This window comes from Wenyingzhuangia gracilariae (assembly GCF_056387575.1).
Genome location: NZ_CM150748.1, coordinates 3,142,844 through 3,373,529 on the forward strand (window position 1 = coordinate 3,142,844; position 230,686 = coordinate 3,373,529).

General features: G+C 31.8%; 181 protein-coding genes and 5 tRNA genes (2 of these 186 cut by a window edge). 118 read left to right on the forward strand and 68 right to left on the reverse strand.

From position 1 onward, the window contains the following. The 12 genes from ACY2IJ_RS13815 to fumC form a co-directional block, all read right to left on the reverse strand. On the reverse strand, window positions 1-1,759 hold the 5' portion of the coding sequence (locus tag ACY2IJ_RS13815) for an alpha-ketoacid dehydrogenase subunit alpha/beta (RefSeq protein WP_476724907.1). Its footprint begins 698 nt before the window's first position; the window shows 1,759 of its 2,457 coding nt (coding positions 1-1,759); its start codon is at window positions 1,757-1,759; the stop codon falls past the left edge of the window. 83 nt (window positions 1,760-1,842) lie between these two features. After that, a complete protein-coding gene (locus ACY2IJ_RS13820; protein ID WP_476724908.1) occupies window positions 1,843-4,647 on the reverse strand; it encodes a M1 family aminopeptidase in 2,805 nt (934 codons plus the stop codon). Between the two features lie 2 nt (window positions 4,648-4,649). Further along, a complete protein-coding gene (locus ACY2IJ_RS13825; protein ID WP_476724909.1) occupies window positions 4,650-5,372 on the reverse strand; it encodes an LOG family protein in 723 nt (240 codons plus the stop codon). Window positions 5,373-5,422: 50 nt separating this feature from the next. Next, window positions 5,423-8,242 (reverse strand): excinuclease ABC subunit UvrA, encoded by a 2,820-nt coding sequence (uvrA, locus tag ACY2IJ_RS13830; protein ID WP_476724910.1) that lies wholly within the window; start codon window positions 8,240-8,242, stop codon window positions 5,423-5,425. Between the two features lie 155 nt (window positions 8,243-8,397). Beyond that, window positions 8,398-8,694, reverse strand: coding sequence for a hypothetical protein (locus ACY2IJ_RS13835; RefSeq protein WP_476724911.1), 297 nt, complete (start codon window positions 8,692-8,694; stop codon window positions 8,398-8,400). Window positions 8,695-8,798: 104 nt separating this feature from the next. Beyond that, window positions 8,799-9,410 (reverse strand): alpha-ketoglutarate-dependent dioxygenase AlkB family protein, encoded by a 612-nt coding sequence (locus ACY2IJ_RS13840; RefSeq protein WP_476724912.1) that lies wholly within the window; start codon window positions 9,408-9,410, stop codon window positions 8,799-8,801. Then, window positions 9,410-10,246: a methylated-DNA--[protein]-cysteine S-methyltransferase gene (locus ACY2IJ_RS13845; RefSeq protein ID WP_476724913.1), complete on the reverse strand. Its 837-nt coding sequence runs from the start codon at window positions 10,244-10,246 to the stop codon at window positions 9,410-9,412. Before ACY2IJ_RS13845 ends, ACY2IJ_RS13840 begins: the two co-directional genes overlap by 1 nt. Window positions 10,247-10,345: 99 nt before the next feature. Then, window positions 10,346-11,065: an N-formylglutamate amidohydrolase gene (locus ACY2IJ_RS13850; RefSeq protein WP_476724914.1), complete on the reverse strand. Its 720-nt coding sequence runs from the start codon at window positions 11,063-11,065 to the stop codon at window positions 10,346-10,348. Window positions 11,066-11,069: 4 nt separating this feature from the next. After that, a complete protein-coding gene (locus ACY2IJ_RS13855) occupies window positions 11,070-12,296 on the reverse strand; it encodes a glutamate-cysteine ligase family protein (RefSeq protein WP_476724915.1) in 1,227 nt (408 codons plus the stop codon). A gap of 1 nt (window position 12,297) precedes the next feature. Then, window positions 12,298-13,746 (reverse strand): RimK family protein, encoded by a 1,449-nt coding sequence (locus ACY2IJ_RS13860; RefSeq protein ID WP_476724916.1) that lies wholly within the window; start codon window positions 13,744-13,746, stop codon window positions 12,298-12,300. Between the two features lie 184 nt (window positions 13,747-13,930). Further along, entirely contained in the window at window positions 13,931-14,800 is an 870-nt protein-coding gene (locus ACY2IJ_RS13865) for a LamG domain-containing protein (RefSeq protein WP_476724917.1), read from the reverse strand. A gap of 220 nt (window positions 14,801-15,020) precedes the next feature. Further along, on the reverse strand, window positions 15,021-16,418 hold the full coding sequence (gene fumC, locus ACY2IJ_RS13870) for a class II fumarate hydratase (protein WP_476724918.1): 1,398 nt from the start codon (window positions 16,416-16,418) through the stop codon (window positions 15,021-15,023). 208 nt (window positions 16,419-16,626) lie between these two features. Here fumC and ACY2IJ_RS13875 point away from each other — a divergent pair, with 208 nt between their 5' ends. After that, window positions 16,627-17,667 (forward strand): lipid A-modifier LpxR family protein, encoded by a 1,041-nt coding sequence (locus ACY2IJ_RS13875; RefSeq protein ID WP_476724919.1) that lies wholly within the window; start codon window positions 16,627-16,629, stop codon window positions 17,665-17,667. 40 nt (window positions 17,668-17,707) lie between these two features. Here ACY2IJ_RS13875 and ACY2IJ_RS13880 read toward each other — a convergent pair whose 3' ends face one another. From ACY2IJ_RS13880 to gcvP, 4 genes are all read right to left on the reverse strand, one after another. Continuing rightward, on the reverse strand, window positions 17,708-18,715 hold the full coding sequence (locus ACY2IJ_RS13880; RefSeq protein ID WP_476724920.1) for a TlpA family protein disulfide reductase: 1,008 nt from the start codon (window positions 18,713-18,715) through the stop codon (window positions 17,708-17,710). 152 nt (window positions 18,716-18,867) lie between these two features. Beyond that, complete coding sequence (locus ACY2IJ_RS13885; RefSeq protein WP_476724921.1) at window positions 18,868-20,511, reverse strand: 2-oxo acid dehydrogenase subunit E2; 1,644 nt, start codon at window positions 20,509-20,511, stop codon at window positions 18,868-18,870. Window positions 20,512-20,526: 15 nt separating this feature from the next. Then, the gene (gene pdhA / locus ACY2IJ_RS13890) at window positions 20,527-21,522 is read right to left on the reverse strand and encodes a pyruvate dehydrogenase (acetyl-transferring) E1 component subunit alpha (protein WP_476724922.1); all 996 of its coding nucleotides are present in this window, start codon (window positions 21,520-21,522) and stop codon (window positions 20,527-20,529) included. Between the two features lie 377 nt (window positions 21,523-21,899). Further along, entirely contained in the window at window positions 21,900-24,749 is a 2,850-nt protein-coding gene (gene gcvP / locus ACY2IJ_RS13895; RefSeq protein WP_476724923.1) for an aminomethyl-transferring glycine dehydrogenase, read from the reverse strand. A 119-nt stretch (window positions 24,750-24,868) separates the two neighbouring features. On the opposite strand from gcvP, the gene ACY2IJ_RS13900 reads away from it, so the two are divergent. After that, window positions 24,869-25,678: a UbiA prenyltransferase family protein gene (locus ACY2IJ_RS13900; protein ID WP_476724924.1), complete on the forward strand. Its 810-nt coding sequence runs from the start codon at window positions 24,869-24,871 to the stop codon at window positions 25,676-25,678. Between the two features lie 50 nt (window positions 25,679-25,728). Here the strand turns inward: ACY2IJ_RS13900 and ACY2IJ_RS13905 are convergent, their stop codons facing one another. Genes ACY2IJ_RS13905 through rsfS form a run of 7 tightly spaced genes read right to left on the reverse strand, consistent with a single transcriptional unit; the run spans window position 25,729 to window position 31,110 of the window. After that, window positions 25,729-26,334: a YceI family protein gene (locus ACY2IJ_RS13905; RefSeq protein ID WP_476724925.1), complete on the reverse strand. Its 606-nt coding sequence runs from the start codon at window positions 26,332-26,334 to the stop codon at window positions 25,729-25,731. A 15-nt stretch (window positions 26,335-26,349) separates the two neighbouring features. Continuing rightward, entirely contained in the window at window positions 26,350-26,634 is a 285-nt protein-coding gene (locus ACY2IJ_RS13910; RefSeq protein ID WP_476724926.1) for an acyl-CoA-binding protein, read from the reverse strand. 15 nt (window positions 26,635-26,649) lie between these two features. After that, window positions 26,650-27,303: a phosphatidylserine decarboxylase family protein gene (locus ACY2IJ_RS13915; protein ID WP_476724927.1), complete on the reverse strand. Its 654-nt coding sequence runs from the start codon at window positions 27,301-27,303 to the stop codon at window positions 26,650-26,652. Window positions 27,304-27,306: 3 nt separating this feature from the next. Beyond that, window positions 27,307-28,134 (reverse strand): phosphatidate cytidylyltransferase, encoded by an 828-nt coding sequence (locus tag ACY2IJ_RS13920; RefSeq protein ID WP_476724928.1) that lies wholly within the window; start codon window positions 28,132-28,134, stop codon window positions 27,307-27,309. A 9-nt stretch (window positions 28,135-28,143) separates the two neighbouring features. After that, on the reverse strand, window positions 28,144-28,737 hold the full coding sequence (locus ACY2IJ_RS13925; protein WP_476724929.1) for a hypothetical protein: 594 nt from the start codon (window positions 28,735-28,737) through the stop codon (window positions 28,144-28,146). A gap of 21 nt (window positions 28,738-28,758) precedes the next feature. Next, window positions 28,759-30,720, reverse strand: coding sequence for an ATP-dependent zinc metalloprotease FtsH (gene ftsH, locus ACY2IJ_RS13930; RefSeq protein ID WP_476724930.1), 1,962 nt, complete (start codon window positions 30,718-30,720; stop codon window positions 28,759-28,761). Window positions 30,721-30,738: 18 nt separating this feature from the next. Next, window positions 30,739-31,110, reverse strand: a complete 372-nt coding sequence (rsfS, locus tag ACY2IJ_RS13935) for a ribosome silencing factor (protein ID WP_476724931.1) — start codon at window positions 31,108-31,110, stop codon at window positions 30,739-30,741. A gap of 76 nt (window positions 31,111-31,186) precedes the next feature. Between rsfS and ACY2IJ_RS13940 the strand changes: the two genes are divergently transcribed. Continuing rightward, the gene (locus tag ACY2IJ_RS13940; RefSeq protein ID WP_476724932.1) at window positions 31,187-31,927 is read left to right on the forward strand and encodes a biotin--[acetyl-CoA-carboxylase] ligase; all 741 of its coding nucleotides are present in this window, start codon (window positions 31,187-31,189) and stop codon (window positions 31,925-31,927) included. Here the strand turns inward: ACY2IJ_RS13940 and ACY2IJ_RS13945 are convergent. Beyond that, window positions 31,924-32,313 carry an SRPBCC domain-containing protein gene (locus ACY2IJ_RS13945; protein ID WP_476724933.1) on the reverse strand — a complete coding sequence of 130 codons (390 nt, stop codon included), beginning with the start codon at window positions 32,311-32,313 and terminating at the stop codon, window positions 31,924-31,926. The genes ACY2IJ_RS13940 and ACY2IJ_RS13945 overlap by 4 nt on opposite strands. Window positions 32,314-32,389: 76 nt before the next feature. Continuing rightward, window positions 32,390-33,040 (reverse strand): orotate phosphoribosyltransferase, encoded by a 651-nt coding sequence (pyrE, locus tag ACY2IJ_RS13950; protein ID WP_476724934.1) that lies wholly within the window; start codon window positions 33,038-33,040, stop codon window positions 32,390-32,392. Between the two features lie 7 nt (window positions 33,041-33,047). Here pyrE and ACY2IJ_RS13955 point away from each other — a divergent pair, with 7 nt between their 5' ends. The 7 genes from ACY2IJ_RS13955 to ACY2IJ_RS13985 all read left to right on the forward strand — a co-directional run bounded on the left by ACY2IJ_RS13955 (window position 33,048) and on the right by ACY2IJ_RS13985 (window position 41,552). Further along, window positions 33,048-33,644, forward strand: a complete 597-nt coding sequence (locus tag ACY2IJ_RS13955) for an NUDIX hydrolase (protein WP_476724935.1) — start codon at window positions 33,048-33,050, stop codon at window positions 33,642-33,644. 49 nt (window positions 33,645-33,693) lie between these two features. After that, a complete protein-coding gene (locus tag ACY2IJ_RS13960; RefSeq protein WP_476724936.1) occupies window positions 33,694-35,625 on the forward strand; it encodes a protein-disulfide reductase DsbD family protein in 1,932 nt (643 codons plus the stop codon). A 61-nt stretch (window positions 35,626-35,686) separates the two neighbouring features. Further along, window positions 35,687-36,370 (forward strand): phosphatase PAP2 family protein, encoded by a 684-nt coding sequence (locus ACY2IJ_RS13965; protein WP_476724937.1) that lies wholly within the window; start codon window positions 35,687-35,689, stop codon window positions 36,368-36,370. Window positions 36,371-36,375: 5 nt separating this feature from the next. Continuing rightward, window positions 36,376-37,950, forward strand: coding sequence for an ArnT family glycosyltransferase (locus ACY2IJ_RS13970; RefSeq protein ID WP_476724938.1), 1,575 nt, complete (start codon window positions 36,376-36,378; stop codon window positions 37,948-37,950). A 24-nt stretch (window positions 37,951-37,974) separates the two neighbouring features. Continuing rightward, the gene (locus ACY2IJ_RS13975; protein WP_476724939.1) at window positions 37,975-39,642 is read left to right on the forward strand and encodes an ArnT family glycosyltransferase; all 1,668 of its coding nucleotides are present in this window, start codon (window positions 37,975-37,977) and stop codon (window positions 39,640-39,642) included. Between the two features lie 91 nt (window positions 39,643-39,733). Next, window positions 39,734-40,681, forward strand: coding sequence for a glycosyltransferase family 2 protein (locus ACY2IJ_RS13980; protein WP_476724940.1), 948 nt, complete (start codon window positions 39,734-39,736; stop codon window positions 40,679-40,681). Beyond that, window positions 40,668-41,552, forward strand: a complete 885-nt coding sequence (locus ACY2IJ_RS13985) for a lysylphosphatidylglycerol synthase transmembrane domain-containing protein (RefSeq protein WP_476724941.1) — start codon at window positions 40,668-40,670, stop codon at window positions 41,550-41,552. The genes ACY2IJ_RS13980 and ACY2IJ_RS13985 overlap by 14 nt, the downstream gene beginning before the upstream one ends. A gap of 2 nt (window positions 41,553-41,554) precedes the next feature. Here ACY2IJ_RS13985 and ACY2IJ_RS13990 read toward each other — a convergent pair whose 3' ends face one another. Then, window positions 41,555-42,217 carry a hypothetical protein gene (locus ACY2IJ_RS13990; RefSeq protein ID WP_476724942.1) on the reverse strand — a complete coding sequence of 221 codons (663 nt, stop codon included), beginning with the start codon at window positions 42,215-42,217 and terminating at the stop codon, window positions 41,555-41,557. Window positions 42,218-42,226: 9 nt separating this feature from the next. Next, window positions 42,227-42,829 (reverse strand): hypothetical protein, encoded by a 603-nt coding sequence (locus tag ACY2IJ_RS13995; protein WP_476724943.1) that lies wholly within the window; start codon window positions 42,827-42,829, stop codon window positions 42,227-42,229. Between the two features lie 276 nt (window positions 42,830-43,105). On the opposite strand from ACY2IJ_RS13995, the gene rpsA reads away from it, so the two are divergent. From rpsA to ACY2IJ_RS14015, 4 genes are all read left to right on the forward strand, one after another. Beyond that, window positions 43,106-44,896, forward strand: coding sequence for a 30S ribosomal protein S1 (gene rpsA / locus ACY2IJ_RS14000; RefSeq protein ID WP_476724944.1), 1,791 nt, complete (start codon window positions 43,106-43,108; stop codon window positions 44,894-44,896). A gap of 118 nt (window positions 44,897-45,014) precedes the next feature. After that, on the forward strand, window positions 45,015-45,869 hold the full coding sequence (locus tag ACY2IJ_RS14005; protein WP_476724945.1) for an N-acetylglucosamine kinase: 855 nt from the start codon (window positions 45,015-45,017) through the stop codon (window positions 45,867-45,869). A gap of 81 nt (window positions 45,870-45,950) precedes the next feature. Continuing rightward, a complete protein-coding gene (locus tag ACY2IJ_RS14010) occupies window positions 45,951-46,460 on the forward strand; it encodes a transposase (protein WP_476724099.1) in 510 nt (169 codons plus the stop codon). A gap of 2 nt (window positions 46,461-46,462) precedes the next feature. Then, entirely contained in the window at window positions 46,463-47,293 is an 831-nt protein-coding gene (locus ACY2IJ_RS14015) for an IS3 family transposase (RefSeq protein WP_476726567.1), read from the forward strand. A gap of 57 nt (window positions 47,294-47,350) precedes the next feature. On the opposite strand, the gene ACY2IJ_RS14020 is transcribed toward ACY2IJ_RS14015, so the two are convergent. The 4 genes from ACY2IJ_RS14020 to ACY2IJ_RS14035 all read right to left on the reverse strand — a co-directional run bounded on the left by ACY2IJ_RS14020 (window position 47,351) and on the right by ACY2IJ_RS14035 (window position 51,402). Next, on the reverse strand, window positions 47,351-48,085 hold the full coding sequence (locus tag ACY2IJ_RS14020) for a hypothetical protein (RefSeq protein ID WP_476724946.1): 735 nt from the start codon (window positions 48,083-48,085) through the stop codon (window positions 47,351-47,353). Window positions 48,086-48,276: 191 nt separating this feature from the next. Further along, window positions 48,277-49,536, reverse strand: coding sequence for a UDP-N-acetylmuramoyl-tripeptide--D-alanyl-D-alanine ligase (locus ACY2IJ_RS14025; RefSeq protein ID WP_476724947.1), 1,260 nt, complete (start codon window positions 49,534-49,536; stop codon window positions 48,277-48,279). A 5-nt stretch (window positions 49,537-49,541) separates the two neighbouring features. Next, a complete protein-coding gene (locus ACY2IJ_RS14030; RefSeq protein ID WP_476724948.1) occupies window positions 49,542-50,246 on the reverse strand; it encodes a 16S rRNA (uracil(1498)-N(3))-methyltransferase in 705 nt (234 codons plus the stop codon). Between the two features lie 4 nt (window positions 50,247-50,250). Then, window positions 50,251-51,402 carry a transporter gene (locus ACY2IJ_RS14035; protein ID WP_476724949.1) on the reverse strand — a complete coding sequence of 384 codons (1,152 nt, stop codon included), beginning with the start codon at window positions 51,400-51,402 and terminating at the stop codon, window positions 50,251-50,253. A 96-nt stretch (window positions 51,403-51,498) separates the two neighbouring features. Here ACY2IJ_RS14035 and ACY2IJ_RS14040 point away from each other — a divergent pair, with 96 nt between their 5' ends. From ACY2IJ_RS14040 to ACY2IJ_RS14120, 17 genes are all read left to right on the forward strand, one after another. Beyond that, the gene (locus ACY2IJ_RS14040; protein ID WP_476724950.1) at window positions 51,499-51,753 is read left to right on the forward strand and encodes a DUF4834 domain-containing protein; all 255 of its coding nucleotides are present in this window, start codon (window positions 51,499-51,501) and stop codon (window positions 51,751-51,753) included. Between the two features lie 34 nt (window positions 51,754-51,787). Then, window positions 51,788-54,190: a YfhO family protein gene (locus ACY2IJ_RS14045; RefSeq protein WP_476724951.1), complete on the forward strand. Its 2,403-nt coding sequence runs from the start codon at window positions 51,788-51,790 to the stop codon at window positions 54,188-54,190. 1 nt (window position 54,191) lies between these two features. Continuing rightward, complete coding sequence (locus tag ACY2IJ_RS14050; RefSeq protein WP_476724952.1) at window positions 54,192-55,379, forward strand: glycosyltransferase family 4 protein; 1,188 nt, start codon at window positions 54,192-54,194, stop codon at window positions 55,377-55,379. Between the two features lie 3 nt (window positions 55,380-55,382). Continuing rightward, complete coding sequence (locus tag ACY2IJ_RS14055; protein ID WP_476724953.1) at window positions 55,383-56,636, forward strand: glycosyltransferase family 4 protein; 1,254 nt, start codon at window positions 55,383-55,385, stop codon at window positions 56,634-56,636. Between the two features lies 1 nt (window position 56,637). After that, complete coding sequence (wecB, locus tag ACY2IJ_RS14060) at window positions 56,638-57,768, forward strand: non-hydrolyzing UDP-N-acetylglucosamine 2-epimerase (RefSeq protein WP_476724954.1); 1,131 nt, start codon at window positions 56,638-56,640, stop codon at window positions 57,766-57,768. A 1,574-nt stretch (window positions 57,769-59,342) separates the two neighbouring features. Next, the gene (locus ACY2IJ_RS14065; RefSeq protein WP_476724955.1) at window positions 59,343-60,806 is read left to right on the forward strand and encodes an oligosaccharide flippase family protein; all 1,464 of its coding nucleotides are present in this window, start codon (window positions 59,343-59,345) and stop codon (window positions 60,804-60,806) included. 90 nt (window positions 60,807-60,896) lie between these two features. Beyond that, the gene (rpsF, locus tag ACY2IJ_RS14070) at window positions 60,897-61,235 is read left to right on the forward strand and encodes a 30S ribosomal protein S6 (RefSeq protein WP_167897756.1); all 339 of its coding nucleotides are present in this window, start codon (window positions 60,897-60,899) and stop codon (window positions 61,233-61,235) included. A gap of 2 nt (window positions 61,236-61,237) precedes the next feature. Then, window positions 61,238-61,534 carry a 30S ribosomal protein S18 gene (rpsR, locus tag ACY2IJ_RS14075; RefSeq protein WP_167897755.1) on the forward strand — a complete coding sequence of 99 codons (297 nt, stop codon included), beginning with the start codon at window positions 61,238-61,240 and terminating at the stop codon, window positions 61,532-61,534. A gap of 13 nt (window positions 61,535-61,547) precedes the next feature. After that, window positions 61,548-61,994: a 50S ribosomal protein L9 gene (gene rplI, locus ACY2IJ_RS14080; RefSeq protein ID WP_476724956.1), complete on the forward strand. Its 447-nt coding sequence runs from the start codon at window positions 61,548-61,550 to the stop codon at window positions 61,992-61,994. 79 nt (window positions 61,995-62,073) lie between these two features. Next, window positions 62,074-62,547: a DUF6495 family protein gene (locus tag ACY2IJ_RS14085; RefSeq protein ID WP_476724957.1), complete on the forward strand. Its 474-nt coding sequence runs from the start codon at window positions 62,074-62,076 to the stop codon at window positions 62,545-62,547. 6 nt (window positions 62,548-62,553) lie between these two features. Beyond that, window positions 62,554-63,228 (forward strand): TrmH family RNA methyltransferase, encoded by a 675-nt coding sequence (locus ACY2IJ_RS14090; RefSeq protein WP_476724958.1) that lies wholly within the window; start codon window positions 62,554-62,556, stop codon window positions 63,226-63,228. A gap of 51 nt (window positions 63,229-63,279) precedes the next feature. Further along, on the forward strand, window positions 63,280-63,630 hold the full coding sequence (locus ACY2IJ_RS14095; protein WP_476724959.1) for a hypothetical protein: 351 nt from the start codon (window positions 63,280-63,282) through the stop codon (window positions 63,628-63,630). Window positions 63,631-63,893: 263 nt separating this feature from the next. Beyond that, window positions 63,894-64,457, forward strand: coding sequence for a toxin-antitoxin system YwqK family antitoxin (locus ACY2IJ_RS14100; protein WP_476724960.1), 564 nt, complete (start codon window positions 63,894-63,896; stop codon window positions 64,455-64,457). Beyond that, complete coding sequence (locus ACY2IJ_RS14105; RefSeq protein ID WP_476724961.1) at window positions 64,441-65,100, forward strand: SCO family protein; 660 nt, start codon at window positions 64,441-64,443, stop codon at window positions 65,098-65,100. The genes ACY2IJ_RS14100 and ACY2IJ_RS14105 overlap by 17 nt, the downstream gene beginning before the upstream one ends. A 163-nt stretch (window positions 65,101-65,263) precedes the next feature. Continuing rightward, on the forward strand, window positions 65,264-68,056 hold the full coding sequence (locus tag ACY2IJ_RS14110) for a VPS10 domain-containing protein (RefSeq protein ID WP_476724962.1): 2,793 nt from the start codon (window positions 65,264-65,266) through the stop codon (window positions 68,054-68,056). Between the two features lie 86 nt (window positions 68,057-68,142). Next, on the forward strand, window positions 68,143-68,652 hold the full coding sequence (locus ACY2IJ_RS14115) for a transposase (protein WP_476723783.1): 510 nt from the start codon (window positions 68,143-68,145) through the stop codon (window positions 68,650-68,652). 2 nt (window positions 68,653-68,654) lie between these two features. Continuing rightward, window positions 68,655-69,485: an IS3 family transposase gene (locus tag ACY2IJ_RS14120; protein WP_476726568.1), complete on the forward strand. Its 831-nt coding sequence runs from the start codon at window positions 68,655-68,657 to the stop codon at window positions 69,483-69,485. Between the two features lie 51 nt (window positions 69,486-69,536). Here ACY2IJ_RS14120 and ACY2IJ_RS14125 read toward each other — a convergent pair whose 3' ends face one another. From ACY2IJ_RS14125 to ACY2IJ_RS14155, 7 genes are all read right to left on the reverse strand, one after another. Further along, a complete protein-coding gene (locus tag ACY2IJ_RS14125) occupies window positions 69,537-69,968 on the reverse strand; it encodes a hypothetical protein (RefSeq protein ID WP_476724963.1) in 432 nt (143 codons plus the stop codon). Between the two features lie 62 nt (window positions 69,969-70,030). Then, window positions 70,031-71,230, reverse strand: coding sequence for an alanine dehydrogenase (locus ACY2IJ_RS14130; protein ID WP_476724964.1), 1,200 nt, complete (start codon window positions 71,228-71,230; stop codon window positions 70,031-70,033). Window positions 71,231-71,261: 31 nt separating this feature from the next. Further along, the gene (tsaE, locus tag ACY2IJ_RS14135; protein ID WP_476724965.1) at window positions 71,262-71,666 is read right to left on the reverse strand and encodes a tRNA (adenosine(37)-N6)-threonylcarbamoyltransferase complex ATPase subunit type 1 TsaE; all 405 of its coding nucleotides are present in this window, start codon (window positions 71,664-71,666) and stop codon (window positions 71,262-71,264) included. Between the two features lie 20 nt (window positions 71,667-71,686). Beyond that, on the reverse strand, window positions 71,687-72,082 hold the full coding sequence (locus ACY2IJ_RS14140; RefSeq protein ID WP_476724966.1) for a hypothetical protein: 396 nt from the start codon (window positions 72,080-72,082) through the stop codon (window positions 71,687-71,689). Between the two features lie 65 nt (window positions 72,083-72,147). Then, window positions 72,148-72,230 (reverse strand) — tRNA-Leu (locus ACY2IJ_RS14145). Between the two features lie 118 nt (window positions 72,231-72,348). Continuing rightward, window positions 72,349-73,806 (reverse strand): NAD-dependent succinate-semialdehyde dehydrogenase, encoded by a 1,458-nt coding sequence (locus tag ACY2IJ_RS14150; protein ID WP_476724967.1) that lies wholly within the window; start codon window positions 73,804-73,806, stop codon window positions 72,349-72,351. Window positions 73,807-74,003: 197 nt separating this feature from the next. Beyond that, window positions 74,004-74,076: transfer RNA gene (locus ACY2IJ_RS14155), tRNA-Lys, on the reverse strand. A gap of 102 nt (window positions 74,077-74,178) precedes the next feature. On the opposite strand from ACY2IJ_RS14155, the gene ACY2IJ_RS14160 reads away from it, so the two are divergent. Beyond that, window positions 74,179-74,688 carry a shikimate kinase gene (locus ACY2IJ_RS14160; protein WP_476724968.1) on the forward strand — a complete coding sequence of 170 codons (510 nt, stop codon included), beginning with the start codon at window positions 74,179-74,181 and terminating at the stop codon, window positions 74,686-74,688. A 4-nt stretch (window positions 74,689-74,692) separates the two neighbouring features. Here ACY2IJ_RS14160 and ACY2IJ_RS14165 read toward each other — a convergent pair whose 3' ends face one another. Together ACY2IJ_RS14165 and ACY2IJ_RS14170 are read right to left on the reverse strand one after the other, a co-directional pair. Continuing rightward, window positions 74,693-75,193: a phosphoribosyltransferase family protein gene (locus tag ACY2IJ_RS14165; RefSeq protein ID WP_476724969.1), complete on the reverse strand. Its 501-nt coding sequence runs from the start codon at window positions 75,191-75,193 to the stop codon at window positions 74,693-74,695. 10 nt (window positions 75,194-75,203) lie between these two features. Continuing rightward, window positions 75,204-75,590 carry an RNA-binding S4 domain-containing protein gene (locus tag ACY2IJ_RS14170; RefSeq protein WP_476724970.1) on the reverse strand — a complete coding sequence of 129 codons (387 nt, stop codon included), beginning with the start codon at window positions 75,588-75,590 and terminating at the stop codon, window positions 75,204-75,206. 71 nt (window positions 75,591-75,661) lie between these two features. Between ACY2IJ_RS14170 and ACY2IJ_RS14175 the strand changes: the two genes are divergently transcribed. Next, window positions 75,662-76,282, forward strand: coding sequence for an FKBP-type peptidyl-prolyl cis-trans isomerase (locus ACY2IJ_RS14175; protein ID WP_476724971.1), 621 nt, complete (start codon window positions 75,662-75,664; stop codon window positions 76,280-76,282). A 50-nt stretch (window positions 76,283-76,332) separates the two neighbouring features. Here the strand turns inward: ACY2IJ_RS14175 and ACY2IJ_RS14180 are convergent, their stop codons facing one another. Further along, the gene (locus ACY2IJ_RS14180) at window positions 76,333-76,857 is read right to left on the reverse strand and encodes a DUF1697 domain-containing protein (protein WP_476724972.1); all 525 of its coding nucleotides are present in this window, start codon (window positions 76,855-76,857) and stop codon (window positions 76,333-76,335) included. 95 nt (window positions 76,858-76,952) lie between these two features. On the opposite strand from ACY2IJ_RS14180, the gene pta reads away from it, so the two are divergent. The 4 genes from pta to ACY2IJ_RS14200 all read left to right on the forward strand — a co-directional run bounded on the left by pta (window position 76,953) and on the right by ACY2IJ_RS14200 (window position 82,029). Then, window positions 76,953-79,046, forward strand: coding sequence for a phosphate acetyltransferase (gene pta / locus ACY2IJ_RS14185; protein WP_476724973.1), 2,094 nt, complete (start codon window positions 76,953-76,955; stop codon window positions 79,044-79,046). A gap of 3 nt (window positions 79,047-79,049) precedes the next feature. After that, entirely contained in the window at window positions 79,050-80,240 is a 1,191-nt protein-coding gene (locus tag ACY2IJ_RS14190) for an acetate/propionate family kinase (protein WP_476724974.1), read from the forward strand. A gap of 114 nt (window positions 80,241-80,354) precedes the next feature. Further along, on the forward strand, window positions 80,355-81,035 hold the full coding sequence (locus ACY2IJ_RS14195) for a Crp/Fnr family transcriptional regulator (RefSeq protein WP_476724975.1): 681 nt from the start codon (window positions 80,355-80,357) through the stop codon (window positions 81,033-81,035). A 61-nt stretch (window positions 81,036-81,096) separates the two neighbouring features. Beyond that, complete coding sequence (locus ACY2IJ_RS14200; protein ID WP_476724976.1) at window positions 81,097-82,029, forward strand: hypothetical protein; 933 nt, start codon at window positions 81,097-81,099, stop codon at window positions 82,027-82,029. A 155-nt stretch (window positions 82,030-82,184) separates the two neighbouring features. On the opposite strand, the gene ACY2IJ_RS14205 is transcribed toward ACY2IJ_RS14200, so the two are convergent. The 5 genes from ACY2IJ_RS14205 to thrS all read right to left on the reverse strand — a co-directional run bounded on the left by ACY2IJ_RS14205 (window position 82,185) and on the right by thrS (window position 86,319). Next, complete coding sequence (locus ACY2IJ_RS14205; RefSeq protein ID WP_476724977.1) at window positions 82,185-82,877, reverse strand: TerC family protein; 693 nt, start codon at window positions 82,875-82,877, stop codon at window positions 82,185-82,187. A gap of 86 nt (window positions 82,878-82,963) precedes the next feature. Continuing rightward, window positions 82,964-83,308, reverse strand: coding sequence for a 50S ribosomal protein L20 (rplT, locus tag ACY2IJ_RS14210; RefSeq protein WP_476724978.1), 345 nt, complete (start codon window positions 83,306-83,308; stop codon window positions 82,964-82,966). A gap of 160 nt (window positions 83,309-83,468) precedes the next feature. After that, complete coding sequence (gene rpmI, locus ACY2IJ_RS14215) at window positions 83,469-83,666, reverse strand: 50S ribosomal protein L35 (protein ID WP_167189369.1); 198 nt, start codon at window positions 83,664-83,666, stop codon at window positions 83,469-83,471. A gap of 104 nt (window positions 83,667-83,770) precedes the next feature. Continuing rightward, window positions 83,771-84,289, reverse strand: coding sequence for a translation initiation factor IF-3 (infC, locus tag ACY2IJ_RS14220; RefSeq protein ID WP_476726569.1), 519 nt, complete (start codon window positions 84,287-84,289; stop codon window positions 83,771-83,773). Window positions 84,290-84,375: 86 nt separating this feature from the next. Next, window positions 84,376-86,319 carry a threonine--tRNA ligase gene (gene thrS / locus ACY2IJ_RS14225; RefSeq protein WP_476724979.1) on the reverse strand — a complete coding sequence of 648 codons (1,944 nt, stop codon included), beginning with the start codon at window positions 86,317-86,319 and terminating at the stop codon, window positions 84,376-84,378. A gap of 190 nt (window positions 86,320-86,509) precedes the next feature. Between thrS and guaA the strand changes: the two genes are divergently transcribed. After that, a complete protein-coding gene (gene guaA / locus ACY2IJ_RS14230) occupies window positions 86,510-88,042 on the forward strand; it encodes a glutamine-hydrolyzing GMP synthase (protein WP_476724980.1) in 1,533 nt (510 codons plus the stop codon). 154 nt (window positions 88,043-88,196) lie between these two features. Then, complete coding sequence (locus tag ACY2IJ_RS14235) at window positions 88,197-90,332, forward strand: LysM peptidoglycan-binding domain-containing protein (protein WP_476724981.1); 2,136 nt, start codon at window positions 88,197-88,199, stop codon at window positions 90,330-90,332. Here the strand turns inward: ACY2IJ_RS14235 and ACY2IJ_RS14240 are convergent. Further along, window positions 90,324-91,325, reverse strand: coding sequence for an NAD-dependent epimerase/dehydratase family protein (locus ACY2IJ_RS14240; protein ID WP_476724982.1), 1,002 nt, complete (start codon window positions 91,323-91,325; stop codon window positions 90,324-90,326). The two genes, ACY2IJ_RS14235 and ACY2IJ_RS14240, sit on opposite strands and share 9 nt — an antisense overlap. A gap of 64 nt (window positions 91,326-91,389) precedes the next feature. Here ACY2IJ_RS14240 and ACY2IJ_RS14245 point away from each other — a divergent pair, with 64 nt between their 5' ends. Both ACY2IJ_RS14245 and ACY2IJ_RS14250 read left to right on the forward strand, forming a co-directional pair. Next, window positions 91,390-91,962 (forward strand): 5-formyltetrahydrofolate cyclo-ligase, encoded by a 573-nt coding sequence (locus ACY2IJ_RS14245; protein WP_476724983.1) that lies wholly within the window; start codon window positions 91,390-91,392, stop codon window positions 91,960-91,962. Next, a complete protein-coding gene (locus ACY2IJ_RS14250; protein WP_476724984.1) occupies window positions 91,952-92,602 on the forward strand; it encodes an HD domain-containing protein in 651 nt (216 codons plus the stop codon). Before ACY2IJ_RS14245 ends, ACY2IJ_RS14250 begins: the two co-directional genes overlap by 11 nt. Before the next feature lie 98 nt (window positions 92,603-92,700). Here the strand turns inward: ACY2IJ_RS14250 and ACY2IJ_RS14255 are convergent, their stop codons facing one another. Then, complete coding sequence (locus ACY2IJ_RS14255) at window positions 92,701-93,372, reverse strand: SCO family protein (protein WP_476724985.1); 672 nt, start codon at window positions 93,370-93,372, stop codon at window positions 92,701-92,703. Between the two features lie 112 nt (window positions 93,373-93,484). Here ACY2IJ_RS14255 and rseP point away from each other — a divergent pair, with 112 nt between their 5' ends. The 6 genes from rseP to ACY2IJ_RS14285 all read left to right on the forward strand — a co-directional run bounded on the left by rseP (window position 93,485) and on the right by ACY2IJ_RS14285 (window position 99,095). Then, window positions 93,485-94,813, forward strand: coding sequence for an RIP metalloprotease RseP (rseP, locus tag ACY2IJ_RS14260; RefSeq protein ID WP_476724986.1), 1,329 nt, complete (start codon window positions 93,485-93,487; stop codon window positions 94,811-94,813). Window positions 94,814-94,933: 120 nt separating this feature from the next. Beyond that, window positions 94,934-96,775, forward strand: coding sequence for a cation:proton antiporter (locus ACY2IJ_RS14265; protein WP_476724987.1), 1,842 nt, complete (start codon window positions 94,934-94,936; stop codon window positions 96,773-96,775). Between the two features lie 96 nt (window positions 96,776-96,871). Beyond that, window positions 96,872-97,417, forward strand: coding sequence for a 30S ribosomal protein S16 (locus ACY2IJ_RS14270; RefSeq protein ID WP_476724988.1), 546 nt, complete (start codon window positions 96,872-96,874; stop codon window positions 97,415-97,417). A gap of 18 nt (window positions 97,418-97,435) precedes the next feature. Further along, entirely contained in the window at window positions 97,436-97,963 is a 528-nt protein-coding gene (gene rimM, locus ACY2IJ_RS14275) for a ribosome maturation factor RimM (protein ID WP_476724989.1), read from the forward strand. Window positions 97,964-98,007: 44 nt separating this feature from the next. Then, window positions 98,008-98,703: a tRNA1(Val) (adenine(37)-N6)-methyltransferase gene (locus tag ACY2IJ_RS14280; protein ID WP_476724990.1), complete on the forward strand. Its 696-nt coding sequence runs from the start codon at window positions 98,008-98,010 to the stop codon at window positions 98,701-98,703. A 5-nt stretch (window positions 98,704-98,708) separates the two neighbouring features. Then, window positions 98,709-99,095 carry a DUF423 domain-containing protein gene (locus tag ACY2IJ_RS14285; RefSeq protein WP_476724991.1) on the forward strand — a complete coding sequence of 129 codons (387 nt, stop codon included), beginning with the start codon at window positions 98,709-98,711 and terminating at the stop codon, window positions 99,093-99,095. A gap of 11 nt (window positions 99,096-99,106) precedes the next feature. On the opposite strand, the gene ACY2IJ_RS14290 is transcribed toward ACY2IJ_RS14285, so the two are convergent. From ACY2IJ_RS14290 to ACY2IJ_RS14300, 3 genes are read right to left on the reverse strand one after another with little or no spacing between them, the layout of a single operon-like run. Then, window positions 99,107-99,508: a DUF4296 domain-containing protein gene (locus ACY2IJ_RS14290; RefSeq protein ID WP_476724992.1), complete on the reverse strand. Its 402-nt coding sequence runs from the start codon at window positions 99,506-99,508 to the stop codon at window positions 99,107-99,109. Window positions 99,509-99,512: 4 nt separating this feature from the next. Further along, window positions 99,513-100,850 carry a dihydroorotase gene (locus ACY2IJ_RS14295; protein ID WP_476724993.1) on the reverse strand — a complete coding sequence of 446 codons (1,338 nt, stop codon included), beginning with the start codon at window positions 100,848-100,850 and terminating at the stop codon, window positions 99,513-99,515. 3 nt (window positions 100,851-100,853) lie between these two features. Then, window positions 100,854-101,573 (reverse strand): polyprenol monophosphomannose synthase, encoded by a 720-nt coding sequence (locus ACY2IJ_RS14300; protein ID WP_476724994.1) that lies wholly within the window; start codon window positions 101,571-101,573, stop codon window positions 100,854-100,856. An 85-nt stretch (window positions 101,574-101,658) separates the two neighbouring features. On the opposite strand from ACY2IJ_RS14300, the gene ACY2IJ_RS14305 reads away from it, so the two are divergent. The 9 genes from ACY2IJ_RS14305 to folE all read left to right on the forward strand — a co-directional run bounded on the left by ACY2IJ_RS14305 (window position 101,659) and on the right by folE (window position 117,393). Continuing rightward, on the forward strand, window positions 101,659-102,303 hold the full coding sequence (locus tag ACY2IJ_RS14305) for a DUF4271 domain-containing protein (protein WP_476724995.1): 645 nt from the start codon (window positions 101,659-101,661) through the stop codon (window positions 102,301-102,303). Window positions 102,304-102,310: 7 nt separating this feature from the next. Then, a complete protein-coding gene (locus ACY2IJ_RS14310; RefSeq protein ID WP_476724996.1) occupies window positions 102,311-103,060 on the forward strand; it encodes a uroporphyrinogen-III synthase in 750 nt (249 codons plus the stop codon). Window positions 103,061-103,131: 71 nt separating this feature from the next. Continuing rightward, window positions 103,132-103,716: a DUF3109 family protein gene (locus ACY2IJ_RS14315; RefSeq protein ID WP_476724997.1), complete on the forward strand. Its 585-nt coding sequence runs from the start codon at window positions 103,132-103,134 to the stop codon at window positions 103,714-103,716. A gap of 271 nt (window positions 103,717-103,987) precedes the next feature. Further along, complete coding sequence (locus ACY2IJ_RS14320) at window positions 103,988-104,959, forward strand: ribonucleotide-diphosphate reductase subunit beta (protein WP_476724998.1); 972 nt, start codon at window positions 103,988-103,990, stop codon at window positions 104,957-104,959. 94 nt (window positions 104,960-105,053) lie between these two features. After that, window positions 105,054-107,435, forward strand: coding sequence for a ribonucleoside-diphosphate reductase subunit alpha (locus tag ACY2IJ_RS14325; RefSeq protein WP_476724999.1), 2,382 nt, complete (start codon window positions 105,054-105,056; stop codon window positions 107,433-107,435). A gap of 195 nt (window positions 107,436-107,630) precedes the next feature. Continuing rightward, window positions 107,631-111,929 carry a hypothetical protein gene (locus tag ACY2IJ_RS14330; protein WP_476725000.1) on the forward strand — a complete coding sequence of 1,433 codons (4,299 nt, stop codon included), beginning with the start codon at window positions 107,631-107,633 and terminating at the stop codon, window positions 111,927-111,929. 169 nt (window positions 111,930-112,098) lie between these two features. After that, window positions 112,099-115,164 carry a hypothetical protein gene (locus ACY2IJ_RS14335; protein ID WP_476725001.1) on the forward strand — a complete coding sequence of 1,022 codons (3,066 nt, stop codon included), beginning with the start codon at window positions 112,099-112,101 and terminating at the stop codon, window positions 115,162-115,164. Window positions 115,165-115,304: 140 nt separating this feature from the next. Beyond that, a complete protein-coding gene (hisS, locus tag ACY2IJ_RS14340; protein WP_476725002.1) occupies window positions 115,305-116,681 on the forward strand; it encodes a histidine--tRNA ligase in 1,377 nt (458 codons plus the stop codon). A gap of 25 nt (window positions 116,682-116,706) precedes the next feature. After that, a complete protein-coding gene (gene folE, locus ACY2IJ_RS14345) occupies window positions 116,707-117,393 on the forward strand; it encodes a GTP cyclohydrolase I FolE (protein WP_476725003.1) in 687 nt (228 codons plus the stop codon). A gap of 53 nt (window positions 117,394-117,446) precedes the next feature. Here the strand turns inward: folE and ACY2IJ_RS14350 are convergent, their stop codons facing one another. The 4 genes from ACY2IJ_RS14350 to ACY2IJ_RS14365 form a co-directional block, all read right to left on the reverse strand. Continuing rightward, complete coding sequence (locus ACY2IJ_RS14350) at window positions 117,447-117,758, reverse strand: hypothetical protein (protein ID WP_476725004.1); 312 nt, start codon at window positions 117,756-117,758, stop codon at window positions 117,447-117,449. A 28-nt stretch (window positions 117,759-117,786) separates the two neighbouring features. Further along, window positions 117,787-118,719, reverse strand: coding sequence for an agmatinase (gene speB / locus ACY2IJ_RS14355; RefSeq protein ID WP_476725005.1), 933 nt, complete (start codon window positions 118,717-118,719; stop codon window positions 117,787-117,789). Next, window positions 118,709-120,109 (reverse strand): type III PLP-dependent enzyme domain-containing protein, encoded by a 1,401-nt coding sequence (locus tag ACY2IJ_RS14360; RefSeq protein ID WP_476725006.1) that lies wholly within the window; start codon window positions 120,107-120,109, stop codon window positions 118,709-118,711. The genes speB and ACY2IJ_RS14360 overlap by 11 nt, the downstream gene beginning before the upstream one ends. Before the next feature lie 468 nt (window positions 120,110-120,577). Continuing rightward, window positions 120,578-120,883 carry a YbaB/EbfC family nucleoid-associated protein gene (locus ACY2IJ_RS14365; protein WP_476725007.1) on the reverse strand — a complete coding sequence of 102 codons (306 nt, stop codon included), beginning with the start codon at window positions 120,881-120,883 and terminating at the stop codon, window positions 120,578-120,580. Between the two features lie 150 nt (window positions 120,884-121,033). Between ACY2IJ_RS14365 and ACY2IJ_RS14370 the strand changes: the two genes are divergently transcribed. Further along, window positions 121,034-123,124 carry a S9 family peptidase gene (locus ACY2IJ_RS14370; RefSeq protein ID WP_476726570.1) on the forward strand — a complete coding sequence of 697 codons (2,091 nt, stop codon included), beginning with the start codon at window positions 121,034-121,036 and terminating at the stop codon, window positions 123,122-123,124. 70 nt (window positions 123,125-123,194) lie between these two features. Here ACY2IJ_RS14370 and ACY2IJ_RS14375 read toward each other — a convergent pair whose 3' ends face one another. The 6 genes from ACY2IJ_RS14375 to ACY2IJ_RS14400 all read right to left on the reverse strand — a co-directional run bounded on the left by ACY2IJ_RS14375 (window position 123,195) and on the right by ACY2IJ_RS14400 (window position 128,018). Further along, the gene (locus tag ACY2IJ_RS14375) at window positions 123,195-124,451 is read right to left on the reverse strand and encodes an ammonium transporter (protein ID WP_476725008.1); all 1,257 of its coding nucleotides are present in this window, start codon (window positions 124,449-124,451) and stop codon (window positions 123,195-123,197) included. Between the two features lie 4 nt (window positions 124,452-124,455). Beyond that, window positions 124,456-124,794 carry a P-II family nitrogen regulator gene (locus ACY2IJ_RS14380; RefSeq protein WP_476725009.1) on the reverse strand — a complete coding sequence of 113 codons (339 nt, stop codon included), beginning with the start codon at window positions 124,792-124,794 and terminating at the stop codon, window positions 124,456-124,458. A gap of 130 nt (window positions 124,795-124,924) precedes the next feature. Continuing rightward, entirely contained in the window at window positions 124,925-125,263 is a 339-nt protein-coding gene (locus ACY2IJ_RS14385; protein ID WP_476725010.1) for a P-II family nitrogen regulator, read from the reverse strand. Window positions 125,264-125,370: 107 nt separating this feature from the next. Next, on the reverse strand, window positions 125,371-126,573 hold the full coding sequence (locus ACY2IJ_RS14390; protein WP_476725011.1) for an ammonium transporter: 1,203 nt from the start codon (window positions 126,571-126,573) through the stop codon (window positions 125,371-125,373). Between the two features lie 33 nt (window positions 126,574-126,606). Further along, window positions 126,607-126,945, reverse strand: coding sequence for a P-II family nitrogen regulator (locus ACY2IJ_RS14395; protein WP_476725012.1), 339 nt, complete (start codon window positions 126,943-126,945; stop codon window positions 126,607-126,609). Window positions 126,946-127,037: 92 nt separating this feature from the next. Then, entirely contained in the window at window positions 127,038-128,018 is a 981-nt protein-coding gene (locus ACY2IJ_RS14400) for an outer membrane beta-barrel protein (RefSeq protein WP_476725014.1), read from the reverse strand. Window positions 128,019-128,233: 215 nt separating this feature from the next. Between ACY2IJ_RS14400 and ACY2IJ_RS14405 the strand changes: the two genes are divergently transcribed. From ACY2IJ_RS14405 to ACY2IJ_RS14415, 3 genes are all read left to right on the forward strand, one after another. Next, window positions 128,234-128,653 (forward strand): MarR family winged helix-turn-helix transcriptional regulator, encoded by a 420-nt coding sequence (locus ACY2IJ_RS14405; protein WP_476725015.1) that lies wholly within the window; start codon window positions 128,234-128,236, stop codon window positions 128,651-128,653. Between the two features lie 23 nt (window positions 128,654-128,676). Beyond that, a complete protein-coding gene (locus ACY2IJ_RS14410) occupies window positions 128,677-129,237 on the forward strand; it encodes a YceI family protein (RefSeq protein WP_476725016.1) in 561 nt (186 codons plus the stop codon). Between the two features lie 135 nt (window positions 129,238-129,372). Next, window positions 129,373-130,731, forward strand: a complete 1,359-nt coding sequence (locus tag ACY2IJ_RS14415; RefSeq protein ID WP_476725017.1) for a dihydrolipoamide acetyltransferase family protein — start codon at window positions 129,373-129,375, stop codon at window positions 130,729-130,731. Between the two features lie 71 nt (window positions 130,732-130,802). Here ACY2IJ_RS14415 and pafA read toward each other — a convergent pair whose 3' ends face one another. Continuing rightward, complete coding sequence (gene pafA / locus ACY2IJ_RS14420) at window positions 130,803-132,452, reverse strand: alkaline phosphatase PafA (protein WP_476725018.1); 1,650 nt, start codon at window positions 132,450-132,452, stop codon at window positions 130,803-130,805. 97 nt (window positions 132,453-132,549) lie between these two features. Here pafA and ACY2IJ_RS14425 point away from each other — a divergent pair, with 97 nt between their 5' ends. From ACY2IJ_RS14425 to ACY2IJ_RS14600, 36 genes are all read left to right on the forward strand, one after another. Beyond that, window positions 132,550-133,290: an MlaE family ABC transporter permease gene (locus ACY2IJ_RS14425; RefSeq protein ID WP_476725019.1), complete on the forward strand. Its 741-nt coding sequence runs from the start codon at window positions 132,550-132,552 to the stop codon at window positions 133,288-133,290. A 6-nt stretch (window positions 133,291-133,296) separates the two neighbouring features. Further along, the gene (locus ACY2IJ_RS14430) at window positions 133,297-134,058 is read left to right on the forward strand and encodes an ABC transporter ATP-binding protein (protein ID WP_476725020.1); all 762 of its coding nucleotides are present in this window, start codon (window positions 133,297-133,299) and stop codon (window positions 134,056-134,058) included. Between the two features lie 71 nt (window positions 134,059-134,129). After that, window positions 134,130-134,202 (forward strand) — tRNA-Lys (locus ACY2IJ_RS14435). A 33-nt stretch (window positions 134,203-134,235) separates the two neighbouring features. Further along, a tRNA-Tyr gene (locus ACY2IJ_RS14440) sits at window positions 134,236-134,317 on the forward strand. Window positions 134,318-134,322: 5 nt separating this feature from the next. Further along, window positions 134,323-134,395: transfer RNA gene (locus ACY2IJ_RS14445), tRNA-Lys, on the forward strand. Between the two features lie 262 nt (window positions 134,396-134,657). Then, a complete protein-coding gene (locus ACY2IJ_RS14450) occupies window positions 134,658-137,060 on the forward strand; it encodes a glycoside hydrolase family 2 TIM barrel-domain containing protein (RefSeq protein ID WP_476725021.1) in 2,403 nt (800 codons plus the stop codon). Window position 137,061: 1 nt separating this feature from the next. Further along, a complete protein-coding gene (locus tag ACY2IJ_RS14455) occupies window positions 137,062-138,486 on the forward strand; it encodes a carbon starvation CstA family protein (RefSeq protein ID WP_476725022.1) in 1,425 nt (474 codons plus the stop codon). A gap of 167 nt (window positions 138,487-138,653) precedes the next feature. Next, window positions 138,654-139,436, forward strand: a complete 783-nt coding sequence (locus ACY2IJ_RS14460) for a hypothetical protein (RefSeq protein ID WP_476725023.1) — start codon at window positions 138,654-138,656, stop codon at window positions 139,434-139,436. Window positions 139,437-139,620: 184 nt separating this feature from the next. After that, window positions 139,621-142,434, forward strand: coding sequence for a hypothetical protein (locus tag ACY2IJ_RS14465; protein ID WP_476725024.1), 2,814 nt, complete (start codon window positions 139,621-139,623; stop codon window positions 142,432-142,434). 184 nt (window positions 142,435-142,618) lie between these two features. Further along, on the forward strand, window positions 142,619-143,893 hold the full coding sequence (locus tag ACY2IJ_RS14470) for a hypothetical protein (protein WP_476725025.1): 1,275 nt from the start codon (window positions 142,619-142,621) through the stop codon (window positions 143,891-143,893). Between the two features lie 167 nt (window positions 143,894-144,060). Beyond that, window positions 144,061-146,988: a hypothetical protein gene (locus tag ACY2IJ_RS14475; RefSeq protein WP_476725026.1), complete on the forward strand. Its 2,928-nt coding sequence runs from the start codon at window positions 144,061-144,063 to the stop codon at window positions 146,986-146,988. A gap of 7 nt (window positions 146,989-146,995) precedes the next feature. Continuing rightward, window positions 146,996-148,150 (forward strand): T9SS type A sorting domain-containing protein, encoded by a 1,155-nt coding sequence (locus tag ACY2IJ_RS14480; RefSeq protein ID WP_476725027.1) that lies wholly within the window; start codon window positions 146,996-146,998, stop codon window positions 148,148-148,150. 123 nt (window positions 148,151-148,273) lie between these two features. Next, on the forward strand, window positions 148,274-149,737 hold the full coding sequence (locus ACY2IJ_RS14485) for a sulfatase family protein (protein ID WP_476725028.1): 1,464 nt from the start codon (window positions 148,274-148,276) through the stop codon (window positions 149,735-149,737). Window positions 149,738-149,756: 19 nt separating this feature from the next. Further along, window positions 149,757-151,715 (forward strand): FAD-dependent oxidoreductase, encoded by a 1,959-nt coding sequence (locus tag ACY2IJ_RS14490; RefSeq protein ID WP_476725029.1) that lies wholly within the window; start codon window positions 149,757-149,759, stop codon window positions 151,713-151,715. 145 nt (window positions 151,716-151,860) lie between these two features. Then, window positions 151,861-153,054 (forward strand): hypothetical protein, encoded by a 1,194-nt coding sequence (locus tag ACY2IJ_RS14495; RefSeq protein ID WP_476725030.1) that lies wholly within the window; start codon window positions 151,861-151,863, stop codon window positions 153,052-153,054. A gap of 13 nt (window positions 153,055-153,067) precedes the next feature. Next, window positions 153,068-154,894, forward strand: a complete 1,827-nt coding sequence (locus ACY2IJ_RS14500) for an alpha-1,3-galactosidase-related protein (RefSeq protein WP_476725031.1) — start codon at window positions 153,068-153,070, stop codon at window positions 154,892-154,894. 153 nt (window positions 154,895-155,047) lie between these two features. Further along, window positions 155,048-157,330: a beta-galactosidase gene (locus ACY2IJ_RS14505; protein WP_476725032.1), complete on the forward strand. Its 2,283-nt coding sequence runs from the start codon at window positions 155,048-155,050 to the stop codon at window positions 157,328-157,330. A gap of 203 nt (window positions 157,331-157,533) precedes the next feature. Beyond that, on the forward strand, window positions 157,534-158,436 hold the full coding sequence (locus ACY2IJ_RS14510; protein WP_476725033.1) for a sialate O-acetylesterase: 903 nt from the start codon (window positions 157,534-157,536) through the stop codon (window positions 158,434-158,436). A 10-nt stretch (window positions 158,437-158,446) separates the two neighbouring features. Next, window positions 158,447-160,345, forward strand: coding sequence for a right-handed parallel beta-helix repeat-containing protein (locus tag ACY2IJ_RS14515; protein ID WP_476725034.1), 1,899 nt, complete (start codon window positions 158,447-158,449; stop codon window positions 160,343-160,345). A gap of 174 nt (window positions 160,346-160,519) precedes the next feature. Next, a complete protein-coding gene (locus tag ACY2IJ_RS14520; RefSeq protein ID WP_476725035.1) occupies window positions 160,520-161,929 on the forward strand; it encodes a sulfatase in 1,410 nt (469 codons plus the stop codon). Then, entirely contained in the window at window positions 161,929-164,550 is a 2,622-nt protein-coding gene (locus ACY2IJ_RS14525; protein WP_476725036.1) for a glycoside hydrolase family 2 protein, read from the forward strand. The genes ACY2IJ_RS14520 and ACY2IJ_RS14525 overlap by 1 nt, the downstream gene beginning before the upstream one ends. Before the next feature lie 10 nt (window positions 164,551-164,560). Then, window positions 164,561-165,958, forward strand: coding sequence for an arylsulfatase (locus tag ACY2IJ_RS14530; protein ID WP_476725037.1), 1,398 nt, complete (start codon window positions 164,561-164,563; stop codon window positions 165,956-165,958). Window position 165,959: 1 nt separating this feature from the next. Continuing rightward, window positions 165,960-167,006, forward strand: a complete 1,047-nt coding sequence (locus ACY2IJ_RS14535; protein WP_476725038.1) for a hypothetical protein — start codon at window positions 165,960-165,962, stop codon at window positions 167,004-167,006. Between the two features lie 150 nt (window positions 167,007-167,156). Continuing rightward, window positions 167,157-169,607 carry a glycoside hydrolase family 2 TIM barrel-domain containing protein gene (locus ACY2IJ_RS14540; protein ID WP_476725039.1) on the forward strand — a complete coding sequence of 817 codons (2,451 nt, stop codon included), beginning with the start codon at window positions 167,157-167,159 and terminating at the stop codon, window positions 169,605-169,607. Between the two features lie 10 nt (window positions 169,608-169,617). Then, a complete protein-coding gene (locus ACY2IJ_RS14545) occupies window positions 169,618-171,081 on the forward strand; it encodes a twin-arginine translocation signal domain-containing protein (RefSeq protein WP_476725040.1) in 1,464 nt (487 codons plus the stop codon). A gap of 47 nt (window positions 171,082-171,128) precedes the next feature. Further along, window positions 171,129-173,597: a glycoside hydrolase family 5 protein gene (locus tag ACY2IJ_RS14550; protein WP_476725041.1), complete on the forward strand. Its 2,469-nt coding sequence runs from the start codon at window positions 171,129-171,131 to the stop codon at window positions 173,595-173,597. 110 nt (window positions 173,598-173,707) lie between these two features. After that, on the forward strand, window positions 173,708-175,231 hold the full coding sequence (locus ACY2IJ_RS14555; protein ID WP_476725042.1) for a sulfatase family protein: 1,524 nt from the start codon (window positions 173,708-173,710) through the stop codon (window positions 175,229-175,231). A 78-nt stretch (window positions 175,232-175,309) separates the two neighbouring features. After that, window positions 175,310-176,845 carry a sulfatase family protein gene (locus ACY2IJ_RS14560; RefSeq protein ID WP_476725043.1) on the forward strand — a complete coding sequence of 512 codons (1,536 nt, stop codon included), beginning with the start codon at window positions 175,310-175,312 and terminating at the stop codon, window positions 176,843-176,845. A 60-nt stretch (window positions 176,846-176,905) separates the two neighbouring features. Next, on the forward strand, window positions 176,906-179,371 hold the full coding sequence (galB, locus tag ACY2IJ_RS14565) for a beta-galactosidase GalB (RefSeq protein ID WP_476725044.1): 2,466 nt from the start codon (window positions 176,906-176,908) through the stop codon (window positions 179,369-179,371). Further along, window positions 179,371-180,876 carry a sulfatase family protein gene (locus ACY2IJ_RS14570; protein WP_476725045.1) on the forward strand — a complete coding sequence of 502 codons (1,506 nt, stop codon included), beginning with the start codon at window positions 179,371-179,373 and terminating at the stop codon, window positions 180,874-180,876. The genes galB and ACY2IJ_RS14570 overlap by 1 nt, the downstream gene beginning before the upstream one ends. A gap of 186 nt (window positions 180,877-181,062) precedes the next feature. Continuing rightward, window positions 181,063-183,759: a PQQ-binding-like beta-propeller repeat protein gene (locus ACY2IJ_RS14575; RefSeq protein ID WP_476725046.1), complete on the forward strand. Its 2,697-nt coding sequence runs from the start codon at window positions 181,063-181,065 to the stop codon at window positions 183,757-183,759. Between the two features lie 9 nt (window positions 183,760-183,768). Continuing rightward, complete coding sequence (locus tag ACY2IJ_RS14580; RefSeq protein ID WP_476725047.1) at window positions 183,769-184,665, forward strand: sialate O-acetylesterase; 897 nt, start codon at window positions 183,769-183,771, stop codon at window positions 184,663-184,665. 2 nt (window positions 184,666-184,667) lie between these two features. Continuing rightward, window positions 184,668-186,179 (forward strand): sulfatase, encoded by a 1,512-nt coding sequence (locus ACY2IJ_RS14585; protein ID WP_476725048.1) that lies wholly within the window; start codon window positions 184,668-184,670, stop codon window positions 186,177-186,179. Between the two features lie 169 nt (window positions 186,180-186,348). Next, the gene (locus ACY2IJ_RS14590) at window positions 186,349-187,779 is read left to right on the forward strand and encodes an arylsulfatase (protein WP_476725049.1); all 1,431 of its coding nucleotides are present in this window, start codon (window positions 186,349-186,351) and stop codon (window positions 187,777-187,779) included. An 11-nt stretch (window positions 187,780-187,790) separates the two neighbouring features. Further along, window positions 187,791-190,832, forward strand: coding sequence for a glycoside hydrolase family 2 TIM barrel-domain containing protein (locus ACY2IJ_RS14595; RefSeq protein WP_476725050.1), 3,042 nt, complete (start codon window positions 187,791-187,793; stop codon window positions 190,830-190,832). A 246-nt stretch (window positions 190,833-191,078) separates the two neighbouring features. Then, entirely contained in the window at window positions 191,079-192,377 is a 1,299-nt protein-coding gene (locus tag ACY2IJ_RS14600) for a hypothetical protein (protein ID WP_476725051.1), read from the forward strand. 101 nt (window positions 192,378-192,478) lie between these two features. Here ACY2IJ_RS14600 and ACY2IJ_RS14605 read toward each other — a convergent pair whose 3' ends face one another. Then, window positions 192,479-193,384, reverse strand: a complete 906-nt coding sequence (locus ACY2IJ_RS14605; protein WP_476725052.1) for a 3-keto-disaccharide hydrolase — start codon at window positions 193,382-193,384, stop codon at window positions 192,479-192,481. A gap of 151 nt (window positions 193,385-193,535) precedes the next feature. Between ACY2IJ_RS14605 and ACY2IJ_RS14610 the strand changes: the two genes are divergently transcribed. After that, a complete protein-coding gene (locus ACY2IJ_RS14610) occupies window positions 193,536-195,110 on the forward strand; it encodes a sulfatase family protein (protein ID WP_476725053.1) in 1,575 nt (524 codons plus the stop codon). Window positions 195,111-195,138: 28 nt separating this feature from the next. Here the strand turns inward: ACY2IJ_RS14610 and ACY2IJ_RS14615 are convergent, their stop codons facing one another. After that, window positions 195,139-196,686 carry a tetratricopeptide repeat protein gene (locus tag ACY2IJ_RS14615; RefSeq protein ID WP_476725054.1) on the reverse strand — a complete coding sequence of 516 codons (1,548 nt, stop codon included), beginning with the start codon at window positions 196,684-196,686 and terminating at the stop codon, window positions 195,139-195,141. Window positions 196,687-196,947: 261 nt separating this feature from the next. On the opposite strand from ACY2IJ_RS14615, the gene ACY2IJ_RS14620 reads away from it, so the two are divergent. The 13 genes from ACY2IJ_RS14620 (at window position 196,948) to ACY2IJ_RS14680 (ending at window position 216,237) form a co-directional block, all read left to right on the forward strand. Beyond that, the gene (locus tag ACY2IJ_RS14620) at window positions 196,948-198,600 is read left to right on the forward strand and encodes an apiosidase-like domain-containing protein (RefSeq protein WP_476725055.1); all 1,653 of its coding nucleotides are present in this window, start codon (window positions 196,948-196,950) and stop codon (window positions 198,598-198,600) included. A gap of 93 nt (window positions 198,601-198,693) precedes the next feature. Then, entirely contained in the window at window positions 198,694-200,154 is a 1,461-nt protein-coding gene (locus ACY2IJ_RS14625) for a sulfatase family protein (RefSeq protein ID WP_476725056.1), read from the forward strand. 1 nt (window position 200,155) lies between these two features. Then, window positions 200,156-200,320, forward strand: a complete 165-nt coding sequence (locus ACY2IJ_RS14630) for a hypothetical protein (protein ID WP_476725057.1) — start codon at window positions 200,156-200,158, stop codon at window positions 200,318-200,320. A 215-nt stretch (window positions 200,321-200,535) separates the two neighbouring features. After that, window positions 200,536-201,891: a sulfatase gene (locus ACY2IJ_RS14635; protein WP_476725058.1), complete on the forward strand. Its 1,356-nt coding sequence runs from the start codon at window positions 200,536-200,538 to the stop codon at window positions 201,889-201,891. Window positions 201,892-201,895: 4 nt separating this feature from the next. Further along, entirely contained in the window at window positions 201,896-203,308 is a 1,413-nt protein-coding gene (locus tag ACY2IJ_RS14640; RefSeq protein WP_476725059.1) for an arylsulfatase, read from the forward strand. 238 nt (window positions 203,309-203,546) lie between these two features. After that, complete coding sequence (locus tag ACY2IJ_RS14645; RefSeq protein ID WP_476725060.1) at window positions 203,547-205,028, forward strand: sulfatase family protein; 1,482 nt, start codon at window positions 203,547-203,549, stop codon at window positions 205,026-205,028. A gap of 5 nt (window positions 205,029-205,033) precedes the next feature. Then, entirely contained in the window at window positions 205,034-207,382 is a 2,349-nt protein-coding gene (locus ACY2IJ_RS14650; protein WP_476725061.1) for a glycoside hydrolase family 2 protein, read from the forward strand. Window positions 207,383-207,450: 68 nt separating this feature from the next. Continuing rightward, window positions 207,451-209,334, forward strand: a complete 1,884-nt coding sequence (locus ACY2IJ_RS14655; RefSeq protein ID WP_476725062.1) for an alpha-1,3-galactosidase-related protein — start codon at window positions 207,451-207,453, stop codon at window positions 209,332-209,334. Between the two features lie 123 nt (window positions 209,335-209,457). Then, window positions 209,458-211,020 (forward strand): sulfatase family protein, encoded by a 1,563-nt coding sequence (locus tag ACY2IJ_RS14660; protein ID WP_476725063.1) that lies wholly within the window; start codon window positions 209,458-209,460, stop codon window positions 211,018-211,020. A 184-nt stretch (window positions 211,021-211,204) separates the two neighbouring features. Further along, entirely contained in the window at window positions 211,205-211,669 is a 465-nt protein-coding gene (gene rimP, locus ACY2IJ_RS14665) for a ribosome assembly cofactor RimP (RefSeq protein ID WP_476725064.1), read from the forward strand. A 9-nt stretch (window positions 211,670-211,678) separates the two neighbouring features. After that, window positions 211,679-212,929: a transcription termination factor NusA gene (nusA, locus tag ACY2IJ_RS14670; RefSeq protein WP_476725065.1), complete on the forward strand. Its 1,251-nt coding sequence runs from the start codon at window positions 211,679-211,681 to the stop codon at window positions 212,927-212,929. A 59-nt stretch (window positions 212,930-212,988) separates the two neighbouring features. After that, a complete protein-coding gene (infB, locus tag ACY2IJ_RS14675; RefSeq protein ID WP_476725066.1) occupies window positions 212,989-215,886 on the forward strand; it encodes a translation initiation factor IF-2 in 2,898 nt (965 codons plus the stop codon). Between the two features lie 159 nt (window positions 215,887-216,045). Next, the gene (locus ACY2IJ_RS14680) at window positions 216,046-216,237 is read left to right on the forward strand and encodes a cold-shock protein (protein ID WP_476725067.1); all 192 of its coding nucleotides are present in this window, start codon (window positions 216,046-216,048) and stop codon (window positions 216,235-216,237) included. 145 nt (window positions 216,238-216,382) lie between these two features. Here the strand turns inward: ACY2IJ_RS14680 and ACY2IJ_RS14685 are convergent, their stop codons facing one another. Continuing rightward, window positions 216,383-217,156 carry a zinc ribbon domain-containing protein gene (locus ACY2IJ_RS14685; protein WP_476725068.1) on the reverse strand — a complete coding sequence of 258 codons (774 nt, stop codon included), beginning with the start codon at window positions 217,154-217,156 and terminating at the stop codon, window positions 216,383-216,385. 5 nt (window positions 217,157-217,161) lie between these two features. After that, complete coding sequence (locus ACY2IJ_RS14690) at window positions 217,162-218,256, reverse strand: Nif3-like dinuclear metal center hexameric protein (RefSeq protein WP_476725069.1); 1,095 nt, start codon at window positions 218,254-218,256, stop codon at window positions 217,162-217,164. An 88-nt stretch (window positions 218,257-218,344) separates the two neighbouring features. Here ACY2IJ_RS14690 and lpxK point away from each other — a divergent pair, with 88 nt between their 5' ends. Further along, window positions 218,345-219,364 (forward strand): tetraacyldisaccharide 4'-kinase, encoded by a 1,020-nt coding sequence (gene lpxK / locus ACY2IJ_RS14695; protein WP_476725070.1) that lies wholly within the window; start codon window positions 218,345-218,347, stop codon window positions 219,362-219,364. Here lpxK and ACY2IJ_RS14700 read toward each other — a convergent pair. After that, window positions 219,359-219,775, reverse strand: coding sequence for a hypothetical protein (locus ACY2IJ_RS14700; protein WP_476725071.1), 417 nt, complete (start codon window positions 219,773-219,775; stop codon window positions 219,359-219,361). The genes lpxK and ACY2IJ_RS14700 overlap by 6 nt on opposite strands. A 69-nt stretch (window positions 219,776-219,844) precedes the next feature. Continuing rightward, window positions 219,845-221,032 (reverse strand): AIR synthase related protein, encoded by a 1,188-nt coding sequence (locus ACY2IJ_RS14705; RefSeq protein WP_476725072.1) that lies wholly within the window; start codon window positions 221,030-221,032, stop codon window positions 219,845-219,847. Window positions 221,033-221,324: 292 nt separating this feature from the next. Here ACY2IJ_RS14705 and ACY2IJ_RS14710 point away from each other — a divergent pair, with 292 nt between their 5' ends. From ACY2IJ_RS14710 to ACY2IJ_RS14740, 7 genes are all read left to right on the forward strand, one after another. Next, entirely contained in the window at window positions 221,325-222,344 is a 1,020-nt protein-coding gene (locus ACY2IJ_RS14710; protein ID WP_476725073.1) for a glutamine synthetase beta-grasp domain-containing protein, read from the forward strand. A 240-nt stretch (window positions 222,345-222,584) separates the two neighbouring features. Next, complete coding sequence (locus ACY2IJ_RS14715; RefSeq protein ID WP_476725074.1) at window positions 222,585-223,187, forward strand: M90 family metallopeptidase; 603 nt, start codon at window positions 222,585-222,587, stop codon at window positions 223,185-223,187. Between the two features lie 86 nt (window positions 223,188-223,273). After that, window positions 223,274-224,926, forward strand: a complete 1,653-nt coding sequence (locus ACY2IJ_RS14720) for an FAD-dependent oxidoreductase (RefSeq protein ID WP_476725075.1) — start codon at window positions 223,274-223,276, stop codon at window positions 224,924-224,926. 76 nt (window positions 224,927-225,002) lie between these two features. Beyond that, on the forward strand, window positions 225,003-225,422 hold the full coding sequence (locus tag ACY2IJ_RS14725; RefSeq protein WP_476725076.1) for an HYC_CC_PP family protein: 420 nt from the start codon (window positions 225,003-225,005) through the stop codon (window positions 225,420-225,422). 109 nt (window positions 225,423-225,531) lie between these two features. After that, window positions 225,532-229,260 carry an efflux RND transporter permease subunit gene (locus ACY2IJ_RS14730; protein WP_476725077.1) on the forward strand — a complete coding sequence of 1,243 codons (3,729 nt, stop codon included), beginning with the start codon at window positions 225,532-225,534 and terminating at the stop codon, window positions 229,258-229,260. Continuing rightward, on the forward strand, window positions 229,257-230,492 hold the full coding sequence (locus tag ACY2IJ_RS14735; protein ID WP_476725078.1) for a TolC family protein: 1,236 nt from the start codon (window positions 229,257-229,259) through the stop codon (window positions 230,490-230,492). Before ACY2IJ_RS14730 ends, ACY2IJ_RS14735 begins: the two co-directional genes overlap by 4 nt. Window positions 230,493-230,494: 2 nt before the next feature. Then, a protein-coding gene (locus tag ACY2IJ_RS14740; protein ID WP_476725079.1) for a heavy-metal-associated domain-containing protein crosses the window boundary here: on the forward strand, window positions 230,495-230,686 show its start. It continues 522 nt past the right edge of the window; only the first 192 of its 714 coding nucleotides appear in the window; it begins with the start codon at window positions 230,495-230,497; the stop codon falls past the right edge of the window.

Consider the following 230,686-nt stretch of genomic DNA (forward strand, 5'->3'; position numbering starts at 1 on the left):
TTCCGTAAGTTCTATAGCGTAAACAAGCTAAGTCATCACTTAAGGTTTGTACAGCATATAAAATATAATCTAAATATTGAATTTCAGCAATAGGTCTTAAACCACGTAAAGCCATTCCAATACCTTGTCCCATAATGGTGGCTTCTCTAATACCAGTATCGGCAACACGTAGCTCTCCGTATTTGTCTTGTAAACTTTCTAATCCTTGATTTACGTCTCCAATTTTACCGGCATCTTCACCAAAAATAAATAAGTTGTCGTGTTTTTTTAAGAGTGCATCAAAATTATCACGAATAATAACTCGGGCATCTACAATTTCTTTTTTATCGGTATAAGTAGGTAACTTTTCAGCAATAGAAGAAGCACCTTTGCCAAAGTCGTTTAATAATTTAGAACTGTATTTTTCTTGTGCTATAGGTAAATTTTTACGAAGCCAGTTTTGCAATAGAGCTTTGCTTGGAATGTTTTCTTCTCTTATGTAGCTTAATATTTTTCTGGCAGTACCATAAATATCTTTACGATGAACTTCTGTTAAATCCTCTAAATCGTTTTTGTATTTTAAAATAAAGTTTTTGTTAATACTTTCCTCTGTAATTTTATCAAGTATAGCTAATAAACTTTGTTGTTCCTCTTTTAAAGGTTTTATAAAAGCTTGCCAAGCAGCTCTTTTAGCAGCAGAAACTTCTTGTTTCGCTTTTTTCTCTATGGCAATTAATTCTTCTTCACTTTTAATCAATCGCAAGTCGGCATCGTTCTCGGACAAGTCAAAGTCTAAAATCCATTCACGCATTTTTTTAATACAGTCAAAGTCTTTTTCCCACTGCAAACGTTCTGCACTTTTGTAACGTTCGTGCGATCCAGAAGTAGAGTGTCCTTGTGGTTGTGTAACTTCATCAACATGAATCATTACAGGAACGTGTTCTTCTCTAGCAATTTGAGATGCTTTGGTATACGCTTCTATAAGGCTTGAATAATCCCAACCTTTAACGTTAAAAATTTCTATTCCTTTGCTGTTTTTATCTCTTTGAAATCCTTTTAAAACTTCGGATATATTTTCTTTGGTTGTATGGTGTTTTTGATGAACTGATATTCCGTATTCATCATCCCAAATACTTGTAACCATTGGAATTTGTAAAACTCCTGCAGCATTTATAGCTTCAAAAAAATGACCTTCACTGGTACTGGCATTTCCAATAGTTCCCCAAGCGACTTCGTTTCCTTGTTTGCTAAATTTTTCGTACCCTTTTTGTACGGTTTTTTCTTGTCTGTATAATTTAGAAGCATAGGCTAAACCTACCAAACGAGGCATTTGTGCAGCTGTACAAGAAACATCAGAAGCGGTGTTGTACTGTTCTGTTAAATTTTTCCATTCTCCATTTTCATCCAAACTGTGTGAGGCAAAATGTCCTCCCATTTGTCTACCTGCAGCAAACGGTTCGTGTTCTATATCTGTATGTGCATACAAACCAGCAAAGAACTGCTGAGGTGTTAATTCTCCCAATGCCAACATAAAGGTTTGGTCTCGGTAGTAACCCGATCTCCAATCTCCTTTTTCAAAAGCTTTGGCCATGGCAATTTGCGGTAATTCTTTACCGTCACCAAAAATTCCAAATTTTGCTTTTCCTGTTAAGACTTCTTTTCTACCCAACAAGCTACATTCACGGCTAAGTACAGCTATGTAATAATCGTTTAAAATTTCTTCTTTAAATTGATTAAATGTAAGTTCTTGTTCTTTTTTTGAATCAACAGTAATAGGCATAGTTTATCACAATTTATAGGGTATAAAGTTAGTTAATTATGATGGGATATTAAAAACTATAAAAAGTTAGCTATTAACAATTGTTAAAAGAGCTGTTGTTTTAAAAATTTTATGATGGGTTGAGCTTTTAAGGTAACTACAAATCGGACGTTGTGTATGTAGTTATCTTGCTGTGTAACAAAGCCTTCTTTGTTATAAATGGGTAAATAAAATTCTAAAATATCAGGAATAAAGTTTAATCGGACTCCAGTTTCATAATCAAAAAAAGGTGAATAACGACGGTTTTTTAACAATGAAATGTTGTTAAAAATTTCTACCCATCTAATTATTCCGACACTTGTGTTGATACTTGTGAGCCACTGATTTGCAAATCCAGGATTGTTTTGAGAAACAAATCCTCCTTGAGATTTAAAGTATTGTTGACTTAAAATTCCGCTAGTTTCAGATCGTCCTAAATACGGTAACTCAAACAAATAATCGTTGGCAGTGTGTTGGTTAAAACTAAAATAATCACTAGTTGTGTGGTTGGTAATAAATGCTCCTCCATAAAACCTAAACTCTATAGCTCTTTTTTGATTGGTTAGATGTCTGTACCTAAAATCTACATTAAGTTTAGAGAATTTAGTGGCTATTTCTGTATTAACGTTTAGTTGGTAGTTGTGAATTAATTTATTCATTTTAAATAAATAATCTAATTTGAATAAATGATAATCGTCTTCATCTGTTTTTTGAATTCCAGGAGCAACCTCTTTATCAATTACTAAAAAACGAGCTGTTATTTTATTAGTTCCTAAAGCTCTAAAATCTTTTTGTTTAAAGCTCAAAGAAAAGTAGGGGGCTACGGTATTGTAATTTAAATCTGGAGCATAGTGGTAATTACTTCCTGAAATTCCAAAATTGGTTTGATATATAATAGTGTTCTCAGGAAATACAGAATAATCAACATTAAAGCCTCCTGTTAAACTTTTGCTGGCGGTGCTAAAAGTAGGGCTAATGGCATATTCTAAATTTTGATGTAAAAAGGCTTTGTTTTGTATGCTTAAACCTAAAATAAAACCATCGTAGTAGTTATAATCTCCTTCTGGTTTTAAAAAAACTTGATTTTTTCTAGGGTTGTTTAAATCTTTTAACAAGCTAATTTGTATAGGACGTTCAAATAGTTTGGGTTTTTTATTGTCCCAGTTGTTTCTGTAGTTAATTTCAGGATAGATGTTTTCATAGTTCAGTACAACTTTGTCAAGAGAGTCGTTTTTAATACAAATTTGTTTGATGTCTTTAAAACCATCAATCCAAGTTTTACTTTTTATTTGATTGCCTTTTAAACCGTAAACTAATACAGGTGTGGTAATGCTTCTTTTGTTTTTTATAGTTACTTCTACGCTGTCTTTTCTAAAATTGGTATCTACAATTTTATGATCTATTTTTTTCTTGGTATTGATCCACTCTTTTTGAAACCAGCGAATGTCTTTGTCTGTATTACTCTGTAAATTGTCTAAAAAATCTTTAGAACTAATGGTTTTTCCTCTATTGCTACTGATGAAATTGTAAATACTATTGTCTAAGGTTTTTTCACCTATATATTCTTTTAAAAATAAAAATCCAATTCCAGATTTGTAAGGAGAAATTACTTTTTTATTGTAGTTAGAAAGTTTGTTGTACGGAGTATCTAAATCTTGATCTAAATTTTCTCTGGCCGTAATTTGATTGACCATGTTAAACTTATTGTTAAAGCTCTGCTTGGCAATATTCATAGATCTAATTCCCCATATGTTAGATAGCCTTCCTAATAATTTAGCATTGGGATGGTACTCATTCATGTACTTGGTAAACAAATAAATTTCTAAACCTTCGGCAAACCAGTAATCTTCAATCCTGTTGATGTTTACCACTTGTTCCACATATTGGGTAACCAATGCTTTAAAAAATTCAGCCTCCCATTTAAATTCACTTTTAAAAGGATGTAACTGACTAGGTAAGTATTTTAGCTCGTATATTGGATTTTGATTGTATATTTTTTTATCTACCACTATTTTAGTGTGAGGTAAATAACTTAAATGATCGTTTAAAAAAAATATCATTTGCTGCATTTTCATTTTTTGGGTAGCAACAGGAACTTTGTTACTGATAAAGTTGGTAACAATTTTGGCAGGGTAGGTAGGAACTTGTAAATAAGAACGTAACAACGCTATGCTTAAATCTGTATGGGTAATTCCTTTTCCGTTTAAAAAAAAGATGGTTTTTCCCCCTTCTGATGTTTTTTGTTTGTTAAAATTACTGTGGATGTTATAGCCCACGGGAGTGGTAAACTCTATATTATAATCTGTAGGTAATTTGTATTGGTAATTTAAATTTTGATGAGAGTCTAATTGCCATTTTCCGTTATAAATAGCAGGAGTAATATGCCAATCTTCTAAATAAAAATCTATTCCTTTTTTACCGCTACCTGTAAATTTTGCATTGGGTATTTTAATGGTATAATTAATGTCTAAAGATGTACTATCGTTTGGAAATAAAGGATTACTAAGGTTTACAAAAACTAAATCTTGTAAATGATGTGGAATGTGAAAACTTGCTTTTTGTTGGTTGGAAGAAATGTGGTGTATAAAACTATAACCTCTATCGTTTTTTTTAGAAAAATAAAAATCGGTTTTATAATCTTCTAACAATCTTTTGGCTAAAGGAGTATCGTCATTTAGGTAACTATTAGCCCAGTTCCTAAGCACAATTTCATGTAAGGTGTCTTTGCTGTGGTTATAGTAGGTTATTTGTTGTTGAATTTCTAAAAGACTACGTTCTGGAAGTAATTTAGCATTTATAGTCAATTGATTGTTTTGACTATAAATGCTGCAACTAATTAGTAAAAAAAAGAATCGTAAAATTAGTTTCAAGTTTAGAAATTTGGTTTTAGTTTGTATTTGTTGTAAAAGTTGTTTAAATGTTCAATAGCCTCATCTGCTGTGTCAACTAATCTAAATAAATTTAAGTCTTCGGGGCTTATTGTTTTGTAATCATTTAGTAATCTTTCTTTAATCCAATCTAAGAGTCCTTTCCAATAATTGGTTCCTACCAATACAATAGGGAATCTTCCAATTTTTTTGGTTTGAATTAATGTAATAGCTTCAAAAAGTTCATCCAAAGTACCAAAACCACCTGGCATGACCACAAAACCTTGAGAATATTTTACAAACATTACTTTGCGTACAAAAAAGTAGTCAAAATCTACACTTTTATCTCTGTCTATCCAAGGGTTGTTGTTTTGCTCAAAAGGCAATTCTATGTTTAAACCAACGGAAGTACCTTTTCCTCTATGCGCACCTTTGTTTCCTGCTTCCATAATTCCGGGTCCACCACCTGTAATAACACCAAAACCATTTTGTGTTAATTTGTAGGCAATTTCTTCGGCAAGTATATAGTTGGGGTCATTTGGTTGGGTTCTGGCAGATCCAAAAATACTAACACATGGACCTATTTTTGCCATGGTTTCAAAACCATTGACCATTTCGGACATAATTTTAAAAACAGCCCAAGAGTCATTACTCTTTATTTCGTTCCAGTTTTTTTGTTCAAATTTATTGTATATTTTTTCGGCTTCAATTCGTTCCTTTTCTGTCATAATTTATTGTTTAATACTTAACCTAAGTTAATATACAAAAATAATAGGAGTTAAAGTTCTTTTTTTAAGAATTGGGAGGTATAACTTTTTTTGTTTTTAGCTACTTGTTCTGGAGTTCCTTGGCAAACAATTGTTCCTCCACCTTTTCCACCTTCGGGTCCTATATCTATAATATGATCGGCCAATTTAATTACATCCATATTGTGTTCAATTACTAATACAGAGTTTCCTTTATCTACCAATTTCTGAATTACATTCATTAAAACTCTAATATCTTCAAAATGCAATCCTGTAGTAGGTTCGTCTAAAATATAAAACGTATTACCGGTGTCTCTTTTAGAAAGTTCGGCAGCTAGTTTTATTCTTTGTGCTTCTCCTCCAGATAATGTAGTTGATTGTTGTCCTAAGGTAATGTAGCCCAAACCAACTTCTTTGATGGTTTTTATTTTTCTGTGAATTTTAGGAATGTGTTCAAAAAAGTCTACTGCCTGATCGATGGTCATTTCCAAAACATCAGAAATAGATTTTCCTTTATAGCGAATTTCTAGTGTTTCTCTGTTAAAACGTTTTCCTTGACAGGTTTCACATTCTACATGCACATCTGGTAAAAAGTTCATTTCTATGACTCGCATTCCACCACCTTCACAAGTTTCACATCTACCTCCTTTAACATTAAAAGAAAAACGACCAGGTTTGTAACCACGAATCATGGCTTCGGGGGTTTTGGCAAATAAACTTCTAATTTCATCAAAAGTTTTGGTGTAGGTTGCAGGGTTAGAACGTGGGGTTCTACCAATAGGAGATTGATCTATATCGATAATTTTATCAACATGCTCTAAACCTTCTATGCTTTTATAAGGTTGAGGTTTTTTGACTCCATTGTATATATGTGCATTTAGAATAGGGTATAGGGTTCCGTTTACTAGTGTAGATTTTCCACTACCCGAAACTCCGGTAACACAAACCAATTTACCTAAAGGAAAATGAGCGGTTACGTTTTTTAAATTGTTACCCGTAGCTCCTTTTAAAACCAATTCTTTTCCGTTTCCTTCTCTACGTTTTTTAGGAACTGAAATTTCTTTTCTTCCGGTTAAATAATCGGCAGTTAGGGTTTCTACTTTAGAGAATAATTTATAAGAACCTTCACTTACAATTTGTCCACCATGTACTCCTGCACCAGGGCCAATGTCAATCACATGATCGGCACGTTCCATAATATCTTTATCGTGTTCTACGACCAAAACAGAGTTTCCAACATCCCGTAATTGTTCTAAAGAATTGATTAGTTTTTCGTTATCTCGTTGGTGCAATCCAATACTTGGTTCGTCTAGAATATACAATACTCCTACCAATTGAGATCCAATTTGAGTTGCCAAGCGAATACGTTGTGCTTCTCCTCCAGACAAAGATTTAGAAGTTCTGTTTAAAGTTAAGTAATCTAGTCCTACGTCTAATAAAAACTGGATACGTGTTCTAATTTCCTTCGTAATTTCAGATCCAATGGTTTTTTGTTTGTCACTTAATTTGTCATCAATTTTAGAAAACCAATCGGCCAATTCTTTAATGTCCATAGAGGTTAAAACTCCTAAGTCATATCCATCAATTTTAAAATAAAGAGATTCTTTTCTTAAACGACTTCCGTTACATTCGCTACAAACAACATCGTTCATAAAGTCTTTAGCCCAACGTTGTATGCTTTTAGAATCTGTATTTTGATGCTGATTTTCTATAAAAGAAACAATTCCTTCAAAATCTATTTGATAGGTTTTGGTAACTCCTGCAGCTTTGGCTTTTACATTAATGGTTTCTTTACCTCCGTTAAGAATTACTTGTAAAGCCTCTTCAGGAATTTTAGAAATAGGATCGTCTAAACGAAACTGAAAGGCACCTGCAATGCTTTGTAGTTGTTTAAAAATCCAAGTGTTTTTTTTGGGACCTAAAGGTATAATTCCTCCATCTTTAATAGAGATATTGTTATCTGGAATTACTTTTTTTAATTCTATTTCTGCTACATGGCCAATTCCGTTACATTTGGGACAAGCTCCTTTAGGAGAGTTAAAAGAAAAAGAATTGGGTTCTGGCAAAGGATAAGAAATTCCGGAACTAGGACACATTAAAGCTCTACTAAAATAACGTGCATTTTTCTCGTTAAATTTCATCACCATTAAAACACCTTCTCCTGCATACATAGCTGTTTTTATGGTTTCTTCTAAACGTTTTTCTTGTTCAGCATTAATCACCAATCTGTCAATTACAATTTCAATGTCGTGAGTTTTGTAACGGTCTACTTTCATGCCTTTGGTAATGTCTAATACATTTCCATCTACACGTACTTTGGTAAAACCTTGCTTGGCAATTTGTTCAAACAATTCACGGTAATGCCCTTTTCTAGATTTTACTACCGGAGCTAATACCAATGTTTTTTCACCATCAAAATCTTGTAAAATTAATTCTTTGATTTGCTCATCAGAATAACTTACCATTTTTTCGTTGGTGTTGTAAGAATACGCATCGGCAACACGAGCGTATAACAAACGTAAAAAGTCGTAAATTTCTGTAATGGTTCCTACCGTAGAGCGTGGACTTTTATTGGTGGTTTTTTGTTCTATGGCAATTACGGGAGATAGTCCATCAATCTTATCAACATCAGGTCTTTCTAAGCCTCCTAAAAACTGACGAGCATAGGCAGAAAACGTTTCAATATAACGTCTTTGTCCTTCGGCATAAATGGTGTCAAAAGCTAAAGAGGATTTTCCACTACCACTTAAACCAGTAATTACTACTAGTTTGTCTCGTGGAATTTTAACATCAATATTTTTAAGGTTGTGTGCTCTAGCTCCTAGTACTTCTATAAATTCGTTGGTTGCCATATGTTTTTTTACAAAAACACGAAGTTACTATTTTTTGCTAGGATTTTAAGTTTACAGGTTGGATTCTATATTAAGTATATAAGTTTTAAATAAATCATAAAAAAAAGGAGAAATCAAATAGGTTTCTCCTTTTATACTTTAATGTTAAAAGCAAATTATTTTTGCCAATATTTGTTCATTGCTTTAGTTTTTTCTTTACCCACAATTGCACTTATTTTTTTACTAGCTTCTTTTTTTACTTCTTTACTTTTTAACTTTTTAGTTTCAGAATCTAAATCACTCTTATTGATTTTTTGTAAAGCTATTTTTTTCTCTTTTTGTACTTCCATTACTTTTGTAGTTTCTGCAGGAGTTAAACCAGCATGTTTTATAGATCCTTCAAAAGTTTTTCTTTCTTGTGCATTAACGGCTAAACCTAAGAATAATGCAAAAATAAATACTAATTTTTTCATTTGTATATTGTTTTAAAATTTAACTACAATAATAGAAATGATAATCGTCTATGTAGGTTTTAAATGTTTTTTTATAAAACAATTATGGTTTTTTTAGAGAAATATTACTCTGTAAATGAGTGTTTTAATTGTCTGAAGGTTAAATTGATTCTAGGAGATTTAACTAACGTAGTAGGAGGTAACTTGTGCAGCCAGTTTGTTTGTGTGTTCCCTTTCATAATTAATAAACTTCCTTTTTCTAAAACTATAGAAACGGTTTGTTTGGTAGTTTTGTGTTTAAAAGAAAATTTTCTATCAGCTCCAAAACTAATAGAAGCTATTACGGGTTGATTGCCTAAGATTTTTTCATTATCGGAATGCCAACCCATAGTTTCGTTTCCGTTGTGGTATAAGTTTAATAGGCAAGCATTAAAAGTTACGTTACATTTTTTTTCTGCTATTTTTTTTAGGTCGATGAGTTCTGTAGTCCATGGCAAAGCTTGTTTTATAACATTAGAATATCTATATAAAAAACTAAAATCGCCATACAATGCAACTTTTCGTTGGGTAACAATGTGTTTGCCAAATAGGTTGGCTTCATCGTTTTTCCAGCTTATAGACGATTTTAATAATTGATAATAATGTTGTGCTTCAGCCAAACTTAATAAATTCGGGTGGTAATAAACTTCTCCATCAAAAGGTAGTAGGTTGGTTGGGTTTGGGTTAAATAAATCCATTACTCTGTATCTGTTTTTGCGGTTTCCCAACCAATAAGAGCTTGTTTACGAACGGTTCCCCACATATAGTTTCCAATAATTCCTGTAGCTCTAATGACTCTGTGGCAAGGAATTAAAAAAGCTATGGGGTTGTTACCAATAGCAGTTCCCACAGCTCTTGATGCTTTGGGTTGTTCTATGTTATTGGCAATAGCTCCGTAAGTACTTAATTTACCTATGGGAATGGTTAATAAAGCTTCCCATACTTTTAATTGAAACGGAGTTCCTTTAATATGTAAAGGTAAAGGTGTTTCTTGTTTTTCTAGTTTATGGAAAATGTTTAAAGCTTTAATTTGTAACGGATGTTCTTGATGTATGTAAGTAGCATTACTTAACCTATTTTTTAAATGGATGATTTCTGTTTCTAGATCATCAACAAAAGAAATGTTACAAACCCCTTTTTGAGTATTGGCAACAAGCACAGTTCCAAAAGGACTAGGGTAGAGGTAGTAGTAAATAGTTAAAGTTTGCCCGTTGTTTTTGTATTCTCCAGGTGTCATTCCTTCAATACTCACAAACAAATCATGCAATCTACTAGTGCTAGACAAGCCCATTTCATGACTTGTTTGGAATAAAGTATACTCAGGCTTATTTAGTAATTTTTTTGCGTGTTGTACATTTAAATATTGCAAAAACTTTTTAGGGCTAACACCTGCCCATTCTGTAAATGTTTTTTGTAAATGAAACGGACTCATATGTACTGCTTTAGCCAAATCTTTTAGTTGAGGTTGCAGTGTTGCATTTTCTTGTAAAAAAGTAATGGCTTGGGCAATTGTTTTGTAATGTGTTGGTTTCATAGATAGGAATGTGCTGCAAAGGTAACTTTCCTTTTTAACATCTAAAATCTGATTCTTGTGAAACGAAAAGATGAAATTTTTAGAAGTACATCTCTTTTATTAAAATCGATATTGATTGTTTTCTGTATTGGTTTGTTGCTCTATAATGAGCTTGATTGATTTGTAAATTACTTTTTTTAAATCTTCATTTATTTTGTTTTGAAACGAAAATTTTTGATTCACCTCAATTTCTATACCTGCATAGTTTTTAGAAAACTGTTTTCTTAGTGTTTTGGTAAATCCATCACTTACTCCTTTGTACGGGTAGTTAAAACGAACGTTTAATTCTGGAGCTCTTTTTTTAAGTTCAGCTTTTAGCAATTGGGCAATTTTTTTCTCGTTAGGAGATGAAGGATCGTATAACAAGCCAATATCACATTTTCTAGTAACCCCATTAAGAACAGGAGTAAAACTGTGTACCGATAAATGAAAGATACAATGATGACTGTGTACCAAACTTTCTATTTGTTGGGTGATTTTATCTCTATAAATAGAATAGTATTGCTGAATTAAAAGCTGTTTTTCTTTTTTGCTTAACGTTTTTGTAAACTCAGAAAACAACATAGGATGATGCAAAGATCTGTTTAGTTCTATAAACAACCTGCTAACTTCATTACTTTTGTGATATACGGCTAAAGGCCTTAGAAATTTAAATAAATCTAAGGCTCCTTTGTCATAAGCTCTATGGGTGTGTAAAACCAATTCATTCCCTTTAAAAAGAGCATTGTACGCTAGGGGAATGTTATTGCCACCGTGTTCACAAGTTAAAACTACCTTCATCTTTTTAACTACCAAATAAAGCATTTTGTTGTAAACAATCCGCTAATTTTGTGTAAACTTTCTGAATGTTGATTTCAGAAAAATTGTTTTGTAAAGCATTTTCTATACGTGTAGATAGCGTTCCTTGTTCTAAAATAAATTCAATTGTAGGTTTGTACATTTCAGGAATGTTTGTTGCTACGGTTTGGTACAAATGTCTCCAAATATTTTGAACTGTTTCTACAGATGGTATTCCTAGTTCTTTTGTGTAATTTGTGTTTAAAACGGTATAGTTTTCCCCTTGTCGAATGGTGTTGTTTAAAATAATAGCCAATTCTTTTTCATGCCAATTTTTTTGAGAAGACAAAGAAGTAAAAGGATGATAGACCAACATTTTTAAAACCTCAATTACCAAAACAGCAATAGAAATATCTGCTTTTGGACATTCTTGAATATCCATAACTCTAATTTCAATGGCATTTCTATCAAACCTAGCAATGGCACCTCTAGAGTTTACAAAATAATGATCTAAGACCTTTTCTTTGTCAAAAGGTTCTATGGCTTTTTTGATAGGTTCAAAAATAATAGTCTCATAATCACTTTTACTAAAAACCTGTTCTGGAATTACGCTACCCGCTATTATAGGAATTTCTTTTTGATTGTATTTATAACTTTCCAAACGGCTGTCTTTGTAATTTGTAAGTTTTCCATCTAGTATTGGAGAGCTAGCACATAAACCAGGTAATATAGGCAACAAAATACGAATAGCTGCATGCAGTTTTTCAAACTCCTCATCGTTTGCAAAAGGGAGGTTAATGTGCATACTTTGTAGATTACTCCATCCGTGTCCTTTGCAATCAAAAATAGTATTGTATAGTTCGTAAATTTCGTTAGAACCGTGTTCCCAAAGTTTGGTTTCGGTAAAAGGATTCATTAACGGATGACAAGCTGTTCCTAATAATTTGCTGTTAGTTTGTGCTAACAAGTTGTTAATTTCAATAATGTTTTGATGAAAATGAACATCCAATCCTGTTAAATTAGTTACAGGATTTTGTGTTTTAATTTCTACCACATGAGCAACCAATTCGTTACTCCAACCAATGGTTCCGTTGTCTATATCATCAATTAAAGTACCGTTTTTAGCCGTTAATAAATTGGCTACCTTAGGTTGTACTTTAAAAGTGGAATTGTGAATTAACATGTATTCAAGTTCAATTCCGTAAACTTCAAATAATTTATATTTTGTTTTCATCTTAAGATAAAACTCTAGTTTTAAATGCTTCTAATATTGTGGTGTAAATTAAATCTCCGTAGTATTCGTCTTCTACACCTACATCAATGTTTGGGTTGTCGTTAATTTCTATCACCATAGGCTGGTTGTTCACAATTTTAATATCAATACCATACAATCCTAAGCCCATAATTTTGGCAGATTTTAAGGCGATATTGATGACTTTTTTAGGAACTTTTTCTATAGGAAAACAATCAGACTCTCCATCTTGTTCTTTTTTCTTTTTGGCATTCCAGTTGTAAATTTGCCAGTGATCTTTGGCCATAAAATATCTACAAGCATAAAATACTTTTCCGTCTATAACCCCAATTCTCCAATCGTAACTAGATGGGCAAAATTCTTGCGCAATAATTAAATCGGACTCTTTAAGCATACTGTTTGTAAGTTCCTTGTACTCTTCTTCTGTTTTGGCTTTTTTAACTCCAAAAGAAAAAGTAGAATCGGGTGTTTTTAATACACAAGGCAAACCAATTTCTTGCAACACTTCTTCCTGATTATTTACGTGAATAATTTTGGTTTTAGGAGTGTTAATATTTGCATTTTGTAAAGCTTCTGCCATGTACACTTTGTTGCAGCATTTTAAAATGGCATCAGGATAATCTACAATAGCAATATCTTGTTGCTGTGCTTTACGAGCAAAGGTGTAAGCCTCATTATTTACCTCGGTACTTTGTCTAATAAATAAGGCATCAAAAGAAGTTAATCTAGACAAATCTTTAGGTTCTATAATTTCTGCATAAATCTTTAGCTTTTCTGCAATTTCTATAAATTTTTTGATGGCTTTGGCATTGCTAGGAGGAGCAGGATCGTTTTTGTTAACCAAAATAGCCAAATCAAAATCGTACTTAATTTGTTTGGGCTGATCGTATCTTTTTTTGGAAAAATATTGACTAGCAAATTCTTGTGCCAACTCTATATGAGCAGCAGGTATTTCTGCTTCTGTAATGGCTCTAATGCTTTGTACATGCCATTTGTAATCAAAATTAAACGTAATTCTTAAAAATGGTATTTGAAAGTGTTTGTAAAACAAAGCACTTAGTTCCTTGTATTTTTGAGCAACGTTTTGTCCAAAGTAAATACTTAGAGTAAAGTTCTGAGATTTGATAGATTTTAAACTTTGTTGAATAATTTCATCAAATTCATCGGATACAATTTTAACCAATTCTAACTTGTCTAAATCTACTAAGTTTTTTACGGTAGGAGAAACACGGTGTCCTCTGGCTTCGGCTAATAAAGAAACATAGTAACCTTTAGATTGGTAACTATAATCTTTACATAAATTAAAAATCCTTCCCTTTTTTAGTAAAGAGTATGTAGGATTTGTAAGGTAATCTTGTGAAGAAATAACTGTAATATTATCAACTAAAAAACGCCATTTTTCTGGTTGATTTACAACTAAATACTTGTTCATTTAAAATTTTTCATTTGTGTTGTATTTTTAAATAAATGTATATGAAAAAAGAATACAAAATCATTTTTTTTTTAAAGAAGTAATCATTGTTAAAAACAAAAGAATGTAGGTTTGGTACATGAATAAAATAAAAAAAACGGTAAAGTAAACTTCACCGTTTTTTAACTATTTTACAAGAGTTGTGTTATTTCAATTTCCAAGTTCTAACCCAATCATATTGAGTGGTTCTTTGTTCCCAAGTTCCACTTTCTACCAATCCTCCATCATCTGGTAACGGATTCCAATCATAAGTTTCAATAGCCATTTGTAAAAAAGCAGGCATATCCCATTCAACTGTTGGATTTAGTGTGTATTTGTATTCACCATCTAAAAAACATAAAATTTCTGTAGGGCTTTTCCACCAAGCTCCATAAACATAAAAACGTTCATGATTTTTTGTTGGAGTATAGACCATTTTTTGATCTCTTTCACTTTTAGGGTGACAATTTGTTTTTCTATGAATAGCATTGGAATGGAAGATACCGTCCCAATTTTTTGCCCATTTTTCTGTTTTCTCTGTCAATCTACCCACACATTCTTGTATGTCTAGCTCTTCTTTTTTTTCACAATCGTATTTGGTCATTAACCAAAAAGTAGAAGACATAACTGTTGCGTTGGCTTTCATTCTAGTTTCAAAATACCAGCCTACTTTACCTGCGTGTAAAGAACGTACAATGGCTCCTTGGTGGGTAAATGTTTTCCCTTTTTTAACAATAGGTTGGTCTAATTTACTAACGGTTACATTCATTTTTCCGTTTTTAACCACAACATTTTCTGCTTTAAAAAATCCTGGAGCTCTTCCGTCCCAGTTCCATCCGTTTCCAATAGGTTCATCCTGCCATTTTTTATGGTTAAGTTTAGAACCTTTAAATTCATCTGACATGTTTTTTACAAGGGTCCATTTTTTTTCTAAAGGTTTAGGATCTTCTCCTTTTGTAAAAAAAGGTGTTTTTTGAGCAAAACCCATAAGTGTACATCCTAGGTAAAAAATAAGTAAAGAAAATATTTTTTTCATTGAGTATTTAGTATAAAAATTATTTTACTAAAATATCAATGAGATGTGATAGAAGGGGGGAGTAAACAACTATAAGCTAACACAAATGATGAAAAGAACTACGAATGTTACTAAACAACTTATAAACATTTGTTTTCTAGAGGGGGGTAAGTTAATAGTATAAAAAAACCGCTATCTATTTAGTTTAGATAACGGTTGTGAATAGCTTATAAAGGTTTATTTATTTTAAAGCACCAATCATGTCTTCTGGTTTTACCCATTCGTCATATTGTTCAGGAGTAACATAACCTAAACGCACAGCTTCTTCTTTTAAAGTAGTACCGTTAGCATGTGCAGTATTAGCAATTTCAGCAGCTTTGTAGTAACCAATTTTGGTGTTTAAAGCAGTAACCAACATTAAAGAATTGTTTAATAATTTTTCAATCACCGGATAGTTTGGTTCTATTCCAATAGCACAGTTTGCATCAAAAGACACACAAGCATCTCCAATTAAACGAGCAGATTCTATTAAGTTTTTAGCCATTACAGGTTTAAAAACATTTAGTTCGTAATGACCTTGTAATCCTCCAACACCAATAGCAACATCGTTCCCCATTACTTGTGCAGCTACCATCGTTATAGCTTCACACTGAGTAGGGTTTACTTTACCAGGCATAATAGACGAACCTGGTTCGTTAGCAGGAATGATTAATTCTCCAATTCCAGAACGTGGTCCAGAAGCCATTAAACGGATGTCGTTAGCTATTTTGTTAAGAGATACCGCTAATTGTTTTAAAGCTCCGTGAGTTTCTACAATGGCATCGTGAGCAGCTAAGGCCTCAAATTTATTTTCGGCAGTTACAAAAGGCAACCCTGTAAATTCTGCAATTTTTTTAGCAACCAAAACATCATATCCGGCAGGAGTGTTTAACCCCGTTCCTACAGCGGTTCCTCCCAAAGCTAATTCAGCTAAATGAGGTAATGTGTTTTTTAATGCTTTTAATCCGTGGTCTAATTGAGAAACATATCCAGAAAATTCTTGCCCAATGGTTAATGGCGTAGCATCCATTAAGTGAGTACGACCAATTTTTACAACATTTTTAAAAGCTTCAGATTTTGCCTTTAAAGTGTTTCGTAGTTTTTCAACTCCAGGAATGGTAGTTTCTACAACCATTTTGTAAGCAGCAATGTGCATTCCTGTAGGAAATGTATCGTTAGAAGATTGAGATTTATTTACATCATCATTAGGAGCAATTACTTTTTCTCCTTCACCAATTACTCTACCAGCTAGTTCTTGAGCTCTGTTAGCAATAACTTCGTTAGAGTTCATGTTAGACTGTGTACCAGATCCTGTTTGCCATACAACTAAAGGAAATTGATCATCGTGTTTACCAGCTAAAATTTCATCACATACAGCAGAAATCAAATCTTTTTTAGATTCTTCTAACACACCTAAATCAAAATTAGCATGAGCAGCTGCTTTTTTTAAGTAAGCAAATCCATAAATAATTTCTAGGGGCATACTACCAGAAGGTCCTATTTTAAAATTGTTAATAGATCTTTGAGTTTGTGCTCCCCAATACTTATCGGCAGGTACTTTTACCTCACCCATAGTATCTTTTTCTATACGATATTCCATTGGATATTATTTAAAATTGATTATGATATCCCAAAGATAAGCGAAACCAAAAATTAGAAAAATGATTCATCTCATAAAATAAAATTAATTTTTAAGATTATACGGATTGCATGTTTTTTACTAAGTATTTAACAAAAATCGATGTAGTTGATGATAATCAATTTTATTTATTAGAGTAGTAGAGTAGCATCAATTTAAACAATTTAGTTTGAGTGTATTTTTGAAAAACCAATCAAACTGCTCTATGTATCGTAATTATCGCTTTTTTATATTTTTAATTTTAGTAGTAACAACCACTTCTGTTTTTTCTCAAAAAAAAGAAGAATCATTTGTAAAACAAGCTTCATTTTATCACGAAAATGATGCTTTCTTTGCTCCTAAAAATCAAGATGATAATTATACGGCTGGACTTAGGTTAGATCTGGTAACTAGAGAGCTTAAGTTTTGGCAACCTTTTTTTAAATTATCAGGAGATAATCCTAAGTACTATAATCATATTAATTTTGGTTTCCAATCTTTTACTCCTACAGACATTACTAGGAGTGATGTTATAACAAGTGATAGACCTTATGCATCTTATACTTTTTTAAGCTTAGGACGTACTCAATTGTTTAAAAACACAGTGTTTTATTCAGAGCTATCTGTTGGGGCTTTAGGGTTGCCTTTGGCAGAGAGAGCACAAATTTACATTCACAAAAAAAAAATTTTTGGTACAGATAGACCAAGGCCAATGGGGTGGAAGAATCAAATTGAAAATGGAGGAAGCTTGGCTGTAAATTATAAGGTAAATTATTTGTATGTTTTTAATGATGCTATTTCTCATAATTATGTAATTCCATCAATACGTGTAATGGGGAATTTTGGGAATTATATTTCAGATGTATATGTAGGAACACAATTGTCTCTGTTCAATATTAATTACACTAGTTCGGCTTTAAACTTTAATGAGAAGATAGGATATCATTACAAAAAAAGTGATAAAACTAGGTTTAATCTTTTTATAGAACCAGGTTTGAGATGGAATATTTATAACCCAACGTTACAAGGTGCTTTGTTTTCGGACAATTCTGTATATACGTTAGACCGTTCTAAAGTAAATGACTTTTTGTTTGATATTAATTTAGGAATGAATTTAATTATAAAAGATGTATTGGTTCTTAAATATACATTAACAAGAAGAACACAAGAGTTTTCTTTTGGTAAAAAATCTCATTGGTGGGGAGGCTTTGGTTTAGGAATAAAGCTTTAAAAAAAGAACCTTGTTGTTGCAAGGTTCTCTTTTTTGTATGTTATAAAATTTCTTTTAAGATTTTTGTCAAATTAGGATTTGATGGTCTTGGTGCGTTTGCTGTAACAATATTTCCTTCTGTGTCTAATAAAATAAAACGCGGAATCCCTGTTACTTGATAAGCTTCCATAAAACTATTATCTCCATTGGCAAACAATTGAATTCCTCCCATATTTTCATCTTTAATCATGTCTTGCCATTTGGCTTTTGCATTTGGATTGTCTACCGAAATACTTACAAATTTGATGTTTTTTTTATGAAATTTTTCTTCCACTTTTTTAAGAAAAGGGATTTCTGCTTTACAAGGTGGACACCATGTAGCCCAAATATCAATGTATACATAACTTCCTTTTAAGTCTGCTAAACTGGTTGTTCCTCCTTTGTAGTTTTCATAGTTAAAGGTTGGAGAAGCATCTCCTTTTTGTAAACTAGCACCTATCCCATTAATAGTATTGTATTGGCTTTTAAGATTTTCTACAAAAACAGTTAAGTTTTCTTTTTCTGTTTTAGAAACCACTGGGTCTATATCTGGATTGTTTTGTAATAAAGATTCAATTTTAGCAACCATTGTATCAATATAGTTGGTAAATGCGGCTTTGTCTAAACTATTAAGACTGTCTATTTTTTCGAATACTTGTTGGGTAATTTGTTCTCTTTGGTGTAAATAGTTGTTTACTTTTTTACCTTTTCCTTGATAACGAATACTGTTTTGAAAATCGTTTACATCTACGTTAACAACTAAGTTGGTGTTTTTATTTAAAAACAGCGTTTTTCCTTGGTTTCCAATTTGTAGGTAAGCAAACTCACCATCAATATTAATAGTGTCTTTAAATGCACCATTTTCTATTTTAATGTTTTTTACATTGTTTTGAGTTCTCAAAACAACCTCTGTAATATCACTAGGCAAATTTTGTATTTCTCCTTCTATGCTTGCATGTTTAGGAGTGTTGTTACATGCTACGGCTAACAAGGTTGTACTTGCTATAAAAATTTTTTTAAGATGATTCATTTCTTTTATTTCTATTATAAATCTATTAAAGTTGTTGTATCATATATCGAGCCAAATCTGATGGAAATTGCTACTGAATTTTACAAAATCTAAGATATAAAAAAACACCTCTGCGTAAACAGAGGTGCTTTAAATATGTTTGTTAAAATTGCTTATGCAATCATAGTAACAGGATTCTCAATATATTGCTTTAATGTGTTTAAGAAAGCTGCACCAACAGCACCATCAATAGTTCTGTGGTCACAAGATAAAGTTAAGTTCATTACGTTACCAACAACAATTTCTCCGTTTTTAACAACAGGTTTTTGTTTAATTCCTCCTACCGATAAAATAGCAGAGTTAGGTTGGTTAATAATAGAGGTAAAGTTATCTACACCAAACATTCCTAAGTTAGATACTGTAAAAGTACTTCCAGACATTTCTGCTGGAGTTAACTTTTTGTTTTTAGCTTTAATAGCCAATTCTTTTACTTCTGCACCAATTTGAGTTAAACTCTTAGTGTCTGTAAAAGGAATTACAGGTACTACTAAACCGTCTTCAATAGCTACAGCTACACCCACGGCAATATGTTCGTTATAAATTGTTTTTTCAACAGTCCACTCTGTGTTAATTTGCGGATGCTTTCTTAGGGCCATAGCAGAAGCTTTTACCACTAAGTCATTGAAAGAAACTTTAGTATCTGGTAACTCATTAATTTGTTTACGTGATGCGATGGCATTGTCCATGTCAACATCTAAACTAATGGTAAAGTTTACATTTTCTGTTTGAGATTTGTCTAAAGCTCTTGCAATTGCTTTACGCATGTTAGAGTTTTTCTCTTCTCTTTGAGAAATTTCACCAGCAGGAGCTGCAGGAGCCGCTTTTGGAGCAGGAGCTGCTTCAGTAGCAGGAACATAGTTCTCTATATCTACCTTTACAATTCTACCACCTTCACCAGTACCAACTACTTTTGCTAAATTAATTCCTTTTTCCTCTGCTAAAGCTTTGGCTAAAGGAGAAGCTATGATACGTCCGTTTTCAGAATTGATAGCGCTTACCTTTTTAGTTGCAGTAGGAGCCGCAGCTGTTTTTGGAGCTTCTGTTTTAGCAGGAGCAGGTGCAGCAGCTTTAGGAGTTTCTTTTTTAGGAGCCTCTTTTGCTGGGGCTGCAGGAGCAGATCCAAAATTAGCTGCAACATTAGAAACATCAGTTCCTTCTTCACCAATAATAGCTAATAAGCTATCAACAGGAGCCGTTTCACCTTCTTGTAAACCAATATACAGTAGAGTTCCTTCGTTAAAAGACTCAAACTCCATGGTTGCTTTGTCGGTTTCAATTTCAGCTAAAATATCACCTTCTTCTACTTTGTCTCCAACTTTTTTCAACCAAGTTGCTACAGTACCATCGGTCATTGTATCGCTTAAACGAGGCATAGTAACTATGGTAACACCATCAGGAATAGTAGCATCTTCAGCAGGAGCAGCAGTAGTTTCGTTATTGTTTTCTTCAGTTGTTGCTTCAGGAGTTTCTTCGGTAGCAGTTTCAGAACCACCATCTAACAATCCAGAAATATCTTCACCTTCTTCACCAATAATAGCTAATAAGCTATCAACAGGAGCAGTGTCTCCTTCTTGCAATCCAATATGTAATAAAGTTCCTTCGTTAAAAGATTCGAACTCCATTGTAGCTTTGTCTGTTTCAATTTCTGCTAAAATGTCTCCTTCTTCTACTTTATCACCAACTTTTTTAAGCCATTGAGCAACTGTCCCTTCGGTCATAGTATCACTCAAACGTGGCATTGTAACTATTGTAGCCATATTATTTTTCTTGGATTATTTATGTTTTACAAATGGATAATTTTCTTGTTCGTATACCATGTCGTATAATTGTTGTTTGTCTGGGAATGGAGATTCTTCAGCAAACTTTTCACATTCTGCAACTTTGGCTTTTACGTCTTTGTCTATTTGTTTGATTTCATCTTCAGATAAGTATTCTTCTTTTTTGATGACATCTAAAACTTGAGTAATAGGATCAATTTTTTTGTATTCAGCAACTTCATCTTTTGTACGATAGTGTTGTGCATCAGACATAGAGTGACCTCTGTATCGGTAAGTTTTCATTTCTAAGAAAGTAGGACCATCTCCTCTACGAGCTCTATCAATTGCTTCTTCCATTGCTTCTGCAACTTTAATAGGATCCATTCCATCTACAGGTCCACAAGGCATTTCGTATCCTAAACCAAGTTTCCAAATTTCTTGGTGGTTTGCTGTACGTTCTACAGATGTTCCCATTGCGTATCCGTTATTTTCACAAACAAATACTACAGGTAACTTCCAGTTCATAGCCATGTTAAATGTTTCGTGTAACGATCCTTGACGAACAGCACCATCTCCCATGAAACATAAAGTAACACCAGGAACACCATGGTATTTATCACCAAAAGCCATTCCAGCACCTAAAGGAATTTGTCCCCCTACAATACCATGACCTCCGTAGAATCCATGTTCTTTAGAGAATATGTGCATAGAACCACCCATACCTTTAGAGGTACCTGTTGCTTTACCATACAATTCCGCCATCACTTTTTTAGGATCTACTCCCATTCCAATTGGTTGTACGTGGTTACGGTAAGCAGTAATCATTTTGTCGTGCTTTAAATCCATAACGTGTAAACATCCTGCTAAAATTGCTTCTTGCCCATTGTATAGGTGCAAAAATCCTCTAACTTTTTGTTGAATGTAAACTGCTGCCAATTTATCCTCAAACTTTCTCCAGAAAAGCATGTCCTTGTACCAGTTGATATAGGTTTCTTTGGTGATTTCTTTCATGATTTAATTTAAATTATTACAATAAACAAACTAGAATATTTCTATTTAGTTTGGTGTTTTTATTCGTCGAATAGAGGCAAAAATAAGACTTTATCACTAAGTAATAAACATCTGAAACGACTTTTTTAATTGCTCTTTTTTAAGATTTTAGCTGCTTTTCAAAAAAACAGGTTTGAGTTTCGTGGGAGGTGTAAAAGTGTTTTTGTTTATTTGTTTGTTTTTTAGTGTTTTAGGTTTGTTTTTTTGCGTGTTTTTTGTTTTTGAATATCGTTAAAATAGTTTTTGAAAAAAATCGTGTTTTTTTTCAAAAATAAGATTTAAACAAAAACGCTATCAATGTTAATATTGATAGCGTTTTTTAATTTGTATTTTGTGTGTTAAGCTTCCATATAACTTTCTATAGGCTCACAAGAACATACTAAATTTCTATCGCCATATGCATCGTCTACTCTTCTAACAGAAGGCCAAAATTTATTTTCAGACTGTAGAGGCAATGGATAAGCTGCTTTGGTTCGTGTGTATTTAAAGCTCCAAGAATCTGATGTTAACATTTTTTGAGTGTGTGGAGCATTTTTTAGAATAGAGTTTTCATCGTGATGCTCTAATTCATCAATTTCATTTTTAATGCTAATCATAGCATTTACAAATGTATCTAACTCACTTTTATTTTCACTTTCTGTAGGTTCTATCATTAAAGTTCCTGCAACAGGGAATGATACAGTTGGGGCATGAAAGCCATAATCCATTAAACGTTTAGCAATATCTACTACTTCAATACCTTTTGTTTTAAATTCTCTAAAATCAACAATCATTTCATGGGCACAAAAACCGTTTTCACCAGAATATAATATGTTGTATTCTGCTTCTAATCTAGATTTGATGTAATTGGCATTTAAAATTGCATTTTGAGTGGCTGATTTTAAGCCTGAAGCACCTAACATTTTTATGTAACCATAAGATATTAAGCATACCAATGCAGAACCCCAAGGTGCAGCAGAGATGGCTTTAATAGCTTGGTTTCCTCCTGTTTTAACAACAGGATTAGAAGGTAAAAAGGGAGCTAAATGTTCTACTACACAAATAGGTCCTACTCCAGGTCCACCACCACCATGAGGAATGGCAAAGGTCTTGTGTAGGTTTAAGTGACAAACGTCTGCTCCAATTGTAGCAGGGTTGGTTAAACCTACTTGTGCATTCATATTGGCACCATCCATATATACTTGTCCTCCGTTGTCGTGAATAATTTGTGTGATTTCTTTAATACCACTTTCAAAAACTCCATGAGTAGAAGGGTAGGTAACCATTAAACAAGATAAGTTGTCTTTGTGTAAAAGGGCTTTTTCTTTTAAGTCATCTATATCAATATTTCCATCTTCGGTTGCTTTGGTAACAACTACTTTCATTCCTGCCATTACTGCAGATGCCGGATTGGTTCCGTGTGCAGATGATGGAATTAAACAAATATTTCTGTGGTTGTCTCCTCTAGATTCGTGATAAGCTTTAATAACTAAAAGTCCGGCATATTCTCCTTGCGCACCAGAGTTTGGTTGTAAAGATGTTGCATAAAAACCTGTAATTTCATTCAAATCTTTTTCTAAACCTTTTAAAACTTCTTGATAACCTTGAGCTTGATCAATAGGTACAAATGGATGAATGTTTCCCCAGTTAGGCCAGCTTAAAGGTAGCATTTCCGAAGCTGCATTTAGTTTCATAGTACAAGAACCTAAAGAGATCATAGAGTGGTTTAAAGATAAATCTTTACGTTCTAATGTTTTAATATAACGCATCATTGCAGTTTCTGAATGATGAGTGTTGAAAACAGGATTTGTTAAATATTCTGATGTTCTTTTGTGTTCTGGTTTTACATCAACCTCTACTAATTTGTGAATTTGTGTAAAGTTTTTTCCTGTAGCTTTGGTTAGAATACGAACAATCTCGTTTATATCTTTAAGATTGGTGGTTTCGTTAATAGCTATAGTTACAGAGGTTTCTGAGTTGTATAAAAAGTTAACATGTAGCAATTCTGCTATTTCTTTTACTTTGCTTGCAGAGGGTACCGTTACATTTAAAGTGTCAAAAAACACATTGTTTACTTGTTCAAAACCTAATTCTTTTAAAGCTAAGTTTAAAGTATATGTGTGATTTAAAATTTTATTGGCAATGTATTTTAATCCTTTTGGTCCGTGAAAAACACCGTACATACCTGCCATTACAGCTAATAAAACTTGTGCTGTACATATGTTAGAGGTAGCTTTTTCTCTTTTGATGTGTTGTTCTCTAGTTTGCAAAGCCATACGTAAAGCACGGTTTCCATCCAAATCTTTGGTAACTCCTATAATTCTACCTGGTAACGATCTTTTGTAGGCTTCTTTTGTGGCAAAATAAGCAGCGTGAGGTCCGCCATAACCCATTGGAATTCCAAAACGTTGTGTGGTACCTATTACAACATCTGCACCCCATTCTCCTGGAGGAGTTAATAAGGTTAAGCTTAATAAATCTGCAGCTACAGCAATTCTAACCTCTTTGTCGTTTGCTTTTTTAACAAAGTTTGTATAGTCAACTACTTTTCCGTTTTTTCCAGGGTATTGAACAAGTCCACCAAATACATTTTGGTTGAATTCAAATGTTTCGTGATTTCCAATGATTAAATCAATGTTTAAAGGAGTTGCTCTAGAGCTTAAAACATCAATAGTTTGTGGCAATACGTTTTCTGACACAAAAAATTGTAGAGCGTTGTTTTTCTTTTGGGTTCTACTTCTTGTGTTGAATAATAAAATCATGGCTTCTGCAGCAGCAGTTCCTTCATCTAACAAAGATGCATTGGCAATTTCCATTCCTGTTAAATCTGTAACCATGGTTTGGAAATTTAACAAAGCTTCTAATCTACCTTGTGCAATTTCTGCTTGATATGGTGTGTAGGCTGTATACCATCCTGGGTTTTCTAAAACATTACGTTGAATAACTCCAGGGGTAATGGTAGGATGATAACCTAAACCAATGTAGTTTTTAAAAAGTTTATTCTTTACAGATAGTTTTTGAATATGATCCATGTATTCGTATTCACTCATTGCTGGGGCTAACTGCAAATCTTGTTGCAAGCGAATATCGCTCGGAATGGTTAAATCAATTAGTTCGTCTATAGAGTTTACATTAATCTGAGCAAGCATTTGTGCTTGTTCATTTACATTTGGACCAATATGTCTATTAGCAAAAACATCTGTTTTCATGCGAAAAGAATAAAAATTTGAAAGACACAAAAATAGGGATAATAAAAGTTTTATTTTTGATTAGGAATTAAATGTTTTAAGCAATTTTGCACTGTGTTGTTGATAAGTATGTTTATTAAATGAGAATTTTTAAAGGTTTGTTTCAGTTTTATGTGTTTAGCAACATACATGTGTCTATAGCAGTTGCTTGTTTGGTGCAGATTACAGGAGTTCTTTTTAAGGTAGATGTATTTAATGAGTCTCTTTTATTGGCCAATGCTACCTTTGTAGCTTATCATTTAATTAGATATTTAAATAGATTTAAATATGGAAAAATTCACTTGTTAGATGGGTTTAGCAATCAATATAAGAATTTAATTCTGTGTTTAAATATGATTGCATTTATTGGTGCTTTTAGCCTTTTTTTAGAGTTTGAAATTTGGGAATTGTTACGGTTAGTTCCTTTTGGTTTGTTAACCTTGTTTTATGCTTTTAGTTTTTTAAACATACACGGAGAACGTTATTCTTTAAGATATGTACCAGGGTTAAAAATTTTTATTATTGCATTTGTTTGGGCTGGGGTCGTTGTTTTTTTTACGTTGAATTTTAGTGAAAAAACCATTCTTTACTTTTTGGAGTTGATGTTGTTTGTGGTTGTACTAACCATTCCTTTTGATATTAGAGATGTTCATTTTGACAAAAATAAATTAAAAACGTTGCCTATTGTTTTAGGAGTAAGAACAACAAAATACATTGGAATTGTTTTGTTATGGTTAAGTGTATTGTTGCATTATTATAATTTTAAAATTTATGGTTTGTGGCAGTTTGTTGTTGTTTGTTTGTTGTTAAGTGTGTTTTTGTTGTTGTCTAAAACAAAGCAAAGCAAATATTTTGCTTCTTTTTGGGTAGAGGCAGTGCCTATTGTTTATTATTTATTGTTATGGATATAAAAAAAGCCTCTACAGAGTAGAAGCTTTTTATAAAAATATGTTTTGTACTGTTATTTAATGAAGTTTAAAACAGCATCAATGTCTACGGTGTTCCAAGTTTTACTAATTCCATCTTCTCCAGTATGTAAAACTTCACAGGCTTTGTGTAAAGAAGCTAATGCTTCTTCTGCATGCCATGCATGTAAGTCAATAGTAGCTTTTAAGTAAGCTGTGTTGTTTTGAATGTTTAATGTAAATGGTAAGTCGTGAGTCTCGTTATTCATAGTCAATGCAATAATACCACTAGTACCTGTAACGCTTGTTACTTTTCCAGATAACAGTTCAGTATTATCCATAATTCCAAAGAATAAAGATTTTAGCTTGGCATCTCTAACACCATTGTTGCTAAATATACTGCTTACAGGAATTGAAAATTCTACATTTTTTAAAGCTTCTTGTAAGGTTGCTGCTTTAGAGTTGTTGGTAACTTCTGCTTTTTGAAACTGACCTTTTACACCTGTTTTGTTAGTGAATTTGTATCCTACCCAATTAACAACAACAGTTTCTGCATCTAATTGATAGGTTGAGGTTTGAGTTGTATTGTTTTCTTTTTTACTTTTTTCTTTACAAGCAGTTAAAGAAATTACAGCTAATAGGATTAACGTTATTTTTTTCATGTTGATGGTTTTTAATTATATTATTCTGTTGGTATGTTTTTCAACCAGTTTTATGTATTCTTTCTTAGCTCTTTTAGGAGAAATACCTCTTAATTGCATCCAAGCATTAAATTTAAAAGAGCTTCTTAAATCTCTTTCTTCTTGAGTGTTGGCGTTAAAACTAAAGTAATGGTCTCCTTTTGTAGCTTGTTTAAAATAAGCATAAAATTCAAGCATAATATCTGGAGGTAGAGGATCCATTTCTGAAGCAATTCTTACAGCTTTGTCAAAACGTTCTTTTAATAAATCATCTTTATCCATAGTGTTGTTAATGTATTATATAGAGGCAATGATGTCTTCGGCACCTTTTACTTTCTGATTTAAAGATACATTAATTTTAGCATCTAGAGGAAGGAAAACATCTACTCTAGAACCAAATTTAATAAAACCAGCATCTGTTCCTTGTAAAACTTCTTGTCCTTCTTGGGCATAATTAACAATTCTTTTAGCCAAAGCCCCAGCAATTTGTCTGTACAAAACTTCACCAAATGTTTTGTTTTCTACAACAATAGTGGTTCTTTCGTTTTCTTCAGATGCTTTTGGGTGCCATGCCACTAAATATTTTCCAGGATGATATTTACTATATTTTACCAATCCGCTTAAACCATATCTGGTTACGTGTACATTTAATGGACTCATAAATATAGAAACTTGTAATCTTTTGTCTTTAAAATATTCTGGTTCAAAAACCTCTTCAATTACAACTACCTTTCCATCAACAGGAGCCACTACATGACTGTCTGATACTTTAGTGTGTCTTTTTGGGTTTCTAAAAAATTGCAATACAATTACAACAAAAAATAAAGCAACGGTATAGATAATGTATTGTAACCAAGCGATGTCTTTTAACAAAAAATAAGTTAAATCAGTAGCAATAAGAGCTAAGATAAGTGTGGTAATAATAATAAGTTTTCCTTCTTTGTGAAACATAATTTATGAAATAAGTTGTAAATAAAAATATATAAAAGGAGATGCGAATAAAAGACTATCAAAACGATCTAATACTCCACCATGTCCTGGAATTAAATTACCACTGTCTTTAATTTTAGCAGCTCTTTTAAACATAGACTCTACCAAGTCTCCTAATCCTCCAAAAATACTAATTACAATACTTAGTCCCAACCATTCTATTAAAGAATATTGAGTAAAATATTTGGCAAGTATTGTAGCTGTAATTAAGGTGAATAGGATGCCTCCTAAAGAACCTTCGATAGTTTTGTTAGGAGAAATTTTTTGGTATAGTTTGTGTTTCCCAATCGCTTTACCTGTTAAATAAGCAAAGGTGTCTGTAGACCATATAAGGATAATACAACCTAAGAATGTAGTTCCTTGGTAAGTGTTTGATGCATTGCAAAAAGGAATGGCAAGTATAATGGTAAATGGAATAATGGCATATAAAAAAGTTAGAAATATAATTCCTAAATCTGTAAAAGGATTGTTTTGTTTTTTCTTAAAAAGTAAAATTAAAAAAGCAAAAAACAATAAAACATATATAAAACTAGCGTTGGTAATTTGGTTAGAAAATAGTTTATTAATAGGGGTATAGTATTCTACAACGTTTAGGCTTCCTACAGAAAGTAAATAAGTTGTGGTTCCTAAAATGTAAAAAAATGGAGTTTTGTAATTGCTTAATTTTTGAAATTCAAAAATGGCTACAATCATAAAAAAGAAAAATAATAAGTAGAAAGAAATACTACTATACAAAGTTGCTCCTATAAGTATAGAAACAAATATAATTCCTGAAAAAGCTCTTTGAAGCATAGTGGTGTGTTATAAATCTTCTACTAAAATTAGATATAGGTTTTTTGAGTTAGACACTCCGTAACTTAAGAAATTATCTTTAGGTTTTTCTAGAGTGTAATTTCTAATATCACAAATATTAGTAGGGATTTTTGTCTTACAATTAGATTTTATTCCTGTTAAGCCTTCTCCCATGTTTTTTACAATTTGGCTGGTGTAAGCTAAAATAATAAAGTTACTGTCTAGTTCTCCTAATTTCATTTCACTAATTTGATTAGAAGATAGCATAATGTTTCCTGAGTCTGCCACGAGGTGTTCACAAGTAGAAAAAAAAGGAAAATCTTTATGTGAATTGGAAACAGTAGTATCTGTAATCATGCAAACTTCTTTTAATTCGTTGTTAATACATGAAACACTTTTCCAATTGTTTTCTAACAATATTCTCTTAAACGTTGCTAAAGCTTCTTTTTGAGAAATACAGTAAAGAAATTTCCCTCCTTTATTAATAAAGTTATTAACAAACAAATCATCTAAAGATAAAACAACGGGTTGTTCGTTGATTTTTTTTTCTTTAGATGATGGTTTGTTGACTGAAGTTTTAAAAAATTTACTAAATAAACTCATTTAATAATTAACCTCCAATTTTTAACTTTCAGCTTCAGAAATACCTTCTTCAGCTTCTTGTTTTTTTAATTTTTCTTCTAATTTTTCGCTTTCGCTTAAAAAGGCTCTTTTACCAAAAATTTTGATCAAATCATCTTTAAAAATAACTTCTTTTTCTAATAAACGATTGGCTAGTTCGGTAAGTTTGTCTTTATTTTCTGTTAAAATAGCAATGGCTCTTTGGTATTGAGTTTCAATTAAATTGCTAATTTCTTCATCAATTAGTTTTGCAGTTGTTTCGCTATAAGGTTTTGTAAATCCATATTCTTGACCGCTTGAATCATAATAAGTAAGGTTTCCTACTTTGTCGCTTAAACCATAAATACTAACCATAGCTCTAGCTTGTTTGGTTACTTTTTCCAAATCACTTAATGCTCCTGTAGAAATTTTATTGAAAATAATTTTTTCGGCAGCTCTACCTGCTAAGGTAGCACACATTTCATCTAGCATTTGTTCTGTTTGTACAATCATTCTTTCTTCTGGTAGGTACCATGCAGCACCTAAAGATTGACCTCTTGGCACTATAGTAACCTTTACCAAAGGAGCAGCGTGTTCTAACATCCAACTAGCAGTGGCATGACCTGCTTCGTGAAAAGCAATGGTTTTCTTTTCTTTGGCAGAAATAATTTTATTTTTCTTTTCTAAACCACCTACAATTCTATCAACAGAGTCTAAAAAGTCTTGGTTTTCTATAACTTCTTTCCCTTTTCTAGCAGCCATTAAAGCAGCTTCGTTACAAAGGTTGGCAATGTCTGCTCCAGAAAAACCAGGTGTTTGTTGTGCTAGGAAATCAACTTTTACATCGTTTCCTAATTTTAATGGTTTTAAGTGTACTTTAAAAATAGCAGATCTTTCGTTTAAGTCTGGTAGGTCTACATATATTTGTCTATCAAATCTACCAGCACGCATTAGTGCTTTGTCTAAAACATCTGCACGGTTGGTTGCAGCAATTACAATAACGTTTGTATCTGTACCAAAACCATCCATTTCTGTTAGCAATTGGTTTAAGGTGTTTTCGCGTTCGTCATTACCACCGGTCATGTTGCTTTTTCCTCTTGCTCTACCAATAGCATCAATTTCATCTATAAAAATAATGGAAGGAGATTTTTGAGCAGCTTGCTTAAACAAATCTCTAACTCTAGAAGCACCAACTCCTACAAACATTTCAACAAAATCGGAACCAGATAAAGAGAAGAAAGGCACACCCGCTTCACCAGCAACTGCTTTTGCTAATAAGGTTTTACCAGTACCTGGAGGTCCTACAAGTAGGGCTCCTTTTGGTATTTTACCTCCTAAATTGGTGTATTTTTCTGGACTTTTTAAAAAGTCTACAATTTCCTGAACTTCTTCTTTGGCTCCTTCTAAGCCAGCAACATCTTTAAAAGATATTTTTATTTTTTGTTTTTCGTCAAACAATTTGGCTTTGGACTTACCTATGTTAAAAATTTGTCCGCCAGCACCGCCACCTGCTGCACCTCCAGACATTCTTCTCATAAAAAAGATCCAAAGTCCGAAAATAAATATAAATGGTAAAAAGCCTATTAAAGAATCAAACAAATCGGTTCTGTTATCAAACTTTAAGTCAATATTTAAATTGTACTTTTCTTTGTTTTCGTTGATTAAATTTTCAAAGTTTTCTAAGCTACCAAAATTATAGGTTAGTATAGGTTTGGTAGGTGCCCAAGGCAACATATTGTCTTGAGTTTTATTGGTAAAACTTTTTTGTGCTTCTTTGGTTAAGTGTATTTCAGCATAATCATTATTAACAATAAAAATGTTTTCTATATTGTTGGCACGTAATAATTCTTCAAATTTATTTTTAGAAATATCAGTGCTTGTGTTGCTGTTTCCAAAAAAATTAAAAGATAAAATTACAGCTATAATAGCTGCATAAATCCAATAGGAATTGAATTTAGGTTTGGGTTGATTATTTTGTTTACTCATTATTTTAAAAATATACGATTAAGAGTCCGAAGAAATTTTAGTGATTTTTGCATCTCCCCACAATCCTTCAATATCGTAAAGATCTCTAGTGGTTTTTTGAAAGATGTGAACAATTACATGTACATAATCTATTAAAATCCAATTGGCTTGGCTTTCTCCCTCTATATGAAATGGTTTTTCTCTAGCTTCTTTTCCAACAATTTTTTGAACTGAACCAGACAAGGCACTTACGTGTGTGTTTGATGTTCCGTTGCAAACCACAAAATAGTCGCATATTGTGTTGTCAATTTCTCTTAAATCAATTAATTGAATATCTTGACCTTTTAACTCGTCAATCCCTTTTATAATGGTTGTGATTAACTGATCGGTACTTACGTGTTTTTTAGACATTAAAAAATCTTTAGTTTTGTAGCAAAGTTATCGTTTTTTAGGCGATTACTTGTATTATTGTAATTATAATTTATTCGTGAATATAATCAAACTTAATGCCATCGACTCTACAAGTCTTTTTTTGAAAGATTTGTCAAAAAAAAATGTCCTAGAAAATTTTACAACAGTTGTTGCAGATGCTCAGTACAAAGGTAAAGGACAAATGAATACACAGTGGCATTCTGCCAACGGTAAAAATCTATTGTTTACTGTTTATGCAGCTTTAAAGGGTTTGCCTATAGAAGCTTCTCCCTATGTTAGTTTTTTAGTAGCACTTAAAGTAAAAAAGGTTTTAGATGCCTTTTTAGCAGATAAAACTAAAATTCAAATTAAATGGCCTAACGACATAATGTCATACAATCAGAAAATTGCAGGTATTTTAATAGAGAATATAATTAAAAAAGAAGCTGTTGCAGAAACTTTTATTGGAATTGGGCTGAATGTAAATGAACTTCTTTTTCCTGATTTTTTACCCAATGCCACTTCTATGGCTGCTATAGGTGGAATAGATTATGATAGAGATGTTATTCTACATCATATTTTAGAAGAATTGCAAAAAGTGGTAACGGTTGATTATATTTTGCAACACAAGGAAAGCATTAAAAAAGAATATTTAGCTTGTTTGTATAAATTAAATACTCCATCTATGTTTAAAGATATGGAGGGGAATGTTTTTATGGCTAAAATCATTAATGTTTCTAATACGGGTTTGTTGGTTGTAGAAAAAGAAGATGAGTTGGAGTATACTTATGCGGTAAAAGAAATTAGTATTCTTTAAATTGTTTTAAGATTATCGCTTAAAGTGTTGATAAAGTTTGTCAATGGTTTTTTAACCATCATAGCCATCATAGGATTAAAATTTCCATCAAATAATAATTGAGCATTGGTTTGGTTGTCATCAATACTATTTAGTACTACGGTTAAACTAAAATCTAATTTGCTAGAAGCTGCTCCTAAGACTATTTTGCTAGTAGGTGTTTGTTCCTTTAAAACCAATCTTATTTCTGGCATTCCAGATAGTGCAAATAAAAACGATTCTCCCTCTACTTCAAATTTTTGAATATTGCTAGGCATTAATTGCTCAAAGTTTTTTAAATCTGTTAAAAAAGAATAAACAGCTTCCGAAGATTTTGAAATGTTAATTATAGGAGTTTCTAGTTTCATAAAATTGATAATTATATTTGATAAATATAGGGAATAGAAATAAAAAGCATCTTAAAAAAATAAGATGCTTTAAGGTTTAGTCTTCTTCATTTGTCCATTTGTCTGGAGCTTTTCTCCAGGCTTGAACCAATGCCAATTCTTTGGCTGTAATGTAATTGTCTTTTACCGCTTGTTCTAATAATATTTTGTAGTTACTTAACGTGGTTAAGTCAATATTTGCTGCTTTAAAATTTTCATCAGCAACAGGAAAACCATACGTAAATATAGCCATCATTCCTTTTACGTTTACATCTGCTTCTTTTAGAGCTTCTACAGCTTGTAAACTACTTTTTCCTGTACTAATTAAGTCTTCTACAACTACAACATTAGATCCTTTTTCTAAATAACCTTCAATTTGGTTTTTTCTTCCGTGTTTTTTTGGCTCTGGTCTAACATACACAAAAGGGATTCCAAGCTCTTGAGCTACCAAAACTCCTATAGCAATTGCACCTGTGGCTACACCAGCTATTACATCGGGTTTCCCGTAGTTTTCTTCAATGGCTTTTGCCATATTTGTTTTTAAGAAATTTCTGATTACTGGATAAGAAAGTGTAATTCTATTATCGCAATAAATTGGAGATTTCCAACCCGAAGCCCACGTAAAAGGGTCGTTAGGTTGTAATTTAATAGCTTTTATTTTCAAAAGCTGTTCTGCGGTATTATTTGCTGTATCTTTGTTAAAAATCATAGTGCAAATGTATAAAGTTTTTATCAATGAAGTTCCAGTTTTTTTTACTGAAAACAATGTTCGTGTAACTGGTTTTAAATCTGTATTATATCAGGAACTTGATTGTCAGTTTCTTTTTCATGAAATTTCAAAAAATCATGAGGTAAAAATAAATGTTATTTGTGACAATTTGGAAAATGATTGGCTCAATTTTCTGTTAAATTTTGAAGTTAGAGAAGCAGCAGGGGGTGTGGTGAAAAACCAGGCAGATGAACTTCTTTGGATTTATAGATTTGACAAGTGGGATTTACCCAAGGGTCATATAGAAAAAGGAGAATCTAAAAAAATAGCTGCTGTAAGAGAAGTAGAAGAAGAATGCAATTTAGGCGGTCTGCTTATAGATAAAGAGCTAGAAACTACGTATCATGTATTTGAACATAAAGGGAAAAAAATTATGAAAGTTACCTATTGGTTTTTAATGCATACTCAAATCAATAATCCAACGTTAATACCTCAAGAAGAAGAGGGAATTACTCAAGTTTGTTTTAAAAACAAACAAGATTCTCTAAATTGCCTAACCAATACTTATGAAAATATTAAGTTGTTGATGAAAGGTATGTTATAAATATGTAAAGAACTTATTAGGTTTTCGTCTTAGTATCAAATTATTTTTTATGAAATTAACAATTCATTTCTTCAAATTCTTAACTTTTTTTTCAATTTTAACAGCCACTTCTCAGGTTTTTGATCCTGTTTCTTGGACTACTTCTGTAGAACAAAACAGCAATGGAGAAACCGTTTTGGTATCTACAGCAACAATAGAAGAAGGATGGCATTTGTATAGCCAATATATAGATGAAGGAGGACCAATACCTACTACATTCTACTATCCAAAAGAAATTAATACCCTGGGCAAAACATTAGAAGATGATGGGGAGGTTGTAGATGACCCTACTTTTGGAATGAAGTTGAAATACTTTGAACACCAAGCCGTTTTTAAACAAGCAATAAATGTAAAAGAAAAAGCTACAGTGCTAAAAGCATCTGTAGAATATATGGTTTGTAATGATGAAATGTGTTTGCCACCTAAGGAAGATGAATTAATTTTTGACCTATCAAATGTTGATCAAAAAACATTTACCAACACTTTGTCTGAAACCGATGACGATTTAGAAAATAATGAAGAGGATAAAAGTTATGCAATGTTGTTTTTGTTAAGCTTTTTGGCAGGATTAACAGCTTTAATAACTCCTTGTGTATTTCCTATGATTCCTATGACGGTAAGTTTTTTTACCAAACAAAGTAAAAGCAGAGCTTTAGGAATTAGAAATGCAATTGTATACGGAATATGTATTGTGCTAATTTATGTATTGTTAGGAACTGTGGTTGTAGCTGTGTTTGGTCCTAGTGCCTTAAATGAATTGTCTACAAACGTTATTTTTAATGTTGTGTTTTTTATTATTCTATTGTTTTTTGCTTTTTCTTTTTTAGGAGCTTATGAATTGGTGTTGCCAAGTTCTTGGGGTACAACCTTAGATGAAAAAGCAGATAAGGGAGGTTTTTTAGGGGTCTTTTTTATGGCCTTAGCATTGGCTGTGGTTTCTTTTTCATGCACAGGGCCCATTGTAGGAACTGCATTGGTAGAATCTGCTTCGCAAGGAGGAATTGCACCTATCGTATCTATGTTGGGTTTTTCATTAGCAATTGCATTGCCATTTACTTTGTTTGCCATTTTTCCGGGCTGGATGAATTCTTTGCCAAAATCTGGAGGATGGTTAAATACCGTAAAAGTCGTTCTAGGGTTTTTAGAACTGGCTTTGGCTTTTAAATTTTTATCAAATGCAGATTTGGTACTACAAGCACATTGGTTAGAAAGAGAGGTGTTTATTGCAATTTGGATTGTAGTATTCTTATTGTTAGGTCTGTATTTATTAGGAAAAATAAGGTTGCCACATGATTACCAAGCTATAGAAAAACTATCGATAAGTAGGTTGATGTTGGCCATGATTAGTTTTGTGTTTGTAGTTTATATGATTCCTGGTTTGTTTGGTGCACCTGTTAAAATAATAGGGGCATTTGTACCTCCGTTAGATTATAGTGAATCTCCAAATGGGGTGGGGGCTACACAAACAACAAGTACAGCTCATACAAATTTACCAGAGGGAGCGCACATAATGGCTCCGTACAATATTTTAACGTTTAAAGATTACAATTTAGGTTTGGCCTATGCACAAAAAGTAGACAAACCCATTTTATTAGATTTTACAGGTTATGCTTGTGTGAATTGCAGAAAAATGGAACAAAATGTTTGGACTCATCCCGAAGTATTAGATATACTACAAAACAAAGTAGTCTTAATATCTTTACATGTAGATGATCGACAAGCTTTTGATGCTCAAGAAATTTCTCCATTAACAGGAAAACCTTACAGGTATAAAGGTCAAAAGTGGGCACATTTTCAAGAACAGCGTTATAAAACCAATGCACAACCTTTTTATGTGATTTTAGATTCTAATGGGAATGATGTTTCTAAACCTGTAGGATATACTCCTAATGTTACCAAATATTTAAATTGGTTAAAAAAAGGTGTTAAAAGTGTAAACTAATTAAGTATTTGGTAAAATTCACTTAACTGCTAAAACGCAGTAGTATTCTAGTTTTGTATTTATGATAGATAAGTACAATCAGTATAAGTTTAGAGTTTTATTGCCTTTTGTGGTGCTATTATTGGCATCTGTTTTCTTTTTTAGTTTTCAAAAAGGAGATTTGGTTTTGTGGTTAAACAAATATCACACTCCTTTGTTAAACTTTATCTTTAAAAAATTAAGTAGTGTAGGGAATACGTTAAGTATTTTTTTATTCTTACTGATAGTATTACGTTCTAAGTTTAAATATTTATACTTTTTTGTGTTGGCATTTGCCATAGAGTCTTTTGTAGTTATTCTTTGTAAACATTTAATTTTTGATGGTACTTTTAGACCTTATCTTTTTTTTAAAGAGCAAGGAATTTTAAATACTATTGATTTTGTACATGGAATAAAAATTAGAAAAACAGATTCTTTTCCGTCAGGACATACGGCTTACTCTTTTTTTATAGCCACTTTTTTTGCTTTAAAACAAAACAAAATGAATACAGCAATTGTTGTGTTTTTATTAGCTTCCTTAATAGGCGTTTCTAGAATGTATTTGGTTCAGCATTTTTTTGTAGATGTTTTTACAGGAGCCATTGTGGGAGTAACAACCACATGTATAGCTTATGTTTTGGTTTTTAGAACTAAAAAAAGTTGGTACAATTCTAGGTTGATAATCAATCCTAAAAAAGAAAGCTTCATAGTTTTAACAAACGATTAAATAGTATGAATTTATTAGAGTCTAAATACACTTGGTTGTGGGTGTTTTTATTTGCTTTTGTTTTTTGTTTGTTTGGTGATGGAAATTCTATCATTTACATTTTAGATGAAGCGAAGAATAGCGAAGCAGCAAGAGAAATGTTGGTGTATGGGAATTGGTTTAAACCTACCTTTAATAATGTGATAAGAACAGACAAACCACCTTTGCATTATTTTTTTATGATGTTAGGTTACAAATTATTTGGAGTCAATGCTTTTGGAGCACGATTTTTCTCAGCTTTCTTTGGAGCGCTTACTATTTTAATTACGTTTTTGTTTACAAAAAAGCATTTAGGAAATCAGGTGGCTAAAATTACTTTGGGAGTTTTATTGTCTTCTTTTTACTTTATTCAAGAGTTTCATTTAGCAGTACCAGATCCATACTTAATTTTTTGGATGAGTTTGTCATTCTTTTGTTATATAGAATTTTATCTTTCTCAAAACAAAAACATATTATTAGTATTGTATACAGCTATCGGTTTTGGAGTATTAACCAAAGGTCCTATAGCTATGGTAATGCCGGGGATAATAGCTTTGTTGCATTTAGTTCTTTATAAAAAATTAAATGCTAACGTTTTTTTAAAATTCAAGTTTTTTGAAGGAGTACTTTGGGTTACTTTGTTAAGTTTTCCATGGTTTTATTTAGCTCATATACATACCAACGGAGTGTTTACAGAAGGTTTTTTCTTTACGCACAATTTGAAACGCTTTAGTGGAGAAATGGAAGGACATGGAGGGATATTTTTAATTACCATTGGGTTTGTTGTTTTAGGCATGTTTCCTTTTTGTTTGTGGATTTTTAGAGCTATAGGAGCAGGGCTTAAACAGGCAAGAAAAAATATTTTTATTTATTATTGTACATTGGTGGTTCTTGTGTTTGTAGGCTTCTTTTGTGTTTCGGCTACTAGATTGCCTAATTACACAATGCCTTGTTATCCTTTTATAGCCATTGTATTGGCTTGGTGGTTCAGCAATGTGTACAACAGCCAAATAGAGGTAAAAGCAAAACATATAGAATGGATTGTTTTAGTATTTATTTCTTTAGCACTTCCAATAGCAGGATATATTGGTTTGTCTTACGAACCGCAATTAACAACTAAAAGTTGGTTGGCCTTTGTTTTGTTTTTTGTGCCTTTAGGAGCAGGTTTGGCTTACTTATTTTTTTTAAAATCAGCTCTTAAAAAAAGTTTTTTGAGTTTGGTTGTTACGTTTATGGTGCTAAGTTTGGTGTTGTTTGGTCTTATATTCCCTAAGTTAACTAAGGAAGCTCCTGTTGAAAAATACAAAGAGCTTGTAGGAACAGAAGGACCTGTTATTGTGTACAAAAGAATGGATGCTGCTTTTCCTATTAATTTTAATAGAACCTATAAAGTAGTAGAGTCTATAAAAGAGATTCATGCTTTTTTTAGAAAGTTCCCAAATGGGGTGGTGATGACCAATACAAGAAATAAAAAAGAATTAGAGCAATTAAGTATCTTTAAAGAATTATTTTCGCAAAAAAGTTTGTTTGAAAACCATACGACAAGAGTTTTTGGAAAATAAGCAAACAAAAAGATTCTTATAATTATGATTTTATCTAAAAAGGAAATCAACCTTCTTTATATTTTTTTGTTATTGGTATACGTGTGTGGATTGTTTATTCCGGTTATGGAAAATGATTCTGCTCAGCATGCAACTATGGCCATGAGAATGTATTTAGAAAATGATTTTTGGAATATATATAAAGGAGGAAAAGATTATTTAGACAAACCTCATATGCATTTTTGGCTGTCTGCCATTTCATTCAAGATTTTTGGAATTCATACATGGTCATATAAACTACCCGCACTAATTTTTACGTTTATTGGTGCATTTTGTACCAATAAATTAGCGGTTCATTTTTATGGAAAAAAAATAAATCATATTGCTGCTTTGGTGTTTTTATCGGTGCAAGCGGTGATTCTGTCTAACCACGATGTTAGAACCGATGCCGTGTTAACAGGAGCTATTGCATTGGCAATGTATAATTTTATAGTTTATTTAGATACATCTAAGTTTTTAAATTTAATTCTAGGTTTTTTAGGGTTGGCCATAGGTTTTTCTAGCAAAGGACAATTGGCTGTGTTTATTTGTGGAGTATTGTTATTGGTGCATGTACTTTATGCTAATAAATGGAAACAAGTTTTTTCTTGGAGAGTATTGTTGGGCTTGGCGGTTTATGTGCTTTTTATAAGTCCTGTTTTGTATGCGTATTATGTTCAGTTTGATTTGCATCCTGAGAAAGTTTTTAACGGATATTCAAATGTTTCTGGAATCAAATTTATTTTGTGGGACCAAAGTTTTAATAGATTAACCGCAACAGGTTTTAAAAATAACAGTCCAGATTATTTCTTTTTCTTTCATACTATTTTATGGGCTTTTTTACCTTGGCCTATTTTAATGTATGTAGGTATGTTTAACAATCTTAAAAAAGCAATTGTTAATCGATTTAAAAAAATAAAAGGGTTTGAATTGGTAAGTTCTTTAGGAGTTTTGTTGGTTTTGTTAGTAATCAGTACTTCTAAATTTAAATTGCCACATTATTTAAATAGTTTGTTTTCTATAATGTCGGTTTTAGTGGTAGGATATTTATGGAGTTTGCATCAAAATCAAAAATTTAAATTATTAAATCGTTGGGCAAATTTTCAAATAGGTTTGTTTGTGTTTTTAAGTGTGTTTGTGTTGTGTTTGTCTTTTTGGGCATTTTCACTATCTAGTTGGTTCATCGTTTTGGGAATTACCATTATTATAACGTTGCTAATGCTTTTTTGGTTTCAAGAAAAAGCAGCCCCTTTTAAAAAATTAATTGTTTCTTCTGTAGGATTAATGGTGTTGATTAATTTTACGTTAAACACGCAGTTTTATCCTAATTTGTTACAATATCAATCTGGAATTGTGGCTAGTAAAATCATCAAAGAAAATAATATAGATGCAAACAATTTGTATTTAAGAGAGGGGATAGAAGCTTGGTCGGTTAGTTTTTATGCACATAAAAATTTAAAAAGAGTTTCGGTGGCCAATATGCCAACCAAAGTTAAAAAAGGACAATGGGTGTATTTAGAAGAAAATTCTTTTTTAGAGTCTAAACAATTAGGAATAGTTTGGTCTAAAGTGTATCCGTTAGAGCATTATAGAATTACTAGGTTAAAGCTAAAATTTTTAAATCCTACATCAAGACCAGAAACGTTAAAAAAAAGATATTTGGTTCAGAAATAAATATCGTAAAAAAGCAAAATGATTATTTAGCAAACAACTCTCTCCGTTTTCAAGATTATGAGTAAGTTTGTCAAATCGAAATAAAAATAAGATGAGTAAAACAAGTTTATTGTCTATTGTAATTCCTGTTTATAACGAAGAAGGAAATGTTACATTGTTAACAGATAATATAGATAAAGGTTTAGAAGGATACAATTATGAAATTATTTATATAGATGATTGTTCTACAGATAATACACGTAAGGAGGTAAAGGAACTAAACCATCCGAAAGTTGTTTTGGTTGAACTTAGAAAAAACTACGGACAAAGTTCTGCTATTGCAGCAGGAATAGATATTGCCAAAGGAGGGTATATTATTACAATGGATGGAGATTTGCAAAACGATCCATCGGATTTACCAGCAATGTTAGACAAGTTGATAGAAGAAGACTTGGATATGATTACAGGAATTCGTCAGAAAAGACAAGACAATTTTGTAAGAACGTTGCCTTCTAAAATAGCAAACTTTATTATTAGAAAAACCACAGGGTTGCATATTACAGACCATGGTTGTGCTATTAAAATATTTACGGCAGAAACAGCAAAAGGATTAAAATTATACGGAGAAATGCACCGTTTTATTTCTTTGGTAACGTTTATGAATGGGGCAAGAATATCTGAAATGCCGGTAAAACATCATGCACGTCAGTTTGGAGTTTCTAAATACGGATTGGGAAGAACTTTTAAAGTAATTAACGACTTGTTGTTAATTTTGTTTCAACGCAAATACATGCAAAAACCTATTTACTTATTTGGTAATATAGGGTTGGTGTTTGCAGGAGCAGGAATGTTAATTAATTTCTACTTGTTAATTGTAAAATTGATGGGAGAAGATATTTGGGGGAGACCCTTGCTAATATTAGGAGTGATGTTGGTTGTTATGGGGATTCAGTTTTTTACCGTAGGAATTATTATAGATTTATTAATGAAAACCTATTACGAGTCTCAAAACAAACGACCATATAACTTAAGAAAAGTAACCACTTTTGAAAAAGCCTAGTTTTAAAAAAGTAGCAGGAAGTATATTAAAAATAGGAGTAAGTGTACTCCTATTTTACTTTGTAGTTACTAAAATTTCTTTTACCGATGTAATTACAATTATTAAGAATAGCAATTTGTTGTTAATTGTAGCAAGTGGCTTGTTTTTAATATTATCTCAGTGGGTATCCTCAATTCGATTGAATGTTTTTTTTCATTCTTTGGGCTATTATCTATCTGCCAAAAGCAATCATGTTTTGTATGCCATAGGAATGTTTTATAATTTTTTTATTCCAGGAGGTATTGGTGGTGATGCTTATAAAGTATACAAGCTTCATAAAAAATTTGATTGGAGTGTTAAAAAGTTATCAGCAGCTATATTTGTAGATCGTTTTTCGGGTTTAACTGCTATAGGTATGTTATTGGTTGTTTTAATTATTCCTTTTGTACAATCGTTAGAGTGGATTTCATCAAACATGCTCTTATACGCTTTAGGAGTTTTGTTATTTTTACTAGTGCCTTTATTGTCTATGTTATTGGTGCAAAAATTGTTTCCATCCTTTAAAAAAGTATATATAAAAACGTTAATATATTCTTTATTTGTACAAAGCTTACAGTTATTATCGGTGTATTGTTTGGTGATTAACTTTGGAGTAAGTTCTAATTTAATTTCTTATTTGTTTATTTTTTTAATTTCAGTAATACTGTCTATTGTATCGTTTGCAGGAATAGGAGTAAGAGAGTTTGTTTTTTACCAAGCAGCAGACCTATTGCAATACAATAAAGATACATCTGTAGCAATAGGTCTACTGTTTACTTTTTTAACAGCCTTAATTTCTTTAGTAGGAGTGTTTTTTCAGTTAAAAAAAGTGGTATTAAAAAAGAGTAAATAAAATTACTTTGTAATAACAATAGTCTTACTTAACTCTTCTAAAGAAGAAATAATAGGAATGTATATACTTATAGTTTTATCGTTAGTGATGTTGTAAGCATAATTAGACAAGGAAACATCGTGCCCAAGTTCAAGTGTTGTGGCAGTGTTTAACACAAAACCTATTTGACTCTTGTATTGTTTTTCATTGGCATTGTACTTTAATTTAATTTCTTTAGGGGTTATAAATAAATGTTTGTAAATAGGGTGTGTTCTAATTTCACTCACACTTAAATTTAATTCTTTTATTTCAGGGTTTTCATCTAAGAAAAGCAAGTCAATTGTTTTTTGAATATTTTTAGTAAAATGATAAGAGAAATTTAAGTCATATGCATAATAATCAGTTCCTGTACTTTCTCTTAAATCATAGAAATCAGTAATGTTTTCTTGATAAATAGCTGGAATGTTTAACTCAAGCTTTAAAGTGTCTCCAACTTTGTAGTTTAATTGCTGGTTTACAAAGTTTTTATCTAAAATTTTTAACTCAACAGGTGTAGAAAGATAAAAATCATGCTCGTTAGAAATGTCTTTACTAAAATCTGTTCCTTCATTCGGAGCAAAACTTCTGTAATCATCGTTACAACCAATTAGTAGTATTGTTGCTATAATTATAAATATTTTTTTCATGGTCTAATTTTAAAAAATGTATCCTGCAGAAAGGTTTAAATAAAGGTTGTGGTGTAAATCTTCTTTGTTTATTAAATAATGGCTATAACCTAAACTTCCTTGAAAAGTAAGCTTGTTAGGAAATGTAAACTTACCTCCTAATCCAAAATGTAAAGCAGTTGTGTTTTCTTCTTTTTTATTTCTACGAATAACATAAGCATTGTTGTTGTTTATGGTTCTGCTAGTTTCATACCATTCAACATCAACCTGTTCAATACCAAACTCTAAAAAATGTCTTATTTTAATACCATAGTTGTTTTGGTAGTCTTTTAAGTAAGTTGGGGTTCTGTAATTATTTAAATAGTATCTAGATTTTAATCCAAAACCTATATTTTCTCTAGCATATTCTTCTTTTATGCTGATATTGGTTAGATTCTTTTTATAGAATACCCCAATACCAAATTTTGAAGATATAGCTCTTTCGTATTCTAGCCCTATGTTAGGGCCACCTCCATTAATAATAAGAGAAGTTCTAATTTCATTTTTACCAAAAACAGGTGGTTCTTGGTTTTCTTTTTGCTGTGAATATCCAAAGAATGGAATTAATAACAGCAAACAATAGCTAGTTTTCATAAGTTAATTTTTAACGGATAAAAATAAATATTCTTTACATAAAAGATGTGGGAGAGTTAAAAGGTTGCGTTAAGTTTAAATTAAGTCTTCTTTTATAAGAAGTTAAAAAACTGATTGTCTGATGTTTTAAAAAGATAAAATATTTGTATATTTGCAGTCCTTTTTGGCGAGCTAGGTTTACGAAAAGGAAAAAAACAATTTAATTATAACATCTTTAGTTGTAGTTACTCGCTTTAAAAACATGACAATCAGCTGAATACAAATTATTTTAGACAAATGTCTGAAGAAAACACAAACGCAGTAGAAGCTCAAGAGCAAGAAACTGTACAAGTAAACCCACAGGAATTTTTAGCAAACTTTAACTGGCACAAATACGAAGAAGGTATTGATGAAGTTGATGAAGAGCAATTAAAAGCATTTGATGCAGCTTTAGAAGGAACTGTAGGTTTCGTAAACGAGCGTGATGTAATAGAAGGAACTGTAGTTCGTATTACTGACCGTGACGCGATCATCGATATTAACTCTAAATCAGAAGGAGTTATTTCTTTAAACGAATTCCGTTACAACCCTAACTTAGCTGTTGGAGATAAAGTAGAGGTTTTAGTTGATAGAAGAGAAGATCACTCAGGACAATTAGTATTGTCTCACAAGAAAGCAAGAGTAATTAAAGCTTGGGATAGAGTTATTGCTGCTCAAGAATCTGGAGAAGTAGTTAACGGATACGTTAAATGTAGAACTAGAGGAGGTATGATTGTTGATGTTTTTGGAATTGAAGCATTCTTACCAGGATCTCAAATTGATGTAAAACCAATTAGAGATTACGATCAGTACGTAGACAAAACAATGGAATTCAAAGTTGTAAAAATCAACCACGAATTTAAAAACGTTGTTGTATCTCACAAAGCTCTTATCGAGGCTGATATTGAAGTTCAGAAGAGAGAAATCATTTCTGGATTAGAAAAAGGTCAAGTATTAGAAGGTGTAGTTAAAAACGTTACTTCTTACGGTGTATTCGTAGATTTAGGAGGAGTAGATGGATTAATTCACATTACAGATTTATCTTGGTCTAGAATCAATCACCCATCTGAGGTAGTTGAATTAGATCAAAAATTAAACGTTGTAATTTTAGACTTTGACGATAAGAAAACTAGAATCCAATTAGGATTAAAGCAATTATCTCAACACCCTTGGGATGCTTTAAGCGCTGACTTAACAGTAGGTGATAAAGTAAAAGGAAAAGTAGTTGTTTTAGCTGATTATGGTGCGTTCATCGAAGTTGCTGAAGGAGTTGAAGGATTAATTCACGTTTCTGAAATGTCTTGGTCTACTCACTTACGTTCTGCACAAGATTTTGTAAAAGTAGGTGATGAGGTTGAAGCTCAAATCTTAACTTTAGATAGAGAAGAGCGTAAAATGTCATTAGGTATTAAGCAATTACACCCAGATCCATGGGCAGATATTACTGCTAAGTACCCTGTTGGTTCTGTACACAATGGAGTTGTACGTAACTACACAAACTTTGGAGTTTTTGTTGAGTTAGAAGAAGGAATTGACGGATTGGTATACATTTCTGATTTATCTTGGACTAAGAAAATTAAGCACCCATCTGACTTTGTGGCTGTTGGTGATAAATTAGATGTTCAAGTGTTAGAATTAGATGTAGAAAACAGAAAATTAAACTTAGGACACAAACAAACTCAAGACAATCCTTGGGATGCTCACGAAGCTACTTATGCTTTAAATACTGATCACGAAGGAACAGTTAAAGAAAAGTCAGACAAAGGAGCTGTAGTTGAGTTTGCTGATGAAGTTGAAGCATTTGTACCAGGTCGTTTATTAGAAAAAGAAGACGGTTCTAAAATTAACAAAGGAGATACTGCAATTTTCAAAGTAATTGAGTTCTCTAAAGAATTTAGAAGAATTGTTGCTTCTCATACAGCTACTTTTAAAGAAGCTGAAGCTAAGAACATTAAGGCTCAAGCTAAAAAGGTTGAATCTTCTGAAAAATCAACTTTCGGAGATATTGCTGGTTTAGCAGACTTAAAGAAAAAAATGGAAGGAAAATAAAAAGTAGTTCCATTTTATAGAATACTAAAAAGCTGATTTGATGATTCAAATCAGCTTTTTTTATAGATCATATTTGTATATTTACAGCACCTTACTAACAAACCAAAAAAATAAATATATGATATTAATTGCTGATGGTGGTTCTACTAAAGTTGATTGGATTGCTTTAAACTTAGACAAATCAGAAAGGTTTAAAACAAGAACAGAAGGGTTGAACCCAGCGATTGTGACTCCTGCAACATTAAAGAAAAGAGTTTTAGACAATATTAATTTAGAACCTAATAGACAAGAAGTAACGCAAGTGTTTTTTTATGGAGCAGGTTGCGGTACATCTAAAGCAGTAGAAGCTCTAGAGAAAGTATTTCAAGAAATTTTTGTAAATGCCGAAGTAGTGGTTGCTGAAGATATGTTGGCAGCTGCCTATGCAGCATCAGAATCAGAACCTGCTATTGTTTGTATTTTAGGAACAGGCTCTAATAGTTGTTATTACGATGGAAAAACAACAACTTCTACTTGTGTTTCTTTAGGTTGGGCTATTATGGATGAAGCTAGTGGAAATTATTTTGGAAAAAAATTAATACGTGATTACTACTACAAAATAATGCCCGAAGAGATTAGAGAAAAGTTTGAAAAAGACTTTAATCTAGAAGATGATTATATAAAAGAGCAGTTGTATCAAAACGAAGCACCAAACACTTATTTGGCAACACATGCAGCTTTTATGTTTGATTTTAAAGATCATGATTATATTACAGGATTGATTGAAAAAGGAGTAGAAGAATTTTTCCGTTACAGAGTATTGCCTTACGGAAAAGGAAAAGAAACTCCTGTTTATTTTATAGGTTCTGTAGCTTATTATTTTTCTAATATAGTAGCCAAAGTAGCCGAGAAATTTGATTTGACTTTTGCAGGTGCTATTCAAAGACCAATTGATAATATGATTGCTTACCACAAAAAATACTTAATTAAATAAGTATTAAAATCACATAGATTAAAAAAAGGATACTAAAATAGAGTGCCCCCAAAATGTTAGACACAATTTGGGGGTATTTTTATGTCTAGAAAAGTAAAATACACATTAGGCTTTAAACAAGAATGTGTGAAGTTAGTTCTTAAAGGAGAACGCTCTATAACTAGTTTGAGTAAAGAGCTAGGTTTTGATAGTTCTCTTCTTTCTCTTTGGTGTAGGCAATATGAACACAAAGGAGTTCAAGGTTTGTTACCAAAGATAAATAAACAATATACATCATCATTTAAACTTGATGTTTTACAACGAATAGAAAAAGAACATCTTTCTTTAGAGCAAGCATGTATTCTATTTGATATTGGAAGTGGTGCTAGTATTATTAATTGGCAAAGAAGATATAAATCCTTAGGTTTGAAAGGTCTTAAAAATCAACCTAAAGGAAGACCTATCGGAATGAAACCCAAGTCTAGAAAAAATAAATCTATACCATTAACTAGAGAAGAAAAACTTTTAAAAGAGAATCAATCTTTAAAAGCAGAACTTGATTTGCTAAAAAAGTTACAAGCCTTAGCTCAAGCCAGAGAGAAAAAGCAATAGTCATAAATGAGTTAAGGCATAAGCATGATTTGTCGGTATTGTTACATCATGCAAAGATGGCTAGAAGTAGTTTTTATTATCATTTACAAAAAAGTAAAGAGCCTGATAAATATGAATCTATAAAAAGGTTTATTACTCAAATCTACCATCAACACAAAGGTAGGTATGGTTATAGAAGAATCACTTTAGTACTAAACAACAGAGGGATTATCATCAATCATAAAACAGTATTAAGACTAATGAAGTCCATGGGGTTAAAATCTTTGATTAGAGTTAAAAAGTATCGTTCTTACAGAGGAAGTCAAGGTAAAATAGCTCCCAATATACTTAAACGGAATTTTAAGGCTTCTAAAACCAATCAAAAATGGGCTACAGATATTACAGAGTTTAAAGTTAAAGGTCAAAAACTTTATTTGTCTCCAATTATTGATTTATGTAGTAGAGAAATCATTAGTTATCAAATTTCTAGGAGTCCTAATTTTAGACAAATAACTCAAATGCTGGGGAAAGCTTTTAAAAAGTATAAAGCAGCAAATGTGTTATTACATTCGGATCAAGGATGGCAATATCAAATGGAAAAATATCAGAATATCTTAAAAAAGAACAAGATGATTCAAAGTATGTCTAGAAAAGGGAATTGTTTAGATAATGCTATTATTGAAAATTTCTTTGGAACTTTAAAATCTGAGCTGTTTTATCTAAAACAATGGAACTCGATTGAGCAATTAGAAAAGGAAATTAATGAATATATTTGCTATTATAATAATGATAGAATATCAGTAGCTTTAAATGGAATGAGCCCGATAAAATATCGAGCTCATATCAATAATTAATTTTTTAACCGTCCAACTTTTTGGGGGCTGTCCAAAATTTAGTATCCTTTTTTTTGATTAACGTCTATAACTATTACTGTTTTTTCTGTAGCTATTAGATTCTGTTTTGTTGCTTCTCTTTTTACGAGAGTCCTCATTTTTGCTTTTCTGTTTTGTAAATTCTCTTTTAGCAGAAGATGTTTTTAACTCTTTCTTGTATTTTTTAGATTTTTTGGTTGGGTAGTATCTATCAGCATACTTTCTACTGTTATTTTTAACGGATGTATAATGTTGGATCGGTTTTCTAACTACATAAGCATGATGATGTCTTGTAGGCCTTTTGTAGTGTCTACTTATAGGTTGGTAGTGGTAATTAACTCTGTTAACAAACCCTGTGCAGGTGTAATTTCTACCATAATTGGTATATCTAATGTTTAAATTTCCAACTCGTTGTACATGTCCATATCTGTTGTAGCTAATATGCACGTTACCAACTTTGTTTACTCTTCCATTGTAATCGTAATAAATATGAGTGTTGTTAATCCTAACAATATCACCATATCTGTTTCTTTGAATGTATGGTGTGTAATTATAACCAGAATTAAAACTTACATTAACAAATGAGGTGTTGATGTGAACTCTAGAGTTTCTTGGATTGATAACATTAAAATCAAATTCACCATTTTTAAATATGGCATATTCAACACCATTTTCAACAAAAACAAAAGGAGTGTCGTTATGGTATGTAGTGGTGGAAAATGCTGTAGCTGTAATTAAAAAGCAAGTAGCAAAAAACAAGAATAACTTTTTCATGATCTACTATTTTAAATGGAACAATGTCTCTTTATTTCAAGTGACTTAACATGTGTTAGAATCCAAAGAGCATGCCATAAATCTATCAGCTAGATTGGTGTAGTGTTTATTGTTTTGTTTTTCAGTGTGTTATTTAATAAAAAACGGCTTGAAGAATAAGTTCTTTAAGCCGTTTTTAAAAGTATATTATTTTATAAAAGATCTAAAACTCTTTCCAGAGCCATGCCTCTAGAACCTTTAATTAAAAGAGTGCTGTTTTTAAAATTAAACTCAAAGTTTTCTTTTAAATCTTGAAAAGAGGTGAAAAAATAAGCTCCGTTTTGTTTGTGTTGATAAAAGTTTTCACCTACAAAAACAATGGTATCAAGTTTACTGTCTAAAGCTTTTTGAATAATGTTTTTGTGTTCGGTGACACTAGTGCTTCCTAATTCAAACATATCACCTAAAATTACGGATTTATGAGTTTCGTCAAGTGAGTTCAAATTATCCAAAGCGGCTTCCATACTTGTAGGATTGGCATTGTAGGCATCTAAAATAATTTGATTGCTATTTTTTTGAATAATTTGAGAACGATTGTTTTCAGGAATATAACTTTCTATGGCTTTTTTAATATTTTCATCAGCAATGTTAAAATGGTTTCCTATGGCTATGGCAGCAATAATATTATTGTAATTGTATTTACCAATTAGGTTGGACTGTATTACATAATTATCATAAGCTAACTGAACGTAAGGAGTTAATTCTAGTAAAGGAGTTTCGTGTGGATTGATAAAAATACATTCGCAATATTCTGCTTCTTCAACCATTCTTTTTTCCTCTTGATTTACAAAAGCAGTTCCTTCTGAATTGGCAATGTAATTATACATTTCAGATTTTCCTTGTATAATTCCTTCTTCAGAACCAAAGCCTTCTAAATGGGCTTTTCCAAAATTGGTAATGTATCCGTAGTTAGGAGCTGCAATAAAACATAAATGTTGAATTTCTTTTAAATGGTTGGCACCCATTTCTACCACTCCAATTTCAGTTTCGGAAGTCATGCTTAATAAGGTAAGAGGAACTCCAATATGGTTGTTTAAATTGCCAACAGTAGCAGTTACATTGTATTGTGTTGCTAACACTTCTCTAATTAATTCCTTAGTAGTTGTTTTACCATTACTACCCGTTAAAGCAATAATAGGAATGGCTAAATATTCTCTGTGGTAATGTGCTAGTTGTTGAAGTTTGTCTAATACGTTAGGTACTAAAATAGTTCTATGGTCTATGTAGAATTCTTCTTCATCAATAACAACATAAGCAGCACCCTGCTCTAAAGCTTGTTTGGCAAAAGTGTTGGCGTTAAATCGTTCTCCTTTTAAGGCAAAAAAAATAGCTCCGGGTGTTATTTTTCTAGTATCGGTAGTAAAGTTTTGTTTTTGTTTTAAAAACAGTTCGTGTAGTTCTAGTGTTTTCATAGATACTATAATAAAGTCATTAAAGAAGAGATGTAAATTCCAGCAGTTTCTGTTCTTAGTCTGTTGTTTCCTAAGGTTACTGGAATAAAGTTAGATTGTATTGCGTTGTTTATTTCCTTAGGAGTAAAATCACCCTCGGGTCCTACCAGTACTAAAATATCAGTTGTAGGTTTGGCAATGTGTTGTAAATATTGTTTATTGTTTTCGTCTTCGCAATGTGCAATAAATTTCTGAGTTGCGTTTTGCTTACTTAAAAACTCATCAAAAGAAATAGCCTGGTTTAAAACAGGGACATGAAATTGTAAAGATTGTTTTACAGCAGACTGAATAATTTTATTCATTCGGTCTAATTTAATTACTTTTCTTTCGGAATTTTTACAAATGATTGGGGTAATTTCATCAATTCCAATTTCTACCGCTTTTTCTAAAAACCATTCGTACCTATCGTTTAATTTGGTAGGAGCAATGGCAATGTGTAGGTGAAAAGGTCTGTTTTTTTCTTTAAACTCAACGGAATGAATAGCCACAGTACATTTTTTCTCGTTGGCTAAAGTTATTTGAGTTGTAAAAAAAACTCCTTTTCCATTGGTAATATAAACGGTGTCTCCTTCTTTTTTTCTAAGTACTTTTATCAAATGTCTACTTTCATCTTTGTCAAAAACAAAAGTAGTATCTGTAGGTTGTATATGTTCGCTAATAGATAATATCATCTGCTTAATAACTTAAAATTACATCGTCCATTTCCTTCTTTTTTACTTTACGCTTTTTGCTTTTTTTGCGTTCTTTTTCTTTTTTCTTGCGTTCTTTTTCTTCGCGTTTTAATCTAGCTTCTTCTTCTTTTCTGTCTTTTTCTTCTTGTTTTCTTAAAGCTTCATCTTGCTGTTTAAAGTATTCGTTTAGAATTTCTTCTTTGGTTTTGTTTTTTTCGTCTAACAAAATTTCATCAACAAACTCTTCTTCTTTTTTTTCTACTTTTTTACGGATAATAGGTTTTGGCTCGTCATCATTTTCTTCTACATCAATATATTCCCATCTATCGTAATGATTGTCTATTCTGTACGAAGCATTAATTCCAAATTCAGATCCTCTATTGTTTTTACCAATTGCAGCATTGTATTGTATGGCTACAGATAAATCTCTGTTAACCAAAAAAGGAGTTCCTATTCCTACATTAAAATAATTAAAATCTTTAAGGTGATGATATCTGGCTTCTACATACGGATTGAATCTTTTGGCAACAACATAAGAAGATGAGATGGTGTAGATAAACTCTGGCATATCTCCTCCTATGTATTTATAATCAAATTGATTGTTTACTCTAACTTTTTGATTGATGTGGTTTTGAGTAATAATACTTGTAGAAAAAGTAGTACTACCACCATTGCTAAAGTTTAAGTTGGTTAGGGGAGAGTTAATTTCAAACTTAGCAGCTACGCTAGGAATTAATCCGTTGTATCTAAAACCATATCTTCGTTTCCAACTCTTTTTAAGTTCTGGACTTTCTTTTTGAATGTGTTGATAGATCAAATACTTTAATCCTAAAGAAAGCATTTCGGTACCTGTAATATTTCTGTTAATGTTGGTAAAATCTTGTGTGGTAAATTTGTGAGTTAAAGAAGCTTCTAATTTTTCTTTCCAAAAACCAAATCTTATATTAAGATCGTTGCTATAAGAATTTGATGGAATGTTAAGCCTATTTAAGCTATTGTATAAAATGGTGTTTTCAAATTGAATAACATTAGTTCCTAGTGCATACGGAGTTTCTGTGTGCCCTGGTTTGTTAGCGTTTATAATATTTGTGTACTGTGCGTAATTTGTAGTGGTATATAATAAAAAACAAAAAAAGCTAATAAGGAGTTTGTTCATATGTACAAAAAATTATAGCTGTAAATATAATATTTTATACTGGGGTGGTTGGGTTCGTTCTCAAATTATTATTTTTGAATTTCTAAAGAATTTTTAATGCAAGAAGCAAGTTTTATGGGATTGATTAGAACCCTAGTAATTATAATAGCAGTATACTATGTTCTTAAGTTTTTTATGAAGTATATTGCTCCGGTTTTATTGGTAAAATACGTACAGAAAAAAACAGGGCAACAAATGCCAAATGAACCAATAACCAAAGAAGGAACAACTACCATTGATAAAAAACCACAAGAAAAAAACATTGTAAATGACAATGTTGGTGAATATGTGGATTATGAAGAAGTAGATTAACACTCTAAAAAAGTAGATTTTGAAAAACAACAATATGTTGAAGCAGATAGCTGTTTACATAGGAGTACTTGTTACTTTTTGTGTAGTAGCTCTTTTTTATTTTAAGCCAGTTTTAAGTGGAGACAAACTTTTTCAGAGCGATATTGCTCAGTTTAGAGGAATGTCTAAAGAGTTAAACGATTTTAGAGAACAAAAAGGAGAAGAAGCCTTTTGGACAGATGCTGCTTTTGGTGGAATGCCATCGTATCAATTAAGTACTTATTATCCGCACAATTATTTAAAAACTGTAGATAGTCTTATTCGCTTTTTACCAAGACCTGCAGATTATTTGTTTTTATATTTTGTTGGTTTTTTTGTGTTGTTAACTGTTTTAAAGTTCGATTGGAAATTGGCCTTAATAGGTTCTCTTTCTTTTGGATTTTCTACCTATTTTATTATTATTTTAGGAGTAGGGCACAATGCAAAAGCACATGCTATAGGATACATTCCATTGGTGTTGTCTGGAATGTTGTTGCTGTTCCAACGTAAATTCTTAGTTGGATTTGTATTAACAGCTGTAGCCATGGGACTTGAAATTCAGACAAGTCACCCACAAATGACTTATTATTTGGTGTTTTTATTAATTATTACAGGATTGTTTTATGTGTTAACTCAAATGAAACAAGGGGCTATAAAACAAGTAATAAAGCCTATTTCTTTTGCTGTTGTGGCTATGCTAATTGGTTTGTTAATGAATGCCCAAAGTTTATTAGCAACCAAAGAATATGCAGCACACAGTACACGTAGTAAAAGTGAATTGACCATTACTCCTGATGGGACACCAAAAAAAGCATCTACAGGATTGTCTAAAGATTACATTACTGAATATAGTTATGGAATTTTAGAAACATTAAATTTATTGATTCCAAGGTTAACAGGGGGAGCAAATAGCGAAGATTTAGGAACAGACTCTAACACATACAAATTTTTAGCACCTAAAATAGGAGCTAGTCAAGCAGCAAATTTTTCTAAAAATGTACCTACCTATTGGGGAAGTCAGCCAATAGTAGCTGCACCTGCTTACATAGGAGTGGTGTTTGTATTGTTGTTTTTTGTTGGAGCTTTTTTGGTAAAAGGTTGGTTAAAGAAAGGATTGATAGCGGCTACTATTTTCTCTATCCTGATGAGTTGGGGTAAAAACTTTGGTTTTTTAACCGATTTTTTTATTGATTTTGTTCCGTTGTATAACAAATTTAGAGCCGTATCGTCCATACAAGTTATTGCAGAAGTTTGTATTCCCTTGTTAGGAATGTTAGCTTTAAAAGAGTTGTTTTCTGATGAGGTTTCAAAATCAGAAAAAATAGAAGCTCTTAAAAAAGGAGGAGGAATTGTAGGAGGAATTCTAGTTGTCTTTGGATTGTTAGGAGGATTCTTTTATTCTTTTGTAGGAGGGAATGATGCTTATTACAATCAACAAATTCCAGGGTTTATAGGAGCTTTGCAAGCGGATAGAAAAGCCATTCTATTAGCAGATAGTATCCGTTCTATAGTTTTAGTAGCTGTTACCCTTGGTGTTGTTTGGGTGGTGTTAACTGATAAGCTTAAAAAACAATATGGAATTCTTGTTTTAGGATTGGTATTGTTGTTTGATACCATGGGAGTTGCTAAAAGATATGTAAACGATGATGATTTTTTACCAGCTTATAAAGTAGAAAAACCTTTTTCTCAAACATCGGTAGACAAACAAATATTACAAGACAAAGGTCATTACAGAGTAGTAAACTTAGCAGGGAATTTTATGAGTGATGGGGCTACGTCTTATTATCATAAATCTATTGGAGGATACCACGCTGCAAAGTTGAGAAGATATCAAGAGTTGGTAGACTTTCAATTGTCTAAAAATAACATGGAAGTGTTTCATATGCTAAACACTAAATATTTTATTACTCCCAACGAAAAAGGACAAAAACAAGTACAACGTAATCCTGATGCGAACGGAAATGCTTGGTTTGCAAGTAATATTATAGAGGTTAACAATGCTAACGAAGAAATTTTAGCGCTGTCAGATTTTGATGCTAAAAACGATGTGATAGTGAATGCCAATGAGTTTTCTGTAGCTAAAGTAGCTCAAGATACTACCGCAGTCGTAACGTTAAAATCTTACCAAGCCAATCAATTAATTTATGAGTATCAATCTGAAAAACCACAGTTGTTAGTGTTTTCAGAAATTTATTACCAACCAGGATGGAATGCTTATATAGATGGAGCGTTTACGCCACATTTTAGAGCCAATTACGTGTTAAGAGCTATGAATGTTCCTGCAGGAAAGCATGTGGTTGAATTTAAATTTGAACCACAAGTAATTCAACAAGGAAGCATGATTAGTTTGTTGGGGTATGGTTTGTTGATTGTATTATCAGGATTGTTATTTTATGTGACTTCAAAAAACAAAAAATAACATGCGTATAGGAATGATTTTAGACAAAACGTTTCCACCCGATGTAAGGGTAGAAAACGAAGCATCAACCTTGGTAAAACAAGGACACGATGTCTTTCTGTTTTGTTTAAAATATGATGAACATCAACCCCAAAAAGAAGTGATCAACGGAATTCAAGTTTGTCGTTATTCTTCTAGTAAATTAGAGTATAAATTATCGGCACTGGCTTATACTGTTCCGTTTTATACTTGGATGATGGCTAAAAAAATACAGTCATTCATCAAAACAAATCAAATAGAAGTTTTACATATTCACGATATTAGAATTGCCGATGCAGTTTTTAAAGCCAATAAAAAAAGCAAACTAAAAACCGTGTTAGATTTGCATGACAATTTACCAGAAATCATGCAGTTTTATCCACATTTGCAAAAATTCCCAGGGAAGTACATTATTTCTCCTAAAAAATGGAAAGTAAAAGAAGAGGAGTTTATTCAAAAGGCCGATAAGGTAATTACAGTTTCTCCAGAGTTTGTGAATGAGGTAGTGACTAGAACTAAAATTGACAAAAACAAAATAGTTTTGGTTCCAAATACCATCAGAAAAAGTTTTTACGATGAGGCTGTTACAGAAGTATCTATTTTAGAAAAGTACAAAGATTGTTTTGTGATTTTATATTTAGGAGATACACATTTAAGAAGAGGTTTACAAACTGCAATTAGTGCCGTATCAACGTTGTCTAAAAAAATTGCGAATCTAAAATTGGTGATTGTAGGAAGCAATACTACAGATGCTATTTTAAAACAACAAGTATCGGATTTAGGAGTAGAAAAATATGTAGATTTTGAAGGTTGGCAAAACGTAGCCTTATTTCCATCGTACATAAAAGCAAGTACGGTTTGCATTTCTCCGTTGCATAGAAATATTCAGCACGATGTGGCTTATGCAAACAAATTGTTTCAATACATGAGTTTTGAAAAACCTGTTTTAGTAAGCAATGCCACTGCGCAAAAAACATTGATTGAAAAAGTAGATGCTGGTTGGGTACATGCAGATAAAGATGTGGCAGATTTTACAGAAAAAGTATTACAATTGGCAAACAATCCTGAGTTAAGAATGCAGAAAGGAAAGAATGGAAGCAAGTTTGTGAAAGAAGAATTTGTATGGGAAAAAACGTCTGAACAATTGATAGAATTATATAATCAACTATAGATCTTGAAAGTAGTCATTATTACTTATTATTGGCCTCCAGCAGGTGGCTCTGGAGTACAGCGTTGGCTAAAGTTTGTAAAATATTTACAAGACTTTGGTGTTACTCCTGTGGTATATACGGTAGACAATCCAGATTATCCAATAACCGATGCTACTTTACAAGCCGATATTCCTGAGAGAGTAGAGGTGATAAAACAACCTATTTGGGAGCCTTATCAATTGGCTTCTGTATTTTCTAAAAACAAAAATGTAAAAACAAGTGCAGGTTTTTTAGGAGCCAAAAAAGGAGTGGTTTCTAAGATTGCTACTTACATAAGAGCAAATTATTTTATTCCAGATGCTAGAATGTTCTGGATCAAACCATCGATTACTTATTTAGAAAAATACATATCAGAAAATAAGATTGATGCTATTATTTCTACAGGACCACCACACACAACGCATATGATTGCATTGGGATTGAAAAAGAAATTAGGAATTCGTTGGATTGCAGATTTTAGAGACCCATGGACAGAAATAGATTATTTTCATCAATTACCATTAACTCAAAAATCAATTCTAAAACATCAAAAATTAGAACAACAAGTTTTAAAAACTGCTGATGAGGTTTTAGTGGTAGGACAAACTATGAAAGCATCTTATGGTGAGTTTTCTAAAAATGTACATGTCATCACCAATGGATTTGATGGTGAATTGAGCAATGAAACGAATCTAGATAAAGAATTTACCATTACTCACGTAGGGATGTTAAATGCCGATAGAAATCCATTCATTTTATGGGAAGCTTTATCAGCTTTAAAAGAAACTATTGATTTTAAAGTTCAGTTAATCGGAAAAATAGCAATTGAAGTACAACAAAGTATTCAAGATTTTGGTTTGTTAGACAATGTTTCTTTTGTGGATTATTTACCTCATGAAGAAGTAAAAGCTTATCAACAAAAATCGCAAGTATTGTTATTGGCAGTAAACAATGTACCAAGTGCCAAAGGAATTGTAACGGGTAAAATTTTTGAATATTTACAAGCACAAAGACCGGTTGTGGCCATTGCACCTACTAATGGAGATTTGGCAGTAATTTTAGAAAAAGCAAAAGCAGGTTTTGTGATAGACTTTAAAGAAACTGAAAAGTTAAAAGAAATACTTGTAGATTTACACAAACAATACCAGCAAGGTACGTTAAATATAAATGCAGTGGGAGTGGAGCAGTACCATAGAAAGGCATTAACAGCAGAATTAGCAAACATTATTAAATCATAATTTGAAAAAAATAGTTACCATATTAGGAGCAAGACCTCAGTTTGTAAAAGCTGCGGTGTTAAGTAGAGTAATTTCTGAATACAATACTATTGAAGAAGTTATTATACATACAGGTCAGCATTACGATAATAATATGAGTAGGGTGTTTTTTGATGAAATGCAAATTCCCGTTCCTAAGTACAATTTAAATATTAATGGGTTGAGTCATGGAGCCATGACGGGACAAATGCTCTCTAAAATAGAAGAGGTTTTAGTGTTTGAAAAACCAGATGCGGTGGTGGTGTATGGAGATACCAATTCAACATTAGCTGGAGCATTAGCTGCTCAAAAATTGGGAATAAAAGTGGTTCACATAGAGGCTGGTTTGCGTTCTTATAATATGAGTATGCCAGAGGAAGTAAATAGAATTTTAACAGACAGAATTTCTAATTTATTATTGTGTCCTACACAAACTGCAATTGACAATTTAGAAAAAGAGGGCTTTGCAAATCACAACATAAAAATTGTGAATTCTGGAGACATCATGAAAGATGCAGTGGAGTTTTATAGTGCTTTGTCTGATGAAAAAGCCACGGTGTTACAAAATAATAACTTACAGACTAACAAGTTTGTATTGGCAACCATTCATAGGCAAGAAAACACAGATGATTTATCTGCTTTAAAAGGAGTTTTTGAAGGATTGACGAAAATTCACAATACCAAACAAGTAGTAATGCCATTGCATCCTAGAACCAAATCAGTTTTAGAAAAACACAACTTAAATTATCCTATTACTTTTATAGATCCTGTTGGGTATTTTGATATGTTGGCTTTACTAAAACATTGTGCATTGGTAGTTACCGATAGTGGAGGTTTGCAAAAAGAAGCTTTTTTTAACAACAAACCTTGTGTAATTGCAAGAGAAGAAACAGAATGGATTGAATTGGTAGATGGTGGTTTCGCTAAATTAGCAGGAAGTAATGCGGAAACTATTTTTAATGCCTCTGAAGAATTACAAAAAACAAAACACAACTTTTCTGTTTCTTTATATGGAACTCAAGTGGGAGAAACAATTTACAGAGAAATTAAAGAGTTAATTGAAAATAAATACATCTCGACTCCGCTCGATGACCAATTTTGTGAAGAAATATAAATTTTTGTGTATCTGATAATTTGAGAGAATATAAATAGCTAATAGGTGTTCAAGCGTAGTCGAGAACAAAAGTGTTTCTAATTTTGCTCGATGACCAGTTTTGTGAAGAAATATAAATTTTGTGTATCTGATAATTTGAGGATATATAAATAGCTAAGTAGGTGTTTAAATGTAGTTGAAAATAAATATATTTTGATTTTGCTCGATGACCAGTTTTGTGAAGAAATATAAATTTTGTGTATCTAATAATTTGAGGATATATAAATAGCTAAGTAGGTGTTTAAGTGTAGTTGAAAATAAATACATCTCGACTCCGCTCGATGACCAATTTTGTGAAGAAATATAAATTTTGTGTATCTGATAATTTGAGAGAATATAAATAACTAATAGGTGTTCGAGTGTAGTCGAGAACAAAAGTGTTTCTAATTTTGCTCGATGACCAGTTTATGTGAAAAAAATATAAACTATGTATATCTAATAATTTGAGGAAATATAAATAGCTAAGTAGGTGTTTAAGTGTAGTTGAAAATAAATACATCTCGACTCTGATCGATGACCAGTTTTGTGAAGAAATATAAATTTTGTGTATCTAATAATTTGAGAGAATATAAATAGCTAAGTAGGTGTTTAAGTGTAGTTGAAAATAAATACATCTCGACTCCGCTCGATGACCAGTTTTGTGAAGAAATATAAATTTTGTGTATCTGATAATTTGAGGATATATAAATAGCTAAGTAGGTGTTTAAATTGTAGTTGAAAATAAATATATTTTGATTTTGCTCGATGACCAGTTTTGTGAAGAAATATAAATTTTGTGTATCTAATAATTTGAGGATATATAAATAGCTAAGTAGGTGTTTAAGTGTAGTTGAAAATAAATACATCTCGACTCTGATCGATGACCAGTTTTGTGAAGAAATAAGAATTTTGTGTATCTGATAATTTGAGGATATATAAATAGCTAAGTAGGTGTTTAAATGTAGTTGAAAATAAATACATCTCGACTTTGCTCGATGACCAGTTTATGTGAAAAAAATATAAACTTTGTATATCTAATAAATTGAGGAAAAATAAATAGCTAAGTAGGTGTTTAAATGTAGTTGAAAATAAATACATCTCGACTCTGATCGATGACCAGTTTTGTGAAGAAATAAGAATTTTGTGTATCTGATAATTTGAGGATATATAAATAGCTAAGTAGGTGTTTAAATGTAGTTGAAAATAAATACATCTCGACTTTGATCGATGACCAGTTTTGTGAAGAAATATAAATTTTGTGTATCTGATAATTTGAGGAAATGTAAATAGCTAAGTAGGTGTTTAAGTGTAGTTGAAAATAAATACATCTCGACTCTGATCGATGACCAGTTTTGTGAAGAAATATAAATTTTGTGTATCTGATAATTTGAGAGAATATAAATAACTAATAGGTGTTCGAGTGTAGTCGAGAACAAAAGTGTTTCTAATTTTGTTTAACCAACAACCAACAACCAACAACCAACAACCAACAACCAACAACCAACAACCAACAACCAACAACCAACAACCAACAACCAATAACCAATAACCAATATATGGGAATCGTTTTAAAAGAGTCATATAAAAATACAGTTACCTTATTGGTAGCTATTTTGGTGGGAGCTATAAACACCCTATTTTTATACGTGTATTTTTTAGATGCTTCTTACTATGGTTTAATCACTTTTGTGTTGTCTACAGCATTTATTCTAAAACCTTTAATTGCGTTAGGAGTAAATTTTAGCATTGTTAAGTTTTTTTCTGCTTACACCGATAAAGAAAATAAAGACAAATTTTTAAGTTTGGCTTTGTGGCAACCCCTTTTAGTAATTGTTCCATTAGGCTTTGTATCGGTTTTGTGTTACGAATATATTTCTACGTTATTGTCTGAGAAGAACCCTTTGGTAAAAGAATATACTTATCTTATTTTTTTGGTAGCTATTGCCAATGCTTATTTTGAAATTTTTTATGCTTGGGCAAGAGTTCATTTAAAATCGGTATATGGAAATGTGTTAAAAGAATTGTTTGTTAGAATAATGGCCACTATATTGTTAGTTGCGGTTTATTTTAAATTTATCAATAGTCATCAGTTTGTGCTTTGTATGGTTGCTGCCTATTTTTTGCAAACGTTATTAATGATGTTGTTTGCATTTCAACAATACCATCCCAAATTCTCTTTTCAGTTACCTAATAATTTTAAAGAAGTTATAAAATACAGTTTGTATATAATTTTAGCAGGATCTGCAGCGACGATTCTATTAGATATAGACAAGTTTATGATTCCGCAAAAAGAAATATTAGAACAAGTTGCTTTTTATGCAGTAGCAGTTTATATAGGATCGGTGATAGAAATTCCGGGTAGAGCCATGAGTCAAATTGTACAACCCTTAACGGCAAAAGCTATTAACGAAGGAAAAGATGATGAGGTGTTAGATTTGTATCAAAAAACATCTATTAACTTAACAATTGCTTCGGGATTTATTTTTGTATTGGTCAATTCAAACATATCTTCATTGTACCAATTGTTGCCGAATGATTATACAGGAGGAGTGTGGGTGGTTTTAATGATTTCCGTAGCCAAATTATACCATATGTTTTTAGGAAACAACGGAGCTATTATATCTAACTCTAAGCATTATAAAATTTTGTTGCCTTACGGATTGGCAATGGCTTTAGCTGTAATTGTATTGAATACAATATTTATAGAACAGATAGGGATTAATGGTGCTGCTTTGGCAACTTTAATAGTTGTGTTTGTGTTTAATACCTTAAAGATTTTATATGTAAAATCTAAATTTAACATTCAGCCTACAACTCCTAAAACATGGTGGATTTTAGGATTAATAGCCATTGTTACATTTATAGGTATCTGGGTAAAATTGCCATTTCATCCTATTGTAAATATGCTAATAGAGTCTGTAACATTATCGGCAGTGTACCTATTTGTAGTTGTAAAAGGGAATTTGTCAACGGACTTATCTGTTCTATATCAAAAACTGATAAAAATAGTTAAAAAGTAAACAGGTTATTTTTTAGGTCCAGCATTTTGGTAATGGATATATAATCAGTATATTTGCACCCGATTTAAATTTAATTAAAAAACAATCATTATGAATCATTACGAAACTGTTTTCATTTTGAATCCCGTTTTATCTGATACTCAGGTAAAGGAAACAGTACAAAAGTTCGAGGACTATTTGGTTTCTAAAGGTGCCGAAATGTTGCATAAGGAAGATTGGGGGCTAAAAAAATTAGCTTACACAATCGAGAAGAAAAAAAGTGGATTTTACCACTTATTCGAATTCAAAGCTGCTGGTGAATTAGTTGCTCCTTTTGAATTAGAATTTAGACGTGACGATAGCGTTATGCGTTACTTAACTGTAAAGTTAGATAAGCACGCTGCTGCATGGGCTGACAAAAGAAAGTCTAACTTAAAATCTGCAAAGTAATTATGGCAAATATCGATCAACAAGCAAAAGGTGGAGCTAAAGGAGATGTTAGATACTTAACTCCATTAGACATAGAAACTAAGAAAGAAGCTAAATACTGTAGATTTAAGAAAAAAGGAATTAAATACATCGATTATAAAGATGCAGATTTCTTAATGTACTTAGTAAACGAACAAGGTAAAATTTTACCAAGACGTTTAACAGGAACTTCTTTAAAATATCAGCGTAAAGTGGCACAAGCTATCAAAAGAGCACGTCACTTGGCATTAATGCCATATGTTGGTGATTTATTAAAATAATAAGTAGACAATCATGCAAGTAATATTAAAACAAGACGTTGAGAACTTAGGGTTCATAGACGATATCGTAGAAGTAAAGAATGGTTACGGACGTAACTTTTTAATTCCTACAGGAAAAGCTGTTTTAGCAACTGAGTCTGCTAAAAAAGTTTTAACAGAAACATTAAAACAACGTGCTTTTAAAGAAGCTAAAGTTATTGAAGAGGCTACTGCTACTGCAGAAGCTCTTAAAGGATTAGAGATTAAATTGAGTTCTAAAGTAGGTCAAGGAACTAAATTATTTGGTTCTATCAACAACATTGATGTTGCTGAGGCTTTAGAGAAAGCTGGACATTCTATTGAAAGAAAATTCATCAAAATTGCTGGAGGATCTATCAAAAGAACTGGAAAGTATACTGCTGCAGTTCGTTTACACAGAACTGTAACAGCTGATTTAGAATTTGAAATTATTGCTGAGTAATTTTAGCAATACATCTTATATAAAAGCTCACTAGCAATAGTGAGCTTTTTTTAGTTTTTTTACATAAAGTTTTATTTAAATGAAATACATTCAATTAACCAAAGAGCAATTAGAAGAATTACACGAAGAATTTGCTAAATTTTTAGCAACCCAACAGATTGATGTTAAAGAGTGGAATGAAATTAAAGCCAATAAACCTGAAATGGCTGATGAAGAATTGAATATTTTTAGCGATATGGTTTGGGAAGAAGTATTGTCTAAAGCAGAATATGTAGAGCATTTTTCAAAATCTAGTATCAATTTGTTTTATTGTACAGAAGGAGTTATTCAAAGAATTATGATAAAATCTAACAATAAAGAAATTGATTTATCATCACAAGAAGGAATCCAAACGTTGTTAAATAATCCTAAAAGTGAACAGTTTGAATTTTTTAAAGGAGCTAAAAAATACGGTAAAGAAAGAAATTTAGAAATATTTGATTTGATTTTAAAAGGAGCAAGTATTAATAAAGAAGGTGCTTTGTATCAGAATTTTAAAAAGTTTGTAGAGTAGGTACTTATGATAGATAAAGACTTAGTAGCTTATTTAGAAGAGTTTGTAACGCCAGAAAGAAAAGCATTGTTTAAAAGTGTTTTAGAAAATAGAACTAGACACTTTGCGGTTGTGTTAGAAGACTTGTATCAAAAACACAATTGGAGTGCAGTAGTACGTAGTTGCGATGTTTTTGGAGTACAAGATATTTACACCATAGAAAATAAATACAGTGCATATATTTCTAATGGAGTGGGAAAAGGAGCTCAAAAATGGGTAGATTTTCACCGATTCAAATCTCGAGAAAATAATACGCAAGATTGTGTAAATGCTTTAAAACAAAAAGGATATCAAATTATAGTAACTACTCCTCACGAAGATTCCTCTTTTGTGTCAGATTTTGATATTACTAAAAAATCAGCCTTTGTATTTGGGGTAGAAGGAGCAGGAGCATCAGACTTAATTATGGAGCAAGCAGATGGTTATTTAAAAATACCAATGTATGGCTTTACAGAAAGTTTAAACGTATCTGTAGCAGCAGCTATTACGTTACAAAACACAACAGATAGATTGCACAAATCTAAAGTGAATTGGCAATTTACAGAGCAAGAAAAAGAAGAAACTTATGTGAGTTGGCTAGAAAAATCTATAGGTTCTATCAAACTTATTAAAGAAAGATATTATAAAGATTTAGAAAAGTAGGGTAGGGTATTTTAAAACATAGTTGTTTTAGTTTATATAAGCTCTGCAATTATGACTTTACTAATAAAATTTTTACTCATCGGTATAATATTGGTGTATGTTTCTTGTACTCAAAAAGACGAAGTTCTATTCTCTATAGATCAAGAAAAAGATAGTGTGCTGAATAACAAATTGTTGCATTGGTTTTTTTTACATCAATCCAATATAAGTGCTATTTTAGATTCAGAACCTAAAACCCTTTTAAGGGATACCAATGTTTTTAATATTGGTTCTGATTTAAAAACGAATTTTAATCCTCAAAAACTCCCAAAAAATACTAAAATATCTTTGGCTAAAACAGGAATCTTTATCAATAAAGATATTGTTTGTAGTCAGAGGAATATTGTAGATACTCCTACTTAATTACTTTTATCATAATTCTAAAACTATTTCTATTTTACCTGATAAACACACTTTAAAGAAGATTGTCAAAAGTGATTTTTTCTTAGTAAAAGAAGGTGTTTATCATTAAGAAAGCAACCCATAGTACAGAAAAAGAAGACCATTACTCTATAAGAAAATCAACAACTTAAAATACGTGTTACGTGAAATTTACTGAGAATTATTAAGAAGTTTCTAGGGTAGTTTTTTGAGTGTAAGTGTTTAATAATTTTAAATTATAAAAGATGAGTATTAAAAATATAATATGGACGGCAATTTCTTGTTTTTCTTATCATGAAGAAAAAATAATAACAAATGTGTTAAGGGTCGAGTTTTCATTACTAAAAACTAATTCAGATGGGTTGGTTACTTATAAGGGGAAGTTATACACAGGGTTTGCTGATGAATACATGCCTGATGGTAAAACTTTAAAAATGACATGTAGTTATAAAAATGGTTTAAAGCAAGGCAAATTAAAGCGTTGGTATTATAATGGTTTAATAAACTATGAAACGTATTATGTGAAAGGGCTTAAGCAAGGAAAAACTAAAGTTTGGTATACAAACGGACAAGTTCAAAGAGTTGCTACCTATTTTAAAGGGGTTTTACATGGTAGAGAAACGGTTTGGTATGCTACAGGAGAAATACAAAAGGAAAGAAATTTGTACTATGGACAAGAGCACGGGATGCAAAAATCTTGGCGAAAAAATGGAGATCTCTATGAAAACTATCAGGCAATAAATGGGAGAGTATTTGGAGTGCTAGGAGATAATATTTTTTATAGGCCTGAAAATGAAAAGGTTAAATGATTTATGTGTTTTGTTTCTAGTGTTCTTTATTAATGCGTGTCAGTCAAAAAAAGAAAATGCACGCACAGTGTATAGATTACCCTATTATAAAGAGGCTTCTTTTACTCCTTATAGAGATTTGTCCACTAAAGAATTAAATACCTTTCATAAAATAGATAGTTTTAGTTTGATAAATCAGAAAGGGGAAATAGTCAATCAAGATACCTTTAATAATAAAATCTATGTAGTAGATTTCTTTTTTACAAAATGCTCAGGTATTTGTCCTAAAATGACTTCTAATATGAGATTGGTTCAAGATGCATTTTTAAAAGATGAAGAAGTTTTGTTGCTGTCTTTTTCTGTAACTCCTAATATAGATTCAGTAGCTGTATTAAATCATTATGCAGAAATAAATTATATAGTTGCTGATAAATGGCATTTGGTTACAGGCAACCAACAACAGATCTATAAATTAGGAAGGCATTCTTATTTTACAGAAGAAATTTTTAGAAATGAACAAAATTCAGATTCATTTTTACATACCAAAAATTTTGTTTTAATAGATAAAAATAAACATATACGGGGTATTTATAACGGTCTAAACAAGCTAGCCATAAAACAATTAATAACGGACATTAAAATCTTAAAAACAGAGACTCTATAAAGGCTTTTGTGTACAGATATATCAATCAATAGAACAAATGATTTTTAAGTTGGTTTTAAATCATTTGGTCTAGTTAATGATGTGTTTAGAACTGTAATTTTTATACTGTTGTGTGTAATTTTATGGATTAAATAATTTTATTGAATCTGTTAAAAAAAATAAAATGAAAACAACAAGTTGTATACTACAAGCCACTTTTATATTCCTAACAATTGTAGGTAATGCTCAAAACAATTTTTTTAAACGTTTGTCTAAAGAAAAAGTAGCATCAACCAACGCTGTGGTTTGGGAACAAGTAGCTCCTGGAAATGCAGGATTTGCAAATTTAATGAGGTATCATCCTACCATTCCTAAATTAATTACTCAATGTCCAGATATGTGGAATGCTTATCAATCTGAAGACAATGGTAAAAATTGGTATGGAATTACAGATTATGATGGAGATGCATCTTTTTATCATCTTAGAGATTTTGAATATTCTGTTACCAATGCCCAATTTGGTTTGGCATTAACTTCTTCTCAACTGTGGAAAACAAATAACTTAGGAAAAAGCTGGGAAATTGTAAAATATTGTCCTTGGTATAAGTTAGATGATGATGGAACAGATAAAGACAGTTGGCGAAGAAAAGTTGCTGCAGTTACCATAGATCCGACCAACGAAAATGTATGGTATGTAGCAGGAGGAGGAAATGTACGTCAACAAGATTGGATGTCTTCTTTGCAAGAAATTACAGCTAAAAACCCAAGAGGTAAAGAAGGAGGAAAGTTTATGCATATTGGTAAGTTATGGAAAACGACCAATGGAGGAAAAAGTTGGAAACTTATAACCAACGGATTGCCAGAAAAAATACAAATATGTAGAGTGGTGGTAAATCCTAAAAAACCAAAACAAATATTTGCAGCCTCTAATTACGGTTTGTTTAAATCGGATAATGGAGGGAAAAAATGGAAACAAATATCAGGTCAGTTTGATAATGATATTATTATGGATATGGATTTTTATTACAATGCAAAAACAAAAGAGTTTCAATTGTTTGTGATAGATCAAACACAATACATACCTAAAGGAAAAACAACTATTTGTACAGGAGGAATTTTTTATTCTAAAGATGAAGGTAAAAGTTGGAAAAACATAAATGGAGATTTGTATTTAGACATCAATCAACTATCGGGAGGAGTTCCAGATAATTATTATTTATATTTATCTAAGTGGTTTGGGTTGCCTAAAAATAAAGTAAAAAAAATGTATCCGGAATTGCCTAAAAATGCCTTACAGCGTTTTAATATGATTAGTACAGACCCAAGTAAAGAAGGAGTTGTGTATGTGGGTTTTGCCGATCCACAAATAGGAAAGTCTATAATGCCTGGACGTTTGTGGAAAACAGAGAATTATGGAAAAAAATGGATAAACACAGCTCGTTTGTATCAAGAGACTTGGGAAAAAGATAAAGCGTATTGGGATGCAAGAGAAAATCCAACACATCAAAATATGGAAGTAGGACATTCCTCTCCTCATATGCGTTTTGGAAAGAATTATGCTTTGCGTTCTATGCGTGGTTTAGATGTAGGAGTTGATGGAAGTGTAATGATAATATCTGATCATAGCACGATGTTAAGTACCGATAGAGGAGCAACTTGGAAACAGGTAGATGAAAAAGTAACCGCTTCAGGTGCAATTATAGGAACAGGAAATAGTAATTTACCTGGACTAACCATAGCACAAGATAAAAGACATAAGACCACTTTATTAGGTTCTGGAGAGCATAGGTTGTGGATTCCAGAAATCACAGAAAATGGAAAAATAGCGTTAAAATTTATTCCAAGTGCACAAGAAACAGTAAGTAATATTGTTTTTGATCCGTACAATGCTAAAACGGTATACGTAACATCTAACAGGCAAGAAGCTAAGCAGTATATGTTTAGAAGTTTAGACGGGGGACTTACTTGGCATAAACACGGGGTAGCAACACCTGCAACCAATAAATGGAAAGATGATTTTTATACCAATGGTTTGTTAATAGACCCAATCAATCCAAATTATATGTATTTTGGAATTACACATATTGACAATCCTAAAAAAGGACATCAAGGGGGATTTTATGTTTCTAAAGACAATGGGAAAACGTTCCAACAAAGTAATCAAGGGTTGCCATCGCCAGCCAGAATTAATGATGTACAGTTTGACCCTAGAGACTTTTCAAAACAATCATTATTTGTAGCAGCAGAAAAAAATATTCATAATTACAAAATGCCTTTGTCAGAAGGAGGTTTGTATCATTCAACAAATAGAGGGCAAACTTGGGAAAAGGTAAAAACACCTAACGAAGTAGAAGGAGTTCAGTTTGTGACTTTTGACAATACCAACCGTATGTACATAACCACAGGTTATAGAGGTGGTGGTGCTGGACTTTGGTATTCTGATGATTTTGGAGAACATTGGGAGCAAATATTTAAAGAACCTGCTACAGAGTGTTTTGCAATTTCTCCTTTTGATCATAATTTAATGGTGGTTACTACTAAATTTTTATCTAAAAATCCTGGAGTGTATTTAAGTAAAGATAGAGGACAGACTTGGGAAAAAATAAACAAAAGTATTGTCATTCCACACCAAATAGAGGATGTAAAGTTTGATTTGCATAACCCAGCTGAAATGTGGCTAGCTACTAAAGGAGGTGGTTTTTATAAAGGAAAAATAGAACAAGGAAATTATGTACAAGTAGTAAAGGTTACCACCCCAGTTATAGCTATTAAAGATGAGAATTCGGTACAATTAAAAACGGAAATTCTAAATTCTGAATATAAAAAAGAAAAAATTGTTTGGAAGTCTGAAAACCCTAAGATAGCTACAGTTGACCAACATGGAATTGTAACACCAGTAGGCAAAGGAAATGTTAAAATATGGGCAACGGTACACAATAGATTTACAGATTATAGCGTTGTAACAGTTTTTGAATAGCAGGATTAGTGTTGGTTATAAAGTAAAAAAGGGAGTGCTTGTATAGAGTGCCCCCAAAATGTTAGACACAATTTGGGGGTATTTTTATGTCTAGAAAAGTAAAATACACATTAGGCTTTAAACAAGAATGTGTGAAGTTAGTTCTTAAAGGAGAACGCTCTATAACTAGTTTGAGTAAAGAGCTAGGTTTTGATAGTTCTCTTCTTTCTCTTTGGTGTAGGCAATATGAACACAAAGGAGTTCAAGGTTTGTTACCAAAGATAAATAAACAATATACATCATCATTTAAACTTGATATTTTACAACGAATAGAAAAAGAACATCTTTCTTTAGAGCAAGCATGTATTCTATTTGATATTGGAAGTGGTGCTAGTATTATTAATTGGCAAAGAAGATATAAATCCTTAGGTTTGAAAGGTCTTAAAAATCAACCTAAAGGAAGACCTATCGGAATGAAACCCAAGTCTAGAAAAAATAAATCTATACCATTAACTAGAGAAGAAAAACTTTTAAAAGAGAATCAATCTTTAAAAGCAGAACTTGATTTGCTAAAAAAGTTACAAGCCTTAGCTCAAGCCAGAGAGAAAAAGCAATAGTCATAAATGAGTTAAGGCATAAGCATGATTTGTCGGTATTGTTACATCATGCAAAGATGGCTAGAAGTAGTTTTTATTATCATTTACAAAAAAGTAAAGAGCCTGATAAATATGAATTTATAAAAAGGTTTATTACTCAAATCTACCATCAACACAAAGGTAGATATGGTTATAGAAGAATCACTTTAGTACTAAACAACAGAGGGATTATCATCAATCATAAAACAGTATTAAGACTAATGAAGTCCATAGGGTTAAAATCTTTGATTAGAGTTAAAAAGTATCGTTCTTACAGAGGAAGTCAAGGTAAAATAGCTCCCAATATACTTAAACGGAATTTTAAGGCTTCTAAAACCAATCAAAAATGGGCTACAGATATTACAGAGTTTAAAGTTAAAGGTCAAAAACTTTATTTGTCTCCAATTATTGATTTATGTAGTAGAGAAATCATTAGTTATCAAATTTCTAGGAGTCCTAATTTTAGACAAATAACTCAAATGCTGGGGAAAGCTTTTAAAAAGTATAAAGCAGCAAATGTGTTATTACATTCGGATCAAGGATGGCAATATCAAATGGAAAAATATCAGAATATCTTAAAAAAGAACAAGATGATTCAAAGTATGTCTAGAAAAGGGAATTGTTTAGATAATGCTATTATTGAAAATTTCTTTGGAACTTTAAAATCTGAGCTGTTTTATCTAAAACAATGGAACTCGATTGAGCAATTAGAAAAGGAAATTAATGAATATATTTGCTATTATAATAATGATAGAATATCATTAGCTTTAAATGGAATGAGCCCGATAAAATATCGAGCTCATATCAATAATTAATTTTTTAACCGTCCAACTTTTTGGGGGCTGTCCATATAGGCACTCCTTTTTTTATTTAATAAGTTTTACTTCTTTAAGTGTTGCAACATATTCACATCTTTCAAAAATAAAGGCAAAATCATGAGCCACAATTTGTTCTTCTATTTTTTTTCCAATACGAGCATCAATCCAATAATCTGGACAAGGTTTTTGATGAACATGGCTTTTATCTCTGTTCCATTCGCCTTTGCTTAATACATATTGAATGTCTAAAGAGTCTAAGTTGTATTGATTTAAAACTAATTGAGCGTTATTAGCTATTTTTAAGGTGTCTCTTAATTTAATTTGTTTTAACACTCTTGCATTAAAACCGTAATCAAACGTAGTTCCTTTTTGTTTGTTTATATAGGTTAAGGCTATAACACCTAAAGCCAACCCTCCTAAGTAATAACCAAATCTTCTTAATAATTTGGCATCAATTTTACTTAATAAGTCTTTTATCATTTTGTATTAATTTGTAGCTCCAAAAGTATAAAAGTCAAACGGATTGTGTAGTTCTTTAAGAGCTAAATAATCAATAAATTAATGTCTGTAAACGGAATGTGAAACCATTCTCCAACAGCTTTTTTAGTAACAATACCTTTGTACATATACATACCACTTCTAATAATTCTATCGTATTTAACGGCAGATTCAAAACCACCTTCATCACCTACGGTTAAAAGGTAAGGAGTGATAATATTACTAATAGAAATGGTTGCTGTTTTTGCGTATCTAGAAGGAATGTTTGGTACGCAATAGTGCATTACTCCATATTTAACAAAGGTAGGATTGCTGTGTGTTGTAAGCTCAGAGGTTTCAAAACAACCTCCTCGGTCTATACTTACATCAATAACAACAGCCCCTTCTTTCATTACAGAAACCATGTCTTCTGATACAATAATAGGAGCTCTGGTTTTTCCTTTAATGGCTGCAATAACAACATCGGCTCTCATTAATGCCTTTTCTAAGGCTTTGTGATGTATGGTAGAAGTGTATACAGGAATATTTAAATCTTGTTGTAGTTGTCTTAGTTTGGTAATGGAGTTGTCAAAAACTTTAACACTTGCCCCTAATGCTTTGGCAGATTTTGCAGCAAATAATCCTACGGTACCAGCACCTAAAATAACTACTTCACAAGGAGGTACTCCACTAATGTTACCTAACAATCTACCCGAACCACCATTTTCTGCATTCATCAATTCTGATGCAATTAAAATAGAGGCTGTACCTGCAATTTCACTTAACGATTTTACAATAGGGTAGCTGTCGTGCTCATCTTTAATGAAATCAAAAGCAATGGCAGTAATTCTTTTATTAGCTAAAGCTTTAAAATATTCTTTAGATTGTGTTTTTAATTGCAATGATGATACTAAAAAACTTTGTGGAACCATGTACTCAATTTCTTGTAACGATGGTGGAGATACTTTTAAAATTAAATTACACTCAAACACTTCTTTGGTGTTGTAACTTATTTTAGCTCCTGAATCTGCATATTCTTTATCGGTAAAGTTAGAGGCCAATCCGGCTCCTGTTTCTAGTATAATTTGATGTCCTTGCAAAGTCATAGCCGCAACAGCATCTGGAGTAAGGCAAACTCTTTTTTCTTCGTGGCAAGTTTCTTTAGGGATTCCTATAAATAAATCTCCTTTTTTAGGAGTTATTGCCAAACGTTCTTCTTGAACATGAAATTCAATTTTACCAAATGCAGCTATACGTTTCCCCATAATTTACAACTAATCAAAACAAGTAATAGGTTTATTTAAGGCACAAAGTTCTAGTATTGTTAGAATTGGTCTTAATGGTAATTACCTGCGCATCTAAAGGTAGTAAATTTTCTACATTCTCGGGCCATTCTATAAAAGACCATCTATTGTTATATAGGTAATCTTCAATCCCCATATCATAAGCTTCGTTTTCATCTTCTATGCGATAGAAATCAAAGTGATATAAAATATCATTTGTATTGGTTTCATATTCATTAACCAAAGCAAAAGTAGGAGATGAGCTAATAGTACACCCTAATTGATGAGCTAACTCTTTAATTAATGTAGTTTTACCAGTTCCCATGGTTGCATAAAACAAAAGGGTTTTGCTTTTGGTATGCTTTAAAATTTGTTGTGCTGTTAAAGACAGCTCGTTTAAAGAATAGGTGATTTCCATTTTTAGATTGTAAAAAAGAATTATTTTTTTTCAAAAACATAATCCATATAATACACTTTAGATTTTTGATCAATTAAATGATAGCCTTTTTCTTTCATAAAGTTTATAAAATGGGTATTGTTTTCAAATTTAACATCTTCACCCTTTTCATCTACAATATACAGGTAGGCAAGGTGTGGGTTTTCTTTGGTTCTAGGAAGTTCTTTTCGGGCTACAAAATGAGGTTTTTTGCTATGTGAATGCAAACTAATTTTAAAAGTAGTGTCTTTTAAAGTATCTGTTTTCTTTTCTAATTTATTTTCTTTAAGATTAATTACGGTAATGGTTTTGGTTAAAATTACAGATGTTTTTTGATTTGTTTTATTAAAACAAGACACTAGAATTAAAGAAATGAACGTTAAAATAATTTTTTTCATCTTACATTTTTAAAGTTAATAAAATCACTTTTTTAAAACCTGTGTAATACAATTTTAAATAAAAGTGCACCTAACTGGATTCGAACCAGCACGTCCATAGGACACTACCCCCTCAAGATAGCACGTCTACCAATTCCGCCATAGGTGCTTTTAGGTAATGACCACAAATATCTTTAATTTAATTGAATTTTGCGTAAGTTTTTAAATACATCGCAAAAAAATAGGGAATCTATTTGATTCCCTATTTTTATAATGATGTTTTTCTTTTAAAGAATTGCGGTAGATACACGTTTTTTTACCAAGTAATCATCTAACGCTAAATGAGAACAATCGTGACCAATTCCACTATTTTTAATACCACCATGCGGTAAGTAAATGGCATATTTTACTCCGTTTATTTGTATTTCTCCAAATTCTAATTCCTCTGTAAATCGTTCAATTCTACTATGGTTATTGGTAAAAATATAAGAAGCTAGTCCAAAATCTGTATTGTTAGCTAAGGTTAGCACTTCATCATCCGATTCAAAACTTAAAATAGCAGCTACAGGTCCAAAAGTTTCTTTGTTAAACAAATCCATATCTTTTGTAACTCCAGAAATTACGGTAGGTTCTATCCAGTTTCCGTTTTCTGGTAAATTTTCAGGAATTTTACCTCCATATTCCAAAGAAGCTCCTTTGTTAACAGCATCTTGTATTAGGTCAAACATTCTGTCTCTGTCTGCACGAGCCACCATTGGTCCCATAAAAACATCGGGGTTTTCTTTAGTACCAAAACCTATTTTTAATTCAGAAGCTCTTTTTACGTAGGCTTTTAAAAATTTATCATAAATATTTTTGTGAACAAATATTCTATTAGCAGCAACACATATTTGTCCAGCATTTCCAAATTTTAGCCCAATGGCTAAATCTAAAGCTTTGTCAAAATCTGCATCTTCAAAAACAATAAAAGGAGCATTTCCACCTAACTCCATTCCTAATTTTTTAATAGAGGTTGTGCTGTCTGCAATTACACGTTGTCCGGTAGCTGTAGATCCAATCATGGTTAATACGGCAGGAATTTTACTTTTTGTCATGGTGGTAGCAACTTGACTACTAGGCCCAGATAAAATATTTACAACTCCTGCAGGAAAATTAATACTGTGTAGAATTTCTCCAATCATGTAACTTGATAAGGGAGATAAAGCAGAAGGCTTGATAATGATAGAACACCCAGCGGCTAAAGCAGGACCTAGTTTAAAGCCTACATTTAACAAAGGAAAATTCCATGCCAAATAGGCAACCGCAACACCAGCGGGTTTTGCGATCATTTTATGAGTATGTGTGTTTTCATAATCTGGAATTTGCTCATCTCTTAGGTTTTTCATGGCATTAGGATACCAATCTAATGCATTTACTACGGCTTCTATATCTTCTGCAGCACCTGCATACGTTTTTCCCATTTCATGAACCATTGCTGTTTTTAGTTCGTGTTCTTTTTCTAAGACAGCTATTCTTAGTTTTTGCATCCATTCAGTTCTTTCAGCTAAAGATAGTTTGGACCAATATTTAAATCCTTTTTGGGCTGCAATTAAAGCTTTTTCAGCATCTTCTTTTCCAGCTTGTGCTACTTCTGCAATTGTTTCTCCAGTAGCAGGACAAATAACGGCAGCTCTTTTTTTGTTTTCAGCATCAATTAAGGCACCGTCAATGTATAATTTTTTATAACCAAAGTTTTCAGTAATCATATATTTTACGTTTGCTACAAAGGTACTATTTGTAACTATTGCTTTTTGGTACTCAATAGTCAATTTATGGCTGTATTTTTACCATTTGTGTAAAATAAATCAAAATGAACCTTATACAAATTATAGTATAAAAGAAACTATTTTTGTTGGTTTGGTGGGGAAAAGAAAAAGCCTAACTAAAAATAGTTAGGCTTTTGTGACCGGGCTGGGGCTCGAACCCAGGACCCTCTCCTTAAAAGGGAGATGCTCTACCAACTGAGCTACCAGGTCAATGAGGGGGCAAATATAAAGCTTTTTTTAAATGCTGAAAACTTTTTTTAGCTTGTTTTTTTCTTTGATATTTGTTGAATCTAATTTGAAATGCATAAAAACATGAAACTGATTCTTTTAGGGTATATGGGCTGTGGTAAATCTGCCATTTCTAAAGCACTATGTAATCAATTAAATTACAAAAGAATTGATTTGGATGATTATATAGAAGAAAAAGAACAAATGTCTATAACCCAAATATTTGAAACTAAAGGAGAAATTTATTTTAGAAAAGTAGAAACAGCTTATTTGTTAGAACTGTTAGAGTTAGATGAAGATTTTATATTGTCTTTAGGTGGAGGTACCCCTTGTTTTGGAAACAATATGGAATTGGTCAATCAACATGCAACATCGGTTTACTTAAGTGCAAATATTCCTACATTAGTTGCCAGATTATTGCCCGAAAAAAGCAAAAGACCTTTAATAGCAAGAATAGAAGACGATGATTTGCCAGAGTTTATTGGAAAACATTTGTTTGAAAGAAGACCTTATTATTTACAAGCAAAAATAGCAGTATCTGTAGATCAAAAATCAGTGTTTACTATTGCTAAAGAAATAGTTTCAGCTTTATAAGTTCTTAACACAAGTAGGCAATAGCATTGTTTTCTTGACTAAAATCTACTTCTATGTGTTCTTGTAAAGAGGTAGATAAAGATAAGCCTTTAAAATCTGCTTTTACAGGATATTGTTTGTGGTTTCTGTTCACCAAAACAGCTGTTTTAAAAGAAGCTAAAGGAACGTGTAAAAAATGTTTTACTCCGTAAATTAAGGTTTTACCAGAGTTTAAAACATCATCAACCAAAACTATATTTTTGTTTTCATATTCTTTTTCAGAAATACTGGTTGTAATTTCTGCTAAAGGATTTTTTTTGTCTAAATAAAGCTCACATAAAGTTATTTTAAGGTCGCTAATTTCTTCTAAATGCTTTTTTAAGTGTTTAGAAAAAATAAACCCATTTCCATTTATTCCAGCTAAAATAATTTCATCAGTCTCACAATTACTTTCCAAAATTTGAAAAGCAATTCTTCTTGTTTTTTGAGTGATTTCTTTATGGTTTAATATAATAGACTTGTTCATGGATATGAATTTAATTTTCATTGTCAAAAATACCATTTTCTTGGTATTCATCTAAATCTCTTCGGTCTTTTTTGCTAGGCCTACCGGTTCCTTTTTTTCTGTAATAATCTTTTGCAAACTTTAACATATCTTCACGTTCAAAAGCCTCTTTTGGAGTTGTGTCTTTTCTATATAAGTCTACTAATTTGGCACCTACTCTGTTAGGAGGAATGTCTAAAACCTCTAACTGATAGTTGATTTGATTTTTACGAACAATTAATTTTTCGCCAATATAAACTTCTTTTGAAGGTTTGGCATTAACATTGTTAAGTTTAACATGACCTTTTTTACAAGCTTCGGTAGCTAAAGATCGAGTTTTAAACATTCTAATCGTCCACAAGTATTTGTCAATTCTCATTGGTAATTTATACGTGATTCTTTTGGCTAAGATATGAAAATTGTAAATTGCGGCTTGAAAAACAATAGATAATGAATTTTAGAAAAATAATAGTAGCTGCTTTTGCAGTATTAGTGGTTGGATGTCAGGAAGATACAGAGGTGTTTGATCATGCTGGACAATATAAAAAAGAGAAAGTAGAAATAGAAAACTATTTGGCTACTCATTATTATAGTACAGACAGTGGTCTGTTTGAAGATTTGGTAGAAGGGGAAACATCTTTGGCTGAGGATACCAATTTAAAAGCAATCACAACCAACTATATAAATATTGATTACACCATGTATACTTATGAAACTGTTGAGGGAACAGGGGAAAGTCCAGATGCTGATGATATTGTAAATATAGAATATGAGTTGTTGTCTTTAGAAAACGAATTGTATCAAGAAAACAAGGTAAACGATGCTTTTTTAGATTTAAGCTCTGTAATTCCAGGTTGGCAAATTGGATTGCCTAGTTTTAAAGAAGGTGAATCTAATGAAGATGATCCAACTTTACCAAGACAATATAGCAACTCTGGAGAGGGATTAATGATTGTACCATCTGGTTTGGCTTATCAAAATTTTGGAAGTGGTTTAATTTCTGAAAACGAAACGTTGATATTTAAAATTGTATTAAGATCTGTAGGTAAAGTAGGAGATGATGAAGAATAAAACAGTAAGTATATACACATAAAAAAAGCTCCAATTTATTGGAGCTTTTTTTATGTATTGGCCATGGCAATTAATTTATGAACCGTATTCCAGTTTCGGGTAGTTGCTGTAGTTTTTAATAGTTTTTCTATGCTGTTGTTATTCAATTTAGAGCTGCTGTATGTTGTGTTGTAACATATATGTATGATTTCAGAATTAATTTGGTAACGATCATTCCCAAAATCTTTTTCTTTAAATGCATTAAGATTTTTATATCCGTTTCGCGTAAAAACAAAGTAATTCCTTTTTTCCATTTTTTGAAAAGGATGACTGTTTACTAGCTCTATAAAATGCTCTAAATGATATGAAAAAACATCAATACTGTATTTGTAATTTGTACTTATAATTTCTTTTATAATTAATGAAATAGCTCTTGAATCAATAAGATTACTTTCTATTACAAAATTTCCACTTTGTATATAACTATTAACTTTTGTAAATTCATCAACATTGGTTAAAAGAGAAACAAAATCTTTCATAACAATTTTGTTTTTACCAGCCACATTTATTCCCCTTAAAAGCACTATGTATATCATATCAATTTAAACAGTATTTTTTTTTAAAAGTATGACATATATTATGTTATTTAGAATAATGATGTATTATTTTTGTTTAAAACTATAGAACTATTATGAGTAAAGCTATTTACATTGCTGCTTCACATTCTAACAGTGGTAAATCTATTGTAACCCTTGGTTTAATGCGATTGCTGTTAGGGAAAACTACAAAAGTAGGATATTTAAAACCTATTATTACTATTGGAAAAAATCAAAAAGACTTTCATATAGAGACTATTTTGTCTCACTTTGATTTGGATATTGATTACAAAGATGCCTACGTGTTTACAGGCAAAGAAGTGATTACTAAAAGAAATCAAGGAAAAAGCGGAGAAATTATAGATACAATTATCAAACGCTACAAAAAAATGGAATCTAAATACGATTTTGTTTTGGTAGAAGGAACAGATTTTGAAGGAGATGCCACCTCTTACGAAGCAGAATTAAATGTAATGATTGCTAAAAACTTAGGAATTCCTGCCTTGATTATTAGCAAAGCTAAAAAAGGAATTTCTGTTCATGACTTAATAGAAAATACCAAACTAATTTACGATACGTTTATCAACGACCAAGTAAATGTATTGTCTGTTGTTGTGAACAAAGCTAATAAGAATCATAAGGAAATGATTGAAAGTCATTTGAACAACATACTTCCAAAAGCTGTTGTTAAATCGGTTATTCCTTATTCTAACAAATTATCTAGCCCAACGGTAGCAGAAATTGTAAGAGAATTAAATGCAGAGGTTTTGTTTGGAGAAAATGGTTTGAACAATCCTATTAGTGCCTATGGAGTTGGAGCCATGCAGTTAAGAAATCATTTAGAGCATTATGTAGACAACTATTTGGTGGTAACACCTGGAGATAGAGCCGATATTATTTTAGGTTCTTTACAAGCAAACAGTTCTAAAAACTATCCAAAAGTATCTGGAATTGTATTAACAGGAGGTTTAAAACCAGAAAAAACAATTTTAAAATTAATTGATGGTTTGTCTGATGTTGTTCCAATTTTATCTGTAAAAACAGGAACTTTTGAAGCGGCCACAAATGTAGCCAATGTACAAGCACAAATTTACTCAGAGAACACCGATAAAATTTTAGCATCGCTTAGAATTTTTGATAAATACGTTCCTACAGAAGAATTAACCAATGCACTCATCAAATTTAAAGTAAATGGAATGACACCAAAGATGTTCCAATACAATATGATTGATAGAGCTAGTAAAACCAAAAAAAGAATTGTATTGCCAGAAGGAAACGATCCAAGAATATTAGAAGCAGCAGCTATGTTGGCTACGCTTAATATTGTTGATATTGTTCTGTTGGGTAGCTTAGATGAAATTAAAGAAAAAGCAGAAAAAAATGGAGTGGTGCTTAATTTTGATAAAATTAAAGTAATCAACCCAATAGAATCTGAGTATTTTGAATACTTTGCAAATACCTTATACGAATTAAGAAAACACAAAGGAATGAACTTAGATATGGCCAAAGATACTATGACAGATGTGTCTTATTTTGGTACCATGATGGTTCATAAAGGAATGGTAGACGGAATGGTTTCTGGAGCTGTAAACACCACACAACACACCATTAGACCAGCTTTACAGTTTATTAAAACAAAACCAGGAGTGTCTGTAGTTTCTTCTATCTTTTTTATGTGTATGGAAAACAGAGTCGCTATTTTTGGAGACTGTGCTATTAATCCAGATCCAACAGCAGAACAATTGGCAGAAATAGCTATTTCATCAGCAGATTCAGCCGCTAATTTTGGTATAGAACCAAGAGTGGCTATGTTGTCTTACTCTTCAGGTTCATCAGGAAAAGGAGCTCAAGTAGACAAGGTAAGAACTGCTACAGAAATTGTAAAAGAAAAACGTCCAGATTTAAAAATAGAAGGACCTATTCAATACGATGCTGCTGTAGATGCAGGAGTAGCAAAAAGTAAAATGCCAAATTCAGACGTGGCAGGAAAAGCAACTGTTTTGGTTTTTCCAGACTTAAATACAGGAAACAATACGTACAAAGCAATACAAAGAGAAACCGGAGCATTGGCTATTGGTCCTATGTTGCAAGGATTAAATAAACCTGTAAACGATTTAAGTAGAGGTTGTACCGTAGACGATATTTTTAACACCGTAATCATTACCGCTATACAAGCACAAGAATTATAAAATATGAATGTATTAATTATCAACTCAGGGAGTTCATCTATTAAATATCAATTGATTGAAATGCCTGCAGAAAAAGTAGTTTGCGAAGGTTTAATAGAACGTATTGGAATAGGGCAAGAAAATTCAAATTTTGTGTACAAACCTGTTAACGGTGATGAAATTAAAATAGAAGGAGCAATTGCAGATCACAAAGAAGGTTTGTCTTTATTAGTATCTCATTTGTTTGATGAAAAAGTAGGAGTAATTGCCAAAAAAGAAGATTTACAAACTATTGGACATAGAGTTGTACACGGAGGAAGTTTGTTTGACAAAGCAGAAATAGTAACTCCAGAGGTAAAAGCAGAAATTAAAGAGTTGTTTTCTTTAGCACCTTTACACAATCCGGCACATTTATTAGGAATTGAAGTTTGTGAAGATTTATTTCCACAAGCCAAACAAGTAGTAGTGTTTGATACAGTTTTTCATCAAACCATGCCATCAAAAGCTTACAAATATGCATTGCCTAAACAGTTGGCAGAAGAGAAAAAAATTAGAGTTTATGGTTTTCATGGAACCAGTCATAAATATGTTTCAGAAAAAGCCAATGAATTTTTAGGAACAACACAAACCAAATTAATAACTCTACATATTGGAAATGGTGCTTCTGTGTCTGCTGTGCAAGACGGAATTTGTGTAGATCATTCTATGGGGTTTTCACCAACTACAGGGTTGGCTATGGGAACTCGTACTGGAGATATAGATCCTGCAGTTATTGTACATTTGGTTAAAAACTTAGGGTATTCTGGGGAAGAAGTAAGCGATTTAATCAACAAACAAAGTGGTATGTTGGGAATGACAGGTTATTCAGATTTTAGAGATTTGGTAAGTCAATCAGAACAAGGAAATGCCGATTGTAAAGAAGCTTTGGAATTATACGCATATAGGGTAAAAAAATACATTGGTGCATACACAGCAGCTATGAATGGTTTAGATGCCCTTGTTTTTACTGCCGGAGCGGGTGAAAACTGTATTGAAATTAGAGAGTTGATTTGTAAAGAATTAACGTATTTAGGTATTGAAATAGATGAAGATTTAAACAACCAAAGACCCAAAAAACTAACAGAAATTCAGGCTAAAAACTCCAAAGTAAAAATTTTAATTATCCCTACTAACGAAGAGTTAGAAATAGCAAAACAAGCTTACGAACTAGTATAGGTAGTTTGTAATTAAATAAAAATCTAAACCCTCTATTTTATTGATAGAGGGTTTTTTGTGTAATAAAGTTATGTTTTGTACGACTTATAAGATGCTAATTATTACCCTAAACACATGTCTCAACATTTTTGGTTTATAGAAAATGTAAATCTATTTGGGAAACTTTGCCCTCACAAGTTTAAAGAATATGCATCATGTCATCAGTTTATAGATTTTAAAAAGAACGATTATGTTTATTTCTCGTCAGATAGAGCTAACAAACTCTATTTAATTCAATCAGGAAAAATAAAAGTAGGGTATTATACTTCTGATGGAGATGAAGTTGTTAAAGCCATTTTAAGCAAAGGACAAGTGTTTGGAGAAAAAGCATTGTTAGGTCAAGATACCAGAAGTGAATTTGCACAGGTGTTAAACAATACAACCACAGTTTGTCCTATTGAGGTAACTACCTTGCATGATTTGATGAGAGACAATCAAAATTTTGCTTTAAATATTTATAAGTTCATCAATTACAGAATAAAAAAATTAGAACGAAGGTTAGAGATTTTAATGTTTAAAGATTGCAAAACAAGAGTTGTAGAATTTCTTATAGATTTGTCTAAAGATTTTGGAGTGCCTAACCCAGCTAACAGAACCATAGAAATAGAACATCCATATACACAAAAAGACATTGCTAATTTGATAGGAGCTTCTAGACCCAGTTTAAATATTATTTTAAATGAATTGAAAGAGCAAGGACAAATAGAATTTACCCGAACTAAAATTATTTTAAAAAAAGAGCTTAGTGTTAGCTAGCTAACAAAACAAAAAAAGAATCTATTCTACATTTGATTTTATAATCAAAAATCAATTTAAGATGAATAAGAATTTTTTTACTGCCGGTGTTTTGACATTGGCAATGTTGCTTGGCTCTTGTAACAATGATGATGATAACAAATCTGTAGTAGAAAGCGCTAACAATTTAGAGTTATCTATAAACGGATTGTCAAATTTAGGAAGTGATTTTGTTTACGAGGGTTGGATCATTGTAAACGGAAGTCCAATATCTACAGGAATATTTACTGTAAACGAGAAAGGAGAGTGGTCTGCAAATTCTTTTAGTGTAGATGAATCAAGTTTAGCAACCGCTACCAATTTTGTATTATCCATAGAGCCTAAAGTAGATTCAGATCCAGCACCATCGGCAACAAAAATTTTAGTAGCAAAATTTTCTGGAAATTCAGCGAGTGTTGTAGCAACTACCATTCCTGGAATTAATAGTAATGGAGATGGTGAATTTTCTGGAGCTTGGGGAAACTATTTTTTAAGAACTCCAACAGATGAAACAGGAACAAATAATGGAAATGATGAATACGGAATTTGGTTTGGAACTCCTGCAGCACCACCAACAGCAGGTTTAGGAGGTATGCCAGAATTAGAAACTACCTCGGGGTGGAGGTATGAAGGTTGGGTTGTTGTTAATGGAACACCAATTTCTACAGGAACTTTTACCAGTTTTACAGAAGCAGATGCTTCTAATCAATTTAGTGGTGCCGAAGCAAATGCTGGTCCCCCAATTCCAGGTGAAGATTTTTTATTAAATGCACCTACTGGAATAGATTTTCCTTTAGATGTTAGAGGGAAAACAGCTGTTATTTCTTTAGAGCCTTATCCAGATAACTCTCCAGCTCCTTTCTCTATAAAACCTTTAGTAGGAGTAGTAAGTGAGACAGCAGAGTTGGCTCCTACAGTTCATAATTTAGAAACCAATTTATCTAGTTTTCCTACAGGAACTATTGTTAGAAAATAAAATATCCTAAAGGGGGAGTAGTAGTTCTAGTGATTTTATAACTGATAAGGATCCTTTTAATTGTCAGCAAGATTTAGTTTTTCTAAGAACAACAATACAATATTATAAACTATAAAAAAGCTCGATAGAATTTCTATCGAGCTTTTTGTTTGGGTTTATTTTTTAACCGTTTTAATTTGTATTAAATCTACTAAAAAGGCAAATAACATAGAAAAGTAAATGTATCCTTTAGGAATTTCAAAATGCAATCCTTCACCAATTAAAGAGACTCCAATCATCATTAAAAAACAAAGAGCTAAAATTTTAAAAGAAATATGTTTATTGATAAAATTTACAATGGGTTTAGATGCAAAAATCATAATTAAAACACTAATAATTACAGCAGCATACATAACATATAGGTTTGTAACCATTCCTACAGCGGTAATTATAGAATCAATAGAAAAAACAATGTCTAGAATTAAAATTTCAATTAACAAATTGGCAAATGTTGGATTCTTAATTTTCTTATCAGATTTTTGAACATCAGTTTCTGTGTGATGAAATATTTCTGAACTAGCTTTGTATAACAAGAAAATTCCACCAATTAGCAAAATAATGTTCTTACCACTAAAGCCTAATCCAAATATTGAAAATAATTGATTGTCTAGTTTTAAAATCCAAGACACAACAGTAAGCAAACCAATTCGCATTACAGCAGCCAATCCCAATCCAATAACACGTAGTTTGTCTCTTTTCTCTTCAGGAAGTTTATCTGTAAGTATAGAAATAAAAATAATATTGTCAATTCCTAATACCACTTCTAAAAACACTAATGATATTAAGGGGATAATGATTTCTTGTAGCATGGTTTCAATTTTTTGCTCAAATGTAATAAATTAAAAAACCCTCTAACAAGTTAGAGGGTTAAATATAAGCAAGATGTTGTTTAAAATTATTTTACTTTTTCGACGATGGCCTTAAAAGCTTCTGGGTTGTTCATAGCTAAATCTGCTAAAACCTTACGGTTTAACTCAATGTTGTTAGCTTTTACTTTCCCCATAAACTGAGAATAAGACAATCCATGTAAACGTGCACCCGCATTAATACGAGTAATCCATAAAGCACGGAAAGTTCTTTTCTTGTTTTTTCTATCACGGTAAGAGTAAGACATTGCTTTCTCAACCGCATTTTTTGCTACTGTATAAACGTTTTTACGTCTACCAAAGTAACCTTTTGCTTGCTTCAAGATTTTTTTTCTTCTTCTTCTTGAGGCTACTGAATTTACTGATCTAGGCATAATTTCAATGTGTTTTGTAGTAAGGCCATTTACAATCTACAATTTTCAATTTTCAATTAGCAATACGATGATTCTAATTGTTGTATTGTCCACTGTATAATTGTTAATTGTTATTTGCCCACTCCATGGTTAATAATTTAATATTCCCTGTAAACTTAAATTACTTTAAGTTTAACATGTTTTTAATACTCGCTTCGTCGTTCTTGTGAACTAAACCGTCGTGAGTTAATTTTAATTTACGCTTTTTAGACTTCTTTGTTAAGATGTGACTTTTAAAAGCGTGCTTTCTTTTTAATTTTCCAGTTCCAGTTACTTTGAATCTCTTCTTAGCACTAGATTTTGTTTTTAATTTAGGCATCTCTAATTAAGTTTTAATTCTTGCTTATTCTTTTTTAGTACAGAGTACACAGTATTGTGAACAAAGACGTTTTTTATTTTTAATAGTAGTTTAAAATTTGCTCACTACTTTTTAACCTTAGGGGCAATAAACATAATCATACGTTTACCCTCTAATTTTGGCATTTGTTCTACTTTACCATATTCTTCTAATTCTTGAGCCAATTTTAATAATAAAATCTGACCTTGATCTTTAAATATAATAGAACGACCTTTAAAGAATACATATGCTTTTAATTTAGCACCATCTTGTAAAAACTTAATAGCATGTTTCTTTTTAAATTCATAATCATGCTCATCAGTCTGAGGTCCAAAACGGATTTCTTTTACGGTTACCTTAGTCGCTTTCGCTTTCATAACCTTATCACGTTTCTTTTGCTCGTACAAGAATTTCTTGTAATCTATAATTTTACAAACAGGAGGAACCGCTTTAGGAGAAATCTCTACTAAATCTAACTCTTGTTCTCTTGCAATCTGCTTGGCTTTTGCTATAGGATATACACCTATTTCAACATTTTCACCAACCAAACGAACTTCATCCACGTAACGAATGTCGTTGTTGATTCTGTGTGGATTTTCTTTAATTACTCTTGCAGGTCCTTTTGACCTTCTTCTTTTAATTGCTATGGCTCTATATTTTTACTCTTGTATTGCTACAAGAAAATTAAACTCTATTTAAATGGTACTAGTGCTTTGGTTATTTCATCAGATATGTGTTTGATGAAGTTTTGTATAGAAAAAGTTCCTAAGTCTCCTTCTCCATGTTTTCTTACAGAAACACTTTGTTCTCCTTCTTCTTTTTCTCCTACAATAATCATGTAAGGAACTTTGCTAACCTCTGCATCTCTAATCTTTCGACCTGTTTTTTCATTTCGGTCGTCAATTAGCGTGCGAATTTCGGAATTTTCTAGCAATTCTGAAACTTTTTCAGCATATTTCTGATATTTCTCACTGATTGGTAGGATGATAACTTGTTCTGGCATTAACCAAAGTGGAAAATTACCTCCGGTATGTTCTAGTAATACTGCAATAAAACGTTCCATAGATCCAAATGGAGCACGGTGAATCATCACAGGTCTGTGGTCTGCGTTGTCCGACCCTTTGTAAGTCAAATCAAAACGTTCTGGTAAATTGTAATCTACCTGAATGGTTCCTAATTGCCAACTTCTTCCTAAGGCATCCTTAACCATAAAGTCTAACTTAGGACCGTAAAATGCAGCTTCACCTGTTTCTACAACATAATTTAATCCTTTTTCTTTGGCTGCGTTTATAATTGCATTTTCTGCTTTGTCCCAATTTTCATCAGAACCAATGTATTTTTCTGGGTTTTCCGGATCTCTTAAAGATACTTGTGCTGTAAAGTCTTCAAAACCTAAAGAACCAAATACATACAGTACCAAATCAATTACATCTTTAAATTCTTGATCTAATTGGTCTGGGGTACAAAAAATGTGAGCATCATCTTGTGTAAAACAACGTACACGTGTCATTCCGTGTAATTCTCCACTTTGCTCATATCTATAAACAGTACCAAATTCTGCATAACGTTTTGGTAATTCTTTATAAGAATAAGGTTTGTAATTAAAAACTTCACAGTGGTGCGGACAGTTCATAGGTTTTAACAAGAACTCCTCGTCCATTTTTGGAGTTTTGATAGGTTGAAAACTATCTTCCCCATATTTTTCATAGTGACCAGAAGTAACATATAATTCTTTCTGCCCAATATGTGGTGTCATTACCATTTCGTAACCAGCTTTCTTTTGTGCTTTTTTTAAGAAATCTTCTAAACGAGATCTTAAAGCAGCTCCCTTAGGCAACCATAAAGGCAATCCTTGACCTACTTTTTGAGAAAAAGTGAACAATTCTAATTCCTTACCTAGTTTACGGTGGTCACGTTGTTTTGCTAATTCTAACAATTCTAAATATTCCTTAAGCAGTTTAGCTTTTGGAAATGAAATTCCATAAATACGTGTTAATTGAGGATTCTTTTCATCACCTCTCCAATAAGCACCTGCAGCACTCATTACTTTAACAGCTTTTAAAATTCCAGTATTAGGAATATGACCTCCACGACATAAATCTGTAAAATCATCATGGTCGCAAAAAGTAATTTCTCCGTCATTTAAGTTTTCAATCAACTCAATTTTAAACGGATTGTTTTCTTCTTTGTACTTTGCCAAAGCATCAGCTTTAGAAACTTCACGTAACGTAAATTCGTGCTTACCTCTAGCCAATTCTAAGAATTTAGCTTCAATTTTAGGAAAATCATTTTCAGATACTTTGTGGTCTCCAAAATCAATATCGTAGTAAAAACCATTTTCAATAGCTGGTCCAATGGTTAATTTTACACCAGGATATAATTTTTGAATGGCTTGTGCTAGTACGTGTGCAGAAGAATGCCAAAAAGCTTTTTTTCCTTCTGGTTGGTCAAACGTATATAAGGTTAAATTACCGTCGGTGGTTAATGGGGTTTTGGTTTCAACGGTTTGTCCATTAAAGCTTGCAGAAATTACATTTCTGGCTAAACCTTGGCTAATGCTCATAGCCACATCCATTGGAGTACTGTTTTTTTCGTACTCTCTTACACTTCCATCGGGTAAAGTAATATTAATCATTATAGATATTTTTTTGCTGAGCAAAGATAGGGTATTAATTGTAAGTTTAAAACAAACAAAATTAAAGTTTCAAAACCTTTTTATATAAGTTAAGTTGCATGTAATGGTATGTTTTAGAGGTTGTTAAAATTGAATGTGATTCTTTGACTTTTAAATTTTTAAATCATTGAATAAAAAGTTACTTTTGCGCATGCAACAAAAAGTACTTATTCTAGATTTCGGATCTCAAGTTACGCAGCTGATAGCTCGTCGAGTGAGAGAATTGAACATTTATTGTGAAATTCACCCATACAACAGCGAAAAATATAATTTTGCTGACTACAAAGCAGTTATTTTATCAGGATCTCCACATTCAGTTCGAGGAGAAAATGCTCCTAAAATTGATTTATCAGAGGTAAAAGGTAAAAAACCATTATTAGGTATCTGTTATGGAGCTCAATACTTAGCACACTTTTTTGGTGGTGAAGTAGGAGCATCAAATACCAGAGAATATGGTAGAGCCAATTTATCTTTCTTAGACCACACCAATCCTTTATTTGATGAAATTAAAGAAGGAAGTCAAGTTTGGATGAGCCACTCTGATACTATTTTAAGTTTACCAGATAATTATGAATGTATTGCAAGTACTCCAGATGTAAAGAATGCAGCATATCATATTAAAGGAGAAGATACTTATGCAATTCAATTTCATCCAGAAGTATATCATTCTACAGATGGAACTAAATTGTTAGAAAACTTTTTAGTAAAAATTGCAGGAGTTGCTCAAGAATGGACACCAAATAACTTTGTAGAAACTACGGTTCAAGAAATTAAAGACAAAGTAGGAAATGATAAAGTTGTTTTAGGATTGTCTGGTGGAGTAGATTCTACCGTAGCGGCTGTGTTATTAAACAAGGCTATTGGAGACAATTTGTACTGTATTTTTGTGAACAATGGTTTGTTACGTAAAAATGAGTTTGAAAGCGTATTAAAACAATACGAGGGAATGGGCTTAAACGTAAAAGGTGTAGATGCTTCTGAAAGATTCTTAAAGGAATTAGAAGGATTGTCTGATCCTGAGTTAAAACGTAAAGCCATTGGAAAAGCATTTATAGATGTTTTTGATGCAGAAGCTCATTTGATAGAAGATGTAAAATGGTTGGCACAAGGAACTATTTATCCTGATGTAATTGAATCTGTTTCTGCAGATGGAGGACCCTCAGCAACTATAAAATCTCATCATAATGTAGGAGGTTTACCAGACTTTATGAAATTAAAGATTGTGGAGCCTTTGCGTATGATTTTTAAAGATGAAGTTCGTAGAGCAGGAAAATCTATGGGAATTGATCCTGAATTGTTAGGACGTCATCCTTTTCCAGGACCAGGATTGGCAATTCGTATTTTAGGTGATATTACCGCAGAGAAAGTAGCCATGTTACAAGAAGTAGATCATATTTTTATTCAAGGATTAAAAGATCACGGATTGTATAATTCTGTATGGCAAGCTGGAGCTATTTTATTACCTGTACAATCTGTAGGAGTAATGGGAGATGAGCGTACATATGAAAAAGCAGTTGCTTTACGTGCAGTAGAATCTACCGATGGTATGACTGCTGATTGGGTAGATTTACCTTATCCTTTTTTACAAGAAATATCAAACAAAATTATAAACAGTGTGAAAGGAGTAAACAGAGTCGTTTACGATATTAGCTCTAAACCACCTGCAACAATTGAGTGGGAATAAATTTATAAGACAAAATAAAAACACCAACCTATATAATAAGGTTGGTGTTTTTATTTGTATCTGTTTTAAAGTTCAGAGGTTTGTTTTTAACTTTTGATGGTCCTTATATTTGGTATAATATATGTAATATTGTGTTTTGAAAATGAATTCCTATATGAAACGAGTATTTAGAGTTTTTAGTTTAATGTTTATGGTAATGAGCCTTTCTTTATCGGCACAAGAACTAAAAGAATATAAAGTTAAAAAAGGAGAGTCCTTAAAAGATATTGCAGAGAAATTTGACGTGAGTTATAGCGCATTGTTAAAAGCAAATCCAGAAATTCCTAAAAAGCCTAAGAAAAAAACAATAGTAAAAATTCCATCAAGAAAATTTAAAGCTGTAAAGCATCCTAAAGATGAAAGAGCAGATGTAAGAGGAGGTTTTTTTAGCACAACAAACTCATCTAAAGATTCTATTGTTACACACATTGTAAAGCCTAAAGAAACATTGTATAGTTTGTCTAAACAATACAATATAACAATGTCTAGTTTAATTAAACAAAATCCTGTTTTGGCTGTTGATGGGTTAAAGATTGGTCAGGAATTAACAATTCTGTTTCAAGCACCAGAACCATTAGTTTTAAAAGTAAACACACACACAGTGGCACCTAAAGAAACTTTGTATGGGATTTCTAAAAAATATGGAGTTAGTATTCCTGAATTAAAAAAAGCAAATTCAGAACTTTTAGCAGAAGGTTTAAAATTGGGAACGGTATTAAAAATTCCAGCACCATCAAAAGAAATAGCTCCAAATAAACATATTATAAATCAAGGAGAAACATTGTATAGTGTTTCTAGAAAATATGGTATTAGTGTTGCCGAGTTGTTGGCCGTAAATGATACTGTGGTTGCAGATAGTTTGGTAATAGGGTCTGTGTTGGAATTGCCAACTAAAGTAATTACAAAAGTTACTACAAGTACTGTGGCTCCTATTTACAAGAGAACTCCTTTAACTTATACTTACCAACAAGGAGATTCAATAGAAACAGTGTTAGAGGAATTAGGAGTTAGTAAAGATTCTTTAAAATCCATCAATCCTAGCTTTGATTCTATTTTAGAAAACGGAGGGAATTTATTGGTGGGATTAAAAAAACAACATGTTTTGTTTGAAGATCATCAATGGTTTAAAGACTCTGTGGTGGTAGATAAAGTTATAAATACCATGATTATGTTGCCTTTTGATTTTAAAAAGAACGATACACTAACACAAGAAGTGTTGTTTGCAAATCCTAAAGGGTTGCCAAGTATTGTTTCTGATTTTTACATGGGAGCAAAAATGGCTATTGACTCACTACAAAAACAAGGAGTTAAAATTAATGTATCGGTTGTTGATACTGAAAAGTCTGTAGATTCAATTCATAAAAAAATAGAATCTATAAAAGCGTTGAATCCAAATTTAATTATAGGTCCGTTGTATACAAACAATACCATGTATGTAGCTACACAATTTCCATCGGTTCCGGTGTATTATCCTATTTACTCTAAAAAACAAAATAGATTTAGAAACAGTAATATTATTAAAACGACAACTCATAGAGATTTGTTTGAGAAAGAGGTACTTGCTTTTATTAAAGAAAATAGAAAAGGAGAACACTTAATTATTGTAGGTGATAATCAGAATATAGCTCAGTTAAGAGCTTATCAAAAAACATTAGTAAAAAGAGATAGTCTAGGAAATGCTATAGAAGGAGATGTAACACTTTTAACATTGTCTAAAGGATACATTTCTAGACAAGATTTTTTGGCAAAATTAAAATTAGAACAAGCCAATTGGGTTTTAATAGCAGAAAATAGCAACGTAATAACTGCCGATGTGTTTAATAACGCAAGATTAGTACCTAAAGAGAAAGATACATTGTTGGAAACCCCTTTAAGAATATTGTCTTTTGAAAAATCGGAGTATGCTAATAAAATATCATACGAAACATTGGCAAAATATAAATATACTTACGCAACTGATGAGGTAGAGTATATAGCTGTTAAAAACAAAAGTTTTGAGAAAGCGTATTTGCGTATGAACAATGCATATCCTAGTGATTATGCTATAAAAGGATTTAATGTAACGTACGATGCTGTTTTAAGAACTATAAAAGGAAAAAAAGCTAAAGATGTTTTTGGAGCTTCGCATAGATACAAACAAGCTTTTTATTATGTTAAAAACGGTGTTCCAGTAAAAGAAAATCAATCGGTGTTTGTAAATGCAGTAGAAAACAACAAACAAGAAGGTTTAAAAATTATTAGACTAAGGTAGTTTAGAACAAATTTCCTGAATCACATTATCAAAAGGAGTGTAACTAAAATTGGTTACGCTCTTTTTTATAGCATCACCCTTGTAATATCTTTTTTTGTGTGCAGCACGAGCGCTGTATTTGTTTAGTCCAAAATTAACAATTCCAAAAGTTAAGGCAGTAATAAAATTATTCAATCTCCATGTAATTTCTGTAGCTATTCTGCCTGCTTTGTATTTTGGAGGATGTACATTTAAATGTTTGGCAATTAAGTCAAAAATAGATTTGTAACTACGGTTTTCTGCAACCAGTACAAAACGTTTGTTATAAATAGTACTATTCATTAGTGTTACCATAGCGTTTACAACATCTTGTACAGCTACAACACCAACAATTCCTAAGGTGTAAAAAGAAAGTCCTTTTTTTATTTTTTTAAATAATTGACTAGAGTTTACGTTCCAAGCTCCAAATCCAAAAATAACACCAGGGTTTACAATTACTACAGGTATTCCTTCTTGAGATGCCCTCCAGACTTCCATTTCAGCTCCGTACTTGGTAATACTGTAATCGCTATGATCACCTTCTGGATTCCATTCACAATCCTCATCAATAAAGTCAATACCAGGAGTTTTAGCAAGCGTAGCTATGGAACTAACATAGCAAAGTTTCTGAATCTTGTTTTGAATGCACAAGTTTACAATATTGGCAGTTCCTTCTATGTTTATTTTTCTTAATTGCTCTCTATCTTTTGTGTTAAAAGATACTTTTGCTGCAGCATGATAAACATGTGTAATTCCTTTAAAAACAGCTTCTAGTTCAGGAATATTAATAATGTTAGCTTTTTTCCAGATAATGTTTTGATAGTTTGTTGTGTTACCATACAATTCAAAAATTTCTTTGGTTGTGTTTTGTGTTTCTTTAGTTCTATAAATAGCCACTACTTGGCTGTTTGTTTTACATAAATTGTATAACAAATGTGCTCCTACTAAACCTGTACCTCCTGTAACTAAAATCATAACTCGAAAATAATCAATTTTAGGTGATTATAATTGTTAATTTTGTTTTTCAAAGTTTTTTAAAATGATTAAAAACGAATTAAGAAAAAAGTACAAAATACTAAGAGCCTCCTTGTCAGAAGAGGATATTACAGCTAAAAGTATGGCAATAGCCAATCAGCTTTTAAAATTAGATATTTGGGATAAAACCTATTATCATTTATTTTTAAGTATTGCCAATCAAAAAGAAATAGATACAGAGCAAATTTTACATATTTTATTTGCTAGAAATAAAGAGGTTGTTGTTTCTAAATCAGACTTTAAAGAACATACACTATCTCATGTTTTATTAACAGAAAACACAAAATTAGCGGTAAATTCTTATGGAATTCCAGAACCACAAAACGGATTGTCTGTGCCAGAAAATAATATAGACGTGGTCTTTGTTCCTTTGTTAGCATTTGATGAACAAGGAAATAGAGTAGGCTATGGAAAAGGTTTTTACGATGATTTTTTAAACAAATGCAAACTAAATGTTTTAAAAATAGGATTGTCTTTTTACAAAGCAGAACCTCAAATTACAGACGTTTACAAAGGAGATGTTCCTTTAGATTATTGCGTAACACCCACCCATATATACAATTTTAATGAACAATAACTTAATAGAAAACACCATATCTTTTGTAAAAGAACAATTAAAAAACGCAGAAGGTGGTCACGATTGGTTTCATATAGAAAGAGTTTATAAAAATTCTTTATCTATTGCTAAAACAGAAGTTTGTAATCTACAAATTGTAGCTTTAGGAGCGTTGTTGCATGACATTGCTGACTCTAAATTTCACAATGGAGATGAACAAGTAGGCCCCACAATAGCAAAAGAGTTTTTAAAAGCACAATTGGTAAGTGATGAGGTGATAGAGCACGTGGTAAAAATTATAGAAAACATTTCTTTTAAAGGAGGAAAAGTACAGCAAAACTTTCATTCAAAAGAATTAGATATTGTTCAAGATGCAGATAGATTAGATGCTATTGGAGCCATAGGAATTGCAAGAGCATTTAATTATGGAGGTTTTAAAAATAGAGGAATGTACAATCCTGAAATAGCTCCAAATTTACACATGACCAAAGAGGAGTATAAAAAAAGTACTGCACCAACCATCAATCATTTTTATGAAAAGTTGTTGTTGCTAAAAAATAAAATGAATACCCAAACAGGTAAACAAATTGCAGAAAAAAGACATCAGTTTATGGAAATGTATTTAGAGCAATTTTACAAAGAATGGGAAGGGAGTTTGTAAGGAGTTAAATTATGTTACGACCTAATAAATGTTAAGCAACTGCTTAACTTTTTCATAGCAATTTTTTCCTCCGGTATCTTTTTTAGGTGCCGGAGGTTTTATTTTTCCTCTAAAAGTAAATAAATATCTTTTTTAGCTTGTTCTATTTCTTGTTTATTGGTTCCGTCATAAAAACCTCTAATTCGTTTTTTGGTATCTACTAAAATAAATTGCTCTGTATGAATAAAGTCTTGGTCTCCTCCATCACCTTCATCTAAAACTGCAAAATAATTTTTACGGGCCAATTTGTAAATTTCTTTTTTAGCCCCAGTAGTAATATGCCATTTTCCAGAAACCGCACCATGTGCATTGGCATACGTTTTTAAAACAGGAACACTATCCATAACTGGAGTTACAGAATGAGATAAAAATTTAACCATAGGAGTGTTTATAAATTCTTGTTGTAAAATAGCCATATTGTCAGTCATTATAGGACAAATGGTTCCGCAACGTGTAAAAAAGAAATCGGCAACATAAATTTTGTGATCAAAGTCAGCTTCAGTAACCGTTTTACCATCCTGATCTGTTAAAGTAAAAGAACCAATAGTGTGATTTTTAGATTTGTTTAGCAAACTTTCATCTACCAATCTAGGATTAATATCTATAGGGTTATATATTGGCAAAGATTTTGCTCTGCTGTTTAAATGATATAAATAAGAAATAATAATAACAGACAATACACCCATGGCTATAAAGGTGTATTTAGACTTGGCAAAAAAGTTTGATTTCATGCTAAAAATTTTATCAAAGTTACAAAGCATTTTAGAAACTTTAGTCAAAAAAAGTAGAACACATAATTAAAGTTGTACATTTGTTCGACTTAAAAAAGAATTACATTATTACATGGAAAATTTAATTATTGCAGGGCAGTTTTTGTTAAGCCTTTCTTTATTGATTGTATTGCACGAATTAGGACACTTTATTCCTGCAAAACTATTTAAAACCAAAGTAGAAAAGTTTTATTTATTTTTTGATTACAAATTTTCTCTATTCAAGAAAAAAGTAGGAGAAACAGTCTATGGAATAGGATGGATTCCTTTAGGTGGTTATGTTAAAATTGCAGGTATGATTGATGAAAGCATGGATACAGAGCAAATGAAACAACCAGCTCAACCTTGGGAATTTAGATCAAAACCGGCATGGCAAAGATTGATTATTATGTTAGGAGGGGTGATTGTAAACTTTATACTAGGAATTCTTATTTACATTATGATTTTTGCTGCTTGGGGTGAAGAAACCGTAAGTCCAAAAGGAATTAAAAATGGATTTGCTATTCACGAACATTTTAAGCAATTTGGATTTAAAGATGGTGATACTTTTTTAGCCATTGATGGAAAACCCGTAGAGAATGTTTTAAAAGTAAGTAAGTTCTTGTTTTTAAGAGATGTTAAAAATATAGAAGTTTTACATGCCGATGGAACAACAGAAGTACTATCTGTGCCAGAAAATATAGGAAAACAAATGTGGCAACAAAACATAATGGAGCCTTTTACACCCTTATTTCCTGCAGTTATAGATTCTGTAATTGCTGATCAACCAGCATTTAAATCAGGATTTATGAAAGGCGATGAAGTTGTTTCTGTAAATGGAACCCAAACACCTTATTGGACAGATTTTACAGAAAAAATTCAAAAATCAGAAGACAATCCATTAGAGGTAGTCGTTAAAAGAAATAATTCTTTAGTAACACTTACTGTAACACCACAAGATCAAAAAATTGGAGTAGCTCCTCTTTTTATTACAAGCCAAGTTGCAACAGTAGAACACAAACAATATAGTTTTGCAGAAAGTATTTCTAAAGGATCTGCAGCAGCATACTGGACTTTAAAAGATTACATGGGACAGTTTAAATATGTGTTTACCAAAAAAGGAGCAACCAGCATGGGAGGGTTTATTTCCATAGCAAAAATATTTAAACCTGTTTGGGATTGGAAAGTGTTTTGGTCTAATACAGCTTTCTTATCTATTATGTTAGGATTTATGAACTTGTTGCCAATACCTGCTCTAGATGGAGGTCATGTAGTTTTTACTTTGTATGAAATGATAACAAGAAGAAAACCAGGAGATAAGTTTTTAGAATATGCTCAAATTACAGGATTTGTATTGTTATTATCGCTATTAGCTTTTGCCAACGGAAATGATTTATACAAACTAGTAATGGGGTGGTTTTAAAAAAATAACTTAAAATTATCAGATAAATGCAAAGCTGCTATTAACTATTAATAAGCAGCTTTTTTTATACTACAAATTTTATAAAAAATAAGTATTTTAGAATTTCAAACATTTGTATAGATGATAGAATTAGCAGGAATTATTATTTTAGGAATTATAGCACAATGGGCAGCATGGAAATTAAAACTACCTGCTATTTTACCATTAATATTAATAGGTTTAACGGTAGGACCCGTTTCTACTTTAATTACCAACGATGGTTCTAAATGGATAGAACCTGTTTGGAACGGAACCAATGGTTTGTTTGCAGGGGAAAGTCTTTTTTATTTTGTGTCTTTAGCCATTAGTATTATATTGTTTGAAGGAGGTCTTACTTTAAAGAAAAAAGAAGTTTTAAATGTAGGTCCATCTATTATGAGGTTAATTACCATAGGAACAATTATTACTTTTTTTGGAGCGGGAATAGCGGTGCATTATTTGTTTCATTTAAGTTGGTCAATCTCTTTATTATTCTCATCCTTAATTATTGTGACAGGACCTACTGTAATTACACCCATTTTAAGAAACATTAGATTAAAAAGAGACGTTTCTGCCATTTTAAAGTGGGAGGGTATTTTAATAGATCCTATTGGTGCATTAGTAGCAGTATTGGTGTTTGAGTTTATAAGTATAGAAAATGCAGGGGATTATACACAAACAGCAATTATAGAGTTTGGAAAAATAGTTTTGTTTGGATTTACCTTTGGTTTTACGTTTGCTCATGCCTTTAATTTTATTCTTAAAAATGGTTTGGTTCCTAAATATTTGCTAAATGTATTTACGTTGGCTTATGTGTTAGGGGTTTTTGTGCTGTCAGATTCTTTTGCGCACGAATCAGGTTTACTTTCTGTAGTAGTTATGGGAATGGTTTTAGGAAACATAGACATGCCTCATTTAAAAGAAATTTTAGATTTTAAAGAGTCTTTAAGTGTATTGTTAATTTCAATTCTATTCATTTTGCTATCTGCCAATATGAATGTTAAGGATTTTGATTTAATCAACAATTGGCAAACCTTAGCATTGTTTGGTGTCATTATTTTAGTAGTTAGACCGTTAGGAGTATTTTTAAGTACCCAAGGATCTGGATTAAAATTTACAGAAAAAACCTTTATTAGCTGGGTAGGCCCAAGGGGAATTGTAGCAGCGGGTATTGCTTCTTTATTCGGATTAAAACTGGTTGCAAAAGGAGAGCCAGGAGCAGAATATATTACACCATTGGTATTTGTAATTGTATTAGGAACTGTATTGTTAAATGCTACGACAGCAAGATTGGTAGCAAGATTGCTAGGAGTTTATGTAAGATCTTCTAAAGGAATTTTAATAGTGGGGGCTTCTGAAGTTTCTAGAGTAATAGCAAAGTATTTAGAAAAAAGAAATAGATATGTAGTGTTGATAGACAACAATGCAGATAAAATAAAATTAGCACAAGATATGGGCTTAAATGCCGAAGTTGTAGATGTGTTTTCGGATGATGTTAGTGATAATATAGAATTTGCAGATATGGGGTATTTACTAGCGTTAACAGGTAGTAAAAAAGTAAACACACACACCATTCATAGTTTTAGAAAAAGAATAGATCCTTCTTCAGCGTTTAGATTTGTTTCCGAAACAGAATTAAGTGATGGAAAACGAGACGAAAATGCCAATTTTTTATCATTAGAAGATGATTTTATTAGATTTAGTGAGTTGATTAGAGAATATCCACAGGTCAATGAAATTCCTATAAATTCTCAAGAAGATTTTACAGAAAAACATCAACAATTAACAGAGCAACCCAATACAATTCCTTTATTTGTAGCCGATGAAAAAGGAGAGTTGTATGTAATTGCTGCAGCTAACAATAAAATAGTTATAGGAAAGAACTGTAAATTGATATATATAGGAGAGCCACTGTCTAAAAAACAGATAGTTATAGACAAGTGAAATTTGATTAAAAAAAGCAAGGAGTAAAAAAATAAATGTATATTTGCATTCTCAAAAATTAATAACGTAGGTCGTGAACCTACACAATTTAAAATTATGTCAGTAAAAATTAGATTACAAAGACACGGTAAAAAAGGAAAACCTTTTTACTACGTAGTAGCAGCAGATGCTCGTGCAAAAAGAGATGGTAAATTCTTAGAAAAATTAGGAACTTACAACCCAAATCACAATCCAGCAATCATAGACTTAGATGTAGATGCATCTGTAAAATGGTTAGAAAACGGAGCACAGCCTACTGATACTGCAAAAACAATTTTATCTACTAAAGGTGTTTTGTTAAAAAAACACTTACAAGGTGGTGTTAAAAAAGGAGCTTTAACAGAAGAACAAGCAGAAGCTAAATTTAAAGCGTGGGTAGAAGCTAAAGAAGCTGCTATTCAAGCTAAAAAAGATGGTTTAACTGCTGAGCAAGCTGCAGAAAAAGCAAAAGCATTAGAAGCAGAAAAAGCTGTTAACGAAGCACGTATTGCAGCAGCAAAAGAAGCTGAAGAAGCTTTATTAGCTGAAGCAAAAGCTACAGAAGAGGCAGCAAACGCTACTGAAGAAGCTGTAGAAGAGTCTAAAGAAGAAGCTGCTGAGTAATTTCTAAAACACGATTTTATGCGCAAAGAAGAATGTTTCTATTTAGGTAAAATCGTTAGAAAGCACAGTTTTAAAGGAGAAGTTGTTATCAAACTAGATACCGATGAACCCGAACTTTACAAAAATATGGAATCAGTCTTTGTGGAACATGGCAAAGATTTGATTCCATTTTTTATTGAAGAAAGCTTATTGCAAAAAGGAAATCAACTGCGTGTTCGTTTTGAAACAGTTGATACAGAGCAAGATGCTGATGCAATTATGAATTCTGGAATTTATTTGCCTCTTCAATTCTTACCCAAATTAACAGGAAACAAATTTTATTTTCACGAAGTATTAGGTTTTACAGCAGTAGATGTAAACTACGGTGAATTTGGAATTGTAAATGGAATTAATGACACAACAGCACAAGCATTGTTTGAAATTGAGAACAATGGAGTGGAGGTTTTAATTCCAATGATTGATGAATTTATTAAAGAAATAGACAGAAAAGGAAAACGAGTGGTTTTAGAAACTCCGCCTGGTCTAATTGATATGTATTTGTCATAAATTCTTAGTAAACATTTGTATTTTTACGCTAGTAAAAAATCTTAATGTTTCAATTCAAACAATTTTCTATCATCCAAAACAAATCAGCCATGAAAGTGGGAACTGATGGTGTTTTGTTAGGAGCATGGACTCCTGTGGCTCAAAAAAAAACAATTTTAGACATAGGTACAGGTACAGGTCTAATAGCTTTAATGTTGGCTCAAAGAAATGAGATAGCAAACATTGATGCCATAGAGGTTGATAAAGATGCTTGTGATGAGGCAGAAGTAAATTTTAAAAATTCCAAGTGGGGTAATCGGTTGCGATTACAAAATATTGGATTAGAATTTTATACTTCTACTAAAAAATATGACTTAATCGTTTCCAACCCTCCTTATTTTACAGATACTTTTAAGTCTAAAAAAACAAAACGAACTTTGGCAAGACATGTTGATGGATTGTCTTTTGAGAAATTATTAAAGTATTCTAATAAGTTGCTAACGGATAATGGAGTATGCGCTTATATAATTCCCTATAAAGAAGAAGCTAGTTTTATATTATTGGCAGAACAGATAGGTCTTTTTCTAAACAAAAGAACAAGGGTTAAAGGTAGGGATGATTTAGAATATAAGAGAAGTTTGCTTTGTTTTTCCAAAAAGAAAGAAAGTTGTGAAAACAATGATTTAACTATTGAGATAGATAGACATGTTTACACAAAAGCGTATATTGAATTAACAGAATTGTTTTATTTAAAAATGTAGTAAGTATGAAAAAGTATATTGTTATGGCAGCAGTTAGTGGAGCTTTGTCTGTAGGTTTAGGTGCTTTTGGAGCACACGGACTAAGAAATGTATTGTCTGCAACGGAATTAAATAGTTTTGCAACAGGAGTTAGGTATCAAGCAATTCATAGTCTATTGTTATTGTTGGTAGTTGTATTACCGATACTATCTGTCCGTCAAAAAAAGAAAATAGCCAATGTATTGGTTTTAGGAATTGTAATGTTTTCAGGCTCTATTTACCTTTTAGCTCCAGGTTTGGTGCCTTCTAAATACGTATGGTTTATAACACCTTTAGGGGGAACTTTATTGTTGGTAGGCTGGCTAATGATTGCAATATATGCCTTAAAAGAAAAAACGACTTTAGGAAGCTAAAGTCGTTTTTTTTATTGAACAGTATCTTTTTTATTAAGTTCTTCTGCTTTTTTTAGTTCCCTTTCAGTTTCTTCTTTTAACTTTTCTTCCACCTTTTTTCTTTTTTTTTCTAATTGTACTTCTACTAGTTTTAAGATTTCTTGATGTTGTTTAATATCATATGTGTAGTATTTTAAACTATTATTAAAACTTAAAGAATCGGTATTGTGTTCTTTAAAGATAAGTGAATGGTAGTTTACATTCCTATCTCCATTTTGGTTCACTGTGTTTTTGGCAACCTTAGCAACATAAGTATCTACTAAAATAGCAACCATTTTATCTTTAGAAAGTAAATTTTTAGGTTTTTTAGGGATGGTATTGCTATTACAGGCAAATAAAAAAAATAGTAGTAAAGTGTAAAATAAAGACTTCATAACCTTATCTGTTAAAAGTGATTCTTTTTCCTTTAACATCATCATTAAAAACACCATTGTCATAAATTAAGTTTCCGTTGACAAATGTATGGGTAATAGAATTGTTAAATGTGGTTCCTTCAAATGGACTCCATCCACATTTGTAAAGAATATTGTCTTTCTGTACAGTCCATTTTTTTTCAGGATCTATAAGTACCAAATCAGCATAATATCCTTCTTTTACATAACCTCTTTTTTCTATTTCAAAAAGAATAGCAGGGTTGTGGCACATTTTTTCTACTACTTTTTCTATAGTTATTTTTCCTTGGTCTACATAATTTAACATGGCAGGTAAAGCGTGTTGTACTAAAGGACCACCACTTGGTGCTTTGGTGTATATGTTTTGTTTTTCTTCTAAAGTATGTGGAGCATGGTCTGTAGCAATTACATCAATTCTGTCGTCTAACAAAGCTTTCCATAAAGCACCCTGGTCGTTTTTAGTTTTTACAGCCGGATTCCATTTGATAAAAGTTCCTTTTTTAGCATAATCATCGCTGTTAAAGTTTAGGTGATGTACACAAACTTCAGATGTAATTTTTTTCTCTTTTAAAGGAATATCATTTCTGAACAATTCAGTTTCAATAGCGGTAGATAAATGAAAGATATGCAAACGAGCTCCTGTTTTCTTTGCCAATTCAATCGCTTTTGAAGATGATAGGTAACAAGCCTCTGCACTTCTAATCACTGGATGTTGTTCAATAGGAATATCTTCTCCAAATTCTTCTAAAGCTTTTTGCATGTTTGCTTTAATGGTTTCTTCATCTTCACAGTGAACTGAAATAACCATGTTTGTAGAAGAAAATATTTTTTCTAACACTTCTGGATTATCTACCAACATATTTCCTGTAGATGAACCTAAGAATAATTTAATTCCGGCTACTTTTTTAGGATCGGTTTTTAATAATTCTTCCAAATTATCATTGGTTCCTCCAAACATAAAAGAATAGTTAATGTAAGAGTCTTTAGAGGCTATGGTAAATTTATTTTCTAACAACTCTTGCGTAGTGGCTTGGGGAACTGTATTGGGCATTTCTATAAAAGTAGTAATTCCACCAGCTGCAGCAGCTCTACTTTCTGTGGCTATATTGGCTTTATGTGTTAAACCTGGTTCTCTAAAATGTACCTGATCATCTATAGCTCCTGGTACTAAGAATTTACCTTTGGCTTTTATAACGGTTGCACTTTTTGGAATTTTAATGTCTTTAGCAATGGTTTTTATAATTTCGTTTTCAATTAAAACATCTCGCTTAAAAATTTTTCCTTCGTTCACAATTTTAGCACCTCTAATAACAGTACATCCCATAATTTATTTTTTTGTTAGTCCTTTAAATTTCATTTTAATCACACCAAAAATAGCTTCACTAATAATAGAGCTGTCTAATTTTGAAGTCCCTTTAGTTCTGTCGGTAAAGATAATGGCTACCTCTTTAATAGAAAAATTATAAAGCCATGCTTTGAATTTCATTTCTATTTGAAAAGCATATCCTGTAAATCGGATGTGACTAAAATTAATACTTTCTAGTACTGCTTTTTTATAACAAATAAAACCTGCTGTGGTATCAAAAACAGGGATTCCAGTAATAAATTTTACATATTTAGAAGCACAGTAAGAAAGAATTAGCCTTTTAAAGTCCCAATTAATTACATTTATTTTGTTGTTAATATATCTAGACCCTATGGCTAAATCAGCTCCTTGTTCACAAGCTTTTATCAGTCTAGGAATGTCTTTTGGGTTGTGTGAAAAATCAGCATCCATTTCAAGAATATAGTCGTAATTTTTATCAAGAGCCCATAAAAAACCATGTATATAAGCCTTACCCAAACCTCTATTTTGAGTTCTAACTTCTAAATAGAGGTTTTGATAAATGTATTGCAGTTTTTTGACGGTTTCAATAGTGCCATCGGTAGAATTATCATCAACAATTAAAATATGATACGTAGCATTAACATGATGCACAGCTGTAATAATAGTTTCTATGTTTTCAACTTCATTAAGTGTGGGTATAATAATTAACGCTTGTTGCATACTTGATTTTTGTTTTGTCAAATTTACGTTTTTTTATTCCTAATTTTACAGCAACATTTGTACCCTTTTAGACAGCACACACATAATGGCAGAAAAATTAGATTTAACATATTATAATCAAGTAGGAATTGTATTGCTACTTCCTTTGTTGTTTGTGTTTTTAATGAGTATGGTAGATTTAAAAAGGACAAAAATGTTTTTTACTACTTTTTTTTCTAATAGGTATTTTTACAACTACTCTTTGTTTACAATTTCGTTGTATTATATTTTTGTTTTTGGGTTTATGATTACCGTTATAGCTCCGTTAATATTGCTTTTACAATATGAAGTAACCTATATTTATGAACATTTTTTAGGATTGTATTTTAAAGTATTAATGTGGAGTTCTTTTTATTTTGTGGTTAAATATTCACTAGTAGAAATGTTTAACTTTTTTAGGAACTCTAAACAACAAGGTAAACAAATGTTGATACTGGAAATCAATTATTTAGCAATAATATTATTGGTTTTATACTTGTTTGTTTTGTATGTTTTTTTACATTTAAATCAATTAAAAAATTGGTCGTTAATTGTTGGGATCTGTGCTTTGGTTTTATACGTTATAAGGCTTTTAGCACTGTTTGGTAATAATAAAAATGGTCTCTCAGGTAAATTGTTTTATATTATTTTGTATCTTTGCACACTAGAAATATTTCCGTTTATTTATTTGTTTAAGGGATATATAGAGTAAGAAAAAGATGAAAGTAAAAACAATATTGGTATCTCAACCAGAACCTAAATCAGATCAGTTGTCTCCGTTTTCCATATTATCAGAAAAACAAAAAGTTAAGGTAGACTTTAGATCGTTTATACATGTTGAGGGATTAACGGTAAGAGACGTTCGTAATCAAAAAATAGATTTAAGTAAATATTCTGCTATTATTTTAACAAGTAGAAATGCTGTAGATCACTTTTTTAGAATAGCAGAAGAAATGAGGTACAAAGTGCCTAATGAATTAAAATATTTCTGTCAATCTGAAGCTGTAGCCTATTATTTACAAAAATACGTAGTGTATAGAAAACGTAAAATATATGTAGGAAAAAGAAGTTTTCCTGAATTGTGTGAGGTGATTAAGAAACACAAAACAGAAAAATTCTTATTACCATCATCAGATAAATTAAAAGACACAATTCCTGAAGCTTTAGATACAATGGGGGTAGATTGGAGAAGAGTAGATTTGTATAGAACTGTAACAAGTGATTTGTCTGACTTAGAAAATGTTTTTTATGATGTGTTGGTGTTTTTTAGCCCATCAGGAATTCAATCGTTGTTTAAAAACTTTCCAGAATTTAAGCAAAATAACACAAGAATTGCTGTGTATGGAAATTCAACAGTAAAAGCAGCTACAGAGGCTGGGTTAAAAGTTGATATTTCAGCTCCATCGCCAGAAACACCTTCTATGACAATGGCTTTAGAAAAGTACATAAAAGAAGTTAACAAGAAATAATTTTATATTTTTGTAAGTACAAAAAGCCTATTTTTTAATAGGCTTTTTTTTATTTTTAAAATTAACAATCCATGTTTCAGATAGGAAAAACAATAGTTTCAGAAGAAGTTTTAGAAAAAGACTTTGTGTGTAATATAGCGGCTTGTAAAGGAGAATGTTGTGTTGCAGGAGATGCTGGTGCTCCTGTCTTAGATGAAGAAATCCAAAAATTAAATGAAGTTTATCCAAAAATTAAACACCTTTTGCGATCAGAAGGTGTACAGGCTATAGAGGAACAAGGGACTTATACAACATCAGAGTTTGGAGAGCACGAAACAACATTGGTAAATGGAAAAGAATGTGCCTTTGTTACGTTTGATGAGAAAGGAATAACCTCATGTGGAATAGAACAAGCATACAATAAAGGTTTGGTCGATTGGAAAAAACCGATTTCTTGTCATCTATATCCTATAAGAGTTCAGGATTATTCTGAATTTTCAGCCGTAAACTACAATACTTGGGATATTTGTGACGATGCTTGTACTTTAGGAAAAGAACTACAAGTACCTGTATACAAGTTTTTAAAGAATGCTTTGATTTTAAAATTTGGAGAAAATTGGTACTTGGAATTAGAGAAAGTCGCAGAAGAATGGAAAAAACAGAAGAACAAAAAATAAAAAAGCACATTTAAAATTTATAAAAAAAGCCTTTATAAACCCTTTGTTTATAGGGCTTTTTTTAGTATTGGAATAGTCTTATTTAAAATAGTTTTAAATATAATTAATTGTTTTTCAGTTCTTTGTGTTTTTGTGGTGTTTCCGCAGGTTTTTAGCCAATTGTTAAGAACTTTTATGTTTTGTGGAAAAGTATATCTTTTATTCAAGACTATTTTTTGCAATCTTTGTTAACACGAAAAAACAATTACTCAAGAAATAATAATATAAGAATATGTCTCAAGTTGAACCAATTTTACAAGAAGATCCAAATAGATTTGTAATTTTTCCTATCCAACACCAAGATATTTGGGAATGGTATAAGAAACAAGAAGCAAGTATTTGGACTGCTGAAGAAATAGATTTACACCAAGATGTAGTAGATTGGGAAAATAAATTAAATGATGACGAACGTTATTTCATTAAACATATATTAGCCTTTTTTGCAGCTTCAGATGGAATTGTAAACGAAAATTTAGCAGAAAACTTTGTAAGTGAAGTTCAATACGCAGAAGCAAAATTCTTTTATGGTTTTCAAATTATGATGGAAAATATTCATTCAGAAGTATATTCCTTATTAATTGATACCTATGTTAAAAACGAAGAAGAAAAAAATAAATTATTTAAAGCTATAGAGTATTTTCCTGCGATTAAATTAAAAGCAGATTGGGCTTTAAAGTGGATAGAGTCTGAATCTTTTGCAGAACGATTAATTGCTTTTGCAGCCGTAGAAGGAATTTTCTTTTCGGGAAGTTTCTGTGCTATTTTCTGGATGAAAAAACGTGGATTGTTACCAGGGTTAACTTTTTCTAATGAATTGATATCTAGAGATGAAGGATTGCATTGTGACTTTGCAGTACATTTACACAACAATCACATTATAAACAAAGTACCAAAAGACCGTATTAAAGAAATTATTACCAACGCGTTAGATATAGAAAAAGTATTTATTACAGAATCTTTACCTGTAAGTTTAATAGGAATGAACGCTAAGTTAATGAGTCAGTATTTAGAGTTTGTAACAGATAGATTATTGGTAGAATTTGGATGTGAAAGAGTTTACAATTCTGAAAACCCATTCGATTTTATGGATATGATTTCCTTAGAAGGTAAAACAAACTTTTTTGAAAAACGAGTTTCCGATTATCAAAAAGCAGGAGTAAAATCTGGCGGAACAGGAGAGATTAGCTTTGATGCAGATTTCTAAAAAATAAATAAAAAAACTATTTTAATATTTTTTCCACTATGGATTCAACCATAGTGTTAGAATATTATTCTCTATAAATTAAAACTTTAAGACTATGTATGTAATCAAAAGAGATGGGCACAAGGAGTCTGTGATGTTTGACAAAATCACAGCAAGAATTAGAAAAATTTGTTATGGATTAAACCCATTAGTAGATCCAGTAAAGGTAGCCATGCGTGTTATTGAAGGTTTATATGATGGAGTAACAACTTCGGAATTAGATAATTTGGCAGCAGAAATTGCAGCAACGTTAACAACAGCTCATCCTGATTATGCAAAATTAGCAGCTAGAATCTCAGTATCTAACTTACATAAAAACACTAAAAAGTCTTTTTCAGCAACCATGAAAAAACTGTACGAATACGTAAACCCTCGTACAGGTTTAGAATCTCCATTGTTGTCTGATGAGGTTTATAAAGTTATAGAAGAACATTCAGCAGAATTAGACTCTGCCATTGTTTACGATAGAGATTTTAATTACGATTATTTTGGTTTTAAAACATTAGAACGCTCTTATTTGTTAAAAATAAACGGACAAATAGCAGAACGTCCGCAACATATGTTGATGCGTGTAGCTATAGGTATACACTTGGATGATATTGAAGAGGCTATAGAAACTTATAACTTAATGAGTAAAAAGTTCTTTACACACGCAACTCCAACATTGTTCAATTCAGGAACTCCAAAACCACAAATGTCTTCTTGTTTTTTATTACAAATGCAAGATGATAGTATTGATGGAATTTATGATACACTAAAACAAACAGCAAAAATCTCTCAATCTGCAGGAGGTATAGGTTTGTCTATTCACAATATTAGAGCTACAGGGTCTTACATCCGTGGAACCAACGGAACGTCAAACGGAATTATCCCTATGTTAAAAGTGTATAACGACACAGCACGTTATGTAGATCAAGGAGGGGGAAAGCGTAAAGGTTCTTTTGCTATATATATTGAACCTTGGCATGCCGATGTTTTTGAATTTTTAGACTTAAGAAAAAATACAGGAGCAGAAGAAAAAAGAGCAAGAGATTTGTTTTTGGCACTTTGGATTTCTGACCTATTTATGAAACGTGTAGAAGAAAATGGAGAGTGGACTTTAATGTGTCCTAATGAATGTCCTGGACTATATGATACTTATGGAGAAGAATTTGAATCTTTGTATACACAGTACGAAGCACAAGGAAAAGGGCGTAAAACCATTAAGGCACGTGAGTTGTGGGAAAAAGTGTTAGAAGCACAAATAGAAACAGGAAACCCTTACATGCTGTATAAAGATGCAGCAAACCGCAAATCAAATCAAAAGAATTTGGGAGTAATACGTTCTTCTAACTTGTGTACAGAAATTATGGAATATACAGCAAAAGATGAAGTTGCTGTGTGTAACTTAGCTTCTATTGCAATTCCTATGTTTGTAGAAACCAACGATAAAGGAGAAAAATTCTTTAACCACGATAAATTATATAAAGTAGTTAAAAAAGTAACCCGTAATTTAGATACCGTTATTGATAGAAACTACTATCCTGTTAAAGAGGCAGAAAACTCTAACATGAGACACCGTCCAGTTGGATTGGGAATTCAAGGTTTGGCAGATGCATTTATTATGTTACGTATGCCATTTACGTCTGATGCAGCTAAAGAGTTAAATAAAGATATTTTTGAAACGTTGTATTTTGCTGCCGTAGAATCTTCTATGGAAATAGCCACTGCAAAAGGAGCATATTCTACTTTTAAAGGTTCGCCAATATCTCAAGGAGAATTTCAGTTTAATTTATGGGGAGTAAAAGACGATGAATTAAGTGGTCGTTGGGACTGGGCAACATTAAGAGAGCAAGTAAAAAAGAATGGAGTTCGTAACTCTTTATTAGTAGCTCCAATGCCAACAGCATCTACTTCTCAAATTTTAGGAAATAACGAGGCTTTTGAACCTTATACATCTAACATTTATACACGTAGAGTATTGTCAGGAGAGTTTATTGTTGTAAATAAACACTTATTAGAAGACTTAGTGGAATTAGGTTTGTGGAACAATGCTTTAAAAGAAGAGTTGATGAGAGCTAATGGTTCTATTCAACATATTGAAGAAATTCCAGCCGATTTAAAAGAGTTGTATAAAACTGTTTGGGAATTAAGTATGAAAGATATTATTGATATGTCTAGACAAAGAGGATATTTTATCGATCAATCTCAGTCTTTAAACCTATTTATGGAAGATGCAAATTACTCTAAATTAACATCAATGCATTTTTACGCATGGAAATCAGGTTTAAAAACAGGAATGTATTATTTAAGAACTAAATCTGCGGTAAATGCAATTAAGTTTACTTTAAATAACGATAAAAAACAAGAGGACAAACCGATGTCTCCTGAAGAATTTAAAGCCATGGTTTTACAATCTAAAGAAAATCCAGACGACTGCGAAATGTGTGGGTCTTAAGAGATAGGGTATATTATTATATTATAAAACTGGCTTCTGTAACAGAAGCCAGTTTTTTGTTTTTTAAGCAGGTAAATGTTTGTATTATTTTGTATATTAATGAGATATATATTTAGGTCAATAGGTGTTTTAACATTTGTTAACTAATTCTGGAGAAGAAATGTAATATTTTTGTAAAAGCTAAATAAAAAATAAATGCTATCTAAAATAAAATTAACAATAATATATTGTGTACTGTCTGTTGGTCTTTTTGCTCAAAAAGGACCTGGTGGGGTTGGACAAACAAATGGAAGTTCTATGTATCTTTGGTTAAAAGCAGATGCAGGTGTAACTCAATCATCAGGGGTAAGTGTATGGGCAGATCAATCTGGAAACGGAACAAATGTATCGGCTCCAACTACCAGTCAAAGACCTGCTTATGTAGCTAGTTCTAGTGCTTATAACAATATGCCTATTATAGATTTTGATGGGATAAACGGAACTAGTGGAGATGAGTTAATTTCTTCTTCTTTTTCAGATATATTTGATACCAGTCATACTTTATTTATAGTTTGGGATATAGAAACAACCTCTCCTAATTCTGAATCAGGAATATACTCTATGCCAGGTAATTTTGGTGATGGAGCTTTTCAATTTGATATGTACAATAATAATATTCATTGTTATAGTAATTCAGATGTTGCAATAGAAAGTTACTCTAATTATAACAATCCTACTATTTTTAATGTATTTAGAAACTCAAACCATACATTAGATGTGTATAGAAATGAATCTAGTATACTTTCGGGGAGAAGTATAAGTGATAGCAATGCATATAATTTAACAACTCGATTTCAGATAGGAGTAGATAGAGATAGAACAAATTCTAAACATCTAGAATCAAACGTAGCAGAAATTATTCATTACAAATACACTTTAAATTTAGCAGAAAGAATTATTGTAAGTAATTACTTAAGTGCAAAGTATGCTATTGCTATTACAAATGATTTTTATAATGAAGATAATTCAGCAAACGGAAATTTTGATTTTGATGTCGTAGGAATTGGACAAGCAACAAATGGTTCTAATAGTGTTAGTGCACAGGGAACAGGAGCGTTAGGATTAAGTAACCCGTCATCATTAAGTAATGATGAATATTTGTTTATAGGACACAACAATGCTTCTGTAACTGTAGATGAAGAATCTAATTTACCATCAGGGTTAAAAAATAGATTGTCTAGGTTGTGGAGGGCTAGTAAAAGAAATGATTTAGGTACAGTAACCATAACTATGGACTTAAGTTTTTCGGCTAACAAAGCTAATTTTACAAGCTCTAGTTTAAGATTATTAGTGGATAATGATACTGATTTTGTTACAGGAACAACTGTTTATAATGCCTCTAGTTATAATAGCTCTACAGGGATTGCAGTTTTTGAAAATGTAGATATTTCGGATAATGATTATGTAACGATAGCAAGTAACGATGCAACTCCTTATTATTTTGGAACTTCAGGAACAGGAGGAGGAGATCCAGTTGACAAAGGGGTTGATGGTTATGAAGGACCAGGAGGAATAGGTTCTGTAGATGGAGGTGCTATGTATATGTGGATGAGACCAGATGCAGGAGTAACAGCTTTGTCAGGAGAAATTACTGCATGGGCAGATCAATCAGGATATTTACACAATGGTGTGAGTACTTATTCATTAACACCTAATTCTACAAATCCTGAATTTGGAGCTAATCAAATCAATAATTATGATGTGTTGACACTAGATGGTGTTGCTGATGCCATGATTTTTGATATAGATGATTTTACAGACAGTTCTTATGATATGTATTTTGTTTGGAAAAAGAACGAAGCTTTAGAGAATAATGCATCTTTGTTTTCTAATAGTGATAATTCTAGTGATAGTGGGTCTATACAAATATCTCACACAAATGATTCTAATTTTTATATAAGATCTAATGGATCGGGTAATATAAGCTTGGGAGACTACTCTTTTACAGAATCTAATAATATTTTAGGATTTAGTAGAAATGCAGACAATACACTTGATACTTATATTGATGGAGTTTCTCAACAAACAGGAACATCTTTAACAAACGCAACAAATATGGCTGGCTTTAATAATATTAAGTTAGGGGTAAATAGAGCTACAGCTAGGTATTTAGGTTTAAATTTAGCAGAGGTGTTAATGTTTAATAAAAACATTAACGAAACACAGAAAATAATATTAAATAACTACTTAAGTGCCAAGTATAATATCAGCCTAAGTATTAACGATAAATATAGTTATGACAACGGTTCGGGGTTATTTGATCACCATTTGGCAGGAATAGGAAGACAAACAACAACAGATTATCATTTAGATGCTAAAGGAACAGGTCCTGTTAGAATAAAAAATGCATCTGATTTAGATGTAGGAGAATATATGTTATGGGCTTGTGATCAAATCAATTCAAATTTTGATTTTCAAACAATACCATCTGCTAATTACGTAGAAAGACTAACCACCAAGTGGAGAGTTGATGAAACTGGCGGAAGTGTAGGAACCGTTGATATTAGTTTTACGGCATCGGAATTAAATATTACAACAGAAATAGAGGATAGTTGTGTAAATTATGTATTAATTATTGATAATAACTCAGATTTTAGCTCACCATCACAACAAATAGAAATGACTTTATTTGACGGGAAAATAAGTGCAACAGGTGTTAATTTTGCTGATGGAGATTATTTTACATTACAATTGGCTAATACTATTGTGTATAATGGTTCGTGGAACCATCCATTAGCTTCTAGATCTGGTTCTAGTACACCAAATACAAATGATGATTGTTTTGATGTAAGAGTGTTAAGTGGAAATGTAACAATTAATAATAATGCAGAGGTGAATTCTGTAAATGTTGCTAATAGTGCTGTTTTAGCAATGGCTACAGCAAGAACACTAACCGTTACAAAAGGAATAACATTAAATTCTAGCGGAGAGCTTAAAATGCTAGGTACAGCTCAATTGGTACAAGATCCAAACGGATTGATAACCACCAATCCTAATACAGGAAGCGGATTTTACAGTCAATTTACCACCCCAGCTAAAGATGTATATTCTTTTTCATACATAAGCCCATCAACAAGCAATGGAACTACTTATAATTTAGAAACTAATTTAAAAGATGGTAGAGGAACAAATGCGTTAACTTTAACCAATGATGGTAAAGATTTTGTGTTTGACGGTGATAATAGTGATGGTAGTCAAGGATCTAATTCAACCACCTTAAGTGAAGAATGGTTGTACACATATCCAAGTGATGCTTTAGGTTTTGTTTCACAAACACCAAGCAGCAATGTTGCAATAGGTTTAGGATATACTATAAAAGAACCAGGAACTACGGCACAAACTTATATATCTAAAGGAATTCCAAATGCTGGAGAGTACTCTTTTACAATTGCTGAAAACTCTGTTGCTTTGTTAGGAAATCCTTATCCAAGTGCTTTGAATTCGGATGTGTTTTTAACAGACAATCCAAATGTAGATGCGTTGTATTTTTATGAAGATCAAACAACAAGTAATAGTCATTATTATGAAGACTATGATGGAGGATATGCCGTTTACACACTAAATGGAGGAGGTGTGGCAGCATCAACATCTGCTTATGACGAGAGCTCTTTTGCAGGAACCTTAACTCCTGAAGTGAATATACCAGTAGGTCAAGGATTTTTTGTGTCTATAGAAGAAGATGTTCCTGGAGGAACTACAGCTCCGGTTGTATTTAAGAATTCACAAAGAGTTTCTGCTGTGTTAGGAAATTCATCAGTATTTTTTAAACAAAATAGCTTACAGACTTTAGAAAAAAATAGGAACATACTACCATCTTTCCGTTTAGGAATTGAAATGGAAGTAAATGATAAATTTTACCATAGACAATTGGGGGTTAGTTTTAAAGAAGGAAATACTTTAGAAACTTTTGATTTTGGTTATGATGCAGGGTTGTTTGATGAGAAAGGTAAAGATGCCTATATAGAAGTGAATGGCAAGAAATATATTTTGGCCAGCGCAGGAGCTATATCTCAAGAAACAGAAATTCCAATTAAAGTTGTGTTAGATGAAGACAAAGAAGTTTTGTTTATGTTAGATGATGTAAACGAAATTGATGAAATATATTTAAACGATAAAGAAGAAGCAACTCAAACATCATTAAAAGGAAACGTAGTTAAAAAGAATTTAATAACTGGTGTTTATGATAATAGATTTTCTTTAACCTTTAAAGAAGATACTTCATTGTTAGTAGATAAATTAGATGAAAACAAATTAAAAATAGAAATTGCTAATAAAATAATTACAGTTACTTCTAATGTGTATGATATTAATACACTAAGTGTTATAGATTTTACAGGTAAAATAGTTAAAAACAGTAATACAAACGTTATAAATGTATCAGGAATAGTTTCTGGTGTTGTTATTTTAAAAGTAAATAGCAAGCAAGGTGTTTTAATTAAAAAGTTAGTATTCTAATTTTTAATTATGTGCAATATATACTAAGCATCTGTAATTTTACAGATGCTTTTTTTATGGTTTTTAGAAAAATAAATTTCTTAGAAATAAAGCAACAAATGTTAATGTTTTTTATAATGACAAATGTTATGTTTTTTGTAGCTTTGTGTCAGCTATAAATAAAAAAAAGATGAAGTTTTTTCTAAGTGTTAATCTGTTTATATTCACAACATTAAGTGTTTTTGCACAAGATTTAGGGCCAGGAGGTGTAGGCTCTACAGCATCAAACGGTACTGATTTAATGCTTTGGTTAAGAGCAGATAAAGGTGTTGATATTTCAAAACCTTCTGCTGTAGGACTCCAGTGGTCTGATTTGTCAGGGAAAGAAAACTTATACACACCTCACGGACCTAGTAACACACCTACTATAGAAGCAAATAAAACCAACGGAATGCCTGCGGTTGTTTTTGACAACAAATCAGAAAAATTATACAGCGAACCTGTTAAAGGACAATTAAGTCAAAGCACACACACAATTATTGTGGTATGGCAAAGTAAAGAATCAAGTCCAAAGAAAGGAAGAAGAGTGTTTTCAACAAATGGAGGATATGAATTATCGGTAAACAAAAAGAATTTTGAGTTTAATTTTCCAAGCGGATCACCTAAAAAATACACTTTTGGAAAAGTACAAGATTATTTAAACCCTACAATAACATTTATAAGTAGGACTGGAGATAATAAATTAAAAATTTATAAAAACGGAGTTCTACAATCAACAACAAGTATTACGGATCCAAATCATTTTAAATGGACATCAAATATGAGTATCATGTTTGGCGATCTTAACTATTATAGAACAACAGGAAACAAAGCATTAAAACAAAATATTTTCGAAGTAATTCATTCTAGAGAAGATTTTGATGCGGAAATAGTGGATAAAATTTTAATAGAAAATTATTTATCAGCAAAATATAACATTCCACTAGGTGCAAATGATGTTTATAAAGGAGATGACAAAGGATATGATTATGAAGTAACAGGTATTGGTAAAGATAATAATAACAACTCTAGAACATCTTCCAAAGGAACAGGAATTGTATCAGTAAGCAATCCAAGTAACTTAGAGAAGGATGAATATTTAATATGGGGTCAAAATAAAACCAATGATTATTCTTTTACAGAAATATCAGGAGTAAAAAGATTAAATACAATATGGGCTACATCTTCAAGAACATCAACAGGAAATAACAAAGCAGATGTAGGTACGGTTACAGTGAGTTTAAAATTGGCTGATTTGAATTTTGGAACAGATCCAATCCCAACAGATTTTAAAATGTTAGTTTCTTCGGATGCAAGTTTTGGAACTATAGATCATTCTTACGAAGCTACGATTGCAAATGGAGTGGCAACTTTTACGGAGGTAGATTTAAAAGATGCTGATTATTTTACATTTCAGTATCAGAAACAAGTAACATATGTATATGATAGACATAACGGAGGATGGTCTCCTAGTGCACCTTCAGATTTAAGTGAATCATCTCCAGTAATTATAAAAAATGGATTTGTAAGAACACTTGGTTTTAAAGCAAAATCATTAGAAATTAAAGAAGGAACAGCTTTAATATTACACAATGGAGCAAGTATTACTGTTAAAGATGAAGTGATAGCAGCCGATAATTCCTACTTAATATTATATAATGGAGGACAATTGTTACAAACACATACTGGAAAAAATAAAAATTCGGGAACAGGCTTTTACACATCGTTTACACCACCAGCTAAAAATAAGTATTCATTTAGTTATATAAGTTCTCCGGTAAGTAACAACAAATTAAATTATTCTTTTGCAGGAAGCTTAAGAGATGGAAGAACGAACTCTATTATAGGACGAGATTTTTATTATGATAATGAAGGTTCTGACGGATTACAAGAAAGTAATAAAACCATTATGAGTACAGAATGGATAAATAGTTATTACGATAATGGAAACTGGAAGATGGAAAGAAGTACTGGAACTGTTCCTATTGGTCAAGGATTGGCAATTAAGGAACCAGGAACCTTAGCACAAACATATGTAGCCAAAGGAGTTCCTAATAGTGGAGATTATGAATTTTCAGTTAGTAAATATTCTACAAGTTTATTAGGAAACCCATATCCAAGTGCCTTAGATGCCGATAAATTTTTAGAAGACAATAGTGATATTATAGATGCTTTGTATTTTTATGAAGATAAAAGTAAAAGTCATTACAGGGTAGAGTACCAAGGAGGTTATGGAGTGTATACAAGACACGGTGGTGGAGTTGCGGCATCGGTAACTGTAAATGGAGAAAAATTTGAAGGAAAAATTCCAACAAGATATATTCCCGTAGGGCAAGGGTTTATGGTAAGTACACCCACCTCAATAAAAGGAAAAATTCAATTTAAAAACTCTCAAAGAGTTATTCATAAAATAGGAAGTACCTCTAGGTTTTTTAAAGCAGCAAAATTAAAAACCTTAAAGACTACTACAGAAAATTATGATGACATAGAATCTTTCTTAAAAGAAGTACAAAATGAAACACCAACACCTGTAGACAATGAGGAACCATTGCCACAAAACCAAACAACATCTTTAAGATTAGGTTTTGAATTTAATTTAGAAAACAATACTAAGTTTCACAGGCAAATAGGGATTAATTTTAAAGAAGGGAATAATTTTGGAGAAAGAAAACCAGGTTATTACGCAGAATTGTATGATGAAAACCCTACAGACATATATATAGAACATCAAGAAAATAAATACGTTTTGGCAAGCGCAGGAAGTGTTTCTGATGAAACAGAAATACCACTAAAAGTTGTTTTAGAGCAAGACAATGAAGTTGCATTTATGTTAGATGGTGTTAATAATATAGACAAAGAAATCTTTTTAAAAGATAAAGAATTAAGTGTTAGTGAACCTTTAAAAAACAAAATTGTTAAAAAAACATTAAAATCGGGTGTGTATAGCGACAGATTCTCTTTAACCTTTAAACAAGAAGGAGAATTATCAACAAAAAAAATAAACCCGAACAATGTAAATGTTCAAATTCAACAAAAAACAGTTACAGTAACATCTAATGTGTATGATATAACTAAGCTAAGCATTATAGATTTTACAGGAAGAACCATCAAAACTTCCAATACAAAAACAATAAACGCACCTTTAGAAACTTCTAACATTCTTATTTTAAAAGTAGAAAGTAAACAAGGGGTTTTAGTAAAAAAGTTATTTTTATAGGATTCATAAAATAATTAAAACTTCACAAGCATCTGTAAAATATTACAGATGCTTTTTGTATTTATAAATAGCTGATGAATTATAGATAAAATGGACTGTAGTTTATTTATATTTGTGCTTTCTAAAATATAAGGACCTATATGGCACAAAAACCAAGTATTCCTAAAGGAACTAGAGATTTTTCACCGGCAGAAGTAGCAAAAAGAGATTATATTTTTTCTACCATTAAATCGGTATTTCAAACATTTGGATTTCAATCTATAGAAACACCTTCTTTTGAAAATTTACAAACCCTAATGGGAAAGTATGGAGAAGAAGGAGATCGTTTAATTTTTAAAATATTAAACTCTGGTGATTATTTAAAGAAAGCAGATGAAACGTTGTTAAACAACAAAGACAGTCAGAAATTAACAAGTATAATTTCTGAAAAAGCATTGCGCTACGATTTAACAGTACCTTTTGCACGTTATGTTGTACAACATCAAAATGAAATAGAATTCCCATTTAAGAGATATCAAATTCAACCCGTATGGAGAGCTGATAGACCTCAAAAAGGACGTTTTAGAGAGTTTTACCAGTGTGATGCCGATGTTGTAGGAAGTGATTCTTTATGGCAAGAAATAGATTTTATTCAATTGTACGATACCGTATTCTCTAAATTAGGGCTAGAAGGTGTAAGTATAAAAATGAATAATCGTAAAATTTTATCGGGAATTGCAGAAATTATTGGAGCAAGTGATAAGTTGATAGACTTTACTGTAGCTTTAGATAAATTAGATAAAATTGGAAAAGAAGGAGTAACTAAAGAAATGATTGAAAAAGGAATTTCTGAATCGGCTTTAGAAAAAGTAGCTCCTTTGTTTAGTTTTACAGGAACCAATCAAGAAAAATTAAAACAACTACAAGAAATGTTAGTTACTTCTGAAGAAGGAACTAAAGGAGTAGAAGAATTAAGATTTATTATTGATAACATAGAATCGGTAGGATTACAAACTGCAAATCTAACTTTAGATGTAACTTTGGCTAGAGGATTGAATTATTACACAGGAGCTATTTTTGAAGTTGCTGCTCCTGAAAATGTAAAGATGGGATCTATTGGTGGAGGTGGACGTTATGATGACTTAACAGGAATCTTTGGTTTAAAAGATATGAGTGGAGTTGGAATTTCGTTTGGATTGGACAGAATTTACTTGGTTTTAGAGGAATTAAATTTGTTTAAAGAAGTAGAATTGCCTAGACCAGAAGTTTTATTTATAAATTTTGGTAATGATGAGGCTTTGTATGCGACAAAAGCAATAGCCAAGTTAAGACAAGGAGGAGTAAAATCAGAATTGTACCCAAGTGCTGCCAAAATGAAAAAACAAATGATGTATGCAAATAAAAGAAGCATTCCGTTTGTGGTTTTAGTAGGCGAAAAAGAAATGGCAGAAGGTAGTTATACCTTAAAAAACATGGAATCAGGTAAACAAACGATGTATAAATTAGAAGAATTGCTACAAGTAATAATTAATTCGTAAATTTGCATCTTATAATTTTATAAATATGTCCCAAGAAATTGACATAATGAACTACGAAGAAATAGATGATATAGGTGATAACCACATTGGAGATGTAACACGCACACCGTTACGTGATGATGCGTTTGAGTTATCAGATGAAGAAAAGATAGAAAAGATTCAAGAAAATGTTCTTGAAATCATGGAAACTTTAGGATTAGATTTAACAGATGATAGCTTAAAAGGAACACCTAGACGTGTGGCTAAAGCTTATGTTAAAGAATTGTTTGGTGGGTTAAATCCACAAAACAAACCTAAATTATCTACCTTTAACAATAGTTACAGGTATGGAGAAATGTTGGTAGAAAAAAACATAGTGGTTTATTCTACTTGCGAACATCATTTGCTACCAATTGTTGGTAGAGCACATGTAGCTTATATCTCTAAAGGTACAGTGGTAGGATTGTCTAAAATGAACAGAATTGTAGATCATTTTGCAAAACGACCACAAGTACAAGAGCGTTTAACAAGACAGGTAGTAAAAGCTTTGCAAGAAGCCTTAGGTACAGAAGATGTAGCTTGTATTATTGATGCCAAACATTTATGTGTAAATTCTAGAGGAGTAAAAGATATTGAAAGTTCTACTGTAACAGCAGAATTTGGAGGTGCTTTTAAAAATGTAGAAAAGCAAAAAGAGTTTAGAGACTACATTAAATTAGAAACTAAATTTTAGTGTTTTACAAAAGAAATCAAAAAGCCTAGCAAATTTTGCTAGGCTTTTTTGTGTTAATTATCCTCGTCGTCCGAATCATCTTCGTTAATAATGTCATCATCTACCTCAATGTCTGCATCTTCGTTTGGAGTGTCATCATCAGAATCATCATCAGAAAAATTATCAATAGCTTTGTCTAATTTGGTTCCTACTTTAACTAAATAAATGTCATCGTTTAATTTAATTTCTAAAGCTTCAATTTGTTCACCTTTATGGTTTTTAAACTTTAATACATCTCTGTCAGTATATCCATCAGGATAGTCTTCCATAATAATGTTTAAAATTTCATCAGTAACTTTTGTGTGGTCTATAATAATTCTTTTCATAATTACTACGTTTAGTTAAGGGGTATTATTATTCTTCGTCGTTATTAAATTTACCAAGTTTGTTTTCGTTTTTAGAAAAACTGTGTTCGTCAATTTCTATACTATCGTCTTTCTCTAGTTCAAATTTGTAGCTAAGCATTTTATAGTACAATTTAGCAGCCAATGCTTCAGATGATTTGTCGTATTCTAAAGGAGAAAGTCCCACTAAATTAATTCCGATTACATTTTTTTCTGCAAAAACAGTTTTAAGAAATTCTAAAATTTCGTACCAAAATAAACCACCAGGAACAGGTTTGTCTACTCCAGGCATAATAGAAGGGTCTAATCCGTCTAAGCTTAAAGAAATAACTACATTGTCTGTCATTGCTTCAATAGCGTTTTCCATCCAATAATCATCTGTAGCCAATTCGTTTGCAAAAAATGTTTTGTCTGTGTCTACAACTGTTTTTTCTATGCTAGCCATGCTTCTTATACCTACTTGTATTAAGTTGGTTGCTTGACTTGCGTGGTACATAGCACATTGGTTGTTTATTTTGTCTCCGTTTATTTCTTTGTGCAAACGTGCATGTGCATCTATTTGTAAAACAGTTAGGTTTTGGTAGTGTTCGTTAAAAGCTTTAATAGCTCCAATAACCACTGCGTGATCTCCACCAATTACCGATACAAATTTGTTTGTTTTTAAATAGCTTTTTACATTTTCATATACAGCTAAAGACATGCTTTCTGCATTGTTGGTATCTGCAACAACATCGGCCAAATAAATACCTTGTTTGTAGGCTTCAGAATCAGTTTCTATGTCGTATAACTCTAAGTGTTCAGAAGCGCTTAAAAAAGCCTCTGGTCCTTTATGGCTGTTTTGTTGCCAAGTGTTTGTTCCTTTATAGGGAACAGGGATTACTACTACTTTTGAGGTTTCTTTTTTTGCATATTCGTTAGAAATGCCTGCGTAGTTAGTTTTCATAACCTAAAATTTTTAAAAATTCTTGATGTGTTTGTTTTTCTCTGAAAACGGTTGTTGTTAAGTTTCCGTTTTCATCTCGGTTTAATATTAATTGTTTGGGTTGTGGAATTAAACAGTGTTGTAAACCTCCAAAACCTCCTATAGATTCTTGATATGCCCCTGTATTAAAAAATCCTAAATACAAAGGTTTTTCAGGATGATAAGTTGGTAAGTAGATAGCATTACTGTGTTGTTCGCTATTGTAATAATCATCACTATCACAAGTTAATCCTCCTAAAAGAACTCTTTCATATCCTTCATTCCATCGGTTAATGGGTAGCATAATAAAACGCTTGTTTATGGCCCAAGAATCAGGTAGAGTAGTAATAAAAGAGGAGTCTATCATGTTCCAAAGCTCTCTATCGTTTTGTTGTTTTTGATACAAAACTTTGTAAAAATTAGCTCCACTTTCTCCTACAGTAAAACTTCCAAATTCTGTAAATATATTAGGAACATCTACACCTGCTTCTAAACAAACGGTGTTAATTTGATTTACGATTTCATCAATCATGTATTCATAATCATACTCAAAACCTAAAGATGTTTTTATAGGAAAACCACCCCCAATATTTAAAGAATCTAAGGTTGGACAAATCTTTTTTAATGAAACATATACTTTTAAACATTTGTGTAATTCGTTCCAATAATATGCATTGTCTTTAATACCTGTGTTAATAAAAAAATGCAACATTTTTAAATTAACATTTGGGTTTTCTTCAATTTGTCTTTTGTAAAAAGGAACAATGTTTTTGTAACCTATACCTAATCTAGAGGTATAAAATTCAAACTTAGGTTCTTCTTCTGATGCAATTCTAATCCCTACATTTAAACACTCATCAACTTGTTCTTCTAATAAAGATAACTCTTCGTAGTTATCAATAATTGGAATACAGTTTTTGTGCTTTTTATTAATTAAATCTGCAATGTTATGAATGTATTGTTCTCTTTTAAATCCGTTACAAATCACAAAAGTGTTTTTGTTTATTTTGCCAGAATCTAATAATGAGTTTACAATATTTATATCAAAAGCAGAAGATGTTTCTATATGAATATTGTTAGACAATGCTTCGTCTAAAACATGTTTAAAGTGAGAACTTTTTGTACAATAAGAATAAAAATATTTTCCCTTGTAGTTGTATTTTTCAAAAGCATTGGCAAACCATTTTTTTGATTTTTGAATGTTTTCAGAAATTTTTGGCAAGTAAGTAACTTTTAAAGGAGTTCCGTGTTCTTCTATTAAACTAGCAATATCAATATCATGAAAAGTTAGTTCGTTCTTTTCAGTTAATTTAAATTCTTCTTGTGGAAAGTAAAAAGTTTGGTTGATTAAATCTATATATTTATTACGCATTTTATTATTTTTTTGTGAATTAAAAATGATGAACCTCCTAGGAGGTTTGTTTACATAAAAAAATAATAGGTATTAGACTCTAATCACCAAATACACGTGTCTTAACCTTAAAACTTTAAAAGGATTGTTTACAAAAAGGAAAAATTTTGAAGAAAACTTTTTTATTTCGTTATAACTAACCGTCATATTATGTAAACTTAATATCTTCATACTTACATAACCGAAAAATAAAAATTGATACATTTTTACAATTCTATATAAGGGCAAAAGTAATTTTTTTTTTGAACTGAAAAAGTATTTTTAAAAAAAAGTAAAAAAAAAACAACAAATCTTATTTGTTGTTTTAAACTGTTGTTAGGTAGTGGTTTAAGAATCTTGTTTGTAACAGAATACAATATTTAATTTACAATCTTGTTATTAAAAAATGTTTAATTCTTGTTTAAAATGTTAAATAGTATTAGCGCTTAATTAAAAACCAAAAGGCAATCCTTTTTTGGCAGCATTAGCCATTTCTTGTTCATTAATTTTGTCCGCTTTTTTCAGAGCATCATTCAAGGCTAAAATTAAATAATCTTCTACCGCTTCTTTGTCTTCTAATACATTTTCATTAATGTCAATTTTTTTTATTTCTCGGTTGGCTGTTACCGTAACGTTTACCAAACCACCTCCCGATGTACCTTCAATTAAAATGGTATTTAAATGTTCTTTAGCAGCTTCTACATGTTTTTGTGCTTCTTGCAACTGCCCCATCATTTTAGACATGTCTCCAAACATAATTTGTGTTTTTTTAATTTTTTGGCAATATAAAAAGTTTATCAATACCTTCACAAAATAGATTTACAAAGCATGATAAACATTCTAAAAAGAAATGTAAGTATCCTAGCAGGATTTATTACTTTTACTGCCCTAATTAAATGTCAAAAAATGAAGGTGATAGAAGCTCCAATAGCCCATAAAATTCCAACAGAATTAAAAAAGCATAACGATGTTAGAATAGATAATTACTATTGGTTACGATTATCGGATGCAGAAAAGAATGCAGAAATTCCATCAGAAAAAACACAAAAAGTATTAAGCTATTTAAGCCAAGAAAATACTTTTTATGAAGAAGAAACCAAACATACTTTAGAATTTCAAGAAAATTTGTTTCAAGAAATGAAAAGTAGAATTAAAGAAGATGATAGTTCTGTACCTTTTTACAAAAACGGATATTATTACATTACTCGTTACAAAACAGGAAATCAGTACCCTATTTATACGCGTAAAAAAGGTTCTTTAAAAGCAGAGGAAGAAATTTTGTTAGATGTAAATACATTAGCAAAAGGGTTTGAGTATTTTGATGTAAGTGGACTTTCTATAAGTACCAATAACAAACTATTGGTTTATGGAGTAGATGATACAGGAAGAAGACAATATACTCTTAGAATAAAAAACTTAGAAACAGGAGAGATTTTAAAAGATACGATTGAATTTACCACAGGGTCTGCAACATGGGCAAATGATAATAAAACATTGTTTTACAACAAAAAAGACCATGTAACCCTTAGAAGCGATAAAGTATATAGACACAAATTAGGAACGGCAACTTTTGAAGATGTTTTGGTCTATCATGAAAAAGACGAAACCTATAATGTGTATGTTGGAAAAACAAAATCTAAAAAATACATTGTAATAGGATCTTATAGTACTTTACAAACCGAATATCAATTTATAGAAGCAGATCAACCTAATAGTGAATTTCAAATTTTTCAGAAAAGAGAAAATGATTTAGAATACAGTGTTATGCATTATGGAGATTACTTTTATCTCTTAACCAATAAAGATGGGGCTACAAATTTTAAATTGATGAAGACTCCAGTAACAGCAACATCAAAAGAAAATTGGGTAGATGTAATTCCACATAGAGAAAACGTTTTGTTAGAAGATGCTACTATTTTTAAAGACTTTTTAGTGTTAGAAGAAAGAGCAGAAGGTTTGGGTAAAATAAGAATTATTCGTTGGGATGGTTCGCAAGATTATTACCTGCCTTTTTCAGAAGAAACCTATTCTTGCTACGTATATAGCAATCCAGAATTTGATACAGAGTGGTTACGTTACGGATACAATTCTATGACCACACCTAGTTCTGTAATAGAATTTAACATGGTGTCTCAAGAAGAAAAGGTGTTAAAAGAACAAGAAGTACTAGGAGGAAAGTTTCATAAAAAAAACTACACAAGTAAACGTATTTGGGTAACAGCTAGAGATGGTAAAAAAGTAGCTTTGTCTATTGTACATCACAAAAACACAGTAGTTAACAATCAAACACCTGTGTTAATGTACGCTTACGGATCTTATGGGCATACGGTTGATGATAGTTTTAGTACCACAAGATTAAGTTTGCTAGATAGAGGATTTGTTTTTGCATTGGCTCATGTTAGAGGGTCTGAATATTTAGGTAGACCTTGGTATGAAGATGGAAAATTGTTGAAAAAGAAAAATACGTTTAATGATTTTGTAGATTGTGCCAAATATTTAATAGATCATCAAATAACATCACCTAAACATTTATATGTCATGGGAGGTTCTGCAGGTGGATTATTAATGGGAGCTGTGGCCAATATGAATCCGGAGTTGTTTAATGGAATTATATCTGCTGTTCCTTTTGTAGATGTAGTGACTACTATGTTAGACGAAAGTATTCCTTTAACTACAGGAGAATATGACGAGTGGGGAAATCCTAACGAAAAAGAATATTATGACTATATAAAATCATATTCACCATATGATAATATAGAAGCAAAAGAGTATCCTAATATGTTGGTAACTACAGGTTTGCATGATTCTCAGGTTCAGTACTGGGAGCCAGCAAAATACGTAGCAAAATTAAGAGAGCTTAAAACGGATAACAACAAGCTATATTTGCATACCAATATGGAAGCTGGTCATGGTGGAGCATCGGGTAGGTTTGATGCTTTGAAAGAAGTGGCCAAAGAGTATACGTTTATCTTAGATTTAGAAGGAATAACAGAATAATGTATTTGATATTAAACAAAAAAACCGAGCATATAGCTCGGTTTTTTTTGTATAAATTAATTAAAAATAATTAATCATTATCATTTAAGTTAATCCCTTCATAGGCATTCATTCCATGTTCATGTATGTCTAAACCTTCAACTTCTTCTTTTTCAGAAACACGTAAACCAAGAGTCTTTTTAATGGCAAAAAGAATAATAAAAGAAGTAATTAAACAAGTAATTCCTATAACCATTACTCCATAAGCTTGTATTCCTAGTTGACTTAAAGAACCTGTGTTAAATACACCTTTGTCTCCCCATATTCCTACAGCAAGAGTACCAAAAATACCACAAATTAAGTGTACACCAATTGCCCCAACAGGATCGTCTAATTTTAATCTATCAATTATACCTACTGCAAAAACAATAATTACCCCTGCAATAAATCCAATAATAATTGCATCTATTGGTGACATTAAATCTGCTCCAGCAGTAATTCCTACCAAACCAGCTAAAGAACCGTTAAAAGCCATGGTAACATCATATGTTTTAAATTTAAAATATGAGGTTATAAAAGCTGCAATAATTCCAGAAGCAGCCGCTAAAGAGGTGGTTACTAACACAAGAGATACCACACCAGGATCTGCAGATAATACAGAACCACCGTTAAAACCAAACCATCCGAACCATAATAGGAAAACTCCTAAAGCAGCCAAAGGCATATTGTGTCCTTCTATAGGTTTAATAGTTCCATCAGGTAAATATTTACCAATACGAGGCCCTAATAAAATAACAGCAACTACAGCTGCCCATCCACCAACAGAATGCACCAAGCTAGATCCTGCAAAATCATAGAATCCCATTTGATCTAAAAATCCACCACCCCATTTCCAAGAACCTACAATAGGGTAAACAACCCCAACATAAATTAAAGAAAAGATTAAAAAGGAATTTAATTTAATTCTTTCTGCCACAGCTCCAGACACAATTGTAGCAGCTGTTGCAGCAAACATTCCTTGAAATAAAAAGTCTGTCCAATATGTATATCCATCTGCATAAGCAGCTGTTAATCCTCCTTCAGGTAAAGAAAGTCCCCATCCTGCAAAACCAAAAACTCCAGAAGAAGCTTCTTCAAATCCAGGATACATTAAGTTAAAACCACATATTGTATAGGTGATTAAACCTATGGCAACAATCATAAAGTTTTTAAATAAAATGTTGATAGCGTTTTTAGATCTGGCCAATCCTACTTCTAAAGCAGAAAACCCTAAGTGCATAATAAATACCAAGGCAATTGATATCATCATCCACACGTTGTTTATTGTAAAGTTTAATGTAGTTTCCATAATTTTATCTTAAAGTTTCTCCTCCTTTTTCACCAGTTCTAATACGGTAAGTTTCATTTACGTCGTATACAAATATTTTTCCATCACCTACTTCACCAGTAGAACCTGATTTTAAAATGGCATCAATGGCAGCTTGTTCGTAGTCATCATTTACAATTATAGATAAGAAACGTCTTTGAATGTCTGCTGTACTAAAGGAAATACCTCTGTAGACTTTTCCAACTCTTTCATTACCTAAAGCGGTTACATCCCAATAGGAAAAAAAGTTAACTCCCACCTCGTGTAAAGCTTTTTTTACTTCAGAAAACTTAGATTTTCTGATGATTGCTTCGATTTTTTTCATTGTTTTAGTTTTATAATCAGTGGCAAATATAATAGATATGAATTGAATAGCCTTTTTAGAGAACAAAAAAAGTACGTAGTGAGTTGCGTTTCACTACGTACTTTAGTATTTTTTTTTAAGTATGTACTTGTTATCTCAGGGTTTCTCCACCTTTTTCACCGGTTCTAATACGGTAGGTTTCGTTTACATCATAAACAAATATTTTTCCATCACCTACTTCACCAGTTGCTCCAGATTTTAAGATGGCACTTATGGTTGCTTCTTCAAAATCGTCATTTACTATAATAGATAAAAATCTTCTTTGTATGTCTGCAGTACTAAAAGAAATACCACGGTATACTTTACCAACTCTTTCGTTACCCAATGCAGTTACATCCCAATAAGAGAAAAAGTTTACCCCAACATTGTGTAATGCTTCTTTTACTTCAGAAAATTTAGATTTTCTAATAATTGCTTCTATTTTTTTCATTTTAATACTATTTTATAAATTAAAGATACATTTTTTGCGAATAAAAAAACAGCCTAATTCTAGATAAGATTTAGGCTGTTTTTCATATAAAATTAGAATGAATTTTATTATTCGTTATAAACTCCAATTCCGTGTTCAGCTTTATCTAAACCTTCAATTTCTTCTTTTTCAGAAACTCTAAGACCAATAGTTGCCTTTAAGATAGAGAATACTATGAAAGCGGTAACTAAAGCCCATCCTGCATATGCTAATGCTCCAATAGTTTGTACTCCTAATAATGCAGCACCACCACCGTTAATTAATCCACCTTCGGTAGCAAATACACCAACTAAAATAGTACCTAAAGTACCACAAACTCCGTGTACAGAAACAGCACCTACTGGATCATCAATTTTTAATTTTTCATCAATAAAAGTAATTGCAATTACTACTAATACACCACCAATTAATCCCATAATTGCAGCAGAACCAGCAGAAACGTTAGCACATCCAGCAGTAATAGTTACCAATCCAGCTAAAGCTCCGTTTAAAGTCATAGAAATATCTGGTTGTCCGTAACGTAACCAAGTGTAGAATAAGGCAGCAGCAGCTCCACATGCAGCAGCTAAGTTTGTGTTAATTAAAATGTTACCAACAGCAATTACATCTTCTTCAGAACCAAAAGCTAATTGAGAACCTCCGTTAAATCCAAACCATCCTAACCATAAGATCATTACACCTAATGCACCATATACAATGTTGTGTCCTGGTATTGCTTGAGAAACACCATCTTTATATTTACCAATTCTTGGTCCAACTAACATAGCTCCAATTAATGCAGCCCATCCACCTACAGAGTGTACAATTGCAGATCCAGCAAAGTCAATAAATCCTAATTGAGTTAACCATCCGTCACCTTGCCATTGCCAGTGTCCTGAAATTGGGTAGATAATTACTGTTACAATAAAAGAGAAAATAATATAAGTGGTAAATTTAGTTCTACCAGCTACAGCTCCAGAGACAATAGTTGCAGCGGTTGCAGCAAATACAGTTTGAAAGAATAGGTTAAACATATCTGCACCTTCGTTGTAAAATAAAGAAGGAGTTCCTATAAAACCACCAATAGTTTCACCATACATTACTGTATATCCTATTGCCCAAAACCCAATAGAACCTACAATTAAGTCCATTAAGTTTTTCATAATAATGTTTCCTGCGTTTTTAGATCTTGTAAATCCTACTTCTACTAGGGTAAATCCTGCTTGCATAAAGAATACTAAGATTCCTGATATAATGATCCACAAAGCTCCCATGATTGCACTTGTATCCATAATTTTTAAATTTTAAAAGTTTTTAGTTTTGGTTTATTTTAATGTGTCACTTCCTTTTTCTCCTGTACGGATACGGTAAGTTTCTAATACTTCTGATACAAATACTTTTCCATCACCGACTTCACCTGTAGAAGCTGTTTTTAATAGTGTTTCTATTGTAATTTGTTCAAAATCATCATTTACAATAATAGACAATTGACGTCTTTGGATATCATTAGTACTAAAAGATACACCACGGTATACTTTACCTACTTTTTCGTTTCCTAGCCCAGTCACGTCCCAGTAAGAAAAGAAGTTAACACCTACATCGTGTAAAGCTTCTTTTACCTCAGAAAACTTAGATTTTCTGATGATTGCTTCGATTTTTTTCATAATTGAAAGTTTAAATTTAGGTTGAATATATTTTTGTTATCTGGCAAGACTCACACCTTGCCAGATGATTTATGTTTTAAACTTTTCTAGAATTAGAAAGAGTATACAGCAGCAACTGTGAATTGAGTAAAGCTATCTTCAGCAGATCCTTCAATAATAGCATCATCAGAAGAGTCAACTCTTAAGTCAGCAATAACGCTTAAGTTTTCAGTTAAAGCTGCATTTGCAGTTAAAGTGATTGCAGTTACACTAGCACTGTTGTCAGAATCAGCAACTCTTTCAAAGTATTCAGGACGTAATCCTAAAGAGAAAGAATCAGAAATAGCTTGTTGTAAGTACAATGCCACACCTTGGTATCCAGCTTCAGTATCTGAAGATCTAGAAAACGCAGTGTTAATACCTAAATACGTAGATTCAGCTAAGTCAAACCCTCCAGTATAGTCAATATATAATTGATCTGTAGCACCAAATCCATCAGCACCATATGCAATGTTTAAGTATTGACCTTTAAATCCTACTTGAAAACCTAATTGAGCATACTCGTTACCATAACCAGTTCCAAAGTTACCATGTGGGTTTGTTACAGCTAACATAAAAGATAAATCTTCAGAAGCAGTATAGTCTAATTTAGCACCAACATGAGTAAATGGTCCTTCATTAAATAAATAAGATACAGTATAGTTAAAGTTAGCTGCAGGAGAAATTACTTCATATCCTAAAAATGTGTTAAACTGTCCGGCAGTTACTGTTAATTGATCGTTTATAGAGTAGTAAGCATACATTTGGTTAACAATACTTCCAAATCCAGAAGCATCTGCAGATCTTGGTCCGTAAGCTAAATCTACAACAGCACCAGCTTTTCCAGCTTCATAAGAAAAAATTGTGTTTGCCATACCTAAACCAAACATAGTTGCGTTTTGTGGAGCATCAACTAATAATCCAGGAGCACCAGGTCCATCTACAGTGTTTACTGTTCCATAAACATCAACAGTTCCAGATACAGTTAATTTTCCTTCTTGTGCAAAAGTTAACATACCTGTTAACATGATTGCTGATAAAATAATTTTTTTCATGATAAAGTTTTTTGTGTTTTTAAGTTTTATCTGAGACAAAGCTACGTATTAATACGTATTGTGCAAGAAAAAAGTACCTGCTTTTTCGCAGTTTTATACGTATTGCTAGTGTTTACTAACTAAGTAGCTGTAAAAAAAATAGTTTTTTTACTTGTTTTTTATAATTGTTGTATATACATTTGTTGTAGTTACAACTATTTAAAACTGTTAAAACAATGCAAAATCTAAATAATAAAGCTGTCATAGAATTAATGGTTTCTGGAAATTATATGGTGGAACAATTAAACGGTTTTATGAAAACATATGATTTAACAGTACAGCAGTATAATATTTTACGTATACTGAGGGGGCAAGATGGATTACCTATAAACTTATACGTATTACATGAACATATGATTCATAAAATGAGTAATACTACCCGATTGGTAGAAAAACTTAGAAAAAAAGGTTTGTTAGAACGTAAGACTTGTGAGGAAAACCGACGAAAGATTGAGATTTTTATAACAGACAAAGGTTTAGGACTTTTGGCAGGTATAGATCAAACATTAATAGACTATGAAAAAAAACTAACTCAAAACTTAAACAAAGAAGAATTAATTCAATTAATAAGATTATTAGAAAAAATAAAGCAATAAATTAACAACAAAAATTAAATAAAATGAAAACAACAAAAATTAAATCAGGAATTTTAGCAGTTTTAGCTGTATTTACAATGTCTCTATCTGTTTATGCAGGTAAAAAACCAATAGATGTAAAAAAGAGTACTATTGAATGGGTAGGTAAAAAAGTAACAGGTAAACACAATGGTACAATTAATTTTAAATCAGGAAATGTCGTTCTAAAAGAAGGAAAACTTGTAGGAGGTTCTTTTACAGTAGATATGAATTCTATAAATGTACAAGATTTAGAAGGAGAGTATAAAAACAAATTAGAAGGACATTTAAAATCTGATGACTTTTTTGGAGTTGCAGCACACCCGACAGCAACTTTTGTAATTACTAGTGTAGAAGGGAATACTGTAAAAGGAAACTTAACTATTAAAGGACACACAGAAAAGAAGGCATTTACATTAGTTAAAAAAGGAAACACAATTTCTGGAGATGTTAAAATAGACAGAACTAAGTTTGATATCCGTTACGGATCTGCTTCTTTCTTTGACAACTTAAAAGACAAAGCTATTAATGATGAGTTTGAATTGTCTGTAAACATTGTATTTTAAATAAAATAGAGTTTAGTTTAAAACTAAAGGCTTGATAGTTAACTACTATCAGGCTTTTTTACTTATATAATTATTTAGGATATATATAAAGACCACTATATTTAGTAAATTCGCACAAGAAACAAATAAGAATACATGTCTAAATTTGAATTAAAATTACCTAAAATGGGAGAAAGCGTAGCAGAAGCTACGATTACTTCTTGGTTAAAAGAAGTAGGAGATGCTATTGAATTAGATGAGTCTGTTGTAGAAATAGCTACAGATAAAGTAGATTCTGATGTTCCATGTGATGTGTCTGGTGTACTAATTGAAAAAAAATTTCAAGAAGGAGATGTTGTCAAAGTAGGTCAGGTTTTAGCAGTAATAGAAACTGATGCTGATGCACCAAATCCTGGTTTAACAATAGCAATTCCAAACAACAAAGTTGAATCTGCTGAGGTAGAGGAAGCAATTTTGACTGTTGAGGCAGAGGTAGATCAAGCTATAGAGAGTACTACAAATGTCAAAAAAACAACCATAACCAATACTGATGGGAATTTTTATTCGCCACTTGTAAAAAATATTGCGGCTAAAGAAGGAATTTCTCAACAAGAATTAGATGCTATAAAAGGTTCTGGTTTAGATGGTAGAGTAACCAAAGAAGATATTTTAGCCTATGTAAGCGATAAATCTAAAGAGGTTAAAACCGAACAACCTGTAAAAAAGGAAATGGCGACTAAAGAATTAGGAGATAAAACAATTCAGATTCCAAAAGAAATCGTTCCTAATATAGAAGTAAATACAGGAGATGAATTGATAACCTTGTCTAGAATGGGGAAGTTAATTTCGGATCACATGTTACACTCTAAACACAAGGCAGCGCATGTACAATCTTTTATAGAGGTAGATGTAACCAATGTGGCAAAATGGAGAGCTAAGGTAAAAGACAGTTTCTTAAAAAGAGAAGGGGAAAAATTATCTTACACACCTATATTTATGATGGTGGTGGCTCAAGCGTTAAAAAAATATCCGTTGGTAAATATTACGTTTGATGGAGAAGATAAAGTAGTTGTTAAAAAAGTCATTAATTTAGGAATGGCATCTGCATTGCCCGATGGAAATTTAATTGTACCTGTGATTAAAAATGCTCAGGATTTAAACTTGGTGGGCATGACTAAAAGTGTAAATGATCTGGCTGCACGTTCTAAATCTAACAATTTAAAACCAAACGAGGTTAAAGGGGGTACGTATACAGTTACTAATATTGGTGGCTTTGATTCCGTTTTTGGAACTCCAATCATCAATCAGCCAGAATGTGCAATATTAGCCATAGGGGCTATTAGAAAAGTTCCTGCGGTTATAGAAACACCAGAGGGAGATTTTATAGGGATTCGTCAAAAAATGTACTTGTCACATTCTTATGATCACCGAGTGATAAACGGAGCTTTGGGAGGAATGTTTATAAAAGAAATTAAAGATATTTTAGAAGCTTGGGATGTAAATAAAGAAATTTAAAACCAAATAATAAAGCAAAAAAATCCTTTTAGAATGTTCTAAAAGGATTTTTTTTGCTTTTAACTAAAACATCAATCTTCTTTTGCTTTAAATACTTCTGTTAATATTTTTGTAGAACTCATGTTAGGTTCTTGTATATGAAGAAGGTTGCTAACTGTAGGTGCTATTTGAGTAATGTTTACAGATTTTTTTACCACTTTACCTTTGGCAATACCACTTCCGTAAAAAATAATAGGAACATGTGTGTCATAATTGTATCCGGTTCCGTGTGTTGTTCCACCTTTTATATAGCTGCTACTAATAATTGTAGGCTCTAGGGTAAATATAACATCACCAGATAGTTTTTGATTGTACCCTTCTTGAACCAAACTTAAAGGAGCTTTGGTAAATTCTGTTCTTTGCAATGTGTGTGCAGAAACCACTTTGTGAATATCTGGATATTCTATAAGTTCTTCTATAAGTTCATTCTCAATTTTTTCGATATTTAGGTTTAATGATGAGATTTCTTTTTTATTCAAAAATATTTGATTGTTAGATATGTTTTCTATCAGCTTGGCAGATTTGTATTTTTTAAACGTAAAATCGGTTAATTTTTTATACAATTCTTTATTTGAAAAATACCCGCCAGGAGCTTTATGGTCTATTAAATAATGTGGAATTTGTACTACCGCATGATCTGCTGTTAAAAACAAAACATAATTATCGTTTCCAACTTTGCTGTTTAAAAAATTAATAAAATCATCTAAATCTTTATTTAAACGCAAATAAGTATCTTCTATTTCTACAGAAGCTGGACCGTATTTGTGTCCGATATAATCGGTGCTAGACAAACTAACAGCTAAAAAGTCTGAATGATTTTTGTCTTTTCCTAATTTTTCGTTTTTAACAATTTGCTTGGCAAAATCTAAAGTAATACTATTTCCAAAAGGAGTGGTTTTTAACAAACTATAATTTCCGTTTTCGTGTTTAATTTTAGGCAAGTCATGTGGAAAAATAGGTTTGTCTTCTGTGTGGAATGTTCCTTCAAAATACTGGTTGTCTGTAGTACATTCTGTGTAGTCCTCTATTTTTTTAGAGGTTACCCAAGGACTAGCCAAATATTCATCTAATTTAAGCTTGTTTTCGTTGTTGTATGTGTGTACCCAATTAGGTAATTTATCTGTGTAAAAAGAACTAGTAATCCATTTTCCATTATTGGCTCCATCAAACCAATATGCAATGTCGGCAGTATGTCCAACAGGTAAAATAGCCGATCTGTCTTTAATAGCTATTCCAATAGATTTTCCTTTAAAATTTTGAGAAATTTTTAGTTGATCTGCAATGGTAGAAGCAATTAATCTATATGGAGATTTAGCACCTTCTTTAGAACTAGAACCAATTGTTTTGTGTTTTTCATCATCTACCACATAAATAGATTTTTTTTCAAATTTATCATACCAGTTGTTTCCAATAATCCCATGGTTTTTAGGAGTTGTACCTGTGTATACAGATGCATGACCAACAGCTGTATAGGTAGGTATGTAGTTGTAATGTCCGCTTTGGTAAAGTGTACCGTCAGCAATTAATTTGTTAAATCCTTTAGAACCAAATTTATCGTTAAAACGGAGTAAGTAATCATATCTCATTTGATCTACAATAATCCCCACTACCAATTTGGGCTTTTTTTGAGCGTTTACAATGCATAAATTGCACAATAAAATAAAGCTCATTAATTTTTTCATAAGAATATATAATTTTAAAATATTAATGGGGTTAAAAGTAATTAGAATACACTACTTAATTGTTAAGGATTTGATATTTTAGCTAAAAATCTATAGAATGACTTATATAAAAAGTATTGGAGCTTATGTAATTATGCTAAAAAGTGTTTTTAGAAGACCACAAAAAGCAAAAATCTTTAAAGATGCAGTATTAAGAGAAATAGATGATTTGGGAGTAAAATCAATAGGTATTGTTGCTTTTATTTCTTTTTTTATTGGAGGAGTTGTTGCTATCCAAACCGCGTTAAACTTAGAAGATCCTATTATTCCTAAAGATTTAATTGGTTTTGCCACCAAAAGATCTATGATTTTAGAATTCTCATCAACCTTTATAATGGTTATTTTAGCAGGTAAAGTAGGTTCTTATATTACTTCAAGTATTGGAACCATGCGTGTTACAGAGCAAATAGATGCGTTAGAAGTAATGGGGATTAACTCCTTAAACTACTTAGTATTACCCAAAATAATAGCCACTGTTTTCTTTTATCCTTTTATTGTTTTGTTAGCAATGACCTTAGGTATTCTAGGAGGATGGATTGCTGGAGTGGTAACAGGATTGTTTGAACAATACGATTATATAGCAGGAATTAGAATGGATTTTAAACCTTCTTTAATAAGATATAGTTTAATAAAATCTACCGTATTTGCATTTTTAATAGCTACTGTTCCTTCTTATTTTGGATATTATGTAAAAGGTGGTTCTTTAGAAGTAGGTAGAGCAAGCACAAAAGCAGTGGTTTGGACAATTGTAATGATCATTATTACCAATTATTTTTTAACCCAAATGTTATTAAGCTAAATTGTTATGATAGAAGTAAAAGGAGTAGAAAAAGGGTTTGGATCAACCCCCGTATTAAAAGGAATTGATGCCATTTTTGAACCCACTAAAACAAGCTTAATAATAGGGCAAAGTGGATCTGGTAAAACCGTTTTCTTAAAAACGTTATTAGGATTGCATTTGCCAGACAAAGGAATTATTGAATTTAATGGAACTAGTACAGAATCTATGTCTGTTGATGATAAAAGACAATTAAAACAAGATATAGGTATGGTTTTTCAAGGATCTGCCTTGTTTGATTCGATGACAGTTGAAGAAAATGTTATGTTTCCGTTAAAAATGTTTACAAAGCAAAGTAAAGAGGAAATGTTGGAAAGAGTAAATTTTGTACTTAACAGAGTAAATTTGGTAAATAGCAATCAAAAATTTCCAGCAGAATTATCAGGAGGAATGCAAAAACGAGTGGCTATTGCCAGAGCTATAGTAACCAAACCTAAATATTTATTTTGCGATGAACCGAACTCTGGTCTAGATCCTAAAACAGCAATTGTAATAGACAAATTGATACAAGAAATTACCGATGAATATGAGATTACAACGGTGATAAATACCCATGATATGAATTCTGTAATGGAAATTGGAGAAAAAATTATTTTTTTAAAAGATGGTTTAAAAGAGTGGGAAGGAACCAGTGATGATATATTCAAAACTGATAATGAAGCAGTTGTGGATTTTGTGTACAGTTCCAATTTATTTAAAAATGTAAGAAAGGTATATTTAGATAAATAAAATCTAAAAATAGTTTTGTGTAACTGTATAAAAGTCCTATATTTGCACCCGCAATAACGAATGGCGTTTATGACCTGGTAGCTCAGTTGGTAGAGCATCTCCCTTTTAAGGAGAGGGTCCTGGGTTCGAGCCCCAGCCCGGTCACTAAGACAAAAATTAAACAACATTCAATTGCATGGTGAGATACTCAAGTGGCCAACGAGGGCGGACTGTAAATCCGCTGACTATGTCTTCGAAGGTTCGAATCCTTCTCTCACCACGGACGACCTGGTAGCTCAGTTGGTAGAGCATCTCCCTTTTAAGGAGAGGGTCCTGGGTTCGAGCCCCAGCCCGGTCACAAAAGCTTCCCTTTTCAGGGAAGCTTTTTTTATGCTTAAAATAAAAATGTTTGAATTCCCTTTTTTTTTAAAATATCCTCTTTTTTAAGAACAATTCTATACTTATAAATTCATTTCATACATCTACAGAGACATATAAGCACTTTGTTTCTTCTATTTTTGGTGTTTAGAAGAATAGCGTGTGTTAACTCTTTACAAATATTACTGTTTGTGTAGTTGATGTAAAAAAGTTTTTGCCTTAAAAATTAAATGGAATTAAAAATGAAAATCAAAATTTTGTATGGTTTCTGTTTGCTTATAAGTATGTCTTTGCTGGCTCAGAATAAAATCAGAATTAAAAAGAGTTTTAATAGTAATTGGAAATTTAGTTTGTCCGATAGTTTACAGTATTCAGAAACAACATATCAGGATGCTGCTTGGAGAGAATTAAACCTTCCGCATGATTGGAGTATAGAGCAAAAACTGAGTGAATCAAATTCAGGTAGAAATGCATGGCTGCCTGGTGGAATTGGATGGTATAGAAAAGAATTTGTATTGCCAAAAAAACACAAAGGAAAGTATATAGAAATTCAATTTGATGCTATTTATAGAAATGCTAAAGTTTGGATTAACGGAATTTATGTAGGAGCACAATACGACGGATTTACTAGTTTTTACTACGATATAACTGAATTTTTAAAGTTTGATGAACCTAATGTAATTGCTGTTAGAGTAGATCATTCCGACCAACCAAGTGCTCGCTGGTATACAGGATCTGGAATTTACAGAAACACTTGGTTAACCATTACCCACAATACACATGTAAAGAATTGGGGTACAAAAATAACTACACCTAAAATAAACAATAAAGAGGCAACAGTTGAAATAGAAACCTTAATAGAAAACTTTGCTAATAAAGAGCAAGTAACTCTTAAAACTACTTTGTTTGATGAAGCTAATAATCAAGTAGGGCTAGCAACAAACGTTGTCAATACTACCTTAAATACAACCTACAAAACCTTACAAAAAATAACACTTAAAAACCCTAAAAGGTGGCATGTTGATGCTCCTAATTTGTACAAAGCACTTACTCAAATTATTATCAATGGACAAGTGGTAGATGATTACGAAAGTGTTTTTGGAGTAAGAACCCTAAAGTTCGATGCTAAAAAAGGATTCTTTTTAAATGAAAAATCTTTAAAAATGAAAGGAGTTTGTTTGCATGTAGATGCAGGTTCTTTAGGTGTAGCGGTGCCTATTGAAGTTTGGAGAACAAGATTACAAACCTTAAAAGAAATAGGTTGTAATGCGATAAGAACAGCACACAACGTGGCAGCACCAGAGTTTATGAATTTGTGCGATGAAATGGGGTTTTTAGTAATGGACGAGTTTGTAGATAAGTGGAATGATGATGGTTTTGTGAGGGGAAAAACAAGAAAAGGAAATTTCTTTAACCCTATGGGGTTTGCCAATCCTTATTTTGAAACAGAATGGCAAAAAAATTACGAGCAATCTATTCGTAGAGACATCAACCATCCTAGTGTAATTATTTGGAGTGTAGGAAACGAGAATCATTCCCCAGGAACAATTGAGCAGAAGGTGGGGTTGAAAAAATACACCAATTTTGTGAGGACTATAGATACTTCAAGACCTGTGATTTCGGGAATGGAAAGAGGAAGAGATGGTGTACCCTCGCAAAAAGTAAAAGACATTATAGAAACCTGTGAGTATATGGATTTAATTGCATTGAATTACGGAGAACAATGGTGTAAAGCTATTGGAGTACAAAATCCAGGAAAACCTTTTGTAAGCACGGAAAGCTATACGTATTTTAATAGCACAGCAGAAAAAAGATTTGCCAATATAGAAAAATCACCTTGGTTTAATGTGTTAGAGAATGAACATAATATGGGACTGTTTTTATGGTCTGGAATGGATTATTTAGGAGAATCAAAAAAATGGCCAAAATTGGGTGCAGATAGCGGTTTGTTAAATTTTGCAGGTTTCAAAAAGAACAGAGCTTATTTTTATCAATCCTTATGGACAGATACTCCAATGATTAAAACCTATGTTTATCAAGGAGATGCAGATGATTTTTCTACTTCAGGAAGATGGGGTTGGCCTCCAATGGATGCAACGTGGAATTTAGAAAAAGGAAAAGCATATGATTTGGTAACCTATACCAACTGTGATGTGGTGGAGTTGTATGTGAGTGGAAAAAAAATAGGAACTCAAAAAATGGTAGATTTTCCAAATAAAATCATGAAATGGAAAAAAGTAGTTTATCAACCTGGTGAATTAAAAGCAGTGGGGTACACTAACGGAAAAAAAGTAACAGAAGATGTGTTATACACAACAAAAAAAGCATATAAAATTCAATTAAAGACTAATAAACAGGAGTTGCATAAAGGAGATGTTGTTCAGGTAGAGGTAAGTGTTTTAGATAAAAAGGGAAAGTTAGTAACTTGGGAATCGGAAGACTTAACAGTGTTTGTTAGTAACAATGCAAAAATTTTGGCTTTTGATAATGGAGATATGCAAGATCATTTAAGTTTTACAAACAAAGAAAAATGCAAAACCCATCAAGGAAAGTGTTTGTTAATTCTTAAGGTGTTGGAAGAAGGAAAAATAGAAATAATAGTAAGTGCAGATCATTTAAAAACAGCAAAACAAGTAATTAAATAGTATGATATCATTTGTAATTTCAATAGTCATTTTAGTAGTAGGCTATTTTGTGTATGGAAAAATAATAGAAAACATTTTTGTTATAGATCCTAATAAAGAAACCCCAGCCATCAGTCAGAGAGATGATATTGATTATATGCCTTTGCCTTTGTGGAAAGTTTTTTTAATTCAGTTTCTTAACATTGCTGGTCTAGGCCCTATTTTTGGAGCCATTGCAGGAGCAATGTATGGACCATCGGCTTTTTTATGGATTGTTTTTGGATGTATTTTTGGAGGTGCAGTTCACGATTATTTTTCTGGAATGATGTCGTTACGTCATGGAGGGTTAAGTATTAGTGAAGTGGTTGGGGTTTATTTAGGGAATGCCATCAAACAGTTCATGCGTTTTTTTACAGTGGTATTGTTAATTTTTGTGGGAGCTGTTTTTTTAGTAGGTCCCGCCAAAATAATAGATGGAATGACAGCAAATGCTTTAGGAATTTCTGTTTGGGTTGCTTTTATTTTAATTTATTATATATTATCAACCTTGTTACCTATAGATAAGGTTATTAGTAAACTGTATCCTGTATTTGGAGCAGCAATGTTATTTATGGCTTTAGGTTTGCTGGTGGTTTTGTTAACGGGAGATTATCATATTCCAGAAATAATTCCTTCTAATTTGGTTAACATGAAACACAATTCAGAAAACACACCTATTTTTCCTATGTTGTTTATTACCATTGCTTGCGGAGCAATTTCGGGTTTTCATGCTACACAATCTCCTTTAATGGCTCGTTGTGTTAAAAATGAAGTGGAAGGAAAAAAAGTGTTTTTTGGAGCTATGATTACTGAGGGAATTGTTGCTTTAGTTTGGGCAGCAGCAGCCATGGTGTTTTTTGGTGATGTAAATGGACTAAACCAAGCAATGGCTGAAAATGGAAATAGTGCAGCGTGGGCAGCCAATGAAATATCGTTAAATATGTTAGGGAGTATAGGTGGAATTTTAGCAGTTTTAGGAATTGTTGCAGCTCCAATTACTTCAGGAGATACAGCTTTTAGATCTGCAAGGTTAATTCTAGCAGATGTGTTTTCGTTCGATCAAAAAAGTATTTATAAGAGATTGTATATTAGTATTCCTTTATTTGTAGTGGCTTTTGTGTTAACCAAAGTAAATTTTGCTGTTATTTGGAGGTATTTTGCTTGGGCCAACCAAACATTAGCAGTTATTGTTTTGTGGACTATAACGGTCTATTTAATAGGTAAGCAAAAGAATTATTGGGTTACGTTGTTACCTGCCATTTTTATGACTATGGTTTGTAGTACTTATATTTTAATAGCTCCAGAAGGTTTTCAGTTAGAAAAACAATGGGCTTATACGCTAGGAGCATTGCTAACAGTAGCAATTACTATTTTATTTATAGTGTTTGTTAAAAGAAGTAAAAAATAAAAAAAGTTTAAAATTTTTTATAAAATGTGAAAGCATGCCTAGTAGGTGTGCTTTTTTTATTGTAAAAAATTAACAGAGAAAGACATCTAATTTACATAGATAGATATAACTTTTCTTGAATTGTAATTATTTCGTATTCATAATTAAACTATTAAATTTTAAATATTATGAAAAAACAATTACTTCAAATATCAGTTATGTTTTTGATGGCTTTTGGGGCAAATGCTCAAATATCAAATGTTGATGCATTTGGTTTTGAATTGACAAGTGTAGATTACAGTGGTGGAACTTCTGATGTTGTAACAGCTTGGACTCAGGTAGGCGGTTTTACGCAATCAAATGCTGTGGCAAGAACAGGTACTTACAGTATGTTAGCAGATTTTTCTACTACGATACCAATAGCAACACCTAAGTTACAGACATGGAGGTCTAATGTAAATAAAGAGGGAAACTTTGATTTTGATAGTGATGCAGGATCTGATGTAAATTATGCGATTGTAGGTTATGTGTATGTTGATGTTGCAACTGATGGAGTTTTAAAAGTTACTTCTCAAAAAAATGGTGGACAGTTTGAACAAGCTACAATTGATCTTAGTACGGTAACACCAGGTACGTGGACAATGTTTAGTAAATCTTTTGATTTTACGAATGCTGATGGAAGTGCTTATTGGTCTACAGTGAACTTTGCTACCTTGCCAACTATAAAAGCTAAGATTTATCTGGATGATGTTGCTTTTGTTGAGACTTCAACTTTATCAACAGCTACTTCAAAAATAGAAGGAGCTTCTGTAAAAGCAGAAAACGGTTCTATTAATGTTACGGGAGCAGATTTAGATGCAGTGTATTCTATTACAGGTCAACAAGTAGGAACTACTGGTTTGGCTAGTGGAGTATACATTGTTAAAATATCTAAAGGAACAAAACAAGATGCTATTAAAGTTGTACTATAATTATTGATAGTACTTCTAAAATTTTGAAGAAAAGCCACTGATTTAAATTCAGTGGCTTTTTTGCTTGTTATTTTTTAAGTATTATTTTATAACCAAAGACAACGAATAAACTATGGAGTACATTCCTTTTAGAAAAAAGATATTTATTTGGACACAAAACACCGTTTTAATTTAATAACAAAAAATGAAGTCATTAAAAATATTTATGAGTTTAGGATTGGGATTGCTAACATTCATCCCACAAGTAAAAGCTCAAAAAGTAGATGTGAAATCTGCTTTATATAGCATAGAAACTGATTATACAATTACTAAGGTAAGAACAGCTGTAAACAAAAAAGAGTCTTACATTGTAGGAAGTAGTTTTGAAGGTACCGCAATAGGGGTTTCTTATAGTGGAAAAACTTTATGGGAAAACAAGTTGTCAGGTTTTATGAATCACGATTTGTGGTGTAGAGATTTAGATAACGATGGAAAAGATGAAATTGTAGTTGCCAATGCAGATGGTTCTATTTATTGTTTAGACTTTAAAGGAAAGTTATTGTGGAGTTTTAAAAAGAACGATGCTCCTATGTATGCAGTAACTATTCTTAAAAAAGGAAAAGAATCGTATGTTGTGGCTGGTGGTTTTGATAAAAATATTTATTACTTATCTCCCAAAGGAGTATTGTTAAAAACCATTCACTCTTCTGTTTTTTCTATTGAAAAGCCATGGAGTAAGTACAAAAAGGAAATGCCTAAAAGTAACGAATGTGTTGCCAATTTTATAAGACCTATTAAAAAATCAGATGGAACAGAAGTTTTGTTGGTCTTAGGAAGTAACAATCATATGAATGTGCCAGGAACTATGTATTTCTTTAATCCTTTAGAAGATGTTCCATTCAAAAAAACAGCAATTCAAGCTACCAAAGATTTAAAGAAAAAAATTAGAATTAGACCTATTGGGCACATAGAAATTACAGATATAAATAACGATGGGAACGAAGATGTAATTTTGGGAGCTTCGGCACATGTAAATGATTTGTTGGTATCTACCTATGATTTACAAAGCGATACATTCCGTTTTAAACAAATTAGCAGAGTAAAATTTGGGTATGATATTGTACACACCGTTTTAATTAATGATGATACTTTTTTAAGTAGAGCAGGAAGTCAAATACGTTTATATACAGCTCAAAACCCTACAAAAGAAGAAAAATTAGAGGGAACATATGCGTATAATGATTTATGGAAAGATGTGAATACTGGTAAAGTATTATTGGCTAGTGCTCAAAGTGGAGGTAGTTGTATTCATGTTATCGATGTTCATCAAAAAGATTGGAAAAAGAAATTTACATCTTTAAGCCCTAAGGGAAAAATAGAAAAGATTCTTAAAGAAAGAGAGTTACTTGCCAAAAACTTAAAAGATTTTGAAAAACCAAAAGAGCAAAACAAATCCGAATCTGTGTTTTTGATGACAGAAGGTGTTCCTGATCATTTGGTAGGTCTAAAAAATAAGATCGATAGAAAGTATCAAACCCCAACGTTTTTAAATTCTATATTTATGAGAAATGTAGAAAAATTTGATAGATCTAATTTTGAAAATGCCAAGTATAAAAAAGCAAGAGATAGAAGAAAAAAATATACGTTAACACAACAGCAAGCTTTAGAAACAATTACAAAAAAATATGTAGGGCAACCAGGAGTTGCTTATTGGGCAGGGCATGGTAATGATCCGTTTATGTTTAGTTTAGAAACTACTAAAAAAGTAATAGACAAAGCAGACGGAAAAAAGACGGTGTTAATTTATCCAGAAGTAGAAGATCACAATCCAGAAAATTTAAGGTTTTTAACCAATCATTTACTATATCCTTTGGCTACTTATGCAAAAGGAAAAAACACAAATGTATTTTTAAGAAATAAGAACGTGTTTTGGTTGGGTTCAAATTATTTAAACCAATGGTCTAGGTTAATGTCTGGGGAGTTTGCAGATGTGTTTGTTCCTTCTATGGAAGAAACCACAGATAAAACAATGGAATTAAGTTTGGCAGGTAGAATGGGAATGTGGACAAGTGGTGCTGTAAATGGTTGGGGTACACGTGCTGTTCCAGATAATGTGTCTATAGATAGAGCTCGTCAGTTGGGATATCAAAGATTGCCAAGTCATTTTCTAAGAATGTTAATTTTTCACACTTCAAACGGAGCACAGTTTATCAATAACTTTTCAATAAATCAAGATTACATGAGTGTTTACTGGGAGTTAATAGCTAAAGGAGCTTTGTATGTGCCTAAAAGAAATGAAGTGTTGAGTATTTCTCCAGTGCACATAAGTATGAAAGAGCCAGATCATCATTTTTTAAACGATGGAGCTAATGTGAAATGGACTACTTTTTATGATGAAGAATTTGAGAAAAACAATCCGTTTGTGTTTAGTAGAATGAATGGTTCTTGGCCAGGAGCACAAGTTACCAATTGGGATTTTTCAAGGTATGCAGCAGGAGTAAAAGAAAGAAGGGTCAATTTTCTAGCACCTTATCCTAACGGATTGGTTTTAATTACTCCTCCTCAAAAAGGTGTGTTTGCGGATAAGAATGCTCCTAGAGGCTTCTTAAAAGATAATTTGCATCCTATTTATAAAAATATTTTAAAAGAATTTATTACTGATGGTCGTAATTATTACTCTGCTGATGGAAAGCAAACTTATAAGGCTGATGAGTATTATAAAGAGGTAGAAACAGCAATTAAAGAAGGGGCTAAAAAAATGCCGATTACAGTTTCTGGAGATGTAGCTTGGGTAGTAGCTCAAATTGCTCCTAAAAAATTAAGGTTAACATTAATAGACAATGGTTATATTAACCCTAAAAAGAGCAAAGCATATGTTCAGTTTCAAACAGTACAGCCAGTTGCTATAAAAGATGTATTAACGAATGAGTCTTTTAATCTAAAAGGAACAAAAATAGAATTAGAAATTCCGTTAGGAGGGTTTAGATTTATAGACGTTACCATTAAAGAGTCTTTGTAAAAAATACTTATTTGGATTGAAAAAAAACAGCACTTTGAAGAAATGTAAAAGCGCTGTTTTTTTATAATATTTCTAGATATTGAGTACTTGTCAAAAAAGTATTGAATTTTATTAATATTGTATTGATGTTTTTTTAGTGTTTTTTTTACATTAACAAGATATTTAAAACCAAAAATTTATTAATATGATAAAAAAACTACTAAAATCGGGAATCTTGGCTTTGTCAGCTTTTATTGGAGCAGAATTACAGGCTCAAACTTTTAATTTTGATACAGATTTACAAAACTGGTCAAAGAGTTGGGGGGAAACGAGTATTGTTTCTCATGCTTCTGGAGAAGGTGTAGCAGCAAGTGGAGCATTAAAACTTGAAAGAACAGGTGCAAATTCAAATTTTGGAATTAAAAACAATGGTTCTGGTACAGTAGTAACAGGGATCAATGCAACCACAACTAAGTTTATAAAAATTGTTTATAAAAATGAAACAAACGGAAATCAACTTAGGTTAGGAGGAACGAATGGAAATAATGAAGTAATTAAGACTAATGAAAGTTTAAGTATAGACTTTGCTATTGGAGTTAATTCAGATGAATATGTAACTACGTATTTGGATATGAGTAATTATACGCTATGGACAGGAGATATATCTAACTTTTATTTAATGGTAAGAGAGAATGAACCTGATACAGCAGGTGATGCTTTTTATTTAGATGAGATAGAGTTTTTGACCTCTATGCCAGCTACTACTTATTCAGAATTTATTCAAAACCCTGGTTTTGATGGGCCTACAGGAATAACCCATTTAATTGATAACAACAAAACCTTTGTTACTAGAGGTGTTACTTCAACTCAAGTGCATGATGGTTCCCAAAGTTTAAAACTTAATTTTACGGGGAATGCAGATTCAACGTATTGGATCTTTAGTAACTATGAAAAAGTATATGAAAACTCTTATTCTGCAGGATCAATGATTCAAGTAAAAATGTGGGTAAAAACAAATAGAACTACTCCTATTAAAATGTCTGCAAGAGTTAGGTTAACCAATGGTGGAGTAGAAACATCAACAAAACCAATTGCTAGTGTTTCTAGTACTAATACAGCAATGGATTGGGAAGAGTTAACATTTAATTTAAACTGTCCTGATGCTTTTGATGGAGTTACTTTTTGGTTTTCTATTAATTATGGAGATGGAAATTCAGAAAATTTATTGGCAGGTGATGTTGTGTATATTGATCAAATTTCTGCAAGTATTACAGGGGCTACGTTATCTACAAAAAGTAACAAAATAGAAGGAGCTGTTGTAGATGCTGCAAATGGAGTGATTTCTGTTTATGGAGCAAATTTAGATGCTGTATATACTGTTACAGGACAACAAGTAAAAAACACAGGTTTGGCTAATGGGGTTTATATTGTTAAAATTTCTAAAGGAACTTTACAAGAAGCTGTAAAAGTAGCTTTGTAAACATTACAAACCATTAAAAGTATATATGTTTGTCTAAATTTTATTCAAAAAAATATTTAACAGTGTTTCTGTACTAAAAAGCACAATATATATACGTACAAAATCATGTTGTTACTAACTAGTAAATATCTTTAGATACTTATATAATTAGTAACAACATTTTTTTTATGAACTTAAAAAATTACTTTTTACAAGTATTGCTTATCGTAAGTAGTACTACTATATTTTCTCAAAAAGTCTACAATTTTGAAGCACAAGCTTCTAATTGGAAAACAACTGAAAATAGCTTGTGGAGTTTTACCTCAAGCAAAGCCTCTCAGGGTTCAGAATCTTTAAAATACAGTGTTCCTAATAATGCTACTGCAAAAGAATTAGGTGCTATTTATAGTATAGAAACTCATCATACCATTCATAAGATTAGAACAGCAAATTATCAAAACACCTCTACAATTATTGCAAGCTCTTATGAGGGAATAGTAATGGCTATAGGTTTTGATGGAGTCATTCTATGGAAAAACGCACTGTCTGGATATATGGTACACGATATGTGGTGTGCAGATCTTACAGGTGATGGAAATGATGAAGTTGTGGTGGCCAATGCCAACGGAACTATTTATTGTTTAAATACAAGTGGAAAAGAGTTGTGGCACTATCAAAAAAACGAAGTGCCAATGTATTCTGTTGCAGTGGTCCAAAAAAATGGAACTCCTTATGTAGTAGCAGGAAGCTTAGATTTAAATTGTTATTACCTATCTAACACAGGTGTACTGATCAAAGAATTAAAGTCAGCAGATTATTCTAAAGAAAAAACATGGGGAGATACAACTGCTAAAGACTTTGTGCACTATGCCAACTTTTTAAGACCTCTAAAGAAAGATGCAAACAATGATTATTTAATCATGCATGCAAGTAACAATCCATCACAAGACAGAGGAGCTATTTATGTGTTTGATGTTTTAGAAGATATTCCTGTTAAAAGAGTAGAAACTATAGGGACTAGTCCTATAGGAGAATTAAGATTTTCTGACCATGACAACGATGGGAATTTTGAAATATTATTAGGAGCATCCAATCATCAAAACAGTGCAAATGTATCTCGTTTAAACTTAGTAGATGATACTACAGATCAATACAAATTAACCAAATTAGGTTTCGGATATTCTGTAGTACAACCAGAATTAATTACGGATGTTGTTACTGAAAAATACTTTTTTTTAGTAGGAAATAAAATAGTATTGGTAGATAAGAATTTAGATATAGAAAGCGAAGAAAAGCTAGAAACAAAGTATTCATATTACGATATGTGGAAAAAGCCAAACTCCAATCAAATAATTTTAGCAAGTTGTCAAAGCGGAGGAAGCCAAATTCATATTATGGATACAGGTAATCCAGACTGGAAAACAGCGTATCAAGAATTAATTCCCACAGGAAAGCTTAAAAATATTATAGACAATACTGCTGCTATAAGAACCAACTTGGCTTCTTACATAAAACCTAGTACACAAAGAGAAGCTAGAGAAGTATTGTTGATGACAGAAAACACAAGTGAAGGACTTGCCAAAACAACAGCCAATAACATTAGAAATAATTATACATCTCCTGTGTTTTTAGGAGGTAGCCATATGTCACAAGCAGAAAGCTGGGATAGATCTGCCATGGCAAATACCAAATACATGAACCGAAGAGATGGTAGAAGAAGTTATGTATATACTCAACAACAAGCTATAGATCACATTACTGCTTGGTATGATGAAACTCCAAAAGGAGATAAAGGAATTGCGTATTGGGGAGGGCATGGAAACGATCCTTATATGTTCCAATTAGCAACCACTAAGCAAATATTAGATTATGCAAATGGTAAAAAAACAGTATTAGTTTATCCTGAACTAGAAGATCATTCTGCAGATTTTGAATGGGTAATGAATGACTTATTTTATCCTTTAGCAGATTATGCAAAAACTAAAAATGCAAATATTTATGTAAGAGCCAAACACAATTTTTGGCAAGCTAATGTGTATTTGCCAATGTGGAATGGTTTGTTGTCTGGAGAATATGCTGATGTATTTGTGCCTTCTATGGAAGAAACCACAGACAAAGCTATGGATATTAGTGTTGCAAGTAGAGTGGGGGTTTGGGCAAGTGGTGCAGTAAATAATTGGGGAACAAGAACAGTTCCAGACAATCCTAGTTACGATAGATCTAGACAATTTTGTCATCAAAGATTGCCGAATCATTTTTTACGTCATTTAATTTATCATATGTCCAATGGAGCAACATACATTAACAATTTTGCTGTAGATCCGGATTATATGAGTATTGTTTGGGAACTAGTAGCTAAAGGGGCTTTGTTTGTACCTAAACCTAATGAATTATTAAGTGTTTCGCCAGTGCATATTAGTATGTTGGAGCCCGATGAAGACTTTTTGGTAGAAGGAAGTAGTTTAAAATGGGCAACTCATTATGATGAGGCTTTCCTTAACAACAATCCTTTTGTGTTTAGCAGACAAAATGCCAATTGGATGGGAGCAAAAAATACTCCTTGGGATTTTTCTACTTATGCAGGAAATGTAAAGGATAGAAGACAGAATTATTTACCTAATTATCCAAACGGATTGGTTTTAATTACACCACCACAAACAGGAATACATGCAGATGTTACAGCTTCTAGAGGTTTGTTAAAAGATCATTTACACCCTATTTATAAAAATATTTTAAAAGAATATTATACCGATGGTAGGTATTATTATTCGGCAGACGGTACACAAACATTTAATGCAGATGAATATTACACAACCATAGAAAATGAAATAAAAGAAGGAGCAAAAGATTTGCCTTTAACAGTTTCTGGTGATGTTGCTTGGACGGTGGCACAAACATCTCCAACCAATTTAAGATTGACAATAATTGATGGAGGGTATCTTAATCCGAACGATAGAACAGCAGTTGTGAAATTTCAAAAATCCAATCCAATTTCTATGCAAGATATTTTAGATCATACGCAGTATAGTTTGTCAAATAAAGATGCTGTAAACGTAGAAATTCCTAGTGGAGGTTTCCGTTTTATAGATATTCAATTAAGTTCACCTTTAAATTAATTCCATCATGAAACAAATAGTAAAAATTTATGTTTTGTTGATGGTTGCAATATCAACAACAAGTAAAGCACAAGAAAAAGTAAATATTTTAAATACAGATTATTATGGTTTTGAAGTAACATCAGGTGATGATGGTTGGTGGATGCAACAACCTGAAAATTTTTCTATAAGTACAGATAAAGGAGCTGATAATTCAGTACATAGTTTAAAGTATGCAAATAATACTACTTTTTCGGGAATTAAAAAAGCCTTTGGAAGTACTACTATTAATGATATGTTGATTGATGTAAAAGCGGGTACTTATATGTTAAAAACTATGATTTGGTTAGAGGCAGAATCAGAGTTGTCAGCAGTAAAAATTAATTTTAGAACTGATGGAGAAAGTGAGGTAAATGCAGTGTTTGATTTGTCTGCTGTAGCCAAAAATCAGTGGGTTGAAGTTGCTACAGAATTAACAACTCCTCACGATTTTGTAAATACTAATGTTAGGGTGTTAATGCAGTCTAATTATGGAACTGGAACCATGTATTTAGATGATTTGCAATTATTGACTGATGCTCCAGAAGAAGTGGTTTCTCTTCCTTTCTTAAGTCAAATTGAAACTATGGATGAAGAACATTTGACCTTAAATAAAGGAACTTATACGGTTAGTTTACAAGTATGGATTGATGAAAACACAACCATATCTAATTTTTATACACAAGTTTTAGATCCTTGGGTTACTTTAAAATGGGATCTTTCATCAGTAGCTCAAAAAGAGTGGGTAACACTTACGCAAAAAATGGTTTTAAATAAAAACGCAGTCAATGCTGTTTTTAGGTTGCAAGTAAACAACCAACCAGAATTTGGAGGAGGAAAAGGAAGCTTTTATGTAGATAATCTTAGAATAGAACAAATAGAAGAAGAAGATTTAAATGTGGAAGAACCGTTGTTGGAAAAAGAGGTTTTGTTTTTCCCAAATCCTGCATCAGAATTTGTAGAGTTTAAACTACCTATAAATAGTAAGGTTGAGGTTTATAATGCTCTAGGAAAAAAAGTAAAAGAAATAAAAATAAACACATTATTACATAAAGAGGTTGTTTCTAATCTAGCCAATGGTGTTTATTATCTTAAAATTTACAAGCTAAAACAACAAGTTACTCAAAAGTTAATTATTCATTAAGTTTATAAAATAGATTGTTTGATATGTAGGTTTAATTATTTACTCTAAAAGACATTAGAGTAACTTAGACATACATAAAAATCAACCCTTAAAATTAGTTTTACCTTAAGTTTTAAAAATCAAATGAAAAAAACAAAACAAAATTTAATAGCCTTATTGAGTATTATTCTTTTAACAAGTTGTGTTACCAAAGAAGAAAAAAAAGTTGATAAGAACTTAAAACCTAACATTGTATTATTTGTGGCAGATGATCATGGTAAAGATGCTTTAGGATGCTATGGAAATTCGGTAATTCAAACTCCCAATTTAGATAGAATGGCATCAGAAGGTGTACGTTTTAACAATGCCTATTGTACAAGTGCTAGTTGTGCAGCAAGTAGATCGGTAATTTTAACAGGTAAATTTGGGCATGCTACAGGGTCTTACGGTCATGTGCACGATTATCATCACTTTAGTACTTATGACAATGTAAAATCGTTACCTGTTTTGTTAGAAGCAGGTGGTTACGAAACTGCAAGAATTGGTAAATATCACGTAGCACCAGAATCTGTGTATCATTTTAATACGGTGTTAGAAGCAGATCCAAGAAGTACTTTAGAAATGGCAGATGCTTGTTTAGATGTGATCAAATCAGATAAACCATTTTTCTTGTATTTCTGTACAGACGATCCGCATAGAGGGCATCCATTTGTTTCAGAACCTTGGAATTTACCCAATACGTTTGGAAATAAAAAAGAACCTTATCCGGGAGAAATTCAAATGGTTTATGACCCTAAAGATGTAGTAGTGCCAGATTTTTTACCCGACACAAAAGAATCTAGAGAAGAAATAGCACAGTACTATCAGAGTATTTCTAGAATAGATCAAGGTTTTGGTAGATTAATGTCTCATTTAAAAGAAGCAGGAAAGTTAGATAATACAATTGTTTTGTATATATCAGACAATGGAATGGCTTTTCCAGGAGCAAAAACAACGGTTTATGAACCAGGAATTCAGTTGCCTTGTATTATTAAAGATCCTACAAAAAAGGGAAATAAAGGAGGGGTAAACAACGCTAAAATATCTTGGGTAGATTTAACACCAACTATTTTAGACATGGCAAATGTTGCTTACGATGTTAAACAATTTCATGGAAAATCTTTCAATTCAATTATAGAACAAGAAAATCCAAAAGGATGGGATGATGTATATGCATCGCATACTTTTCATGAAATTACTATGTATTATCCAATGAGGGTTGCTATAGAAAAGAATTATAAATTAATTTGGAACATTGCTTGGCAATTAGATTATCCATTTGCTTCAGATTTGTGGGCATCGTCTACATGGCAGAGTGTGTACAGAAATAACGAAAAAATGTATGGAAACAAAACAGTAGAGGAATATTTAAGACATGCTGATTTTGAGTTGTTTGATTTGGAAAATGATCCAGGAGAGGTACACAATTTAGCAGATAAAAAAGAATATCAAGATGTGTTAAAACACATGAAAGCCAAGCTGAAAAAATTTCAGTTAGATACCAGAGATCCTTGGTTAATTATGTGGGATCACGATAATTCTTTACAAGGAACAGGAGTAGACTTATAAAAGAACAAAAAGTAAAAAAATGAAACGTAGAAATTTTATTAAAAATGCAGCTGGTGCCGCAATGGCAGCAAGTGTATTGCCATTAACATCATGCACATCTCTAGATGGGGTTGCAGCAGGTATTAATAGCGAGAATACAAGTAATACAGGGGGTGATGATCAATGGCATCAATTAGGAACGGGGAAAAAGGTTCCCAATCCAAATCGAAAAAAAACAGTGGTTTATGATGTAGTAGTTGTTGGAGCCGGTATTGCTGGGATTTCTGCGGCAGTTGCTGCTGCAAGAAATGGAGCTAAAACAGTATTGATTAATGACCGTCCTGTGTTAGGAGGAAATGCATCTAGTGAAATTCGTGTTACATTAAATGGAGTAAATCATTTAAAATCAGGAAGAGCAGAAAGAGAAACAGGAATTGTTGAAGAATTGATGTTGGAAAACAGGTTGTACAATCCACAAGAGTCTTATCCTGTTTGGGATCATGTAGTTTATGATTATGTAGTTAGAGAGCCTAATTTAACAGTAATGCTTAACACACAAGCTATTGATGCTGAAATGAAAGGTACAAAAATAATTTCTGCACGTTGTTGGCAATTAACTACTGAAACGGAATTTATAATTAAAGGAGATGTGTTTATAGATTGTTCTGGTGATGGATTAATGGCTGCAAAAGCAGGTGCGTTATATAGAACAGGAAGAGAAGGTAAAGACGAATTTAATGAAAAGTATGCTCCAGATAAACCAGATGGATGGCAAATGGGAGCTTCTATTCTTTTACAAGGAAAAAATCATGGAAGACCTATGCCTTATACACCTCCTTCTTTTGTGAAAAAATACGATGGAGACAATGCTCATCGTGAAAGAAAAATAGATCAATATTTAGATGGATATTGGTGGGTAGAGTTAGGTAGTGATCATGATATTATTGATGTACAAGAAGAGAATCGTCACAGTTTAATGGGGTATTTACATGGAGTATGGGATTATATTAAAAACTCAGGAAAATTCCCAGGTTCTGAGAACTATGCTTTAGAATGGGTAGGATCTTTGCCAGGCCGTAGAGAATCTAGACGTTTTATAGGGGATCATATTTTATCGGAAAGAGACTTGACAGAACATAGACATTTTGAAGATGCTATCGGTTTTGGAGGTTGGTCTTTAGACGAGCACAATCCAGGGGGGATTTTAGATATTAAAGAACGACCAAGTTTTTTTCATCAAAAATTTAAAACAGTATATGAAGTACCATTTAGTTCATTGTATTCTAAAAATATAAATAATTTAATGTTTGCAGGACGTAACGCAAGTTTAACACATATTGCTCTTTCTTCTACTAGGATTCAAAGTACTTGTGCATTGATGGGGCAGGCGGTAGGTACTGCAGCAACTATTTGTGTGGATAAAGGGATGACTCCAAGGGAGGTTCGTAATAAACATATTAAACAATTGCAAGAAATGTTAATGAGAGATGATGTGTACATTCCTAAAGTAGTAGCAAATGACCCTAATGATTTAGCCCAAAAAGCAAGTGTGATTTTTGGATCTTCTACAAAATCTGGTGATGCTAAAAATGTAATCAATGGAATTTCTAGAGATATAGATGGGAAAATTAATCACTGGCAGTCAGAAAGCTTACCTGCTGTTTTTCAAATGGAATGGGATAGTCCTGTTAAGCTTTCTAAAGTGGAGATAAAGTGCGATACCAATTTACAGAAAAACATAACGATGAGAAAACAACCTTTAACTGAATGGCAAAAAAAGAGTTATATAACTACGGTGCCACCAGAGTTAATGCGAGTGTTAGACTTAGAAGTTAGAGTAAATGGAGCATGGGTAAAAGTCGGTGAAAAAGATAGGAATATTGCTCGTTTGATTAAATTTAATTTTGATCAAGTGAAAACATCTGCAATTAGAATTCATTTAAAAGAAACTTATGGACAGTCTACAGCCAAATTGTTTGAAGTCCGAGCTTATGAGTAAAATAAAAAGTTTATAAGAAGTAAAACAAGTATTGCTATTGGTCTATGTAGGTAAGTATTTACCAATAGCAAACTTGTTTTTTTATAAAAAAAAGCACCAATTTTGAAGGCTTACCTTTAGCAACAATCTCTAAATTATTTAGCTAATGAAATTTAACATTAACCAAATAATAATTAATAAATGTCTTCAGAAAAAGAAATTTTTAGCAAGTCAATTTATTCTTTGTTTAATACTTTTGTTTGTGGGAGTAGACCTGCATTCTGGAACGCTACCTAATCCAACAAAACACACACACAAAATACAGGTTTATCAACCTGCGGTAGACAAAGAAAAAAACATAGAATGTAATTTAATAGAAGAGGTGTTGCCAAATGGAACACAACGTTTTTACATAGATGTAAACTCTGTTAATTGTGGAGAAAACATATGTGAAGTGATTGTGGTTCGAATGTTTTTTGATGAATTAGGAAGATATCAGTACATTGATTTAGAACCTGGAGACGAGTTAGAAAAAGCCAAAGGAAAACCATTTACCGAAGAAGATTATACGAAACTAGAAGAAATTTTAAGAAACAAAAAATCAGAATTAAGAGTTGTTTTTAAAGAAGATTTGGTTACAAGTGATGTGGTTGAAAGAGGAAATGCAGATATTGATGGGATTTCAGGAGCTACATCTTCTATAAGTCCATCCGAAACGGTAGAGGGTGCTGTTTGGACATGTTACACATTGTGGCATTGGGCAAATGGTGATGTGGTTAAAAATATTAGACAAATTAAAGCTAGTCAATTAAACAATACACAATTAATTGACGAGTATTTGGAAAAAACAGATTTTGGATATAAGCAATTTGCATTAGAATACCTTAAAAAAAGAAAAGTATACAATGTACCTGCAGTAAGTAAGGTAACACAGCAAGGAATAAAAGCCAATTACAAGGTGTTTAAAGAAGTGCTTTCTTATATAGAAACTAGTCCAGACACTATTTATTACAACGTTCTTAACAACCTTTTTGTAAATGGAGATTCTAAAAAAAGAATTGCTTGTTTAAACTCCTTATCTTATGTAGAAAAACAAAACTATTCTGCTTTTTTTGATGAATTAAGTGCTCAAATAAATTCCTTTACATATCAAGAAGTAGAAATGTTTTTAACCCTAGTACAAAGAAAAGACTACCACTCAATCATTTTAAAAAAGGAATTGCTAAAAATGTTAGAGAGTTCTAACTTTTTAGTAGCTAGAAGAGCCTATTGGTACATTGGTAATAATAATTTAGAGCTTTCAAAAAAAGAACAGAAAAGCGTATCAAAATTTCAAAAAAAGTATAAAAACAGATTATAATAAATCAAGAATAATGAAGCGAGAAAATAAAATGTTAAAAGTATTTGTATGTATGCTTTTAGCAGTTATTACAACAGCAAATGCAAAAGAAATTATTAGAATAAAGTCTTCTAATGATGATGTAACCACGGTGGTTAGAAATGCCATTGAAAATACAAATGATAAAGATATTAAGCTTGTTTTTGAAAAAGGAGTTTACAAGTTTTTACCAGATTATGCCAAAGAACAGTTTTCTTTTGTTACAAATCATGGAAATGGATTAAAAAAAATAATCTTTTTGTTTCAAGATTTTAATTCGGTAGAAATAGAAGGAAATGGAGCAGAGTTTGTTTTTCATGGTCAAACAGCACCTTTTCAGTTTATAAATTGTAACAACATTTCTGTAAATAATATAACAATTGATTGGGATATACCTTTTAGTTTTCAGGGAGATATTACGGCTGTTAATGCAAAAGAACACTGGTTTGAATTGAAGCCTTATACCAAAGGTTATTCTTGGAATTTCTCAAGAGGACACATTACTTTTCCTAATATTGATGGATTTCACTTTTTTGAATTAGGAAGTACATTAGCATTTGATAAAGATACAAAGCAGGTTGCTTATGGTGCTTTTGATATGTCTTTAAGACCTAATAAAGTAGAAAAAAAGGCAAACGGAATTTTACGTATTTACGATAAAAACATCAAACATTTTCCAAGAGTAGGTTCTGTATTTCATTCTAAAGGACCACACGAACAAAATAGATATGCTCCTGCGTTTCAAACTAAAAACTCTAACAACGTTGTTTTTAATGGAGTTACAATTCACCATGCCTTAGGAATGGGGTTTTTGTTTGAAAGAACAGATGGAATTAAAATTTTAAATTCAGGAATATATATCAAAGAAGGTTCAGATAGAGCTATTTCTACCATTGCAGATGCGACTCACTTTGCCAATTGTAAAGGAGATGTTTTAATAGAAAATTGTCGTTTTGAAGGAATGTTAGATGATGGTACAAACGTGCATGGAACTTATGTAGAAATCAATAAAATTATTAATAAAAACACGGTTAGAGTTGCGTTAAAACATTTTGAGCAAACAGGATTTGAATTTGCAGGAAAAGGAGATGAGGTTTGGTTTATCAAATCACCAAATCCAAGTAGAGGAGAAGTAAATGTTGTTAGCAACGTAAAATATGTAAACGAATATTATTCAGACATAACGTTTAAAAATGAAATTCCTGCCGATTTAAAATTAGGAGATATTTTAGAAAACAAAACATGGAATCCTGTGTTTACTATGAGAGGGTGTACCATTCGTGACCATAGGGCTAGAAACATAATTATTAAAACTCCATTAAAAATAGTTATAGAAAATAATGATTTGTCATCAATGATGTCTTCAATCATGCTTAGAGGAGAAAGTTATTTTTGGTATGAATCTGGAGCGGTTGGAGAAGTAATTATTAGAAACAACAGATTTAAGCACGTAGCCTACGGAGGAGCTCCTGGTCATGCTGTTTTAAAAATATCTCCAAGATTAGGAAAAACCTTTGATCAAACAGCTTTGTATGATAGAAATATTGTTTTTGAAAACAATAGTATTGAAACTTTTGACAATTGTATTGTTTGGGCAGATAGAATAGACGGATTAACCATAAAAGGAAATACCATAAAACAAACCCATACAGAAAAACCACAATATCCAAATCAACCTGTTTTTTATCTTAAAAACAGCAAAGATGTTTTGATTACTAAAAACAAATATGAAGGAAATGTTACCCAATATTTTGAGGTAGATGCTATTACCCAAAAAACATTAAAAGTAAAGAGAAACAAAGGGTTTAAGTATACAAAGTAATTCTATAGGATTTAAAAATAAACAAGCACAACCTACTATGGTTGTGCTTGTTTGTTTATATGTAGTGCTTTAGCGTTTATACCTGTTGGTAAAAGTTGTAATAAAACTGCAATTGATACTATTTTTGAGCATCGAAAATTAATTACAAACAAAATGAAAAAAATAGTAATAGGAGTTTTAATGCTTTTATGCTTTCAGTTTCAAGCACAAAACTTAGAAAGTGAAGCAAAAACAAAAATAAAAGCTCTAGAAAAGCTAATTAAAAAAGCAGAAAAAAAAGGAATTGATGTTCTAAAAGAAAAAACAACAATTAGAACTGCCGAAATATTTTTAGAATTTGCTAAATGGGATGAGCAAAATGTTGCAGAAAATACCAAGGCATTTAAGCTGGTTACTTCTTATAAGGAGGAAGCAGATAAGTATGCAAAAGAATTGCCAACTTTTGAAAGAAAAGATGTGGTGGTTATGCTAGATGAAGCTTTTGAAAACTTAAAAAAAGTAATCAAAAAAGAATACAAAAGAACCGCATCACCTCATGTAGATTGGACAAAGGCCTATGTAGATAAAGATCAAATTATTTACAACAATCAACCAGTATTTTTAGCAGATTATACGTGGAAACCTGAAACAAAGAAATTGACAGAATACCATGGAAATCAAGATGGTTTTTTTATAACTCCTACTTATGTAGAAAATGAAAATGGTACTTTTTTAAGTTGGAAAAAGAAAGAATTAGATGCTAAAGGATCTGGTTCTTTAGGGTTTATTTTCTTCAACCACAAATCAGTTCCAAAATGGGCAGAAAAAAAATACGGACCTAATTTTAGCATGAGAGAAGATACGTATACTGCGTATGATATAGACAACCCTGGAGCAAGAATAATTCAAAAAGCTTTGATAAAAGCAGTGGCTCATAAAGCTGCAGGTCAAAAGTTTTCGGAATTAGGTTATATGCTGTGTAACGAACCTCATTTTTATACGCAAGCAGATAAAACTAAGAACAAAAAACCTTGGGCTTCTGGAGGTGTGTCTAACTATACGATAGAAAAATTTAAAGTTTGGTTGGCAGAAAAACACAAAACCATTAACGAATTAAACAATGTTTGGAAAACAAACTTTAAGAGTTTTGAAGCTGTTGAAATTCAAATTCCTATTGATATTAGTTTAAGAGGAACACCCAAATGGTATGATTGGACTGTGTTTAACATGTACAGAGTAACAGAGTGGTATAAATTTATGAAAGATGAAATTTTAAAATACGATCCTAACGGAAAAGTACATTTAAAAATTATGCCAAATTTATGGACAGAAAATGCACGTGTACACGGAATAGACTTAGAAGCTTTAACGGAAATGAGCGGAATTATAGGGAACGATTCGGGTGCAGAACACAAAAGAATTTGGCAAAAAAAGCCATATGAATGGGAAGAGCACTATGCGTTTGATTGGAGAGAATTGTGTATGGGTTACGATTTTATGAAATCAGTAAGTCCAAACAAAATTAATTTCAATTCAGAATTACATTATTTGTCTACCAACAGATCTCGTAATTTACATATGGATCCTGCTTATGCAAGAGCTTCATTTTGGTTGGCACATACGTATGGTATGACAGCAAGTCAAATTTGGTATTGGCCTAGAGAAGCCAATGGAGCTATTTCTAAGAAAGCTAAAAACGATAAAGGTTATGCGGGTTCTAACAACATGCAGCCAAGAGTTACCAATGAAGTAGCGATGACTTTGATAGATTTAAATAGTTTTGGTCAAGAAATTATGAGTCTGCAACGTTTAAGAAAACCATTAAGAATTTTTTACTCTAAAACATCTGCAATTAACAAAACCAAACACATGGATGATGTGTTTGAATTGTATGAAGGATTACATTTTAATGGAGTTCCACTAGGTTTTGTAACCAAAGACATTATTAACAAACAAAGCAACAGCCATTGGGATGTAGTTTTAGTTCACAAAACCCCATTTGTAACTCAAGAAGAATTTAATGCAGTACAAGCTTATTTAAACCAAGGAGGAACAGTTGTTATAGATAAAGAAAGTTTTAAGAAAAATGAATATGGTCAAACTTTATCTAAAAAATTGGTTAAAGGTAAAGGTGCTTTATTATATGTTTCTACGAGCACAGAAATGGAAGATAAAGCAATGCATATATTAGATGAAAAAGATTTGTTGGCTAACATTTGTATAGAAGAAACAAATAAAACAGGAGTAAAAGGATGTACGTGGAAAGCAATTGCAAAAAAAGATGGAAAACAAATTCTATCAATTGTTAATGTGGGAAAAACACCTGCTACTTTAAATATTACAACTAAAAATCGTCAAAAGGTAAATTGTAAAGATTTAATTAAAGGAATTAACGTAAGCAGTCAGCCTGTTTTACAACCAAACGAAGTTTATTTTGTGGAAGTAACAGCTCAGTAATTTTAGAATATTTAATTATTATTTTTTTTTTTCAAAAACCGGTAAATCTTAAAAGTTTACTGGTTTTTGTTTTTCTATTCATATAGAATCCTTTTTTGTCTTTATAATTTATTGCTGCATACAAAAAGTATACACATAGAAACAAGTAGAATTAATGAAATAACGTAATTGTACCCTGTAAAAATAAAGTTAAAAGATTAAGAATGTTTGATAAAACAAGTTGGTTGATGTTCTTGTTGTTAATGATTTCTTTGGTGGGGTATACCCAAAAAAAAGAAATTCAAATAGTGCTGCTAGCAGGGCAATCTAACATGCAAGGACATGGGAATTATGAAGAGTTAAGTACAGCATCAAAAGAAAGGTTGAGCAAAGCTGTTAAAAAAGTAAACTTAAGCACTGCAACATCTACCAAAAACACTTTTCGTTCTTTAGCTCCATATAAAGGAGGGATAAGTAAAAAGTACAATTTTGAAAAACATTTTGGACCTGAGCTTTTTACAGGAATTGTATTTTCTGAAACATTTCCCAATCAAGAATTTTTACTAATTAAAAAAGCAGTTGGAGGTACATCTTTATACGGAGCTTGGAATCCAGAATGGACAACGGAAAAAGCAGAAGTATCGGAACGTGGAGCAGAAAGAAAACAGATGAAATTGTATTCAGAACATATCAATATCATCAAAGCAAATTTAAAAAGATTAGACAAAGAAGGCATTGCATATAAAATTATAGGAATGTTGTGGATGCAAGGAGAAAGTGACACCAATTCCGAATTAACAGCAAATTCATATCAACAAAATTTACAAAAATTAATAAATGCTTATAGAAAAGATTTAGGTATTAAAGAGTTGCCTTTTGTGATAGGACAAGTTAATGTGTTGCCAAGAAAATATAAGCAAGGTCCTGCAATTGTTCGTAAAGCCATGGAAACAGTGGCTAGTAACGATAAGAATGTAGCCATTGTAAAAACAGGTACAGATAAAATGTGGTCAGATTTTCCAAAACATTCAGACAACACACATTACAACACAAAAGGACAAGAACGTTTAGGAACCGCGTTTGGAAAAACCTTAATAGAGTTAATTCGTAAAAATGAAAGCCAATAAAATAGAAAGAATGAGGAAGTTTAAGAAGCAAATTTATTTGTTGTTATTGATGATTACTCTTGTTGGGTGCCATACAGCATCTAAAAAACAAGTGTTAAAAGGAGAAGTGGTTGTGTTTACCAAGGAAATTGCTGCAGATGCATCTGAATCAGTTATGTCAAGGATTCTACAAGCAAATGAAAAACCAATTTCAGAAATTAAGTTCGAAAAAGGAACCTATCATTTTTACCCAGACAAGGCCTATGAAATGTACCGTAACATTTCTAATCACGATGATCAGTTAACAAGAACTCCGTTCCCTATCGTAAACATGGAAAATGTAACGATTGATGGACAAGGTTCTACATTTGTTTTTCATGGAGTTATGATTCCTTTTATCATTCATCAGAGTAAAAATATTCAAGTAAAAAATCTTTCTGTAGATTGGGGAATGACTTTTCATAGTGAAGGGCTTGTAGTGGCTAACAATAAGAAAAACAATACATATGATTTACAATATTCAAAAGAATATCCATATGAAATAAGAAATGGACAATTGATATTTTTAAAAGAATATTACAGTCATAATATGGGACAATCTATACTGTTTAATCCAAAAACAAAAGCTGTTGCTTATGAAACAGAAAAATACTCTAACTGGTTTAGTGTTGTTCAGAAAGTAAAGGTGCAAAGAAATTTCAAAGAAATTAAATATCCATATAAAACAGATAAGCAAGATCCTTTACACAGTTATGTGGGTAAAGAATTTAAATGTTATGTAAAAGAAGTAAAACCAGGTGTTGTTAGAGTTTTTAATCACACTAAAAAATTACCTAAAGTAGGGTTAATTTTAGTAAGTAAAGGAGACAAAACTGTAAATAGAACTTCTCCAGGTTTTCATATTACAGAAACATTTGGTTTTAAAGGGAACAATGTAAACATCAACCACTCAGGTGGAATGGGCTTGATTGCAGAAAATTCATCGGATTTAATTTTAGATAATTTTAATGTAGTTCCATCTAAAGGAAGAATGGTTTCTGCAACAGCAGATGCTACTCATTTTGTAGGATGTAGAGGAAAAATTGAAATTACAAACAGTACCTTTCACAATCAGTTAGATGATGCTGCAAATATTCATGGAGCTTATAAAGAAGTATTTGAAGTAATAGATGAACATACCTTGGGTATTCGTTCTGGACATTTTCAGCAAAAAGGATTTTTACTAGGTTTTAAAGGCGATAAAATAGGATTGGTAAGAGAGGTAGAGTCTTTAAACCCGTATGAAACACTTACTTTAAAATCATATAAAATAATAAATGGAAGATATGCTGTAGCTACTTTTAAAGAACCATTACCAAAAAGAATTAAAAATGAAGATTTGTTAGAAAATTTAGATGCATATCCAGATGTAGTTGTTAAGAATTGTACCATTAGTAGGAATAGAGCTAGAGGATTGTTGTTAGGATCTAAAAAAAGCAGTTTGATTGAAGATAATTATTTTCATACAGAAATGACTGCAATTTTAGGACCAGCACACGTAGACCATTGGTATGAAGCTAGTGTGTGTGCCAATGTAACAATTAGAAACAATACGTTTAAAGATTGTGCTTACGGAGGATCAAATATTGGTGTTATAAAGTTAACTGCAGAAAAAGACATTCAAGAGCGTGTGTTTAAAAACATTAGAATAGAAAATAATACTTTTGATCAGTTTGATAATTTAATTTTAGAAATAGATAAAACAGAAAATTTAATTTTTAAAGGAAACACTATAACCAATTCAGGAACCTTCTCAGCTTTGTATCCAAACAATCCTGCAATTATTATTCAAGAATCAAAAAATATTAAATTTCAAGATAATAGTTATAAAGGAAAGGCTACACAAATTTTAAAGACTGATGAAAGTGTACTTAACTTAAAATTTCAATAAAATTAGCAATACAGAATTTAATATTCTTACATTGTTTTGAAGTTAGTAGTTTAAATCCAGCCCTTATTCGGCTGGATTTGTTGTAAATAGTACTTACAGCGACATCTATTTAACGCACAAGTATATCTTATTGCTTTGATTTTATTTTCTTCGTTTTAAAGAAATAATACATTTATGAATATCTATAAAAAATTAATAAGCTCTTTAGTATTGCTTTTTACAATGTCAGTCTATAGTCAACAATCTAAACCCAATGTGTTGCTAATTATGGTAGATGATATGAATGATTGGATTGGTGCTTATGGAGGACATCCGCAAGCCATTACTCCTAATATGGATGCTTTGGCAAAAAAAAGCACGGTGTTTAAGCAGGCTTATTGTTCAGCTGCGCTATGCAACCCATCAAGAACAAGTATGTTAACCGGATACCAACCTTTTAGAACAGGTGTTCATGGTAATGAAGAAAATTTTAGAAAACAAAAAGGATTTGAAAACACAGTAACGTTGCCACAGTATTTTGCTGCCAATGGTTACAAAACAGCTGCAGCAGGTAAAATTTTTCACAGTCCAAGAGGAACTAAACCTACTCCTAAACCAGGGAGTGATCCTGGTTCTTTTCAACAAGAACACAAAGGTGGTTTAGGATGTCAATTCCCACCAAAAGAATTACGTCATCAGCATGGAATTGATTTTAAAGGAGCAGGAGTAAAAGGAAGTAAAACAAAGTCTTTTGATTGGTTAGGGGTTGATATAAAAGATGAAAAAACGCACGATTGGAAATCATCGGATTATGCAGCACGTTTCTTAAAGGAAAAACACAACAAACCTTTCTTTTTAGCATGTGGTATTTTTAGACCTCACTTGCCTTTATATGCTCCACAAAAGTATTTTGATATGTTTGATGAAGCTAGTATTCAGTTACCTGAAGTTTTAAAAAACGATTTAAAAGATGTAGGTAAAATAGGAAATAATTGGACAGGTAAAAAATTGCATAGTGAGGTTTTAAGAACCAACAATTGGAAAGCTGTAGTAAAAGCTTATTTGGCATGTTTGGCCTATGCAGATGCTTGTGTAGGAAATGTATTAAACCAATTGGAAAATAGCGAATATAAAAACAATACCATTATTGTATTAATGGGAGATCATGGTTGGCATTTAGGAGAAAAAAAACATTGGTCTAAACAAACGCTTTGGGAAGAGGCTACAAAAACTCCTTTAATTGTTTACAATCCATTCAACGGAGCAAAAGGAGAAAGTACTAGAACGGTTTCTTTAATAGATGTATATCCAACATTGTTAGAAATGTGTGGTTTGCCTAATAAAACAGATTTAGATGGGAATAGTTTTGCACATTTGGTAGCCAATCCAAAAGGAAAATGGAATCACTCAGCTTTAACTTCTAAAGGAGAAGGGAACTATACTCTAAGAAGTGAAAATTATAGATACATAGTTTACAGCGATGGTTTTGAAGAGTTATACGATCATAGAAAAGATCCAATGGAGTGGAATAATATTGCTAAGGATTCAAGAAATAAAGAGGTTTTAAAAAAGTTTAGAGAAGAATTAAAAAATATTGTTAAGTAATGATTAGAGTAACTCTATTAGTTTTAGTTGGGTTTTTATTGAATCCAGTCTTTAGTCAGCAAAAATTTTCAACAGCAGGTTTTTATAGTGTTGATAATAGTCCTCGACAGGTTTTTAATTTTAACCCTGGTTGGAGGTTTTTTAAAGGAAAAGTAACTGGAGCCGAACGTGTAAATTTTGATGATTCTGAATGGGAAGCTGCAAATTTACCGCATGGTCTAGAAATATTACCAGAAAATGGAAGTGGAGGTAGAAATTATCAAGGAGAGGCATGGTATAGAAAAGAATTTGTAGTTGATAATACGATATCTTCTGATAAAGTATTCTTGTATTTTGAAGCTGTTATGGGGGTTGCCAAAGTTTGGGTAAATGGAAAAAAGGTAGCAGAACATTACGGAGGTTACCTTCCTTTTGCAGCAGATATAACTACAGTTCTTCATAAAAACGGTAAAAATGTAATTGCTGTTATGGCAGATAATAGTGATAGTAAATTGTATCCGCCAGGTAAAAAACAAAACGGTTTAGATTTTAGCTATTTAGGAGGAATTTATAGAGATACTTATCTTATTAAAACAAAATCTGTACATGTTACTTTGCCAGAGTTAAGTAGTACCATAGCAGGTGGTGGTGTTTTTGTGGGAACTATAGATGTAGACGGTAAAAATGCAAAATTAGGGGTTAGAACAGAAGTGGCAAATCACTCTACCAAAACTCAACTTATCACTGTTAATTCTGTATTAGAAGATTCTAATCATAAAGAAGTAAAAAAAATTACTCAAGAACTTAAACTAAGACCTGGAAAAACCAAACAATTGTCTAAAGAGTTTAAAGTGAACAATGTGCATTTATGGCATCCAGATGATCCTTATTTACATTTTATAAGAACCGATGTGATTATTAATGGTAAAGTAGTAGATCAAATGAGGACTCGTTTCGGAATCCGATTGTTTGAAATGAAAGGATCTGAAGGGTTGTTTGTTAATAAAAAATATGTAGGTAAAAAATTGGTCGGGGTCAATCGTCATCAAGATTATGCTTATGTAGGAAATGCAGTTCCAAATTCTAGCCATTATAGAGATGTAAAATTATTAAGAGAAGGAGGAAGTCATATTATTAGAGTTGGTCATTATCCACAAGATGATGCTTTTTATGATGCTTGTGACGAATTAGGAATGTTAACTACAACAGCAAACCCAGGATGGCACTTCTTTAATTTTAAAGACAAAATTTTTGAAGAGCGTTTGTATCAAGATACTCATAATTTAGTTAGAAAAGATAGAAATAGACCTTCTATATTGTTATGGGAAACAGCATTAAACGAAACACCTTCACAGCCCGATCATGCAATGCATAATATGCACAAGGCAGCACATGCAGAATATCCTTTTCCAGGTATGTTTACAGTTACAGATTACGAAGAAGCTAAAAAAGGAGGATTAGATGTATATTATCATGGTAATGATAAAAAAATAAATTCTTTTAATAGAGAATTTGGAGACGGGGGAGAGGTTGATGATTGGTATTCTCAAAATTCTATTGTAAGAGTAAAAAGAGAGTGGGGAGAAAAAGCAATGTTAGACCAGTCTTTAAAACAAGCAACTTATTTGTCAGAAAGATTTAAGACAAGTAAAGTTCGTATTGGAGGAGCTATGTGGGCAGGTATAGACCATCAAAGAGGTTATCATCCAGATCCTTTTTGGGGTGGTCATTTAAATGTATTACGATTGCCACGTTATACCTATTATTTGTATCAAAGTCAGAATTCACCAAATTATAAATTAAACGGAATTAAAACAGGACCTATGATTTATAATACCAATGAATTAACTCAGTTGTCAGGATCAGATGTTGTAATTTATAGCAACTGCGATGAAATTAAATTGACGTGGTTAGGTAAGGATTATGGAACTTTAAAACCTAGTACTGATGCAAAATATAAAGGATTGCCACATCCGCCTTTTGTGTTTAAAAACGTTTTTTATTTAGATGATATTAGAAATAGAAAACTAAGTAAAAAAGGAGTCCTTAAAACAATGGTTGCAGAAGGTTTTATTGATGGCAAATTGGTAGTGAAAAACGTAAAAAAATATGCACTTAGATCTGAACAAATAAAGTTAAGTCTAGATGATGAAGGAATGAGTCTAATAGCAGACGGATCTGACTATGTACCGGTTAGAGCAACAATTGTAGATAAAAATGGAGCTAAAAAAGTATTGGCACAAGAATATGTTTATTTTGAAGTAGAAGGACCTGCTGAAGTTATAGGAGGGATTCAAAACCAAGGAAATCCAGCAAGAACTTCTTTTGGAGTAGCAACAGCTCTTATTAAAGCAACACACAAACCGGGTGTTATAAAAGTTAGAGCTTTTGTAAAAGGTTTAAAGTCAGATGAAATTGTAATTACCTCTAAGTTACCAAATACCAAATTGCTTTTTGATAAAACCTATTTGGGAAATTCTAAAACTAAAAATAAAGACAAAGTAGTTATAGAGCAAACAAAACAAGAAAAGCTGCCAACAAATATTAAAGAGTTGCAAGAAGAAGTTAAAATGTTACGATTACAAATTGTAGGAAAAGATCAAGCCTTAATGGAATTAAGAAGTAATCCAAAAGGAAAATAATTTTTAGAGTATGAAAAAAAGTATTTATAGTTATAGCATTATAAAAGTATTGATTCTTACGTTAATTTTAGTAGGAAACACTAACGCACAAAATAAGCCAAATGTAATTTACATTTTAGCCGATGATTTGGGATATGGAGATTTAAGTTGTTATGGACAAAAAATATTAAAGACTCCTAATATAGATCGGTTGGCTAAAAAAGGAATGAAATTTACAGATCACTATTCAGGAAATGCAGTTTGTAGTCCATCAAGAGCTGTGTTAATGACAGGACAAAACCCTGCACACGTATATATTACAGGAAATTCCAAAGAAGAACCTGGTATGGATGCAGCTATGACTAATTTACCAGAATTGTTTAAAAATGCAGGTTATGCTACAGGTGCATTTGGTAAATGGGGCTTGGGAGATACTACTGCAAAAGACAATCGCAATCCTTTACATCAAGGATTTGATGAGTTTTATGGTTGGAAAACTCAGGTAACCGCTCATACTTATTATCCAACAAAAATGGTTCATAATGGACAAGAGGTAGCCATTAAAAAAGGAACCTATGTACACGATGTAATTATGGATCATGCATTTGATTTTATCAAAGAAAATGCAAAAAACAAGCAACCTTTCTTTTGTTATATACCTACAGCAATTCCACATGCAGCCATGCATGCACCAGAAAAGCTGCACAATAAATGGAGAAAAAAACTCCCTCAGTTTGATAGCATCATTGGAAAATATTATGCCGATCCAGAGCCCACTCCAGATGTTATTAATCCTATTGCTGGTTTTGGAGCTATGGTAGAGCATTTAGACAATCAGGTGGGGCAAATTTTAAAAATGTTAAAAAAATATAAAGTAGATAAAAACACTTTAATCATTTTTACAAGCGACAACGGAGCACATCACGAAGGGGGACATGATCCAGAGTTTTGGAATTCTAACGGTCCTTTAAGAGGAGGTAAAAGAGACGTATATGAAGGTGGAATTAGGGCTCCTATGTTGGCTTATTGGCCTACTAAAATTAAAGCAGGATCTACCACCAATTTACCAAGTGCTTTTTGGGATGTAATGGCTACTATGGCAGATATCACAAATCAGCCAATTCCTAAACAAAGTGACGGTATTTCGTTTTTGCCAACCTTATTGGGGAATACACAAAATCAACAAAAATCAGATTATTTGTATTGGAAGTTTACCAATTGGGACGCTACTAAACAAGCGGTAAGAATAGGTAATTACAAAGGAATTTCAATTCACTACAACAAATCAAAAAAACATAAAGAACATACTGCTGCTTTTGAGTTGTATGATTTGTCTAACGATATAGGAGAAACTCATAATATTGCTGCAAGTAAGCCAGAAATAGTAGCTAAAATGGAAGAAATTATAAAAAACTTAAAAGGAAATTAAGATGATTAATTTTAGACTTATAGTGCTTGTCGGTGTATTCCTTCATAGCCTTACCAGTTATGCTAGTAAAGGAGTATTAAGTGTTGACGGAGAAAAAATTCTATATAATCAAAAAAAAATAAAGCTTGTAGGGCTTAGATGTTCTAATGCTTTGTTAAGTAATAAGAGTACATATGATTTAATTTCTAATTTAGACTCATATAAAAGTTATGGATTAAATACTATTTCCATTTATATAATGGGTTCTAGGTTTGGTGATGTAAAAGGATATTTGCCCAATGGTGAAATGAATCCAGTTTATAAAAAAAGATTAAATAAAATTCTCTTAGAAGCTGATGAGAGAGAAATGATTGTAATTGTAGGTTGTTTATATTGGGGAACTTCTAAAGCGAAGGAAGAATTACTAAAATGGAAACAGAAAAACGCTAACAGAGCAGTATCTAATACTGCTTCATGGCTTAAAAAGAAAAAATATCAACATGTGATTTTAGATCCAGATAATGAAGGTATGGCGGTGAGAGAGATGAAATGGCAAATAGAACCACTCATTCAAGCTGCGAAGAAAGCAAACCCTAATCTACTAGTAGCTAATAATACTAGAAAAAAATCAATTAGTGAAGACCTGAATATACATTTTGCTAAGCCTAAACCAGGAAAACCGTGGTTAGAAAGCGAGTCAACACCTAAAAAAACACCACTTAGAAGTTATTGGTATACATATAGCAGACAAACATATGATAAAGATAGTACTTTCTACAATTATTCCAGAATTGGAAGATATACTATAGAGATGAAAAAAGATCAATTAAAAAAAACAAAAGAATTGATAGAAAATTCTAATGGTCTTTTATTAGCTTCTACATGGTTGCAATGCGGCTATAATGAAAACATTAAAGGTCCTTTTTATAATGTAGGAGGTATGTCTAATTTAGGTTCAGGAAAAAAATTACACGATAAATGGAATAAAGATATAGATAAGATTCATAAAGAGGCTGGAATTTTATGGTGGTTAGATTTCATAAAATCAAAGTGTAAAATTAATGAGTAGAATAAGAAAATATTTAATATAGAGAGGGGATAATTTATTTCTTATAGTAAAGTATAAACCATTAAACAAATAAAATATATAGAGTGAAGAATAGATTATTATGATATTAAAAAGACATAATCTTTATCTCTAAAAATAAACATTGTTAGTATGAAAAAAATAATTTACATATTATTAATAACGACTTCTTGTTTTGGACAAATAAGTTCGTTAGTTAAAAGAAAAACTATAGATAAAAATTGGTTATATTTAGAAAAAAACACGAAGCAATTACCTATAGAAAAAGATGATGAGTATCAAAAAGTAAATATACCACATACTTGGAATGCTATCGATGGGATTACTCAAAAAGAATATAGAAAAGCTAGTTCTTGGTATAGAAAGTATTTAAATTTTACTAAAGAAGATTTGTCTAAAAGGATTTATATCCGTTTTGGAGCTGCAGGACAAGAAGCAAAAGTATTTATAAATGGAGAAGAGATTGTACATCATTTAGGTGGATATAGTGCTTTCTCATGTGAATTAACAGAAAATTTGTCAATAGGGACAAATAAGATAGATGTTTGGGTAGATAATAAAAAGAATAAAAAGCTAGCTCCTTTAAGTGCTGATTATAATTTTTATGGAGGTTTATACCGTTCAGTAGAATTAATCATAGCTCCTAAATTAAGTTTTGCTAAAAATTATATAGCCAGTTCTGGGGTACGAGTTTGGAGTGAGAATGTAAGCGATAAAAAATCAGATATTAAAGTAAAAGCTCTAATTGATAATGGTAATAAAGAAAATACAGATGTTGTTGTTGTTGTTAAAGTAATAAATCCAGAGAATAAAGTAGTCTCTAAAGGAAAGAAAAAGATTACAGTCGTGTCTGGTAAAGTTACCTCTATTAATATTCCTATGTCTGATATATCCAAACCTGATTTATGGAGTCCTGAAAACCCAAATTTGTACAAAGTAAATATAAAATTATATAAGAATAAAAAAATAGTTGATGTTGTAGAAATAAATCACGGGTTTAGATGGTTTGAGTTTACAGCTAATAAAGGATTTTTTTTAAATGGAAAATCATATAAGTTGAAAGGAATTAATAGGCATCAAGATTATTATTTAGAAGGTAATGCAGTAAATTCAAATAGGCATTTAAATGATATTGAATTTATTAAAGAATTAGGTGTAAATTGGTTGCGTTTAGCACACTATCAACAGGATGATTATGTGTTAAAATTATGTGATTCCTTGGGGATTTTAGTTTGGGAAGAAATACCTTATGTTAACAATACCTCTAAAGAACCAGAGTTTGAAAGTAATTTAAAATCAATGTTAAAGGAATTAATTACACAACATTTTAATCACCCGTCTATTATTTTATGGGGAATGGGTAATGAAGTATGGCTAGGAGATAGAGGAGATGGTAAGTCAGAAAATTATGATATGATCTCTAGGCTTAACAACTTTATTCATAAAGAAGACCCTATTCGAAAAACTGTTTTTGTAAATGGAGATAATAATAGGCCTATAGATCTACAAGTAATTAATATTCCAGATGTTTTTGGATATAATTTATATAGAGGTTGGTATGGTAGAGATTATAACACTTTGACAGAAAGATTGAATGAAATTCATACTAAAGCTCCAAAAAGACCGATTATTCTTTCTGAATTTGGTGCAGGTTCTGATGTTAGAATTCATTCTGAAAAACCACATAAGCAGGATTTTAGTATAGAATATCAAAATAAATTCATTCTAACTTATTTAGAGAAAACGGATAAACTTAAGTGGTTAAATGGTATTAATTATTGGAGTTTAGCTGATTTTGGAGCTGCACATAGAAGTGATTCTAAACCTCATATCAATCAAAAGGGGCTATTGACTTTTGATCGTAAGAAAAAGGATGCATTTTATCTTTTAAAATCAAAATGGAGTAACAACCCTGTTGTATACATAGAATCTCCTTATTGGAAAGAACGTTCGGGAAACCCAAATAAAACGTATCGTGTTTTTTCTAATATGGAAGAGGTAACATTATATCATAATGGAAAATCTTTAGGAAAACAAAAAAGTGATTTTGTGTGGGACTTAAAGCTAGTAGAAGGTAAAAACACTTTGTTAGCCAAAGGAGTTTCAGGAACTGTTAAAAAAGAACATACGTTTAATTTAACTTACCAAAAAGAAAAGCCAACTTATAAAGTAACAGCTAGCTCATCGTTGTCAAATCATCCAGTAGAATATATTGTAGATAAAGATTACGAAACTTATTGGAGTACTACCAGTAATAGTGTAGTAGAATTAGATTTGGATAGAATTTCTTTAGTGAATGGAGTTGTAATGCATGTACATAGAACTAAAAAAATTAAAAGTTATAAAATAGAAATTAAAGGATCTGTAGATGGAGTTTTGTGGAAATCTCTTTGGGCAGGAAAAACAGAAAGATCTAAACAAAACATCTTTTTTGCTAAACAAGCAGAAGTAAGATATTTAAAAATTGAATCTAAGGGTAACAATTTTGATAAAACAAATAATTTCTCTGAAATAGAGCCGATTATTACCTTAGAGAAACGTGAGCTAAACTTGTACGAAAAAATTGGAGCAGGAAAAGATTAATTATTAAATCATGAATAATAGAAGAAATTTTTTAAAAAAAGTAGGATTAGGAACTGTGGCAGTTGCAGGAATGTCTGCAAGTGCAATGGAAAAATTAACAGCTATTGATGGAAGTTTATTATTTCACGATAACATTGTTAAAGGTGATGGAAAGCAATTAAAAATAAAAGTTACAGCACCCTTGTTTTGTCCGTATCATAGTATCGGGATTGGTGTTGAAGGTGAAAAAGGAGGTAATTCGTATTATTATTTAAATACTCCTTTTGAGCACAATCCATTTACGATTGAAGCATCTGGTATGTCAGGTTCTCCTGTAATTAAAGATGCTAAAGGGAAATTTGTAGGATTTATGACTATGCATGGTTTTGAAAATTCTACTTATAGTTTTGATGGTAGAGAAACCTTAACAATCAATATTCCTGAAGGTCAAGAAGTATTTGTAGATGAATCTGGTAATGGTGATGAAGCTTGGAAAGAGTACAATACCATCATGATGAAAAGGTTAAATATTAACCCTTATAAACAAACTCCTAAATTTTGGGAAGATGTAGAATATTGCACGTGGTCAGAACAAAAATATTTATCAACCAAAAGACACGAACATTTTCATTTGCTAACGCATGATTTTGTGAAAAATTACTTGGATAAAATTATAGAATTTGGCTATCCAAAAGGGAAAATGACTTTAGATCACGGCTGGGGAATGTTTCCTGATGGAAGTATCAATTCAGGTTTTGGTTCTTGGGTTCCAAACCCAGAAAAGTTTCCAAACTTTAGAAAAACAATGGATATGATTAACGAAAAAGGATTTACTCCTGGATTGTGGATTGGATTTCCTAAAATTCATAAAAATAGTTTGGCAGCCCAACAATATCCAGAGTTGTTAGGAAACTTTAAACAAGGGTCCAAAGCAGATAGAAAAGATGATATTCAGTGGTTAAACGGAAAATCGGATATTTTTGACTATGCTACAGAAGTTATATCTAGATTTCATAGTATGGGAGTCATGAAATTTAAAATAGACATGTCTTACAATACAAAATCAGACATGTTAGACATTCATAAAGCGTTGTACAAAGCCGCTAAGTTGATTGATCAGAATATTGAAATGGAGTTTCATGTACCTGATATCTTTTTTGCCAAACATGCAGATGTAGTAAGAACCAATGATGTATGGTTAAAGGATAATTACAATTGGCAAGGACGTGTAAAAACGCATTATGAAATTTGTTATAAATCGTCACCAGGTCGAGGAATAAATTTAGATCACATTGGAGGTAATGATACAGGAGCTATTACCGAAAAAAAGTTTTTAGAACATTTAGAAATGTATAAAAGCAAAAAAGGCTATCCGTTAGTATCTGTTTTACCACATCACTTTGGAAAAAAATGTATAGCAAAAACTGGAGAATATTTATGGGAATATGAAAAAGGTCCTAAAAATATATTGTCAGATTTTTATAAAAAACAATAATGGTAAAAAACAGAATAATTTTTATTTGTATTTTTTGCTTGGTAAAGATGGCTACATATGCACAATCATCAACTTATATAGATGATAAAGGTGTTATGCGTTGGGCTAAAAATAAACAAGAGGTTTGTGTTTTTGGAACAAATTATTCGGTGCCTTTTTCATATTGGAACTATAGAGAACCTTTAATTAAAGGAAGATATAAAGAAGCTATAGATCAAGATGTGTATCATATAGCTCGTTTAGGCTTGGATGGATTTAGAATTCATGTTATGGAATCTTTTATAGCTGATGAAAATGGAAATCTAAAAAACAATATTCATTTAGATTTGTTTGATTATTTACTCTTTAAGTTAAAAGAAAAAAACATCAAAATGTATATAACTCCTATGTATTTAGGAGAATCTAAAGGAGGTAGTTTTACAGACAAATACAATTTTAATGCGGGTTGTTTGTCTAATCAAGCTGCTTATCCTGCACAAGAAAATTATTTAAAGCAATTTCTATCTCATATAAACCCATATACAAAAATTGCTTATAAAGATGATGCTGATATTATTGCTATTGAAGTAGTTAATGAGCCTAAACATTTTAAATATCCAGAGCTAGTTATTCCTTATATTAATAGAATGATTGCCGCTATAAAAAGCACAGGATGTGATAAACCCATATTGTACAATATGACTACCTGTGTAGATCAAATAGATCAAGTTTTAGCATCAAATGCTGAAGGAGGAAGTTTTCAATGGTATCCAACAGGTTTAACAGCTAATCACGAACAAAAAGGAAATTTATTACCTAATGTAGATCAATATTTAATACCGTTTGACCAAAGGTTAAAAAAGGCTAAAAGACCTAAATTTGTATATGAATTTAGTCCAGCAGACACTAAAGGAGCTTATATGTATCCTGCTATGGCAAGAAGTTTTAGAGAAGCAGGTTTTCAGTTTGCAGCGCATTTTGCCTATGATCCTTTACATGAGGCACATACAAATATAGAGTACAAAACTCATTTTTTTAATATAGCCTATACCCCAAAAAAAGCAATAGGAATGATGATTGCTTCAGAGGTGTTTCATGAACTTCCTCTAGAGAAAAGTTACGGAAGATTCCCTTTAAATAATAAATTTGAGTCTTTTTCTTTGAGTTATGAAAGTGACTTGGCAGAAATGGTCACGAATAAAAAATTTCTATATAGTAATAATACAAAGTCAAAACCTAAAAATCCAAAAGAACTAGAATTGATAGCTGGTGTAGGAAGTTCTCCATTAATTCATTACAATGGAAGCGGAGCCTATTTTTTAGATAAATTAGAAGATGGAATTTGGAGATTAGAACTTATGCCGGATGCACATTATGTTGCAGATCCTTTTTTTGTTCCTTATATAAATAGAGAAGTTGCCGTAACAATTTCGAGAGAGCATACGATACAAATTAAGCTTCCTGACTTAGGGGATAATTTTAAATTAAAAGGTTTAAATAAAGGAAATTATATAGAAGTAATAGCAAATAAAGCCCTTGTGAAAGTAAAACCAGGTGTTTATTTGTTATCACAAAAGGATAAAAAATATGTGCCAAATAAAAAGTTAAAAGAATTTTACATTCCAACAAATAAAATGCTTCAAAAAAGCTATTTGTTGCATCAACCACCTTTGACAATATCAAAAGGAGAAAATTTAAGATTAGAAGCAGATATTATTTCAAACTCTAAGATTGAACAAGTAGAGCTTGTGGTCTTAAATAATGGTAAACCAGATGTTTTATCAATGCAACAAAAAAGTAATGGATTTACATATGAGTTATTAATTCCTGAAAAATATATTAAAATTTCTAAGTTCTTTAGATATCATATTAGCTACAAAATAAAAGGAGAGTATTATAGTTATCCGGGAGGCAAAAAAGACACATACTTATTAAATAGACGTATTTATAGTGATGATGAAAGTATAGATAAACAGAAGCCTTATAGTATTAGTGTGATGGAATTAAATACTCCAATAACACTTTTTAATGCAACAAAAGATTGGCACCAGATTACAAAAATGACAAGATCTGATAAAATACAAGTATTTCCATCAGCATTTCCTAATCAATATAAAATAAGATTTAAGAATCCAAAAAAAAATAAATTTGGAAATGATTTTACGTTTAAATTTTACTGTGCAGATAAAATAAAAGGCAGAATAAAAGAATTGAAGTTAAAAAAAGAAATAGTTATTAAAGCTCAGGCTACCACTGATGATTTTAGACCTATAAAAATACAACTTTTACTAAAAAATGGAAGTGTTTATTCTGGAGAAGTCAATATAGGAAAGGAATTAAAACAGTATACTGTCTTTTTGCAAGACCTTAAGCCGAATAAGGCTATTCTTTTGCCAAGAGCTTATCCTAAATTTCAGGCTTATAATTTTAAGTCTGCTTTAAAATCAATATTTAATATAGATGAGTTAGAAGCCATTCAGGTTTCAACTTCTATAAAAGAAAAATCAATAGATCTTTATACAGTTAGTTTGCAATAAAAACTGTTTTATTTAAAAAATTAGGAATATTATATTTATTCTGTTTAGATTAAACCAATTGTATAATTAGGTGTCGTATAAAGAGTAATAAACCAATAATTAAAAATTAAATGTATTTAAAAAATCAATTTAAAAAAATAATATTCTTTGGGGGAGTTGCATTGTTTGGCTATTATGCACAAGCAGCCAAAAAAGAACCTATCAAACCCAATATTTTATTTTGTATTGCCGATGATGCTTCTATGAAAAGTTTTGGAACTTATGGTGATTCCTTTATAAACACTCCTGCTATAGATAAGTTGGCAAAAGAAGGATTGACTTTTGAAAACGCATACAATTGCAATCCTAAATGTGCACCTGCAAGAGCGTGTATTGTTACAGGTAAATACAGTTGGCAGTTAAAAGCAGCCACCAATCATTGGCCTAAATTTCCATCAGAGTTTAAGTTTTATCCACACTTACTAATGGAAAAAGGTTACAAAGTTGGGTTTACAGGAAAAGGATGGGGACCTGGAGAATATACAACCAAATACAATCCTGCAGGACCAGAATACAATAAGCACAAATTAAAACCGCCTCACAAAGGAATTAGTAATATTGATTATGCAGCCAATTTTGAAGCTTTTTTATCAGAAAAGAAAAAAAACGAATCTTTTTGTTTTTGGTTAGGAACCAAAGAACCTCATCGTTTTTACGAGTTAGATTCATGGAAAAAAGAAGGAAAGAAATTAACAGATGCTAAAGTACCACCCTTTTATCCAGACAACGTAACGGTAAGAGGAGATATTTTAGATTATGCTGTAGAAGTTGAATGGTTTGATTTTCATGTAGGAAAAGCCATCAAATCTTTAGAAAAAAGAGGATTGTTAGAAAACACATTGGTAGTGATTAGTTCAGATCATGGAATGCCGTTCCCTAGAGTAAAAGGACAAATATATGAAGAAGGTTTTCATGTACCATTAATTGCTTATTGGAAAGGAAAAATCATCAAAGGTAGAAGAGTAGAAGATTTTGTAAGTTTTCCAGATATTGCTCCAACATTTATGGAAATAGCAGGTTTTAAACCACATGATCAAATGACAGGAAAGAGTTTTGTAGATATTTTATTTTCAAAAAAATCTGGACAAATAGATGTTACTAGAGACCATACTCTTTTAGGGAAAGAAAGACACGATATTGGTCGTTCTAATGAAGATGGAACCGACTTGTCGTATCCTGTAAGAGCTATTAGAACCAAAACATATTTGTATGCACATAACATTCAACCTGAAAGATGGCCTGTTGGAAATCCTGAATATGGTTTTAGAAATGTAGATGGTTCACCAACAAAAACATTTTTAATGAACATTGACCCATACGATAATGATTATCGTTTTTTTGAGATGAGTTTTGCTAAAAGACCAGAAGAAGAATTGTATAATATTCAGAAAGACCCTCATTGTATGGTGAATTTAGCTACGCTTCCTGCTTACAGAAATACATGTAAAGAGTTACGTGCTCAAATGGAAAAAGAATTGATAGCACAAGGAGACCCTAGAATGTTAGGGAATGGAGAAATTTTTGATCATTACCAGTATTATGGAAAAAGATTAAATTATAAAACAGGTGAAAGAATGCCTGCCATTAAAGATTAAGTATACAAATAATATTTGATTACTTCTGTATTAAATACTGCATGAATATTTCTCTTAATTGAAATAAATAGTAAAATAATGAAAACGAAAATTTATAGACTATTGTTGGTAATCATAACACCAACAATAGTTTTATCATCTTGTAAAACAAGTACTAACTCTTCTAAAAAAGTTGAAAAAAAGCCTAATATTTTATGGATTATAGCTGAAGATTTGTCCCCTTATATGGGATGTTATGGAGATTCAATCAATCAAAGTCACACACCTGTAATAGACCAATTAGCTAAGGAAGGTGTTCTATACAAGAGAGCTTATGCTACAGCTCCTGTTTGTTCAGCAAGTAGATCTGCCTTAATTACTGGAGTTATGCAAACAACCACAGGGACACATAATCATAGGTCTAGTAGGTTTACTAACGGAAAAATTGTACCCGATAGTTTACGTATTTTATTGCCAAAAGGAATGAAGACAATTCCTGAATTAATGAAAAAAGCAGGATACTTTACCTTTAATAGTGGTAAGGATGATTATAATTTTCATTATGATAGAAGATCGCTTTATGATGTAGGAACTAAAGATGATTATATAGCTGGAATGAATGGTTGGCAAGGGAACTTTGCTAAAGATTTTAAAACGGTTAAAAAATATGTATGGAGTTCTAGAAAAGATAAGAATCAGCCATGGTTTGGTCAGGTACAGATAGATGGTGGTAAAAAAGATGATAAATATGTTCGTAAAGGTGAGAAACTGGCTGTTAATGATGTGCCATTGCCTCCATATTTCCCTAATATCCCTTCACAAAGAGAGGCTTGGACCAAACATTACAATGCCGTTAGAGGTTCTGACGTTACAGTAGAACATATTTTAGAGCAATTAAAGGCTGACGGTGAATTAGAGAATACAATCATATTTTTCTTTTCGGATCATGGAAGTCCAACTTCATTAAGACACAAGCAATTTTGTTACGAAGGAGGAATGCAAGTTCCTTTAATTGTTAAAGGAAGTCATCCAAGTATTGAAAAAGGTACAGTGGTAAATAAATTGGTTTCATTGTTAGATGTATCTGCTACAACATTAGCATTAGGAGGAGTAAAACTGCCAAACTATTTAGATGGACAAAATTTATTTGCTAAAGAATTTAATGGTTCTAAATATGTAATAGGAGCAAGAGATAGATGTGATTATACAATTGATAAAATTAGAACAGTAGTTTCAGAAAGTTATAGATTGATTAAAAATTATTACCCTAACAGGCCTATGTTACAAGCAGGTTATAGAGATAATAGACCTATTGTTACGGAATTTAAAAAAGCGTATAAAAATGGTCTTTTAACAGAATATCAAGAAAAACACTGGTTTGGTGTAAGACCTGTTTATGAATTGTATGATTTAAAAAAGGATGTGCATCAAATGAACAATTTGGCAGAAAATCCTATGTATTCAAGTGTTTTAAAAGAACATCAAGAAGTATTGGAAAATTGGGTGATTGAGACAGGAGATAAAGCACAAGGACAAGAGTCAGCAGCTCAATTAAAAGCTACATATGATTTATGGAAAGATGTACCTCGTTTTAAAAACGCAAAAATAAATTCAGAATACGATCAGTTTAAGTAAATTTTTAATCTTATACTAATTAATACAGTATTTGTTGTAAGATTTAATGAATAAAAAAATATGAATAAAAAAAAACAAATTTTAGCATTACTATTCTTTTATGTAGCTTTTACCTCTTTTGCACAAAGAGAAACTACATCTTTTAATGAAAATTGGAAATTTGCTCGTTTTGGAGAAATGTCAGATGGTACTACCAAGGCAGAACCTAAAGATCTAGATGAAGTAACTTATGATGACTCCAATTGGAGAGTCTTAAACCTACCTCACGATTGGGGAATAGAAGGTCCCTTTAGAGCAGATTTACCTAATCAAACAGGAAAGTTGCCATGGGCAGGAATAGGGTGGTACCGTAAAGTATTTACAGCTACAGAGTCAGACTTATCTAAAAAAGTATTTGTAGAGTTTGATGGAGCCATGTCTAACACATCTGTTTTTGTAAACGGAGGTTATGTAGGAGAGTGGGCTTATGGATACTCTTCTTTTAGATTTGAAATTTCTCGTTATTTAAAACAAGGAAACAATACCATTGCTGTAAGATTAAATAACAAAGCAGCATCTTCTCGTTGGTATCCGGGTGGAGGAATTTACAGAAATGTACGCTTGGTAAAAACCAATCCAACTCATATAGCACATTGGGGAACTTTTGTAACCACACCTAATGTTTCTAACAAAGAAGCTACTGTAGAAATTACAACAGAAGTTGTTGGAGATAAAAAAGATGTTCAGGTAATGCATGAAATTTATACAACAGGTAAAAATGCAGTAAAAGTAGCAGAGCAAAAAATACCATACTATCAACCAAGTAGCATAACCATTTCGAATCCAAAATTGTGGGATTTAGAAAATCCAAATTTATATACCTTAAAAACTACTTTAACTAAGAACGGAAAAATTTTAGATGTTTATAACACCACTTTCGGAATTCGTTCTATAGAGTACAATGCCAATGGTTTTTTCTTAAACGGGAAAAAAGTAAGAATGAATGGTGTTTGTCAACATCACGATTTAGGACCTTTGGGAACGGCAGTAAATGTAAGAGGAATAGAACGTCAAATAGAAATTTTAAAATCTTTTGGAGTCAATGCCATTCGTACTTCTCACAACCCACCAGCTCCAGAATTTTTAGAATTGTGTGACAAAATGGGAGTTTTGGTACAAGTAGAAGCTTTTGATGTTTGGGGAAAGAAAAAAGTAGATAACGATTACGCTTCTTTATTTGGTGCTTGGCACGAAAAAGATTTGATCACGATGGTAAAAAGAGATCGTAATCATCCGTCTGTAGTTATGTGGAGTACAGGAAATGAGTTGATCGAGTTAAGAGAAGCAAACGATGCTCCTTTGGCAGCTAAATTGGCTGATATTATTCGTTCTGTAGATACGACTAGACCTACTACATTTGGAAACAGTAGACCCGAGGCTGCTACCAATGGTTTTCAATTTACAGCAGATGTTTTTGGATTTAACTACAAACCACACATGTATAAAGAGTTTAGAAAAGAAAATCCAAACATGCCATTGTATGGAAGTGAAACTGCTTCTACAATTAGCTCGAGAGGAGAATACTTTTTTCCTGTAAACTTTGATGATAAAAAACAAGGAAACGGAGGTTTCTTTCAAGTAAGTAGCTACGATTATTCGGCTCCAAATTGGGCAGATATCCCTGAAAAAGATTTTGAAGCAGAAGATAAGTTCCCTTGGTTGTTTGGTCAGTTTGTATGGACAGGGTTTGATTATATTGGAGAGCCTACACCTTATAACAAAGACAAAACCAACTTGTTAAACTTTTCTGATCCTAAAGAAAAAGCTAGAATGAAAGCCGAATTGGCTAAAATGGGTAAACAAATTCCACCACGTAGTTCTTATTTTGGAATTGTAGACTTATGTGGTTTCCCTAAAGACAGATATTATTTGTATCAATCTAAATGGAGACCAGAATTACCAATGGCACATATTTTACCACATTGGAATTGGCCAGAAAGAGTAGGGAAAGTAACTCCTGTATTAGTTTATACTTCTGGTGATGAGGCAGAACTGTTTTTAAACGGTAAATCTTTAGGGAGAAAAAAGAAAGGTCAATACGAATATAGATTGATTTGGAAAGATGTAGTTTATCAAAAAGGAGAATTAAAAGTAGTTACCTACAAAAACGGAAAAAAATGGGCTACAGAAAAAGTAAAAACTACAGGTACTGCAAACAAAGTTTCTTTAACTGCGGATAGAACTAAAATAAAAGCAGACGGACAAGATTTATCTTTTATAACTGTAGAAATTAAAGACAAAAAAGGACAAACAGTTCCTAGAACTCACAATGTTGTAAGTTATACCATTAGCGGACCTGGAGAAATTGTAGCGGTAGGAAATGGGGATGCTACAAGTCATGAATCTTTTCAAGCTACTACAAGAAAAGTGTTTAATGGAATGGCATTGCTTGTGGTAAAATCTAAAAAAGGAGAAACGGGAAAAATTACAGTAACTGCTGCTTCTAAAGGATTAAAACCTACAAAGATTAAGTTGATTACAGAATAATGAAAACAATAAAAAAATATATCAGTTATGCCTTTGCTGTGTGTATGTGTTTACATGCTGGTTTGATGGCTCAAAATAAAATGCCCAATGTTGTGGTGTTAATGGCTGATGATATTGGTTTGGGAGATTTAAGTTTTTATCAAAAAGAAAGAGGTGTTAAAAAATTAACTGTAGAAACTCCTAATATTGATAAGTTAATCAACCAAGGAATGCGTTTTACCGATGCACATTCACCAGCATCTTTATGTGCACCTACTCGTTTTTCTATGTTAACAGGAAATTATTCTTATAGAAACGCTAAACCTTTTGGAGTGTGGACTCCAAAAGCAGATGCTTTGATAGATAAAAACGGATATACAACCAGTGCTCGTATTGCCCAAAAAGGAGGATACACAACCGCCTTTTTTGGAAAATGGGGGCTGGGTGGTTCTTGGGTAAAAGAACAAGGTAAAAAACAAGATGATGCATATTTAAACGGAGGAGCGTTAAGTTATGGTTTTGAATATGCTTGTGAATTGCCAGAAGGAATTCAGAACGAACCTTATGCTTTTTATGAAAACAGAAAATGGTTGCCGTTAAAATCAAACTCAGTTTTAAAAGAGTTAGATGCCAATCAAACAGGATATGCAACGGCAAAAAAACACAAAACACGTGGCGGATTGGGAGATTCTAATTGGGATCCAAAAGCAGCAGGGAATATTTTAGCACACAAAGCAGTAGCTTATATAGAACGTCAAAAGAAAAACAAACCGTTTTTTATGTATTACTGTAGTCAGGCTGTACACATTCCACACGAACCACCTGCTGTGTTTGATGGTGTTAAAGTGGCAGGAACCACACCTGGAGATCATGGTGATATGATTTTTGAATTGGATTTACAAGTAGGATTAATTGTAGAAGCTTTAAAAAAAACAGGGGCTTATGAAAACACCTTGTTCATTTTTACGTCAGATAATGGAGGTTTGTCTTTTGATCAAGGAATGAAAAAAGCAGGGCATGATACAAGCAATGGATTGTTGGGAAGTAAAGGATCTATTAACGAAGGAGGACATAGAGTTCCCTTTGTTGCAGTTTGGCCAGGAAAAATTAAACCCAATACAATTTCTAACGAACCTATTGTGGGGCAAGATGTAGTGGCTACTTTGGCAGCTTTGTCTCATCAAGAATTAGACAAAACAAAAGTGTTAGATTCAGCGAATTTATTGCCATATTTTAAAGGAATTGCCAAAGGAAAAGCACATACTTATTTAATGCATCAATCTGCAGGAGGACCTAGTTTTGCTTTAAGAGATGGAGATTGGAAATTAATTTTAAAATCAGATGTTAAGAAAAAAGCAAACAAGGTAGGAAACTTAACCAATGTAGCTTTGTTTAACTTAAAGGATAATTTATCGGAAGATGAATCTAAAAATTTAATTAACGATGCAAAATATGCAAAGAGAATTGCAGAAATGAGAGCTAAGTATATTGAACTTAGAGAAACAGGAATAAGTACGGTAAATTAAAAAGAAATATTATAGTGTTCCATAGCACAGAAATCATTATGGTTTCTGTGCTTTTTTGCTTTTAATTGTAAAATTCTTAAAAAAATACACCACAAGACATTTTATGGATGTCTGAATACAAACAAAGTTAAACAAAAAGGAATATTAGCTGTCTTAAAGTAATACAGATATAAATCAATTTAACGTATGAAAAAAAATCAAGTAATAAAATCTTTAAGATTTTTGAGTTGCATAGTTACACTAACATTGTGTAATAAAGCAGCCTATGCAATTGCAAAAACAACAAATTTTTCTACCAAGGAAACTACGGTTAGAAATGCAGTAGTAGGAACAGTAAACAATAAAGAAGTTTTGTATGTTTCTAGTTTAAGTGATGGAGTAGGTTGTTATACTTTGGATGGTAAAAAAATATGGAATACAAACATTGAAACACCAGCAGTTATTTTTGAAATTGTAACTGCAGATGTTGATGGAGACCATAATGACGATTTATTAGCTGCTTCTGCCAATGGAACTGTTTATTGTTGGGGGAGTAGTGGAAAATTGTTATGGAAATTTACAGCAAATCATAAAGTTCGTTTTTCTGAAGTAGCTGTTGTAAACAACGGAAAAACACAAATTTTTGCAGGAGGGAATGACTCTTATTTGTACGAATTAAATGCACAAGGTAAATTGGTAGGTACTACTAAAATAGAAGGAGTTGTTCGTAAAATTGAAGCAGGGAATTTTATAAACAAACAACAACAAGACCTGTTTGTAATGACTTATTCTCACGACAAATTCCGTTGGGATTTTATGGGGATTATAGATGCTACTACCAAAAAGACAGTCCAAAGTTTAGATTATAAAAAATCTAAAAACAAAGACTTAAGCAAAGCCATGATTACAGATTTAGAAATAGCAGATTTGAACAAAGATGGTTTGTCTGATATTTTATTTTTTGGAGATGTTAATTGGATTCCAGTTGTTGTTGGACTTGATGCAAATTTTAATGTAATTACAGCATACAAAGGAACTAGAAAAGATATTCAGAGATATGCCAATACCAAAGGAACTTGTTTACTACCAATAAAAGACGAAATAGCATTTCAATTTGGTGGGTTTATTCATAGAGTAGATCTTACAGGTAAATTGATAGAGAAAATAGGAACTAGATACGCAAATGAACATGAAATTGTATACAGTGATTTTGTGTTAGCCCCGCAATCAGAACAACTAATTACTGCAGGTGAGGTAGATGGTGGAAATGGAGTTTATGCGTTTAATCTTAAAAAATCTTCTTGGTTGTCTACCAATCATCGTTTAGAAGGAACCATGGCACAAGTAAAAGAAAATTTAGACTTGCTATATCAGCAAATTTTAGATTTTAAAATGCCTAGTTATCAGAAAAAATCTGATGAATCATGGGTTATGGTAACAAGTAAAAAAATAGATGGTAAGGTTCAAAAATTAAAAGGAAATGAAGTTGAATTTGTCATTCAAAGAGCACCAAAAGAAGGTACAGATAGAGCTCCTTTGGTAGCTAAAATAGGAAAAACAGCTTTAAAAAAAGACAAAAGAGGAAAATACCAAGACTCTAGAAAAGCTATTGTAAACATGGCCAAAGAATATGAAAAAAAGGGACAACATTTTACCTTTTGGGCTGGTCATGGAAACGATCCTTTTTACATTCAAATAGAAACTCTAGAGCAAATTTTAGAAGCAGCACCTACAACTTGTAGAGGTTTTGTATATGCTGAAATGGACAATGTAGATGATCCTAGAGTGCAACATTTTGTAAGAGAATATGTGCCTAGATTGGCAAAAGCTATTCGTAAAAATAAAAATAGAGCCAAATTATATTTTAGATATAAAAATACTTTTTGGGGATTAACCAACAAATTACCACTATGGCAAGAATTGTTTTTTTCTAATAAATACAACGATATTTTAGCTCCTGCATCAGAAGATACAAGCAACAGAACACAAGACATTAACCTTACGGGTAGAGTAGGAATGTTTGTAGCTGGTTATGTAGATGATTTTGCCATGCGTTTGATTGATGACAATCCAACAAGTTGGAGACCTTTAAGTCCAGGAGGACAAAAATCGATATCTCCTTATTTAAGACAAGGAGTAATGATGGCTGCTTATGGAGCAAAACATGGTGTGGTTGCAGATAATAATTTTATAGAAGAACCAGGATTAAATATTTTATTCGGATTGATGAAGTCTGGAGCGTTGCCAATTGTTAAAAAAGAGAACATTATGTCAATAGGTTCTTGGCATTTAATTAAAGAGGTAGATGCTCATTTAATTCATTCCATAGACAGTCATCACTCTTTAAAACAATACAAGCCTACTGATACCGAAGACCTGTTTTCTGTTACTCAAATGCATTGGGCAGGAACTGATATTCCGGCTCACGATTATTCTAAAATTGCTTTAGGGGTAGATTATAGATGGTTGAATTATATGCCTGTAATGCCAAACGGAATGGTACCAATAGCTCCAATAGAATATGCAAAAGAATTGGAAAAAAGTAAAATACCTTATAGTGTAAGTAATGGTTCTAAAGGAATTTCTAACGGAAATTTAGTGGCCGCAAAAACATACATGAGTGAGTTTAAAGATATTTTAGCCAAAGGAAAGTCACAATTACCAATTGTAGTCAATGGTGCATCTTGGAGTGCTGTTAGAATCGATAAAAATCACGTTCGTGTTATATTGGTAGATCCAGGATATATTGAACCAAAAGATAGAGAAGTAGAAATTACATTTCATGGAAACAAACCTAAAACAGCCATGGATATTTTATCAAAAGAACAAGTAAAAATTTCTAACGGAAAAATACAAACAAAAGTATTAGCAGGTTCTTTGCAATTTATAGACTTAACTTATTAAAAAATAAATATGAACAGAATTGTAGTATTAATAACCCTTACATTTTTAATAGGATGTAAGGGGATCAACCTAAAAAATAATAAAAACGTTAAGCCAAATAAAGTACAGGTTGTTCTTTTAGCAGGACAATCTAATATGGCCGGAGGTGGAAATTATGAAGAGTTAGAGGACTCCTATAAAGAGAGAATTAAAAAAGTAGCAAATAGAGTATGGGTTAGTCAATCAAACACACTTCAAAAACCTTTAAGTTTTTACAAAAACAAACCTAGCGAAAAATACAATTTTGAGCAGCGTTTTGGTCCTGAGTTATTTGTGGGCTTAACATTGGCAGAGCAACATCCAAATCAAGAGTTTTTGTTAATAAAAGAAGCCAAAGGGGGAACGGCTCTTTATGGTGCATGGAACCCAAATTGGTCTCAAGAAACGTCTAAACTTATAGAAAAAGGAAGTAAAAAACAAAGTTGGAACCTTTGCCAAATTCATATAAACAGCATTCAAGAAAATCTAAGAATTTTAAAAGAGAAAGGAAAGGATTATGAAATTATAGGAATGGTGTGGATGCAAGGAGAAAATGATGGTTTGTTGGATGTAGCTGCAGATTCTTATGATCAAAATTTAGAAGCCTTAATTCAAAAATATAGAAAAGAATTTTCGGTAAAAGAAATGCCTTTTGTATATGGACAAATTAATTCAAGATATGGTGTGGAAAACGGAGCAAAGCGTGTTAGAAATGCTATGGAACGTGTAGATAAAAAGGTGAAGAATACGGTAATGATTAAAACAAAAGAAGGTTTGCCTTGGACAGATTACCCTAAACATAAAGACAATGTGCATTACAACACAGAAGGACAAAAAAAATTGGGAATTGCTTTTGCAAACGCATTGATTAAATTAAATAACAAATAAAAATGATGAAGTTAACAAAATTAATTGTTTGTTTTATAATGGTTCATTTTATAGGATTATCTCAAAACAAACCCAACGTATTATTTATAGCAATAGACGATCTTAACGATTGGATAGAACCCTTAGAAGGAAACAAGCAAGCCATAACTCCTAACATGGATAAGTTTACTAAAAAAGGTGCAATGGTGTTTAATAATGCTGTTTGTGCTGCTCCAATTTGTGGGCCTTCAAGGTCTGCAATTTTATCAGGTTTTTTACCAAGCACTTCGGGTGTTTATGGTAACGCACATGATATGGTATATTCAGATGTGGTAAAGAAAAATGCTACATTACCAGAATACTTTTCAAAAAACGGATATCATACTTTGTCTAATGGAAAAATATTTCACAAGCATGGTACTAAAAATGGATTAACAGATTTTGGAGCATGGGCTTATGATGAGTTTGCAAGAGGTAGAAGGTATAACAATGATAAAGCAAATCCTAAGTTTTTAACTTCTTCTAAAGCAGGAATAATCAATGGTCAAAAAAGTAATGATTTTAAAGACAAACGTAGCAAATTAAGTTGGGGACCTACCAAAGATACTTTTGAAGAAACCGTAGATTATGCTGTGGCAGATTGGGCAACCAAACAATTGCAAAGAGATTTTGATAAGCCTTTCTTTATGTCGGTAGGTTTTATAAAACCACATTTACCTTGGTTTGTACCTAAAGAGTTTTTTGATATGTATGATGTTGATAAAATAGATGGCATTATTATAAAAGAAAATGATTTAGAAGATATTACCAATGCTCAAGGAAAACAAATATTCAAACCTTCTGGTGAGTACAACTGGATAAAAAAACACAACTTAGGAAAACAAGCTACAAGAGCATATTTAGCTAATATTTCTTTTGTAGATAAGTGCTTGGGAATGGTCATGGATGCTTTGGAAAAAAGCGGACACGCAGACAATACCATTGTTATGATATGGGGAGACCATGGTTGGCACTTGGGAGAAAAATTGCGATATCTTAAAAATACGCTGTGGGCAGAAGCGGTTAAACCTCCTTTAATGGTACGATTGCCAGGAATGAACAAAACGTTGTATTGTGAAAAACCTGTTAGTTTGTTAGATATGTATCCTACCTTGGTAAACCTTTGTGATTTGCCTAAAAAGAAAAATATTGAGGGACATGATTTTTCTACATTGTTAAAAAATCCAAAAGCAAAATGGGAATATCCTGGAGTTACAATTTCATCCAGTGGTACTTCGGTTTTAACAGAAGATTATCATTACATTCAATATACATCTGGTGTCGAAGAATTATATGATGTAAATAAAGACCCAAGAGAATGGGAAAATTTAGCTCATAACAAATCGTATAAAAACACAATAAATGAGTTGAAAAAATGGGTGCCTAAACAAAGAACACCTGCCAAAAAGGAGCATTATCCAAAGCCTAAAAATTATGTAGATGCAGATCAGGACCCAACCATAAAACAACACAGAAAATTAAGCGAATTGCAATAAGTAAATTTAGAATTCATTAAAAAACCTAAGCGAAAGTTTAGGTTTTTGTCATAGTAGTGTTTCTTGTTGTATGGATAAGATTTAAAGAGACAAAGTATAAACTTACACATACATAGTACACAATGGCTTTTAAGAACTTCGTAAGTAGTATAAGATTAATAATTAGTAAATGAAAAAAATAAATATAATAGCAGTAGCCCTGCTAGGGCTGGTTGCTTGTAAAACGTCCAAAACAAAAAAAGAAACGCATCAAACAAAACCTAATATCATCTACATTTTAGCTGATGATTTGGGAATTGGTGATTTAGGTGTGTATGGTCAGCAAAAAATTAGCACACCCAATATTGATGCATTAGCTGTAAACGGAATCAAATTTACTCAACATTATAGTGGAGCTGCTGTGTGTGCTCCTTCAAGATCTTCTTTAATGACAGGGCAACATACAGGTCACACACCCATTAGAGGAAATATGGAAGATAAAATACACGGAGGTCAAATTCCTTTACCAGCAAATTCTATTACCATTGCCGAGATGTTAAAAGAAGTAGGATATACAACAGGTATGTTTGGTAAGTGGGGATTGGGTTTTGGAGAAGGAGACCCCAACAAACAAGGATTTGATGAGTTTTATGGTTATAACGATCAAAAATTAGCTCATAGATATTATCCACCTTATTTAAATCACAATCAAGAAAGAGATTCTTTAAAAGGAAATGATTGGACACAGACTGCTGTATATGCTCAAGATAAAATTCAAGAAAAAACATTAAAGTTTATAGAAGATAATAAGAACAAGCCTTTTTTTGCATACGTACCCATAGTTTTACCTCACGCAGAATTAATATCTCCTAAAGATTCTATTTTACAAAAATACATAGGTAAGTTTGATGAGGTTCCTTATAAAGACCATCCTTATTCATCGGACTATGGACCTAATATTGTTGAATATAAATACTGTACACAAGAAACACCATATGCTGTATATGCTTCTATGGTAACAAGAATGGATGCTTATGTTGGTCAAATAGTTTCTAAATTAGAAGAATTGGGAATTGATGAAAATACCATCGTAATGTTTACTAGCGATAATGGAGCTCATAATGCAGGAGGTGCCAATCCAAAGTTTTTTAATAGTACAGCTGGTTTAAGAGGAATTAAAAGAGACTTGTACGAGGGTGGAATTAGAACTCCATTTATTGCTTATTGGCCTAACACTATAAAGGCAGGTTCGGTTTCAAATCATGTTTCTGCTTTTTGGGATGTAATGCCTACGTTGGCAGATGTAGTAGGGGTTGAAACTCCAAAACAAAGCGACGGTATTTCTTTTTTACCTACACTGCTTGGTAAAAATGAACAGAATACACATAAATATATGTATTGGGAATACAATGTAAAAGGAGGAAGAAAAGCAGTACGTATAGGAAAATGGAAAGGTGTTATATACAAGGTTAGCAATCAGAAGTCTAAAATTGAATTGTACAATTTAGAAAAAGATGAATATGAAACAATCAACGTAGCTAAACATCATCCTGAAGTTGTTGCAGAGATAAAAACAATTATGAATAACGCTAGAACTAAAAGTTCCTTTTTTGAATTTTAAAAACAATGATCATGAAATATTTAAAATTAATTATAATTCTGTTTTTTTCATTTTCAGGAATGTCCCAAGAACATATCAACTTTGATAAAGGTTGGAAATTTATTCAAAAAGATGTTGTTGGAGCAGAAAAAGTAAATTATCAAGATGCCAATTGGAGACAGCTAAATTTACCTCATGATTGGAGTATAGAAGGGGAATATAAAGAAACACATCCTATGGGAGATCAGTGTGGATATTTGCCTGCTGGTTTTGGATGGTATCGTAAAACAATTACGGTTCCTAAAGAATGGAAAAATAAACACGTAGAAATTGCTTTTGAAGGGGTTTTTATGAACAGCACCGTTTGGGCAAATGGAGTAAAGTTGGGAGAAAGACCTTACGGATGGATTTCTTTTGCATATGATGTAAGTGAAATTATTAAAAATTCAGAAACCATAACGTTTGCAGTTCGTGTAGACAATAGCAAGCAACCATCGGCCAGATGGTATACGGGTAGCGGAATTTACTCACACGTTTGGATGGATGTTAAAAATCCAACACATATTGTAAGAGATGGGGTATTTGTAAAAACCAAAGGAAACAAAGTGATGGTAACTACAGAAATAGAAACCAAAAACGTTTCTAAAAAGCAAAAAGCAATATTAAGAACGGCTATTATAGATGCAGATGGAAATCGATTGACGGAAAATAAGCTTAAAACAAAAACAGCATCAGAAGTAGAGGTGTTAAATCATGAATTTTCCATTCAAAATCCAAAGTTATGGAGCCCAGAACAGCCTTACTTGTATACGTTGGTTTCCGAAGTTGTGGTAAAAGGTAAGGTAGTAGATGTCGTAAAAACGCGTTTTGGGGTAAGAGATATTGAGTGGAAAGCAGAAACAGGTATGTGGCTAAACGGAAAAAATGTAAAGTTGCAAGGGGTTTGTAATCATCAAGATGCTGGAGCTTTAGGAGCTGCAGTTCCTGATAAAATTGTCAGGTTTAGGATTCAGCAATTAAAAGATATGGGGGTCAATGCCATTCGTACTGCTCACAACCCACAAACTCCAATTTTTTATGATTTGTGTGATGAAATGGGAATGATTGTAATGGATGAAATTTTTGACGGATGGGTAAGAAAAGCACCTCACGATTATGGAGCACATAGTTTTGAGGAATGGTGGCAAAAAGATATTACAGATTGGATTCGTAGAGATCGAAATCATCCATCGGTTTTTATTTATAGTGTTGGGAATGAAACCAGAGGTGAAGTAGCCAAAGATTTGGTAGCACTTTGTCATTCTTTAGATGCTACACGTCCTGTTACTTCAGGACACTCAGGTTCCGAACATATGGATGTCTTTGGTGTAAATGGACATAGTGAGAAAAAAGGTTTTTTTGATCATTTAAAAGAAGAAAGTGACGGTAAAGTTTTTATAGGAACTGAAAATACACATACATGGCAAATTAGAGGTTTTTATAGAACGCAAACTTGGTTTAGAGATGGATATCCTAGTGAACGTCAAAAACCTTATGAATGTCCAGACTTAACTCCTAAAGAGGTTTTTACTCACGATTGGATTGATGCAACAGAACGATCTAACGAAAAACAACGTTTTAGATCTAGTTACGACAATGCAATGGTTCGATTGACCTCACGTAGAAACATTCAACAAATACGAGACATTCCTAACCATGCAGGTTCTTTTAGATGGACAGGTTACGATTATATTGGAGAAGCAAAATACCAAGGAGGATGGCCCTTTAAATCTTTTATGGGAGGAGCGATAGACATGGCTAATTTTGAAAAAGATTTGTTTTACCTATATCAAAGTCAGTGGACTACCAAACCTATGGTACATATTTTACCACATTGGACACATCCAAAAGTAGAAATAGGAACAGAAATTCCAGTATGGGTGTATTCTAATTGCGATGAGGTAGAATTGTTTTTTGACGGAACCTCTTTAGGAAAAGACATTCCAGGTAAAAATTGGGATGAAATGCAATGCGATTGGATGGTGAAATGGCAACCAGGTACGTTAAAGGCTGTAGGTTATAAAAATGGGAGAATTGTTGCAGAGCAAGTAATAAGAACTGCAAACACTCCAACGCAAATTGAGTTGTCTGTAGACGGAGCTAACTTAGAAGATAAAGAAGGAGATTTGGTTCAGGTTCGTGTAACGACTAAAGATGCTAAGGGAGAGTTTTATCCGTATGGAGAAAACAGAACCTATTTTAAGGTGTTAGGATCTGGTAGAATTAAATCATTAGACAATGGAAGTCCTGTGGATGTGGAGCAACATGTGGGGCCTAATCACAGAAAAGCATTTTATGGTTTAACACGTGCTTATATAGAGTCTACAGATTCTAAAGGAGACATATCTTTAGTAGCTGCTTGTATTTTAGGAGAAAAAAGATTGATTACTTCTAAAAAGGTAAGTATTGATACAGATATTATCAATCTAAGAGGAAAAAATCAAAAAGCAGATCTAAAGATTTATTATACTACAAATGGGGATAAACCTACGAGAACATCAACATTGTATACTTCTAGTTTTGAGGTAGAATTAGGTACTACTGTAAAAGCTTTGTTAGTGTTAAATGGAAAACCTATTCAGATATTAGAAGAGCGTTTTGCTAAAAATGAAGGTTTTACTTGGAATAAGGAAGAAGATGTAGAAATTGCAGGAGAACAAGCTGAAGAAGCTAAGTTGCATGAAGCAGAAGCGGTTAAAAACGGAGCAAAGTTTAAAGGAAAAGGTTTTGTGAAGTTAAAGAATGTAAAAGGAGCTTCTGTTGAATGGTACTATGAAAATGATGGAGGTACAGGTGCAGCAGCTATGTTTGTACGTTATAGTGGAATTGCAAAAGATGCTTTTGGAACTTTTGTAAAAGTAACCGTAAATGGAAGGGTTGTAAACGAAAAATTGTTTTTAAGAAATACCAGAAATCACTTTAAATCTTGGAACAAAGTAAAGGTTCCAATCTTTTTATTAAGAGGAGCAAACACTATTAAAATAGAAACTGTAGATGCTAGAGGTGTAGGTATTGATGAAATTTTAATTCAATAACAAAAGAAAGATCAATTATTTTAAAAGCTCTCTTATACAAAATAAGAGAGCTTTTTTGTGCATAAAATAGCTTGGTTTCGCATTAATTAAGGTGGTGGACTTTGAGTTGTTAGGAATTAAAAACGGGTAGAAATCTTTATAAAGACTAAAAAAAAATGTACCCTAGTAGACAAATAATAAATTTCATAAGACATCTTTTTTCTGATGTCCTTGTATTTTAGGTTTATCGATAAAAACTATAAAAACATGAGAATTATTGGACTTTTACTTTTTAGTGCTTCTATTTTTTTAGCATGCTCAAAAAAATCTGTTGAAACTTTTGAACAAGAACAAGAGGAAGAGGTACAACAAGAACAAATAACTACAAATGAACCCGAAAAAGTATTTGTAGAATCTGATTTTTATAAAGCTCCTACAACTTATTCAGTCATCAAAAATCTAGTTGAGGATTACGGTGTCGATAATTCTTTTGATACAGATGATAGTAATTTACTTCAAATAGCCATTAATGATATACATTCACTAGGAGGAGGAAAACTTATTATACCAGAAGGGAATTATTCTTTTGCAGAAATCAAACTAAAATCCAATGTGCATATTGTTATAAGTCACAAAGCAGTATTAAGACCTTCGTTAAGAGGTGACGATAGAAATTTTAAAATATTTAGCTTTGCCAGAGATCAAGATAAAGTAGAAAATGTTAGTATTACTTCGGATGCAGAAAACAAAAAGTTTACGGTAGATTTAAGGTTTGGAGACAATAGAAACGTAGGTGTGTTTGGCTTTGGTTACACCGAAAATTTTTTAATATCTGGAGTTTATATTTTAGATAAATTGACTGTTTTTTCATCTTTTACTTTTGGAATTTCTGAGTATAACGGCGATTGGAAATTTTCTAAAAATGGTGTTGTTAAAAATGCCGTTACCGAAGGAGCTCACTACGGCTATGGATTGGTACAAGCACAAGCGTTACAAAATGTATTGTTTAAAAATATTGACGGAGAAGGAGGAGTAACCCTACGATTGGAAACTGGAGAAAAACAAATGAACAACCTACAAATAGGGGGAGTGTTTGATATTTATGGTGATCAAATTTCTTGTGCCAACGGAAATGCAGCAGCTATGATTTCTCCTCATGCAATGCATTGTGGTAAAGTTTATTTGCAAAATATTTATTCTAAAAGTAGTGGATTTGCTGTAAGAATAGGTGATGGATTTGTGTCAAAAAAATATACAACTCCAGGATTAAAAAACGGAACTTTTGAAAGTGTTGAGTTAAGAAATGTACATGCAGACTTTGGAAACAACGCACAGTTAAAGTCCAAACATTACAAATACATGCCTTGTGAGCTAAGAGATCAAATTGGCACAACTCCCATTGACCAAGAAGGAACAAGTTTCAATGGTCCATCTGTTGCAGGAGTTTTAAGTACTGCAAACTATCCTATTGTTTTTAATCAAAAAGCAATAATTGCCAAGGGGTTTGTAGCAGGTTACGAGTATGTAGATGATAGTGATGCTATTGAGAATTGTGAACAGAAATAATTAGAAAACAAAATAAATATACAAATGAAATTTTAATTCAATAATATTTTATTTGCTATATATTTGGTAAAAGCCCTCCAAAAAAGGAGGGCTTTTTTATTTTAATATTCGCACTTGCTAAGGTCGTTTTTAACATAGTAAGATTTGTAATTTTTAGCTTTAGGATCTTTACAACCACATAAATCTAACAGTTGAATGTTTTTAAAATCTATAGGATGACTTTCTGCTTGTAAAGCAATATATCCTTCCGATAAAATGTCTCCATCTTTATTGTTCCAATCATCAGGGTTCATTCCCCATTTTTTCCATTGCTCTCCTTTGTATTGTTTGTTTGGTTTTGTAGCACCAATTTGTGGTTTTTTAAATTGTAATACAGTATCGTTTTCTACAATAAATGTAACAGATTCTCCACCTAAAACAATAGCTTCTGCATGTACCCACTGGTCTCCATTATAAGTTTTAGAGTTAGAAGAAATGCAGTGTTTAAAATTAAGAGTATCTCCCATAACAACAGCAGTACCAGGAGTACAAACATTAGCCGTTGTGCGTTTTTCATTGTCAGACAATCCACCTAGCAATTGCAATTCAATAGAAACAGGAAAGTTTTGTGCTTTTAAATTACTTTCTGCAGACTGAGAATGTAGCATAATACCACTATTTCTATTGTTCCCTTTTTTACCACCTTTGGTTTGTTTTCCTACAAATCTATAATCAAAAGCCAGCTTGTAATATGAATAAGGTTTTTGATAATACAAATGACCGAATTTGTTGTCAAAATCATCGTAATTATCATATTTAACTCGCAGCATATTGTTTTCTACAACAAAAGTGTTTTTGTAATTTTCATTCAGTTCTAATCCAGATATTTTTGAGGTCCAACCAGATAAATCTTTTCCATTAAATAAGGAAATCCAATTTTCTACAGAATCTTGTTTGTTAGTTTTAGTAGTGCAAGACTGTAAAACAAAAAGACTAAATAGAAAAAGGTAAATAGGTTTAAAATGCATAATTTTTTGGTTTATAGTTAAGGTTTAAAGATAGTTTTTTTGAGAGAATTGTTTGTGGAATGTATTCTAAAAGACGAATGATGTACAGATTGAATTAAAAAATAGAATTAGACTCTATAATTTTATCAAACGAAATAAGAAATATAAAACAATGAGTAAAAAAAAAGTTTTTAGAATTATTCAATTAACCTTATTAAGCTTAATTGGGTTCAAAAGTTTTGCACAACAAAGCACAAAAACAAATGTTATTTGGATTATTACAGACGAACACAACTTTAGAACCTTAAGTTGTTATAGAGATCAATTAGCTCCAGAACAGGCTTATCAATGGGGTAAAGAAGCGGCTATAGAAACTCCTAATATTGATGCGTTGGCAAAAAATGGAGTTCTTTTTAATAGAATGTATTGCAGTGCTGCAGTTTGTACAGCATCTAGAGCATCAATGTTTACAGGAATGTATCCTATGACTTTAGGAATTCCTAACAACTCTAACAAAAAAGGAGACGGTAAATACCTAAAACCGAACGTAACAACTATTGCAGATGTTTTGTCTAAACAAGGATATTATACAGGATATGCAGGAAAATGGCATTTGGCAGAAAGTAGATCTGCAGATGGAAATAAAGACCATGATGAATGGTGGAATCCATACCCAACCAATCATCCTGAAGACACATATGGTTTTTTAGATAAAAAATTTATGTTTAATGGAGGACACGACAAGTTTAAAGGATTGGATGCAAATGGAAATCCTTACAACGCATCTAAAAGACCAACATTGATTGGGAAAGACAAATATGGTCAGCCATTGTACGAGGATAAAAAATCTAAAAATGTAAAATTTACCACAGATTTTTTAGGTGATAGAGCAGTTGAGTTTATTGGTAAAAATAAAGACAAACCTTTCTTTTATGTGGTAAGTATTCCAGATCCTCATACTCCTGATATTGCAAGAACTCCATACGATACTATGTATAAAAACATGAAAGTAGAGTTGCCTAAAACGTATCATTACTCTTTTGAAAATAAAGAAAAGTTACCAAAGTGGCAAAGTCCAGACAATAAAACAAATAATCAGGAAAAGCTTAAAAATAGCATTAAGCAATATTTGGGAATGGTAAAAATTGTAGATGAAAACGTAGGGAGAATTTTAAAGAAGCTAGAGTCCGAAGGTATTTTAGAAAATACGATTGTAATGTTTTCGTCAGATCATGGAGATTTATTGGGAGAGCATGGACGAGTAAATAAAGGAACTATTCACGAAGCATCTGCCAAAATTCCTTTTGTAATGGCTCATGGTAAAAAAGGTAAAAATCCGTTAATACCAAGAAATAAAGTAGTAAACTTAGCTGCAAACAATACAGATTGGATGCCTACTTTTTTAAGTTTGTTAAACATTCAATGTCCTAAAGTAGCAGGAAGAGACTTAAGTCCTATAATTCAAGGAAAAGCACCTGTAAATTGGAAAGATGTTTCCTTTTCTAGATTAGGTTACTATGCAGCCATTACCAACAGATACAAATTAAGTGTAATGGGAAATGGAAAACCATGGTTGTTTGATATTGAAGCTGATCCAGACGAAATTAAAAATTACATTGATGATAAAAACTATTCTGAGGTTGTTGTAAAATTGGCAAAAGAGTTAAAAAATTACATGAAAATATCTGGAGATACTAACAAAAAAATTAATGAGCAAGTAGATAAATTATTGCAGAGACATTTGTAAAATTAGTAAAACAGCAAAGTTTGCAAACTTAAATAGAACCTATATAAGTTTGTAAACTTTTGTTAGATTCCAATCCCATTTTTTTTCTAATTCTATATCTAGATGTATGTACACTTTGCAAAGAAATATTTAAGACTTTAGCCATTTCGTGACTGTTAAAATTCAGTTTAATTAGCGAACAATGTTTCAATTCCGTAGGCGAAAGATCTGGATGTTTTTTGCAAAGTGTTTCATGAAAATGACTGTTTACTTCTGTAAAGCTTTTGTTAAAGTCTTTCCAGTATTTATTGCTTCCTTTGGTATGTTTTTTATAAATATTTTTATATTCTTCGGGACTGTTTTTTTTGATAATATCTAATAAAGACTGAATGGTTTCTTCTTTTTCAATCATTTTTAAAGCATGGGCAGTAAGTTCTTTATTTTTAATTTGTAAAATTTCTTGATTTTTTTTTCGATCTAATTTGTTAACAATCGATATTTTCTTGATTTTGTTTTTCTGGTATAGAAAAATGTAAACAATCATAGAAATTAACACAAGCCCTATAAGTAAAAATAAAATCAGTCTTAACTTTTGATTTTTGTTTTCAATAATAGCAAGTTGATCATTTATAATTTGTTTATTCTTGGCAATTTCTGCTGCGTATTTATTTTTAATAACAAATAGTTGATGCGTATTTCTATTAGTAGTTCCAAATAATCTTTGATAACTTTTTAGAGATTCACTTAAATAATAAACAGCATTTTTGTAGTCTTTTTGCAAACTATAGATATCAGCAATTTTATGTAATAACGTTGGTTTTATTTCTAAATGCACTTTTTGTTTTTTCTGAAAATTTTCTGCCTTTTTATAAAAAAGAAGCGCATCGTTATAGCGCAGTTGTTTTTTTCTAAGATCTCCTAAAAAAGTAAGACTCATTACTTGGTAAGGAGAATTTGTTTCTTTTAAAAACATGTTCCCTCTAAGCAACAGAGAATCGGCTTTTTTTAAATTTCCTAGTTGTAAATTACAATAACCTATATCTGTTGTGGCATAGGGCAGTTCTTTAGAATTGTTGTTTATATAAACACAAGAATCTAAATAGCTTAGTGCTTTTTGATAGTTTTTTTGTTCTCTCCAAAATGTTGCTATTGAAAAATAAGAAGAAATAACAATTCCTTTTTTTATTCTCTTTTCTTTAAGTAGCTTTTTAGATATTGTTAAAGCTTTGTTTAAATGATATAAAGAAAGAGAATCTTTATGGTAAATAGTGTATAAAATTCCAAGACCTCTGTGAATTTCTTGTAACTCTACAGGATAGTTTTTGTTTTGTGTTAATAAAAGAGCATCCCAAAGGTTGTCAAAAGCTAAATTGTACTCTCCCTTATATCTGTGTTTGTTGTTTAGTTTTAGTAGAGTGTCTATACTTTGTAAAGTATCTGTTTTTTTAGTTTGCTGCTGTAAAGCTTGTTCAGGTTTTTGTTCGTTTTTTATTCTGTGTTTAACGGAAAGACCTTGGTTTTCTATGTTTTGTGCCTTTGTTAAGCATGAGAGTATAAAAAAGAAAAGTACGATATAGGAGTTTTGTAGAGTAGTCATACACCAAAAGTACTAAATAGAAAAATTGAGAAATGAAACATATGACTAATTAAGAAAAACATACGTATTGTTCGTTTGTTTTGTAAATTGATAATATTGCTGTTCTAAAAACTAATTTTTTAGAGGAATAAAATTAAGATTGAATAGTATTTGAATAGTTGTTTTTTTTAACAGATTAAAAAAAACAAAGACTTTTACATATTAGCTTTTAAAATATAGCAATAAATAAAAGGTTCAATAATGTATCATCCAGATTTACTTATGAAAAACAAAATAAATATTCTATTCATCATTGTCTTTTGGACACAAGTATTATCATCACAAATTAAAGTTTGGCAAAATCCAACACGCTATAAAAGTATTAAAACCGAACAATGGGTTGTAAACGATTTAATTTACAAGACTAAAAAAGAAGTTAAAAATCCTTTTGATAAGCAAGTGTATGCCATTGTAACAGATGCAACCACGGTTCAAAAAATTCCAATGTTTTACAACGGAAATAAACAATGGATTTTTAGATACTCTAGTGCAACAGTTGGTCAAAAAACATTCGAAATTCAATCAGAGATTAAAGAGTTAAATCGTAAAAAAGGAAAAATAGTTGTCATAAATAACACCAAACAAAACAGACATGGAGGAGTGGTTTTAAACAAAGAAAATCCTCAGCATTTGTTTTATCAAGATGGGACTCATTATTTTAATTTAGCTTTTGAGTGCGATTGGTTGTTTGCTTTGGATTATGGTCAGAAAGAAATTGCTAAAACCAAACATTTGCTTTCGTTGGTAGAAAAAAATAAATTCAATCAAATTGTTATGAATGTTTATTCATACGATGTAAAATGGCCAAAAGACAAAAAATTGTTAAAATATCCAGAACATGAATATGGAAGTAGAGAAGATATTTTTCCGTTTTTAGGATCCAATTCAAATCCAGATTACAGTGCTTTAAATATAGCATTTTTCCAGCATTTTGATAAAGTAATTTCACAAATGCACGATAAAGAAATAGTAAGTCATTTAATGATTTATGTTTGGAATAAATTGGTAAATTGGCCAGATATGGGGTCAAAAGAAGACAACATGTATTACGATTATGTAATTAAAAGATACCAGGCTTTTCCTAACATTATTTGGGACGTGTCTAAAGAAGCGTTGCACTACCAAAGAGCTACCAAAGAATACATTTCCGAACGAATTAAAAGAACAAGAGAGTTAGATGCGTTTCATAGATTGGTTTCTGTTCACGATTATGGTTTTTGTAGAAATCATGCCAATGAAGTTGATTTTATTTCTATGCAAAATTGGCAACATACCTTGTATCAAAATATGTTAAAAGCAAGAACAGATTTTCCTAACAAACCCATTTTTAACATAGAACATGGCGGATACGAAGAATCACCTTATGTAGTTTTTCCAGGAGCTTATGACAATGCAGAAGCATGCCTAAGAAGAAATTACATGTGTTTGTTCGCAGGAGGGTATACAACCTATTACTGGCAAGGAGCCTCTTGGAATGCAGTAATTCACAATCCATTTGAACAACCAGACAATTTTATCAAACCTAAGTTTGAGTATTTTAAACACATGAGAACTTTATTTGATACTGTAAACTTTGAAAATTGCAAACCTATTGCTAAGTACAATTCTAGCGGATACAATTTAACCAATAAAAAAGATGGAATTGTTTTGATATATGCTCCTAAAGAAAACAATTGGGTAGGTGCATCTAAAGTAATTAAAGATAATTTTGATTATAAAAATGCTACTCAGCAATGGTTTAACACCTTAACAGGAGAATTTTCTAAAGAAGAAAAATATGTAATAAAAGGAATTGCGTTAGAGTTTTGGGCATCAAGACCTTGGGAAAACAAAGCAGATGCAATTCTAATTGTTAAAAATTTAAAAGCCAAATAAAAATAATTATACAATCATAAAACAAAAGTAAACACCATGTTTAAAACAAAATTCCTAGTAGGATTATTACTATTAAGTGTCGTAAATGTAGTTATGGCAAAAGATCCCGTTAAACCCAATATAGTTGTTATTTATTTAGATGATTTAGGTTATGGAGATTTAAGTTCATACGGAGCCACGGAGCTAAAAACTCCAAATATAGATGTGCTAGCTAATGAAGGAATAAAATTCACCAATGGTTATGCAACATCAGCAACATGTACACCTAGTCGTTACGGTCTGTTAACAGGGGTATATCCATGGAGAAATAAAAAAGCTAGAATTTTACCAGGTTCTGCACCATTAATTATTTCTACACAACAAGAAACATTGCCTAAAATGTTACAAAGAGCAGGATACAAAACAGGTATTGTAGGAAAATGGCACTTAGGTTTGGGTGATGGAAATTTAGATTGGAATGGAAAAATTACTCCTGGTCCTAGACAAGTGGGGTTTGATTATTCTTACATTCTAGCAGCTACCCAAGATCGTGTACCAACAGTATATATAGACAATGAAAAAGTTGATGGATTAGACCCTAAAGATCCTATTCAGGTTAGTTATAAAAAGAACTTTCCAGGAGAGCCAACAGGAAAAGACAATCCGGAGTTAACCACCTTAAAATGGCATCATGGGCATAATAATAGTATTGTAAACGGAATACCTCGTATTGGATACATGAAAGGAGGTGAAGCTGCAAAGTGGACAGACACAGACATGGCAGATCATTTCTTAAAAAAAGCGCAAGAGTATGTAAAAAATAATAAAAAAGAACCATTCTTTTTGTACTATGCAATGCAACAACCACATGTACCTAGAACACCACATCCACGTTTTGTAGGAAAATCTGGAATGGGACCAAGAGGAGATGTAATTTTAGAAGCAGACTGGGTTGTAGGACAATTTTTAAACACATTAGAAAAAGAAGGTGTTTTAGAAAACACATTAATTGTTTTTTCTAGCGATAATGGACCTGTGTTGCAAGATGGTTATTACGATGATGCAATTCAAAAATTAGGAAATCACACACCAGCAGGACCTTTAAGAGGAGGAAAATATAGTTTGTTTGATGGAGGAACAAGAGTACCTTTTATGGTGTATTGGAAAGGAACCATTCAGCCTAAAGTATCAGATGCTTTGGTTTGTCAAATGGATTTATTGGCTTCTATGGCTCAATTAGTAGGAGTAGAACCCCAAAAAACAGACAGTCAAAATATATTACCTGCTTTATTAGGTAAAAGTAACAAAGCACGTAAAGAGTTGGTGTTAGAAGCCAATGGTAAAACATGGTATAGAACAGGAAATTGGGCTTTAATACCACCTTATAAAGGAGCAACATTAAGTTGGCATTCGTTGGTAGAATCGGGGGTTTTAGAAGAGGTACAATTATACAACGTACAAAAAGATCATGGAGAAGAAAATAATGTGGCAAAATCGAATCCTAGAACTGTAAAAAAACTATTAAGTAAGTTTGAAAAGATCAGAGGAAAAAAATATTCAAACATTAAAAAATAAAATGAAAAAAATATTTGTTTTAGGAGCACTGTTGATAAACAGTGCTTTTTTTTGCACAAAAAAAACGTTATTACCGTTAGAAACACCTAAAGCCAAAGCAAAAGGAAAAAACAAAATTTTACAGAACGGAAGGCAATTTTTTTTTGCTAAAAGTAGTATTCAATAAGCCTCTTAATCATCCCAAAAAAAAGTCCTAATCATAAAAAAATGATTAGGACTTTTTTTATAAACCATAAGGTAAATAAAGGCTATAGGTTAGCAACCAAGTGTTTTAATTGTAAAATATGTACTCAAAAATATAATTACTAAACGTCAAAAGACATATTAAAGAGTAGCATTCTCTAGATTTGTATAGGTATTAATAATAAAATAGAGTATTAAATGAAAAGATTTGTGTTGTTTGCTTTTGCATTATTTGTGGTATTAACATCTTATGCACAAGAAAAACCTAACATTGTGCTATTGTTTGTAGATGATTATGGTTGGGCAGATATCGGTTATAGAAATAGTTCTTTTGAAACCCCAAATTTAGATCGGCTAAAAAAAGAAAGTTTAGATTTTCAGAGAGCCTACATTCCTACCCCTACATGTAGCCCTAGTAGATTGTCTTTGTTAACAGGTAAAGAAGCCGTTCGTTTGCAAATGGTAAGACATATTGCATTAGATCCTAAAAATCCAGAAGCAAAATATGGAATGTGGAAAACAGATCCTGTGCAAATGCCTTCTTTAAATTATTTGCCATTAAATGAAACTACTTATGCAGAAAAAATTAAAGAGTACGGATACTATAATCACTTTATAGGAAAATGGCATTTAGGTCATACAGGTCGTTACCCTATAGATCAAGGGTTTGATAGTGAGTTTGGTGTAACAGATGCAGGACATCCAAAAAGTTATTATTATCCATTTTTTAAACCTTCAGAAGATCCAAAAGGATTTATGAAAGGTTTTGAAAAAGGAGATTATTTAACAGATGTATTAACGGATGGGGCGGTTGATTTTATTAGCGGTTATAATAAAAAACAACCCTTTATGTTAACGTTTTGGTACTATTCAGTACACGGACCCTCTGTAGGTAGAAAAGATTTGTTAAAAAAATACAAAGACAGAGGAATTACAGGTAAATATGCAGATCATCATGCCATGGTAGAAGCTATGGACGAATCTGTAGGAAGAGTTAGAAAAGCCTTAAAAGAAAAAGGAATAGAAGACAATACCGTAATTATTTTGTTATCTGACCAAGGAGGGGCTTATACCAATGCTCCTTTAAGAGGAGGTAAAAAAGGAGGCGATACTTTAGCAGAAGGTGGAGCACGCGTTCCGTTTATGATTAAGTATCCAGGAATTACCAAAGCCAATACAGAATCTTTTGTACCTGTGCAGTCTATTGATGTGTTTCCTACTGTTGTAGAAATAGCTTCAGGAAAAAAATATAAAAACAAAAATATTCAAGGAGTAAGTTTAATGCCTTTATTAAAAGGAGAAAATATTAAAGACAGAAACTTGTTTGGATTTAGAAGTTACGAAGATCAATATACCTCTATCATTCGTGGAGATTGGAAAATCATCAAATACCATTCAGGAAAATATCAAATGTACAATGTTAAAACAGACCCTAGTGAATTGCATGATTTGATTGGTACAGGGTTAACAATGGAAAAGAAATTAAAAAAGTATTTAAAAAAATGGGAAAAAAGAGCAGTGCCTGCTTTTGGTCCACATCAATTAAAAGAATAGTCGCATGAAGAGTTTACAATTAGGAATAACTTTAACTTTATTAACAAGTTTATTTGCTTGTAATACACCACAAGAAAACAAAAAAACAGTTGTAAAAAAACAGTTAGACAAACCCAACATTATTATTTTATTGGCCGATGATTTAGGTTATGGAGAACTAGGTTCTTATGGTCAAAAAGTAATCAAAACTCCTTTTATAGATGAGGTTGCAAAAAAAGGAATGAAGTTTACTGATTTTTATGCAGGAACCTCTGTCTGTTCTCCTTCTAGAGCTGTTTTAATGACAGGTAAACACACGGGGCATTTAAGTATTAGAGGAAACAAAGGAGCCATAAATGGTAAGTGGGATAGAGTTCCTTTACAAAAAAATGAAATTACGATAGGAGAAGTATTACAAGATGCTGGTTACCAAACAGCCATGATTGGAAAATGGCATTTAGGAGTGCCAGAAGATACCTCTACTTGGGCAAAAGGAAGAGGTTTTGATTATGCCGTGCAAGAACAGTGGGGAGAAGATAAAAACGGAAAAGAAATTGACGAAAGAGTTCACTGGGTAAACAACAATCAAGATTCTATTTTTTACAATTACAATAATTACAAGTGTTTAGATGAGTTTAGAACTAATTTTGCTTTAGATTATTTAGAAAAAAAATCAGATGAAAAACCTTTCTTTTTATACATGTCTTACAGAATTCCACACGCACACGAATTCTTTTTAAGCAAAACAGACTTGTATAAAGATAAAATAGAAGAATGGCCAGAAATAGAAAGAAGACATGCAGCTAGAATAACCATGTTAGATGAGCAAATTAAAAGATTGTTTAACAAGTTAGAAGAAAGAGGAGAGTTAGAAAATACTTTAATTTTAATTTCTAGTGATAACGGACCTACCAATGAAAATCATCATAGTTACAAGTTTTTTAACAGTTCTGGTAGTTTAAAAGGATTTAAAAGAGACGTGTATGAAGGAGGGGTAAGAGTGCCTTTAATTGCTTATTGGAAAAACAAAATAAAAGAAGGAACAACTACCAATTTTCAAGCTGCATTTTATGATGTAATGCCAACACTAGCCGAAGTAGCAAAAACAAAAGCACCTAGTAATATTGATGGAATTTCTATTTTGCCACTTTTGCTAGGAAAAGAACAAAAGCAAACACACGATTTTTTATATTGGGAAATTCAAGAAGGAAAATCGGTTAAAGGATTTAGACAAGCTGTTAGAATGGGAAATTGGAAAGCAGTTCGTTATGCAGACAAATACCATACAGAATTGTATGATTTAAGTAAAGATTTGTATGAAACTACAGACCTTTCAAAAACACATCCAGAATTGGTTGCCAAGGCCAATACCATTTTAAAAAGAGAAAGCAAAGTCAATCCTCATTTTCCATTTTCAGGAGGAATCTTTAAAAAATAACAATTACATAAAAACAAATTAAAGCACCTTTAGACATGCATGTCTAAAGGTGCTTTTTTTTAAGATGTTCATTTATAGTTCATTTGGTTTAAGGTAATTGGGAAATGAACAATAGAAAAAAACGGAGAAATACATTAATTAAACTAAAGAAGACTTCTATGCTTTTCCTTTTAGGTTAATTTGTATTGATGAGTCTTCTTTTGAAAAGACGTTTTTCTATGAAAATAAATTTAATAAAATGATTAAAAAAACATTACCGATTGTATTATCGTTTATAATGTCATTTGCCTTTGGACAACAAAAACCAAACATTATTTGGATTATGGCAGAAGATATGAGTACCGATTTAGAGTGTTATGGCATGCCAGATGTAAAAACACCTCATTTAAATAAAATGGCTGCCGAGGGAATTAAATTTAACAATGCCTTTGTAACCAACCCTATTTGTTCACCAAGTAGATCATCTATGATGATAGGTACCCATCAGGTAAAAACAAATACACACAACCATCGTAGCAATAGAAACGTTCCTTTAGATTCTCAATTTACACCGTTTACCAAATTGTTAAGAGATGCTGGATATACAACTATTTTAGGACATCATGGTGTGTATACTTTAGGTAGAAAAATAGATGTAAACTTTAAACACGAACCAATAGGAGAATGGGATGGTAAAACCAAATTCGGATTGTTTGATAAGTACGATACTTTTGAAAAAGAAGACGAACCTTTTTTTGCTCAAATTCAGTTAAAAGTTACACATAGAGGGCCTTGGTGGGATGAGATTAGAGAAAAATCTGCACATCCGGTAAACCCAAATACACTTACACTACCACCATACATGGCAGATCACCCTGCTATTAGATTAGATTGGGCTAAATATTTAGACCAAATAGAGTATATGGATAATGAGGTAGGAATGATTTTTAAAGAGTTGGAAGAAAAAGGAATGGCAGAGAATACCGTTGTTATTTTTATAGGAGATAACGGACGTTGTAATATTAGAGGAAAAGGATATTTGCAAGATCCTGGTCTTAGAATTCCGTTGTTAATTCATTATCCAAAAAACATAAAAGCAGGACAAGTAAGCAATCAAGTAGTTTCTTCAACAGATATTACAGCTACTATTGTAGATTATGCAGGAGTTAAGGTTCCTAAATACATGACGGGACAGCCAATTTTTAATAAAAAATTTGATAGAAAATATGTGTACGGAGCTAGAGATTTATGGGATGAAATTCAAGAAAAATCAAGAGCCGTTACTTCCGGAAAGTGGGCTTATATAAGAAACGATAAACCAGAAATTCCTTACGATGCACATCAGGCTTATTTAGAATTTTACAGACCTGCAGTACATGTAATGAGAGAATTGTATAAAGAAGGAAAGTTAAACGATGCTCAGAAACCATTTTTTGAACCTACAAAACCTAAAGAAGAATTGTACGATTTAAAGAACGATCCGTATCAATTACACAATTTAGCAAACAATCCTAAATATGCTAAAATTCTTAAAAAGTTACGCAAACAAACCAAGTCGTTTGATAAAAAAATGAAACCAGTAAGTACGGTTTTTGAACCTATTAAAATGACAGGGCCAGCAGTTGTAGAGTGGCTTAAAAAAGAAATGCCAGAAGATTATAAAAGAATGCAGGCAGGAGAAGAAATAGGATATAAAAGAATTACATCTTTATATAAAAAAGCGCATAAAACTAAAAAGTAAGATATATGAATTTTAAGAATAAATGTGTTGTAGCTGTTTTAGGTATTGCTATAGGTTTGTTACAATCATGTCAACAAAAAGAAAGCATACAAGAAAAAACAAGCATTAATTCTGGTTGGAAATTTAAACGTTTAACAAACAAGAATCAAATAGATAAAGGTTGGGAAACGTTCAGTTATTCTGATGAAGATTGGACTCAAGTTTCCTTGCCACATACCTCTAATATAGAGCCTTTAGTAGTAAATAATCAATGGCAGGGGATCTGTTGGTATAGAAAAAAACTAGAGGTTCCTCATATGGAAAAAAGTAAAAAGGTTTATTTGGAGTTTGAAGGAGCTATGAATTATTCTAAATATTATGTTAATGGAAAATTTGTAGCAGAACATCAAGGAGGATATTTGCCTGTGGTATTAGATGTTACCGATTATGTTACCAAAGGAGAAGAAAATTTGATAGCCGTAAGGTTAGATAATACAGACAACTTGGTAACTGGACCTAAGCCTTTAAAAAGATTAGATTTTAACATGTTTGGAGGTTTGTATAGAAATGCTTGGATGCTTGTTAAAAACAAGGTCCATATTTCTCATGCAGCACTTGCAAATAAAGTTGCCGGAGGAGGTGTTTTTGTAACCTATCCAAAGGTTTCAGAATCAGAATCTGTTGTTAGTGTAAAAACAAACATTGTTAATCAAGCAGAAGAGGATGTTATGGTTCAAGTAGTTAATACAATTTTATCTAATGGAAAAGTAATTGCAGAACAAACATCAGATCAATCTATTTCTACAGGGAAAAATATAGATGATGAAGTTCGTATTGTTGTTCAAAACGCAAAACTGTGGTCTCCATCGGAACCTAATTTGTATACCTTAGAAACTAAGGTGGTACAAAACGGAGAAGTTGTAGATAAGGTTGTCAATCAAATTGGAATTAGAGAATTTGTGTTTAAAAACGATCAATTATATATAAACGGAGTAAAAACGTTTTTAAGAGGAATGAATCGTCATCAAGAATATCCTTTTGTAGGTTATGCTTTGTCTGATAACGCACAATATAGAGATGCCAAAAAAATAAAAGAAGCGGGTTGTAATTACATCCGTTTGTCTCACTATCCACAATCACCTGCTTTTATGCAAGCGTGTAATGAATTAGGAATTGTAGTAATAGATGCTATTATGGGGTGGCAATATTATGGAGATAATGATGCTTTTAGAAACTATTGCTATACATCTGCAACGCAATTGATACGCAGAGACCGTAATCATCCTTGTGTATTGGCATGGGAAGTATCCTTAAACGAAACCAAAATGCCTATCTTTTTTATGGAAAAGTTACACAGTATTGTACATGCAGAATACCCAGGTAAAAACGTGTATTCTTGTGGATGGATGGATGATGTGTATGATATTTATTTACAAGCACGTCAGCACAGAATTATGCATCCTCATCCTTTAAAAGAAAATCAACCTTATTCTGTTTCAGAATACGGAGACTGGGAGTATTATTCAAAAAATGCAGGATTGAATCAAGATCAATTGCCAAATGATTTACGAGATGAGTTTAGTAGTCGTCAAGCACGTAGTTTTGGAGAAGAGAGAATGTTAAGACAAGCATACAATGTTCAAGAAGCCCACAACGATAATTTAAGCACCAAAGCATATTCTGATAGCTATTGGGTAATGTATGATTATAATAGAGGATACCATAACGATATTGAAAGGTCTGGAATTATGGATGTTTTTAGACTTCCAAAACTTGCGTATTATTTCTATCAAAGTCAGCAAGATATTTCTGAAGGAGAAGTTTTAAAAATAGCTTCTTATTGGAATGAAAAATCGCCTTTAAACGTAAAAGTGTATAGCAATTTTGATGAAGTTGGCTTGTATTTAAACAATAAATTAATAGCAAAACAAACACCAGATACGGATAAAAATTCAACATTATTACAACATCCACCATTCACTTTTAATTTAAAGAAATTTGTGCCAGGTACATTAAAAGCTGTAGGGTATAAAAACGGAAAACCAGTAAAAGAAACTACAGTAACCACACCAGGTGAACCAGTTGGGTTAAAAGTATGGTTAGATGTTTCTGGAAAAGAACCACAAGCAGGAGTTCAAGATGTTGTTTTTGTATATGCAGCAGCTGTAGATAAAAATGGAACCATTGTACCTAATTATTCTGAGAAAGTAGCTTTTACAATTCATGGAGATGCTCGTTTGGTAAACATTGGAGAAATAAATGCAGAAGCGGGAATTGCTACAGCAGTTGTAAGAATAGGAGATAAATCAGAACCAATGGAAATAGAAGCTATATCGGGTGTTTTTGTTAAAAAAGAAACGTTTAAAGTAAATTAATAATAAAGAATTGAGCCGTACTGTATAAGAATAAATGATTGTTGGTACAGTACTTAAATAGTTAAAAAATGAAAAAAGATAAAACACTTAAAAGGCTTTTAATGTTGGCCTTATTTTCTATGACGAGTTTGTTTGCAGCAACTCCAAACAATACATATTTATTTAAGACAGATATTGCAGATGATGCAACACCAGCCGTATTGCAAAAAGTCTTGAGTTTAGATAAACAACAAGCTAGTGAGTTAAAGTTTGAAAAAGGGATTTATCATTTTTATTCAGAAAAAGGATTGGAGAAATTTTGTCACATATCCAATCATGATGATGTGATGGTTAGAACCGCTTTTCCAATTTTTGATTTTAAAAATTTAACTGTAGACGGTCAGGGATCTACATTTATATTTCATGGAAAAATGATTCCTTTTTTAATAGATGGATCTAAAGATATTACCATTAAAAACGTATCTGTAGATTGGGAAATACCATTTCATAGTGAGGCAACTATTGTAGCTGTAGATAAAAAAAATAAAACGTTTGATATGGCTATTTCTAAAGATTACCCTTATGAAATAAGAAATAATCAATTGTATTTTGTTAAAGAATATTATGAGCATACTTTAGGACAAGCTATTATGTATGATCCAAAAAGAAAAGCAATAATGTTTGATACAGAAAAGTATACAGGTTTGTCAACTTCTAAAAAAAATAAAATATCTAGAAACGTAGAAACAATAAACTATAAATATGAAGTAGATATTAGAGGAAAATTTTTTAAAGATTTAGGGAGAGAAGATAATTTAGTTGTTAAAGAGATAAAACCAGGTATAGTAAGAGTATATAATCATAGAAGAAAATTACCTCCTGTAGGAATGGTATTAACATCAAAAGGAGATCAATCTGTAAATAGATTGGCACCAGCTTTTAGAGTAACCCATACAGATGGGTTTAACGGAACCAATGTAAATATACATCATGCCGGAGGTATGGGAATTATAGCAGAAAATTCATCAGATTTAATTTTAGATAATTTTAACATTACCCCTTCACGTGGAAGAATGGTTTCTGCAACAGCAGATGCCACACATTTTGTTGGATGTAGAGGAAAGGTAGTTTTAAGAAATTCAACATTTCAAAATCAGTTAGATGATGCTATGAATGTACATGGAACTTATCAAAAAATTGTAGATGTTTTAGATGAGAATAGATTAGGAGTTCGAATGGGACATTCACAACAACAAGGTTTTCAAATAGGTAAAAAAGGTGATGTTATAGGTTTGGTAAGATTGTCAAACTCATTTTATCCATATCATAAATTAACTATAAAAAGCATTCAATATATCAACGGAAGATATCAAATTATTACGTTTAATGAAGCTTTACCTAAAGATGTACAGCATGGAGATTTGATAGAGAATTTAGATGGTTATCCAGATTTATTAGTAGAGAATTGTAATATAAGTAATAACAGAGCAAGAGGGTTGTTAATATCTAACCCTGTAAACACTGTTGTAAGAAATAACTTTTTTAGTACAGAAATGGAAGCTATTCTAATTCCTGTAGAAAGCGGACATTGGTATGAGTCTGGAAACGGAGCCAATATACTTATAGAGAACAACGTGTTTCAAGATTGTACTCATAGTGGACAAAATAGAGGTGTAATTCGTTTTGTTACCGATGATGATAATGAAAATATAGCTTTTAAAAACATTACAATTACCAAAAACACGTTCAATCAGTTTGATAATTTAATATTAGAAGTCGCAAATACAAAAGGACTTATTTTTTCTAAAAATACAATTACAAACTCAGGAACATTTCCAATGTTACATCCAGAAAATCCTGTAATAACAGTTAAAACATCTAGTAATATTGTTTTTAAGAAAAATAAATACAAAGGAAAGGCAGATGTAATTCTAAAAAAAGATGCATCAATGTCTAATTTAAAGTTCAAATAAACAAAAAGGACTAAGTGCTAAAGTGACAAATAATAGCTTTTCCTTTAAACTATAGGTTAAAATTTATTAAAGTACTTAGTATTTTGCTAAATTCGTAATCAAAATATTTTTAAGATCTATATAATGAATATAAAAAAAATCATATTATCTAGTTTGGCTTTAATAGCTATAGGTAGTACCATCTCTTGTAAGTCTAAAGGAGATAAAGAAAAAAAAGAAACAGCAAAAGTAAAACCTAATGTCGTTGTAATTTACTTAGATGATTTAGGGTATGGAGATGTAAGTGCATATGGAGCTAAAGGAATAACAACTCCCAATATAGATAAATTGGCTAATGAAGGAGTAAAGTTTACAAACGGATATGCATCATCGGCAACTTGTACTCCAAGTAGATATGCATTGCTAACAGGAGTGTATCCATGGAAAAACAAAGATGCTAGAATTTTACCAGGAACAGCACCTTTGTTAATATCTACAACTCAGCAAACACTGCCTAAAATGTTCAAATCTCAAGGATATGATACAGGAATTGTAGGGAAATGGCACTTAGGGTTAGGAAATGGACATACAGATTGGAACAAACACATTTCACCAGGACCAAATGAAGTTGGTTTTGAGTCTTCTTATATTATGGCAGCAACTCAAGATAGAGTTCCAACAGTTTATATAGAAAATGGAGATGTAGTTGGTTTAGATCCTAACGACCCAATAGAAGTTAATTATAAAGAAAACTTTGAAGGACAGCCAACTGGTAAAGACAATCCAGAATTGTTAAAAATGATGTGGCATCATGGACATAATAGCAGTATTGTAAACGGAATTCCACGTATTGGATATATGAAAGGTGGAGAAGCTGCTAAATGGAAAGATGAAGATATGGCGGACCATTTCTTAGCAAAAGCTAAAGCTTATATAAAGGAACACAAAAACAATCCGTTCTTTTTATACTACGCAATGCAACAACCACACGTACCAAGAACACCACATCCTCGTTTTGTAGGAAAATCAGGATTAGGGCCAAGAGGAGACGTTATTTTAGAAGCAGACTGGGTAATAGGTGAATTTGTAAAGTCGTTAGAAGAAGAAGGACTTTTAGAAAACACACTTATTGTATTGTCAAGTGATAACGGACCGGTATTAAATGATGGGTACAATGACGGAGCAGATGAAACTCTAGATAAACACGATCCTAAAGGAGGATTAAGAGGAGGAAAATATAGTTTGTACGAAGCTGGTACTAGAGTTCCTTTTATTACATATTGGAAAGGACACATTCAGCCTAAAGTATCAGATGCTTTGGTTTGTCAAATGGATTTATTAGCATCTTTAGCAACTTTAGTGGGAACTGAAGAAAAAACTACAGATAGTCAAGATTTATTAAATGTGCTTTTAGGAAAAAACAATCAAGGAAGAGAAGAATTAATCATAGAAGCAAATACAAGAACAGCTTTAAGAAAAGGAGATTGGATTTTAATACCACCATATAAAGGACCAAAAGTACTAGAGCAAGTAAACATAGAATTGGGAAATGGGGATGATTTTCAGTTATTTAATGTAAAGGAAGATTTAGGACAAAATAACAACCTTGCTGCATCTAAACCAGAAGTTTTAAAAGATATGATTGCTAGTTTTGAGGCCATCAGAGGAAAAAACTACTCAAATACTAAAAAATTAGAATTAAAATAGTTGTAAATTAATTTTAAAACAAGACATAAAACAAACCTACTAAGTACAATAGCTTAGTAGGTTTGTTTTGTTTTAAAATAGAGGAGACTATATTCTTGTATATCAAGAAAAAACTCGTATATTTGCGATGGAATAATTGAAAAGGATTAGTGGGGCATTAATGCCCCACTTTTTATACATATATATGGATAAAAAAAAGGTAGAGGAATTAGTTTATAAAGCATTAGAAGAAAATACTTCTTTGTTTTTGGTTGACTTAACAATTGGAGCCGATAACAAAATTTTGGTAACAATTGATGGTGACAATGGAGTTCCTTTAAAAGAGTGTATACGAGTAAGCCGATTTGTAGAAGCAGATTTAGACAGAGAAGAAGAAGATTACAGTATAGAAGTAGCTACACCAGATATTGCCAAGCCTATTGTTATGAAAAGACAATATGTTAAAAACATTGGTAGAATTGTGAATGTAACTACAGCAGAAGAAAAATACGAAGGTACTTTAGCAGAGGTTAATACAGAAAACATAGTGTTAACTTGGAAAACAAGAGAACCAAAACCAGTAGGTAAAGGAAAAGTAACTGTAGACAAAACAGCAACTCTTGCGTACAACGATATAAAAGAAACAAAAGTTAAAATATTATTTAGTTAAAATATTTAAATGGAGAATATAGATTTAATCAATTCATTTTCAGAATTTAAAGACGATAAGAATATTGATCGTGTAATGTTAATGTCTATCTTAGAAGAAGTTTTTAGAGCTGCTTTAAAGAGAAAATATGGTTCTGATGATAATTTTGATATTATTGTAAATCCAGATAAAGGGGATTTAGAAATATGGCGTAACCGTGTGGTTGTAGAAGATGGATTTTCAGAAGATGATAACGAAGAAATTGAATTGGCTGAAGCTAGAAAAATTGAACCTGATTTTGAGGTTGGAGAAGAAGTTTCAGAAGAAATTAAATTACATCAGTTAGGACGAAGAGCTATTTTAGCATTACGTCAAAATTTAATTTCTAAAATATATGAACACGATAGCACAAACTTATACAAAAAGTTTAAAGAGCTAGAAGGAGACATGTATTCTGCAGAAGTACATCACATTAAGCACAATGCGATTATATTGTTAGATGATGAAGGAAACGAAATTGTATTGCCTAAAAGTGAACAAATTCGATCTGACTTCTTTAGAAAAGGAGATTCTGTAAGAGGAATTATCAAAACAGTAGAATTAAGAGGTAACAAACCTGTGATTATATTGTCTAGAACTTCTCCAGAATTCTTAAGAAAATTATTTGAACAAGAAATACCAGAAGTGTTCGATGGTTTAATCACTATAGAAGGTGTTGCACGTATTCCTGGAGAAAAAGCAAAAATAGCTGTAGATTCTTATGACGATAGAATTGATCCTGTAGGAGCCTGTGTAGGTATTAAAGGATCTAGAATTCACGGAATTGTACGTGAATTAGGAAATGAAAACATTGATGTGGTGAATTATACCAAAAACACACAATTATACATTTCTAGAGCCTTAAGCCCTGCTAAAGTTGTAAAAATGGATATCTTTGAGGCAGAAGGAGATACCAAAGCTAGAGCTGAGGTGTATTTAAAACCTGAAGAAGTATCAAAAGCAATTGGTAGAAATGGTGTAAATATTAGGTTAGCAACCCAATTAACCGGATACGAAATTGATGTATTAAGAGAAGGAGCAGAAGACGATGAAGATGTAGAATTAACAGAGTTTTCTGACGAAATAGAAGCATGGATTATTGACGAATTCAAAAGCATTGGTTTAGACACTGCAAAAAGTGTGATAGACAAAGATGTGGCTGAATTAGTGAGCAGAACCGATTTAGAAGAAGAAACAATTATTGAGGTTCAACGTATATTAAAAGAAGAATTTGATAAATAAGGTAGTCAGTAGCCGTATTTCAAAACATCTTCTTAAATAAAAAATAGTAAAAAGTATATATGTCTGTAAGCAAAACATTAAGGCTTAACAAAGTTTTACGAGAATTAAACATATCGTTAGATAGAGCGGTAGAGCATCTTTCGGCCAAAGGCTATGAAATTGAAGCACGTCCTACGGCTAAAATCTCTAATCAAGAATATCAAATCTTGTTAGATGGTTTTCAAACTGATGCGCAAAAGAAAGCCGTTTCTGTAGAGGTAGGTGAAGAAAAGCGTAAAGAAAAAGAAGAGTTGCGTTTGGCTCAAGAAGAAAAGAAACGTAAAGAAGAGGAGGAAAGAAATAGAATTTTAAAAGCAAAAGCTGAAAAGTTAGAGGTTAAAACTGTTGGTAAAATAGATTTAGATAAACCTAAAGAAGAAGCTAAAGCAACTCCAACTCCACCAAAACAAGAAGCACCTGTTAAAAAAGAAGAGAACATTTCTGAGGAATCAAAACCAAAGGAACCTCAAGTTATAAAAGCAAGTGCACCTAAATTAGGAGGTTTAAAAATTGTAAAATCGGCTCCAGTTCCTGAGCAGAAGCCAAAGTCTGTGGTAAAAGAAGAGCCTAAAAGAGTAGAAACTCCTAAGGAAGACAAAAAGCAAGAAATTGCTAATGTAAAACCAGAGGTTAAAAAGGAAACTCCTAAAGTTGAGAAAGTAGAAGTAAAAGGTAACGAAGGAAAATCTCCAGAAGAAGGAGGAGAACCAGAAGCTTTAAAGACTCAATATCAAAAATTAACAGGACCTAAGTTAACAGGAGCAAAAATTGATTTAAAGCAATTTGAAAGACCTAAGAAAAAGAAACCAGATCCTAAAGCAAATGCAAATAACAATGCAGATGCTAGAAAGAAAAGAAAAAGAATTGTAAAACCAGGAGGAGGTACTCCAAATCCAAACAACAGACAAGGAGGACCTGGAAATAACAATAGAGGAAATCAACAAGGAGGAAACAGAAGAGGTCCAGGAAACAGAGGTGGTAGATTTAATTCTGCACCAGTAACCAAAGAAGAACCTACAGATGAAGAAGTACAAAAACAAGTACGTGAAACTCTAGAAAGATTACAAGGAAAATCCAAAAAGAATAAAGGTGCTAAATACCGTAGAGAAAAACGTGATTTACACCGTCAGCAAACAGAAGATGCACAAGCACAAGAAGCAGCTGAAAGCAAAGTATTAAAGGTAACAGAATTTGTTACTGTTAGTGAAGTTGCTACAATGATGGATGTATCTGTTACTGAAATTATTTCTGCATGTATGATGTTGGGAATGATGGTAACCATGAACCAACGTTTAGATGCTGAAACTATTAAAATAGTTGCAGAAGAGTTTAATTACGAGGTTGAGTTTGTAGGTGCAGAAGTAGAAGAATCTGTTGTAGAAGTTGAAGACAAGGAAGAAGATTTAGAAGAAAGAGCCCCTATTGTAACAATTATGGGACACGTAGATCATGGTAAAACATCTTTACTAGATTATATTCGTGAAGCCAATGTAATTGCAGGAGAATCTGGAGGAATTACTCAACATATTGGTGCGTATTCAGTTAAAATTGCTACAGGTCAAAAAATAGCCTTTTTAGATACACCAGGACACGAGGCCTTTACAGCAATGCGTGCACGTGGAGCTCAGGTAACAGATTTAGTTATTATTGTAATTGCAGCCGATGATGATGTAATGCCTCAAACAAAAGAAGCAATTAGTCATGCACAAGCAGCAGGAGTGCCAATTGTATTTGCATTAAACAAAATAGACAAACCAACAGCCAACCCAGACAACGTAAAACAACAATTAGCAAGTATGGATATGCTTGTTGAAGATTGGGGAGGAAAATACCAATGTCAAGAAATATCAGCAAAATCTGGTCAGGGGGTAGAGGAATTGTTAGAAAAAGTAGTTTTAGAATCTGAAATTTTAGAATTAAGAGCAAATCCAAACAAACCAGCTTTAGGTACAGTTGTAGAAGCTCAATTAGACAAAGGACGTGGATATGTTTCTACCATTATGGTACAAGCCGGTTCTTTAAAAATTGGAGATTATATTTTGGCTGGTAAGCACTCAGGTAAAGTAAGAGCTATGTTTGATGAAAGAGGAAGGAACGTAGAAGTTGCTCCGCCATCAACACCGGTATCTATTTTAGGATTAGATGGTGCACCACAAGCAGGTGATAAGTTTAACGTGTTTGAAGATGAAAGAGAAGCAAAACAAATAGCTTCTAAGCGTTCACAACTACAAAGAGAACAATCTGTAAGAACACAAAAGACCTTAACATTAGACGAAATAGGTCGTCGTATTGCTTTAGGAGACTTTAAAGAGTTAAATATAATATTAAAAGGAGACGTAGATGGTTCTGTTGAAGCATTAACAGATTCTTTCCAAAAATTATCAACAGAAGAAATTCAAGTAAATATTTTACACAAAGGTGTAGGAGCTATTACAGAATCTGATGTGTTGTTAGCCTCTGCTTCAGATGCAATTATTGTTGGATTTAACGTAAGACCAGCAGGAAATGCTAGAACAGTAGCCGATACAGAAGAAGTAGACATTAGAACATATTCTATTATTTACGATGCAATTAACGATTTAAAAGATGCGATGGAAGGTATGTTATCTCCAGACACTAAAGAAGAATTGTTAGGTAATGTAGAAATTAGAGAAGTTTATAAAATTTCTAAAGTTGGTAATATTGCAGGATGTATGGTTGTACAAGGTAAGATTACTAGAAATTCTAAAATTAGAATTGTAAGAGATGGTATAGTTGTACATGATGGAGAACTAGCTGCCTTGAAACGATTTAAGGATGATGTAAAAGAAGTGACTAAAGGATATGATTGTGGTGTTCAGATTAAAAACTACAACGATATTGCCATTGGTGATGTGATAGAATCATACGAAATTGTAGAAGTAAAAAAGAAACTATAATTAAAAATAAAGTTCTAAAAAAATCCAAAAAGCTCATCTATATAGATGAGCTTTTTGGTCTACTTAACATATTGATAATAAATTTAATATAAATTCATTGTGTATTTTATTTATTAAACACTATGTTTGTTCTTTATTAAATATTTATTACAATTAAAAGTGAAAAAAGGTACAGTAAAATTCTTTAATGAATCAAAAGGTTTTGGATTTATTATAGATAATGAAACAAAACAAGATTATTTCGTACACATCTCTGGTTTAATCGATGAAGTTCGTGAAGGAGATGAAGTTGAATTCGATCTAAAAGAAGGTAGAAAAGGTTTAAACGCAGTAGAGGTTAGAGCTCTATAATATTATTTCTTTTTACAAAATTAAACCTCATATTCTTTTATGAATATGAGGTTTTTTTATATAATAACCTTTACTTTATAAAATAAAAAACTCTTTAAACTTACTTAGTTTAAAGAGTTTTTTTGTAGGGTTATAAACTAGTTGTTTATTTTAAAATAGAAGCTAATTTTTCTCTTTCTTCTTCAGCTAATGCTGCATCTACTAAAATACGTCCAGAATATTCATCAACAGTTATTTTTTTACGACTAGCAATTTCTATTTGAACTTGCGGAGGGATCGTAAAGTAAGAACCACCAGCAGCACCTCTTTCAATAGCAACTACAGCCAAACCGTTTTTTACATTACTTCTAATTCTGTTGTAAGCAACTAACAAATGATTGTCTATTTTTTCTGACATTTTATCAGAAAGTGCTTTCAATTCGTTTTGCTCGTTTTCCGTTTCTTTTAAAATTTCATCCAATTCAGATTTTTTATGATCCAAATGTGATTGTTGAGCATTTAATTTATCGGTAGTTCTAGCAATTACTTCGTTTTTTTGCTCAATTTTAGCATACGCTTCTTTAATTCTTTTTTCTGCCAATTCAATTTCTAATTCTTGAAATTCAGCTTCTTTAGTTAAAGAATCAAACTCACGATTGTTACGAACAGATTTTTGTTGTTCTGTATACTTTTTTACCAACTCTCTAGACTCCTCGATGCTGATTTTTCTGTTAGCTATTTCTGTTTGAAAATTAGCTACATCTTGATTTAGTTTTTCAATACGAGTAGTTAACCCACTAATTTCACTTTCTAAATCTTCTATTTCTAAAGGTAACTCTCCTTGAACGCTTTTGATTTCGTCAATTCTAGAGTCAATTAATTGTAAATTATATAAAGCTCTTAACTTGTCTTCTACAGATACTTCTTGTTTAACTGCCATAATAACTATGAGTAATATATTGGGTTTGTACTTTTATTCGATAAAATGATTGCAAAATTACGAAATTTTTCTTTAAGATAATCAACTAATAAGTTTTTTGTAAACTGTTCACTTTCATAATGTCCAATATCTGTAATTAAGAGTTTTCCTTCTGCCTTATAAAATTCATGATATTTAAAATCAGCAGTTATATAAGCATCTGCCCCATTAGCCAACGCAGCACCAATACCAAAACTACCAGAACCTCCTAATACAGCAATTTTTTGTATGTTTTTAGTAAGTGGTTTAGAATGTCTTATGCATTCTGTTTTCATGTTTAATTTTACATAATTTAAAAAATCAGAAGTATTCATTGGGTGCTCTAGTTCTCCAATCATACCTATTCCAATATGTTGATTTTTATTTTCTAAAGTAGTAATCTCGTAAGCAACTTCTTCGTAAGGGTGTGCTTTCATCAACGCAGCAAGAATTTTACTTTCTAAGTGTTTAGAAAAAGTAATTCCTATTTGTGTTTCTTGTTCTTGTTGTAAAACTCCTTTTTTTCCAATTACAGGATTAGAATTATCATTTCCTTTAAAAGTACCAATACCTTCTGTATTAAAACTACAGTTGCTATAGTTCCCTATGTTTCCTGCACCTGCTTTGTAAAGAGCTTCTCTAACTTGATTTGCATCTTTGGTAGGAGCAAAGGTTACTAATTTTTTTATAGTTCCTTTTTGAGGGATTAAAACTTTTTTGTTTTTAAGATTCAGTACATCACACATTTTGGCACTAACACCATTAAAAGAGTTGTCTAGTGCAGTGTGTGTTGCATAAATCGCAATGTCGTTTTTAATGGCTTTTATAACCACACGTTCTACATAATTAGAACCGTTAAATTTTTTTAACCCTGCAAAAATAATGGGATGAAAGCTAACAATTAGGTTACAGTTTTCTTGAATGGCTTGATCCACAGTTTCTTCAAGTGTGTCTAATGTAACCAATACTCCTGTGACTTCTGATGCATAATTTCCAACCAAAAGACCAACATTGTCAAAATCCTCTGCATATGCTAAAGGAGCTATTTCTTCTATATAGTTTGTAATGTCTTTAATTTTCATACTCAAAAATACAGATTTTGTTCTATTTGTTGTTTGTAGAACGGAATTGTTTTAGTTTTGAATGCACTATTCATTTCTAAATAAAACCATGCGCTTGATTCCAATTTTAAGAATATTTCTGTTCCCTTTGTCGGTGCTTTATGGAATTATTGTATCTGTTAGAAACCTGTTGTATGATTATGAATGGTTATCTTCTACCAAATTTGACATTCCGTTAATAACAGTGGGAAATTTAAGTGTAGGGGGAACAGGTAAAACCCCTCAAATAGAATATTTAATTCGTTTGTTGCAAAATAATTATTCGGTAGCTGTTTTAAGTAGAGGTTATAAAAGAAAAAGTAAAGGTTTTGTGTTAGGAAATTCAAAATCGACCGTATTAGATTTGGGTGATGAGCCTTTTCAATACCATCAAAAATTTGATAAAATACATGTAGCAGTTGATGGAAATAGGGTAGAAGGAGTGAAACAACTAAGAACGTTACAACCCAATACTGATGTTGTTTTGTTGGACGATGCTTATCAACATAGAAAAATTAAAGCAGGTTTTCAAATTTTATTAAGTTCTTACGATAGCTTATTTTACAATGATTTTATGATGCCTACAGGGAATTTACGTGAATTATGGTGGGGTAAAAAAAGAGCCAATTGTATTGTGGTAACTAAGTGCCCAGAGGATTTATCAGAAAAAGAGCAAACTAAAATTGTAAAAAGGATTTGTCCGACTATGCATCAGCAAGTTTATTTTACTAAAATTGGTTATGGAGCTAATGTTTTAGGTTTTAAAGAAATTGCTTTGAATCAATTGATTGAAAATAGGCTAGTCTTAATTACAGGAATTGCCAAACCTAAGCCTTTGGTAGCTTATTTAGAAAGTTTGGGAGCTGCTTTTGAGCACTTAAACTTTCCAGATCATCATCATTTTACCAAAGAGGAATTAACAATTATTAAAGAAAAAGCAAAACACAGTAAAATAATAACAACAGAAAAGGACTATGTCCGTTTAGAAAACCAAATTTCTGAATTGTATTATTTGCCTATTGAAACTTGTTTCCTAAATCATAAATCAAGCTTTGATCTGCAGATTCTAAATTTTGTGAAAGGGTTATGATCTTTCTTTTGCTGTTAAATTGATAAAACAAGGAGTAATTGTTTTTTTGTCTTCATCTACTTGTAAAAAAGCGGTTCCTAAATCTCCACTTTTCCATTTAGCATATTCACTAGAAGTACCAGCTATGTAACATTTTAAGTAATGATTTTCTAATTCATCTTGTATGTTCTTAATACTAAGGTTTTTAGTCTTTTTTATGAATTTAGAAACGTTAAAAGAGCTTTCTTCTGTAATCGCATTTAGTATCGCTAGTGCATAATTATCACCATTTTGATGCGTAAAAATAGAACCGTTTTCGTAATGTGTTCTGTATTCTAAAATTTCAACTTGTTCAAAAGCAACATTAGGCTCATCCAATATGGCAATTTTACTAAGGGTATTGTTGATGTAGTTTTCTATTTCTGGTTTCATAATAAAGTAATTTCATAAAAAAAGCTATCTATAAATTTATAGATAGCTTTTTAATATTGTATAAGTTTTTTAGTAGTTAAAAACTCCAAATTCACTAGAAATCTCTAAAGATTTAGTTCCTTCTGTTTTAGGAGCTTCTACACGACCAATAATTTTAGCATCTACATTAAAAGATTTTGAAATGGCAATAATATCTTCTGCAATTTCAGCAGGAACATATATTTCCATTCTGTGCCCCATGTTAAATACTTGATACATTTCTTTCCAATCTGTACCAGAATTTTCTTGAATCAATTTAAATAATGGTGGTACATCAAACATGTTGTCTTTTACAATATGTAGGTTTTCTACAAAATGTAAAATTTTTGTTTGAGCTCCTCCAGAACAGTGTACCATTCCGTGTACTTCTTGTGGTGTATATTTAGCTAAAATAGCTTTAATAATTGGAGCGTACGTTCTTGTTGGCGATAGTACCAATTTACCAGCATCAATAGGAGAACCTTCTACAGTATCTGTTAATTTTGTGTTTCCAGAATACACCAATTCATCTGGTACAGCTGCATCAAAACTTTCAGGATATTTTTCTGCTAAATATTTATGGAAAACATCGTGTCTTGCAGAAGTCAATCCGTTAGATCCCATTCCTCCATTGTAACCTTTTTCATAAGTAGCCTGACCAAAAGATTCTAGTCCTACAATAACATCACCAGGCTGAATGTTTGCATTGTTTACAACATCGCTGCGTTTCATTCTAGCAGTAACAGTTGAGTCTACAATAATAGTTCTTACCAAATCTCCAACATCAGCAGTTTCACCTCCTGTAGAATGAATGGTTACTCCAAATTCTTTTAATTCAGCTAATAACTCTTCCGTTCCGTTAATAATTTCAGAAATTACTTCTCCAGGAATTAAATTTTTATTTCTACCTATAGTAGATGATAGCATAATGTTATCGGTAGCTCCTACACATAGCAAATCATCAATATTCATAATTAAAGCATCTTGTGCAATTCCTTTCCAAACAGATGCATCACCCGTTTCTTTCCAGTACATATAGGCCAAAGAAGATTTTGTTCCAGCACCATCTGCGTGCATAATCAAACAATAATCCTTATCGTTTGTTAAATAATCAGGAACAATTTTGCAAAATGCTTTCGGAAACAAGCCTTTGTCAACATTTTTTATTGCATTGTGAACATCTTCTTTAGAAGCGGATACTCCACGTTGGCTATATCTTTTACTTACTTCAGAACTCATAAATTATAAATTAAGGTATTTTAATGGTGGTGCAAATTTAGTTATTTGATTTTTATCAGCCCTAATAAAAAGCAATAAGGTTTAAAACTGTTAAAAGTCAGTTTGTTTTATGGGATTAACACTAGATTAATGTTTGGGTATTGATAATTTAATATATGTTTTTTTACGAATTAGTGAAAAATCGAAATACTACGTAAAAATACGTAGTATTTCGATTGGCTGTTCGAATAATTATTTTATATTTGCTTTCGTTAAGATAAAAAGAAACTTTTATTAAATATAATATTTTATTATGGCTAAAATTAAATTAGAGTACATCTGGTTAGATGGATACTATCCAACTCAAAACTTAAGAAGTAAAACTAAGGTTGAAGAACACGAAAATTTTCAAGGAACTTTAGAAGAATTAGGAGATTGGTCTTTTGATGGTTCATCTACGTTACAAGCAGAAGGTGGTTCTTCTGACTGTATTTTAAAGCCAGTAGCAATTTACCCAGATCCTGCAAGAATTAACGGATGGTTGGTAATGACAGAAGTTTACAACGCTGATGGAACTCCACACGAGTCTAACGGACGTGCTACTATAGATGATGATAATGATGATTTCTGGTTTGGATTTGAGCAAGAATACTTTATCATGGATACTGAAACTGAATTACCTTTAGGATTCCCAAGAGGAGGATACCCTAAACCACAAGGTATGTACTACTGTTCAGTAGGTGGAAAAAATACTCACGGACGTGATTTAGTTGAAGAGCACGCTGATTTATGTATTGAAGCTGGATTGAACTTTGAAGGAATTAACCAAGAGGTTGCTTCTGGACAATGGGAATTCCAATTGTTTGCAAAAGGAGCTAAAAAAGCTGGAGATGAAATTTGGATTGCTCGTTACTTATTAGACCGTTTAACAGAAGGTCGTGGAATGTACATTGAGTATCACCCAAAACCATTAGGTAAAGATATGGACTGGAATGGTTCTGGTATGCACGCAAACTTCTCTAACTCTGTGTTAAGAGAGTGTGGTTCTAAAGAAAAATATGCTGAAATTTGTGAGGCTTTCCGTCCTTTCGTAAAAGAACACATTGAAGTATATGGAGAGTTTAACGATCAACGTTTAACTGGTAAACACGAAACTGCTGCGATTACTGATTTCTCTTGGGGAGTTTCAGATAGAGGAGCATCTATCCGTATTCCAATTATCGCTGTAGAAAAAGGATACAAAGGATGGTTAGAAGATCGTCGTCCTGCTTCTAACGGAGACCCATACAAAATTGCTGCACGTATTATTAAAACAGTTAAAACTGTTTGCTAATAATAAGCACTATAAAATTTATAAAGCCCTGCAAAGTTGCAGGGCTTTTTTTATGGATATAAATGAGTAGTTTTAGCTTATGATTTTATTTTTAATAATTGCATTTGTTTTAAGTTGGGGTATCTATAGTTATAGAACTTCAAAATCTAATAAAAACAGAAAAATACCTAAAGACTTACATGGTTTGTTGTTAGCAAATGTGCTGTTTTATCAAAAGTTAACCTCAGATCCTGAAAAAAATTGTTCAGAGAAAGAATACATGTTTTTTTAAAAGAAACCTATATAGAAGCAGTCGGTTTTCAATTAGAAGATTTAGACATTGCATTGGTGGCTGCTAGTGCTATAATTCCTGTTTTTTATTTTAAAGAATGGAAATATTACAATTTAACAACTGTTTTATTGTACCCAGATTATTTTGACAAAGATTTAAATTACATAAAAGAAAATAGGAATATTGGAGGTTTAGTGGGTACAGGAAGGTTTAAAAACCAAATGATATTATCTAGAAAGGCATTACATTATGGTTTTAAAAATAGAACAGATAAGAACAATACAGGAATACACGAATTTGTTCATTTGATAGATATGTTAGATGGAAGTATAGATGGAGTTCCAAGTATACTTTTATCGAATAGTTATGCACTTCCTTGGTTAGATTTAATTCATAAGGAGATGGAAATTATCAATAAAGACCAGTCAGATATACGCGCTTATGGAGGTACAAATCAACAAGAATTTTTTGCCGTTGCTGCAGAATATTTTTTTGAGCGACCAGATCTTTTAAAACGAAAGCATCCTGATTTGTATAAAATGATGGAATTGTGTTTTCATCAAAAACAATAATAAATACTATTTGGTCTTTTATGTGACTTTTGTTACTGTGTACTTTTCTTTTGGCGATTAGATTTGTCATAAGAAAACTATAGAAAATGAAATTAGATATTATTGTAATAGGTGGCTTGTCTGCAGGACCATCTGCAGCAGCAAAAGCAAGAAGACAAAACGAGAATGCCAACATAAAAATGTTTGAAAAGTGTAGAAACATTAGTTATGCTACTTGTGGGATTCCTTATGCCTTGTCTGGGGTTATTAAAACCAGAGAAAAATTATTAGTGGTAGAGGCTGACTTGCTTAGAGATAGATTTAATATTGACGTACATTTAGAAGAGGAAGTGATTGATATTTTACCTGATGCGCATAAAATAGTGACTACAAAAGCTACTTATAGCTACGATAAATTAATTTTTACTACCGGAGCTAAAACCGTAGTTCCTAAAATTACCAATTTAGAAAGAGCTCTCAATTGGTCTCCTTGTAGAACTTTGGAAGATTTTGATAAAATCATGAAAAAAGGAGCGATTGATGAAGCTGAACATATTACCATTATGGGGGCAGGTTTGATTGGTGTAGAGGTTGTAGAAAATTTGATTGAGTTAGGTAAAAAAGTAACTCTTATAGAAGGAGGAAGTGGAGTGTTGCCTATGTGGAGTTCTAAATTTAGAAAGTTTGCTCAAAACACTTTAGAAGCTCATGGAGTAGAGGTAATTACCAATACGTTTGTTAAGCAGGTAATGGTAAAAGAGGGAGTTATAACAGAAATAGTAACTCCGTTAAAAAACGTTGCTACAGACTTTTTAATTATGAGTGTGGGTATTAAACCCAATACCGATTTGTTAGTTGCTAAAGGAGCAGATCATATAAAAAATGGAGCTTTAAAGGTAAACGAAAAAATGGAAACATCTTTACCAGATATTTATGCAGCTGGAGATTGTGCAAGTATTAAAAATACACAAACCAATGAACATGATTATTTGCCTTTAGGAACACATTCTAACAAAGGAGGAAGAACAGCAGGAGCAAATGCAGCAGGAGGAAATCAAACTTTTAAAGGAGGTTACAAAACAGCCATTGTTCAGGTTTTTGAAAACGTATTAGGAAGAACAGGTATGTCTTTGGATTATTTAATTAAAAATAAAATAGATTTTAAAACCAATTTAATTATTACAGGAGCTACACCAGGATATTTTCCAAATCAAAAAGATTTAATAATAGAAACTTATTACGATTCTAATACAGGCAAAATATTAGGATGCGAAGCTTATGGAGAACATGGAGTAGATAAAAGAATTGATGTGATGAGTACGGCTATATATGCAGGGCTAACAATACAAGATTTAACCAACTTAGATTTGGCTTATGCACCTCCATTTTCTCCGGCAAAAGATCCGGTTGTTGTTGCTGGTTTTGTTAGTTCTAATGCTTTAAATGATGGGTATAAAGAAATTTCGGCAGAAGATTTACAATTAAAAATAGAACATTTGTCTAAAGATCGTTATCAGTTAATAGATGTAAGAACAGCTTTAGAAATTGCAGAAAATGGTAAAATTCAGAGAAGTATCAACATTCCATTAGATGAAATTAGAACTTTTGATTTTACTGCTTTTGATCAACAAAAAGAAACCATTGTGTATTGTGCTAAAGGAATGAGAGGATATTTAGCTTTTTTACAACTAAAATCAAAAGGGTTTACAAATATTAAAAATATGTCAGGTGGATACAAAATTTGGAGTTTGTTAAATTAAAGTGTTGATTGACAGTTGACAGTAGTTTTTTTACTTTAGTAAGACAAAGTTTAATATCTTTTGTATTTTTGTAACAATGAAACTAATAATCCAGAAAATATTGTCCCTGTTTATGGCATTTGTGGTGTTTGTCTCCACGGTGTCTTTTGCTATAGATATGCATTATTGCGGCGATGTGTTAATGGATGCTGCTGTTTTTAAACAAGTAACATCTTGTGGAATGGAAAAAACAGTTTCTCATCAAGAAAAACAGAAATGTGCAGAAGTTTATAACAATTGCTGTAGTGAAAAACAAGTTGTTGTTAACGGGCAAGAAGAGCTGCAACTTTCTATCACTAATATATCTTTAGAAAAACAATTATTTATAGTTGCTTTTTTAAACTCTTATCATTATTTACTACCTACTTTTTCAAAAAAAGTAAATAGCAGTTATACAGAACCCTCTAGTTCTGCAACACGGTTACTCTATAAAATAAACGAGTCTTATTTAATTTGATATTTAAACAATAAAAACAGTTTTCATCCTAAGAATTTATTTTTTTAAGGATGTGTTATTGTATGAGGTGTTTTTACATCTATTTTTAATTGTTTAAGAATCTAAAATAATGTTAAATAAGGCTATAAAATTTTTAATAGAAAACAAATTAGTTGCCGTTTTATTTCTATTGTTTTTAATAGGATGGGGAATCATAAGTTCTCCGTTTAATTGGAACATAGGGTTGTTGCCTAACAACTCTGTAGCTGTAGATGCAATTCCAGATATTGGAGAAAATCAGCAGATTGTTTTTACTCGTTGGGAAGGTCGTTCGCCACAAGATATAGAAGATCAAATTACTTACCCTTTAACTACGTCTTTATTGGGAATGCCAGGTGTAAAAACCATTAGAAGTTCCTCAATGTTTGGAGTTTCTGTAGTTTATATCATTTTTGATGAAGATGTAGAGTTTTATTGGAGTAGAAGTCGAATTTTAGAAAAACTAAATTCATTACCCAATCAATTATTACCAGACAATGTACACCCAACCTTAGGCCCCGATGCTACAGGATTGGGACAAATATACTGGTACACATTAGAAGGACGTGACCAAAACGGTCATGTAACAGGAGGCTGGGATTTACAAGAACTCCGAAGCATTCAAGATTTTTATGTAAAATATGCATTATCCGGAGCAAGAGGTGTTTCCGAAGTGGCTTCAATAGGAGGTTTTGTACAAGAATATCAAATAGATGTACAACCAGAATTAATGAGACAATATGGAATAGACTTGTCTCAGGTAGTTAAAGCTGTTAAAGAAAGTAACAAAGATATTGGAGCACAAACATTAGAAATTAATAGAGTTGAATATTTGGTGAGAGGTCTAGGGTATGTTCAATCAATATCTGACATAGAAAATGCAGTGGTTACTTCACAAAATTACAAAGCAATTAGAATAAAAGATATTGCTAAAGTGTCCATTGGACCTGCATCCCGAAGAGGTATTCTTGATAAAGAAGGAGCAGAGGTTGTAGGAGGTGTGGTTGTTGCTAGGTATGGAGCCAATCCTATGGAAGTAATTAATAATGTTAAAGAAAAAATATCGGAATTAAGCAAAGGGCTTCCTTCTAAAGTATTGGCAGATGGTAGAACTTCTCAATTAACAGTAGTTCCTTTTTATGATAGAACAGACTTGATAAAAGAAACATTAGGCACCTTAAATGAAGCGCTTGGTTTAGAAATTTTAATTACTGTATTGGTTATTGTTTTTATGGTTTTTAATTTAAAAGCTTCGGTATTAATTTCAGGATTATTACCTGTAGCAGTACTTATGGTGTTTATAGCTATGAAAATTTTTAAGGTAGATGCCAATATTGTTGCTTTATCAGGAATAGCTATTGCCATTGGAACTATGGTAGATGTTGGAGTAATTTTATCAGAAAATATAATTAGACATCTCAACGAAGAAAAAGAAAAAAAGAACATAGGTAAGCAGAAAAAAACAATCAATAAAATTGTTTACAATGCAACTTCCGAAGTGTCTGGAGCAATAATAACAGCAGTACTTACAACAGTGGTTAGCTTTATTCCGGTATTTACAATGATAGGTGCAGAGGGAAAACTTTTTAAACCTTTAGCATATACCAAAACGTTTGCTTTGTTAGCTTCTATACTTGTTGCTTTGTTTTTAATTCCTCCTTTTGCAGCGTTTTTATTTCGTAAAAAAAAGATGAAATTAAGTGTTACATACCTGCTGAATATTCTTTTAATTTTAATAGGAATATTTGGTATAGTAAAAGGTTTTTGGTTAGGAGTAACATTGGTTGTATTTGCAACAGCTAATCTTTTAAATACCAAAAATAAAATAACAAACCCACAAACAAGTTTTACACATATTATTGTTTCAGGAATAACTATTGTGTTTTTATTGGCAGAGTATTGGAAACCTTTAGGCATTACAAAAAATTATTTTTTAAATGTTGTTTTTGTAGGGACTATATGCTTTGTTTTGTTAGGAGTATTATATGTGTTTAGGTATTATTATACACGTATTTTAAGGTGGTGTTTAGATTATAAACTATTGTTTTTAACAGTGCCTGTCGTGATTGTAACTCTAGGTTTCTTTATCATGAAAAACACCCAAAAAGAGTTTATGCCTTCTTTAAATGAGGGAACATTTTTGTTAATGCCCACTTCAATGCCTCATGCAGGTGTAGAAGAGAACAAAAGAGTGCTACAGCAATTAGACATGGCAGTAGCAAATATTCCTGAAATAGAAACTGTTGTAGGAAAAGCTGGAAGAACGTCATCTGCCTTAGATCCAGCCCCTTTATCTATGTACGAAAACATTATTCAGTACAAACCAGAATACAAAGTAAACAGCAAAGGAAAACCTGTTCGATACAAAGTAAATAAACAAGGTTTATTTGTCTTAAAAACGGGAGAGATGGTAGCGAATCCAAATACCGTAAAAGGGGCAAAAATGTCTAATATTCATACAAACGATTTAATTCCTGATAAAAAAGGGGAATATTATAGAAATTGGAGACCTCAAATAACATCACCTAATGATATATGGAACGAAATTGTACATGCAACAAAGTTACCAGGAATTACATCGGCACCTAAATTACAACCCATAGAAACTCGATTAATTATGTTGCAAACAGGAATGAGAGCTCCTATGGGAATAAAAATTAAAGGACAAAGTTTGTCAGAAATTGAAGCTTTAGGAGTTGAATTAGAAAATTTGTTAAAACAAGTAAAAGGAGTTAAGCAACAAGCTGTGTTTGCTGATAGAATAATAGGAAAACCTTATGTGTTAATAGAAATAGATAGAGAAAAAATAGCACGATACGGAGTTCGGATACAACAAGTACAAGATTTGTTAAAAGTAGCTGTAGGAGGAAATATATTAACATATACAGTAGAGGGAAGAGAGCGTTATGGTGTACGAGTACGTTACCCTAGGGAAATGAGATCGGATCCTACTGATTTGAAAAATATTTATGTACCAATTAAGCACGGAGTTTCTGTTCCGTTAAGTGAGTTGGCCACACTTAAATACGAACAAGGACCTCAGGTAATTAAAAGTGAAGATACTTTTTTAGTAAGTTATGTTTTGTTTGATAAAGAAGAAGGGTTTTCTGAAGGAGCTGTGGTTCAAAACGCACAAGATTATATGCAACAACAAATAGAATCAGGAATGTTAAAAATTTTTAAAGGGGTTAGTTATCAATTTACAGGAACTTATGAAAATCAAATAAGAGCAGAAAAAACATTAATGTTTGTAGTGCCTTTGGCTTTAGGGATTATTTTTTTCATTCTGTATTTTCAGTTTCGTTCTGTGGCTACATCTTTAATGGTTTTTAGCGGTATAGCCGTTGCTTTTGCAGGTGGTTTTATAATGATTTGGTTGTACGGGCAAGATTGGTTTTTGAATGTTCATTTTTTAGGACAAAATTTAAGAGATCTCTTTCAAATACATACCATAAACCTTAGTGTAGCTGTATGGGTTGGGTTTATTGCGCTTTTTGGAATAGCAACAGATGATGGTGTGGTAATGGCTACGTATTTAACACAAACATTTAAAAAAAATGAGCCTAAAAATAACAACGATGTAAAAACTTTAGTTGTAGAAGCTGGTGAAAAACGAATTAGACCTTGTTTAATGACTACTGCAACTACCATTTTAGCTCTTTTGCCAGTTTTAACATCAACAGGACGTGGTAGCGACATTATGATTCCTATGGCTATTCCTAGTTTTGGAGGAATGTTAGTTGCTTTAATTACTTTGTTTGTAGTACCTGTATTGTATTGCTGGAAAGCTGAGTTGAATTTAAAAAATAAAAGGAAATGATGTTTCTATTAAAAAATATAAAAAAAATACCTTTTTGTATATGTATGCTTTTGGTTACCAACCTATGTGCACAGGAATTAGATGTAATAATACAAGAAGCTTTGGTCAATAATCTTAACATTAAAAAACAAGAATTGAGCTATAAAATTACGGCAGAAAAAGAAAATGAAGTGGATTATTTACCCAATACAGATGTTAGCGTTGGCTATTTTATAAGCGAACCAGAAACAAGAACAGGTGCTCAACAATACAAAGTATCTGCCAAGCAAATGTTTCCGTGGTTTGGTAGTGTAACAGCAAGAAAAAATTACGCAACATCTTTAACAAATCTAAGATATCAGGAAGTAGCTATTGCCCAAAGAAAATTAATGGTTTTGGTTTCTCAAGTTTATTATCATTTGTATAAAAATAAAGCTCAACAAAAAGTAGTAATGCAGTATATAGGTTTGTTGAAAACCTATAAAAAACTGCTTTTGTCTAAAGTAGAAACGAATCAATCTACAGTGGTAGATGTACTTCGCTTAGAAGTTCAGCTAAACAAGGCAAAAGAACGAAAGCAAATTTTACATCAACATTACATAGCAGAACAAATAAGATTAAAAAACATTTTAAATAGAAAAAGCAATAAAGAAATAATTGTTGTAGATACATTAATGATGCCTTCTGTAGAGTTTGATGAAGCATCAAAAAAAATAGAACTGCATCCAGAATTAGTAAAGTATGATAAAATGTACAAGTCTATAGAAGAATTAGAGTTGCTAAACAACAAACAAAGCAAACCTTTATTAGGTGTGGGAATAGATTATGTAAATGTTGTTAAAAGACCTAACATGAATTTTGTAGACAATGGTAAAGATATTGTTATGCCTATGGTTTCTGCTTCTATTCCTTTATTTACCAAACAATACAAATCAAAAAGTAAACAAAACAAACTGCATCAGCAAGAAGTATTGTTAGAAAAACAAGAACGATACAATGCTTTAAACACACTATTAAATAAATCAATTACAGAAAGAACGTCGGCAAGGATTCAATATGAAACACAGCTTAAAAATGTAATTCAAACAAGCAATGCGTTAAAAATTTTAATAAAAAGTTATGAAACAGCAAAGGTTGATTTTACCGAATTATTAGAGGTTCAAGAGTTACAACTTAATTTTAAAATAAAGCAAATAGAAGCTATAAAAGACTATTATATACAAACTACAATTATTAATTATTTAACATTATAATTATGAAACAGAAATATAGTATTAAAGGAATGACATGCCAAAACTGTAAAAGTTCGGTAGAAAAATACATACAAGAAATAGAGGGAGTTTTAGAGGTAAATGCCAATTTAGAAAAAAAGGAATTGGACATTACAACTACAAACCCTATTGCTATAGACAAACTACAAGCGGTATTACCTCAAAAATATATTTTA

What these genes read in the sequence shown, in the direction of transcription:
- ACY2IJ_RS13825 (WP_476724909.1), bottom strand. Translation starts at nt 5,372, where the DNA reads ATGACAGAAAAGGAACGAATTGAAGCCGAAAAAATATACAATAAATTT.
- uvrA (WP_476724910.1), bottom strand. Translation starts at nt 8,242, where the DNA reads ATGGCAACCAACGAATTTATAGAAGTACTAGGAGCTAGAGCACACAAC.
- ACY2IJ_RS13835 (WP_476724911.1), bottom strand. Translation starts at nt 8,694, where the DNA reads ATGAAAAAATTAGTATTTATTTTTGCATTATTCTTAGGTTTAGCCGTT.
- ACY2IJ_RS13840 (WP_476724912.1), bottom strand. Translation starts at nt 9,410, where the DNA reads ATGGATTTATTTAACCCAAACCCAACCAACCTACTACCTTTTGATGGA.
- ACY2IJ_RS13845 (WP_476724913.1), bottom strand. Translation starts at nt 10,246, where the DNA reads ATGAAACCAACACATTACAAAACAATTGCCCAAGCCATTACTTTTTTA.
- ACY2IJ_RS13850 (WP_476724914.1), bottom strand. Translation starts at nt 11,065, where the DNA reads ATGAAGGTAGTTTTAACTTGTGAACACGGTGGCAATAACATTCCCCTA.
- ACY2IJ_RS13855 (WP_476724915.1), bottom strand. Translation starts at nt 12,296, where the DNA reads ATGAAAACAAAATATAAATTATTTGAAGTTTACGGAATTGAACTTGAA.
- ACY2IJ_RS13860 (WP_476724916.1), bottom strand. Translation starts at nt 13,746, where the DNA reads ATGAACAAGTATTTAGTTGTAAATCAACCAGAAAAATGGCGTTTTTTA.
- ACY2IJ_RS13865 (WP_476724917.1), bottom strand. Translation starts at nt 14,800, where the DNA reads ATGAAAAAAATATTTTCTTTACTTATTTTTTACCTAGGATGTACACTT.
- fumC (WP_476724918.1), bottom strand. Translation starts at nt 16,418, where the DNA reads ATGGAATATCGTATAGAAAAAGATACTATGGGTGAGGTAAAAGTACCT.
- ACY2IJ_RS13880 (WP_476724920.1), bottom strand. Translation starts at nt 18,715, where the DNA reads ATGAATCATCTTAAAAAAATTTTTATAGCAAGTACAACCTTGTTAGCC.
- ACY2IJ_RS13885 (WP_476724921.1), bottom strand. Translation starts at nt 20,511, where the DNA reads ATGGCTACAATAGTTACAATGCCACGTTTGAGTGATACTATGACCGAA.
- pdhA (WP_476724922.1), bottom strand. Translation starts at nt 21,522, where the DNA reads ATGAAAGAAATCACCAAAGAAACCTATATCAACTGGTACAAGGACATG.
- gcvP (WP_476724923.1), bottom strand. Translation starts at nt 24,749, where the DNA reads ATGAAAACAGATGTTTTTGCTAATAGACATATTGGTCCAAATGTAAAT.
- ACY2IJ_RS13900 (WP_476724924.1), top strand. Translation starts at nt 24,869, where the DNA reads ATGAGAATTTTTAAAGGTTTGTTTCAGTTTTATGTGTTTAGCAACATA.
- ACY2IJ_RS13905 (WP_476724925.1), bottom strand. Translation starts at nt 26,334, where the DNA reads ATGAAAAAAATAACGTTAATCCTATTAGCTGTAATTTCTTTAACTGCT.
- ACY2IJ_RS13910 (WP_476724926.1), bottom strand. Translation starts at nt 26,634, where the DNA reads ATGGATAAAGATGATTTATTAAAAGAACGTTTTGACAAAGCTGTAAGA.
- ACY2IJ_RS13915 (WP_476724927.1), bottom strand. Translation starts at nt 27,303, where the DNA reads ATGTTTCACAAAGAAGGAAAACTTATTATTATTACCACACTTATCTTA.
- ACY2IJ_RS13920 (WP_476724928.1), bottom strand. Translation starts at nt 28,134, where the DNA reads ATGCTTCAAAGAGCTTTTTCAGGAATTATATTTGTTTCTATACTTATA.
- ACY2IJ_RS13925 (WP_476724929.1), bottom strand. Translation starts at nt 28,737, where the DNA reads ATGAGTTTATTTAGTAAATTTTTTAAAACTTCAGTCAACAAACCATCA.
- ftsH (WP_476724930.1), bottom strand. Translation starts at nt 30,720, where the DNA reads ATGAGTAAACAAAATAATCAACCCAAACCTAAATTCAATTCCTATTGG.
- rsfS (WP_476724931.1), bottom strand. Translation starts at nt 31,110, where the DNA reads ATGTCTAAAAAACACGTAAGTACCGATCAGTTAATCACAACCATTATA.
- ACY2IJ_RS13945 (WP_476724933.1), bottom strand. Translation starts at nt 32,313, where the DNA reads ATGAAACTAGAAACTCCTATAATTAACATTTCAAAATCTTCGGAAGCT.
- pyrE (WP_476724934.1), bottom strand. Translation starts at nt 33,040, where the DNA reads ATGATTTTTAACAAAGATACAGCAAATAATACCGCAGAACAGCTTTTG.
- ACY2IJ_RS13955 (WP_476724935.1), top strand. Translation starts at nt 33,048, where the DNA reads ATGTATAAAGTTTTTATCAATGAAGTTCCAGTTTTTTTTACTGAAAAC.
- ACY2IJ_RS13960 (WP_476724936.1), top strand. Translation starts at nt 33,694, where the DNA reads ATGAAATTAACAATTCATTTCTTCAAATTCTTAACTTTTTTTTCAATT.
- ACY2IJ_RS13965 (WP_476724937.1), top strand. Translation starts at nt 35,687, where the DNA reads ATGATAGATAAGTACAATCAGTATAAGTTTAGAGTTTTATTGCCTTTT.
- ACY2IJ_RS13970 (WP_476724938.1), top strand. Translation starts at nt 36,376, where the DNA reads ATGAATTTATTAGAGTCTAAATACACTTGGTTGTGGGTGTTTTTATTT.
- ACY2IJ_RS13975 (WP_476724939.1), top strand. Translation starts at nt 37,975, where the DNA reads ATGATTTTATCTAAAAAGGAAATCAACCTTCTTTATATTTTTTTGTTA.
- ACY2IJ_RS13980 (WP_476724940.1), top strand. Translation starts at nt 39,734, where the DNA reads ATGAGTAAAACAAGTTTATTGTCTATTGTAATTCCTGTTTATAACGAA.
- ACY2IJ_RS13990 (WP_476724942.1), bottom strand. Translation starts at nt 42,217, where the DNA reads ATGAAAAAAATATTTATAATTATAGCAACAATACTACTAATTGGTTGT.
- ACY2IJ_RS13995 (WP_476724943.1), bottom strand. Translation starts at nt 42,829, where the DNA reads ATGAAAACTAGCTATTGTTTGCTGTTATTAATTCCATTCTTTGGATAT.
- rpsA (WP_476724944.1), top strand. Translation starts at nt 43,106, where the DNA reads ATGTCTGAAGAAAACACAAACGCAGTAGAAGCTCAAGAGCAAGAAACT.
- ACY2IJ_RS14005 (WP_476724945.1), top strand. Translation starts at nt 45,015, where the DNA reads ATGATATTAATTGCTGATGGTGGTTCTACTAAAGTTGATTGGATTGCT.
- ACY2IJ_RS14010 (WP_476724099.1), top strand. Translation starts at nt 45,951, where the DNA reads ATGTCTAGAAAAGTAAAATACACATTAGGCTTTAAACAAGAATGTGTG.
- ACY2IJ_RS14020 (WP_476724946.1), bottom strand. Translation starts at nt 48,085, where the DNA reads ATGAAAAAGTTATTCTTGTTTTTTGCTACTTGCTTTTTAATTACAGCT.
- ACY2IJ_RS14025 (WP_476724947.1), bottom strand. Translation starts at nt 49,536, where the DNA reads ATGAAAACACTAGAACTACACGAACTGTTTTTAAAACAAAAACAAAAC.
- ACY2IJ_RS14030 (WP_476724948.1), bottom strand. Translation starts at nt 50,246, where the DNA reads ATGATATTATCTATTAGCGAACATATACAACCTACAGATACTACTTTT.
- ACY2IJ_RS14035 (WP_476724949.1), bottom strand. Translation starts at nt 51,402, where the DNA reads ATGAACAAACTCCTTATTAGCTTTTTTTGTTTTTTATTATATACCACT.
- ACY2IJ_RS14040 (WP_476724950.1), top strand. Translation starts at nt 51,499, where the DNA reads ATGCAAGAAGCAAGTTTTATGGGATTGATTAGAACCCTAGTAATTATA.
- ACY2IJ_RS14045 (WP_476724951.1), top strand. Translation starts at nt 51,788, where the DNA reads ATGTTGAAGCAGATAGCTGTTTACATAGGAGTACTTGTTACTTTTTGT.
- ACY2IJ_RS14050 (WP_476724952.1), top strand. Translation starts at nt 54,192, where the DNA reads ATGCGTATAGGAATGATTTTAGACAAAACGTTTCCACCCGATGTAAGG.
- ACY2IJ_RS14065 (WP_476724955.1), top strand. Translation starts at nt 59,343, where the DNA reads ATGGGAATCGTTTTAAAAGAGTCATATAAAAATACAGTTACCTTATTG.
- rpsF (WP_167897756.1), top strand. Translation starts at nt 60,897, where the DNA reads ATGAATCATTACGAAACTGTTTTCATTTTGAATCCCGTTTTATCTGAT.
- rpsR (WP_167897755.1), top strand. Translation starts at nt 61,238, where the DNA reads ATGGCAAATATCGATCAACAAGCAAAAGGTGGAGCTAAAGGAGATGTT.
- rplI (WP_476724956.1), top strand. Translation starts at nt 61,548, where the DNA reads ATGCAAGTAATATTAAAACAAGACGTTGAGAACTTAGGGTTCATAGAC.
- ACY2IJ_RS14085 (WP_476724957.1), top strand. Translation starts at nt 62,074, where the DNA reads ATGAAATACATTCAATTAACCAAAGAGCAATTAGAAGAATTACACGAA.
- ACY2IJ_RS14090 (WP_476724958.1), top strand. Translation starts at nt 62,554, where the DNA reads ATGATAGATAAAGACTTAGTAGCTTATTTAGAAGAGTTTGTAACGCCA.
- ACY2IJ_RS14095 (WP_476724959.1), top strand. Translation starts at nt 63,280, where the DNA reads ATGACTTTACTAATAAAATTTTTACTCATCGGTATAATATTGGTGTAT.
- ACY2IJ_RS14100 (WP_476724960.1), top strand. Translation starts at nt 63,894, where the DNA reads ATGAGTATTAAAAATATAATATGGACGGCAATTTCTTGTTTTTCTTAT.
- ACY2IJ_RS14105 (WP_476724961.1), top strand. Translation starts at nt 64,441, where the DNA reads ATGAAAAGGTTAAATGATTTATGTGTTTTGTTTCTAGTGTTCTTTATT.
- ACY2IJ_RS14110 (WP_476724962.1), top strand. Translation starts at nt 65,264, where the DNA reads ATGAAAACAACAAGTTGTATACTACAAGCCACTTTTATATTCCTAACA.
- ACY2IJ_RS14115 (WP_476723783.1), top strand. Translation starts at nt 68,143, where the DNA reads ATGTCTAGAAAAGTAAAATACACATTAGGCTTTAAACAAGAATGTGTG.
- ACY2IJ_RS14125 (WP_476724963.1), bottom strand. Translation starts at nt 69,968, where the DNA reads ATGATAAAAGACTTATTAAGTAAAATTGATGCCAAATTATTAAGAAGA.
- ACY2IJ_RS14130 (WP_476724964.1), bottom strand. Translation starts at nt 71,230, where the DNA reads ATGGGGAAACGTATAGCTGCATTTGGTAAAATTGAATTTCATGTTCAA.
- tsaE (WP_476724965.1), bottom strand. Translation starts at nt 71,666, where the DNA reads ATGGAAATCACCTATTCTTTAAACGAGCTGTCTTTAACAGCACAACAA.
- ACY2IJ_RS14140 (WP_476724966.1), bottom strand. Translation starts at nt 72,082, where the DNA reads ATGAAAAAAATTATTTTAACGTTCATTTCTTTAATTCTAGTGTCTTGT.
- ACY2IJ_RS14150 (WP_476724967.1), bottom strand. Translation starts at nt 73,806, where the DNA reads ATGATTACTGAAAACTTTGGTTATAAAAAATTATACATTGACGGTGCC.
- ACY2IJ_RS14160 (WP_476724968.1), top strand. Translation starts at nt 74,179, where the DNA reads ATGAAACTGATTCTTTTAGGGTATATGGGCTGTGGTAAATCTGCCATT.
- ACY2IJ_RS14165 (WP_476724969.1), bottom strand. Translation starts at nt 75,193, where the DNA reads ATGAACAAGTCTATTATATTAAACCATAAAGAAATCACTCAAAAAACA.
- ACY2IJ_RS14170 (WP_476724970.1), bottom strand. Translation starts at nt 75,590, where the DNA reads ATGAGAATTGACAAATACTTGTGGACGATTAGAATGTTTAAAACTCGA.
- ACY2IJ_RS14175 (WP_476724971.1), top strand. Translation starts at nt 75,662, where the DNA reads ATGAATTTTAGAAAAATAATAGTAGCTGCTTTTGCAGTATTAGTGGTT.
- ACY2IJ_RS14180 (WP_476724972.1), bottom strand. Translation starts at nt 76,857, where the DNA reads ATGATATACATAGTGCTTTTAAGGGGAATAAATGTGGCTGGTAAAAAC.
- pta (WP_476724973.1), top strand. Translation starts at nt 76,953, where the DNA reads ATGAGTAAAGCTATTTACATTGCTGCTTCACATTCTAACAGTGGTAAA.
- ACY2IJ_RS14190 (WP_476724974.1), top strand. Translation starts at nt 79,050, where the DNA reads ATGAATGTATTAATTATCAACTCAGGGAGTTCATCTATTAAATATCAA.
- ACY2IJ_RS14195 (WP_476724975.1), top strand. Translation starts at nt 80,355, where the DNA reads ATGTCTCAACATTTTTGGTTTATAGAAAATGTAAATCTATTTGGGAAA.
- ACY2IJ_RS14200 (WP_476724976.1), top strand. Translation starts at nt 81,097, where the DNA reads ATGAATAAGAATTTTTTTACTGCCGGTGTTTTGACATTGGCAATGTTG.
- ACY2IJ_RS14205 (WP_476724977.1), bottom strand. Translation starts at nt 82,877, where the DNA reads ATGCTACAAGAAATCATTATCCCCTTAATATCATTAGTGTTTTTAGAA.
- rplT (WP_476724978.1), bottom strand. Translation starts at nt 83,308, where the DNA reads ATGCCTAGATCAGTAAATTCAGTAGCCTCAAGAAGAAGAAGAAAAAAA.
- rpmI (WP_167189369.1), bottom strand. Translation starts at nt 83,666, where the DNA reads ATGCCTAAATTAAAAACAAAATCTAGTGCTAAGAAGAGATTCAAAGTA.
- thrS (WP_476724979.1), bottom strand. Translation starts at nt 86,319, where the DNA reads ATGATTAATATTACTTTACCCGATGGAAGTGTAAGAGAGTACGAAAAA.
- guaA (WP_476724980.1), top strand. Translation starts at nt 86,510, where the DNA reads ATGCAACAAAAAGTACTTATTCTAGATTTCGGATCTCAAGTTACGCAG.
- ACY2IJ_RS14235 (WP_476724981.1), top strand. Translation starts at nt 88,197, where the DNA reads ATGAAACGAGTATTTAGAGTTTTTAGTTTAATGTTTATGGTAATGAGC.
- ACY2IJ_RS14240 (WP_476724982.1), bottom strand. Translation starts at nt 91,325, where the DNA reads ATGATTTTAGTTACAGGAGGTACAGGTTTAGTAGGAGCACATTTGTTA.
- ACY2IJ_RS14245 (WP_476724983.1), top strand. Translation starts at nt 91,390, where the DNA reads ATGATTAAAAACGAATTAAGAAAAAAGTACAAAATACTAAGAGCCTCC.
- ACY2IJ_RS14250 (WP_476724984.1), top strand. Translation starts at nt 91,952, where the DNA reads ATGAACAATAACTTAATAGAAAACACCATATCTTTTGTAAAAGAACAA.
- ACY2IJ_RS14255 (WP_476724985.1), bottom strand. Translation starts at nt 93,372, where the DNA reads ATGAAATCAAACTTTTTTGCCAAGTCTAAATACACCTTTATAGCCATG.
- rseP (WP_476724986.1), top strand. Translation starts at nt 93,485, where the DNA reads ATGGAAAATTTAATTATTGCAGGGCAGTTTTTGTTAAGCCTTTCTTTA.
- ACY2IJ_RS14265 (WP_476724987.1), top strand. Translation starts at nt 94,934, where the DNA reads ATGATAGAATTAGCAGGAATTATTATTTTAGGAATTATAGCACAATGG.
- ACY2IJ_RS14270 (WP_476724988.1), top strand. Translation starts at nt 96,872, where the DNA reads ATGTCAGTAAAAATTAGATTACAAAGACACGGTAAAAAAGGAAAACCT.
- rimM (WP_476724989.1), top strand. Translation starts at nt 97,436, where the DNA reads ATGCGCAAAGAAGAATGTTTCTATTTAGGTAAAATCGTTAGAAAGCAC.
- ACY2IJ_RS14280 (WP_476724990.1), top strand. Translation starts at nt 98,008, where the DNA reads ATGTTTCAATTCAAACAATTTTCTATCATCCAAAACAAATCAGCCATG.
- ACY2IJ_RS14285 (WP_476724991.1), top strand. Translation starts at nt 98,709, where the DNA reads ATGAAAAAGTATATTGTTATGGCAGCAGTTAGTGGAGCTTTGTCTGTA.
- ACY2IJ_RS14290 (WP_476724992.1), bottom strand. Translation starts at nt 99,508, where the DNA reads ATGAAGTCTTTATTTTACACTTTACTACTATTTTTTTTATTTGCCTGT.
- ACY2IJ_RS14295 (WP_476724993.1), bottom strand. Translation starts at nt 100,850, where the DNA reads ATGGGATGTACTGTTATTAGAGGTGCTAAAATTGTGAACGAAGGAAAA.
- ACY2IJ_RS14300 (WP_476724994.1), bottom strand. Translation starts at nt 101,573, where the DNA reads ATGCAACAAGCGTTAATTATTATACCCACACTTAATGAAGTTGAAAAC.
- ACY2IJ_RS14305 (WP_476724995.1), top strand. Translation starts at nt 101,659, where the DNA reads ATGGCAGAAAAATTAGATTTAACATATTATAATCAAGTAGGAATTGTA.
- ACY2IJ_RS14310 (WP_476724996.1), top strand. Translation starts at nt 102,311, where the DNA reads ATGAAAGTAAAAACAATATTGGTATCTCAACCAGAACCTAAATCAGAT.
- ACY2IJ_RS14315 (WP_476724997.1), top strand. Translation starts at nt 103,132, where the DNA reads ATGTTTCAGATAGGAAAAACAATAGTTTCAGAAGAAGTTTTAGAAAAA.
- ACY2IJ_RS14320 (WP_476724998.1), top strand. Translation starts at nt 103,988, where the DNA reads ATGTCTCAAGTTGAACCAATTTTACAAGAAGATCCAAATAGATTTGTA.
- ACY2IJ_RS14325 (WP_476724999.1), top strand. Translation starts at nt 105,054, where the DNA reads ATGTATGTAATCAAAAGAGATGGGCACAAGGAGTCTGTGATGTTTGAC.
- ACY2IJ_RS14330 (WP_476725000.1), top strand. Translation starts at nt 107,631, where the DNA reads ATGCTATCTAAAATAAAATTAACAATAATATATTGTGTACTGTCTGTT.
- ACY2IJ_RS14335 (WP_476725001.1), top strand. Translation starts at nt 112,099, where the DNA reads ATGAAGTTTTTTCTAAGTGTTAATCTGTTTATATTCACAACATTAAGT.
- hisS (WP_476725002.1), top strand. Translation starts at nt 115,305, where the DNA reads ATGGCACAAAAACCAAGTATTCCTAAAGGAACTAGAGATTTTTCACCG.
- folE (WP_476725003.1), top strand. Translation starts at nt 116,707, where the DNA reads ATGTCCCAAGAAATTGACATAATGAACTACGAAGAAATAGATGATATA.
- ACY2IJ_RS14350 (WP_476725004.1), bottom strand. Translation starts at nt 117,758, where the DNA reads ATGAAAAGAATTATTATAGACCACACAAAAGTTACTGATGAAATTTTA.
- speB (WP_476725005.1), bottom strand. Translation starts at nt 118,719, where the DNA reads ATGAAAACTAACTACGCAGGCATTTCTAACGAATATGCAAAAAAAGAA.
- ACY2IJ_RS14360 (WP_476725006.1), bottom strand. Translation starts at nt 120,109, where the DNA reads ATGCGTAATAAATATATAGATTTAATCAACCAAACTTTTTACTTTCCA.
- ACY2IJ_RS14365 (WP_476725007.1), bottom strand. Translation starts at nt 120,883, where the DNA reads ATGTTTGGAGACATGTCTAAAATGATGGGGCAGTTGCAAGAAGCACAA.
- ACY2IJ_RS14370 (WP_476726570.1), top strand. Translation starts at nt 121,034, where the DNA reads ATGAAGGTGATAGAAGCTCCAATAGCCCATAAAATTCCAACAGAATTA.
- ACY2IJ_RS14375 (WP_476725008.1), bottom strand. Translation starts at nt 124,451, where the DNA reads ATGGAAACTACATTAAACTTTACAATAAACAACGTGTGGATGATGATA.
- ACY2IJ_RS14380 (WP_476725009.1), bottom strand. Translation starts at nt 124,794, where the DNA reads ATGAAAAAAATCGAAGCAATCATCAGAAAATCTAAGTTTTCTGAAGTA.
- ACY2IJ_RS14385 (WP_476725010.1), bottom strand. Translation starts at nt 125,263, where the DNA reads ATGAAAAAAATAGAAGCAATTATTAGAAAATCTAAATTTTCTGAAGTA.
- ACY2IJ_RS14390 (WP_476725011.1), bottom strand. Translation starts at nt 126,573, where the DNA reads ATGGATACAAGTGCAATCATGGGAGCTTTGTGGATCATTATATCAGGA.
- ACY2IJ_RS14395 (WP_476725012.1), bottom strand. Translation starts at nt 126,945, where the DNA reads ATGAAAAAAATCGAAGCAATCATCAGAAAATCTAAGTTTTCTGAGGTA.
- ACY2IJ_RS14400 (WP_476725014.1), bottom strand. Translation starts at nt 128,018, where the DNA reads ATGAAAAAAATTATTTTATCAGCAATCATGTTAACAGGTATGTTAACT.
- ACY2IJ_RS14405 (WP_476725015.1), top strand. Translation starts at nt 128,234, where the DNA reads ATGCAAAATCTAAATAATAAAGCTGTCATAGAATTAATGGTTTCTGGA.
- ACY2IJ_RS14410 (WP_476725016.1), top strand. Translation starts at nt 128,677, where the DNA reads ATGAAAACAACAAAAATTAAATCAGGAATTTTAGCAGTTTTAGCTGTA.
- ACY2IJ_RS14415 (WP_476725017.1), top strand. Translation starts at nt 129,373, where the DNA reads ATGTCTAAATTTGAATTAAAATTACCTAAAATGGGAGAAAGCGTAGCA.
- pafA (WP_476725018.1), bottom strand. Translation starts at nt 132,452, where the DNA reads ATGAAAAAATTAATGAGCTTTATTTTATTGTGCAATTTATGCATTGTA.
- ACY2IJ_RS14425 (WP_476725019.1), top strand. Translation starts at nt 132,550, where the DNA reads ATGACTTATATAAAAAGTATTGGAGCTTATGTAATTATGCTAAAAAGT.
- ACY2IJ_RS14430 (WP_476725020.1), top strand. Translation starts at nt 133,297, where the DNA reads ATGATAGAAGTAAAAGGAGTAGAAAAAGGGTTTGGATCAACCCCCGTA.
- ACY2IJ_RS14450 (WP_476725021.1), top strand. Translation starts at nt 134,658, where the DNA reads ATGAAAATCAAAATTTTGTATGGTTTCTGTTTGCTTATAAGTATGTCT.
- ACY2IJ_RS14455 (WP_476725022.1), top strand. Translation starts at nt 137,062, where the DNA reads ATGATATCATTTGTAATTTCAATAGTCATTTTAGTAGTAGGCTATTTT.
- ACY2IJ_RS14460 (WP_476725023.1), top strand. Translation starts at nt 138,654, where the DNA reads ATGAAAAAACAATTACTTCAAATATCAGTTATGTTTTTGATGGCTTTT.
- ACY2IJ_RS14465 (WP_476725024.1), top strand. Translation starts at nt 139,621, where the DNA reads ATGAAGTCATTAAAAATATTTATGAGTTTAGGATTGGGATTGCTAACA.
- ACY2IJ_RS14470 (WP_476725025.1), top strand. Translation starts at nt 142,619, where the DNA reads ATGATAAAAAAACTACTAAAATCGGGAATCTTGGCTTTGTCAGCTTTT.
- ACY2IJ_RS14475 (WP_476725026.1), top strand. Translation starts at nt 144,061, where the DNA reads ATGAACTTAAAAAATTACTTTTTACAAGTATTGCTTATCGTAAGTAGT.
- ACY2IJ_RS14480 (WP_476725027.1), top strand. Translation starts at nt 146,996, where the DNA reads ATGAAACAAATAGTAAAAATTTATGTTTTGTTGATGGTTGCAATATCA.
- ACY2IJ_RS14485 (WP_476725028.1), top strand. Translation starts at nt 148,274, where the DNA reads ATGAAAAAAACAAAACAAAATTTAATAGCCTTATTGAGTATTATTCTT.
- ACY2IJ_RS14490 (WP_476725029.1), top strand. Translation starts at nt 149,757, where the DNA reads ATGAAACGTAGAAATTTTATTAAAAATGCAGCTGGTGCCGCAATGGCA.
- ACY2IJ_RS14495 (WP_476725030.1), top strand. Translation starts at nt 151,861, where the DNA reads ATGAAATTTAACATTAACCAAATAATAATTAATAAATGTCTTCAGAAA.
- ACY2IJ_RS14500 (WP_476725031.1), top strand. Translation starts at nt 153,068, where the DNA reads ATGAAGCGAGAAAATAAAATGTTAAAAGTATTTGTATGTATGCTTTTA.
- ACY2IJ_RS14505 (WP_476725032.1), top strand. Translation starts at nt 155,048, where the DNA reads ATGAAAAAAATAGTAATAGGAGTTTTAATGCTTTTATGCTTTCAGTTT.
- ACY2IJ_RS14510 (WP_476725033.1), top strand. Translation starts at nt 157,534, where the DNA reads ATGTTTGATAAAACAAGTTGGTTGATGTTCTTGTTGTTAATGATTTCT.
- ACY2IJ_RS14515 (WP_476725034.1), top strand. Translation starts at nt 158,447, where the DNA reads ATGAGGAAGTTTAAGAAGCAAATTTATTTGTTGTTATTGATGATTACT.
- ACY2IJ_RS14520 (WP_476725035.1), top strand. Translation starts at nt 160,520, where the DNA reads ATGAATATCTATAAAAAATTAATAAGCTCTTTAGTATTGCTTTTTACA.
- ACY2IJ_RS14525 (WP_476725036.1), top strand. Translation starts at nt 161,929, where the DNA reads ATGATTAGAGTAACTCTATTAGTTTTAGTTGGGTTTTTATTGAATCCA.
- ACY2IJ_RS14530 (WP_476725037.1), top strand. Translation starts at nt 164,561, where the DNA reads ATGAAAAAAAGTATTTATAGTTATAGCATTATAAAAGTATTGATTCTT.
- ACY2IJ_RS14535 (WP_476725038.1), top strand. Translation starts at nt 165,960, where the DNA reads ATGATTAATTTTAGACTTATAGTGCTTGTCGGTGTATTCCTTCATAGC.
- ACY2IJ_RS14540 (WP_476725039.1), top strand. Translation starts at nt 167,157, where the DNA reads ATGAAAAAAATAATTTACATATTATTAATAACGACTTCTTGTTTTGGA.
- ACY2IJ_RS14545 (WP_476725040.1), top strand. Translation starts at nt 169,618, where the DNA reads ATGAATAATAGAAGAAATTTTTTAAAAAAAGTAGGATTAGGAACTGTG.
- ACY2IJ_RS14550 (WP_476725041.1), top strand. Translation starts at nt 171,129, where the DNA reads ATGGCTACATATGCACAATCATCAACTTATATAGATGATAAAGGTGTT.
- ACY2IJ_RS14555 (WP_476725042.1), top strand. Translation starts at nt 173,708, where the DNA reads ATGTATTTAAAAAATCAATTTAAAAAAATAATATTCTTTGGGGGAGTT.
- ACY2IJ_RS14560 (WP_476725043.1), top strand. Translation starts at nt 175,310, where the DNA reads ATGAAAACGAAAATTTATAGACTATTGTTGGTAATCATAACACCAACA.
- galB (WP_476725044.1), top strand. Translation starts at nt 176,906, where the DNA reads ATGAATAAAAAAAAACAAATTTTAGCATTACTATTCTTTTATGTAGCT.
- ACY2IJ_RS14570 (WP_476725045.1), top strand. Translation starts at nt 179,371, where the DNA reads ATGAAAACAATAAAAAAATATATCAGTTATGCCTTTGCTGTGTGTATG.
- ACY2IJ_RS14575 (WP_476725046.1), top strand. Translation starts at nt 181,063, where the DNA reads ATGAAAAAAAATCAAGTAATAAAATCTTTAAGATTTTTGAGTTGCATA.
- ACY2IJ_RS14580 (WP_476725047.1), top strand. Translation starts at nt 183,769, where the DNA reads ATGAACAGAATTGTAGTATTAATAACCCTTACATTTTTAATAGGATGT.
- ACY2IJ_RS14585 (WP_476725048.1), top strand. Translation starts at nt 184,668, where the DNA reads ATGATGAAGTTAACAAAATTAATTGTTTGTTTTATAATGGTTCATTTT.
- ACY2IJ_RS14590 (WP_476725049.1), top strand. Translation starts at nt 186,349, where the DNA reads ATGAAAAAAATAAATATAATAGCAGTAGCCCTGCTAGGGCTGGTTGCT.
- ACY2IJ_RS14595 (WP_476725050.1), top strand. Translation starts at nt 187,791, where the DNA reads ATGAAATATTTAAAATTAATTATAATTCTGTTTTTTTCATTTTCAGGA.
- ACY2IJ_RS14600 (WP_476725051.1), top strand. Translation starts at nt 191,079, where the DNA reads ATGAGAATTATTGGACTTTTACTTTTTAGTGCTTCTATTTTTTTAGCA.
- ACY2IJ_RS14605 (WP_476725052.1), bottom strand. Translation starts at nt 193,384, where the DNA reads ATGCATTTTAAACCTATTTACCTTTTTCTATTTAGTCTTTTTGTTTTA.
- ACY2IJ_RS14610 (WP_476725053.1), top strand. Translation starts at nt 193,536, where the DNA reads ATGAGTAAAAAAAAAGTTTTTAGAATTATTCAATTAACCTTATTAAGC.
- ACY2IJ_RS14615 (WP_476725054.1), bottom strand. Translation starts at nt 196,686, where the DNA reads ATGACTACTCTACAAAACTCCTATATCGTACTTTTCTTTTTTATACTC.
- ACY2IJ_RS14620 (WP_476725055.1), top strand. Translation starts at nt 196,948, where the DNA reads ATGAAAAACAAAATAAATATTCTATTCATCATTGTCTTTTGGACACAA.
- ACY2IJ_RS14625 (WP_476725056.1), top strand. Translation starts at nt 198,694, where the DNA reads ATGGCAAAAGATCCCGTTAAACCCAATATAGTTGTTATTTATTTAGAT.
- ACY2IJ_RS14630 (WP_476725057.1), top strand. Translation starts at nt 200,156, where the DNA reads ATGAAAAAAATATTTGTTTTAGGAGCACTGTTGATAAACAGTGCTTTT.
- ACY2IJ_RS14635 (WP_476725058.1), top strand. Translation starts at nt 200,536, where the DNA reads ATGAAAAGATTTGTGTTGTTTGCTTTTGCATTATTTGTGGTATTAACA.
- ACY2IJ_RS14640 (WP_476725059.1), top strand. Translation starts at nt 201,896, where the DNA reads ATGAAGAGTTTACAATTAGGAATAACTTTAACTTTATTAACAAGTTTA.
- ACY2IJ_RS14645 (WP_476725060.1), top strand. Translation starts at nt 203,547, where the DNA reads ATGATTAAAAAAACATTACCGATTGTATTATCGTTTATAATGTCATTT.
- ACY2IJ_RS14650 (WP_476725061.1), top strand. Translation starts at nt 205,034, where the DNA reads ATGAATTTTAAGAATAAATGTGTTGTAGCTGTTTTAGGTATTGCTATA.
- ACY2IJ_RS14655 (WP_476725062.1), top strand. Translation starts at nt 207,451, where the DNA reads ATGAAAAAAGATAAAACACTTAAAAGGCTTTTAATGTTGGCCTTATTT.
- ACY2IJ_RS14660 (WP_476725063.1), top strand. Translation starts at nt 209,458, where the DNA reads ATGAATATAAAAAAAATCATATTATCTAGTTTGGCTTTAATAGCTATA.
- rimP (WP_476725064.1), top strand. Translation starts at nt 211,205, where the DNA reads ATGGATAAAAAAAAGGTAGAGGAATTAGTTTATAAAGCATTAGAAGAA.
- nusA (WP_476725065.1), top strand. Translation starts at nt 211,679, where the DNA reads ATGGAGAATATAGATTTAATCAATTCATTTTCAGAATTTAAAGACGAT.
- infB (WP_476725066.1), top strand. Translation starts at nt 212,989, where the DNA reads ATGTCTGTAAGCAAAACATTAAGGCTTAACAAAGTTTTACGAGAATTA.
- ACY2IJ_RS14685 (WP_476725068.1), bottom strand. Translation starts at nt 217,156, where the DNA reads ATGGCAGTTAAACAAGAAGTATCTGTAGAAGACAAGTTAAGAGCTTTA.
- ACY2IJ_RS14690 (WP_476725069.1), bottom strand. Translation starts at nt 218,256, where the DNA reads ATGAAAATTAAAGACATTACAAACTATATAGAAGAAATAGCTCCTTTA.
- lpxK (WP_476725070.1), top strand. Translation starts at nt 218,345, where the DNA reads ATGCGCTTGATTCCAATTTTAAGAATATTTCTGTTCCCTTTGTCGGTG.
- ACY2IJ_RS14700 (WP_476725071.1), bottom strand. Translation starts at nt 219,775, where the DNA reads ATGAAACCAGAAATAGAAAACTACATCAACAATACCCTTAGTAAAATT.
- ACY2IJ_RS14705 (WP_476725072.1), bottom strand. Translation starts at nt 221,032, where the DNA reads ATGAGTTCTGAAGTAAGTAAAAGATATAGCCAACGTGGAGTATCCGCT.
- ACY2IJ_RS14710 (WP_476725073.1), top strand. Translation starts at nt 221,325, where the DNA reads ATGGCTAAAATTAAATTAGAGTACATCTGGTTAGATGGATACTATCCA.
- ACY2IJ_RS14720 (WP_476725075.1), top strand. Translation starts at nt 223,274, where the DNA reads ATGAAATTAGATATTATTGTAATAGGTGGCTTGTCTGCAGGACCATCT.
- ACY2IJ_RS14725 (WP_476725076.1), top strand. Translation starts at nt 225,003, where the DNA reads ATGAAACTAATAATCCAGAAAATATTGTCCCTGTTTATGGCATTTGTG.
- ACY2IJ_RS14730 (WP_476725077.1), top strand. Translation starts at nt 225,532, where the DNA reads ATGTTAAATAAGGCTATAAAATTTTTAATAGAAAACAAATTAGTTGCC.
- ACY2IJ_RS14735 (WP_476725078.1), top strand. Translation starts at nt 229,257, where the DNA reads ATGATGTTTCTATTAAAAAATATAAAAAAAATACCTTTTTGTATATGT.